The following is a 182548-nucleotide window of genomic DNA, read 5'->3' as shown; positions in this document are numbered from 1 at the left end:
AACTAGATTTCACTCACATTTTAACAAAAAAAGCTTGTCGATCAAGCCACTTTTTATGGCTTTGTCGACAAGCTGGAAGGCTCCGATATGGAGCCTTTTAGCTTCTCCTCAGGAGAGACGGCATAGGAGCATGAAATTTTGACGCTTTTCCTTCTGGATAAAAGCCGAACTCTCAATTGTTAAGGTAAGGCTTTTCCTGATAAAAGTAATTCGGTTTAAGCGTTTTATTTTCATAATAGCTGTGAAAGATATGGGTCGCTGCCGGAGATATCGGCGGAATCAGCCACGTCCAGCTTGCTGAAAGCTCCCTTCCAGCTTCAGCTTCCTGCTCCTCAAACCGCTTGAATTGGCTTGCCGCGGTATGATGGTCAACAATGCTGACGCCGGCTTTTTTATAGGAGTGAAGCACCGCGGTATTTAATTCAACAAGCGCCTTGTCTTTCCACAGCGAAGTATTCCGTTCCGTATCAAGTCCCATAATGGCTGCCACTTTTTCGAGCACATTATAGCGGTCTGTATCCGCGAGGTTGCGCGCTCCGATTTCCGTTCCCATATACCAGCCGTTAAACGGGGCGGCATTATAATGAATTCCTCCGACCTCCAGCTTCATATCGGCTATAATCGGCACACCGTACCACTTCAGCCCCAGACTTTTAAAGCCTTCAATCTCCGGATGTTCAATCCTGACCTCTTTGACGATTTCACGAGGCAGCTCATACCACACAGGGGGACGGCCATCTATTTGAAAAACGAGCGGCAAAACGTCAAAAGGCGTACCTTCGCCTTTCCAGCCGAGCGCTACACACGCTTTTGTCAGTTCCAATGATGCAGGATCGCCGATGACACCTTGCTCCGTTTCATACCCCGCATACCTGATCAGCTGATGGTTCCAAATGGACACTTTTTTTTGCCCGCTTTGTTCCGGGGGAAAAATCGTAATAAACGGTCTGATTTTCCCTCCGTTTGTCGCAAGCTCTATATGGTGAAAAAGCGCATCCCGCACATCTGCCTCGGTTTGAACGCCTCTTTGATCGAGGACAGTAAGAGAGTGCCAAAACAGCCGGCCGATGCAGCGGCTGCTGTTTCTCCACGCCATTCTGGCGCCATGTTCGATTTCTTCTAATGTATGTGTATAGCTTCCGGTTTCTCTGATTTCTTCGTCTATTTTATGTAAGCGCATCCTTATTTCTTCTTCGGACTTCGACAGTTCCCCGTAGCAGAGCTCGATGAAGGTCTTGGCTTCCCTCCATAATTCTTCATATGATTCCAATCGGATTCTCTCCTTCCATATTTCAGACTGATATTTATTGTATAGGTTTCGATCTCAGTTTAAAACCTTTATGTATGAAAAGACAAAAAACCGCTAAAAAGCATCCGTCAAAGACGGATGCCCAGATTGTTGACAAAATCCTAAAACGGTTTTCAGTTTTAGGATTTTGTCATCCTTTCAGCGTGACCCGCAACCCTTGCAGTCTAGGAAGGCCGAGCATCGGAGCGGACTTTCACAGGAGGTGATGACGGCGGCGTTCAGGCAGGACGCCTAGGCGATTAGCCGCCGACCCTTCTCCTATTTTCGTGAGCACCGACGCGCAGGCCTGACAACGAATGCGAGGGTTTGTCGTACACGCTGAGCATCCGTCAAAGACGGATGCCTGATGATTATTCCTTCATGTTAAGCGTTTTGGTGTTCAGCATGAAGCGGTAAACCGGCAGCTCTTTGCCTGTTTGTGAAGTGATGTAACCCGTGCTCACATAACTGTCAACCGATTCCGGCTCAAGCGCAATCGACAGCAGATTGCTTTGCGGTTGAGCTGTAAAATAGACTTTTGTTCCTTTTGGAAACTCTTTTTTCTGTTTTTTAAGCTTCGTTTCCACCTTGATCACAGGCCGGCCCTCGGATTCTCCTGCTGTTTCTTTCGATAAAACCTCATACGCTTCAGCGGTGAGCTTTTGCTTGATAGGCAGTGTCACGCTTTTTAAACCTTGATCTTTCAACTTCTGTTCGATATCTTGATGGCCCGGAAGGACAAGGTAAGCGGTCGGCCGTGTTCTTGACAGCACAGGAACGGCTTGCGAGGCGCTGTAATATTGAACAGGAACGTCAACTGCTTGTCCAGAAGCAATATCAGCGACTTTCAGCGTGTCTTTATAAGGCCCTGCAAACTCACTTTTGATGACCACTTTGTCTTTATCGCTCACTTTTGCGCCATTTTTTATCAGCTTTAATTTTTCTTTGGCGACAAGGCGCTTGATCTCGGCTGCATGCTTCACTGTCGTGTCGATGATCGTCTCATGCGTAGCAACCTGAGCCGCGACTCTTCTTGCAAAATTTTCGCGTCCGATGTCTATCCCCCTGCTTTCCACCAGGAAGGAAAGGGCAGGCTGGAGGGCGAATGCATTACGCCCGATTCTCGCTTCTGTACCGCCTTCATAGATTTCGATTTTTCCGTCCTTGCTTTTTCCCGTCGTATAATATGCATCATTAGAAAAACCTTTTTCATCAAGTTTAGCTCTGACGCCGTTCACATAAAGGCTGTCAGACGCATACCTGATCGATTCGGGAATGTTTACATTTTTTCCTGATAAAATTAAAATATCATGGTATTTTAATGACCCCTTTTCGCCTACGCTTTGAAATTCATTTTGGCCGACACCGTATTCATGGGCATCAATAACGACTTCAGGCGAATATTGATTGAACTCCTGGTGAATGGCACGGACTTCCGGAGATTCGAGCTTGACATGATCCCTGTTTCCGTCGATTCCGCTCGCCAGCCGTCTGTTAAACTGATACGAGCCGTCAGGATTGACCCGCGGAACGACGATGACATTGATCTTGTCCAACACTTTGTCGCCGTACGGTCCGGCCAGTTTTTCAGCCATCGCCAAGGCCGATTCTCCCGCTGCCGGCTCATTTCCGTGTATCTGTCCTTGCAGCCAGACGGTCGGTTTTTTTGATATAGGACTTATTTGCTTGTCCTTTGTGAAGTAGAGCACGGGAATATTTCTTTTTTCAATTGAAAAACCGATATTCCCGATTTTGACATTCGGGCTTTTCTTTGTCAGACTGGTTATAAACTTCATCATTTCTTCTTGTGTCGTAAAGGCTTCCCCTTCTTTCACAAAAGCAGGCGTTGAGAAAGTTTCTTCCGGCTCCGGATATAATGATGACACTTGCTCTGGCTGAGTATAGTTCTTTCCATAGTAAGGGGTTTCCGCAGCGTGAACCGCATCAGACACCAACAGTCCTGCAAACATTGCCGCAGCTGCCAGCAAAGCTTGGACCCTTTTTTGAATGTTCATCTTTTCTCAGCTCCTTTCAGGCATACCTGCATTATAAATGAAATATCAGCCTATTTTGTCTAAAATTTCAGAAAATGATTCCTTTGGTATACAACAACCTCCGGAATATAGCACGATGGATGGCCATCATCACATGTAAATGGTTCGTTTTTCCCTATAAAAAAAACATTCAGCCTGGCTGAATGTTTTAAGGGCAGCATATGGCATTTTACGAATCAGAAGCGGGAAGGCGGCCTGACAGATCAAGAAGCTCTTTGGAAAAATCGCTTCCTTTCATCGGTACACCATGTCCCGTCAACAATGCAGCCGGTTTTAATCCCGCCAGCTTCTTTACCGAGTCCGCCGCTTTTGTCCAGTCCATTGTGAAATAAGCCGGGGGGCCGTTCAGCTCCTGCTTTTGAATCGCCACTTCAAACAGAGACTCCTGCTCTACAGTTGTAACGGCGTCGCCTGCGATCAAGGTTCTGTCCGACTGCCGGAAAAGCGAAATATGACCCGGTGTATGACCCGGCGTCTCAATCCATTTCCACCCTTTAAGAAACGGAAGCGAACCATCTTCATTAAGCTGCTTTACATGGGACGAAATGTTGATTGAGTGCCTCGGAAACAACGGAGACATCTTTGCAACCAGCCCGCTTTTTACCTGCGGTTTGGCAGGCGGATAATCGGCTTTTCCCGTTAAATAAGGCATTTCTTTCTCATGGGCGTAAACCGGAACCGGCCATGTTTCGAGAAGACCTTCCAAAGCGCCGACATGGTCGAAATGTCCGTGCGTCAAAACGATTGCTTTTAGGCGAAAATCGCCGAACCGCTCCTCTGCCTCTCTTAAAATAAATGGAGCGGACTTGGGCATTCCGGCATCGATTAAAACGGCTTCCCGCGAATCGGGATCGAAAATAACATACACATTGACGATTTGCACCGTCAAACCGAATACGCCTTCGGCATACTCTTCCAGGACCCCGCTGTTGATGGATGTCAAAGGCATGTAAGGATCACTCATTATGTTCACCACACTCACTTATCATATATTTTATTACTTTGCACATTTGACTTGAGGATATGCATGGATGAGCACCTTTGAAAAAATGAAGGAGGGACAAACCAATGGGAGATGGTCAATGGTTTACTGTAACAGAGCTTGATGAATCCACATATGCGATCAGCGAATACGGGCATTGGGAAAAAGTACACTCTTATTTGCTTATAGGGGCGAAGGATGCCGTTTTAATTGATACAGGTCTTGGCATCGGCAGCATGAAGACGGTGACGGACGGTCTCACCGATCTGCCGGTCAGCGTCATCACAACCCATGTCCATTGGGATCACATCGGAAGCCACGGTGAATATCAGCGCATTTACGTTCATGAAGCCGAGAAAGACTGGCTGACGGACGGAATCAAAGGGCTTCCGATCGAGCACATTCGCCGCGATGTCTCTCGAGATATCACTAAACCTGTACCGGCCGGCTTTTCCGCTGAAACATACACCCCGTTCAGAGGTGAACCTTCGGGAACGCTGCAAGACGGCGACACAGTCGGCTGCGATTCAAGGCCGCTCGTTATTTATCATACGCCCGGACACTCCCCGGGGCATATCTGTATCTTTGATCCAGCATCAGGCTACTTGTTTACCGGCGACCTGCTGTATACCGGAGCCCCTATCTATGCATTCTACCCGACGACTGATCCGGCCCAATTGATTCAGTCGCTTGAAAAAATCTCGGCTATCGGGCGCGTGAAAAAGGTTTTCGGCGGGCATCATCAGCTCGGTCTTAACCCTGACATTTTAAAGGAAGCCGGGCATGCAGCACTGCACTTAAAGAAACATGGGCTGGCAAAGCACGGCACAGGCACGCACCGATTCAAGAACCTGAGCTTTCAATTTTAACTAAAAAAGATGATTGCCCAGCCGGGAATCATCTTTTGCGCTTTCCTCAAAAATGCAGACCTTTCCTGCGGGAACCTGATCCTTTAGCTCCGAACATGAAAGACGTCAGGCAGAAACCGATTACACCGCCGGCCGTATTTAAAATTAAATCATCCACATTAAAGGTTCTCGCCATTATGAATCCAGTCACAGATAGCACAAGCTGGAGACTCTCAATCAAAAAGCTTGTCAAAAAAACAAAAACCGCCGCTTTTTTCAGCGGAATTTTCCTCCATAGAACGGAAAGATACACACCTAAAGGAATGAGCAATAAAACATTAAAAAATGTAAGCTTGACAGAATTCCAAAAAAACCAATCAAACCCGCTCTGCTGATGCATTTGCACCCATTCAGCAACAAAATAAAACGGAATGAGCTGAATGTTCATTTGAGCGTATGCCGCCTGCGGCGGAATGTTGATTCCGCCTATCGTATAGTGATAAACGACGCTCAAATAAACAATAAAACTGGCAAACACCATTTTTCTAAACACACTTGTCTTTTTTCGGTTTTTCACAATGTCATACAAAAAGTAGACGATTGCATACAAGAAACCGAGCAGCATGAAATCAACTGACCAAAACATTAACGTTCACCCCCTTACATTCGGTGTATTTCAATCAACCCTTTCTCGACCATAAATTGTGGAATTCAAATTAACAGCGTCGATACGAACATAAAAAGAAGGACAGGATCTCTCCCGCCCTTCATTTTACCATATACCCAGTAATTTCCACCATAATCCCCCGACAACAATCCATGTCACAATATGAACAATCGACAGGATAAAGCCGATTGACCACCATTTGCTTTGCGGAATATAACCGGCCCCGAAAAAGACGGGAGCCGCTCCAGCTCCGTAGTGTGTCGTCGAAGCAAAAAGATTGCTGAAAAACGCAAGGCTTAATGCTGCGAGGAGCGGCGGAGCGCCTGCAGCAATAATCACGGCGAGAAAGGCCGAATACATCGCGCTGATATGAGCGGTTGCACTCGCAAAGAAATAATGCGAATAATAGTAAACCGCCATTAAAATGAGAAATGCGCTGACCCAGGAGAATCCTGAAACATACGATTTCATCGCATCGCTGAACCAGCCGACCATGCCGAGTTCATTCAAGAAGCTCGCCAGCATGACGAGCGCGGCAAACCATGTCAGCGTATCCCATGCGCCTTGCTCTTTCTTAATATCGTCCCACGTCAGAACCTGTGTCAAAAGCAAGACGGCTAAACCGATCAATGCCGTTGTCGTCGCGTCAATTTTCAGGTTTCCGCCGAAAATCCATAAAAAAAGGACGAGCAAAAAGACCGCGACCATCGAGAGTTCCGATTTTTTGAACGGCCCCATTTCTTTCAGCTTCTCTGTTGCGATTTTTGCTGCATCAGGCGTTTCTTTCACCTCAGGCGGATACAGTTTATAAATGACAAGCGGGGTGATGATCAAGCTGACAAGTCCCGGGACGATGGCCGCCACAGCCCAGCTTGTCCAGGTCAGATTCACACCTGCCACATCATGGGCAAGTTTGGCAATCAGCGGGTTTGCCGCCATAGCCGTTAAGAACATCGCTGAAGTGATCAAATTCCCCTGAAAGCCCACCTTCAGCAAGAAAGCGCCGATGCGCCGTTCCGTGCCGTCCTTGGGCGTCGACTGAAAAGTTTCGGATAACGAACGGATAATCGGAAAAATAATTCCCCCGGCCCGCGCGGTATTACTCGGGATCGCCGGCGACAAAATCAAATCGCTGACAAGAAGGGAATACGAGAGTCCGAGTGTTTTTTTGCCAAACATCCGCACAAATAAATAGGCGATTCGCGCACCTAAACCGGTTTTAATGAATCCCCGTGAAATAAAAAAGGCAATGACGATCAGCCAAATTGTCTTGTTTCCAAAACCGCTGAGCGTTTCTTCAATCGACATCGTTCCGGTGAGCGCCGTGACCGCCAATGCGAATACGGCGATTGCCCCCATCGGCAGCGGTTTTGATATAAAGCCGATAATCGTTGCCACAAAGATTGCAAATAAGTGCCATGCTTTCGGGTCCAATCCGGCGGGCGACGGAATAAACCAAATAACCTCTCCGACTAAAATCGTGACCGCAAGAGGAATGATGTTCAGTGCCGATTTTTGTTCTGCACCTTTTTCTTTAGCCACTACCTTTTCCTCCTATTCATATCGTTTTCGTTTATTATTCTACTCCTTTCCTGCTATCATTCAAATTTTATTTTATTAAAAAAACTGCCGACCATGTCGGCAGTCTCAGATTTTTGACAAAATCCCAAAACGACTTTTTGTTTTGGGATTTTGTCATCCCTTCAGCGTGATTGAAAACCCTTGCAGTCTAGGAAGGCCGAGCATCGGAGCGGAGCGAATGTTGGAATTCGTGAGCACCGACGCGCAGGCCTGACAACGAATGCGAGGGTTTCTCGACACGCTGAAACTGCCGACCTTGTCGGCAGTCTCAATTTATACCCAGGATTTCACTTTTTCATGATCCGTGACGAAGAGGAGGACTTTTCCTTCATCAAGCTGTTTCTCGAATTGTTCTGCTTCCTGTTTTGAAAAGCCGATCTCATGAATTTTATTGCGGATCTCGTCCCCTTTTTTGTTGAAGATATTGCCGACGGCATTTTTAATGCCTGTTTCTTCGGCTCCGATCGTATTGGCATCCGCGTTGTCCGCGAGTCTTTCAGTACGGTCGTCATCATGTGACAGAACGTAAATATCTTCTCTTGCAACTCCGATTTCCCTGAGTTCCTCAACAGCCTTCATCAGTTTTTCATCATTAGTATATTGTCTTACTACCGGTTTCATATGAATCTCCTCCCTTTTTTCATGTTGTATTTAAGACTTACCCTTTGTTCACGCGGCTAAACGGATGAATGCTCTGTCATGACATTTTCATTTCAATGTTACAATTGTTATAAATTTTCAGACAAAACGTTTGAAAGGATTGCCAATTCAGGTACATTAACAAATAGACAAGGCTTTTTAGATGGGGTGATTGAAGCGTGTATTATTTTTCACCGGAACAGCAGTATAACGCATGGATCATTAGCGATTTGGTCAAGCAGATTTTTTCAAGAGAAGGTCATCAAGAAGCTGATACTCATCGATTTGAATCTTTTGCCGCCAGACGATTCGGCATCAATATCGATTACGTCTTTTCAATCATCATGAACATCGGCGATCCAGAAGAAAGGAGAACGGCAAGCAGCACCGAAGACCTCCTCTCTTCTTATCTCCTGTCATTGCTTCCTTTTATCACAAAAGACATGTTTCAATTTTCGAGAGAAAATGCCAATCAATATCTTTTAAATGAAAGAAATGCTGATGTTTTTCATCTTTTTCTGCCCGATTCTGTGCTGAAGAAAACCTTTCATGCAACACGCTGATCTTTTGCTAAACCTCTTTTTTACGTGGTAAGTTATAAGTAAAAGGAGGAATCATTATGCCGCAAAAGCAAATTGAACTTGCAAGACGTCCGCAGGGGATACCTGTTATGGACGATTTTCGCATAAAAGAAACGGAAATTCCGGAAGCAAAAAACGGTGAAGCGCTTGTAAAAACGCTTTATGTCTCAGTGGACCCTTATATGAGAGGAAGAATGCAGGACACGAAATCCTATGTCGAGCCATTTCCGCTTGATAAAGTGATCACTGGAGGCGTGATAGGCGAAGTGATATCTGCAAAAGGAGACAAGCTCAAAAAAGGGGATATTGTTTTGGGCCACTTGGGCTGGCAGGAGTATTCAGCGGTTCGCGAAGACAATCTGCAGAAAATCGATCCGTCCCTCGCGCCTGTTACCGCTTTTCTTGGGATTCTCGGCATGACCGGTTTGACGGCTTATTTCGGGCTTCTGGACATCGGACAGCCAAAAGCCGGTGAAACGGTTGTTGTCTCCGGGGCCGCCGGAGCAGTCGGCTCCGCTGTCGGACAAATTGCCAAAATTAAAGGGGCGAGAGTCGTCGGTATTGCGGGCTCTGACGAAAAAACGGCATACTTAAAAGAAAAGCTCGGCTTTGATGAAGCAATCAATTATAAAACAACGGAAAATATGGCTTCAGCGCTTGAAAAAGCTTGTCCGGACGGTGTCGATGTTTACTTTGACAACGTTGGAGGCACGATTTCAGATGCCGTCTTCACCCTGCTCAATAAGTTTGCACGAATTCCGGTTTGCGGGGCGATTTCTTCTTATAACGTCAAAAGCGCAGAAGATGATATGGGGCCGCGCGTACAGACGGCCTTAATTAAAACAAGCGCCTTGATGAAAGGATTTGTCGTCAACGATTACAGGGACCGCTTTCCTGAAGGAACCAAACAGCTTGCCGAATGGGTAAAAAGCGGGCAGCTTCAATATGAGGAAACGATAACAGAAGGTTTCGAACGGATACCGGAGGCATTTTTAGGCTTGTTTGAAGGAAAAAACCTCGGCAAACAGCTGATCAAAGTCGCCGATTCCGACAATGCCTGAGCATTCATATAAAAAGGAGGCCTGCTGGCAGCAGGCCTCTTCAGATTGATGACAAAATCCCAAAAAGGCTTTTAGTTTTGGGATTTTGTCATCCTTTCAGCGTGACCCGCAACCTTTGCAGTCTAGGAAGGCCGAGCATCGGAAGCTGACTTTCACAGGATGTGATGACGGCGGTGTTCAGGCAGGACGCCTGGGCCGTTAGCCGCCGTTCCTCTTTTATTCGTGAGCACCGACGCGCAGACCTGACAACGAATGCGAGGGTTTGCCGACACGCTGAAAGGCCTGCCAGCAGCAGGCCTCTTTCTTATCTTTCAATAATCCGTCCTCTTTCATACACGATCCGCTGAAGCGGGATTTCAAGCTTCTTCGCCAGCTTTTTCAGCCTTTCCTCTTCAATGCGGTTGACAAGGCTGATCACGGTTCCTTCATTCCCCGCTCTTCCCGTCCTTCCCGACCGGTGGATATAGCCTTCAATGTTTGGCAAATCGGCGTGGATGACATAAGGGAGATCTTCGATGTCGATTCCTCGCGCTGCGATATCAGTCGCAAGAAGCAGCGTGAATTCGCCTGCTTCAAATGCCTGCAATATGTTGGCGCGCTCGATTTTTTTCGCCTCGCTGTGAAGGACGCCGATGTCGACATGATGAAACTTAAGCTTTTCGGCATACACGTTTAAATTGCCGATGTCTTTGACAAAGACGAGCGCCTGCATGCCTGGAAGCCGCGAGAATTTCTGCAAGATCTTCACCTTATCCCGCTGGTCGCATACGAGAAATTGGTGTTTGATTTTGGCAGATTCTTCTTTCGACCTCTTGATCCTGAGAACTTCCGCTTCTGACGTCAAGCCGCGGAGCTCGCGTTCGGCGTCGTCTTTTAAAGTCGCCGAAAAACAGAGAAGCTGTCTGTCGCGGAGCGTCGATTTGATGATGCTTTGTATCGTCCCGCGATGCTCCGGCGTAAGCAGATGATCTGTTTCGTCAAGGACGATCGTTTTCACTTCATGCATTTTCAGTTTTTTCATTTTAATCAGCTCAAATACGCGTCCAGGTGTGCCCGCAATGATGTGCGGGTGTTTTTTCAGCTTTTCCTGCTGCTTTTTGACATTGGCGCCGCCGATCAGGGAAGCGGCTCTGATATCCGAGCCTTTTTTCCATTCGACGATCACATCAAAAATCTGCATAACAAGCTCGCGGGACGGAGCCAGAATCACAGCTTGCACGTTCTTTTGATCCGCCTTCAGCTTTTCCAGGATCGGCAGGACGTATGCGAGCGTTTTGCCCGTTCCAGTCGGCGACTCGGCGATCACGTCACGCCCGTCCAAAATCAGATCGACTGCGTTTTTTTGGACACTCGTCGGCTCTTGAAAGCCCGATGCCTTCCAGTTCTCTTGAATAAACGGTTTTGCTTTATTTAAAAATGGCCATCTTTCTGTCATGTTTTTCTCCTTTTATCAGGTTGATTCTGCTCCTAGTATCTCAAAACAAAAGCGGCTGCGCAATTTTTCTTTTATTGTTCCCTCTGAGTTCGATATAATCTTATAGAATACAGATTATATTTTGAGGTGCAAAACATGAGTTTACTTACAGTAACAAAGCTGAGCCACGGTTTTGGCGACCGGGCGATCTTTCATGATATATCCTTTCGCTTGCTGAAAGGCGAACATGTCGGTCTCATCGGAGCAAACGGTGAAGGAAAATCGACTTTCATGAATATCATTACAGGCAAACTTGAGCCTGACGAAGGAAAAGTGGAATGGTCCAAAAAAGTCCGGGTCGGCTATCTTGACCAGCATACATCACTTGAGCGCGGACAAACGATCCGCGATGTGCTGAGAAACGCTTTCCATTATTTATTTGCGATGGAAGAAGAAATGAATGCCATCTATACAAAAATGGGCGAGGCCGACCCCGACGAGCTTGAAAAACTTCTCGAAGAAGTCGGAACGATTCAGGACGCCCTGACCAACAACGACTTTTACGCGATTGACGCAAAAGTTGAAGAAATCGCCCGCGGCCTCGGGCTCAACGATCTCGGCCTTGACAGAGATGTTGCGGATTTGAGCGGCGGCCAGCGGACAAAGGTGCTGCTTGCCAAACTGCTCTTGGAAAAGCCCGACATCCTGCTGCTCGATGAGCCGACAAACTATCTGGACGAACAGCATATCGAATGGCTGAAACGCTATTTGCAGGAGTACGAGAACGCCTTTATTTTGATTTCACACGACATTCCGTTTTTAAACAGCGTCATCAATCTGATCTACCATGTGGAAAACCAGGAGCTGACCCGCTATGTCGGCGACTACAACCAATTCCGCGAAGTATATGAAGTGAAAAAACAGCAGCTTGAAGCAGCCTACAAGAAACAGCAGCAGGAGATTTCAGAGCTGAAAGACTTCGTCGCCCGCAACAAAGCGCGCGTCAGCACAAGAAATATGGCGATGTCCCGGCAAAAAAAGCTCGATAAAATGGATATGATCGAGCTCCCTTCGGAAAAACCGAAGCCTGAATTTCACTTTAAACAAGCAAGAACATCCGGAAAGCTGATTTTTGAAACGAAAGAGCTTGTCATCGGCTATGATGAGCCGCTGTCCCGCCCGCTGAACTTGAGAATGGAGCGGGGACAAAAGATCGCTCTGTACGGAGCCAACGGCATCGGAAAAACGACATTGCTGAAAAGCCTCCTGGGTGAAATATCACCGCTGTCGGGAGAAGTCGAACGCGGCGAGCACCTTCATATCGGCTATTTCGAGCAGGAAGTCAAAGAGACCAACAACAACACATGCATAGAAGAAGTATGGAACGACTTTCCGTCCTTTACACAGTACGAAATCCGCGCGGCCCTGGCGAAGTGCGGACTGACGACAAAGCATATCGAAAGCAGGGTTTCCGTATTAAGCGGCGGGGAAAAAGCTAAAGTCAGACTGTGCAAGCTCATCAATTCGGAAACGAACCTGCTTGTCCTCGATGAACCGACAAACCACCTTGATGTTGAAGCAAAAGAAGAATTAAAAAGAGCTTTGAAAGAATACAAAGGCTCCGTTCTGCTCATCTCTCACGAACCTGAATTCTATATGGACATCGCGACAGAAACATGGAATTGCGAGTCATGGACAACGAAAGTTTTATAAACAAAAAAGCTTGTTTCCCTAAAAGGAAACAAGCTTTTTTCATTAATGACCGGCTTTGATGCCTGCCAAATAACGGCGGCCTCCAGTCAAAATGGCGATGCCGGCAAGCACGGCGATGCATCCTGCAAAATAGGGAGTATGCGCAGTAAAATGATCGGCTAACACACCGGCGATCCAAGGCGCAATGGCCCCGCCGATGAACCGGATGGAGCTGTAGGCAGATGAAGCGACAGACCGTTCGACAGGCGCAGCTTCCATCACCGCTGTTGTCAAAATCGTATTGATCATGCCTAGAATCCCTCCGGCTATGATGATCGCCCCGATAACGAGCGCCATGTGCTCTGTCCAAATCCCGATCGCGAGCAAATCAGCTGCAAACAGCATAAACAGAAAGATCAGCGAGCGGACGGTTCCAAAGATCCGCTGTACGGCCGGAGCGATGAAAACGGAAGTGATCGCAAGAAACAGTCCCCAGCCGAAAAAGACATAGCCGAGGCCCCGTTCATTTAAGTCAAGAACAAACGGCGAATATGCAAGTAGGGTGAAGAAACCGAAGTTATATAAGAATGCGGCCCCTGAAAGCGTCAATAGCCCTTTATAACGAAGCGCTTTGATCGGCGCGCTGACGGAAATTTTCTTCTGCGGTTTTTGGACAGGCGGCAAAAGAAAAAAGATGGCCAAAAGCGCAGCCGCCATTAAAACCGATACGCCGAAAAACGGCGCTCTCCACGATATTGTGCCAAGCTCTCCGCCGGCTAGCGGTCCAACCGAAATGCCCAATCCCAAAGCCGCCTCATACAAAATAATGGCTTTTGCGCTTCCGCCAGATGCCACGCTGACAATGACGGCAAGCGCAGTTGAGATAAACATGGCGTTTCCGAGGCCCCAGCCGCCGCGGAAGCCGACGAGCTGAGAGATGGAATGCGAAAGCCCGCCCAGGCCTGCAAAGACGATGATCAGGATCAAGCCGCTGATTAACGTCAGCTTCGCTCCAATCCGGCTCGATACGGCGCCTGATAAAAGCATGGCGAAACCTGTGACTAGCAGATAGCTTGTAAATAAAAGCGAAACCTGGCTGGGGGAAGCATGCAGCTGCCGCGCGATCGCCGGCAGAATCGGATCGACAAGTCCGATCCCCATAAACGAGATCACGCAGGCAAAGGCCACGGCCCAGACCGCTTTTGGCTGTTTAAACATACTTGAGTTCTCAGGTGGTTGTTCATTCATGATCTATCAAACCTTTCTTTGCAAATAAAGAAACGCTATAAAAATAGCGTTTGTCTTGTTTAATCAATTGATTGAAGCGCATTCTCGGCTTTTGCCTGCATAGCCTCCAAGCGCTTCTTGAATGATTGAAATTTTTCAATCTTTTCATCAATCATTCTCATCTGTTCATTCAGCATCCTCTGAATGTCTTCGAGCTTTTCTTTTCGTTCCCGTTTGTCCAGCGATAAAAGGTATCCTTCTTTATTCATCTCCAAGTGCTTGCCCGTTTCCATGAACTGCTGGAGCTCCTGCAGCGAGAATCCCAGCACTTCCTTCGCGCTGATCACTCTTTCAAGCTCTTCAAGATCGTCTTCAGAGTAAAGACGGACACCGCCTTCCGTCCGCTTCGGTGAAGAAAGCAGACCGATTTCTTCGTAAAAGCGGATCGTTCTTTTCGTCAGGCCGCTTCGCTTGGCCATTTGATCTATCTTCATCCACTCCACGTCCATATCCCCCCGAGATTTTTCTTCTTTTCTATTATACTACTATTATACTTTTACGTAAACGTTAAGTTTTTTCGATACAAAAAAAAGAACTGACTTGACATCATCCTGCTGCTGTAACGTATCATAGAATGGACAACTAAACAGGAGGACAAATAATCAGAGTGAATACTCATCAAAATCGATTTTCTGTTCAAAGCAAAGTTTCGGCAGTAATTGAAAGCCGGCTGTTTCAGTCATTCATAACGACGGTCATTGTGTTGAATGCCATCTCGATCGGTTTGGAAACTTACGCTTTCTTTAAACCTTATCAAAAAGTATTTTTTATTGTGGATTGCTTGTTTTTAACGATATTTGTAATCGAACTTTCTCTTAAACTATTCGTTCAAAAACAGCACTTTTTTAAAAACAACTGGAACGTTTTTGATTTTGTAATCGTCGCCGGCAGTTTGATTCTTTACAATACGAATTTCGTCAGCGTTCTCCGTATTTTCCGGGTGCTGCGGGTGCTGCGGACGATCACTTCCGTTCCCTCATTAAGACGGATCGTCAACGCGCTGTTTATGGCGATTCCGACCATCAGCAGCGTCATTATCCTGATGAGCATCATTTTTTACGTGTACGCCGTCATCGGTACGATGTTCTTCTCCGCCATCGCGCCGGAATACTTCGGCAACCTGCAGCTCAGCCTTCTGACACTGTTTCAAACCTTTACGCTCGAATCGTGGGCAAGCGGCATATTCAGGCCGATTTTTGCCGAGAGCGGCTGGTCATGGCTCTATTTCGTTTCATTTATCGTCATTGCGACTTTCATTATGATCAACTTGATCGTCGGGGAAATCGTAAATAATGCGCAAAAAATTTCTCAGGAAATAGAAGATGAGACAGGCGAGCTGAAAGAGGATACAAAAGAAATCAAAGAACTGCGCGCGGAGGTTAAAGAATTAAAAGCGCTTCTGGAAACCTATATCACGCAAAATGAAAAGAAAGATGAAAAGGGCCGGCACCTGTAAGCCAGCCCTTTTTTCGTCTTTAATTGAGGATGACAGGCAGCTCGGCCAGCGATCTAAAGCCGATTAACCTGCGAAATGGAACGTCTGTTGAAGCAAGCTGCAACTTAGGCAGCCGCTCCAACAATGCGGGAATGGCAATTTGCGCTTCGAGCCGCGCTAATGCCGAGCCTAAACATATGTGTGCACCGGCTCCAAAGGCAAGGTGCGGATTCGGTTTTCTCGTGATGTCAAATACATGCGGATGTTGAAATATCTTCGGATCGCGGTTGGCGGCGCCTAAAAGGATGTATACGTGCTCTCCTTTTTTGATGATCTTCCCGTTGATTTCGCAGTCCTCTGACGCGGTGCGCGCTGTCAGCTGTGTCGGACTTTCATAGCGCAGGCATTCTTCGACGGCTGACTCAATCAGCAGCGGATTTTCTTTCAGCGCGCTAAGCTGGCCGGGATGGTTCATGAGCAAAAACAATCCGTTCGTCAAAAGGTTGACCGTCGTCTCGTGCCCGGCAATCACAAGCAGAACGCACGTCGCAAGCACTTCATCTTCGGCGAGCTGCTCATGACCGGCGAATGTGCTGATCAAGTCTTGAGAAGGATGAGCTTTTCGCTTTTCAATCAAATCTTTAAAATACGCCGTCAGCTTGGCAACGGTATCCCCGCCTTTTGCCAGCACCTTTCGTGTGCGGGTCAAATCGATCGTTTGAATGAGATCCGCCGTCCATTGCCTGAATTGATATCTTTCCTCTGCGGGGACGCCGAGCATCCCGGCAATGATAAGGCTTGCCAAAGGAAAGGCAAATTCGGATACCATGTCCGCCGTCTTCTTGTTTTCAAGCTGATCGAGCAATTCATGGACGGTTTCTTCTATAACAGGACGGAAAGATGCCGCCTTCTGCGGCATGAATTCTTTGCCGACAATCGTCCGCATCCGCTTATGGCCGGACTCATTTTGAAACAGCATCATATTCCGCTGCAATTCGTGAAGTTGTTCATATTTTGTAGAGGCTTCAGGGAGAGGAACGCGGTTTTTAAATGCCGGGTCCCTCAAAATCGCCGCCGCTTCTTCATATCCGGTGACATACCAGCCCGGATGCTTTAAAACGGTTCCTTTATATACAGGATGAACGGATCGGAGTTTATCGTAAAACAGATATGGATCTCTCCAAAAATCCGAATCCGGTTTCAGACGAGGCCCTGCCTCGTACAGTTCTGTCGTCATGTTATATCTCCCCCGTGTTACTGCTGTAAACTGGCTTTCATTTCTTCCACTGATTCGACTTCAAATCCTAAATCATGGAGCATCTTATGGTCCTCTGTTTCATTCTGCCCTGCCGTTGTTAAATAGTCTCCGACGAAGATCGAATTGGCGGCATACAGCCCCAACGGCTGCAAGGAGCGGAGGTTGACTTCGCGCCCCCCTGAAATGCGGATTTCCTTTGTCGGGTTGATAAAGCGGAACAAAGCCAAAACCTTTAAACAATAAAGCGGATTCAATTCATTGACCCCTTCCAACGGAGTCCCGTCGATCGCATGCAAAAAATTAATCGGAATTGAGTCGGCATCAAGCGCCTTTAAGCTGTTCGCCATATCGACGACATCCTGCTTCGTCTCTTTCATCCCGACAATGACGCCCGAGCATGGGGACATTCCGGATTTTTTGGCTGTTTCCACAGTGTTCACCCTGTCATCATACGTGTGGGACGTTGTAATGTTTGAATGGTTGCTTTTTGATGTATTGATGTTGTGATTGTACCGGTCCACTCCGGCTTCCTTCAGCCGCTCGGCCTGTTCGGGCTTTAGCAGTCCGAGGCATGCGCAGACTTTTAAGCCGTACGTTTCTTTAATTTCTTTAACGGCGCCGACCACTTGATCGACTTCTCTGTTGGACGGGCCCCTGCCGCTCGCCACGATGCAGTACGTTCCGATATTTAAATCGTGCGCACGCTTTGCACCTTCAAGCAGGGTCGTTTTGTCGACCATCCGGTAGCTGTCGATCGGCGCTTTTGATATTGAAGACTGCGAGCAGTAGCCGCAGTTTTCCGGACAAAGGCCGGATTTTGCATTCATAATCATATTGAGCTTTACTTTTTTTCCGTAGTAGCGTTTTCTGATTTGAAATGCGGCATGCATAAGCAGGAGAACGTCGTCATCCGGACATTCCAAGATGGAAAGCGCCTCTTTTTCAGTTACTTCCCCGCCATCCAGCACACGTTCTGCAAGTTCCATCCACTGATTCATGTTTCTGCCCCCATTTGCATTTGATTCATGATGAAGGAAACATCGACATGCTCCTTGATCATGTGATGAATTTGTGTTGGTGAAGCGTCTTCAAGCTTCGGCGTAACGCCGAGGAGCGGCACACCGCAAAATCTTTCAATCATGTCCGGGTTCGTCTGTTCGTCAAGTCCGGGCCCGCTGCTGATGCCGTTGATCACGATGCCGATCACATGTATCCCCATTTGTTTTGCGTATTGGACGGTTAAATACGTATGGTTGATCGTTCCGAGATTGGGGCGCGCCACAATGACAGCCGGCAAATCGAGCGCTTTGATCAAGTCGCTGACGAAATAGTCCTCTCCGAGCGGCACCGCAATCCCGCCTGCCCCTTCGACAATGAAGCAATCGTGCCGATCCTTTATCTTTTTCCAATGGTTCACGGCATCTTCCAGCCCGACGGTCCTCCCTTCGAGCTTCGCAGCTGTGTAAGGCGCAAGCGGCTCTTTAAACACAAAAGGCGTGATCTCCTCATCGGCGAGAGATGTTTCAGAGCTGTTCTTCAAAAGTGCTGTATCACTCTGCGGATCGCTAGTGAGCTCGCCGCTCAAAAACGGCTTGAACACGCCGACATCAACATGCTGCTCTTTCAACAAAGCGGCAAAGCCGCAAGCGATAAATGTCTTCCCGACTCCCGTATCAGTTCCCGTTACAAAAAAACCCTTCATTTCACCAAGTTCAACTCTCTTCCCACTAATTTAAATCCCTCTAATAGAGCTTCAATATCTCTTAACCTGCGGTCTGCGGTGACAGTCAGCCTGATCCGGCTCTCTCCTTCCGCAACAGTCGGCGGGCGGATGGCCGGGGCATCAATCCCTTTCTCCTTGAGGCCGTTTGCAAATCGAACGGCTTTTTGAGGGTCTCCGATCATAACGGGTATGATCGGCGTATCTTCTCCTTTGACCGTAAACCCGATATCCTCGAGACCCCGTTTGATCGTGTTCACCGATGATTGCAAAAGCCGGCGTTTATCGCGGCTGTCTTCGATGATGTCTAAAGCTTTGCATGCTGCCGCACAGCTTGCGGGCGGGACAGCCGTTTGAAAGATAAACGTTCTCGCATGATTCAGCAAAAAATCGATCAATGGTTTAGAGCCCGCGACGAAGCCGCCTTCCGCGCCTACAGCTTTACTTAACGTGCCGATCACAACATCTGGGGAGACGCCGAAATACTCGCTCGTTCCCCTGCCGGCTTCTCCCAAAACCCCTGTTGCGTGGGCATCATCAACGATGACAAAGGCCCGGTACCGCTTGGCAAGGAGCATGATTTCGTCAAGCGGTGCAATTGTGCCGTCCATGCTGAACACGCCGTCTGTCACAATAAAGCGGCGTGCACAGCTCTGTGCGGCGCGGAGCTTTTCTTCAAGATCATTCATATCCGTGTGGCGGTAAACAACCGGATCAGCTTTTGAAAGGCGGCAGCCGTCGATGATGCTGGCATGGTTCAATTGATCGCTTAATATGACGTCTCCTTTTTCAGGCAAAGACGAAAGCACGCCGATATTGGCCAAATATCCGCTTGAAAACAAGAGAGCGGCTTCTGTCTGCTTAAAAGCGGCGATTTTCCTCTCAAGTTTTTCATGCCATTCGGTATTGCCGGACGTCAGCCTTGATCCTGTGCTTCCGGATCCAAAGCGGAGGAGCGCCGTTTCTGCGGCGTGAATCAGCCGTTTGTCATTCGCCAGACTCAAATAATCGTTTGACGCCCAATTCGCACGTTTTGCTTCTGCGTCAGCTTGAGGCGGTTTAAGCGAGCGGTAAAGCCCGGCTGCCTTCGTCTTTGCGAGCCGGCTGCTGAGCCAATCGTCAATGTGCACGGCCTGTAACCTCTTGAATCGCTTCTTTCATAATCGACACCATAGCGCGCAGGTCATCGGCGGTGCTGGCGTGCGGAGGAAGAAATGCGATAACATCCCCGAGCGGCCTCGTCAGCATGCCAAGCTCTCTCATTTTCAAAGACACCTGGTATCCAATTCGCTCTTCAGGCGGATAAGGCTGCCTCGTTTCTTTCGACTGAACGAGCTCGATCCCGCTCATTAAACCGAGCTGGCGGATGTCACCGACATGAGGGAGCGCTGCCAGATCATGAAAAAGCGATTCCAGTATTTTCGACTTTTCCGCAACTTGAGCGACGATTTTTTCCGATTCGAACAGGCGCAAATTTTCCAGCGCAACGGCACAACCAAGCTGGTTCCCCGTGTACGAATGGCCGTGGAAAAACGTTTTCAGTTTGTCATAGTCATCATAAAACGCTTGATAAATTTCCTCTGTCGCAAACGTTACGGCGATCGGCAAATAGCCTCCGGTAATGGCCTTTCCAGCCGCCATTAAGTCAGGCTGAACACGTTCATGCTCACAGGCAAACATTTTCCCGGTTCGTCCGAATCCTGTCGCCACTTCATCGACAATCATTAAAACGTCATACTTCGTGCAAAGCTCCCGGACGCCTGCCAAATATCCTTCAGGCATCACGATCATCCCCGATGCCCCTTGGACCATCGATTCGACCGACAGCGCGGCGATCTCACCGTGCCGCTCGCTCAGGAGCCGTTCGAGTTCTGCGAGGCATTCATCGCGGCACTCTTCCGGGTTGCCGCTTTTCGAGCGGTATACGTAAGGAACGTTTACCTTAAAGCTTTCAAACATAAGCGGCCCGTATACATGGTGGAAGAGCTCGATCGCACCGACGCTGACAGCGCCGATCGTATCGCCGTGATAGCCGTTTTTCATCGAAATGAATTTTTGTTTCTCAGGCTTGCCGATGTTTTTCCAATATTGAAAGGCCATTTTCAGCGCGATTTCCATTGCTGCAGCGCCGCTGTCCGAATAAAAAACACGCGTCAGCTTTTCCGGCGTGATCTTGATTAACACCTCGGCAAGCTCTGTCGCCGGAACATTTGTCATCCCCAGCAATGTCGAATGAGCGATTTTGCCGAGCTGTTTTTTAATGGCTTCATCCAGTTCTTTCTTGCGATGGCCGTGGACATTGAGCCATACTGAAGAAAATCCGTCATAGTACTCCCTGCCGTCGATATCTTTCAGTTTGATGCCCTCCCCGCTTTCGATGATCAGCGGGTTTTCGTCATAGTCTTTCATTTGGGTAAAAGGCAGCCAAAGATATTGTTTGCTTTTTTCAACGAATGATTGATTCATGATTTACCTCCCGACCGAATGAATACAGGCTGTTTTTCCAAACCGTCTATACAACTCTTGATATCTGCTAATCCATCAACAAAAAAAATCCGGCAGCCGCTCTCGTCTCCATGCTCTTTCATCTTTGTCACCCGCTGATAACCCAGTTTTTTAGAGGCAACATAGCCCGTTATGTAATCAGGGTCATCTGACCAGCATAATTCGGCGACGACAGCCGGGTGCTCACATACCTTTGAAGCGATGGCAAGCGCCTCTTTCAACCGCGGATTTGGCGGCATTCCGCACGAAGCCGCCCACCTTTGGAAATCGGCTTCCGGCCAGTCGAGCCGTGAGACGCGCACTCCTTTTTGTTTTCTTCCGTCAATCCTCCGGCCTGAATGAATGTCAAATAAAACGGCGCCTCTTACGTCCGAGTATTGGGCAATGCCTTGAAACGCTTTGTCAATCGCGTTTTCCGGTACGCCGGAGCGGCTGATCAGCTCACGGGCAAGCGCTTGTCCTTCTTCCGCTGATTTTGTTTCATTCGTTTCAATGCGCAATGGCTGAACAAACTTTATCGGTTCGTTTACAAGATCGAAGCGAATTTGCATAAAGTCCGGCTTGCCCCGCGAATGAGACAATGCTTTTTCCAATAAATCGCTGACGGCATCCTTTAAACCGATGAAAGGCGCAAGCCGCTCTCCTCCGGATATGTGTTTTCCCCCCTCTTCATGGGGACCGTTCTCGGAGGCTCTCATTCTCACACTGTAATACGCTTCCCCTTTCATACTTTCATCCCCCCCTCTAAACACCGCACTCATATGTTAACCTATAAATAATTTAAGTTAACATTACAATAAAATATTAGTATTCCTTTCCTGATATGTCAACACGGTGTACAAAACACCGGTTTGTTTGACATAAAAAAAGACAAAAGAGATCTCTCTTTTGTCTTAATATGGAAGTTCACTTATTTCGCTCTTTCAATCTGCCAATCGAACGGGTCAGATAAAAGCGACCAGTCGTCCGCCATCTCCGAATCTGTCAAAAGGCATCGATCCGCTTCGGCGGTAATTTCTGACGGAGACAGATCCAATCCGATAAAGACGAGCTTTGTGTGGCGGTCTCCGAATTCTTCATTCCATTCTTTTAATAGCTCTGGGTTCTGTCTGAGAATTTGTTCCTGTTCCGGCTTGGACAGCGCGGCCACCCAATAAGAGATCGGTTCCAGCGACACGGAAGGACCCGCCTGCGACATCAAAAGGGCAAGGCTGTTGCGCGTCGCACACCAGGCGATTCCTTTCGCCCTGACGACGTTTTCCGGCAGCGAATGAATCCAGTTATAAAACCGCTCGGTATGAAAAGGACGGCGCGCTTCGTATACAAACGAAGATATTCCGTATTCTTCAGTCTCAGGCGTATGCTGGTGGTGTCCTTCGTTTAATTCCTTGATCCAGCCTGCTGAACCGCTTGCTTCGTCAAAATTGAAGAGACCGGTGTTTAAGATGACCTTCGGATCGACTTCTCCTTTGACCGCTCTGATGATGTTTGCTTTAGGCTGCAACGTTTTCAGTACTTTCTCAAGCTTTTCCAGATCTTCCTCAGAGACAAGGTCGCATTTATTCAAAATCAGTACATCGCAAAACTCGATTTGATCGATGAGCAGATCGGCGATGTCGCGTTCATCCTCTTCACCGACAGCCTCTTTCCGGTCCAGCAGGCTGTCCCCCGACTGAAAATCGTGCCAAAAACGATTGGCATCGACAACCGTGACCATTGTGTCCAAGCGGCAGAACCGCGTCAAATCAATACCCAATTCTTCGTCGATGTAAGAGAACGTCTGAGCGACCGGGATCGGTTCGCTGATACCGGTCGATTCGATCACGATATAATCGATATTTCCTTGCTTCGCCAGTTGTTCGACTTCAACAAGCAAATCCTCTCTGAGTGTGCAGCAAATACAGCCGTTTGACATTTCGACCAGCTTTTCATCCGTCCTCGACAAGCCGCCGCCTTGCTTGACAAGCCCTGCGTCAATGTTGACTTCGCTCATGTCATTAACGATAACGGCGACTTTCAGCCCTTGGCGGTTTTGCAATATGTGATTCAGCAGCGTCGTTTTACCCGCCCCCAGGTATCCGCTTAATACTGTTACAGGAATCTTTTTACTCATTTTTTCATTCTCCTTCCTCGTGTCAAATCGTAATTATTACGATTTATATTTTATTTCACCACAATTCATTTAAAAATGCAAAGCGTCAGCTTCCAGATGATCATGATGATCAAAACTGAAACGACTGAAGTGGCCATCTGTTTTCCCATAATGGCTGCCGCCGTTTTCATCCCCAATTCCTTGGCAATTGTCCAAACCGTCACCATGCATGGAGTAAAAGTCGATGCCAAGTAAATGAGCAAAAAGAGCGTTGCCCCCGGCAGCACATCAAGAAGCGCTCCATTCCCTTCATTGAACAAGAGAATGCCGTCTTTCCTGATCAGAGAAAAAACAAGGCCCGGCGCCGCATCCTCCGGAGCGCCGAACAGACTTAAAACAGGCGAGACAAGCAATGTCACAAGACGGATGACACCGAGTTCATTCAATACTGTCGCCGCCAGGCAAATGATGAGAAAAATCGGCATCGCCTGAAAGATAAATTGCTGAAGCACTTCCTTTACTCGAAAGACGATCCCTTTCCAGGACGGCATCTGCAAAAACGTTTGCCGGTGTTCGAAGTAAGCGGCCCATTTCGGATCGATCCGATACCATATCCGGTTATGAGCGGCGGCTGCGGCAACAAGAACAGCCAAGTAAGAGATAAACAGCCACTCCCTTCCCGCAGCATGAAAAATTGACAGCGTCGCACCGATTTGGTAGCTGCACGCTGATCCGAAAGAAATAAATGATACACAACGCTTTCTCGTACACATGCTGCACGACCGCGTCTGCTGAACGGCAACGACATTGCAGCCAAATCCGGTCAAAAGCGGAACTAAATCACGGCCGTTCAGACCAATCTTCCGCATCAGCGGGTCCAATGAATCGACGATCCGGTCCTTTAAACCCGAATCATCTGCTGCCGCATTTGCTATAGACATAAACAAAACGACAGGAAACGCCCAAACAAACGAGTAAATGCCAAGGGATAACAGGCCATAATTCCCCGCCAATGCCGCGCTCAGCCATGACGGCAAGCCACCGACCGCATTTTGGAGCGGTTCAACCGCCCATTTGTCCGCGTATTGCTGCATCCACTCTGATGTATGATAAGCCAATACGATCGGCGCCATAATAACAAACATAAAAATGCAGTGCTCACAACAGGCCCAACTACGGGACGATGAAACACAAACTGCTGAACAGCCACACTTTCAAGTTCAATCTGTTTCATCCGCCTCCGTTTCAGCGGATGAAATTCAGCCTCTTTTCTTAAAAAAGCGATGATCCGCTCTTTTTTATCGTCTGTCACGGTTCTCGTATCAACCAGCAGGACCGGGAGACTGTTCTTCGCGACTTGCTCAGAAAGCGTCCGGCGCATGGCGTCCGTCATTTTATCCTGAAACGTAACGATAAAGCAGACACGCCTGGCATCCGGCGGAATCAGCTCCAAGACCGCGTTCAGCTCTTCCGAAAAATGGGTGCCGCGCAAGACGGCAACCACCTCATCAGCCTTTTCGATCTCTTTTTTCAGCGCTCTTTTCGACACGCTGTCATCCGAATGCCCGGTGTATCAATGGCTTGCCAGCCCGGAAGACTTTTGATCTCCCGTTCAGCCGCAAATATCGTCGATCCTTTCACATTGGCTGCTTCGCCTGCTCTCTGATCGGTGATCGCGGAAAAAAGCGTTGTTTTTCCGACCGATTCGAGTCCGATGAAGAGCATGCGCTGCCGCCGCGTTGGCTCTTTCAGCATTCACAATGCACCTCACAGCAGCTCAAATCCGTGAGATACATTTGATTTTCCCTGTATTCTGTCAGCACCTTTTCATCGATCGAAAACTTTCGTTTGTTCAGCAAATGCTCAGCGATGACGGCGAATCGCTGCCTGAATTTATAAATGAAGCAAAAGACGGCGTTTTGGTGCTGAACGCTCGGCCCGATTAAATAAAGACCGTCCGTCACGGTCGACATATCTTCATTCGTTAAAAGCGGTTTGCCGTTCTCGCCCCATTCAAACAAATGCTTGATTTGTTTTGCCCCGGAATGAAAGCCTGTCGCGATAATCGGCCGTGTTTCCGAGCGGATTTTCCTCCCGTCTGACAAATATAAATCATAGGCTGGTCCGTTTTTCGCCAGTTTTTCTACCAGGGCTTTTTCCAAAAACTGAACCTTTCCTTTTTCATACGCATCTTCAAGACGCTCCCATGTATAAGGTGAAAGCGACCGGCTTGGATCGGCTTCAGCGTTTTCGCTGAGCGAATTCGGCATCACAACCGTCACATCGCTGCCATAGGACGCCAGTGTAACGGCCGCATCCATTGCGCTTTCATAGCCGCCTACCACGTAATAATGGGCTTTTTCAAATTGGCTCCATCTGGCGACCTTGCTGTTGTGGATGCCAATCTCTGCACCATGAAACGAATATTTCGGAAATTGGAATTCACCGGCTCCCCAAATAACGTCTTTAGCCTTCATCATGCCTTTATTAGTTTCAACTGAAAAACCGCCGTCGTCTTTATGAACGCTCCGAAGCGATGTGCCTTCTTGAATTGGAAGCTGAAAATGATCGGCCAAAAGCGTCAAATAATCTCCATACTCCCGCCCGCTCAAGTGCTCGCGGTGAAAAGTAAAGGCAGGGGATGTTCCCGGAGCAACAGCATTTAAATCCAAAGCCCCGAATCCCTGCCCGGTAAAGGACGGTGTGATCAGTTTCATTTCTTCAGGCCAGCTTCGGAATGAAGCTCCTGCACGGTCCTTTTCCAAAATCGTAAACGGTTGAAAACCGAGTTTTTTCAGAACGATCCCCATTCCAATACCTGCGGGTCCCGCTCCAACAATGACGATTTCGCTATGCTGCAAAACAACCACTCCCTAAACGAAATCATTTCGATTTAAATTGCATGCTTTAGACATGACCACTTGATTTTATCACAGCATTCCCTCAAAATAAATAGGAACTATTTCGATTTACTACAGAAAGGGGTCTCATCAATGGAACGCAAACTGCATTTGCCCGCAAAACCCGAACGCCACCGCCGCTTCGGATCTGTCGAAGCCGTGAAAGGAATAAAACCGACCGCTAAAGAACAGATGAAGGATATTCAAAACACACCGGACGACTATTTTTTTGACATTGACCATGTCGGTGTCTCAAACGTTTCGCATCCGATTTTGATTGCCTCCTCGCTCAAGCCGTTCACACAAACGACGATCGGCGCTTTTTCCTTTACGACGAGCCTTGCGCGCGACCGCAAAGGAATCAATATGAGCCGCCTGACAGAACAGCTGCAGCGCTATCACGAAGCAAACTGGACGGTTGACGTCCATACACTGAAAGATTTTGCAAAGGATTTAGCCGACAATATGGCACAGCAAAGCGCATCCGTCTCCGTCAGTTTTCCATGGTATTTCGAACGCATCAGCCCGGAAACCAAATTGTCCGGACTGATGCACGCCGATATTCATATGACAGTTTCTTATCATGAAAATAAAGGCTTTTCACAAACCGCCGGCATCACCGCCCATGTGACGACGCTCTGCCCGTGTTCAAAAGAAATCAGCGAATACAGCGCCCATAACCAGCGCGGCATGATCAAGATCACCGCGCATATCAATGAACAGGCGGAGATGCCGGACGATTTCAAAACCGAGCTTCTTGCCGCAGCGGAAACGAACGCAAGCGCAAAGCTCCATCCCGTCTTAAAAAGGCCCGATGAAAAGAGAGTAACTGAACAGGCTTATGAGAATCCAAGATTTGTAGAAGACGTCATCCGCTTAACGGCTGCTGACTTATACGAAATGGACTGGATCTCCGCCTTTGAGATCGAATGCCGGAACGAAGAATCGATTCACATGCATGATGCCGTGGCACGGCTGTCGTTTTCCAAAATATAAATTAAAAAGAGCTGCCGGTTTTTCCGGCAGCCTCGATCCTTATGCAGCTTTCGATTGATTCAGGGCCTGGCTGTTTTTAAACAGGAGCATTGAAAAAAGGTATAATACCGATGTAAACAGACAAACCGCCCTGACATCAGTTTATCCGCTGTTCTTTACGCCCTCAGTGATCAAATCATAAAAAATCTCGCAGAAGCCGGCGAACAATCGTGCAGCGCTGTCAGCGTCCCCATTCCGAAATCAACCCTGTCTCATCACTTTAAAGTCCTTAGGGAATCGGGAGTCATTCATACAAGAATAGAAGGAACACAACGGTTTATTTCGCTTCGCCAAGAGGACTTGGACAGCCGTTTTCCGGGGTTGCTTCAAATCGTTTTACAGGCAGACGAACCGTTGTAAGCTGCCGGGTTCTTCCCGGCAGCTTCGACTTATTTCTCTTTCCGCACGTATTCAATATCATTCCGATACTGGCTGTACCCCTCTTGATACTCCATAACCCGCGCCGTTTCTTCTATGAAGCTTTCATCATACCCCGCTCTTCTCAATAAGTGAAAGCCCATTTCCATGCCTGATGCAATTCCCCCGGCGGTGATGATTCGTCCGCTGTCGACGATTCTCGCCCGGCTGACGCGGCAGGCCGGCGCGATGTCCGCCAAGCGGTCGATCGGAACTTGCCCCATCTCTGACGCCTCAAGCCGATCCGGCTCTTTCCGGCTTGTGGCAGAAAGCCCGTCTAAGAGCCCCATCCGTCCGTAAATCCATGAACCTGTACATACGCTCACCAAAATCGTCGACTCAGGCAGAGAGCGGATAAACTGATGCAGCCGTTTGTTGTTGGTCTCCTGTCGTGTGCCGAAACCGCCCGGAATTAGGAAAGCATCCATATCAGGCTGGTCATTGAAACTGTAATTCGGATGAACGATAAGCCCGGCTTGCGTCTGAACCGGTTTCATCGCATCCGCCACAAGAAAGGCGTCCAGTTCAGGATCGAGCCTCCTCGCCACTGAAAACACTCCGTACGGGGCAGCATAGTCGATAATTTCAGCATCCTTGAAAATGTACACACCAAGTCTGAAACCTCTCGTTCTTTTCATTGTTTTCCTCCTCAATTTTTCTTTTATTCTTGCAAAACCTACGATATCATGGAGTGAACCATTTTACTTATGAATGATTACGATAGAAACCATTTCGATTTTCGATAACAAGGAGATGACAAGCTATGATTGAGCTTTTAGAGGGTAAATTTTTTAAAACCTTCATCGCAGTCATGGAAGAAAAAAACTTCAGCCGCGCCGCTGATCGGCTGGGGTATGTACAGTCGACAGTCACCAGCCATATTCAGCTTTTGGAACAGGCTTGCGGACAGCGTTTGTTTCACCGGCTGTCAAGAGGTGTGAAGCCGACACCGGCAGGTTTGAAGCTAAGCAAATATGCCTATCAATTTATTCATTTAGGCAGCACCTTGGAAGAAGCGATGAATGAACTGGATCAGCCGCAAGGAACCGTCCGCATCCGGATGCAGGAATCGTTTTTTCTGACGCGCACGGCTCCCCTGATCCAGGATTTTCTTAAAGAATATCCAAAGATCAGATTACAATTGGAAAGCGGGTTCCAGCACGATATCGTTCAGCAGGTGCTGAACCATGCCGTCGATTTCGGAATCGTACCGCAAAATCCGAATAGGCCCGACATCCTTTTTACCCCTTTGCTCGAAGAAAAGCTGGTGTTCATCGCTTCCAATGATCTCGCTGAAAAGGTTGAATCTGAGAGCCTTGGCGCTCTTAGCCGCGAAACATTCATCAGCTTCGGCACAAGCTGCGTCTACCACACAAAAGCGGGCAGATTATTGCAAGAAGCCGGAATTGAAGGAAACAGCGCCATGGAATACCCAAGCATCGCCATGATCAAACAGGCGGTAAAATGCGGAATCGGCTTTGCCTTCATTCCGGAAATCGCCGTCAAACAAGAACTTGAAGCCAAACAATTCAAACTGCTGCCTGTGACTGCCCCGATTGTCTCCACGCACGGGCTCATCGTCCATCAAGACAGGGAGCTGAGTCTGGCGGCGTCTTTATTAAAGGAAAAAGTAACCGGCGATTTTTGTAACAAAGCTGAAAAAAGCCCGGCAAATTAAAAACTGCCGGGGTTACCCGGCAGCATCCATTACGATTGTTCAAGCTCTTCGATCATCAGCGACAGCTCGGTCCAGCGCTCCATCGCCTCTTCAAGCTCCTCGGCTGTTTTGTTTTGCTCTTCCATCAGCGTCTGAATTTTGGCGAAGTCGCTTCCCGCAGCGGCGATTTCCTCTTCAAGCCGTTTATGTTTTTCTTCCAGAGCGGCGATTCTGTCTTCGATGCCGTCCCATTCCAGCTGATCTTTATACGACAGCTTTTTCCTTTTCTTTTTCTCAGGCTTCACAGGTTCTGTCGTTTCTTGAGAAACCTTCTGGCGGCCGATGTCCTTTTGCTTCTCCATGTATTCGCTGTATGACCCGTGAAAGCGCGAGACGGCTCCGTTGCCTTCAAACACAAGCAGGCGGTCAATGACACGGTCAAGAAAATAGCGGTCATGGGATACCGTCACAACAACGCCGGGAAACTGTTCTAAGTAATCTTCCAGCACCCCGAGCGTCTCCGTGTCCAGATCGTTTGTCGGCTCATCGAGAAACAGAACGTTCGGCTCCTCCATCAGCACTTTCAGCAAATACAAACGCCGTTTTTTGCCGCCGGAGAGCTTGTGGATAAAGTTGCGCTGCACACGTCGCGGAAAGAGGAACCGTTCCAGCATCTGCTCGGCGGTGATGACTTGGCCGTCAGCCGTTTTGACGATTTCAGCCGTCTCTTTGATATATTCGATCACATGCAGCGAATCATCCATTTCACTGTGGTCCTGCGTATAATAGCCGATTCGGACCGTCTGGCCGATCGTGATGCGGCCCGCATCAGGCTCAACACGCCCGGCAAGCGCGTTTAACAGCGTCGTTTTGCCGATTCCGTTCGGCCCGATGATGCCGATTCGGTCTCCCGGGATGATCAGCTCATCGAATGATGTGACAAGCTGTTTCCCGCCGCGGCTGATTTCAACGGTTTCAGCCTCGATCACCTGCTTTCCGAGGCGGTGGGAGCCGATCGCAAAATCGAGTGTCGAGCCCGATTCCGGCGCATCCTGCTCTTTCAGTTCTTCCACGCGCTGAATTCTCGCTTTCTGTTTTGTCGAACGGGCCTTTGCTCCCCTTCTGAGCCAGGCAAGCTCCCTTCTCAACAGGTTTTGCCGCTTCGTTTCGTTTTGCTCGGCGAGCGCTTCCCGTTCAGCCCTCTTTTCTAAAAACACTTCATAATTCCCTTTATACGTATAAAGATGGCCGCGATCAAGCTCATAAATCCGGTTTGTCACCCGGTTGAGGAAATAGCGGTCATGGGTGACGAGCACGACTGAACCCGGATATCCGCTCAAATAGCCCTCAAGCCATTCGATCGTTTCATTGTCAAGATGGTTTGTCGGCTCATCCAAAATCAAAAGATCAGCCGGCTGGATGAGTGTTTTGGCAATCGCGACGCGCTTTTTCTGTCCTCCGGAAAGGTGTCTCACTTCTTTTGTCACATCGGCGACACCGAGCTTTGTTAAAATCGTTTTCGCCGCCGTGTTCGCGTCCCAGGCATCGTGTGCATCCATTTTGGCCTGGGCGCCCAGGAGGTTTTCCTGCTTTTTCGGAACAGCGGGAGACGCATTCAGTTCCTGCAGGGCTTTCTCATACGTCCGCAGCACGCGCATCATCACGGAATCGCCTGAATAGATGTGCTCCAGCACCGTTTCAGACCCGTCCAAATCGGGATCTTGATCAAGATACTCGATTTGCAGGGTGCCCGGTTTCGTGATCTCTCCTTTTTCCGCTGATTCAAAGCCGGCGATCACTTTCAGCAGGCTGCTTTTTCCGGTCCCGTTCGGTCCGATCAAGCCGATTCGCTCGTTTTCTTCAATATGAAACGATATATGATCAAATAATGTCTTGTCTCCGTATGTTTTATATAAACCTTTAGCCTTAAAAATACTCATGTATTCTACCAATCCTTACGTAATGTCATACCATTATTTTAATGTAGTTGATAAAAGAAAACTAGTGAGAGGTTTACAAGTTTTACTGCAAGATGGCCGGAAGCCAAAAATAAACGCTGATGACGATGATCAACACACCGGCAATATTCAGCCAAAACCCCGCCCTGATCATATCCTTCAACTGCAAAACATTAGCGCCAAACACTGCCGCGTTCGGCGGAGTAGAGATCGGGAGCATGAAGGCGCAGGATGACGCGAGCGCGGCTGCGGCCATCAGCCCGTACGGCTCGACTTGAAGCGCGGCCCCCAAGCCGACGGTCATCGGAATCACCATATTGGCAACAGCCGTATTGGACATGATCTCGGTCATGAATAAAATCGCCGCTGTTAACACGATCAGCACAAACAAATATGGATGGCCGTCCAACAGCTTGAGCTTATCGCTGATCCATGCCGTTAAGTTGGTAGCCGAAAATGCCGATGCCAGCGACAGTCCGCCGCCAAACAAGAGAAGCAGTCCCCAAGGCAGCGTCTGCATATCCTTCCACTCCAAAATCCGCTCACCTCTGGCGCTTGGAATTAAAAACAGCAAGACCGCTCCCAAAATCGCGATCGATGTGTCTGACAGCTGAAACGGGAATAAAAATTTGAACATCCATAAAAAAGCGGTCGCCAAAAACACGGAGAATACCGATTTTTCCTCCTTCGTCATCGCGCCGAGCGCTTTCAGATCCTGATCGATAAACCCGGGCTTTTTGCCTGAAAAACGGCTGACTTTAAACTGCACCTTCGTTAAATAAAAATAGAGAATGATCAAAAAAAGAACGGAAACCGGAAAACCGAACAAAAACCATTCAAAAAACATAATTTCGCGGTGCAGCATTTGTCTGGACATCGCCGCAAACACGGCGTTCGGCACCGATCCGACCAATGTGGCGAGACCGCCGATCGATGCCGCATAAGCGACAGCTAATAAAATGCTTTTGCTGAACTTTTGCAGGGAATCCCCTTTTAAAATCTCTTTTTCCTGCACTTCTTTGATGATGGCGAGCGCGACCGGAAGCATCATCAGCGCTGTGGCGGCATTGGAAATCCACATCGATAAAAACGCCGTCGAAAGCATCACCCCAAGCACGATCCGATGGCTTTCCGCCCCGATCCGCTTTAAAATATGCAAGGCCATCCGCTTGTGAAGATTCCATTTTTCAATCGCGATGGCAATGATGAAGCCCCCCATGTACATAAAAACGATCGGGTCGCCGTATGCCTTGGCCGTCGTTTCCATATCCAAGCCGCCCAATGTGGGCAACAAAATGATGGGCATTAATGAGGCGGCCGGAATCGGCACGGCTTCCGTGATCCACCAGACGGCTGTCCATACCGTCACAGCGAGAACGACCCGCGGTGCGTAAGCGAGCTCCGCCTCGGGCATCAGGCCAATGATCAGCAAAAACCCGATCGGCCCCAATAATAATCCGGCTAGTTTCGTTGGTGTATATACGTTCATATATCCCTTCCTCCCCCTTTGAAAGCGATTTCCGTTATCACTTTCGATTTGGGTTGGAAAAATTCCTCTAAAAAATTTAAAATAAAATTTTAATTATTGGAAGGGATTGCAAGAAAGAAATTCACAAAAAGCCGTAAAAAAAGCCGCCTGGATCGGCAGCTTTCGTTTCTTTAGTCTTCAAATTGATGTTCAGCCATTTTCGCGAGGTTTTGTGCATTGCTGCTGATTTCCTGCATTGTTGCGGAAATTTGCTCGACACCTGCTGCCTGGCCGCTTGTATGTTCATTGATGACTTCAATTGACTGTTCAAGGTCTTTTAATAATGCATGGATCTTTTTGGTGATTTGATCAATTTGGCCGACGTTTTCTTTTGAATGTGTCGCAAGCTTTCTGATCTCATCGGCTACGACGGAGAACCCTTTTCCGGATTCACCCGCTCTCGCCGCTTCGATCGCCGCATTCAGCCCCAAGAGATTGCTTTGGTCTGAGATGCCTTTGACGGTGACGGAAATTTTTTCGATTTCGCCGGCGCTTTCGCTTACTTCTTTCGCCTGTTTGGAGATATCAGACATTTGGCCGGAAAATCCGCTTACGGATTCAGCGATATCCTGAATTGCTGATGCCGTCTGTTCGACGATGACGGATAAACTCTCGGCGACGCGGTGCAGCTGGTCCGATTTTTCCAGGCTTGTGCCGAGTCCGACGCCGCCGATGACCCTTCCATTCTCATCATGCAGGGGAATCGCTCTGGCGGCAAGCGGGAAGCCAAACAGCTCCTTTGGCACCATGCTTGTTTGCTTTTTATTTTGGCGGATAGCGTCTGTGATAATGTCCCCTTCCTGCAATGGGTCGCCTGGTTTGACATTCAGGGAAAAGGTCTTGCCGGGAATATTGATGATCAGCTTTTCTGTATCATAAATGCCTACTGTCACATCATCCTGGATCAGCTGATTCAGGAATGGCGCGACTTTGACAAAAGCATCCAGAAGAGGATGGATGTCTGTTTTGACTGCTTCGCTCATGTTTCAAACCTCCTGTTAATATGGGAAAACCCGTTTTTGATGCTGGATGGAGATCCACTTTAACGTCGTGAACTCTTCCAGGCTCCATTCGCCGTTCAGCCTGCCGAGCCCTGATTGTTTTTCGCCGCCGAAAGCGACATGCGGCTCATCGTTGATCGTCGTGTCATTGATATGAATCATGCCCGTCTCAATCTGCTGGGCAATGGCCACGCCGCGCTCCACATTTCCTGTATGTAAGGCGCCGCTCAGCCCAAATGGGGTATCATTTGCGATCTGAATCGCTTCTTCCTCTGTCTCAAACGGCATGACGCATACAACCGGACCAAACAGCTCTTCTTTCGTAATCGAAATGCCGGGCTTCACATCCGTCAAAATCGTCGGTTCGACGAGATTGCCTTTGATTTCGCCTTGGATCAGCGGGACGGCCCCCTCTTCGATCGCTTTTTCAACAGCTTTTCTTAAAAGTTCCGCCTGGCGTTCATGAATGACGGGTCCGATAATCGTTTCAGGATCCATCGGATCACCTGTCTTAAGAGCAGATACCTTTTGATAAAACGACGTTAAAAACTCTGGATAGACCTCTTTTTGCACGAGAATCCGGTTGGCTGACATGCAGATTTGCCCCTGATGTGTGAAGCGGCTGAAAGCCGCGGCATTGACGGCGTATTCCAAATCGGCATCCTCAAGAACGATCAAGGCGCTGTTTCCGCCCAGCTCAAGCAGCGGTTTTTTAAAATGTTTAACAGCCAGCTGGCCGATATGGCTGCCGACCTTTGTTGATCCGGTAAACGAGATGATTCTCGGAATCGGATGCTCAACAAAGCTGTCTCCGATTTCTGCGATATCCGTTACAACGACATTCAGCAGGCCTTGCGGGAGTCCGGCTTCCTCGAAAATCTTGGCAATCAATGTGCCTCCGCAGATCGGCGTCTCCTCATGAGGCTTTAACACAACGCCATTTCCCGCCCCAAGCGCCGGGGCCACCGATTTGACGGATAAAAAGAACGGAAAATTAAACGGGCTGATGACACCGACCACACCGGCTGGAATCCGGTAAAGCCGATTCTCTTTTCCGTCAACCGGTGAAGGGAGAATTTTGCCCTCCATTTTGAGCGGGAATCCTGCTGCTTCTTTGATCATATTGATGACGAGATCAATTTCAAACGCCGCTTTCAGTCTTGTTCCGCCAAGCTCATCCATAATCAGATACACAATGGCTTCTTTATGTTCTTCAATATAAGCGGCGGCTTTTTCTAAAATCGCCCTTTTTTCATACGGGCCGACGCGATCCCATTGCTTTTTCGCCTCCAAAGCTGACTTGTAAGCCTCATCAACATCTCCAGGTGTCGCCTTGCGAAACGTTGTGATCGTTTTACGGGTAAAAGGATTAAGATCGTCCAGCATGCTTTCGCTGCGGCCGTCTCTCCATTCCCCTCCTATGTATTGGCGGTTGAGGTCATGTATTTGAAACATTCGGGGCATCTCCTCTCATACAATTTTGGGAAAAGTTAGACTACAATATATGTATCGGCATTCTTGCAAAAATATTCAATCTCATAGGTCTTTAGGCATAAAAAAAAGATTTTACCGCACGATTTCGGTAAAATCCGGTTGATCAGTAAAATTCTTTTTTTTGATTAGTTCAATAACTTTTTTCTTTCACTGAGATGCTCTCATTGTCGCCGATGTCTATATGACAGATGCCCTTCTTTCACCGCTTGGGCAACGACAGTTTCAGCAACGCTCTTAAACGTTTTGCAATTCTGCAACTGTAGGATCTAGTATTTTCAACCGTATAGCTGAGACATGTTTTTTAGTGACGGCTTTCGCTTAGGAACTGTACTCTCAAGGCTCCTCACAGATTACTTTAGAAAATGTGACCTTTTCGATTGGATATGTAATACCATTGTGGCAGCAGCAAAGACGCAACTCCTTCATACAGCAAAACCTTGTTTTAGTCTTAAACAGTACTCTTACTCCTTCGTTTCTGCTTCAAAAGTGATCACCTCATGTGGTTGTTTAGGGTACCTTTCATAAACATAACCTGAAGAGCATGTAATATTGACAAAACCGATTTTTTTTAATAGCAATTTAAATTCATTGATCCCATACCAGCTTAATTTAAATTCTTGCAATTCCGTATCCATTAATCTTCCATCTTTCCACTTTTCATACTTTAAATAGGTTAAAGTCGTTTGATTGATCCAATCTATTTTGATGGCTTTACTTTCAAGTGTCATTCCTTCACCATTCGGTAACGAAAATGATTCTGTTACAATCTTCCACGGTTTAAAATGATTGGGCAATAATAAATCAACAATAATCCGTCCGCCAGCTATCAAATGATTCTTAAAATTTCTTAATGTCTGTACAGAAGCCTCTCTGTCATCAATCAGACAAAAAGATCCAGTCGGCATAACAACTGCTTCATATTTATGAGATAGGGAAAAATTTTCGAGCTTTCCTTCATATAAATTTGGATTTAAGTTCCGTTTTTCACACCGTTGTTTACAGGAATGCAACATCTCTTTAGAACAGTCTATCCCATCTACCGTAAAACCTTTTTCCAATAGCGGAATGAGAAATCGACCAGACCCAACTCCAGCTTCTAACACTCTGCCATTGACCGTACTTAATCGTTCTACGTAGTATTCAATGTCACCGTTAATCGATTGTCCCACTGGTTTTGTAAAATCATAAAGCTCTGTACTTAGTTTTCCGTAATAGCTAAACATAACGACCAACTCCACCTCATTACTTTACTCCTTGTAATTTCGGGTTTTACCAACTTACGCGTGGCTGATCTTTCGTCCGTATAACTAGAGTAGCTTTGTAGAAAGGCTAACAAAAAAGGAAATAATTGTATTTTCCTGCGGTTTAATTCATTTTTTGGTTTCTCTAAACGCCTATTCCATCATTATTCTCAATCATCAATAGCATTTTCTGCTAAATCAATCACATTTCTTTGAGCATAAACACTTGTTCCAAGGAAATGCCTTCTGGAGTTAGCATTTCTTTAAAACCAGTTTCTTTTAAAATCTGTACTAGTTGAACATTTTTACTTGGCAAATTATAAGTAGCGATGCGAATATCTATAAAAGCATTCTCTAATAATATTTCATTTAAAATCCTTTTCAAGACAAGCAGTTGTTGTTTTTCAGTCGGGCTAACTGCACATTGATATAATATAATAGAACTTAATTTGTGCTCTTGATCAAGCTTTTTCTGATATAAAGCATACCCAATCACTTCATCATTCTCATTTTTGGCAATCAGGGCCTGACCATTTTGAATGAGATTCCAATTTGTTTTCCATGGAACATAAAAGTCATAGAATGAAATATTTCTTACGTCGAGTGAAACCGCATGCTCTATGCGATAAAGGGAAGTGTCAGCTCGTAAAAATTCCGTGCTGTTAACTCCATTTAGCTCTAAAAACAGCAAACGATCTACTGCCTGATAACCAAAATTTTTATATAAACGTATCGCTGGTTCATTCACTCGAAAAGCTTCTAAACTTGCAATATCAACTCCTTCCCTTTTATAAAGATTGATCGATTCTTCCATTAACATTCTTGAAATACCTTTCCCACAATAAGCAGGTATAACGTTTGTTCCTCCATTCCACGCCCACTTTTTTCACCTAAAACCTTTATCCCATTCATTAGAATACCAACTGGAGCCCCATTATCATAAGCAATAAAAGAGTATTCAGGGGATAACTCGTCAAAACCAAGTTTGAACGCAAACTGTTTCAAGGACATTTGCACATTTGCATAATCAGAAAAACCGAGGTTCCATACATAATGTGCGTCTTTAAAAGGACAATATTTCATTAGCTTAATTTCAACCATTAGACCTCTCCTCAATTAGATTTCAAGTATCCATAGGTACATGAGGGATAAACTGATCGCCGATGAAACGAAGTCCCCATGCTTTATTATTAAGTCTGGCATTCATTTCACTCGAATCACTTTTGTCGCATGCTGCATATTTTTCACAATGAAATTTCGGTCGGCATGTAATATCACTTGTTCTATAAAAGGAAGACTCGGGGCATAAATAAAACTCCCTCCTAATTTTAACGATTTTAATATCTCCATATATTTCTCAGCGTACTTTTTATAATCTCCATCTAACCTCAAATGATGATGGATAAAATGATTGGAAAACGCCATATGGGAAATGATGGTCCCCCAAGTATTCGGTGTAAACTTATATTCAAACCAATTCGCTTTATGTAAACCGGCTATATTCTCAACATTCCTGTCAATTCCGTATGATTCAACGGCATTTTTTCTGAGAAAACGAACAAGACTGGCTTGTTGGCCGCAGCCAATGTCTAGGAGAGGTGTTTTAATTGCCGATAAGTTGATATTAAATAATCTCATTTGCAAATCAGAAGTATATTCACTGCATTCTACTGCAAATACATTAGGGTTTTCTTTATACTTTTTAAAAATTTCTTCGCCATTTGAATCTAATAAAAACGTTTGCAAATTTTTGTAGTGGGACGAGAATAATTGTTCAATATCTTGATTAGATATTTCTTCTTGCTTCCCCATCAAATAAACTCGTTTTAATAAATCGCTGTACATTTTTTGCAGCCTGCGATAATCTTGGCGAGAAAAATCTAAATACTGATTCACTTTGATAAATAATTGAATCGTTTGATCCGACATGTCATTCGCTAGCAGCTGAAGCGTACCAGCCTCATGTGTTTGTTGTAAAAATTTTACGATGTCATGACTTCTTCGTTTTAAAAAATCTGTCGTTTCTTTGGAAGGGGATAAGGCTAAACGACCATTTGCAAACTCATAAAAAAGACTTTGGCTTTGGTTATGGCGCACCTGTTGTTCGATTACGTCCTTAAAATCCGTTAAAGTCAACATCTTTCTCCTCCTTTTTTTCACAATTTAAGCAGCTTACTGCCATTTCTAGACTTCGTGTAATTGAATCAGTGTTAATGGATAATTTTCATTATTGACAAATGGCTTAAAACATCTAACTCCCCCTACCTTAAGATTTAAAAGACCATTGACACGACATTGTTTTTGCGTTATATTATAATTGGGTTATTTTTATATTAATATAATTAAATTAAAACACTTAATAGTTTACTTTTTTTCTCTTTAATTGTCAAATTACTTCCACCTTTTAAAACAGCATTTTATAAGATAACAAAAACATGTGATGATAGGGTTCTCTACTAGGGGGAGTCCTTTTTTTATTTCAAATAAGAGATTAAATGAATCAAAGGCGGTTCCAGTCTACCCCACCCATCTAGGAGATCCATCATAGTCTACAATCTGCAATGAAAGAAGTGCTCCCCACAGACAATATAGAATTATCAGTAGCCATTTGGTCAGTAGAAAAGTCAAGTTGAAAACACGTAAAGACTATTAAAGAGACTATATTAATTTGTCTTGGCAATCCAAGATATTTAAGTAACCCAGGGAAATTTTTTAATATCACGCTGAAATTTTTTCTGAATTCTCAGGCTCAAGCCTGGGGTTTTTTCTTTCGCTAAAAACTCAGTTATAAAAAAACCCCGTAAATGTAAGATCATCGTCTAACATTTACGGGGCCGTTCATTTCAGGCGGTTTGCTTTTTCGTTTAAGCGCCTAAATCAACATTATGGTAGACTTGCTGCACATCCTCCAAATCTTCCAGCGCATCGATCAGCTTTTCAAACTGCGCCTGCGCGTCTTCCGGAAGTGTGACATCGTTTTGCGCAAGCATTGTCAGCTCTGCGACGGTGAATTCTTCAATACCGGCGTTTTTCAGCGCTTCCTGCACGGCATGGAACTGATCAGGCTCGGCATAGACGATCACCGCATCGTCTTCTTCTAAAATATCGCGGACATCGATATCCGCTTCCATCAACAGCTCGAGCGTTTCATCAGCCGTTTTCCCCTCAAAGCCGATGACGGCCGTCGGATCAAACATGTATGCGACAGAGCCGCTCACACCCATATTGCCGCCGTTTTTGCCGAATGTGGAGCGCACATCCGCCGCCGTCCGGTTGACATTGTTCGTCAAGGCGTCAACGATCACCATCGCTCCGTTCGGTCCGAATCCTTCATAGCGAAGCTCGTCATAGTTTTCTTCAGAACCGCCCTTCGCCTTTTCAATCGCCCGCTCGATAATCGCTTTCGGGACATTGTATGTTTTGGCGCGCTCAAGCACGAACTTCAGCGCCTGGTTTGCCTCAGGATCGGGCTCTCCCTGCTTTGCCGCCACATAGATTTCACGGCCAAACTTGGCGTAAATCCGGCTTGTATTGGCATCCTTCGACGCTTTCTTTTCTTTTATATTGTTCCACTTACGGCCCATGATACTACCACTCTCTTTCAACATTGAATTCACAAAATCTATTATACCGCAGCACTGGACGAATTCATTATATTGATGCATCAAATTTGCGACATTTTATTGGAAATCCTGCTAGGATGCGAGATGTTGGCTATCCTTTTGCGTTTCTTTCTTCAAAACCGTGACAAAAATGCCGCCAATCACAAACGCCACACCGAGCAAATGGATGAAGGTGAACTGCTCCTTGAGAATGATCCCTGACAGCACGACGGCTGAAACAGGCAGCACAGAAGTGAAAATTCCGGAAACGCCGGCCGGCACCTTTGTCACCCCACTGTACCATAAGTAGAAAGCAAGCACCGTGACGATCAGCGCATAATACAGCACATATGACCAATCAATGAGTCCCGGCGCACTAAAGTTGAACGATAGCGCTTCGTAAGCCGCAAACGGCAGAAAAAATAAAAACCCGAAAAGCGAGACAAACGTCGAAATCGCCAATGCGGAAATGTGAGGCGACAGCATTTTCGCCAGCAGTGTAAACAGCGCTTCACCAACAACAGCCGCGGCGACCAGAAGATTTCCTAGCAAAGCGTGCGGATTGCCTCCTTCTTCGCCCGCCCCAAACAGATTGATCGTCATCACACCCATAACAGCGAGCACGATCCCAAGCGCCATCCGCTTCTCTATTTTCTCTTTCAACAAAAAGAAAGCCAAAATCCCGACCGCCATCGGCGTGGTGCTTGTAATGATCCCGCTTTCCATCCCCGTCGTCATGCCGACGCCGTAAAGCAGACAGATGCTGAACAAAAAAACACCTGTAAAAGACTGCATCAGCAAAACAAAAAAATCTTTTTTCGTTAGAGCGGGAAAGCCTTTTTCAAAACAAAACAAGAGGATCACCAACACAATAGCAGCGACCATAAACCTGAGTCCTGACGACAGAAACACCGGAATCGTTTCCACCATCAGCTTGCCGACGACGACCGAGCTGCCGACGATCGCCATCGCAAGAGCGAGCGATATGTAAGCCGCAAGTTGATTTCTCATCATTCTTCTCCTGTCTTTTATTGTCGATAAAAAACCGTTAATCAACAGTCTATCAAAATTTCTAACAATTTTGTCATAATTTTTATTTTTTTAGGACAACCATCATAAGTCACAATAATGTAACTTTTTTTGTCGAGAAAAACATCTATAATACATATAGGGGTATATGTATATAAAAAGGAGTGTTTACATTGAATAAAAAGATCGTCATCATCGGCGGTGTTGCCGGAGGTGCAACAACCGCCGCCCGCTTAAGAAGATTAGATGAACAGGCCCACATCGTCCTTTTTGAAAGAGGTGAATATATTGCTTTTGCAAATTGCGGACTTCCGTATTACATCGGCGAAACGATCAAAAGCCGTGAGAAGCTTCTCGTGCAAACCGCAGAAGGCATGAGCAAAAAATTCAACTTGGACATTCGAATCCGGAGCGAAGTCGTAAAAATCAACCGTGACAAAAAAACGGTGACCGTCAACGATTTGGCTGCTGACCAAATATATGAAGAAAACTATGACACACTTGTGCTTTCACCTGGAGCAAAGCCGATCGTCCCGCCGATTCCCGGATTAGCGGAAGCGGACAATTTGTTTACGCTTAGAACGATTCCCGATACCGATCAGATCAAAAACTATATAGACAGCCACAACCCCAAAAAAGCCGTCGTCATCGGAGGCGGATTTATCGGTCTGGAAATGGCTGAAAATCTCGTCGGCCGCGGTATACATGTGACGCTGGTCGAAATGTCTGATCAAGTCATGGCGCCGCTCGATTACGAAATGGCAGCGGTCATTCACAAGCATCTTCATGAAAAAGGCGTCACCCTCATATTGAAGGATGGCGTTCAATCCTTCAGTGACAAAGGAAAAAAAGTCATTTTATCGAGCGGAAAGGTCATTGACCCTGATTTCACCGTCTTATCCATCGGCGTCACCCCGGAAAATGCGCTCGCCGTTGAGGCGGGACTGCGGATCGGACCGCGCGGGGGCATTCAAGTCAATGAAAAGCTGCAGACAAGCGATAAACACATTTATGCGATCGGCGATGCGATTGAAACAGCCGATTATGTCCATCAGCAGCCGGCTTTCATCCCTTTAGCAGGCCCCGCAAACCGCCAGGGCCGGATTGCGGCGAACAATATTTACGGCAAACAGGAAACATACAAAGGCACATTGGGAACTTCGATTGCCAAAATCTTCGATCTGACGGCTGCCGTCACAGGCAGCAATGAAAAAACGTTAAAACAACATGGCATTGATTACAAAGTCGTCCATATTCATCCCGCGTCACACGCCGGTTATTATCCGGGAGCGTCTCAACTGGCCTTAAAAATCATCTTCAGTCCGCACGACGGCATGATCTACGGAGCTCAGGCCATCGGTAAAGACGGTGCGGACAAACGGATTGATGTAATCGCCACCGCAATGAAAGGCGACCTGACCGTATTTGAATTAACAGAACTTGAACTCGCCTATGCCCCTCCATTCTCATCGGCGAAAGACCCCGTTAATATGGCGGGCTATGTTGCTTCTAATATGGTGGAAGACGGATTGGAGACGGTGCAGTGGCACGAAATTGACAAAATTGTTGAAAGAGGCGGCTTCTTGATCGACGTCCGGGAACCACACGAAAGAAAAGCAGGCTATATTAAAGGATCCGTTAACATCCCATTAGGCGAAATCCGCGATCGTCAGGACGAAATTCCGAACAATCAACCAATTTACGTTGCCTGCCAAGTCGGGCTGAGAGGCTATCTCGCCGCACGAATCCTCCTTGGCTCCGGCTATCGAGCGATCAATCTAGACGGCGGCTGGAAAACCTACTCTTATGTAAATCAGGCATAGCGGGACAGGCCTTTCTTAATGGAAAGGCTCTGCTATCCCCCTTCTGTTGTGCTACATCAATCTGCTGATCGCTCTGGATGGGCCCTTTGAATCGTCATTTTAAAACACACATGACCATTTCAAAGTATCACTGTGCTGGAAGATAAGCACTGAACACATTTACAACAACATTTATTCACCGATTTCCTCATAACAAAGCTAAACTAACACATCCTACAGGTATACAAATCATCATCGAAAGGAGATTGTCCTATGAATAAAAACGACCTTCAGGAATGCATCACCGAATGCGAAAGCGCCCTGACCCATTTGCATCACGCATTAAACAAGGTTCATGACCAAGCAAAGCCAAAGATGGAGCATGCGGTAAAAGACTTGAAAGAATGTGTGGCGGAATGCCGGAGTCATTTGTAAAAGCGGTGTCCCTGCTTATTGCAGGGACTTTTTCTGTAAGGCTGAGGCTAAAGGATACTGATGAGATTTAGTCATGGACTAGAATAATAGGCTCCTAAGAGAATAGAAGAAAAGGGTGTCTGGATTCAGGCATCTTTTTCTTCGTATCCCTGCATAACCAATCATAGAAAGACCTAGCTATGTTAAGGTAATAAGTAAAGAAACTTCTATGCAATAGATTCACTTTAGAAAGGAATCAAAATAATGGTGATATTTGAAACGATCATAGGCTACGTTTGTTTCCTCATTGTTAATGTCCTTTATGATACTTACATAAGAAAAGGAAAATCTCATTTTGGTCACTTAGCTATCGTCTCATTAGTCCAAACAATGATTGCGTTGGGCATATACTTCATTTTTTGAAGGTTTACAGATGATGTTAAACTGCCTGCATAATTAATTCAAAAAGGATGTCTGAGGACAAGGCATCCTTTTCACATTGTATGAATATTTTATTGGTGTCCCTTGATGAAAACACATTCTCCACCCGCTTCCAGATTGAACTGCGCAGCATCTCTGCTTTCTCGTTTCATCCTTTAAACGGTATGTCGCAAGCACAACACCATCCGTCAAAGGATGGACGGCAAAATCAGCGATCGTCATTTTTCTCACACTGATCCCTTCGGTGTCGACGCGATCCTTATTAAACCAGATATCTCCTGAACTGCCAAACTCGAAAAAATCACCTGCCAACAATACCGAAAGTTGTCCCGGCGAGGAGCAAATTTCCGGCTTTAATTAGGTTCGTATCAATGTTTTTGAAGATTGATCTTTCAATTATCTTCCTCTTTTACAATAAAAAAAGAAGCCCTAAAAAGGACCTCAACCTCCAACAGGCAATTCTGCTACTTGAACACTGTCTGACGCCATATTGTGGCTTTGGGATAAAGCAGCTCCGCCAAAGACCACGGCTGTTAACGCTAAGCAAAGAATGATTTTTTTCATGACAATACCTCACTCCCTAATGATCTCATTTTGTTTTCGGCTTTCATGAATATTTTAACAAATTCCAGCGCTTCCTTGAAATCTCCTTTTTTCTCAAAATAGCTTGAGATGAGCAAAGAAAGGTCGCAAACCCCGTCTAAATCATTCATCTCGTCCAAGGAATCGATGTCGTCTTTGATGCTTTTTACGTTTTCATGGCAATACAGCTCATAAATAATATTTATTTTCTTTTCATAATGCTTATTCCCGTTTTTCTTTAATTCCTCCTGTCCTTTTTTATAATAGAACAGGGCCGCTTCTGTTTCGCCGATTTTGAAAAACTCTCTGATCAGCATGTAAAGCGAGTTGATATAGTAGCTTGACTCGCACCATTCGGCGTTGCTCAAAGCATGCTGGACGGCGAGAATGCATTCCTGAGACCGGCCGGAATTGGAATACAGAATGCTGATATTGTGATGAAGCATCGCCTCTAAAAACGAATCGTCGATCTTTTTGGAAATTTCAATCGATTCTTCAAAGTACTTCTCCGCATCTTTAAAGCGCTGCATCTGCATGTAATTTGTCCCCATCACAACCTGGGAAATCGCCAGCTTTTTTTCGTACCCGTCATGCATTTTGTAAATATTCATCGCGTCTCTCGCATAATTGAGAGAAACCGCATTTTGCCGGAGAGACATATACAGCCAGGACACTTTAAAATAAAACTCGGCCGCTTCGATCTGATCGGGCACCTTCGCCAGTTTTTTCTCGGCAACCTTGTACAGGCTGATCGCCCGCTCAACATTCTTGTTGTACGCTTCATGCATCGCCTCAAAAAAGTAGAAATAATAATCGATCATATGATCCGTCTGCTCGATGCACTCGATCTGCGAATCATTAAAGTAAGACTCCCGCGGCAGCCGCTCTCCCCTCGCATCATAAAGCATCATCCGGTACCGCTCCTCAAGAAGCGAAAAATAAGCCAGCACATTCTGATCCTCTTCCATCTCGGAAAACATCGACTTCGCCTCATCAAAAAGATGCTTTGCCTGCTCAATATCGTGCTTTTTAATGGCCAAATGGAATTCGTTCAATACCCCCGCAACCACCTCTGAAGCGACCTTGCTCATGCCGAACCCCCTCTTTCTCTTTAAGATTGTTCTCTATCTGTAACATGATCTTATCACACGTGTAAATTTTTGTAATGACCTTTTGTCAATTAGTGTTCTGTTTTTGTCAACAATTCGATATGAGACCTTTCTCTAAGGAGGAAAAAGCCTTTTGTTGTCAATTTTAACTGTTGGTATAGATCAATCAACTCATCTGGCCTATAAACAGAAATGCTCCTTCTTTTTCAAAAACAAGAAACCACTCGCCTTCCACAAAGGCAAGTGGTTCTTCATTTATTTTAATTGCTGATAAGAAATCAAGCGATGAATATGGACTCCCAAGTATGTTAGTTCATCGTTCGGAATGACGATTCCGTGTACCTGTTTGATATAATCTTTGATTTTGAAAGCTACATCCATTGCTTGCGGATATAAATTAGCAATTTGCTCAAACAATTCATTCTCCTGATCTGCCAACAATTTATCAGCGTAAAATCTTTCAACGAAAAATTTAACATGTGTGATAAATCGGCTGTAATGAATATTTTCTTGATCTAATTTCATGTTTAATGTGTAACGGACAAGATTGACAATGCTCCCGATCATTTTTGCATACTTCATTCCATTTTTAGATTCTGTTTCTTCACCTAATGCATTAATTAAGTGGAACGCAATATTTGCCGCTTCCTCTTTCGGCAATTGGATCCCCAGTGTTTCATTGATGAGCTGCAGCGCATAATTCCCTGCCTCAAACTCTTCCGTATAGTAGTTTTTAATTTCCCAGTAGACGCGATTCGTAATATTGATGTTCTTTTTATAACGCTCTACTGCAAAATTCAAGTGATCCATTAATGTGAAGTATACGCCGGAATTTAGCTTTGTTTTTAATTTTTCTTCTGCATAATGAACAATTTGCTGTGTCAATTCAATAAATTCTTGCGGTATTGAATCCAACAGTTGGAGAAATTCCTTTGCCTTTATATTGTCTACTGGCATAAATACTTGATCAGCCTGTTTTTCTTCAATCATATTCCCCGGCTTTTGCCCATAACCGATGCCCCTGCCGCATAAAACCAGCTCCTGGCGGTTCTGATCTACAGCCAGTACCACACTCGAGTTTAAAACCTTTTTTATTTTAAACATCGCCATCACCTTTTCATGAATGCGGTTTTTTAGTCTAATACTTCTCCATTTGACTCGATCACTTTCTTATACCAGTAAAATGAATCTTTACGTGAGCGCTTCAATGTCCCGTTGCCATCGTCATCTTGATCAACATGGATAAACCCATATCGTTTGGACATTTGAGATGTTCCCGCACTAATAATGTCAATGGATCCCCAGCTGGTATATCCGAAGAGATCTACACCTTCTTCAATGGCTTCTTTCATCTGACGGAAATGTTCTCTGAAATAGTTAATACGATAATCATCATGGATCGATCCATCGCTTTCAACAACATCTTTCGCACCCATGCCGTTCTCCACAATAATGAGAGGTTTTTGATAGCGATCATACAATTCAATGAGCGAAATCTTTAAGCCGACCGGATCGATTTGCCAACCCCAATCTGTTGACGGCAAATATGGATTTTTCACACCGCGAATCGTATTGCCATCTGTTTTTTCCAGCCCCTCCTGTGCAGATTCTGTCAGGGACATATAGTAGCTAAACGAAACGAAGTCTACCGTATGTTCTTTCAAAATGGCAAGATCGTCCGCTTCCATCTTAATATTGATATTTTTTCGTTCCAGCATGCGTTTGATCAATGGCGGATATTCGCCAAACACTTGAACATCTGCATAGAAATAGTTATCAAGGTTTTGCTTCAGTGCGCGTTCTACATCATTCGGATGACAAGTGTGCGGATATGTCGTGAGTTTCGTTAGCATACATCCCACCTGACTGCCGGGAATGATGCGATGACAATCTGCAGTCACAAGAGCGGATGCCACAAATTGATGGTGCAATGCTTGATAAACCGTTTCCTCTATTTTCCCTTCAGGACAGCGATCAGGAATGATTCCCGCTGTAATGAAAGAATGGCGATGTATACTGTCAATTTCATTAAAGGTAAGCCAGTATTTTACGACATCTTTATAGCGTTCAAAACACACATTTGCGAACTTCACAAAGAGATCGATCACTTTTCTTTCAACCCATCCGTTGTATTTCACACTAAGTGCTAATGGCATTTCATAATGTGACAGCGTCACGATCGGTTCAATGTTATGTTTTTTCATTTCTTGAAACAGACGATCATAAAACTGAAGGCCTTTCTCGTTCGGCTCAGCTTCTTCTCCTGTCGGGAAAATTCGGCTCCATGCAATCGATATACGCAATGTTTTGAAGCCCATTTCTGCAAAGAGAGCCAAGTCTTCTTTATAGTAATGATAAAAGTCAATCCCTCTGCGCTTCGGATATTTTTTTACGTCCGGGTCTTTCATTGCGCGTTCAATGTTTTCAGAAGTAACAGCAAGGTGTCCTTCGTAATCTTCTACACTCAAATTCGAACGGTACATAGCAATATCTGCAACAGACGGTCCTTTTCCATCAACATTCCAAGCTCCTTCTGCTTGGTTTGCGGCAATCGCACCGCCCCATAAAAAACCTTTTGGAAATCCTTTTGTCTTTGTCATCATGATTACCCTCCTATTTGTGTGACAACCATCAACGTATCTTGACGATTGACCTCTTTTAATTGCGTTACTTTTATATCATATTGATCCGTATTCGTAATAACTGCTAGTGTAACTGGATCATAACCTGCTTCTTTAATTTTTTCTAGATCAAATTGAATGAGCAGATCACCCGCTTTGACTTTGTCTCCTGCTTGCACCAATGGTTTAAAGAACTTGCCCTCTAGCTGAACGGTGTCGATCCCAATGTGGAAAAGAACCTCAACTCCGTTTGCTGTTTTCATGCCGAGCGCATGATTTGTTTCAAAGAGAAGTGAAATCTCGCCATCTACCGGTGCATATAGTTCACCCTTTGAAGGAATAATGGCAATTCCTTCTCCCATTACCTTTGAAGAAAATATGTCATCTTCTACATCAGATAGTGAAATCATTTGACCGATGACTGGACTTTTGAATGTCTCATCTGCGCCAAGTTTTTCAGCGAAAACACCTTGCTCTGCTTCTTTTTCCGTTTCTTCTGTCTTTCGATCTTTTCCTAAAATAAAGGCTGCAGCAAAAGCAACAACAAATGAGATGGCAAAACCGATAACTGCAAACATGAAGTTGCGTGGAAGCTCGTCAGATATGAACATCGACATACTTGCAAGCCCAGGTCCAACAAGAACAAACGCTTGAAGTCCGACAAGTCCAATGAAGATTCCGCCGATGAAAGAACCGATCATGACACTGCTAAGCACACGTTTATTTTGCAGTGTCACCCCGTATAATGCCGGTTCGGTAATCCCAAAGAATGCGGAAATCCCTGCAGAAATGGCAGTTGAACGAAGCACTTTATCTTTTGTACGAAGGGCAATTGCGAAACACGCCCCACTTTCAGCGAGATTGTGTGCAAGTGATGCAGGCAAGTAAAGTGCTTCTTTTCCGAGATTGCCCATTGTTGTTACAGCGTACGGCACCATCGCTTTGTGCATCCCCGATGCGACCATAAATGGAAGGACTGCTGCCAGGATCGCAACCGCAACCCAGCCCACTTTGTCAAACATAGCAAGGATAATTGCTGTGAAGCCTTGCCCAGCTGTAAAACCGATTGGTCCCAGCAGCAGGAGAGTGATCGGAACTGTCATAACCAATGACATCATCGGTACGAAGAAAATTCGAATAGGTTTTGGCGAAATACGAGTAAACCATTTTTCCATCTGTGCATACAACAGAACAGATAAAATCGCTGGAAACACCTGATAGGCATACGCAATATTTTTCAAATCAAATGAAAATAATTGAGCGCCTTCTGTCAGCATAGCCGTCGTGTTTGGCAAAATATGAGCGCCGACTGCCGATAATGCAACAAGCGGATTCACTTTTAGTTTATTGGCTGTCGTCACGGCGACTAGCAATGGCAGGAAGTAAAGCGGCGCATCGCCAACCATATTTAAAATCTGATACGTTTGCCCTTTGGCATCCATTAATCCGAATAACGAGAAGAGAAGGAGAAACGATTTTAAAATCCCTCCGCCCGCAATGGCTGGAACAAGCGGTTGAAAAACACCAACAATGAAGTCTAATAGTACAGTCCCCGCTTTTCGCTTTTCCTTCGGCTGATTGGCAGGCCCGTTTTGTCCAGCAGGTGATCCGCCGAGAAGGCCGGTCACTTTCTCATAGACTTCGATGACATCGTTTCCAATTACAACCTGGCATTGGCCCGACATACGGACAGCGATGACACCCGGTGTTTTCTCAAGCGCCGGTACATCCGCCTTGTTTTGATCAATCAATGTAAAACGGAGTCGTGTCGAACAATGCTCCAAGTGGGCAATATTCTCTTTACCGCCTACATGCTGCAATACGTCTCTTGCTGTTTGTGTGTAATTCACTGTTTCTCCCCCTTTTCTGAAACATGAGACCTATATTTAGGCAATAAAAAAAGGACCTAAACCGACAAATTAAAAAATTTATCGGTTTTAGATCCTGCCTGCATGACCAGTCACATGTCTAATTTATCAATATTGGATTTGATTAAAGTATATATCGGTTTTATGAAAGCGTCAACATTTATTTTATTTTTCTTAAAAAAGTAAATTTCTTGGTCGAATGGCCTACGATTTATTTCTAATAGCGATCATGAAGATCTTTAAGCACCCGCAAATTGCGCGCCAAGGTTACAGGGTTACAAGACACATAATCTGCACGCTTCGGCTTTATCTCAATCATCGTTCGCAGCAAAGCATTATCCGACACAGTTCATCAAGCACGAGAAGTAACGAGCACATTCTAATTCTCAAAACATTGACTTCGCCTGTTCAATATTTATGCTTTTTAATTGCCAAATGGAATCGTTCAACACCCCTGCAACCACTTCTGAACCGACCTTGCTCATGCCGAACCCCTCTTTCCCTTTAAGATTGTTATCTATTATTAAAATGACCTTATCAAATGCGTATTTTTTTATAAATTACCTTTTGTCAATTAGTTGGATAAGATCTGTCAACAGCTTAACCTGGCCCGCAGAGTGAATTTTTAGATTGCTTTTCTTCCTCTATCTATTCTCTTTATATTTAGTCGTTTTAATAAGCGTTCCATAATGGCTCAGAACAGACAATATAACCAATAATTACCATCGGAGCGAATTTAGATTTTTCTTTATTTCTTTCATTCTTAAAATGTAATTTTCCAAATCCACTATAATATATACTTCATTTACAAAGATTGTTTTCTATATCCGTTTGGAAAAGCCAAAAATTCTTTGGAATAAGAGGGGGCTCCATATTTGACGGTTTAGTCAATGTAAATATTTATTCTCTTTAACTTCACTTTCTTTACAAAAGGAAGTGAAATTAAAAGTTGTATTGAAAAGTTGTATTGTTTTCCAAGCGGAAACAAGGAACTGTGTATTAAGTTCCTTGTTCTTTTGTTATTTCTTTTATTTCATATATACTCTATTCACCACAAAATTCGCAGAATCTGAAGAATATCATATTCTTGTTTTTAAATCTTTAGCTCACACCTAGTGCCTTAAACACCGCATCTATCGGATCAGAATAAAAAACTGGCTGCACTTTTACCAATAAATCTGATGGAACTGTCTGCAAGTCCATAACCGATGCTGCAGGTATTAACACTTTCTTGGACCCAGCATCTACACATACTTGTAAAGTATTTGCAAATCCTTCAACTTTGGAAATAGTACCCCCGACTGTCATATTACCAATAACGACTAAACTCTCCTGCGTTGGCTTTCCCAACGCTCCTGAGCAAAGACCAATTAATTCAGCAATCGCTAACTCATCCGTTAGGCCAATTCCTTGCAGATCACTTATGTGCATGAGATAGTCTTTTGTTTTGGTACTAATCGTATTACTAATACTTTTACTATTAGCAGTAAAGAAACGAAATGCTGTATCAAGGCTTTCCTTTGCATCACGGTTTGAACCAACACCTGATTTATCAAATTTACCGGTTCCACTAACAACTTGATTTTCGAGCTTATAAATGCCAATCATTCCAGAATGGCTATGTCCAGCAACGTAAACATGTCCTGGTTTACCCATACCTTCTGGAATCAGTTTACCTCCACCTTGTTCTGGGACTGATACGTAATGTTCTTCTAACGTTTCCTTATCTATATAAGAGAACATCACATCATAAAACTCCATTCCACCAATTTTCTTTAACTGTTCCTTAACACGTCGACGGCCCTCAAGTGCATACTCCAGTACCTCACTTAATTCTTCTTTTGTAAAATCTCCATGTGGATAAAGGAGCTTTAACATTCCAGAAACAGTTCTCTTTACCGCATTCGTATCACGCTGGTTTAAATTATTACCTAACTTGAAATAGCGATTAATTGCATCACTGAATGTACGTTTACGCATTTCACGAAAAAATTCTGCAAGATAATCAACAATAAATCCATATTTTTTAGTGATAATATCAGGTCGCATTTTCGGAATCTCCCAACCAGGAAGGTAATAGTGCATCCGATCAAAGAATGCCGAATCATTTGCCATTTCTTCAGGGAATGGTGCAAACAAGTGTGATGTTTTAATTAGTGTGTCCACACTTTGATTGATATTGCCGACAAATACCATGGAAGCAGAAGCATTCTTTTCTTCTTTACCTCTAGCAAAAGAACCTGATGCCATGTAATCCTTCATAATTTGAATGCCGTCTTTATCTTTAAAACGGATACCCGCAACCTCATCAAAAGTAACACAATCCCACATCCCGACAAGACCTACTTTTCTTGTAGACATATTATAAAATAGATTTGCTACGGTTGTTTGTCCACCCGAGACGAGAATCGAATTCGGTGATAACTCCTTATACACATGAGATTTTCCTGTACCACGAGGCCCCAGTTCACACATATTGTAATTATTTTCTACAAGGGGAACCAACCGCAGTAACAAATGCCACTTTACCCGCTCTTCTAGTTGCGTTGGTTCCATTCCTACTGAACGAATTAAGACATCAATCCATTCATATTTTGTGAAGCTCTTTCTCCCATCAAATACCTCTTGAATGTCCATATTTGGCATTTGAATTGGTTGTAAGCTACTAACATTAAAGGGGTTTGAGTTACGAACCTCTTCATCATAAAAATAATCAACTTTGACCATACACCATATGCCACCGACAAGGAGCTTATCAAACTCTTTCACATACATGGATGAAATGGGAACACCTTTTAAACCAAGGTTTGAAAACTCCGCTTCATAAGTATCAATTTTGGGATTTAATGCAACTGTTACCTTGTCAATAACAGAGTATTGGCCATATTCCCGAATGCGTGATTTTATCTTTTCCGCCTCATCAGGACGAACAAAGTTTTCAGATAGAATTTTCTTCACCCGTTCAAGGCCTTCACGAATACTGTCCTCATCGTCAGTTGCAGCATACATCCCTAGTAAATACTCGAGCACGTATACTGGAACGTTCGCTCCCTCTTTAATAAGGGTCGTTAAATCTTTACGTACAACTCTTCCAGCAAAAACGTCATTCAACTTTTTATCTAAATCAACAGTTATTCCTTCATTCGCTCTTTCTTTCACTCACGGTCCACCTCCCTATTAAAAATCGAAGTCGCTAATAATACCCAATTTGATGTTAAATGGTATTTTTTCCACTACAACACCTGTCTCAGTATCCTTTATGGTTAAATAATATGTTTTATTTCGATCATAAGGAATGCTCTTTAATACAAACCTTATTTTGAAAGTCCGATCAGCAGGATTATCAAAGGGGCGATCTCCTATAATCGTTTCCTCGTTAGATATTACATTTCCCTCCTCATCAGCCATATAGATGACAACTGTTCGAGGGGTTATCTTGTCTTCCACCTTTTCGGTTTGGAAAAATTCAAGATTAAAAATGCTATTTGTTATCTTACGGGTTGTATTTGTAAGTTTAATATCAACTTTTTTAATTACCTTGGCACCTTTTTGTCCAGTACGTTTGTTTTTAAACGATAAGAGTGGGACGACAATCTCTTGCAGACTTGCACCACCATGAACAAAATTAATACCTGAGCCTTGCATTTTGTATCTGAGTGTTGCCTTTGGCAAATATGCTGTTAATTGCTGCTCATTTTTTATTATGGATGACAGGTTGATAGCTAATTGTCCTGATACTTCACGCTGATCCTTTGAAAGTATATAGCGACGTTTAACTTCAATCCTATCTATTGAATCTTGTCCAATCTTATCACTTTCTTCTAATTCATCCCTTTGGTAAAGGAAACCATGATCGGCAGTAATAAACACATTTGTTCCACTCAAATCATCCCGAATAATTTTAACTAAGTCATACAATTGGTTTAATGAAGTTTCAACAGCATTAAATGTATAAACTTCTGTTGAAGCCTTATCTCCCATTGCATCAATCGTATCGTGATAGATGTATATGAGTTTTTTACCCTTAAAGGTTTCTCTTCTTCCTGCTTTATTCATTGCTAGTACATCTTGAAAATGAACACCAATGCTTTCAGCCACCTTTGATTCAATAATCTTTTTCCGATTTTCCAAACCAGAGGAATCTTTTCGATCAACAAATACCCTAGCATTTGTATCTATGTCAATTTCATTGTGTGGTAGGAGTGATGACATTCCAATTTTTGTAACTGAAGGCACAACACCGAGTAATGTTTCCACATCACAAACACCCATAGTCTCTGTATTAAGGCGTTCAGCCAACTCAACACCTATTTCATAACGCATTGCATCCGAAACAATAACAAAAACTCGTTCCCCACTTCTAACTTTAGAATCAATGAAAGTAGAATAAAAGTCTTGCTGATTTTTAATTCCTGGTAATGACCAGTCCTGTGTCATTTCAGACTCAACCGCTTGGGACCAATGGGAACTCAACTCACCCATATACCAGTTTGTATATAGATTTTCTACCAGCATTTTTAATTTTTTCAATAGATCATGATTACTTTCTTCATCATAAGCCACATAAAACTTACGGTAATATGTATCCATTAAATGATAGTCATTTACATATGCTTGATACAAATCAATAGCCCGTCCTTGTGGGATACCTTGACGATGTTCTTTGTAAAACTCATGAATTTTAACAGTATAGTAAAGTGCCTCATATATGGAAGCAAATTTATCATAGTAATGCTTAGCTCTTCTCAATTTAATAAGTTTCGTGTATTCTTCATAATCCTCAAGCTGTGTAACCAACCCATTAGCTATATAAATGATGATTGCTCGGTCGATATATGGAAAAGTATCCGCCTGTTTAAATGATTCAAAAGGTAAATGATTGATAATGTTCGAAAGTTGGATTTCCTGCTCAATCATTTTAGCGTATTCATCAAATACCACATAGTCAGTCTTATGGTGCATCCAATGGTCAATAAACACAACAGCATTTGTTTTATTTCGATTTGAAATAAAATCATTAAGCTCATTTAGATTTTCTTCTCCAACCAATTGACTGAATGCCGTTACTACTAGATGGATGAACAATGTTTTTAGACTTTTCTTCTCCCGTTCATAACCGTAGTGAATAGAAACATAATTCCAGAATACGTCAATATCAAAAAACTTTTCCATAAGGAATAAGTATTTATTCTCATTGCCCTCCAGCGTGTCCATTAACACAGCCTTTAAAACTTCTTCAAAATCTGGAGTTTTAACGTTGCATAAGACACTCATAATAGAAAGTTCAATTATTTGCTCTGAATAGGTTTCTATATTTAATGCTGAAAACTTTCTAAAACGGTCCTTATTATTAAAGAAACGTTCATACTTTTTGATAACTGCTCGAAGTGATGGGTCTATATTCAATTCACTTAATATAAGTGAAATTCGATCTGCATAGAATGTTTTTGAATAAAAAAATGTATCTGCTAACCAGTTGTCTTCCACACCCAACTCCGTATTTGTATAAATCAAGTAAGAAGACACTGGATCTTCTTCTTCAAGTAAATACTTTGTCTGGAACTGGTTACGATCAGTAAGCGTATGAACCTTTACTTTATCAACGTTTAGATGCTCAATGTCCTCAGTGAACTCATTATCCTTATCCACCCAGAACACAATCTTCCGTTGTTCCCCATCTTTTAATGGTTCATTAAATATATCTGATAACGCAGCCTCAATTTGATTTATGTTCATTTCCTTCACCTACCTTCTACTACCATTATAGTGCAAAGATACAACAGCAAAACGCCGATGTATCCTCAAAAAGTTAATTATAATTTTGCGACAAGTCCTTTAAATTTTTCATAATTAACTTTAACTCCATCATCTAAATCTATTTCAATTTGCATATCAGCCATATGATGAAGTAGCTCATCATATGCTTTCAACTCTTCAATTTTCTTATCAAGGGCTTTTAACTCTTTCTTTGCATTACTAATTTCTTTGGCTGTTGAATCCCCTTCAATGATATTAAGCAAGTCTTCCTTTTCTGCATCTAAACGTATCTGATAGTCATGTAAATAATCTGTTCGAATCCGGGATAAAGTTGTTTTATCATAACGGTGCATGTAAATAATGCAGTTAAATGCCTTTTCTTTACCAGAAGTAAATAACCAATAAATTGGTCGCTTGCTATATGTCTTTAGATGGTCTTTATAAAAATCATTTAAGAAATAACGACGCAAAGTTTCTTTAGGTGTTTCACCCTTCTTTCTACCAAGTGCACCCGTTATAAATTCAAGATTTTCAGAAAGAGTCTCCTCTCCAAAAGTAACTCGGATAAAATCAATAAATCTTGAAACAATGTCATCTTCAAAATAAGAACCTGGAAGAACAGAAAGAATATTATCCTTATCTGCTTTGAATGTCTTATATCTTGAATGGTCAAATTCACCGCCAGCATAAACAAGACCATCTTCATCTAGTGAATAGCGACCGAATGAACATCCAACTGCATAAGAAATGAGACTTTTTATATCCCGTTCTAAATCAGATTTATTAATAGTTATATCATCATCTTCTACAATTGGAGAAATCTCATTATTCAAGCTGTATATATCAATGAATAATTCGTTTAGCTTTTCCTCTTTAGACTTTAATTGGAAAAATCGTTCTTCTTGGATATCCTTCCAGTTTTTAAAACTATCTTGAACACTAAACTTATTCATCGAAATTAAAGGATGCTTCTTAAATTCCCATGATGTTTCGAAGGAATTCCAATCATTTTTTGATATTTGTATACATTCTTGACTTAGTTGATCGATTTGCTTTTTCAAACTTTCCTCCACATCTATAATAATTGGAAGTTTTGCTATATTTTCGACCTGAAAATTTAGAGTAGGGTTTTGTAATTTCAAAAATTCAAAGGCTAATTTGCTACAAAGAAATGCAGTTAAATACAATGTATCTTCTTTCTTCGGAAATACGGAAGATCCCGCAACATCAAATAAGAACCCAGGAGGAGAATAACGTACACCAAACCTTGATGAACTTATAAATGACCAGGTTATTGCTTCTTTAAAATATAATCTTGGTTCTCTTAACCTATAATTACTTTTTTTACTGAAGTTTTTAATTCCCTCTCCTTCATTTTCCATATTTATTACGACGTCATTATTGCCATACCACTTTCTAAATTCCCCTCCTTTATTATAGGGGAACCACTTATACCCATACTTGTTAATGTCAGAGAAACCGCTCATTTCAAGTCCAACCTTTTGAATTGATACTTCGAACCAATTCCTAAGAAATACATTATTGTTTCCAGTTTGTATACCAGTTTTAGGATCTGCAATATCGCTTAGCTTACTTTCATTATTGAAAATGTCTCTAACTCTTTGTGTGGACCAATATACAATGGGAGATCCAGGAATTTTGCCGAAATATTCTTGTTTAAATTGATACCTAAAAGGAATACTAGGATTTTGAACCGCTTCAATCGCTTTATCCTTCTTTTCTGTAGCTGTTCTTTGGTCTAATAACCTTATATACACTCCTTGTTTACTTTCAATCTTCAAATTCCTTAGTACAAAAGCGGCGGATTGAACTACTTCTCCACCAATCTCCTCAAAAGCTCTTGAACCGAGATGCAACATATTTTCAATAGATTTATTGGCGATAATACTTTCTCTTAATTTTTCAAAACTTGATAAAAACATCCAGGCGTGTTGATTTATAGACGCATAAAAGCTAAACTCTTTTAGGTAATGATCCAACTCCATAAAGGTAGCAAATAAATCACTTTTTGAATTTGGATAATACGTATTCAAATATTTAGATAAAATTGGGTTCATGTATCTTGACCCCATATAGGGGGGGTTAGTTACTAAAACCTCATATTTCTGCCCCATAATTTGATTTTGTTTAATTAACTTCGGAAACAAGGATAATATTTTTTCTCTTTTTTCTATTCCAAAGAGATCTATAGCAGGGGAAGCATTTATTTTTTCAAGTCTTTCCTGTATTAATGCTATATCCTTTTCTGTTACTTTAATTATGGAGCCTAATGTTTTACCATCTCGAAATTGATCAATAAATGCTTTTGATTTCTGATAGTTTTCACCACTTTGTTCCCCTGCAAAATAAGCAATATCCTCCTCATTAATTGAATTGGTCTCTTGTACCGATGCCAAGTTAAGTTTCAGTCCATCTCGTTCTATGTTTCTCAAAAATCTCCGATTGTACTTCAATGCTTTCATAACCACGGAGAAACAAGCTAATTGATATGCACGATCATCTATGTCTAACCCATACAAGTTGTTTTCAATAATAAGTCTCGGAATTTCTCTTTCCATATACCCGCACTTACTGTAAATCTCATAAAAGACATCAAATGCGTAAACAAGAATGTGTCCACTTCCCATTGCTGGGTCAAAGCATTTAATTTCTTCCACATTGAGTTCTTTATTCACAAACGGAGCGATTTTATCCTGAAAATCTTCTTGTTCATATTCCAAATAAAATTCCCAATCATTAAGTAATTCCCGATGTTCAGGATGTGCTTCTACCCAATAACGTCCAAGTGAATTTTGCACCATATAGCGAACAATCCAATCAGGAGTAAATAACTGAGTAGCAAATGGAATTTCTTCTGCTTTATACTTCTTTTTCTCTTTAAAAACTCTATCTTTTTCCTCAGCAATATAATATTGATAGAGCCAGCCTATAACTTCAATTTCTTTCCAATTATCCTCTGGTATAACTTCAGTATTGGTCATGTAGCGTAAAAAGGAATCGGTAGCTAGAAGGCCTTCTGGAAATAGAATTTCAGAATAATCATCAATTGTTTCAAACATGAATGGCATATAACGATTTAAGTCGTTACAATGCTTGATTATAAGGTATTTGAACAATTCCTCTGAACTATTATTCATCTTTAGATTATAGATATATTCCTTATCCAAATCTAAATCTAATGATAGTACTTCTTTCATCATGTCTGGCTCGGTGCTATCTGCATTAGTAGAAGATAGCACCCTTACTTTGGTTGGTAAATGATCATTTACCTCCATAAAGCGTAAAGCAGTGAAACGGTTAAACCAAGTATAAGAAACTTCCTCCATCACTCGCTTAAACCCAATTTGTTTAATACGATCAATTAACCGATCTCTTTGAGTCTTTTCTTCCTTTGAAAGCTGTCTGCCATCAATAAAGATGGCATCCGAGCTTTCAATGTCCGCTTTTTTTATATTATCTTCTGTAATTCCTATTTTCATGGCCCTTGCTTCGACTTTTTTCAACAACTCTCTGCGTGCATTCGTAGCAAAAGTCTTGAGTGCAGTTTTATTCATCCAATTCACCTCAATTACTCTACAAACTCAATTTGTTTATTTTCTTTAATAATTCGTTTTAACTTTGTTGAAAGGGCGTTGATGTACTTATCGACATCATCTTCTGTAGTTAATGTTTTCACATTGACCAGCTTTGTTACCTTTACTGGTTGCTTTTGAATGGTCGGCTCTACAGGCGGTTCAATCACTTCACCACCAGGAAGTTTTCTTTCTTCCTCTTCTTTTTTACGTCTCCATTCTGCAATCTCCCGCTCGATATACCCTTCCATTTTTTCCTTGAAGCTCGTACTTTGTGAAACTGTTGCATCAACTTTATAAATATCTGTAAAAGTATCTATATTCGCATTAAGTTCTTGATAGTAACGATTTACTCTTTCTTTAGTTTCGTTGGATACACCATATTGTGATGTCAATAATGATAAGTAATCACTATCATCTTTTAATTTTTTTTGAGCGTTTTCTCGCTTCTCATTAAGGACACTATATATTTGTTCATCCATTGCATGAATGAGCTCTGGAATGTCCTTAATCTTTTTGTAAGGTATAGGATCCTGAAGTATAGACTGGAGCTTATTAATAACTCCTTCTACCTCTGCACCTATCAAATAGGATTTACTTTCATCATATTTTCGTAAGGCTTCCAATCCATCATCAAAGATCTTTTTCTGATCAGTATCGAAGAAACTTTTGACATAGACAATATCCTCTTCCCAATCAAGCAAATCATCTTCTAATTCCTTCAACTTATTGAAATAAGATACATTGTCTAAGCCACTGTGGAGCTGCTCAAAGTATTCTAATCCTTTGTCAAGTAGGCTCATACCAGGATACTTTCTACCTTCATAACGGGCTTTATATCCCTTAATTTCGTCTATCTGTTTTTCAATAAATACTCGAATGTCCTTCAATAGTCCATCTTCATCATCAGCTAAATCTGTTTTATTGAAAACATCTTTACAAATACTTTTAGCTGTTTTAATTAATTTTTCGTCAACTTTAACCCTCTTCAACACAATCGCTTTGTCGGCTTCCTGTGTCTTTGTAAAAATCGTTACAAGTGTATTAACATTATCTTCAGGTTCCAAGTATTCTGCATTATACCGAATTCGAATACGTTGTTCTTTTAATAATTGTGCAATTATTCCTGCTATATCAAGCGTCTTCCAACCATACGGCTTGTCTCCGAAACGGTCGAATAAAATCTTAATTCGCACCTGCTTTTTCAAGTCGTCTTGTAAACTGATAAAATCAGATACTTCCCGCTTAGCCAACTCATTTGAATTTACCTTCAAAGTTTCTTCAAAAGACAATTGTTCATCATTTGAAGCAAGGATTGAAATTAAGGCCCTCTCATTATCTAAATGTTCCTTTATATAACTGAGTTTTGTATAGACATTATCGACTAGCATTGTGAAGGCAGCATTCACTTTCTCACGAACAGTAGATCCTTTTATTTCTGCTTTATCACCATTGATAAAGAAAGCACTGTCCTTAATGGCTTCCTCCAAAAGCTCACGAACCCTTCTTCGGCGTTCACGAACTTCTGCTTGTTTATTATTAAAGATATTTTGAATGTTTTCAGGAAGTTGCGTAATATTCGTTTTCTTTCGGAACTCCTCAATACGTAATGCTTCACCGATTTCCTCAATATATGCCTCATTACCACCAAGTTTAATAATCATTTCCCCGTTACCTGAAGTCATCATCATTAATTCTTGCTCGGACTTATGGTAATGGTCTGATAAAGGAGAAAGAATTTGCATTCCTATATTGGATGTCTGATTCCCATAGTTTTTCTCATCCATTTTTTGATTGTATGTAAATGAGTATTCACTACTGTAACGGAAACGCTTTTCATCATATAGGTCTTGGAAGATGTAGTTTGCTAACTCCCGCTTAACGATGTCTTCATCAATATTAAGGGATTTGATTTCCCTATTGATGTCTTGTTCATCATCTGTTAAAAAGATAAAATTATCCCCATTTTTCTGTACCAACGTTTGGGATATTAGCTTACGTAAAGAAACTTTAATTTTCTCTTTAAGCTGTAACTTATCCTCATCAATATGTGTAACCATTAGAGTAGCAATATTATCGAGATTTGCTGGCAGTTCTTTTACATATTTAATCATGAACAGAACCTTTAAAAGATCAATGTTAAAGTCATCATCTTTTAAAGCAGGATTTTCATATGCACCCTCAATTACTCTTGAAATGGATGGATTAAGAAATTCTTTTATTGTATCATAGAAGGCATAGAAAGGAATAAGCGTACCTTCCTCAGCATTTTTATAATGAAGTCCAGCCTCTTTAAATGCCGATAACATGGATCGTTCCCCTTCTGATAAATGTTTACCAGAGGAGCCGTGTTTACGCACTTGTTCGAATACGTTTTGTAATAACTTGAATTGGTACGGGATAAAAGGGTAAACATCTGCAAATTCCTGCTCATTGTCGTAACCACGTAAATCCGCTGTGCTTTCTCGGAAACTAATTAAGTTCTTTAAAATCGCACTTTTTTCAGGATAAAGGACCTTCAATTTGTCATTAGCAAAGTCTTTTTTCAATAGGATACGTTTTTTGATAACTTCATCAACCGAGATGGATGAAAGAGAAAGTCTTGTATCGAATCGACCTTGGATACGGGAGAAATCATCACCTTTGACTTTAATTATGCTATCAATACTTTCTTGGGAAGTAACCATAATCCAAACCTTACCCTTACAATGGGTTCCAATATCTTCAGCAACTGTCTGCAGGTTCAGCATCAAACTACGGTTATCACCAATGTATTGGCCTATCTCATCCACTAGAAAGATAAGGTGGAAGTTTTCCCCCTTACTATTGATGTACTCATTTACGTCTTTCGCAAACTTTTCAATACTGATTTCGAAATTATTTACACCGTTCTCAAACCAATTTCGAGCAGACTCTTCCGTCATATCAGTTACTTTCGTTAAAGCACCAATGACAAAATCCGCATCAAAGTAAAAACTATTACGACGTTCTTCCCACGATTCACCAGCTAATGACTTAAATTCGGCTTTAAATGCCTCATAGACTCCCTGTTTATCCAGATACTTCTCCATCTCTGCAACACCGGGTATATCTCCGTAATAACCACGATGCTCATAAAAAACCTTCATAAAGACACGGAGAATTGCGTCTTCTTTTGATTTGTTATCAAGTGAACCTTTTGAATCTATGTTGAACAGAATGACTTCTGTTCCCACATCAGCCGTTCTTTGCATATTCGCATATACAAGAGGGTCTTGTACTTTTTCTTGAAAGAAATCAATTGCTTGCTTACCTTTTACCTTCTTATTTTCAAGCAAGTAAGCAAGGATTTTTAGAAAGTGTGATTTACCGGAACCAAAGAATCCAGAAATCCATACACCCATCTTATCTGTTACACCATTAATCCCTTTTTGATAGTTCTCATAAAACTTAGAAAGGTGTTTTTGCAGCTCACGGGTAACAACATACTCGTCCAATTCCTGATAAATATTACCTTCATCTTGTTGAGCTACTTTAATGACCCCACGAATATCACGTTCAATGTCTTTTTGAAACATATCTTTAATAATCATCTAAATTCCCCCTGATTCATTAATCAACTAATCGGAATGCTCGGTAATAGTTATCATCCTTAAACTTTCCAAACAATTTTAATGACTGACCATCATATTTACCTGGAAAAAACATGATTACAGGTATATTGTCCAAAACTTCTTGCAAATTATTTAAGATATTGTGAGACCTAACAAATGGGTAAACCTTCCCTATTCCTGTGATAAAAACCACATTATAGTCATCCACTTGTTCCTTAATTTTATTTAGAAATACCTCAGGTTTAGCAAATGTTGTCATCGCTTTAAACAATGCTTCTCTGCCTTGACGTTCTTCCATTAAAAAAATGCGATCAAAAATTCTTTTTTCCTTTGTAATATCAATGAGCATCTTGTACAAATCAAACTCGATTACTCTTCGATTTGATCCTTCATAGTTCAATTGTCTTTTGATCCGTTTAACGTAATCTCTGATATAAAGCTCCTGATTCGGTTCGTAGTCAAACACATAAAAGCTAATTTCGTTGCCCAAACCACGACCTTCGATAAATTTATCTTCTTTAATTTTATCAATAATTTTATCAGCCCTAGCTTTCAAGTTACTCATTCTGTCACCTCCTACTCACCCATAGCATGTACATAACGAGAATCGCCAATTTGAGTAAGATAATTTTTTATCGGTTCATCAATAATTAGCTTATTTAGTTCTTTACTCTTCCTGTTTCTTAAAATACCGCCTTCATATAATACTTGGATGTAGGCACGTTTTAACTTTTCAACATTAATATCACTCCAACTAGCTACCTTCTCACTTTGCTCTGCTTTAGAAGAAAAGAAGAGATTAATGTCCTTCTTCTCTATGAGGTAATCATTATTATGTAGCTTTTCCCCTATTACCTCATCCATGAACTCGAAGAACAGCAAATCAGTCTTCATAATGGCATATAGATTAAGGGTTCTCCCAGTTTCAATAGACCCTTCCAACAATAAAGATGCAAGCGTTTCATCAATAACTTCTGCCCTTTTCATAACGGATGGCAGTGCTCTATTGATTCTTCCTTGGTTATTAAATTGAAACAGATTTTCTTCTTTTACTTTTTTTCTTATTTCATCTTTGGCTAAGCCCTGTTGTTTCAACTTTACAACCTGTTTTAACTCAAAAAGTAAAAAGGACGCCCCATTCAAGCTTGAAGAATATTCTAAATTCATTGTCATGCAATCAAACCTTTCAGACAGGACTATTTTCCTGCCTTATTTCTAATATTTTTTCAACAACAGCTAATCGTCTTTTTCCACATTGCTGCTGAACAACTTTTGTAAACTGATTATTTTTTATTAGTTTTTCTTGATTATTCTCATACAAGTTTTTAATTCCTTCTATCAGTTCATTTTCTAGAATTTTATTTTGCCAATAGGAATCAATGAGCTTGTTCAATCCTATAGCCAAATCTCTCTGCGTGCGGTAGAACAACTTTAACGTCATACAATTCACCTTCTAGCCTAGATTTTACTTATTTCTTATTTTAATCTTATTCAATTGGGCATTCAATGGTAAAGAAAGGCTCATTACGATCAGTTCCTCTAATAAACCTATTGATAAGTGGCATTAGTTAGGTAATTCTAGAGGAAGCCACATTACATTGGGTTTGGTTCAAGGACGGACCACGACTAGAAAATTTAAATCTGTCCAACAATTAATGAGGAGTAGAAAAGGCCCCATCCTCAGGCAGAAATGTACCTGTTTAACTAATACTGCTTACTATGAAAAGTGTGGATTTGGAATGTACTATAAAAAAAGCTTTGAGGGTTATATGTTCGGGAATTACAACAAACATGGTATAAAAAAGCATGAAATAATCAATTATTTAAGAATCTGATTTAAAAACTAGCTATTAATGACTTAAAAAATTCAACCTTCGCATTGAATAAATAGGATATTTTTCAAATACTTGAAACGAAACTGAATCAACAGAAAGGGAAGTCAGAAAGGCAATTTGGAGACTTTGAGAAGGAGTTTGTCCAACTGAAACAAAAGAAAAAGAAGTCTCTCAATTTGTTTATTAACAAAAAAACCTCAAAAGCAGGCTATGATAAATTGATATTCAATGAAGTAAAACAATAGCTGTATGCATTTGAATTTCAAGGATTAACTTCAGAAACTCTTCACCTATTTATTATGGAAATAAAAGCAGATGGCAACTCGAGGAATCTTTTAATGATTCTCGATCCCATCTGCTATTTTATTTGATCAATTTTAACAACACACAACACTCCACATGCGCCGTATGCGGAAACATATCAACAGGCTGCACTTCAAGCGTCGCATACCCGCCATCCTCCAGCACCCGCAAATCACGCGCCAAAGTCCCTGGGTTGCACGACACATACACCACACGCTTCGGCTTCATCTCAATAATCGTCCGCAGCAATGCCTCATCGCAGCCTTTGCGCGGCGGGTCAACCACAAGCGTATCAGCCTTGATACCTTCCTTATACCACTTCGGAATCACGACCTCAGCTTCGCCAACTTCAAACTCAGCGTTCTCAATACCGTTCAACTCAGCATTCCGCTTCGCGTCCTCAATCGCTTCCGGTACAATCTCAACGCCGTACACTTTCTTCGCCTGCTTCGCTAAAAACAACGAAATCGTGCCAATGCCGCAGTACGCGTCGATGACGGTTTCTTCGCCGTTCAGTTCGGCGTATTCAAGCGCTTTGTCGTAGAGCACTTTCGTTTGCTGGGGGTTGACTTGGTAGAACGATCTGGCGGAGATGGCGAATTTGATGCCGCCGATGGTGTCGTAAATGTATTCTTCTCCCCAGATGACGGTTGTTTCGTCGCCGAAGATGACGTTTGTTTTTTTCGGGTTGATGTTTTGGACGATCGATTTGACGTGCGGGAATGCCGCGGTGATCTCCTCGACGATTTTCGCTTTGTGCGGGAAGTCGTTTGTCCTTGTGATGAAGACGACCATCATTTCGCCTGTGACGGCGCCGTATCTGACCATGATGTGTCTGAGCCAGCCTTTGTGGCGTTCTTCGTTGTACGCTTTGATGCCGTATTTGCCGCAGATCTCTTTAATCGCTTGAACGACGCGGTCGTTTTCCGACTGCTGGATCAGGCATTCGTTCATGTCGATGATTTCATGGCTGCGCTGCTGGTAGAAGCCTGCGATCAGGCCGCCTTCTCTTTCCCCGACAGGGACCTGCGCTTTGTTTCGGTAGTTCCACGGGTTTTCCATGCCGAGGGTCGGGTGGACGGTGATTCGGCTTAAATCGAGCTTGCCGATTCGCTCCAGCACGTCTTTGACTTGCTTCTGCTTGTAGAGAAGCTGGCCTTCGTAGTTGATGTGCTGAAGCTGGCAGCCGCCGCACTGCTTATAGATCGGGCACGGGGCGTCCGTTCGAAAGCGGCTTTCTTCTTTCAAGTCGATGAGACGGCCGAAGGCGAAGCCTTTTTTGACCCGGGTCACTTTGATTTGCGCCTTTTCGTCAGGCAGCGCGTTCGGCACGAAAATCGGGAAGCCGTCGACTTTGGCGACGCCTGCTCCTTCGTGTGTTAAATCTTCAAATACGACATTGTAATATTCATTTTTTTGAACGGGGGCTTTTTGTTTCATCTTTTTCACCTGCTATAAGAAAAACTTGGCCAGCTCTTTAGACCAAGTTCATTCATCCAATTTTCTCGCTTTTTCTTTTGACATGACGACATCGATATGGCGATAAAGGTTTTCGAATTCGCCCGGCAGTTCGCCGCCGTACTCGCCGTCAAGGTTGAGGAGCATTTTGTCTTTGACCGTCACTTTGACGCGGTTCGCTTTCGTGTAGATGACATGCTCGTCATTGATGTGTTCGCCGCGGAGGGCAAGTCCGACAAGTCTGATGAATTCGGCGAGGTTTGCCCGTTTTAAAATGACGAGGTCAAACATGCCGTCGTTCAAGCTTGAGTCGGGAGCGAGCTTCTCAAAGCCGCCGACGGAGTTCGTCAGCATGACGAGAAACAGCATCACTTCTCCTTCAAACAGCTTACCGTCGTATTCGATTTCAACCTCGGTCGGCCTCAGTGAAGGAAGGAGCATTTCCATTCCTTTCAAATAATAGGCGAGGTGGCCGAGCATCGTCTTTAATTTGCTTGGTACGTCATATGTCAGTTCTGTGAGGCGTCCGCCGCCGGCAATATTGATGAAATATTGGCCGTTGACGCGGCCGATGTCAATCGGACGGGCTTCTCCCTCTATTATTGTGTCAGCCGCCTTTAAAATATCCTCGCGCGGAATGCCGAGCGCTCTCGCAAAGTCATTCGTCGTTCCGACCGGAATGACTCCGAGCTTGGGGCGGTGTTCCAACGGCGCCAGTCCATTGATGACTTCATTTAATGTGCCGTCTCCTCCGGCCGCAACAATTAAGTCAAATTCTCGCTCAGCGGCATGTCTGGCGGCCTGTACGGCATCCCCTTCCCCTGTTGTCGCATGGCATGACGTTTCATAGCCTGCCTGCTCGAACTTCTGCAGAACTTGGGCAAGGTTTTTTTTGAATAGTTCACGACCGGAAGTCGGATTGTATATGATTCGTGCACGTTTCATGTTTTCATCATCCTATTAGAGTATCCGTATCATTTCTTTACCAACAACCTTTAATTATACTAGTTGTTGAAAAAATCGCAACAAAATGGGTTTTATTATTTGTTTAATTTTAGATAAAATGCCCTAATTCATGGTAAAAAAGACTTCGGGATCTAATTGATGTAAAATAATCAATATTAAGAAAAAAGGAGCTGTTGCTGTGAAAAAGCCCGTTTATTTTAACCATGACGGAGGCGTCGATGATCTCGTTTCTTTATTTCTGCTATTGCAGATGGAAGATATCAAATTGATCGGAACATCCGTCATACCGGCGGATTGCTATTTGGAGCCGGCTCTCAGTGCCAGTCGAAAAATCATTGACCGCTTCGGTTCGTACCAGGTCGAGACTGCGGCATCCGATTCGAGAGGGGTGCATCCGTTTCCGAAGGAGTGGCGCATGCACGCTTTTTATGTCGACGCCCTGCCGCTTTTAAATGAAAAAGGCGAAGTCCGGACCCCTGTGTCAGACCTGCCCGCTCACCTCCATCTGATTGAATGTGTCAAACAGAGCCCCGAACCGGTGACGCTGCTGTTCACCGGCCCGCTGACAGACTTGGCGAGGGCGCTTGAGGAAGAACCGGCGATCATCAAGCACATTGCCAAACTTGTCTGGATGGGCGGCACCTTCCTTGAGAAAGGGAATGTGGAAGAGCCTGAGCACGACGGGACGGCGGAATGGAACGCCTTTTGGGACCCTTACAGCGTCAAGACGGTGTTCGAACGCGATATTCAGATCGAAATGGTCGCGCTTGAAAGCACGAACCAGGTGCCATTGACAAACGATATCCGCTCCCATTGGGCGAGCCTTAGAAAGCATGTTGGGATCGATTTTATCGGCCAGTGCTATGCGATGTGTCCGCCGCTTGTCCATAACGAGACGAATTCGACATACTACCTTTGGGATGTGCTGACGACGCTGACGCTCGGCACAGTCGATATGACACGCTCACGCACCGTCAAGGCGGTTGTCCATACGAAAAGCCCGCGCCAAGGAACGACAGAAGAGCATCCTCACGGCAGAATGGTCAAAGTCGTCGATCAAGTCGACAGGGATCAGTTTTTTGCGTATTTTGAAGAGTTGATGAAAAAAGCCGACCGTATTCCATCTTGATAAAAGGAGACTTTCCATGATGAAAAAAGGGACAAACATTTATATCAGGCCGCTCACGGCTGAAGACGCCGAGGCATGCCTTGAATTGCAGAACGCAAACCGCTCGTTTTTTGAACAGTTTTCAATGGAGCGGAACGAAGCGTTTTATACAATTGAAGGACAAAAGACGAGGCTTCAAAGATTATATGAAAATATGCAGAATGACGAAGATTACTATTTTGGCATCTTTGATTCTGCAAACGATGCGCTGATCGGAACGATCAACCTTTTCCAGGTGCTGCGCGGTTCCTTGCAAAGCGCCTTCATCGGCTATTTTTTGGATCAGAAGCACAACGGCAAAGGCTACACGACTGAAGCCGTCAAGCTGATGGTCGAGTTCGCCTTTCACGATCTCAAGCTCCATCGCATTGAAGCCGGCGTCATGCCCCGTAATCTTGCCTCGATCCGGGTGCTGGAGAAGGCGGGTTTTCACAAAGAAGGCATCGCCCGGAAAAACGTTAAGATCAACGGAAAATGGGAAGACCATCAGCTGCTGGCTGTGATCAATCCGCATGATTAAGCCGTTTCCTTCGCGGGCCTGGAGAAAGAAATCAGCAGCATTAAAAAAGCTTGTCGATAAAAAGATCATTCCAACCTTTATCGACAAGTTCAAAACATGCTTTCATCTGCTTTTTGTCTCTTTCATGATGCTGAAAATCACTAAAATGATAACACCTGCACATACAATATAAAATAAAACATCAGTCACAGGATTTCTTATATTTTTCAAGAGAAAAATGACTCCGATCAACACGATCGGTATGATCCAGGTAAGCCGCTTTACGACTTTGGGGCTTGGTTCGCTGTTTCCTTTCGATTCCATTCACTGCCTCCTCATCACGTTGCCTTTGACAAAGCATAACACAGGATATATTTGTTAAACACCGACGATCGTCTCATCAAAGAAAAAACCCCTTGGAAAGGACCGTTCCAAGGGGTTCATGTTTTATCGACTTACTCTTCTTTCATACCCGGTTTTTTCCGGCGGAATTTCGCCAGTACTTCGTATACGATCGGTACGATCAGAAGGGTAAGGAGCGTCGAACTGATCAAACCGCCGATAACGGTGACGCCGAGTCCTTTTGAAATGACCTGGCTGCCGCCTTCAAATCCGAGCGCCAATGGAATCAGGGCGCCGATTGTGGCGATGGCCGTCATCAGGATCGGACGGAGCCTTGTAGAGCCGGCTTCAAGGAGCGCTTCTCTCGTTGAGAGCCCTTCCGCTTCCTTATGGATGACGCGGTCGATTAAGACAATCGCGTTTGTGACGACGATACCGATCAGCATCAGCATTCCGATCATTGCGTTCAGGCTGATCGTTTCTCCTGATACGTATAGTCCCACCAAGGCGCCGATAATCGTAAACGGCAGCGAGAACAGGATCGCAAATGGCGCCAGTGCTCCGCCGAATGTAATCACAAGCACAAGGTAGACGATCGCGACCGCCGCAAGCATCGCGAGTCCGAGTTTTGTAAAGGAATCTTCGATATCAGCGGATACGCCGCCGGTATCGATTGTGACGTTGTCAGGCAGTTCGATCTTGTCGATGTTTTTCTGCACGTCGACTGATACGGCTGTGACGTTGTCAGATGTGACTTCCGCCGTGACATCGGCATAGATTTTGCCGTCGCGTTTTGAAATCGTGTCAGATGTCGTGCCTTCTTTCACTTTCGCGACATCGCCGATTTTCACTTCCTGGCCGGTCGGAGTTGTGATTTTCTTGTTTTCTAAATCTTTGACGCTTTTATATGTTTCTTCTTCTGTTTTAATCGTGACATCAAGATCTTTTCCGTCTTTTTTCACGGTTGTAAGCGGCGCCTGCGATGTTTCTTTCATGAGCGCCTGAGAAATCTGTGATGCCGTTAACCCGAGTTTGCTTAATTTCTCCTGGTCAGCGACAAAAGTAAATTCGTCATATGTGCTGGACAGACCTGAGTTTACGTTCTTCAGGTCTTTTTGGTCTTTCATAATCTTTTCGATCTCTTTTACAGTGCCTTTAATCTCTTTTTCTGAATCTCCGTACACATAATACGTTAACTGATTGTTATTGCCTGAAGAGCTGAAATCCTGGGTTTTCCATTCTCCGCGTTTGGATTGCTTCTGAATGTCTTTTAGGACGTTGTCTTTTTCTTTATCAAAATCAGGTGTGTCTTCCTCATATTTGATATAGAACAACGCTCCGTTTGAGCTTCCGCCCATCAGCGGATTTCCCGCTCCTAACGTATATTGAACCGTATCGACGTGTTTGCGGTCCAATAGGACTTTTTCAGCTTTTTGCGCTTCTTTTTCCGCTTCTTTTTTCGTTTCTCCCGGTTCAGGAGTGTATGTGATTTGCACCATTTTATCTTTTGTAGCAGGCAAGTAGCTCGCTCCGATTAACGGCACGAGGAACAAGCTTCCGACCAGCATCAGAACCGCGATGATCGATGTGATCCATTTATGGCTGAGCGACCAATTCAACACTTTTTTGTAGAAGTTGGCCAGTACCCCAGGCTTATGTTCTTTCGCCTTCACCGGCGCACCTGTCAACGACTTTTTGAAGAGGGTGTGCGCAAGCATCGGCACGAGCGTGATCGCGATCAGCAGGGATGCGGCAAGCGCGAATACAATCGTTAAGGCAAACGGCAGGAACAATTCGCCGATTTGACCGCCGACGAGTGCGAGCGGCAAGAATACCGCGATCGTGACGATCGTTGATGACATGATCGGCATGAACATTTCCTTCGTCGCTTCGCGTACGAGCGCCTTTCCGCGCAGCGGCTCATCTTTCAGCCTCATGCGGCGGTAAATGTTTTCAATGACGACGATCGAGTCGTCGACAACCCGTCCGATAGCAACCGTCATGGCGCCGAGCGTCATGATATTCAGCGTGATATCAAGCTGGTTCAGGACGAGCAGTGCGATTAACAATGACAATGGAATCGAAATGACCGAGATTAATGTTGATTTAATATCCCTTAGGAATAAGAGAATGATCACAACCGCAAAGATCGCTCCGAAAATCGCTTTGCTCAGCATCGTCTCGACCGACTCAGTGATCGGTTCGGCTTGATCGTATGTCGAGCTGTATTTGAAGCCTTTGTGGTCTTTTTTGAATTGTTCGAGTTCAGCTTTTACATTGTCGGCTACCTCGACGGTATTGGCGTCGTTGGCTTTAATGACGCTGATGCCGATGCTGTCTTTACCATTGGTGCGTGAAATGGATTCGGCTTTTTTGACATCTTTAATCGTTGCGATGTCAGACAGCTTAACCGTCGGGATTCCCGCGCTTTGCTGAGCTTGTCCGGCGCTCTGTGCTCCGGCTTGAGCCTGCGCCCCCTGGGCCGCTTGTGCACTTTGCGCTCCGGCTTGCGCGCTTGCGCCTCCGGCAGACACCGCTGGAATTCTCATATTTTTCAAGTCTTTAATTGTTTCGATATCGCCGCTGACGACGACCGATTTTTCTTCTTTGCCGAATGTGTACAACCCAAGTGGAGTCGTCACATCAGATCCTTGAATCACTTGCTTGACTGTATCCTCGTCAAGCCCGTATTGCTTCAACTTGTCTTTTTTAAATGAAAATTCGACTTCTTCAACCTGCTGTCCGGAAAGCTGAACGGAAGCTACGCCTTCAAGACCTTCAAGCTTCGTCAGAAGGCTGTCTTCCACTTTTTTCGTCAAGCTTTGAAGATCGTCTTTATCACTGGACACGCTGAGCGCGAGGATCGGGAAAGAATTCATGCTGTAGCGCGAAATGCTCGGCTCTTTCGCATTGTCCGGCAGATCGAGATTCGCCAATGCTTCAGCGGCTTCCGTCTTCGCTTTGTCCATATCCTTTTCATAATCGTATTCAATCATCACCGATGATGCATTTTCATACGATGTGGACGTCACAACGCTGACGCCGTCCAGGTTTTGCACGGCTTGTTCAACAGGCTTTGTGACTTCATCAGCTACCTGGTTCGGAGTGGCTCCGGGGTATGTCGTGCTGATGGTCAAATAAGGCATGTTTACATCAGGAATCGATTCCTGCTTCATATTTAAACCCGCATAAATGCCGGCAACCGTAACAATAATCGTCATCAGCCACACAGCGAACTTGTTCTTTAGTACAAAATTAATGATAGAATTCATTACGACCTCCATTGTGTATATCATTTTTCAAAATACAGATTGACTGACTGGTCATTCTATACAATAATAAACTTCAAAAGTAAACAGCGTCAACTTATATATGTTAAAATTTATTCAATTTTAAAGAAGTGTTAAAGGGGTACATTCATGACAGAAAAAGAAGAAAAAATCATTAAAGCAGGCCTGCACCTCTTCGCGAAAAACGGGTTTGCTTCCACAACGATTCAGGACATCGCCAATGAATGCAACATCTCAAAAGGAGCTTTCTACCTGCATTTCAAGTCGAAAGAAGCGCTTTTGCTTGCGATCATTAAGTATTATATCGATCGAACGATGGAAAATATGAAGATCATTCAGCAAAAGAATTTTCCTCCCAAGGAAACGTTCAAGGAGCAGATTGCTTATCAATTCAGTGAGAGCAAGGAGCACCGCGACTTTATTCTCGTGATGATCAGCGAACACAGCATCCCGGAAAACAGCAAAATCGAAGAATATTTTAAAAATGTCAGCCAAAAATTCCATGAGACGTATCAAAACGCGCTGTCAGCCGCCTACGGTGACATTGTGAAGCCTTATCTGTCAGACTTGTCCGTGATCGTTCAAGGCATCGTGCAGTCCTATCAAAATTTGTTTATCTTTAATGAACTGGACATCGATTTTTACGAACTTGCGGATTTTATTATGAGAAGAATCGATGACATGATTGATGGCATGGTTCAAAACGGGGAGCAGCCGATCCTGGCCGGCCGCACGTACAGCTATTACCGGAACGCCGGCAATACGGCCGATAAACATACGATTTTGCGGGAGCTTGAAGATGCCAAACGTCAGCCGGCCCTGCCGGAAGACATTCTCATTACACTGGATGTGATCGAGGAAGAGCTGAGAAAAGATTCGCCCCGCACACCCGTGCTTCAAGGTATGCTGACAAATTTGGAGCATCAGGACAATCTTCAGCATCTATATGGAATGATCACCCGTTTCCTTCATTCATAAAGCAGCCTTATGGCTGTTTTTTTATTCCCTTACAATACGACGATCTGACCATGTATATTTTGGAAGCGGCATGTATAATAAGATTTCGCTTAAGACAATCTAGATTTTTAGGAGGTTTTACCTTAGTGAAAAAAAACATCGTTTGTTCCATCTTCGTGCTGCTTCTTGCTTTTACCGTTTCGCAGCCGAGCTACGCACACACCGTTTCTCCGGTGAATCCAAATGCCCAGCTGACGACGAAAGCGGTGATGAACTGGCTTGCCCACCTGCCCAATCGAACGGAGAGCCGGGTGATGTCCGGGGCATTCGGAGGATACAGCCTCGACACATTTTCGCTGGCTGAAGCCGACCGGATCAAACAGGTAACAGGACAGCTGCCAGCCATATACGGCTGCGATTATGCAAGAGGATGGCTGGAGCCGGCGGAGATTGCCGATACGATTGACTACAGCTGCAACCGTGATTTGATCGCATATTGGAAAAGCGGAGGCATTCCGCAAATCAGCCTGCACCTCGCAAACCCCGCGTATACTTCGGGCCATTATAAAACTCAGATTTCAAACAGCCAGTATGAGAGAATTTTAGATTCTTCCACGCCCGAAGGAAAACGGCTTGAGGCGATGCTGAGCAAAATCGCCGATGGCCTTCAGGAGCTTGAAAATGAAGGTGTGCCCGTTCTATTCAGACCCCTTCACGAAATGAACGGCGAATGGTTCTGGTGGGGGCTGACGCAATATAATCAAAAAGACAGCGCGAGAATCTCCTTGTACAAACAGCTCTATGTGAAAATCTATGACTATATGACAAAGACAAGAGGCTTGGATCATCTGTTGTGGGTGTATGCGCCTGACGCCAACAGAGACTTTAAAACAGACTTTTATCCGGGCGCATCATATGTTGACATTGTTGGGCTTGACGCTTATTTTGATGACCCGGACGCCATTGATGGCTACGATCAGCTCACATCTCTGAACAAACCGTTTGCCTTTACAGAGGTCGGACCGCAGACGACAAACGGCGGGCTGGATTACGCGCGGTTTATCCATGCAATCAAAGAAAAATACCCGAAAACGACGTACTTCCTGGCGTGGAACGATGAGTGGAGCCCTGCTGTGAATAAGGGAGCGGACACCCTCTATCTTCATCCATGGACGCTGAATAAGGGAGACATCTGGGACGGCGATTCTTTGACGCCTGTCGTGGAATAATGAAAAAACCTTGGAGAATTATTCTCCAAGGTTTTTTAAGCAGCTTGTTCTGTCCTTTTGAGGCTGATCCTGTTATTTAATATCCATGGCTTTCATTACTCTCATTTCTCTTTCCTGCTTTTTTTTCAAAGCTTCTCTGCCTTTAATCCATTCCCCCAGCAATAAAGCTAGTCCGCCAATAAGAGGAAGATAGAATGATGCGAAAGATTTTCCTTCATGAATGGATAATGCAACGAGAAAAATGATATAAGCTGTTGGTAGTATAGCTCCCCAAAAAGTACGATTTCTGGTAGATAAAAAATATTGAATTCCTAGTATTGTAAATCCGATCAGTAGTATATATATAGTATTCATTTATGAACACCCCGCTCTTTTTTATATTTCTCAATGATTAACTTTGCATTTTCCAGACTTATCTGATCATCGATAGCTAACTGTTTAATAAAATGAACAAAAGTCTCATTTTCCAACTCATCAATGAGTTGAATTTTTTGTATTAACCGATCCAATCTAACTCTAACTGTTGGATAAGACACTTGATAATTCTTTGCAATTTCTTTTAACGAACCAGATTTCAGCATAAAGTTTTTAATAAATTCTACATCCTCTTCTTCTAAAGCCAATATCCACTCGGGTACATCTTTTCTTTCCATAGACAGCCCCTCTTATCATCAAAATTAAAAACAAAATTCAATTTAATGATAATATATTTTTTAATAAAATTCAAATAAACTTTAATTTTATTTATTTTTTATTTGCATCTTTACACAAATAAAAAAAGGTCCCCAACATGAGGACCTCCATTTAAGTAGCACAAGTCTGTTTTTTATCGTTTATTAATCTCTTCAAGAAGAAGCTTGTTGACCATCGGCGGGTTCGCTTGTCCTTTTGAGGCTTTCATGATTTGGCCGACAAGGAAGCCGATCGCACGGTCTTTTCCGTTTTTGAAGTCTTCGATCGATTGCGGATTGTTGTCGAGTGCTTCTGTGACAAGCTTTCTGAGCGTCGTTTCGTCAGAGATTTGCACAAGGCCTTTTTCTTTGACGATTTTTTCTGCGTCTCCGCCTTTTTCGATCAATTCTTTGAAGACCTTTTTCGCGATTTTCGATGAAATTGTGCCTTTTTCGATCAGCTGGACTAATCCAGCAAGGCCTTCAGGTGTGAGCGCGACATCGTCAAGCTCTTTTTGCTGGGCATTCAAGTAAGCCGACACTTCACCCATCAGCCAGTTCGACGCCAGCTTCGCGTCTGCGCCTTTTTCGACGGCCGCTTCGAAGAAGTCGGACATTTCTTTTGTCAAAGTGAGCACTTTCGCGTCATAGGCAGGCAGGCCAAGCTCTTCGATGTAGCGCTTGCGGCGCTCGTCCGGAAGCTCAGGAATGCTGTCTTTCACGCGCTGTTTCCACTCATCGTCAATGTAAAGCTCGACTAGATCAGGCTCAGGGAAGTAGCGGTAGTCGTCAGATCCCTCTTTGACCCTCATCAAAATCGTCGTTTTGGATGCTTCATCATAGCGGCGCGTCTCCTGCTGAATGACACCGCCTGACAAAAGAACTTGCGCCTGGCGTTTTTCTTCGTGCTCAAGGCCTTTTTGAACAAAGGCGAATGAGTTCAGGTTTTTCAGCTCTGTCTTTGTGCCGAACTCCTCTTGTCCGATCGGACGGAGCGAGATGTTGGCGTCGCAGCGGAGCGAGCCCTCTTCCATCTTACAATCGGAAACACCTGTATACTGAATGATCGATTTCAGTTTTTCAAGGTAGGCGTAAGCTTCTTCAGGCGTTCTGATATCGGGCTCGGAGACAATTTCAACGAGCGGTGTTCCCTGGCGGTTATAGTCGACAAGGGAGTAGCCGTCGCCTGTATGTGTCAGTTTTCCCGCATCCTCTTCCAAATGAAGGCGGGTGATGCCGATGCGCTTCGTTTTTCCACCGACTTCGATTTCGATCCAGCCGTTTTCGCCGATCGGTTTATCAAATTGTGAAATTTGATAAGCTTTCGGGTTGTCCGGATAGAAATAGTTTTTCCGGTCGAATTTTGTTTCTGTCGCAATTTCACAGTTGAGCGCCATCGCGGCTTTCATCGCGAAATTAACGGCTTCTTTGTTCAACACAGGCAGTACACCCGGATAGCCTAAGTCGATAACGCTTGTCTGCGTGTTGGCCGCCGCGCCGAATGGCGTTGGAGAACTGGAGAAAATTTTCGATTTTGTTTTGAGCTCCACGTGGACTTCAAGTCCGATTACCGTTTCAAAGTTCATGTTTTTTCACCCCTTACAGTTCAGGTTTCGCTTTATGGTGGTCTGTCGCCTGTTCGAATGCGTGGGCGACGCGGTATACTGTGCTTTCGTCAAAGTGTTTGCCGATGATTTGCAGGCCGAGCGGCAAGCCGTTCGCCAAGCCGCACGGTACGCTGATTCCCGGTACGCCCGCAAGGTTGACAGGAATCGTCAAGATATCATTGGCGTACATGGTCAGCGGATCGCTCGTTTTTTCGCCGATTTTAAATGCCGGCGTCGGCGTTGTCGGTCCGATGATGACGTCATAGTTTGCAAATACGTCTTCAAAGTCTTTTTTGATCAGCGTTCTGACTTTTTGCGCTTTTTTATAGTACGCGTCGTAATACCCTGAGCTGAGCGCGAACGTACCGAGCATGATGCGGCGTTTGACTTCGTTTCCGAATCCTTCAGAACGCGTTTGTTTGTACAGATCGATCAGGTTGTCGGCATTGTCCGTGCGGTAGCCGTAGCGGATGCCGTCGAAGCGCGCCAGGTTTGCCGACGCTTCAGATGAAGAAAGCAGGTAGTAAGTCGCCAGCGCGTATTTGCTGTGCGGAAGCGATACTTCTTCCCATGTCGCGCCAAGGCTTTCGAGCACTTTCAGCGCTTCAAGGACGGAATTTCTCGCTTCTTCTCCTACTCCTTCGCCGAGGTATTCTTTCGGAACGGCGATTTTAAGTCCTTTAATGTCGCCGGTTAACGCTGACAAATAGTCGGGCACATCCACATTGGCGCTCGTCGAATCCATTTTGTCGACGCCTGAAATCGCCTGCAGAAGGTAGGCGTTGTCTTCGACAGATCTTGTGATCGGGCCGATTTGATCCAATGAAGAAGCAAATGCGACAAGGCCGTATCTGGAAACGCGTCCGTATGTAGGCTTTAAGCCGACGACGCCGCAGAAAGATGCCGGCTGGCGAATCGATCCACCCGTGTCAGATCCAAGTGAAAACGGCACTTCCCCGGCCGCAACCGCAGCCGCAGAGCCTCCGCTTGATCCGCCCGGAACAGTTTCGAGGTTCCACGGGTTTTTTGTCTTTTTAAAGCCTGAGTTCTCTGTGGAAGAGCCCATCGCGAATTCATCCATGTTCAGCTTTCCGATGGTGACCGCTTCAGCTTCGTGAAGACGCTCAACAACGGTTGCGTCATAGATCGGATCAAAGTTCTCGAGAATTTTGCTTGCGCACGTTGTCCGCAGATCCTTTGTTACGATATTGTCCTTAATGCCGATCGGCATCCCGAAAAGAAGGCCGTGCTCATCACGGGTATCAAGCGCTTCGTCCAATTCTTTGGCGTATGCGCGGGCTTTTTCTTCATCAAGCTGCAAAAAGGCTTGTACCTTTCCGTCAACTTCGTGAATCCGTTTGTAAGATTCATCGACTAAATCTGATATGCTGATCTCTTTATTATGTATGAGACGTTTTAATTCAGATATTTTATGGTCAAACAGTGACATGTTTTCTCGCTCCCTCCTTTATTCAGTCCAAGATTGACGGCACGCGGATGTAGCCGTCTTTATGATCAGGCGCATTTTTGACGACGTCTTCAACCGGAAGCCCTTTATCAGGGACATCTTCCCTCATGATATTCTTCATTTGCAATACGTGCGTTGTTGGTTTAACATTCTCTGTATCGACTTCGTTCAGCTCTTCTGCAAATGAAATAATGCTGTCAAGCTGTTCGGTAAACATCGCCGCTTCCTCGTCCGTAATCGCCAGTCTGGCAAGATGGGCGACATGCTTTACTTCTTCTATAGAAATACGCGACATACTAAAAACACCTCCAAGGTTATTCTCGCTTAGTCATAATACTGATCATATCAAATTTCAGCCTTCTAAATCAACAAAACCGCGATCTTCGCCCCATTTGGCGGCTTTTATTTGATCGCACATGAAAAATTCAGTAAAATAGCACGTACTAATATTCAGAATATTTTTACTTTTTATAGTATTTGTAAGCGCTTTCATTACGATGCTTATCATAACCATCACGCCCTTTTTCAATAAAATCGGATGTTTTTCACGGTTGATTGATGGGGAATAGTTTGATAGGTTAGGTAACTAAGTACGATCTAATCGGCAGCGCCTTAATTCCAATACTTGATTTTTTAAAGAGGAGGCCCTGCAATTTTCTTCGTACCGCAAGTCAGTATTGTTGAAAATTTTAAAGAGGTGATGCCACATTATTTTTAAAGAGGAGAGATATGAAACGTGAGTGTTGAAATATTTATTTCGTTAGGGATTTATTTTGCCGCGATGCTCTTAATCGGCTGGTATTCCTACAGAAAGACATCCAATTTGAATGACTACATGCTCGGCGGCAGAGGTCTTGGGCCTGCTGTTACGGCTTTATCGGCCGGTGCGTCGGACATGAGCGGCTGGATGCTGATGGGACTGCCCGGAGCCATGTATGTGACAGGACTTTCGAGCGCCTGGCTTGCCGTCGGTTTAACAATCGGAGCCTATGTGAACTACTTGGTTGTCGCTCCCCGGCTGCGCACATATACAGAAGTAGCAAACGATGCGATTACAATTCCGGATTTTTTCGAAAATCGGTTTAATGATACGACGAGAATCTTGCGCCTTGCATCAGCCATCGTCATTATGGTGTTTTTCACACTGTACACGTCGGCGGGTATGGTGTCCGGAGGAAGACTGTTTGAAACGGCGTTCGGCCTCGATTATAAAATCGGTCTTTTCTTAACAGCCGCAGTCGTGATTGCTTATACGCTGTTCGGAGGATTTTTGGCTGTCAGTCTGACTGACTTTCTGCAAGGTTTGATTATGTTTATCGCTTTAGTGCTCGTGCCGATCGTTGCCTTTACTCAATTAGGCGGAATTACGCCGACTTTCAATGTGATCGAAGAAATCAATCCAAGCTTGCTCGATTTCTTCAAAGGAACGACCGTCATTAGCATTATTTCATTTCTCGCCTGGGGACTGGGCTATTTCGGTCAGCCGCATATTATCGTCCGCTTTATGGCGATTTCATCCGTAAAAGAGCTGAAGCCTGCACGCCGCATCGCAATGGGCTGGATGATCATCTCCGTAATCGGCGCACTGCTTGTCGGACTGATCGGTGTGGCGTATGTCCATGAGACGGGTACAGCGCTTAAAGATCCGGAAACGATTTTTATCGTGTTCTCAAAGGTATTATTCCATCCGCTGATTACCGGATTTTTGCTTTCCGCTTTGCTCGCGGCGATTATGAGTACGGTGTCTTCCCAGCTGCTTGTCACATCAAGCGCCATGACGGAAGACTTTTACCGGACGTTTTTCCGCCGCGATGCTTCGGATAAAGAGCTCGTTCTTGTCGGACGTCTGAGCGTTCTGCTTGTCGCCGTCATCGCGATCCTTCTGTCTCTGACACCGAACAACACGATCCTTGATCTGGTCGGCTATGCGTGGGCCGGGTTTGGTTCCGCATTCGGGCCCGCCATCCTTCTCAGCTTGTACTGGAAGCGGATGAACCAGTGGGGCGCATTGGCCGGTATGATCACAGGAGCCGTGACCGTGCTGATTTGCATTCTGACCGGTCTGCAGGATAAGACGGGAATCTATGAAATGATCCCTGGTTTCTTCCTGAGCTTGATTGTCGTTTACGCTGTCAGCATGTTCACGAACAAGCCGGCAAAAGAAGCAAGAGATATGTTTGAAGAAATGGAACAAACGCATGAGGAAGAACATTCTTAAATGATCAGGCAATGAAAGCCGCCGGTTGACATCCGGCGGCTTTTTTGCTCAGACTGAATTCATTTGATGCCACGCCGGCAATATAATGGTAAGAGTATAGAGCTTCTTGCAGATGAATGGTTCCTGGACACACCCTTCAAAAACAGTTGTCGATCCATAGCGTCTGTGAGAAAATCATATCAATCATATAAGATATTGTCGGAAAGGAGATCATGGGCATGGATTGGCATATTGAAACAGAAACGCTGTTGAAGCTTGGCATCGCAACATTAATCGGAATGGTCATCGGTCTCGAAAGGGAGCTGAAAAACAAGCCGCTCGGCTTAAAAACGTGCATCGTGATTGCGATCAGTTCCTGTGTTCTGACAATGATCAGCATTGATGCGGCATACCATTTTCCAAAGTCGAACAGAATCATGATGGACCCTTTGCGGCTTCCCGCACAAATCATATCAGGGATCGGCTTCATCGGAGCGGGCGTGATTTTACGCAAAAGCAACGACGTCATTTCCGGCCTGACCACTTCAGCGATGATCTGGGGAGCAGCCGGCCTCGGCGTCGCCATCGGAGCGGGCTTTTATAAAGAAGCATTTGTCAGTCTCATTTTCATTTTAATCAGCGTCGAGTTTTTGCCGTGGATCGTCGGCAAAATCGGTCCGAACCGCTTGCAGGAAAAAGAAATCCGCGTCCGCATGTCCCTGAATGACAAGGATAAAATGACGGATATCATCAAGGAAATGAAAGCGAAAAAAATCCGGATTCATTCCGTCCGGATCGATGATATGCGCGATAATGAATTTCCGATCATGGAAACGAAAATCATGGTTCATAAGAAACGGTATGTCACCGATGTCTATTACGATATCAAAGCGATCGACGGCGTCGTCGGCGTAAAATGCGATACGCTTTAAAAAAAAGCAGCCCTTTGGCTGCTTCTTTTTTATGAATCATAAATATGGACGGTCGGTTCTTTGTCTCCCGGCTTTTTCAGGATAACGGCTTCCTGCCCGGCTGACGAAGTAATGTTGATCTCAACGTTCAGTCCGCTTTTGCCGTAGTAATCCATCACTTCACCGGTCAAGAACTGGGTAAAGGCGATGACTTCGCTTTTGCCGTAAAACTGCATCGGGATGTTGATTTTCATGTCCTGCATTTGGTCGTCTTTATAGAGAGCTGTGCCGACAACCCCTGTGTAGTTTGGAAAATACGTGTCGACTTTGTTTTTAAAGCGTTTGAAGAGCTCCGCGTCATCCGGATGTTTCTCCGAACCTTCTGTTGAAGGGAAGAACGTGTACTCTTCATTGATTTTATCCCAGCCGCCGAGCTCGCTTGTCCCTGCTTTCACCTCGGTTTTGGCGATAAAGTTTCCAGGGACGATCGATGACTTAGGCGCCTGCTTGTAGAGCATGATAGTCAGCGGAATGTTTTTCAAATCATCCATGTTTCTGATCCGTTTCGCCACTTCCTCGGCGATTTTTTCGCCTTCCTGCCTCAGCTTTTTGTCGCTGATGGTCACTTCTTTTTGTGGGTCGCCGACATTTTCGCGGTAGTAGTAGACAGAGTTCAACGCAAGGCCGATCACGACGCCGCCGAGCTCAATCGTATCCTTGTCTTTGCGGACGAGGTAGTCGTGCTCAAGCATATGGGCGAGGTATACCGGGCTTTCTTCGTTTTGCTTCTCTGTTGATCCGCTTCCGGAAAGGGCGGGGTTCAGTCCGAGGTTTTTGAAGTTTTTATCGTCTTTCTCAGCTTTTTTCAGGTCTTCCCCCGTTTTTTTGCGGGCGAGCCAGCTCGTGACTGTATCCTCATCCAAGTATTGTCCTTCTTGAAAAAGGTAATCGTCAGTAGAAAATGAATCTTGCGCAAGGCGCATCATGCCTGTCTCAAATTCATCGATATCCAGCCGCGTATTCAGACGTTCGGTCGTCAAGCCGCGGGCTTTCCCCGCCTTGAAAGGAAGAACCATTTTATAATAAGAATCGGAGATGTTGTATTTCGGAATGATGGCTTTTTCTTTCGACTTATCCGTTTTCTGTACCATCTCCTGCTCTTCTTTTCCCCCAAAATTCGGCGCACAGGCTGAGAGCATGAGCATACCCGCAGCAGCCGCCAAACATAATATCTTTTTCAATAGAAAACACTCCTCTTATTTCTTTAGCTCACTGATCAGTCTTGCTTCATCCCATACTTCAATGTTCAGCTCTTCAGCTTTCGCCAGTTTGCTGCCTGCCGCTTCGCCGGCAATGACGAGATCGGTTTTTTTGCTTACACTGCCTGTGATTTTTCCGCCGAGCGCTTCGATTTCCGCTTTCGCGTCGTTCCGCGACAATTCGCTTAGCTTCCCGGTCAGGACGATCGTTTTCCCCGCAAAATACGAATCGCTCGCTTCAGCGGCCGCTTTTTTCGGGCCTTTATAAACGGTGTTCACCCCGAGTTCTTCGAGTTCTTCCAAGAGCTTCAGAATCTCTTCTTTTTCAAAATAAGTGACGAGGGCGTCCGCCATTTTCTCGCCGATTTCATCGACTTCGACCAATTCTTCTTTTGTCGCTTTTTTGAGCCTGTCGAGCGTTTCAAAATGCAGCGCCAGTGTCTTGGCCGCTTTGGCGCCGATGAAGCGGATGCCGAGTCCGAAAAGAAGCCGTTCTAATGAATTCTCCTTCGATTTGTCAATCGACTTCAATAAATTGTCAGTCGATTTTTCTCCCATCCGCTCGAGATTGATCAGCTGCTCGCGCGTCAGCTTATACAGATCGGCGACATTGTGGACGAGGTCTTCGCGGAACAGCTGGGTGATGACGCGCTCGCCAAGACCATCTATATTCATCGCGTTCCGGGAAACGAAATGGATCAGGCCTTCCCTGATCTGGGCCGGGCACTCCGGATTGATGCAGCGAAGCGCGACTTCTCCTTCAATCCTGACAAGCTCGCTTCCGCATTCCGGGCATTCCTTTGGCATGTTGAATTCTTTTTCTTCGCCCGTCCGTTGTTCGACGAGGACGTTGACGACCTCCGGAATGATGTCTCCTGCTTTTTTAATGACAACTTTGTCCAGCAGTCTGATATCCTTCTCTTTAATCAAATCTTCGTTGTGGAGAGAGGCTCTTTGGACGGTCGTACCCGCCACTTTTACAGGTTCGAGAATCGCAGTCGGGGTTACTGCGCCCGTCCGGCCGACGCTTAATTCAATGTCCAAAAGCGTTGTGACAACCTCTTCGGCAGGAAACTTGTAGGCGATCGCCCAGCGCGGGCTTTTTGCCGTAAAGCCGAGCTCTTCCTGCTGATCAAGGGAGTTGACTTTAATGACGATCCCGTCGATTTCATACGGAAGGTCGGCGCGTTTTGTCTTGAGCTCTTCGACGATCTCAATGACTTCTTCGATCGTGCTGCATTTTTTTCTTTCATGATTGGTTTTAAAGCCGAGTTCGTCGAGGAAATCGAGTCCCTGGCTTTGCGTTTCAACGCCCATTTCGTCAAGCTCCGCTATACTGTAGACGAAGATGTCGAGATTTCGTTTCGCGGCGATTTTCGGATCAAGCTGCCTTAATGAGCCGGCAGCGGCGTTCCGCGGGTTGGAGAACGGCTCTTCATCCCGTTCGAGCCGCGCTTTGTTCAGCAATTCAAAAGAGCGCTTCGGCATAAATGCCTCGCCGCGCACTTCAATTGAAAGGTCGCGCTTCATTCTGAGGGGAATGTTTCTGATGGTCTTCAAATTTTCCGTAATATCCTCGCCCGTTGTTCCGTCGCCTCTCGTCGCACCTCTGACAAATACGCCGTTTTCATAGCGCAGTGAAACAGCAAGACCGTCTATTTTAAATTCGACGTTGTATTCAACATCTCCGACCGCCTGGCGGACGCGGCGGTCAAAGTCGCGCAGATCTTCTTCATTAAACGCGTTGCCGAGGCTCAGCATCGGCGTTTTATGCTGCACTTTTTGAAAGGCGTCCAAAACGGCTCCGCCGACACGCTGAGAAGGAGAGTCCGGCGTTTTCAGGTCGGGGTGCTCTTCTTCAAGAGCAATAAGCTCCTTCATCAGCTTGTCATATTCGGAATCAGGCACGCTTGGGTCGTCAAGGGTGTGATATTCGTAGTTGTATTTATTAATCAATGCATGCAGTTGTTCCACACGGCGTTTAGCTGCTTCTTTTTCCATTGGTTTCGTCCTTTCATTTCAGGTCTTTTGCCATTTATTGCTTTTCAATAGGCGCAAAGGCCGCGAGAAGACGCTTCACTCCGGTCGGGCTCGGGAAGGCGATGTCAAGCTCAGTCGATTCGCCGGATCCTTTAACGCTGACAACGGTTCCGACGCCCCACTTTTTATGGGAGGCTTTGTCGCCGACTGCCCAATTGACACCGTCGCCGCCGGTTTTGCTGTACGATGCAGCCGGCCGGGTAACCGGGCCTCTCCGCTCCGGCTTTCTTCCAAACGGCGTTTTCAGATCTTTTTTCTTCTCGTTTAGATTGTCCAATAATTCCTCCGGTATTTCCGCAATGAACCTTGATTCAGGGTTCATATTCGTTCTCCCGAACAATGTCCGCATCCGCGCGTTTGTTAAATAAAGTTCTTCCTCAGCCCTCGTGATGCCGACATATGCGAGTCTCCGTTCTTCTTCCATCTCCGCTTCCTCCATCAGGGAGCGGCTGTGCGGGAATACCCCTTCTTCAAGCCCCATCAGGAACACAACCGGGAATTCGAGTCCTTTTGCGGCATGAAGCGTCATTAAGATGACCGCGTCTTGACTTCCGGTCTCTTCTTCCTTTTGATCAAGCTGATCGATATCGGCGATAAGCGCCAAATCCGTCAAAAAGGCGACGAGCGATTTATCTTCGCTTTGCTGTTCAAAGTTTTTCGTTACGGAGAGAAACTCGTCGATATTTTCAAGACGGCTCTGCGCTTCCAATGATTTTTCCGCTTTCAGCATTTCGCGGTATTCGGTTTTTTCAAGGATTTCTTCCGTAAGCTCTGTGACGGATAAGTATTCCTGCATATTCGTCAAGTTTTCGATCGTCTGTCTGAACTCGTCAAGCGCGTTGGCCGCTCTTGCGCTGAGGCCGATAAAGTCAACCTGTCCGAGCGCTTCAAATAAAGACATTCCGTTCATATCGGCATAAGCCGCGATTTTATCGACTGAAGTCGCACCGACGCCGCGCTTCGGCACGTTCACGATCCGCGCAAAGCTGATATCGTCGTCAGGGTTTGCGACGAGGCGCAAATATGCAAGGATGTCCTTGATCTCTTTTCTGTCATAGAACTTCGTGCCGCCGACGATGTTGTAGTTGATGTTCGCTTTCAGCAGCGTTTCCTCAATGACCCGCGATTGAGCGTTCGTCCGGTACAAAATCGCGATATCTGAGAAGGATCGTTTTCCAGAGCCGACAAGCTCCCTGATTTTGCCCGCGACAAATTGGCCTTCGCCAAATTCGTTGTCGCCTCTGAAGTAGGAAATTTTCGCCCCTTCGTCATTTTCGGTCCAGAGATTTTTCGGCTTTCTGTTGGAGTTATTCTGAATCACTTCATTGGCCGCGTTCAATATCCGCTGTGTCGACCTGTAGTTTTGTTCGAGCAGAATGACGCTTGCATTCGGATAGTCTTTTTCAAACGACAGAATGTTGGCGATGTCCGCTCCGCGCCATCTGTAGATCGACTGGTCGGAGTCCCCGACGACGCAGATGTTTTCGAAGCGCTGCGCCATTTTTTTGACGAGCAAATACTGCGCCCTGTTCGTATCCTGATACTCATCGACATGAATGTATTGGAATTTCCGCTGGTAGTATTCGAGCACTTCCGGCACACGGTCAAACAGGATGATCGTCGTCATGATCAGATCGTCAAAATCGAGCGACTGGTTTTTCCGCAGTTTCTTCTGATAATCTTTGTAGACATCGCTGACGACTTGTTCAAAAAAACCGCCTGCAGTTTTCTCGTACTCTTCCGGTTCGATCAATTCGTTTTTCGCACTGCTGATCGATCCAAGTATACTTCTGGGATCGAATTTTTTCGGATCGATGTTTCTTTCCTTCAAGATTCCTTTAATGACGGAAAGCTGATCTGACGTATCAAGAATCGAGAAATTCCGATTGATGCCGATTCTGTCGATGTCTCTCCGCAAAATTCTCACGCACATGCTGTGGAACGTCGAAATCCAGATGTCGTCCGCTCCCGGTCCGAGAATTTTTTCCACACGTTCTTTCATTTCTCTGGCCGCTTTGTTCGTAAATGTAATCGCCAAAATGTTCCACGGGGCGACGCGCTTCTCCGCCATTAAATACGCAATGCGGTGCGTCAATACCCGCGTCTTTCCGCTTCCTGCTCCGGCCATGATCAAAAGCGGGCCGTCCGTCGTTTTGACCGCTTCCTGCTGCATCTTGTTTAATCCGCTTAATAATTGGTCGCTAATGTAATTCAATTCCGTTCACCGCCTATTCAAACATATGTTCTATTATAAACCAATCCGGTTCGTTGTGTTCATCCTTTTACGGCCTGTACCGTTTTCAGCGCTTCTTCGAAGTTCTCATAAATCGCATTTCCGACGACGATCACATCGGCGTGTTCAGCCATTTTAACCGCCGTCTCCGCATCTTTGATTCCGCCGCCGTAAAACAGCGTCGTTTCCTGAAGCACCGCTTTTGTTTCCTTAACGGTCTCCGAATCACCCAGCATGCCGCTGTATTCAAGATAAAAGACCGGAAGGCGGAAAAGATGTTCAGCCACGCGGGCGTATGCTTTAACATCCTCAATGTCAAGCTCGGTATCTGCGTTTGTCAAAGCGGCTGCCTTGCAGTCCTGATTCAAAATACAGTATCCTTCAACAACAATCTCATCAGGCGACATCAGTTCGCCGTATTCTTTCATCGCCTTTTTATGTAAGCCGGCAATCCAGTCGGTATCCCTGCTGTTGAGCACAGTCGGAATAAAATAGAGGTCAAACCCCGGGACGATCGCGTCAATCGTCGACACTTCCAGGACGCACGGCACTAAAAAGCGGCGTACCTTTGACATCAGCCGAAGGACGTCATCTTCTGTGACATGGTCGCTTCCGCCGATCAAAACCGCGTCTGTTCCGGATTCGCACAGCTGTTCAAGCTGATCATCCGTAATATCTTTATTCGGATCGAGTTTAAAGACGTGCTTCCACTCGGTAACATCGTACATGAAAAAAGCTCCTCCATTCGTTCTTACCATTTAAATATTATAACAAATTCAGCCCCATTCGAAAAACGGATAACGAATAACGATAAACGGGCAGAAGGCACAAAAAAACCGCCGGTGCTCAGTGCCCTGAGCCAGGCGGTTTCATGACATCATGAAGATGATTCAGATTGATTTGCTTTGACGCGGTCCAGCGTCATGATGTAAGCGTCATTTCCGTAGTTCAGGCAGCGCTTCACCCTGGAAATGGTCGCGGTGCTCGCTCCGGTTTCCGTCTCAATTTTGTGATACGTGTTGCCGTCGCGCAGCATTCTGGCTACTTCGAGCCGCTGAGCCAATGACTGAATTTCATTTATTGTGCATAAATCATCGAAAAAACGATAGCATTCTTCGAGATCTTTTAGTGATAGTATGGATTGAAAAAGCTGGTCCAGCTCTCTCCCGCGCAATTTATCGATCTGCATCTTTACACACCTTCTCCTTTGCTAATAGAAACCTTGCTGAGATCGGGAACGATATTGATCCACGTTTTTCCCGGCACAAGCGGAACGGTCTTGCCGTCCGTCTTCGGTATAATCCGGCCGTTTTCGTTCTTCCAGCTGATCCGATGGACTTCCCCGTTTTGCAAAAGGAGCCCTTTTCCGCCTGAACGAAGGTCAATATCCCTTCTCCCGTACGCATCTTTCATATGATGTTCGGCTTCCGCTATTAGAATGTTTTGAAGAACAACCGGTTCTTCTGTTTCAAGGTCTGTTGTCAAAACACCGTCTGACTTTCTCACATAGCCTTCAACCTTTTTATCATAACCATATTCGACACGGTTTGTAACGGATTTTGTTCCGTAATCTAACCGTATAGAATAAAGCGCATCCGAAGGTTTGTCAGGGCTTGCTTTAAAAGTGAGCGGTTCTGTGCGGGTTTCGATGGCATATCCTTTGTCATCTGCTGCTTGCTTTACATTTTTATATGACGTGTACGAATTATGCGGCGCTTCCCGAAAATCGGCCCTCCAAAACAGGCTGCCGTCGTAATCCATTCCATTGATATGATCGGCGTCGCCGTTCAACAAGCGGCTTTTTGCACCTGGACTCCAGCCGTGATGCACCAAGAGGCTGTCAAAACCGAGAGCCAAATCAATGAAATACTCCCGAGCGCTGCGGACTGGGCCAACCGCTTCAGGCATGTCGCTTTGATAGATCGCCAACAATCGTGTGATCGGTCCTTCACTGAGAGCTTCAATGACAATGTCAGCCTTGCTTAATCCCGACTGCGGCCGTGCTTTTGAATGATTGTTCACCACAACGGCAATGGGCCGCTGCCGAATATCTCCGTCCGCCTTCAATCCTGTCAGCGGATGAATGTTCTTTTCCTTTTCCTGCTGTTCCTGCGACTGGCACGATGCAAGCAGTAAAAGAGAAGCAAAACATAGCAGTACTCTTACATATCGATTCACCATAGATTAGCTCCCGCTCTTTTATATTTTAACGCATTATCGATGGAAAGAGTACAGTTTTTTTCATCACATCAAAGATCCCTTTCGGCGTCACCCTGATATAAGGCAGATGAGTGCTTTGCAAAAAGAGCAGGGTGTAGATCGGGTCGTCAAACGTATAGCCTCTTTCAAACAAAAGCTCTTTTAACGCCTTTTCCCTTTCAAGCACCTTTTCATACGTCTCATTTGATGCGCCGCCGCTTAAATGAAGAGGAATTTCGTGCAGGATTTTTCCGTTTTCCGCTAATACGATACCTCCCCCGATTTCTTTCATCCGCTTAAAGGCCAAAAGCATGTCTTCCTTGTTTTTGCCGACCATGATGATATCTCCCGTTGTCGAATAGGAGCTGACGAACCCTTGGACGCGGGTTGCAAAGCCTTTCAGCATCGTATTGACACGCCATTTTCCATATTTGTCGAACAGCGAGAGATAGCTTTCATCATGATCAAATGAAAGCTGATTGACAGAGTTGTCAATTTCAATCGTATAAGGCTCCATAATGACGGAATTCCTCATTTTTAAGCCGAGCGGCATGGAAAACTGCAAGTCATCCATCGTTAGATCATATGAAAGGTTCAGAGGGACAAGACCCCCTTTTTGCCAATCAGGAACTGAAAACGCATTCATGTTTGTACCGCCTGATTTGATCAGCCGACCTTTTGCCAAAACTGTCTCCGGATTCGGTTCATCAGGGCTATTCAAAATGTTGAGCGTCGCGTATCTGCCCGGTGCCACAACACCGAGGATGTCCTCCATATGGTAATACTTAGCGATATTAAACGAAGCCATATTATAGGCGTCGATCAGCGGCACACCCTCTTCGATGGCAATTTCAATCAGCTTGTTTGTCATGCCTTCTTTATAAAAGTTCGGCGTTGCACCGTCCGTTGTATAAAACATATGGTCATAATGGTGAAAGCCTTCTTCGTGCAGCTCGCGCAAAATCTTTCGCAAATCAGGGCGGATGGAAGACTGCCTCAAGCCGACGTGGTATCCAAGTTCAAGCCGCTTCAGCACTTCCTTTCCAGTCATGGCTTCATGATCTGCATCAGCGCCGAAAAGCTTCATCTTCGTCAGCGTTTTTTCCGATGCCCCCGGAAAATGGCCCTCGATCCGCTTTCTCCTTCTTTTCGTGCACTGCATGCAATGAAGGAGCAGATCATCGCCGTCCAAAAGGCGCGGCCAGCCTGTCATTTCTCCTCCCTGGATGACGTCCGGGTGTTCTCCCCAACGTTTTCGGTAATCGATCGATAAAATTTGATCTTCATTCAACACTTCAGTCTGCAAGTCATACCTTGACCACCAATAGTAGTGGACAGGCTGTTTTTTCAGTTCTTCCAATATAGAAAACGCTTTCTTTTTTCCGCAATGCAAAAGCAGAAACAAGTTGTCATTTACGAATGTCGTCGTTCCAAACTGTGACACATATTCAGCCAAAGTTTGGGGATTATAAATTTGAAAAGGATGGACATGCGGCTCAATATACCCGGGTACAATGTATTTTCCTTCACAATCTATTGTAGTTTTAACAGCCGTCTTCGGCAAGTCACGGCCGACGTAAACGATTCTGTCATGATGAATCCATACGTTTGCCAGAATCCATTGCTTTACATACGGGTTCAGTACAGAGGCATTTCGTAAAAGGAGCGTTGGCTGCAGCCTTGAACTTACAACATCAACTTGCGATCTGATGTGTTTGTTTTTCCAAATTAAGGTGCGTTCGGACATTCACATACTCTCCTTTACATGTAATGATCCTATGTTAACACATTTACTATCGTCACGCATTACCAATCCGTTACAATTTTTCGAAAAAACACTTTATTTAATTATTTAAATAGGAGGAATGAAGTATGAAGCAAAACATCGGACTGTTTGACGCCGTTTTTCGCATTGCCTGCGGACTGACGATCCTGTCGGCGGCAGCGGCAAAGTTTACGAGAAAACCGTGGTGCAGAATGACGCTTTTCTGCATGTTTATGGGGGCGATGAAGGCCGCTTCCGGCATCTTGCGATTTTGTCCCATGACGTATGTTTGCCAAACGTATATGAAGCAGCAGGGAGAGGCTGGCGAACAATCGTAAAAAGCACCTTTTATAAGTGATTTCAGACCGTTGACAAAATAGGTCGGATTTCTAAGGTCCTACCTATTTTTTGTCCAGTTTATTTTGTTTTTTCGATAAAAAGGACGGCGGTTAGGGCCTTTCCATGTCCATTCATCTCAGCGAAAACAAGCATCGCCTGCATGGACAATTTTTTCTTTCTCCACAGGGTTGTCCAGCGCAGGCCATGCTTGTGTTTTAAATCTGCAAAAAACCCGTTCGATGGTTTCGCGCATGGAGCGATGCCCAAGCACGTATTGAAGCAGAACCATTTTGATCAATACAACAGGATCAATGCTTGGACGTCCTTTTGAAGAATAAAGAGGGGCAACTTTTTCATAAATAAATGAAAAATCCATGAACTTCTTCCATCTTCCTGACCAGATCATCTTCAAGGACAAGTTCACTTAAGGCAACGACTTCAAGCTGTTCACGCTGATCTTTTGAGTGCTTGGACAACATAGTAAAACCTCCAAAACTAGATTCCACTCACATTTTTTTAAAAAAAGCTTGTCGATGAAGCCACTTTTTATGCTTTGTCGACAAGCTGAAAGCATCCCAAACCGGGATGCTTTTTTCTATTCGGTCAATTTTTCAATCTGGCCCATCACATCGCTGATCTGCTGAGCGCTTTGCACCAATTCTGACTGCTCCAGCTTCTCGACTGTTAATTTTCCTTCCTCAACACTTTTCAAAACATCCTCAGCGCTTTTTTGCAGTGTTTCATTATGCTTCTCGATGGTGTTATGAATCTCGGCTGCGGCATCGGGAGGGGTTAATTCATTAAAATCGGCTGCAGCCTGCTGGATAGACTCAAGCTGAGTTTCCAGCTTTTCTTTTGCACCCGTGTCGTTTACAGCCTGTTCAGCCAAGGAAGGCGCCTCCTCCGCAAATGTCTTCACTTCTTGGATATAGCCGGCCGCTTCATTTGTATAGTTCAATCCGTCATTCACCTGATCAAGCATTCCGCATCCGCCTGCACCTAAAAGGCCCATTCCGGCAAGAACTATAAGAATTCTTTTCATTGTTTGCCTCCTTATCGTTTCTTTTTCATTTTTTCTTTCAAAATCGGAATTAATTTTTCTTTTGCCAAAGGCAGACCTTTCTTCACCAATTCACGCTTCAGCCATTTCCCGAGCTTAGACACGGTCAGTCTCCTTTCCCTTTTGATAAAAATGAAAAAACTCCACCGATTTGGTGAAGTGGATAAACAAAAAGACCTTCACCAAATCAGATTTGGCAAAGGTCTCGCTAACAATTAGATTGCCAGCAAAGCCGAGGATCTAGGACATCCCGTAATGACGACTTTACTGTGACAGCTACTCCCCTTTGGAGTATTCATTTTTATTACTTTCATTTTAAGGCACAAGGCTTATCCAGTCAAATTCCTGCTGGCCGGCTTATGAAAGAAATGCCCTGTCCGTAAAAAAACACCTTCTTGGGAATGAAAGTGGCAGATTGTTGACGAAATCCTAAAACGGTTTAAAGTTTTAGGATTTCGTCATCTTTTATAGGGGCTTTTTTTATATTGAATGAGGTCATTTTTGCAAATGCTCTCTTATACAATCTTCACATAAAATCAAGCCGTTGCTCTCCAGAAACCTTTTGACATGGGTGATTCCTGATAATCCGACGGGCTTGTCTATGTAATAAAATGTCTCGTCTTTTGATATTTGTTTTTTACACCTTTTGCAGGTTACATGACTCATATGCTTTCTCCTTCCCTATCACTGTCTTAATAAAATGGTACTAAAGGTTAGTCGATTTTTCCACCAACAACAAAAAAGCACCACTTCAGGCGCTTTTAAAATTAGTATGGCGCCGTTTTCCCCGCTCACTTCACCCGCAGATGGAATTGTTTCAAGCCGTACATGCTGCTGTCGGCCATCGGCGCGATCGCAAGCTTTTCCATCGAGGAATACTGCTTCAGAAGCGCCTCAAGGGCTATCGCCGCTTCCAGCCTCGCGAGCGGAGCGCCTAAGCAGAAATGGATGCCGTGGCCAAATCCGATATGCGGGTTCGGATGACGGTGAATATCAAATTCGTGCGCCCTCTCAAATTTCGCTTCATCACGGTTGGCAGAAGCAAGGAAAGCGACGACACCTTCTCCTTTTTTCAAACTCACTCCTCTGATCTCGGTATCCTGTTTAACGAAGCGCACGATCATCGGCGCGGGCGCCCGGAAACGGACGGCTTCCTCGACAGCCTGCGGAATCAGTTCAGGATGCCTGGCGAGCTCGTCATACGCACCCGGTGTTTCGAGAATGCTGTAGACCGCATTTGAAATCAAATTCGTCGTCGTTTCATTCCCCGCCAGCAAGAGCAGGTTGCAAAACGGAACCAATTCATCAGGGGAAAGCTTGTCCCCTTCTTGTTCAGCTTTGATCAAGAGCGAAATCAAGTCATTGCCGAGGTTTTGTCTTTTCTCTTCGATCATCTTTTCAAAAAACGCGGTCAGCTCTTCTTCGCCTTGATCCCTGATGTTTTTCCACTCGTTCACGTCTTCTTGCCGATCGCTCTTCGGCAGGCTGACCAACACGTCGGACCATTCTTTAAAATGATGCTTGTACATTGAAGGAACGCCGAGCAATTCCGAAATGACGATGACGGGCAACGGATATGAAAAATCCTGTACAAGGTCGATCTCTTCCTTGCCGCGGATTTGAGCGAGCAGTTCATTCGTCAGTTCGCGAATGCGCGGCTCCCACTCTTTCATAACGCGCGGAGTAAAAGCCTTGTTGACGATCGATCTGATTCTCGTGTGTTTCGGCGGATCCATGCTAATCAACGTTTTCGCAAAGGTATTGCTAGCTCCAAGCTGATGGAATTGATTTGAAAAAAAATCTTTGTCGCTGATCACTCTTTTGACATCGTCATAGCGGAACACGCTCCACGCTTTGCTGTCTTCATCATAGTGAATCGGTGATTCGGTGCGCATTTTTTCATACCATGGAAACGGATCGTACGGGTCTTGTCTGTTTTTTCCGTTAAGCAGCGCTTTCTGAATGGGGTTCTGCTGTTTTGTTTGACTCATTCGCTTCACTCCTTCGGTTCTTGTCAGCTGATTCATGAAGTGCAATATGTTAGTTTAAAATTAAAAGATTCCACCGGATCATTCAACCAACAAGTGGAAAAGAAGTGTCGAAAAAGTGTTTGAGGGGGCGGCTGAAGTGGCTGACAGCTACCGCGGAGACAAGCGGATCACAAAATCGAAAACAAATTTAAAAAAAGCCTTGTTTGAACTTCTTGCTGAAAAAGAATGGGGAAAAATCTCTGTACAGGATATTACGCAACGGGCAAATTTGAATCGAACGACATTTTATCAGCATTATCAAGATAAATACGATTTGCTTCATCAAAATTTGAGAGACATGTTTGAAGCGATGAAAGAGGATATTTTTTCGCCGCTTGATATAGATTGCAGCGGGGAAAAGCCTGAAGCGTACTGGTATGTGCTGCGTTTTTATCAGCATTTACAACAGAACTGCGCTGATTTTGCGATTATCATCAACAGAAGATATGAGCTGAACATTAAGGAGCTGCTCAATGATTTTTGGAATGACAGCTTTTTGACGGGAATCAAAAAAACAGCAGCTGCTGATACTAACCGTTCAGTGCCTCTTGATATCGAGCGGCGATTTGTGATTTCCGCCTTTGCGGGCACAGCCGCATGGTGGCTTGAAAACGGCATGCCTTATCCGCCCGAATTGATGGCTGAATCGTTGATCAAAATGATCCAAAAAAATTGACGGCAAAAAAAGAGACAAAACGGGTGCTCCCGCTCTGTCTCTTCACCGGTTATTTCTTTGCGCCCTTGAGCGCACGCGCGCCGATATCCGTCCGGTAAAACAGCCCCGGTTTTCTTACTCGTTCCACCGCTTGATAGGCAGCTTCCCTCGCCGCTTCAAACGTCTCGGCAAACGCCGTGACATTAGCGACGCGGCCGCCGTTCGTCACAAACTGATCGCCGCTTTTTTTCGTGCCTGCGTGAAAGACGACAGTCTGCTCCAAGTCAGGCTCAAGCGTGCCGATCGGCGCGCCTTTTTCATAGCTTTCCGGATAGCCGTCAGATGCAAGAACAACGGTGACTGCCGCCGTATCCTTCCATTTCAGTTCCACTTCTTTGTCCGCGAGAAGGTCAAGCAAGACTTGAACAAGGTCTGATTCAAGACGCGGCAATACGACCTGGGTTTCCGGATCTCCGAATCTCGCGTTGAATTCGATCACTTTTGTTCCTTTTTCGGTCAGCATGAGGCCGGCATACAAGACTCCCGTAAACGAACGGCCTTCTTTAACCATCGCTTCGGCCGCCGGCTCCAAAACCGTTTTAACGGCGTCTTCAACGACCGCATCCGAAATCTGCGGCACCGGGGAATATGCGCCCATTCCCCCTGTATTCGGGCCATTGTCTCCGTCAAATGCCCGCTTGTGATCTTGCGCGATCACCATCGGATACACTTTTTCACCTTTGACAAAAGCCATCAGCGAAAATTCTTCACCGCTCAAAAATTCCTCGATCACGACAGAGGCGCTTGCATCGCCGAACTTTTCATCTTCTAAAAAGTCATGCAGACACTGAACCGCTTCTTCGGCTGTCATCGCGACTGTGACGCCTTTTCCGGCGGCAAGCCCGTCGGCTTTGATGACGATCGGAGCGCCTTTTTCCTCAACATACGCCTTTGCTTTTTCAAAAGATGTAAACGTTTCGTATTCCGCTGTCGGTATCTGATATTTTTTCATCAGATCTTTGGCAAACTGCTTGCTTCCTTCAATCACCGCTGCTTTTTTCGACGGACCGAACACCGGAAGGCCCGCTTCTTCAAATGCATCAACAAGCCCTTCGATTAAAGGAACCTCAGGACCGACAATCGTCAGTCCGATATTGTTTTCCTTTGCGAAAGCGAGAAGCCCTTCGTGATTGCCTTCGTCAAGATCAACGAGTACGGCGGTCCCGGCCATTCCGTCATTGCCGGGCGCCGCATATACAGTGCCGACAAGAGGGCTTTGCGCCGCTTTCCAGGCGAGCGTGTGCTCCCTGCCGCCTCTGCCGATAATCAATACGTTCACGCTGGTCACTCCCTTAATGTTTGAAATGGCGGATTCCGGTGAACACCATCGCGATCCCGTATTCATCCGCTTTTTGAATCGAATCTTCATCACGAACAGAGCCGCCCGGCTGAATGATCGCCGTCACACCGGCTTTAGCCGCTTCTTCGACCGTATCAGGCATCGGGAAGAACGCATCTGATCCGAGCGCGCTTCCTTTCGCTTTCCCGCCGGCCTGCTCAATTGCGATTTTCGCGGAGCCCACGCGGTTCATTTGTCCGGCGCCGACGCCGATCGTCATATCGTCTTTTGCCAGGACAATTGCATTCGATTTGACATGCTTCACAACTTTCCAAGCGAGCTTCAAGTCAGCCCATTCCTGTTCGGTCGGCTCCCTTTTCGTCGGAATTGTAATGTCGGCGTCGTCAAAGCCGTGCATATCCAGATCCTGAATCAAAAGCCCGCCTTGAACAGATGTCAGCTGCTTTTCGTTTTTCACAGGCTGATTGACATCAAGGGTCAAGAGGCGAAGGTTTTTCTTGGATGTTAAAATATCAAGCGCTTCTTGGCTGAATGATGGCGCGATAATGATTTCCAAAAAGATATTGTGAAGCGTTTCAGCCGTCGCTTTATCCACTTCGCGGTTCAAGGCAATGATGCCGCCGAAAATCGACGTTTCGTCAGCGGCGTATGCTTTGTTAAACGCCTCTTCGATCGTATTGCCCGTCCCGACACCGCAAGGGTTCATATGCTTGACGGCAACCGCAGCCGGCTCCGTGAACTCGCGGACGATTTGAAGTGCTGCATCCGCGTCTTTAATGTTGTTGTAGGAAAGCTCTTTTCCATGCAGCTGTTCAGCTGAAGCGATTGACCCTTTTACAGGGAGCGCGCTTTGATAAAAGACTGCTTCCTGATGCGGATTTTCGCCGTAGCGGAGCGATTGCTTTTTCTCAAAAGTGACGGTGAACTGTTCAGGCTCTTTTTCACCGGTTACGTTTGTTAAATAGTCAGCGATCAACGCGTCATATGCTGCCGTGTGGCGGAACACCTTCGCTGCCAGCTCGCGTTTTTTCTCAAGAGAGACGCTGCCGTTTTCTTTCAAATCGTTCAGTACAGGGCTGTAGTCACGGGGATCGACGATGACCGCCACGTCCTGATGGTTTTTCGCTGCTGCGCGAAGCATGCCTGGACCGCCGATGTCGATATTCTCAATCGCTTCTTCGAATGTGACGTCTTCTTTAGAAATCGTTTCTTTAAACGGATATAAATTAACAACGACAAGGTCGATCGGCCGGATTCCCTGTTCATTGAGCTGCGCCATGTGTTTTTCGTTGCCGCGCACGGCAAGAAGCCCTCCGTGAATATTCGGATGAAGGGTTTTCAGACGGCCGTCCATGATTTCGGGAAAGCCCGTCACTTCAGAAATGCCGATGACGTCAACGCCGTTTTCCTGAAGAAGTTTGCTTGTGCCGCCTGTTGAAATCACTTCAACTCCAAGCTCTGTCAATTCTTTTACAAAAGGGACAATGTTCATTTTATCAGATACGCTGATTAATGCGCGTTTGATCGTCATTTCTTTTCACCTCTGCCATTTAGTTCAAGAAGCTCTTTGATTACTTCAGGATAAAGCTCATGCTCCAATTTGTGGATCTTTTCTTCAAGAGACGCGAGTGTTTCGCTTTTTTCAAGCTCAACGGCGCGCTGGGCGATAATCGGACCGGTGTCCATGCCTTCGTCAACATAGTGAACCGTGATGCCCGCCACTTTCACGCCCGCTCTGTACGCTTGTCCGATCGCGTCGATGCCGGGAAACGCCGGCAGGAGCGACGGATGGATGTTGATGATTTTATTCCGGTAAGCCGACAGAAGCGTATCGCCGATCAGTCTCATATACCCCGCCAGGACAATCCACTCTGCTCCGTGGAGGCGGAGCTGTTCAACGATCACCTGTTCAAAAGCCGCTTTATTTTCGAACGATTTCGGCTGGAATGCGAACGACGGAATTCCGGCTTTTTCCGCTCTTTCAAGCACTTTCGCATCGGGCTTGTCAGAGACGACAAGGACGATTTCGGCATCCCAGTTCTCTTCCCTCATTCTTCTTGCGATCGCTTCAAAATTCGTTCCGCTTCCTGATGCAAATACCGCGAATTTTCTCATGAAAGACCGGCACCGCCAAACTCAACGCCGCTTCCGGCTTTCACTCTGCCGATGAGATAGGCTTTTTCACCGTTGTTTTCGAGCGTTTGAATCACGTCTGTCATATCCTCTTCTTTCACAGCAAGGACAAACCCGATTCCCATATTGAAAACATTGAACATTTCCTCGGACTTCAGGCCGCCTTTCTCCTGAATGAACGGAAAGACAGGAGGGACGGGCCATGATCCGATGTCGATTTCAACACCGAGGCCATCGGGCATCATGCGCGGCAGGTTTTCGATAAAACCGCCGCCGGTCACGTGCGCCATACCGGCGATTTTGCCTGATTTCACCGCTTCAAGGACAGGCTTGACATAAATTTTCGTCGGCTCTAAAAGCTCTTCGCCAAGAGGCCGTTCAAAAGGTGTATACGTCTCATCAAGGTTCAGACCGGCATCTTCAAGAAGAACTTTCCGAACGAGAGAGAAGCCGTTGCTGTGAAGTCCGCTTGAAGAAAGTCCGATTAAAAGGTGCCCTTGGCCGATGTTTTCGCCCGTGACGATGCCATCTTTTTCAGCGGCGCCGACCGAGAACCCGGCAATATCGTATTCATCCTCTGTATAAAGACCCGGCATTTCCGCCGTTTCTCCGCCGACTAGCGCTGATCCTGACTGTACACAGCCTTCTGCGACGCCTTTTACAATCTCTTCAATTTTGACGGGATCGGCTTTTCCGACCGCAAGGTAATCGAGAAAGAACAGCGGCTCCGCTCCTTGAGCGAGCACATCGTTGACACACATAGCGACGGCATCGATGCCGATCGTGTCATGCTTGTCCATCGCAAAAGCGAGCTTCAGCTTTGTGCCGACACCGTCCGTTCCCGAAATCAGAACCGGCTGTTTGTACGGCAGTTCTGACAGGTCAAACATGCCGCCAAATCCGCCAAGACCGCCCATTGCGCCAATTCGCTTCGTTCTTTCCACATGTTTTTTCATTCGTTTTACGGCTTCATATCCGGCTTCAATATCAACCCCGGCGTTTTTATAGCTTTCAGACAACACAATCCACTCCTTATTCCGCGCTTGTCCATTCGTAATATTCAAATTCAAAAGAGCAGCCGCATCGCTTCTGCTGCCCTTTATTCATTTCAGGAGGCGCGGCGCTTCAAGAGCGCCGGCCGGTTTATTTTGTCAAAACGGCTTCTTTCACGTGAGGAAGAACCGTATCCTGATAAATCTCGGTCGGGTATTTTCCTGTAAAGCAGGCCATGCACTGCCCGCAGTTTTCGTCTTCATATTGTCTTCCGATACCGGAAAGGAGTCCATCAATGCTCAAGAATGACAATGTATCGGCGCCGATTTCCTGACGGATTTCTTCCACTGAATGGGAGGACGCGATCAGTTCTTCATGCGTTGATGTGTCAATTCCGTAAAAGCACGGATGGGCAATAGGCGGGGAACTGATTCTGACGTGCACTTCCGTCGCTCCGGCTTCGCGCAGCATCGTCACAATCCTGCGGCTCGTCGTCCCTCTCACGATAGAATCGTCCACCATGACGACGCGCTTGCCTTCAACGACCCCGCGGACGGCTGACAGCTTCATTCTCACGCCCTGCTCTCTGAGCGACTGTGACGGCTGAATGAACGTTCTGCCGACATAGCGGTTTTTGATCAGTCCGAGTTCGTAAGGAATTCCCGTCGCTTCGGCATAGCCGATCGCCGCTGAAATGCTTGAATCCGGAACCCCTGTCACCACATCTGCTTCAATGCCTGATTCTTCAGCAAGCTTTTTGCCGAGATTCTTTCTCGCGCTGTGAACGTTAATGCCGTTAATATTGCTGTCAGGTCTTGAGAAATAAATGTACTCCATGCTGCAGATCGAGCGGTTGATGTTGATGGAGAACCGCTCTGACTTCATGCCTTCATCATTGATGATCAGCATCTCGCCCGGCTCTACATCTCGCAAATATGTCGCGCCGACCACATCAAACGCACACGTTTCAGAAGCGACGACGTACGCGTCGCCGAGCATTGCGACAGACAGCGGTCTGAGTCCGTTCGGATCAAGCGCCACGATCATTTCCTTTTCCGTCATGATCAGGAAAGCATAAGCGCCTTTCAGCATGGAAAGAGCGTTTTTGATCTGATCTTTCAACTCGAAGTGGCCGCTTCTTTTAATTAAGTGGGCGAGCACTTCCGTATCAGAAGACGTTTGAAAAATGCTGCCCTGGTTTTCAAGCTGCTGTTTCAGCTGAGTGGCGTTTACTAAGTTTCCGTTGTGCGCAAGCGCAAGGCTGCCGTTGTTTTGCGAATGGAAAAGGAACGGCTGGACGTTTTCGAAGCCGCCGCCGCCCGCCGTTGCATAACGGACATGGCCGATCGCTCCCTTTCCTTTCACCTTTTTGAGCTCGCCGTTTTGAAAAACTTCGGTAATCAGCCCCTGGCCTTTGTGGGCGGACATTTTTTCGCCGTCTGTCGCGACGATGCCGGCGCCCTCCTGGCCTCTGTGCTGAAGGCTGTGAAGGCCGTAGTACGTAATTTGCGATGCTTCTTCATGCCCCCAAATCCCAAATACGCCGCATTCTTCATTTAAGCCTTTGATTTCAGCAAGCATGGGATAGCTCCTTTCCATGCGCTTTCGAGCTCTTCTGTCTGCGCATGAATCCATTGTTGTCCTTCTTGGCTTTGAACAGCCAGCGTGCTGTCTGACGTTACTTCACCGATGAGCTCGGCGTCTTTGACAAGCTTTTCGAACGCTTCTTGATGCTCTTTTTTCACAGAGACGATAAACCGTGATTGTGTTTCACTGAATAACAATGCAGGTTCGCCTGCAAGCGTCACATTGGCGCCGAGTCCTTGAGAAGATATGACGCTTTCCGCCAGTGCCACGCCGATGCCGCCTTCTGAGACGTCATGCGCGGACTGAACGAGTCCGGTGCGGATCGCTTTCAGAAGCGCTTTTTGACGCGCTTGTTCGACTTCCAAGTCAATGGCAGGCGCTTTGCCGTAAATCTTTCCTTCGGACAGTTTTTGCAGCTCGCTTCCGGCGAACTCAGGGAATGTTTCGCCGATGACATAAATCAAATCGCCCGCTGCTTTAAAATGCTGAGTCGTAATATGGTCCGTATCTTCGATCAGTCCGACCATTCCGATGACAGGTGTCGGGTAAATCGCGCTTCCGTTTGATTCGTTGTAAAGAGAGACGTTTCCGCCGATGACCGGTGTGCTGAGCACGTTGCACGCCTCGCTGATCCCGTCTGCCGCTTTTTCGATCTGCCAGAAAATCTCCGGCTTTTCCGGATTTCCAAAGTTGAGGTTATCCGTAACGGCAAGCGGTTCCGCTCCGGAGCAGACGATATTGCGGGCCGCTTCCGCGACAGCGATTTTCCCGCCTTTTTCCGGATCGAGGTACAAGTAGCGGGCATTACAGTCCGTTGTCATGGCGAGCGCCTTTTTCGTGCCGCGAATCCGCAGGACGGCTGCATCAGAGCCCGGTGCGACAACCGTGTTCGTCCTGACCATGTAGTCATATTGGTCATAAACCCATTCTTTGCTCGCAATGGTCGGCTGCTTTAGGAGCTCGAGAAGCGTTTCTTTCGCATTTTCGACTTTTGGCGCAGGGACGTCTGTTTCAAGGAATTCTTTATAATAAGCCGGAACTTTTGACGGCTTATGGTAAACCGGCGCTTCCTCTGCAAGCGCATCAACCGGAAGATCGGCAACCATTTCCCCGTTGTGGAAAAGGCGCAGCATCTTGTCGTCTGTCACATGACCGACAGCCACAGCTTCAAGATCATACTTGTCAAAAATATCGATGATTTCCTGTTCGCGGCCGCGTTCGATGACTAAAAGCATGCGCTCCTGGGATTCGGAAAGCATCATTTCATACGGCGTCATCCCTGTTTCCCGCTGCGGAATCAAGTCAAGGTTCATCTCGATGCCCGATCCGGCTTTGGACGCCATTTCCGCGCTTGAACTTGTCAGTCCTGCCGCCCCCATGTCCTGAATACCGACCAAGGCGTCTGATTTGATGACTTCCAGACACGCTTCAAGAAGCAGCTTCTCCATGAACGGATCGCCGACTTGCACAGCCGAGCGCTTTTCTTCTGATTGGTCAGACATTTCTTCTGAGGCGAACGTGGCGCCGTGGATACCGTCGCGCCCCGTTTTCGCGCCGACGTACATGACCGTATTGCCGACGCCTTTCGCCTGCCCTTTTTTAATATCTTCATGGTTGATTAAACCGACACACATCGCGTTGACAAGCGGATTGCCTTCATAGCAGCTGTCAAACTGAACTTCCCCGCCAACGGTCGGAATGCCGATGCAGTTTCCGTATCCGGCAATGCCCGCGACTACTTCTTCAAACAAGTACTTCACACGCGGTGAAGTGAGTTCGCCAAACCGGAGAGAGTTCAAAACAGCGATGGGACGCGCGCCCATTGAAAAGACGTCGCGGATGATGCCGCCCACACCCGTTGCAGCTCCCTGGTACGGCTCAATCGCTGACGGATGGTTATGCGATTCGATTTTGAAGACAACCGCCTGATTGTCGCCGATATCGACGATTCCAGCGCCTTCCCCCGGCCCCTGCAGGACGCGTTCGCCTTTTGTCGGGAACTTTTTCAGGATCGGCTTGGAATTTTTGTAGCTGCAGTGCTCTGACCACATGACCGAAAAAATCCCGATTTCCGTATAGTTTGGAAGTCTTCCGAGAATCGATTCAATCATGGCAAACTCGTCATCGCTGACACCCATTTGCTGATAGAGTTTCTCTTCCTTAATTTGTTCTTGACTTGGTTCAAGCAGTAGCGACATGAGTTTCCCTCCAATTTTTCACGATAGATTGAAACAGTTTAAGACCGTCGGCGCTTCCGAGCAGAGAATCGACTGCGCGTTCAGGGTGAGGCATCATGCCTAATACATTGCCTTTTTCATTGACGACGCCTGCAATATCGGCGACGCTTCCGTTGATATCCGTTCCGTATGTGAAAGCGATTTGGTTGTTTTCTTGTAATCCGGCAAGCGTTTCTTCATCACAGTAGAAGTTTCCTTCGCCGTGAGCGACCGGAATCGTAATAGATTCGCCTTGGCCGTAGGAAGATGTAAAAATCGTTTCATTGTTTTGGACGACCAGTTCAACCGGACGGCAGATAAATTTCAAATCTTTGTTGCGTCTCATCGCGCCCGGCAAAAGACCGAGCTCCTGCAAAATTTGAAAGCCGTTGCAGACGCCGAGCACCGGCTTTCCTTCTTGAGCCGCTTTTTTGACAGCCGGCATAATGTTTGCGAAGCGGGCGATCGCGCCGCATCTTAAATAATCACCGTATGAGAATCCTCCCGGAATGAGGACGCCGTCATATTCATCAAGACTTGTTTCTGTATGCCAGACGTATTCTGCTTCTTCGCCAAGCTCATCCTTGATCGCGTGGAACATATCGATATCGCAGTTTGAGCCCGGCAGCACAATCACCGCAAATTTCACTGTGCGACAACCTCCTCGACTTCGTATCTGTAATCTTCAATCACCGTGTTGGCCAAAAGTTTTTCGCACATTTCTTTGACGAGAACGTCAAGGTCGCGGTCCGATTTTTCGATGGTGAGCTCCATGTATTTGCCGATGCGGACGTCCTGAACTTCTTTGTAGGACATGCTGTGCAAAGCATGCTGAACGGCGCTCCCCTGAGGATCTAAAACACTCTCTTTTAAGCTGACATACACTTTCACTTTGTACATATTACATGCCTCCAAGTCTTTTAAATATTTCTTCGTATGCATCCGTCAATCCGCCCAGGTTTCTTCTGAACACATCTTTATCAAGCTTTTCATTCGTTTCTTTATCCCACAGCCGGCACGTATCCGGGGAAATCTCATCGGCCAGCAGGACCTCGCCGTCTTTATCGAGTCCAAACTCAAGCTTGAAATCTATCAATCTGACACCGCAAGCCGCGAAAATCGTCTGCAGCTCATCATTTACCTGTCTCGTAATCGATTTGATTTTCTCCACCTGTTCAGGCTCAGCCGCGTTTAAAATCCGGATATGGTCTTCTGTGATCAGCGGATCGCCGAGCGCGTCATCCTTGTAGTAAAACTCGATAATCGGCTGCCCCAGCTCCGTGCCTTCCGGAATGCCGAGCCTTTTGGACATGCTTCCGGCAACGACATTGCGGACAACGACTTCAAGCGGGATGATCGTCACTTTTTTAATGAGCTGCTCCGTTTCAGAAATTCGTTCAACAAAGTGGTTGTTGATTCCCTTCTCGTGAAGCCTTGTGAAAATCAGGCTGGAAATTTCGTTATTTAAACGGCCTTTTCCGTCAATCTCGGCTTTTTTTTCTCCGTTAAAAGCCGTCGCCGAGTCTTTGTATTCGACAAACAACGTGTTGTCATCATCCGTCAGGTATATCTTTTTCGCTTTTCCTTCATATAAAAGTTCATTTTTCACAATATTCACAGAAGTCCTCCTAACCCGAATGTTGGAAATATTTCATCTTTTAGACCCCCGCCTGTCAAAGCGGGCGGTCGATTCTACGCTAAGCCTAAACGTTCAAAAATGTAGTCGACGTTTTTCAAGTGGTAATTGTAATCAAAGCAGTCGTTAATTTGTTCCGGAGACAGCCGGGACGTTATTTTTTCCTCAGCCTCGACAAGCTGGCGGAACGGTACTTGTTTCTCCCATGCTTCCATCGCTTTCGGCTGAACGGTGTCATACGCTTCTTCGCGCGCCATGCCGGTGTCAATGAGTGCGAGAAGGACGCGCTGAGAGTAGATCAATCCGAGTGTGCGGTCCATGTTGCGCTTCATGTTTTCAGGGAACACTGTCAAATTTTTCACAATGTTGCCGAAGCGGTTCAGCATGTAGTTCAGCGCGATCGTCGCATCAGGCAGGATGATGCGCTCTGCTGATGAATGCGAAATGTCGCGTTCATGCCAAAGCGGTACATTTTCATAGGCGGTCAGCATGTAGCCGCGGATGACGCGCGCCATTCCCGTCATGTTTTCCGAACCGATCGGATTGCGCTTATGCGGCATAGCAGATGAACCTTTTTGGCCTTTTGCGAAAAATTCTTCGACTTCGCGGGTTTCGCTTTTTTGGAGGCCGCGGATCTCAACGGCGAATTTCTCGATGCTTGTCGCAACTAGCGCCAGTGCAGCCATGTAATCGGCGTGGCGGTCGCGTTGCAGCGTCTGTGTTGAAATCGGCGCCGGTTTTAAGCCGAGCTTCTCACATACGTACTGCTCGACGAATGGATCGATGTTCGCATACGTTCCGACGGCGCCTGAGATTTTGCCGACTTCGATGCCTTCTTTCGCCTGCTTGAAGCGTTCCAGGTTGCGCTTCATTTCTTCATACCAAAGGGCGAGCTTCAAGCCGAATGTCGTCGGTTCTGCATGCACGCCGTGTGTGCGTCCCATCATGACCGTATATTGATGTTCCTTCGCTTTTTCTTTCAAGATGTCAACAAATCTCTCAATGTCCTTGAGCAGAATATCGTTCGCCTGTTTTAATAGATAAGAAAGAGCGGTATCGACCACATCTGTTGATGTCAGTCCGTAGTGCACCCATTTTTTCTCTTCGCCAAGCGTTTCCGATACGGCGCGGGTAAATGCGACGACATCGTGACGCGTGTCCTGCTCGATTTCCAAGATGCGGTTGATGTCAAATGACGCTTTTTCCCGCAAAACCTTCACATCTTCTTTCGGAATGACGCCGAGCTCAGCCCAAGCTTCACAAGCCAGTATTTCAACTTCCAGCCATGCTTGGAATCTGTTTTCATCCGTCCAAATCGCAGCCATTTCCGGTCTTGAATAACGTTCGATCATTGTTTTCGTCCTCCATCTCTTTCAATCCACTTTTCTGTCATCTTCCCGATCCATTCATTGTCGGGTTTTCTTAAAAATGTGATGTGCCCCATTTTGCGGCCCGGTTTGACTTCATGCTTTCCGTATATATAAAGCTTCGCTTCTTTTAATAGTTCGGGATCTTCTTCAGCCATATACACTTCGTCTCCGAGAAGGTTTACCATCATTCCTTCCTTCAGAAGGTCCGTTTTGCCGAGCGGCAGTCCGCAGACAGCACGGATATGCTGTTCAAACTGGCTCGTTTCGCAAAGATCAAGGGTGTAATGGCCGGAATTATGCGGCCGCGGCGCCAGCTCATTGACGAGAAGTCCGCCGTCTTCTTTCAGGAAAAGCTCAACGGCCAGCGTTCCGACAAGCTGAAGCTTTTCGGCAAGCTTGAGGGCAAGTGCTGCCGCTTGTTCCTGAACCGCTTCATCGACCCGTGCCGGGACGATACTCTGGAATAAAATATTTTGTTTATGAATGTTCTCTGCCGCCGGAAAAACGGTTGTCTCTCCGTGAACCGATCTCGTCACGATCACGGACAATTCCATTGTGAAAGGAACCCAGCTTTCCAAAATGCATGTGCCGTGCTGTAAAAGTGCTGCGGCTTCCCCGATTTGTGCTTGTTGTTTCAGGACGTACTGCCCTTTTCCGTCATACCCGCCGCGGCAAGTTTTCAGCACCGCCGGAAGACCGAGCTCCGCGACGGCCGCTTCCAGTTCCGTCCGATCGTGAATGATTCGGTACGGGGCGACTTTGCAGCCCGCTGATTCAATCGCTTTTTTCTCGGTTTCCCTGTTTTGCGTAAGGAGCAACAGCTCGCTCCCCTGTGGAAGGAAAGCGTGCTCTTTCAGCCAGTTCAGCGCATCATAATCGATGTTCTCGAATTCGTAAGTGATCACGTCGCTCGCTTCGGCAAGCTTTCGTATCGCTTCCCTGTCATTATAGGCAGCGGTAATTTCAAGGTCTGCGACCTGGCCGCACGGTGATGAAGGAACAGGGTCAACCACAGCGATTTTATAGCCCATTTGTTTGGCCGCGACCGCCATCATTTTGCCAAGCTGTCCGCCTCCGATAATGCCGATTGTCGCTCCCGGAAAAATCGTTTGTTTATTCAAGCTGATCACTGCTTTCCAACACGGTTTGTCTGATGCTTTCCCTTCGTTCATCCAATCTTCCGGCAAGCTTTTCGTCAAAAGCTGACAAAATCTGCGCCGCAAGCAGTCCGGCGTTAACCGCTCCCGCTTTGCCGATAGCAACAGTCGCAACGGGTACACCGCCCGGCATTTGCACGATTGAAAGCAACGAATCGAGGCCGTTCAGCGCTTTTGACTGAACCGGCACACCGATGACGGGCAGCGTCGTTTTGGCTGCGACCATTCCCGGCAGGTGAGCGGCTCCGCCCGCTCCGGCAATGATGACTTTCAAGCCTCTTTCCCGCGCCGTTTCGGCATATTCAAACATTAAATCAGGCGTCCGATGTGCGGAAACGACCTTTTTTTCGAACGGAATTCCCAGTTCATCGAGTATGCCGCAGGCATGTTTCATCGTTTCCCAGTCAGATGTGCTTCCCATGATAACACCAAGAAGAGGCTGCATATCTTTTTGTCCCACCTTTAGCTGTTATTCTTCACAAATAAAAAACCCGGCATGTATTGCATTTGTAGGAAGCAACACAAACCGGGCATGGCGCGTGTATCGTCAGTTAGTCCGCTTCTCGCGATCTCCATGTCAGTTTATTGTCCACTTTCCTGCATAGTCCGATGATTTACGGTCATCGGGTAGAGACTTATGGGCCATATTCCCAAGATTATATGAGGATGTGTTTTCATGTCATGTTTATCTTAACAACGGACTGTGATAATGTCAACGACATTATCGAACGATAGTATATTTTGTTGTTCTAATGTTCGGGTTTAGAGTAATTTCCCTTCGAATATAATTTTTCTTCCGCACGGAACAACCTGAATCGTTCCATTTTCCTTTGTTTCTTTGAAGACCGGCTCCTCCATTCGGCGCACCGGTGTATAGCCTTCTTCCTGCATCTTCGTCAACACGGTTTCGATCGTTTCGCCTTCCGTTACTTCAAAGCGCTTTTTTTTCGGCTTTGTCATTATTCTTTAATTCTCCTTTTCTTTACGGCTTTCACCCAGAATCCGCCGTGTATCGTCTTCGGTTCATAGGAAATGATAAATGCTTTTGAATCGATTGATTTAATCGTTTCGTACAGCTGGAGTTCGTATTTTCTCGGCGTCAAAATCTGCATCGCCGTTCTGTCTCCCTCAAGTCCGCCGACGACCCAGTGGGTGACGCCGTAGCCTTTTTCCCTGAGCTGTTTTGGCAAATCCAAATCAAGCTCTTTCGTAATGGCGTTAACGGTAATATAGCCCAAAGCGAGCTTTTCTTCAATTTTCGTGCCGACGATGATGCCGATTCCAAATCCGACCGCGTAAGCAATCACGTTTTGGATTTGATTTAAATTATCTAGAACGAGCCCCAGCCCGACGACGTAGACAAGCATTTCGATTGTCCCGATAAAAGCGGCGAGATACCGCTGGCCTTTAAGAGTCAGTATCATTCGAAGGGTTAAAAACGTTACGTATATAATATTGATAACCAGAATAATTCCAACCATGATCACACCATTCAATAGTGCTGAGTGAAGCAATTGAAATCCCTCCTTTAGATGCAAAGCAATCATATTCTACTAGAGAAATTCTCCATACACAATCCTGTAATGGCCCTGCTTCACCACAAAATTTTTCGACATTGCTCACTCCCATCAGTTTACCCTTTTTCTGCCGGTTTCAAAGCATTGAAACGCAATTAAAAAAGACGTTCAAATGAACGTCTTTCAGAGCTGGTGCTTATGATTCCGCTGACGATCTCCAACGGATCCGCTCAGTTTGCGGTGCTCCTTTTCCAAATCGCTCAGCGTGTATGACGAGAGGTCTTTCAAATTGTCCAGCCGCCCTGATTTTGCAAGCTGCCTGATTAAATACTCCTTTTTTTGTTTTACAGCTTTTCGAAGAAAGTTAGCCATCGATCACTCCCCCATCTAATTGGTTAAAATACATATTATTCTTATGAGTCAACTCAGAATTAATGCGGAGAAAAAACCGGTTCTTCAAGAAGAACCGGCTATATCTCCTTAAACCGGGATTAGCGACGACAACAAGTAACCGCCTATCAGCTTCCATGTTGCCGCAACGAATACCAATTCAAGCAAAAAGACGGTAAACACACAGTACATCAGGTCAAACCGCGCTTTATCGCTTTTTTCATAAATCGATTGAATCAGCGTAAAAGTCCCGAATGTCAATCCCATAAAGATGACGATCGAGAGAATCACCGTCGCGGCCGTGAAGTTGATAATCGCGAATATCATCCACAAAGCGGCGGGGACGATAAACGGCACCAATAGAGAACCGTACTTTGCCGTGATATCGAAAAAAGAAACTTTATACCTGAGCATAAAATTCGATACAACCCAGCTCGATGCAGCCATCCAAAACATGAAAGCCATGCAATAGATAAACACAACCAAAAACACTTCCAGGAACGGCACTGACACGCCGAACCCGAGAATTCTCCCCCTGCCCGCAAGCAGCTGATAAAAGTTGCCGAGCGAAAAGAAAACGGCTAAAAGCGTCATTGAAATAACGGAATACTTAAAATAAGACCGGTCAAAATCAAGTGCGCTGCGCACCGGGGATTTTAAAATATCGAGCACAAAGCTGAAATAGCGGAACAAAGCGGCAATCACGCTCTCCATCACCGATTTGACTTTCGCCGCGGACGGATTCGTCTCCTTGCTTTTCTTCGCTTTTTTCCGGGAATTCCTCGACATCCTCGAAGCAGGTTCTTCTATATCATCTTCATTTCGTTTGTGATGTTCTTCAATCATATAAGCAACTCCTATTCTATTCAAAAGCTTTACATAAATGAAAAGCACTTTTATAAATTACATAAGCTGTGTGAAACAGTCAAGACAAACCTCTTTTTATCATAGATGCGGCAGCCCTTATATATGACGAAAAACGAAGGCGGAAGGTTCCGTTTTTAATGATTGGAAAATAAAAAAGGCTTGTCCAAATGAACAAGCCTTTTTCGCACAGCACACCTTATTTCAAGAAAATGAAATAAAGAATGAATACAACAGCCAATCCGTACATAATCGGATGGATCTCTTTTGCTTTGCCTTTAAAGATCATCGTGATCGGGTAGAAAATAAATCCGATCGCGATTCCGGTGGCGATGCTGTATGTCAGCGGCATCGCGATCATCGTTAAGAATGCGGGCACCGCAATCTCAAACTTCGTCCAGTCGATTTTATTGAGATTCGCCACCATCAGCACGCCGACGATGATTAAAGCAGGCGCCGTCACTTGCGAAGTGATAACGCTCAGGACAGGCGAGAAGAACAGCGACAGCAAGAACAAAACGCCTGTTACGATCGCCGCAAAACCGCTTCTCGCTCCGGCCGCTACCCCGGCACTTGACTCAACATAAGCGGTCGTAGTCGATGTACCAAGGATCGCTCCGGCAACAGTTGCGGAAGAATCGGCAAGCAAAGCCCTGCCAGCACGCGGCAGTTTGTTATCCTTCATCAAACCGGCTTGTGATGCAACACCCACCAATGTACCGGCCGTATCAAAAAAGTCGACGAATAAAAACGTTAAAATGACGACAAGCATCTGCACCGAAAAGATATCATGAAGGTGGATAAAGGCTTGTCCAAATGTCGGCTCAAGGCTAGGAACAGCACCGACAATTTTGTCAGGAACGTCAATCTGACCGAAGATCATGCCGACAATCGCCGTAACCAGCATCCCGAAGAAAATGCCGCCGTTCACGCGCAATACCATTAAAATGACAGTGATGATCAGTCCGAAAACAGTCAAAAGAACAGGACCTGAATGAATATTTCCAAACGACACAATGGTATCCGGGTTGGATACGACGATTTTGGAGCCCTGCAAACCGACGAAAGCGATAAACAGACCAATTCCCGCACCCACAGCCATTTTCAGCTCATAAGGAATCGAATTGATAATTTTTTCCCTCAAACCGGACAGCGAAAGAGCGATAAAAATAAGTCCGGAAACCATAACGCCGGAAAGAGCCGTCTGCCATGGAATCTGCATGTTCAGAATAACGGAGAATGCAAAGAATGCGTTAAGCCCCATTCCGGGCGCAAGGGCGATCGGATACTTCGCAAGCAGCCCCATGATAAAACAGCCGACAGCTGCTGAAACCGCTGTTGCCGTAAAGACCGCGCTTTGATCCATTCTCAATGCATCCGGGAAATTTTCCACCGACGCCAGAGAAAGGGTAAGCGGGTTGACGATCAAAATATATGCCATGGACAAAAATGTGGTGAGTCCGCCGATCATTTCTCTCCGATAGTTTGTACCCAATTCTTCAAACTGAAAGTAACGCTTCAAAATGGTATACTCCTCTCGTTTGTCTGTCGCTTTTATTGTTTCATAAACCTTTGCTTTTAAACAAAAAACGCCCCAATTGGCGGGACGCTTGACTACGGCATATTTCATACTGAAAAAATGTTTTTTTCACGGACAAAATATTGTATACAAGCGTAGTCAAGCTATTTACGGTAGCTTGGTAGAAACTTATGGGCCATATCCCCATGATTATACGACAAGTCTTTTTTGAATTACTATACTATTGTAGCAATATCTAACGCTGAACACAATAAAAAAAAACGAACATTAATGATTTTAATGTTCGCTTCGTTCGTTGTTTTTCCAGATTCTGACCGTGAATCGTTTTTGAATAAAACACGATTTATCATGATATCGTATTCCAGTGACAGTACAGAAATTAAGAAAACCCTTCAATTTTTGGTTTCGATTCCGAGATGAAGCCAATCAATGACGACTTAGAGAATTAGAAAATGGGCAATGCCTTGTGCAGGATTTATATGGACGGTTGGGATTATTCAAGTTCATCCTGTTTTTGAAGATTTATTTGCAGCCTTTGACACCAGACCACCTGTCGCAGAAAGGCAGAAAGATGGTATGGATGACGGTACTCATTAGTGCGGTCATTTTTTTATTGTTTCTTTCCCTGTTTACCGTTACACAGGCTGCTGGCTTGGTGGATGATACGGTTCTTCTCGTTTGGAGTCTCGACAACAAAATGCCAAAAAGGTGAGCGGCAAAACCCGCCCCGGGAATAAATAATACCTGGAGCGGGTTTTTCGGTGTGGTTCTGCGCACTTGGCTTCGCGGTACAGTTCTTCCATCGAGCTTGATCGTGATGAAAGCCTTGACCTAGAGCGCACTCTAGGTGATGAGCTATTATTAATTTCATGATGAAAGGAGGAATGTCCAATGTTCAAAAGAACGGACGAAATCTTCTATGGCCCTTCAAATTAGTCAGCTTGCGAGAGAGACCGGATTGTCTATTCACACTCTTCGTTACTATGAAAAGGAAGGGATTCTTCCACCCGCCAAACGTAATGAAAACGGTATTCGCATATTTGATTCGGAAGACATTGAATGGATCAAATTCGCATGCTGCCTTCGTGATTCAGGAATGAGTATTGCCGAAATGAAGCAGTTTGTGCAACTGGTCATAAAGGGAGGCGAAACGAAAACTGAACGTATCCAAATGCTTCAATTACAAATTAAACGTATCGAAGCCCAATTCGAACAATTAACTCGCTTCAAGGAAAACATTCAATACAAAATCGATTTATATTCCTCTCGGTAGGAGTTTAAAGGAGGCGCCAGCCCATGAAAACAATCATGATCACCGGTACATCAGCAGGAATCGGAAGAGCTACAGCCTTACATTTCGCAAATAAGGGATGGAACGTTATTGCTACTATGCGTTCTCCTGAAAAAGAAACGGAGTTGACCAAGGTTCAGAACGTGTGGGTTACCCACCTTGACGTTGAAAACAAGGAATCTATCCAAACTGTAATCGAGCAAGGGATATCAAAATTCGGGGAAATCGACGTCGTTGTAAACAATGCAGGTTACGGTGCATTTGGTATCTTTGAGGCTGCAACGGAAGAACAAATTCAAAGACAGTTTGATGTCAATGTTTTTGGCCTGATGCGGGTAACCAAAGCGATCCTGCCTCATTTCAGAAAGAATCGTAAGGGAGTTATTATCAACGTTACCTCTGAGGGAGGCAGAGTCACCTATCCGTTGTTTTCGCTTTATCATGCTTCCAAATATGCCGTAAACGGATTCACTGAGTCTCTACTTTATGAACTGTCTCCATTTAATATCCGGGTAAAGATTGTGGAGCCGGGTCCCACCAAAACCGAGTTCACGGGCAGATCTAGGGATGCTATTCAGGATACTCGGTTGACAGATTATAGTGAATTCAAGCAAAAAATCAATTTAATGTATCAAAGCCTGTTCGCCCCTGAACAAATCGCTTCTCCGGAACTTGTTGCTGAAGTTATCTACAAGGCGGCAATCGATCCTTCCCGCCAACTGAGATATCATATCGGCTCTGACTTGATGATTGAACGCGAAGAACTAAACGATAATGAATTTATCGGCAAAATGGCTCAAAGATTTGGTATTGATATCGAATAATTTTCAGCATTCCATGTGCATCTCCTATTGTGCAAAGACAGAGACGAACAGCCTTCTGGTAAATGGGCAGGCTGTTCGTCTTTGTCTTTGCTCTTCCCGTCCATCACCCCACACAGTCAAGTGGTTAAATAGTCATTGGAGGGTAAAGAAAAAATAAAAACGTCTCCGATGTGATAGAATTTGACGATACTCAAAACCCGGCCCTCGGCGAAAAAAGCTAACGAAACACTAACATTTCATTTGATATGATATAACTGATGAATTGTAAGGATGTGCGTATATAAAAATAATGCTTGTTGAAGATGAAGAAATGCTTTCAGCTATCGTTGCAAAGGGACTTCACAAGGCAAGTTATGCGGTTGATACAGTTTTAATGGTGAAGAAACTTTAGAATATTACTAAGTTAATGAGTACGATATTATTGTTTTAGACTTGAATATCCCCAAAATAGACGGGCTTGATGTATTGCCGACAATTCGCAAAAAGGATACAGATACAAAGATTTTAATTCTGTCTGCAAGAGCAAAAATTGACGAAAGAATGCCATAACTGTGCCATGAAAAATATAAAAGCCCTAAAAACCCAGTATTACCAAGGGTTTTTAGGGCTCCTGTTACTACTCCCACTCGATTGTTGCAGGCGGCTTGCTCGTAATGTCGTAAACCACACGGTTAATGTGCTTCACTTCATTGACGATCCGTGTCGAGATTGTCTCAAGGACATCCCAAGGAATTCTCGCCCAGTCGGATGTCATGCCGTCAATCGATGTCACGGCGCGAATGCCGATCGTATAGTCATAAGTTCTTGCGTCTCCCATGACGCCGACGCTGCGGATGTCAGGAAGAACAGTGAAGTATTGCCAAATGTCTTTTTCAAGATCAGCTTTGGCGATTTCTTCGCGGAGAATCGCATCTGATTCGCGGACGATTTCAAGCTTTTCCTCCGTCACTTCTCCAAGAACGCGTATGCCGAGGCCTGGACCAGGGAACGGCTGGCGCCAAACGATTTCGTCAGGGATGCCGAGCTCGGTACCGAGCGCACGCACTTCGTCTTTGAAAAGGGTATTCAGCGGTTCGATCAGTTCAAACTGCATGTCTTCCGGTAGTCCGCCGACATTGTGATGCGACTTGATCGTCTGAGCTGTCGCTGTTCCGCTCTCGATAATATCGGTGTAAAGCGTTCCTTGTGCAAGGTAGTCAATACCTTTCAGTTTTTCCGCTTCATCGTCAAACACGTAGATAAACTCATTACCGATGATTTTACGTTTTTGCTCAGGGTCTGAGACGCCTTTAAGCTTGTTCAGGAAGCGGTCTTTCGCATCAACTTTGATCACGTTCATGTTGAAGCCTTCGCTGAACGTCTTCATCACGCCTTCCGCTTCACCTTTTCGAAGGAGCCCGTGGTCTACGAAAATACAAGTGAGCTGGTCGCCGATCGCTTTATGAATCAAGACCGCAACGACAGAGGAGTCAACCCCGCCGCTTAGCGCGCACAGCACTTGCTTGTCGCCGACTGTTTCGCGGATTTTCTGCATTTCAATCTCAATAAAGTTTTCCATTGACCATTCGCCGGCGCATTCACAAACACCGAAAACGAAGTTTTTCAAAAGGTCGTTTCCGTATTCTGAATGACGGACTTCAGGATGGAATTGAACGCCGTACCATTTCTTATCCTTCTTGCTCATTGCTGAATTCGGGCAATGATGGCTTGTCGCATCAACGGTAAAGCCTTCTGGAACTTCAACGACTAGATCACCATGACTCATCCAGACGACCTGTTCGTTTGGAAGATCTTTAAACAGATCCGGTTCACCCTCGATATGAATGTTCGCTTTTCCGTATTCGCGCTGGCTCGCCGCTTCTACTTTTCCGCCAAGGTAATGCGTCATCAGCTGCATGCCGTAGCAAATACCAAGAACAGGAATATCCAGTTCGAAAATCTTTTCGTCGCAGCGGAAAGATTCTTCGTCATAAACGCTGTTCGGACCGCCGGACAAAATAATTCCTTTCGGATTCATTTCTTTAATTTCCTCTGCCGTCAACGTATGAGGATGCAATTCACTGTATACACCAAACTCACGAATGCGACGGGTAATCAGCTGATTGTACTGACTTCCAAAATCCAACACAAGAATCATTTCATTTACTAACTTCGTCATGGTGTCACCTCTTTATCAAATTGTCTTTTTGCACAGAAAAAATGGCGGCAGACACACGGCCGTCCTGCCCCCATTCACGGGACAAGGCCCGGCTTGTCCGATAGATAAGCCGCCGAGCCTGCCAGCAAGAATATATAAGGGTTTTTAATATTCACTTATTCTAACAATACGACTGAAAGCGGTCAAGACTATCTCTTTTTAATTAAATTTTCCCATAACTCCGCCGAATCATTCCAAAGCTTTGCGGCGTCTTCCTTTCGATACAGAGCCCGTTCATATTGACGGGTCAAAGCTGTCATTTCCCCGCTTTGAAAGCGTTCATCAACCGTCTTCGCAAACTCGCGCAGCGTCTGGCCTTCTTCTTTTTGCATACCTTGGCGCTTCAGCTGGCGGAGCAGCTCTTCGTAAGCTTTGAAGAAAACCCCGCCATCACGCCGTTTTTTCAGTCTGTTGATGATGATGTGCGGCATCCATTTTGCCCTTGTAAAGTAAAGCACCGCTGTCAATGCCAGCAACAGACCAAGTACGGCCGCACCAGTCAAAAGGGTGCGGTCTGCATCTCCGCTGCCGGCATGAGGACCGCCTTTGGCATCACGCTTTGTCTGAGATTCTGGCTTCTCTTTGTTGTCTTGTTCTTTTGCATCCTTCGGCCGCTGGCCTCCGTCGTTTTTCTTATCATCTTCTTTTTTATCAGAAGCCGCGCCGGCTTGCCGGCCGCTGGACTCTTCAACGAGCTGCTCCGGATTTAAAAAGCCTTTCGTCGGTTCAAACGTAACCCAGCCTTGTCCTTCAAAGTACACTTCAACCCAGGAGTGGGCATTGTTGTTTGTCACCTCGTAAATCGTCCGTTTCCGGTCTGCCGTCGTTCCTGCATATTCACCGGATGTATAGCCTTTCACCCAGCGCGCCGGTATTCCGGCCGACCGCAGCAGCACGATCATAGCTGTGGAGAAATTGTCGCAGTAGCCGATTTTCGTCTCAAATAAGAACTGATCGACATAATCCTGGTCTCCTTTAGGAACAGCCACATCTTCCGTTTCATAAGAAAACTCGGAAGAACCGAGATACTTCTCAATCGCTTTCGCTTTGTCATATATATTATCTTCGTCTTTCGTTAAATCGTGCGCCAATGTTTTCACGCGGTCGGGAAGGGAAGTGGGGAGCTGCAGATACTTCTCATGGCTTCTGCTCCATTTTCCCTCCGACTCCAAGCTGACCTTCCTCAGCTGATTAACATCAAAGACGGGTGATTTATAGGTGGCCGAATAGCTTTCCAGGTTCCGAATGTCCGCGCCTGCCTTGCCGGCCGGTTTTATTTTCTCCGTGTTTAAGTTCATGCGGAGCGGCACAAAGAAATTGTTGAGCTTGATTTCAGTCGTCCCGATCGGATACAGGACATGATCGTATCGGTAAGCCGGATCGATATCGACGATCGCTTTGCGCGTTTCGGTCTTCACGCCTTCGTCGTACCACCGGTAATCCAGCTTATCCTCGTCAAGCTGGATGGACGCGCCCGCTTTTTCGTCTTCAATCCAGCCTTTACCTGTATAGCGGCTTTTCGTTTCCACTCTGAAATAGCTTCGTTCATTTCCCTGCCATGTAAATACCCATGTATCGTCTTTTGAAAATGGCCCGCCCAATGCCTCATCATTCGTTCCATAGCCGACTTTGCTTTTGCCTGAGGAAGCAAAATCGCCGGTCGCAGCCGTCTGCAGAAACGGCACCGGATCAGGCCAGACGGGATCGGCTTTCGGCGAGACCGCGCCGATGCAAACGGCGGCGGCAGTCATCAATAAGAGCGGTGCAAACCATTTGGCAAACCGCGATCTTGAGGATTTTAACGCTTCTGATTCCCTGATCCGTTCCAAATACAGCAGGCCGAGAAGCAAAAAGCCGATCAGCACGATCCGGACGATCGCATATGATGCGTCAAACGGCGTAAATGTATCGATCACCGCGATATAAACAACGGTCATGATAAAAAAGAATAAAATTCTGCGCTGATAGATCACCCAGTAGTGCAGCAAGTATACAAGCAGCCAAAGAAGGACGTAAAAGAGCAGCGTCCGAAACAACGGCGACATATCCCGCCACATGCCGGAGAAAATATAGGAGAAATTTTGATTTAAATCCTGAAAAAGCAGGGCAATCCATGAAGGTGAAAACACCGATCCTTCGTAAAAAATCGTGTGAAGCGCAAACAGAACGAAGCCAAGGCTGACCGGAAATCTGATAAACCAAGGGACCTTAAAAAATGTAAGCAAAAATACTAAGGCAATAAACAAAATAAAAAAGACTGTGTGCCCCGTATCGGTAAAATACTGCAAAGGACGCAGCCATTCCCACAGCAGCAAAAAGGTTAGCACATAAAAAAGCAATAAACCGAAACTGTTTCTTTTTCCCCCGGACAACATTTTCTCACCTCGCTTCAGCAAAACCCCGGGAAAAATGTTCCCCGTAAATGACGTTCACTTCAATCCCCCGCGCTTTTAATTGCTGGACAGCGGCGCTTTCCTCACTTGAGAGGGCTCCGCCTTTTTTCTTCACCAAACAAATGACGGGCAGTCCGCCGGAGAGCGGTTTCTTCAAAACCTGCACCAATTCGTTGGTGATGCGGCTTGTCACAATATACTTAACGGCTTTTCTCATATCGGGATGGCCGAATTCACCCTCCAGCAGACCGTGAAACGGCAGAACTGCATCGCAATCCGCAAGCGCCAAGTAGTAAAACAGCTTTCTCAGGTGCTCCTCCCCTTGCCGAACCGGGAAGACATTCCGCTCCTTTCCTGTGGAAACAAGCCCTGCATTCGTCCCGCTCCGCATGGCCGAACGAATGATTGAAGCGGTAAACGCGACGATCTCTTCAAAAGCATCAGAGGGAGACTGATCCATAAAGACGAGCAGGTCATCCCCTTTCGTCTGCTCAAATTCCTTCGTCATCAGCTGGCTGCGCCGTGCTGACGTCTTCCAGTCGACCCATGCAAACCGGTCGCCCGGCTGGTATTCCCTGATACCTGATGCCAGTGTGCTGTCCTTTCGGCGAAGCTCTGAAACGCGGCCTGCATGTTCATCATAAGCGCCTCCGCTGGCGCGGTAAGTGATCTCCTGATAGGAAGGCAGAACGAGAAAGGAGTCTTCCAATTGAATCTCGCATTCTCTTTCCAGCAGTCCTAGCGGATCACCTGTACGGACCCTGATTTTTGCTAAACGGTGGTCTCCTCTCGGAACCGAATTGATCGTGTACGTCATCTTAATTTCTTTTTTAAACCAAGGAAAGAGAAACTGTTTGGCTTCTGCCGAACCCCCATTTCTCCCCAGCGAATCAGGCAGACAGTCTTCCACGATCATAAACATAATCGGAAAGGGCCATTTTCTCTTTAGCACGACGAAAGCTTCCAATTGATCACCGGCTTTATACTGCCCGCGGCTCAGCCTCCGCTCCGCTGTCATATTCTTCAGCGGATAAAAGGCAAACAGGAAAGCATAAAGCACAAAGGGAAGAAATGAGTAGAACAAAAACCAGCTGACAAATCCCCCTTGAAACATCGCATAGCAAAACGTTGAAGCAAACAGAAGAAACACGATAAACAGCTTCCATCCGTACTTCACAAGACCGATGCGCTCTCTCATCAGTTGCTCATCGGCCTTCTGACCGGAACTTCCGTTTTTGACATAATGTCCTGAAGAACAGCTTCAGGCCGCTTTCCTTCAAATTTCGCCTCTGACCGCAGAATCATTCTGTGTGCAAGGGTAAAAGGCGCCAAATACTGAATATCATCAGGAATGACATAATCACGGTTATATAAAAATGCAAACGCCTGAGCAGCCTTCATCAAGGCGATTGAGCCGCGCGGACTCACGCCGAGATAAACGGCGGAATGACTCCTCGTTTTTTGGGCGATCTCAACAATATATTCTTTAATCGCAGCGTCTACATACACCTTATCAGCCTCTTTTTGAAATGCGGCAAGCTCTTCTTTCTCTATGACAGGCTCAACTTCCTCAATCGGGCTGCGGTTTTCCTGAAGATCGAGCACTTGAAGCTCTTCGCGCACTGTCGGATACCCCATTCTCAGCTTGAATAAAAAGCGGTCAAGCTGAGCTTCCGGCAGCGGATATGTCCCTTCATACTCGACGGGGTTTTGCGTAGCCATCACAAAAAAAGGTTTTGAAAGCGGCATTGTCACGCCGTCTACTGTCACACTTCCTTCTTCCATCGCTTCCAGAAGCGCCGACTGCGTTTTCGGCGATGTTCTGTTGATTTCATCTGCGAGAATGATATCTCCCATAATCGGGCCTGAACGGTATTCAAATTCCTGTGTTTTCGGATTATATATGGAAACGCCTGTTACATCTGAAGGCAGTAAATCTGGGGTAAACTGGATTCTCTTAAATTCAGCGCCGGTTGACTTTGCCAGGGCGCGAACCATCATCGTCTTCCCGACGCCTGGAACGTCTTCCAGCAGGACGTGTCCGTTTGCAAGAATGGCAGTCAGGCTTAAAACGGCAATATCTTTCTTTCCTACCATTACTTTGTCAATATTATCAGCTACTTTTCCCAAAACGGGATGCAGCGTTTCTTCGTATGCCATCCTCTTCCTCCTCATTGCTGACGAATCGAATTTATTTAACTTTACCATAAACGATGTACTCTCAGAAAACAACTAACTGGGGGAAAATAGAGTTTTGTCTTTTTTTATTTCGAATTTCAGAGTGGAAAAACAAATAGAAGCGGTCAGTGACCGCTTCTTATTTCTCTCCAGAGGGCTCGATGTGAACATGGGAATGAACGATCGAGTGTTCCTCCTGCATTCTTCTCTCAATTTCATCGGCGATATCATGGCTTTCTGCAATGTTGAGGTCGGATCTCACTTCCACGATGATTTCCACGTGGATGGCGCTGCCCAAATAACGCGCTTTAACATCTTTGATGTTGCCGACGCCGGGAACTTTCCGGATCGTTTCTTTATATGTTGAAATATGTTTAATATCGAATCCGTCCGTCAAAGAATGGGCCGCCTCTTTAAAAATCCCCCAAGCCGTTTTGCAGATGATCAATCCGATGATAAACGCGGCTGCCGTATCGACCCAGGCAAGGTTAAATTGCGAAGCAAAGATACCTGCGAACGTTCCGATGCTGACATAGGCATCTGATTTATTATCGGCGGCGGCTGCATAAAGGGCATGGCTGTTTACTTTTTTCGCCAGCTTTTTATTGTAGAGGAAAACCAAAAACATTACGATGGCACTGGCTGCCGCCGTCCAGGCCGCAATCATGTCCGGTGTCGTTTCTTGCGGATTAAACAGCATTTCGCCCGAGCTGTACAGCACTTCAAGACCGACCACCATCATGATAAATGAAGCGATCATCGAGGCGATCGTCTCAGCGCGGAAATGTCCGTACGGATGGTCTTCATCAGGCGGCTTCTGAGAAATCCTGAGGCCGATCAGCACCGCTACTGAGGCGATAATATCTGTTGTATTGTTCAGTCCGTCGGCTCTGAGGGCTTCGGAGTGAAATAGAAGCCCGACGGCCAATTTAACAGCCGACAGCACAATGTAAGCGATGATGCTGACCCATGCCCCGGTTTCACCTTTTTTTAATTCATCATACCGTTCCATAAAAAGCTTCCTTTCCCATCCGTGTTTTCGCTTTTAATCATACAAAGCAAAACTTGAGTGAGTCTATAGAAACATGATTCACTTCTTGCAGAAATATAGTCAGAGTAGAACTTTTTTTATATAAGGAAACAAATTTCAGTTGGGTCAAAACCGGTAAAACCCGCTCTGTATAAGGATTTTGCGAAAACCTCAATTTATTCACGCTGCATAGGATGAAAAGGGCGGTATCTTCTTTCTGAATATTTTTTCTTTAGTGCCCCTGCATGATTCTTCTAAAAAACATTAAACAAATCCAAAATTTAAACGATATTAAAAAAAGTCAAAAATAGTCCTTAGAACTCTGACAATATAAAATAATAGTAAAATAGTCATGAAAAATATATGGACTTTTTTCCTTTTTTGGATTATTATGTTTTAGACATTATGACATAGATTATAAGGGGGACATTACATGTCAGAACAAACAAATTTTCAAGCCCCTGTCAAACGTACAGCAGAATTTGTACTGGGGTTGCTAGGCGGTATTTTCGGGATTTTTGCAGGATTTTCAGGTTTATTATTCGGAGGGTTAGGCGCCGCTTTAGAAGCGGATGGCGCTGGAGAAGTTATCGGATCATCCTGGGCGGTTATTTTGCTGTCTGCACTGGCCATCGTCGGTGCATGTATCGTAAAAAAACATACTAAATTAGCAGGTACTTTTTATATCGCGGCTGCAATTGGAGGAACTGTCGGTGTCAGCCTGGCATATATCGTTCCGCTTATTCTCCTTTTAATCGGCGGATGTAAAGCATTGTTCAGCGGCGAGAATAAAGGCCTTGTCTTTAAAAAATGGTGGTTCTATGTCACGATTATTGGATCCATCGTGTTCGTCATGATGTTCGCTTCAAGCGGCTCTACTTCTCAAGAAAGCAAATCGTCCGGTAGCAGTGCAAAGACGACAGCCGCAAAAACTAACGAAGAAAAAAGCAATGACGATACCAAAGAAGAAAAAACTGAATTTGGTTTAAATGAAACAGCTGATCTGGATGGCACCCAAATTACAGTTACCAACGTTAAAAAATCGATGGGCAATAAATTTATCAAGCCAAAAAAAGGTAATGAATATGTGATTGTAACAGTTAACATAGAAAATAAAAGCGATAAAGATATTTCTTATAACCCGCTTGATTTTCAAATTCAAAACGAAGATGGACAAATTACGCATAATACTTATGCACTTTCAGAAGATGACCAATTATCATCTGGAAATCTGACAAAAGACGGTAAGGTTTCTGGAACTATCGCTTTTCAGACAAAAAAGAGCAAAACATATAAAGTTATCTTCACTTCTAATTTTTGGAATTATGAAAAAATCACTTTTAATCTTCAATAATTCAAAAAAACTTGCAAAGTCTCCTTTGCAAGTTTTTTAATTGCATTTCTTCCGCCCAAGCACGATCGGATACCGGTTCAATAAAAAGATGCAAGGCACCATAACAAGCAATGTCATGCCGGTGTAAAGCGCGCTCCACAACAGGGAACCGTATGTCTCATCAAGAGAAACCTGCGTGAAGTAGTAGACGACGGCTTTCAGCACCCTGATGACCGGGTAGTGCAGTACGAGAATGATCAGCGAGTTTTTGCCGAGGAATTGGAGCAGCTTCGTCTTTTCGAGTTTAAAACTGCTGAAAATGACGCCTGCCGTTCCCAGAAATGAGGTCAAATAAAAGATTGCCATGTTTCCGTACTCATTGGCTCTCATATCCACTCTGACGTTCATGGTCTGTAAACAGCCGACCGCGATGAATAAGAGAAGCGCTGGGAGCAGCATTCTTCGGTCTTTCATCTCCCTCAGGCTATTTCTCGACAGAAAACCGGCCGAATAAAAGACGATGGCGGTCAGGGCCACTTCAATATTCCACGGCAGCTTGATGCCCACATATTGATCATTCAAATAGCCCAAAGCGGCCGACACCATTACGGCAATGACGATAAACAGCCTGCCTTTCCCCCATCTCTTCACGATAAAAAACAGCATTTCAACGATGAATAAGCATGTTAAAAACCAGAGCGCCGGGTTGTGTGTCAGCATGTAGTCATCAGGTATCGAATAAAAAATGCCTTTAAACGGTACAACCGGATCGACATCCGAACTCCCGGTGAACGTAAAATGTCTCTCGACGAGAACCCAGAATAAATAGGCAAGAACGGAGAAAATGAAGTACGGCAAAAGAAGCGTCTTTATTTTTTTAAAGAGAAATGATGTAAAAGTCATCTTCCCATCATGGTAAACGAGGCCGGACAGAAAGAAAAACAGCGGCATATGAAATGCGAATATGAACGTTTTCAGCCAATCCGGTGTCGGTGTATGGCCCAACACGACCAATATAATTCCCACGCCCTTCGAAACATCAATCCACTCTATTCTTTTCTGCAATACGGGTATCTCCTTTCAGACCGCTTCGCCCCATAAGAAAGGGTTTACACATAATGTATCATCATCCCCGCCTTTCTTCCTCCGCGAAACATGCCTTAAGGCGATTTTTAATCGTTAGGAAATATTCTGTTCATCTTCTTGTCATGATCGATTCTTTTTTTTAACATTCTCAGCACAAATTACATTTCTTATTCTCATCATGAGGAACCAGACCATGCAACCCGTCTTATAATGTAATGATCTTTTCATTAGAACAAAAGAGGACAGGTGAGACATGAAACTTGAAAAATTCGTTGACAAACTCCCCATTCCGAAAGTGCTTAAACCCCACAGCAAAAGCAAGGAAATGACCTATTATGAAGTCACGATGAAAGAATTTCAGCAGCAGCTCCACCGCGATCTGCCGCCGACCCGGCTGTTTGGATATAACGGGGGCTATCCCGGCCCCACCTTTGAAGTGCAGAAACACGAAAAAGTCGCGGTCAAATGGTTGAATAAGCTTCCGGATCATCATTTTCTCCCCGTCGACCATACAATTCATGACGACGGCCATCATGAACATGAAGTCAAAACGGTCGTTCATCTGCATGGAGGCCGGACACCGCCTGATAGCGACGGTTACCCGGAAGCCTGGTACACTAAAGACTTTCAAGTCAAAGGCCCTTTTTTTGAAAGGGAGGTGTATGAATATCCGAATGAGCAGGATGCTACGGCTCTTTGGTATCATGACCATGCAATGGCGATTACAAGGCTGAATGTATATGCGGGGCTTGTCGGTTTATATTTTATCCGCGACAGGGAAGAGCGGTCGTTGAACTTGCCGAAGGGAGAATATGAAATTCCTCTCTTGATTCAGGATAAGTCCTTTCATGAAGATGGTTCATTGTTTTATCCGCGGCAGCCTGACAACCCTTCGCCGGATCTTCCGGACCCGTCGATTGTTCCGGCTTTTTGCGGTGATACCATTTTAGTCAACGGCAAGGTATGGCCTTTTGCTGAACTGGAACCCCGAAAATACCGGTTTCGGATACTGAACGCCTCCAATACGAGAATCTTTGAGCTGTATTTCGATCATGACATCACATTTCACCAAATCGGCACGGACGGAGGTCTTCTGCAGCATCCGGTTAAAGTCAATGAACTTGTGATCGCACCGGCTGAAAGGTGCGATATCATCGTTGATTTTTCACGAGCTGAAGGAAAAACCGTGACATTGAAAAACCGGATCGGCTGCGGCGGACAAGACGCAGATCCCGATACAGATGCCGACATTATGCAATTCCGCATCTCAAAACCATTGAAACAAAAAGATACAAGTTCATTGCCGAGAATATTGAGAAAACGCCCATTTTACCGGAGACACAAGATCAATGCCCTTAGAAATCTGTCATTGGGCGCGTCCCTTGACCAATATGGAAGGCCTGTTCTGCTTTTAAACAACACAAAATGGCATGAACCGGTAACTGAAACTCCCGCCCTCGGCAGCACTGAGATCTGGTCGATTATCAATGCCGGAAGGGCGATCCATCCGATCCATTTACATCTTGTCCAATTTTTGATTCTCGACCACCGGCCGTTTGATATCGAGCGGTATCAGGAAAACAGAGAACTTGTCTTTACAGGTCCGGCGGTTCCACCGGCACAGAATGAAAAAGGGCTGAAAGACACCGTCAAAGTACCTCCGGGCTCGGTGACGCGCATTATCGCAACCTTCGCGCCGTACAGCGGCAGATATGTTTGGCACTGCCACATCCTGGAGCACGAAGATTACGATATGATGCGCCCCCTTGAAGTGACGGATGTTCGTCATCAATAAGAAAAAGCCTCCGCATTTGGAGGCTTTTAAAAAAGCACAAATCATCAAAAAAACCATCGCTTAATCCTGTACAATAGGATCATCAAATCGTAAAGGCTGTGGATGAATATGGATGATTACGAAAGAATTCAAAACGCGGTTCATTTTATCGAAGAACACCTTCAAAACGATTTAAACATTACGGATATTGCGGCTAAATCGTGTTTCTCCCCGTTTCATTTTCAAAGGCTTTTTCAGGCGATCTCCGGTTTTTCCGTTTATCAGTACATTCGCAACCGGCGTCTGTCTGAAGCTGCGCTTCTGCTTGAGAAAACGAACCGTTCCATTCTCGAGATCGCAATCGATTTCGGCTATGGCTCACAGGAAGCTTTCGGCAGGGCATTCTCACAGTACTTCGGCATCACTCCGGCCAAGTACCGCAAGGCAAAGGTCAAACTTGATTTTCAAACTAAAATTAATTTTCTCGAATATAAAGAAAGGATGACTGGAGATATGAACATCCCAAAGCCGCACATCACTCATTTAAACGATATACATATGATCGGATATGAGTACCGGACAAATTTAAACGATGAAAAGTATTTCGAAGATATCCCGAAATTCTACAACGATTTCGGCAGAAATGGATACTTTATGCAAATCCCTCAAAAAACGGATCCGAATATGTGTTACGGGCTGTCATGCCGCTTCCAGGATGACGGAGGTTTCTCATTTATCATCGGGGAAGCCGTTCGCGAAACAGCAGCCGGAGAAGTGCCGGAGCCGCTTATGTATACGAAAATTCCCGGCGGCAAATACGCCGTATTTCATGTGAACGGATCGACCGAATCCGTGCAGAACACAAGAAGATACATCTATGGATCATGGCTGATGAATACCAATTACGAGAGAACAGAAGGACCGGACTTTGAAGTGACCGATGTGTGCCGATCGGTGCCGCCGAACGAGATGAAGATGACCATCTATATTCCGCTTCTGTAAAAACGCCGGGGAACCTTCTGACCACAGGTTCCCCGAATTACTTTTATATCGATTTAAGCGCCTCGGCGGGCGTTTGATCACCCGAAACCAAATCGAATGAGCGCCGGAATGTATGCTCTTCGGTGAGCGCCGCCAAGATGGTATCAGCCACATCTTCTCGCGGAATCGTTCTGCGCTCAAGGTTTTCCGCCGCTTTCACCCGGCCTGTACCCGGTTCGTTTAACAGGCCTCCCGGACGGATAATCGTGTAGTTTAATCCGCTGCCTTCAAGAATCCGATCCGCATAATGTTTGGCGACATAATACGGCTTTAACGCTTCACTCCAATTTTCACGGCGGTGTGCCTGCAATGTGCTGACCATAATAAATCGGCGGATGCCCGCTTTTTCGGCGGCTTCGATCGTTTTAACCGCCCCATCCAAATCCACCAAAAGCGTTTTATCAGCGCCCGTTTTGCCGCCTGAGCCGGCGGTAAAGACAATCGCGTCGCAGCCTTTCGCCGCTTCTGCGATGCTTTCCACGGTGCCTTCTAAATTAGCGAGCGCGGTTTCTGTTCCCGATTGTTTCAAAGCCTGCGCCTGCTCTTCGTTTCTCACCATTGCTCTGACTTGATGTTCGTCGCTCTCATTCAAACTTTTCGTCAAGCGGCGCCCGATTTGTCCGTTCGCCCCCACTACAAACACTTTCATCTGCTCATCCTCCTTGTTGTCCAACTTCTTTTTTCATTATTTCACTGTACAGACAATGTTTCAAACCGCCTGCTCTCCAAAATGTGCGAATGCTAAAAAAACTCCCCATTCGTATCATGGGAAGCCTTTTTCGTTTCTATTCTATTCCGCCGATCTCATTGAAAGGAAAATAACGGAACTCAACTTTGCCGACAACGGAGTCCATTGTAATAAATCCGAAAAAGCGGCTGTCCTTACTGTTTTGACGGTTATCACCCATCACGAACAAGTGATCTTCCGGCACCTTTTGTTTGCCGGTCAATTTCTCCAGTGTGAAATTATCTGTTAAATGTTCATGAAGCGTCAACTTTTGTTTGTTTTTCTTTAAATAAGGCTCATCGTATGCTTTTCCGTTGATATAAAGGACATCGTCCTTCATTTCGATCGTATCCCCCGGAAGGCCGATCACCCTTTTCACATAGTTTTCATCCGAATCAGGCGCGTGAAAAATAATTTTATCAAAGCGCTGAATATCGCTGATTTTACTAACCATGACCATGTTGCCGTCCTCTAAAGTCGGATACATTGAATCTCCCAAAACAGTTGACGGCGTAAACAGAAAATAGCGGCAAACCATCACAAGCGCGGCGGCTATGACAAGTGTTTTCACCCACGATAAGATTTCTTTTTTTCTACTATTTTTCATAAGTACTCTCCTTCACTTCCGGATTGCTTCATCGGCATTCCGCCCCTTCTATCCTATCAGACTGTCCGCCTGAATGCTTTCTCGCAAGCACCGACAGGCGCAGTCGTAAAAAAATGGTTGATACATATAATATTAGCGGTTGAAGCAAAAAATCCTTTATTCAATGTTGAATTTTGTCAGTTGATCAGCTTATTTACGGCACAACAAACCATTATATATGCACAGGCAAATCGCCTCTCTTTATAATACATTATCATATCATGAGTCAAAGGCAGGTGATTGCCTCAAAATGAACAGCTACGAAGAGTACTATGACAATTACGATCCATACAGCCCTGAGCGGGAAAAAGAAAGACAGTCAAGGAACGCACTGCGTTCGGCGGATACCGATAAAGCGGATAAAACGAATAAAACGGATACAACGGATACAACCCGCAGCTCTGACGATGACCGGTTCAAATGCAGAAAAAGAAAGTGTTTTTCTGATGATGATGACGACCGTTTCAAGTGCCGCAGAAAGAAGTGCTGACCATTGATCTTTAAAGCCGATTTATATCGGCTTTTTTACATATATCACGGCTTCACCGTTCCAAGCCGGAACATTCATCCATTTGATGAATACCATGAATCTAAAAGGAGATGGAAAGGAATATGAGTGTTCCGAAAGATGCCGTTTGCTCAATGCCTCATGATCATCAAAGGTCTTTGCATGATTTATGCCGCAAATACATGCACTATCACGTCGTGCTGAAAATGAAGGACGGCCGTTCCGTTCACGGCATCCTTGAAGGGGTGAACCGTCAGGAAGCATCTCTCCTCATTCCCGAAGACGTGACAGATAAAAGGCAGTTTTACGGCGGATACGGATATCCGCGCCGGCGATTCCGACGATTCAGGAGAAGGATCTTCCCGTTTGTTTTTATTGCTGCGCTGTATCCTTTTCCATATTATTAAGCAAAAGCCCGGTATGATGCCAAATCTATGAAACTTATTTCCCTTTGCTTCGTATATACAAAAACGACGCAAACCGAGGAAGGAGACAGATAAATGGCATCTGCTAAACTGCAGCAGCGATTGGATCAATATAAAGCAATTTACTCTGAGTTAAAAAGCGATTTGAAATGGAAAGTCACAGATCAGCGGACATTGATGATGATTGCTTCCATGTATGTCGTCAACAAGCGGCCTTTTGATAAAGAACGGTTTTTAACGCTTAGTGAGGCCGTCAAACAGGCCGCCGGGACATTTTCGCCGTTAAAGTCGGCCCATCGCTATACATTCGCCGCTATGTTTGACGTGCGCTTCGAAGAACCTGAAACGCATATCAGACCTTTTTTCATACTTTATGAAAAACTGACCGACAACGGATTCAAAAAAAGTATTTTCACCTACTTGTCCGCACTTATCCTTTTGACAAAATATCCTGATGAGCATGATCATGAAGACAAAATCAATCGGGCTTTGTCTATTTACAAAGGAATGAAGGACAAGCACGTCTTTTTAACATCTGCCGGCGACTACCCGCTCGCCGTGCTTTTGGCCGGTTCAGACATGGAGACGGGTGAACTGATTGACTATATCGAAGCGTTTTACCAAAAGCTGAACCAAGCGGGTTTTCGCAAAGGGAACGATTTGCAGTTTCTCAGCCACATCCTCTCGCTTTTGCCGGAGCGGGATTCCGATCAGCTTGTCGCCCGCTCCCTTCGGATATACAATGAATTGACAAAAAAGCATAGAAGACCGAAGTCTGTCCATTACCCGGAAATCGGACTGCTTGCGTTGCTTGAGAACGGTGAAAAAGACATAGATGCCATCACAATCATGGCAGGCGCATTGAACAGCGATAAACTGTTCAGGTGGCAGAAAGACATGAATCTGAAAACAGCCGCCAACTTGTACATGAGCGAAAAAACAGAAGATTCGGCGCTTCTGGAAACAGGACTTTATCAAACGCTTGAAGCCGTTATTCAAGCACAGCAGACGGCAGCAATCGCGATTATGACGAGCTCGGCCGCAGCGTCTCAGGCAAACGGCTCATGATAAAAAATCAGCCGGCACAGTCTGTTTGTGCCGGCTGATGATCGTTATTCGTCAATGACGGTAAAGGTGTTGATAATCCCGTTTGTTTTTTCCCAGGCTTTGCTCACTTTATTCGTATCCATATCATATGAATAAATCGTTCTCACCCTTGCTTCGCTCCCCGTTTCATCTTCAAGCAGCTTCGCATCTTTTGCTTCAGCGAGAAAGTAAAGTTTTTTCCCATCTTTCGAGAATTGCGGCTGGGCTGAGTCGACTAATGAAAATGCCTGCTGATCTGAAATGATCGCTTTATATTTTTTCGTTTCGGCATCCATCGCATAAATCGCCTTCTGATCATCAGCCGATTCTGTAAAGACGATCGTTTTGCCATCCGGCGAAATTGCCGTGTCATTGATAAATTTTGCGATCGTTTTCACCTGTTGCTGACCTTTCTCATCCGCCAGAGAAATGTTCATATTCGTCGGTTCGGGCGGCACTCCTTTGCTGTTCGCCTCATCTGTTTTTTGATAGTCTTCTTTCAATGAATAATGCAGGATAACGAATTGATTGTTAGCTTTGTTGTACTGATAGTAGCTGACGCTCTCGTCCTTGTTTTTTAACGATGGATAAATGACGTGAAACGCCTTTTGTTTTAAATCAAAGGAAGCGAGGTGAAAATTTCTCTCCTCCGCAAGGTTGTATCTCATGAACAGCTTTGAACCGTCCGCCGATAAACTGAGCCCGTCGACATATTCATCCCCTGAATATAGGGTTGTTTTTTCGCCCGACTGCAAATCGAGCCTGATCAAATGCTTCACATTGCTGTTATCGGTGTTCGTATAATAAAGAATGCGTTTTTTCCGGTCTAATGCCACAGCCGGGTAATCCGTCATCTTTTCTTCATACAGCTTATTTTGATTTTCGTAGTAAGCGGTCATCAGCTTCTGATCGGTTATCGATACGAGCAGGTCTGAACCGCCGCCCTTTGCCGGCTCCGCTTTTTCCGGGACGAAATAGCTGAAGGCCGCAAAGGCGCCTGCGGCTAAAATGACGGCCGCCAACAAAAACACAAAGACTTTTTTCATATTCGCCCCCGCCAATTGAAAGAAGCAAGAAAACGATTTTTCTTGCTTCTTTTCTCCTATTTTTTATATGTATAATGTCCTGCTACCTTTCCTTTGCTTGTCGGAAATCCCAAAGCTCTAAAAGCTTTCGGGCTTACATCCAACACAGCGCCCGGCATTCTGCCGACATCATATTTATAGACTGTAATGACTTTCTTTGGTTTTGCTTTAGAATAGGCTCTTATTTTTGTGCCTTTTCTCGGAACATCGAAGCCCATCTTTGTGGCGCAGTCCCAATGGCCGAGCCTTTTGCCGTCAGCGCCGACTTTGCCCACGCCGTTGTACCAAGTGATGTAGCCGCTGACTTTTTTCGTTTTAGCACTCGCTTCACCGGCAAAATTGAATGCCAATAGCAAGCTGCCTGCCAAAACAAAAACAGAAAAAAGTATCTTCTTCATATAAAAATATCCTCCGTGAATGGGATTTTTTTCCGACATTCAAATTATACCTTTTTTCATAGAAATGGTATTTTACAGTTTGTTTACGTTTAAAATGCAATTATTACGCCCAGTTTTCTACCAAACTATCAAGAACAGATGACACCTTTGCCAGGATCGTTCGTATATAAAAGAGAAACCAAAATGAATAGGATGATTACAGTGAAAAAATCGAAACTGATCTCGTTATCCGCGGCTGCGATGCTTTTCGCCGTTCCCCTGTCAGGATGTTCATCATCCGCTTCAGACCGTTCACAGGAGGTCGCAGAAGACCAATCCATTCAAAAATACGATCTTTTATGGTTTGATTACGTGAATGACAGCGAATCCGACAAAGCACCATTACTGAAAGTATCATACGTGAAAGATGGAAAAGACAAGACGGAGACTTTCAAAAAATATGTAGAAAATGTGGAAAATGTCGAACAGCCTTATATTAAAATCCGTGATCATGAAGCCTTCATCTACCGTCCCCCATACATCAAATATGACCAGGAGCCGCTTGAGGGCGTTGTCAAAGATAAAGTGGAACAAAAAAGCAGTGATGAACAATGAAGAAAAAAAGCGCTCCTCTTATTTTGATCATGGCGCTGTCCCTCCTGGTGCCTTTTGCTCAAGCAGAGGCAGCAGGCAGCACAGGAACATCCGGAACCAAGGCTTCGAGTTCCTCGGCTAATAACAGCTCTCTAAAAACACGCGCGGGTTCAGTCAACCAGAGAATGCGCAGTTATATGAATCAGTCTGCGAGCCAACGATATTTAAACAAGAGCAGTCAGTTCAACGCCATCCAGCGGACATTGCCGTCCAATGCCCTGTACAAAGGGAGTATCAAGCGGACACTCAATCAAAATCCTGCTGGATCAGCCTTTTTGAATTACTACTTTCCATACTGGATGATCTTCCACGCGGGCGGATATACAGCAGAACAAAAAAACATACTCCGCACCGCCGGAATCAAAGAAAAATCGCTCTCTGAACGAAAAGAAAAAAGATATTGGCTGTTGATTGAAGATCAAAACGGAAACGAACATGCCGTCCTCGTCTCGAAAAAACAGTATGACAGTATTCAAAAAGGGGACCGGATTGAAGTACGCCGCAAACAGATCACCAAAAAATAGCTGAAACAAGTGCCGGTCATCATCATGATGCCGGCTTTTTTCGTCATATTAAAAAAGGGCTTGCATGGATGAAAACCATCTGTTAAAATTCGTTTCATAGCTAATGATTCTGAAAATAAAAAGGCAGGCGTCACGATTGGATAGATCCCCCCATCTTCGACAGGAAGAACACGACACACTCATCAAGCTGAAACGCATGCCGATCGAGTCCTTGAATCTTGAAGCCATTTCGGTCGCCACCAATCTTTACCGGTCAGCGCAAAAGCTCCGCGTCAAAATGGAGACCGAGATCCTTTCCTCATATCAATTGTCATGGACGGCTTTTTCGATTCTTTACGATCTATGGGTATGGGGCAGGCTTGAAACGAGAAAACTCGCTGAACTGTCAGGCATTTCAACAGCCACTGCGAGCAATGTCATTAAAACGCTTGAAAAAAAGAACTTTTGCGGAAAAAGCGCGGATCCGAGAGACCGCAGACACGTATACGCCGAGATCACCCCTGAAGGAAAAGCCGCTATTGAAGAGCTCTATCCGGCGTTCCACAAAGGGGAAACAATGCTGATCAAGGGCATGACAAAAGAGGAGCAGAATACATTGATCGAGCTCCTTCGAAAAGTGAACGACAATCTTCATCAACCATAAGCAACGACGGGAACAAGTAGCGGACTGTCTCCCTGTTCCAGAGAGCCGGCGGCTGGTGCGAGCCGGTGCAAAGACAGACGTGAATTACCTCCCTGAGCTTTCTTTGTGAACCTTAAGTAGCAAAGAACGGGAAACCGTTATCTGAAATAAAGCGGAAGATGAAAGTCTTCAACCAGGGTGGTACCGCGTGCATTTGAGCCACGTCCCTTATCGGGATGAGGCTCTTTTTTTATACAAAAAAAGGAGGAGTTATCATGCAGCAACAATTTGATCAACTGACAACTGCCGAGAAGCGGGAAGTCGAAAGGCAGCTTCACTTATATATGGACGGAGCGGAGGAGGTCATTCCCCCGGAAGAGCTGCGGGCAAAGCTGGCCAAATCGATTTTGACCGGCGAACCGCTGAAAATTAAGCTTGGCCTCGACCCGTCTGCGCCTGACGTCCATTTGGGCCACACCGTCGTCTTGAATAAGCTGCGCCAATTTCAGGAAAACGGTCATATCGTCCAGCTCCTGATCGGGGATTTCACAGGAAAAATCGGCGATCCGACCGGAAAATCCGCCGCCAGGAAACAGCTGACGGACGAAGAAGTCCGCCGCAATGCCGGAACATACTTTCAACAGTTTGGAAAAGTCCTTGATCAGAGCAAAGTCGAGCTTCACTACAACTCAAAATGGCTGAAACGATTAACCTTTGAAGAGGTCATTGCGCTCGCCGGCAAAATTACCGTCGCCCGTTTAATGGAACGCGATGATTTTGAAGAAAGAATTGCCATGCAAAAGCCGATTTCGCTTCATGAGTTCTTTTACCCGTTGATGCAGGGATATGATTCGGTCGTTCTGGACAGCGATATCGAACTGGGCGGAACGGATCAGCATTTTAACGTGCTCATGGGCAGACACTTTCAGGAAAAGTACGGAAAAGAAAAACAGGTCGTCATTCTTATGCCGCTGCTTGAAGGACTTGACGGCGTTGAAAAAATGTCGAAATCAAAGAACAATTATATCGGCATCGATGAAGACCCTCATGAAATGTTCGGGAAAACGATGTCGCTTCCGGACAGTTTGATGAAAAAATACATCCATCTTGCGACCGATTTGGAGGCAAACGCCTTGTCAAAGATTTGGAAACGGGGGCTGTTCATCCGCGAGATGCGAAAATGCTTCTCGGGAAAACCATCGTCAACATGTATCATGGAAGCGAGGCAGCCGAAGCGGCCGAACAGCAGTTTAAAAAGGTTTTTCAGCAAAACAGCGCGCCCGACAATATAACGGCTGTACACTGGCAAGGTGGCGGAACGGTGCCTGTCACCGATTTATTGGTGACGCTCGGACTCCTCCCTTCCAAAAGCGAAGCCCGCCGAATGATCCAAAACGGCGGCGTTAAAATCAACGGCATCAAAGCAGAATCGATTCATGCGGATGTGGCGGTCGAACACGGTATGATGATCCAAGTCGGCAAACGGAAGTTTGTCAAATTGCAAATGCCTCAATAAACATTCAGCCTAATCATCCTTTTAAAAGGATCGATTAGGCTGTTTTTCATGAAAAGCGCAGGCGTTAAAATTTGCAACAGGACGGTATCCAATCGCCTGATCGTTTCGATTCGAAGCCGAATTGCTAAGAACGTTGTATAAACAGCAAAAAGCATATCCGAACGGCCTTCCTCTCCGTCCTGATCTTGATGTTGCCCTCCCCTCTCTGATTGCAAATAAGGCCGCCAGCGGCGGCCTGCCATTTTTCGATTCATTTTTCTTCTCTTATGCAGCAACAGCGCCGCCATCCTTCTTTCAGCAGCTCAAATGTCAGCTCGTTTGTGTTGGGCACGATCAAATCGGCCCCGCTCAGCGATGTCTCTTCACCGACTCCCACGGCGAACATCCCTGCGGATTTGATCGCGGCGATTCCGGCTTCAGCGTCTTCGATTGCTGCACACTGAGACGGAGGTACACCGAGCAGCGCTGCGGCCGTCAAAAAGATTTCGGGGTCAGGCTTTCCGTGAGCAAGCGCGGCCGGGTCAACGACAGCATGAAATTCGTCTATGAGCCCGAGCCGTTGCAAAATAGCGGGCGCGTTTCGGCTTGACGAAGCTAACGCGATGCTTACATTTTCCTTTTTCAATTCGGCAAAAAGCCCGGCGATTCCCGGCAACAGGTCATGCGGGGTCAAGGTTTGGATCAGCTTTTGGTAGTATTGATTTTTCCGGCGCATGATCTCTTGTTTCTCCGCCTCCCGATACGTTCCGGCCGCACCGCCGTGAATCAAAATCGTGTCAAGCGACCGCTCTCTGTCGATGCCTTTCAGTCGTTCATTAAAGCTCCGGTCAATCTCAATGCCGATTTGTTCGGCAGTATGTTTCCAAGCGAGATAATGATGTTCGGCCGTATCCGTGATCACGCCGTCCAAGTCAAAAATGACCGCTTTCATAATGTCGAACCCTTTGCCCGGCTGATCATCATAAAAGCTTCATAGGGTTCCATGTCGATACTGCCGCTTATCTTAAGCCGCTCGCGGGCGTAATTGGATAACAGCACATCCCACTTGTCTTCAAGCAATTCCGGCGGAGCATGAAACAGCGCCTTTTCTTCTGACAAATTCACGGCGACTAACAGCTTTTCGCCCTGGTATTCGCGGATATAAGCAAAGATTTGCGGATCATCCTCAAGCAGCAGCCGGTAGTCTCCGTAGACGATGACTTTATGTTGTTTGCGCAGCCCGATGAGCTTCTGATAATAATAGAAAATCGAATCTTCATCTGAGAGCGATTCTTTCACATTGATTTCTTGATAGCGGGGATTTACCGGTAGCCAAGGCTCTCCATCTGTGAAGCCCGCGTGTTTTCCATCATCCCATTGCATCGGCGTTCTCGCATGATCCCGCCCTTTTTTCGCGACGGCTTTTCGAAAGTCTTCCTCTGTCATCGTTTTATTTTCGAGGACAAGTTCACGGTATGCGTTTTTGATTTCGAGATCATCATACATCTCGAGCGGCATCTCGCTGTTTGTCATGCCGATTTCTTCTCCCTGATAAATGAACGGGGTTCCCTTCATGCCGTGCAAGACCGTTGCAAATGCTTTGGCGCATTGTTTGCGCAGTTCGCGGTCATTGCCCCAGCGGGATATGACCCTCGGCTGATCATGATTTTCGAAATAAAGCGTGTTCCAGCCGACATCCATTAAAGCGGCCTGCCACATCGTCATCGTCTTTTTTAAAGCGATCGGATCAAACGGCTTCATCTGCCATTTCCCATTCGGCGAATGCTGTTTTGTATCGATGTCCATATGTTCAAATGTAAAAATCATGTTCAGCTCATGTCTGCTTGGATCCGTGTATTTTATCGCTTCTTCAACATCTGAGCCGTTTGCTTCGCCGACTGTCATGCAGTCGTAACGGGACAGCACTTCCCGGTTCATCTCTTGTATAAATTCGTGCAGACGGGGGCCGTTTGAATGATAGCGGCCGACGACATAAGGACGGTTGTCATCTGTTTCATAATCGGGAAAGTCGACATATTTGGAAATGGAACCGATCACATCCATCCGCCAGCCGTCGACGCCTCTGTCCATCCAAAACGTCATCAAATCGTATACTTCCCGGCGAACGGCTTCATTCTCCCAGTTTAAGTCAGGCTGCTTGTTCGAAAAGTAGTGAAGATAATACTGCCCTGACCGCTCATCGAATTTCCACGCCGGCCCTGAAAAGATCGATCCCCAATTGTTCGGTTCTGAACCGTCCGCCTTTGGATCCTTCCAAAAATAATAATCACGGTAAGGATTGTCCTTTGACTTGCGGCTTTCGGCAAACCAGGCATGTTCATCAGATGTGTGGTTCACGACAAGATCCATGATGATTTTCATTCCGCGTTTATGCACTTCATCAATCAATTGAAACATATCTTCGTTCGTCCCGAACTTCTCGTATATGCTTCTGTAGTCGCTGATGTCGTAGCCGTTGTCATCCTGCGGAGAATCAAACACAGGACACAGCCAGATAACATCGGCTCCGAGGCTTTTGATATAATCGAGCTTTTGAATCACGCCCTGCAAATCGCCGAATCCGTCTCCGTTGGAATCATAAAAACTCCGCGGGTAAATTTGATACACGACTGCCTCTTTCCACCATTGGCTCATCGGGCATCCTCCTTTCATACCGTCCGTTCAGTGCGATCTGCTCTCCATAAACTGCCATGGAAAGCGGTTCTCCTTTTACAAGGTTGAAGACGACGCTGTTTTCCTCTACCTGGACATTGATTAGCCGGTTCCGATAATTGATGTTAAACGAATAACCGTCCCATTCCTGCGGCAAAAACGGAGCAAACGACAGCGTCTCATCCTGGGTCCGCATGCCGGCAAATCCTTGCACGATCGCGAGCCAGCTTCCGGTCATCGATGTGATATGAAGCCCTTCCTCTGTGTCATGATTGTAATTATCCAGATCAAGCCTCGCTGTACGCTTATACAGTTCAAGCGCCTTCTTTTCCATTTTCAGTTCAGCCGCCAGCACCGCATGTACAGATGGCGAAAGGCTCGATTCATGAACGGTCATCGGTTCATAAAATTCAAAGTTGCGCCGTTTTTCTTCCTTCGTAAATCGGTGATTAAAGAAATAAATGCCTTGCAGAACATCAGCCTGCTTAATAAAACTGGAGCGGAGAATTTTGTCCCATGACCAATTCTGATAGAGCGGGCGGTCAGTCGCTTCAAGCTCATCCGTTGCCTGAAGCTCTTTATCCAGGAATGTATCATGCTGAATAAAAATATTTAATTCCTCACTGTATGGATAGTACATTTTCGCAATGATATCCTTCCACTTCTCGATTTCGGCTTCCCGTATATCAAGCCGGCGGCGTTTTTCTCCCGGGAGGACAGCAAGGTTTTCGAGCGTGTACTCAAGCGTCCACGACGCAATCAAATTCGTATACCAGTTGTTGTTGACATTGTTTTCATATTCATTCGGCCCTGTAACACCGTGGATCATATATTTGTTGTTACGTTTTGAGAAGTGGACGCGGTCAGCCCAAAATCTGCTGATTTCGACGAGAACGTCTATCCCGTATTCTTTCATATAGTCACGGTCGCCTGTGTAATTGACATAATTGTAGATCGCATAACAGATTGCGCCGTTGCGGTGAATTTCTTCGAAGGTGATCTCCCATTCATTGTGGCATTCATCGCCTGTGAAGGTCACCATCGGATAAAGGGCCCCTTTCAGCCCCAGTTTGGCCGCATTCCGTTTAGCTGCCTCCAAATGATGATATCGGTATAACAGCAGGTTCTTCGTCACCTCCGGCTCGGCCGTCGCCAAATACACAGGAACGGCGTACGCCTCAGTATCCCAGTAAGCAGCTCCGCCGTATTTCTCGCCGGTAAATCCTTTCGGCCCGATGTTTAAGCGCGAATCGGTTCCGTAGTATGTCGAGAAAAGCTGAAAGAGGTTGTACCGGATGCCCTGCTGAAGCTCATCATCCCCTTTAATTTCAATGTCAGCTTTTGCCCACCTTTCCATCCAGTGTTCGGTATGCCTCCGCTTCGCTTCTTCATATCCCTGCTGAAGAACATCAGCCAAAAGCGCCCTGCCCTTTACTAAAAGCTCTGCTTCTTCAAAGTCCCGGGACGTTGTGACAATGACCAATTTTTTTAAAGAAGCCTTTGTTCCCGGCTTCACTTCGTAACAGTAGCGGTTTTCCGCGTACATCGCGTCCGTTTGAAATTGCTCGCTGGCATATCCTTCTGTCACGTTGTACATTGAAGCAGCCACCGTAAAACGCGGCGTTCCAAATGGATTCTCAATCGTTTTCGTCACGAGATGACCGCGATGAGATTCAGCGCCTTTCGCTTCTTCCTGCCAAAACTGCTCTTCGAAATTGGCATCCTCATTTGCGACATGTCCATCAAGATAAGGAACAAGCGTGATGACCGCTTCATCGGTCAGGCATTCTGCTTCATAATGAATCGCGCACAGCTGCTGGACATCAAGGCTAAGAAAGCGCTCCGACGAAATTTTGACAGCCTTTTGATTCACACGAACGACAGCGCTTCTCCGCAGGATGCCTTCTTTCATATTGAGCTCCAAATCAAACGATTCGATGCCGTTTTGATTGAGGTCGACTTTTTCGTCGTCTACATATACATCAATTCCGATGAAATTCATCGCATTGATGACTTTCCCGAAATATTCGGGATAGCCGTTTTTCCACCAGCCGACACGCGTTTTGTCCGGGAACCAAACCCCTGCGATATATGTGCCTTTGAGACTTTCGCCTGAATAGCTTTCTTCAAAATTCCCCCTGATCCCCATATAGCCGTTCGCCAAGGATGTCAGACTTTCCTGAAGCCGCTTATGTTCCTTTTCAAATTGGTTTGTTTTGATTTTCCACTGGTCGATCTCAAATAGCCGCTGATTTACCATGATTTCCTCCTGACTGTAGATTTTCGTTGTGGTGGCGGGTTTTGAATATATGCCTGAAGATGAAAGAGACCATCAAAGCACTTCCGCACGAATGGATGAGCAGCATCATAATGAAGTCAAAGCGGATCATACCAAAAGCCATTGCAGCCGCTGCCGGAAGCGCTGATCCGCACACCGCCGCTGCGGCCGCTTCCTTAAACGACCTTATCCCGGTCATGTTGGATTTTTTGGAGATCCAGATGCCTCCCGCCAAAACGGCCGTTACAAAAAGCGAGATGATGAAAACCGCAGAACAGGCCAGCATGATGATAAGCGGCTTATATTGGGCAAACCACATGGCACCGATAAAATCCCCCACATGATCGGCATCCAGATCATTCAGCCCGGCCTTTGCCGGATAGCGGACAGAAAACCCCGCTCCGCTTTGATCGCTGATGATCAGATGATCTGACTGAAAGATGAGCGCGTTTTGATAACCGCCTTCCGCCTTTATCCGCCCGTTCTCACCGCTTGTTTTCAATTCATTCTTCAAATCGACCGCCAGCAAGGTTTTCTCTTTCTCCACACGGTACAGCTCGTCTGTGCCTGTCAATCTCCCGTTTGTCAATTGGTAGCCTTTTAATTGTTTGATGAATGCCGCGTCAGCCTTTTGAACAACGTTTGGCAGCAAATCCCCGGCGTTGAAGCGGTCCATTTTCATCAACGCAATCGTCACGGGCGCCGTTAAACAAGCCGTCAAAAACATAAACAGAAAAGAAATTTCGAGCCAGCTGAATGCATGTTTGCAGCGCATGACGCCCGCCGGTGATGCCGTTGCTTTAAGAAAGCGGACGATCAGCTTTTCGTTTCTTATGTCGTTCATCGGTTTATCCCTTCGTTCCGCCGGATGTCAAACCGGACACAAAGTTCTTTTGGAGAAAGAAGAACAAGATGCAAATCGGCAGAGCCGCAAGAATCGCGCCCGCTGCAAACAGCGCGACTTTTTGCTGCTGCGGATTGGAGATGAATGTCTGCAAACCGACGGCGATGGTCAGGCTTTCCGGCGAGCGAAGCAGAAACTTCGCCAGCAGATAGTCGCCGAACGGCCCCATAAACGCCCACAGTGCCTGGACTGCAAGCATCGGTTTCACAAGCGGTAGAACGACCGAAGCAAAGATCCGCAGGTGCCCTGCTCCGTCAATTCGCGCCGCTTCATCGATTTCTCTCGGCACTGTATCAAAGTAGCCCTTCATCAGCCATGTGTTCATCGGAATTCCGCCGCCGATATAGATGGCAGTCAAAAACCAATATTGGTCCAAAGCTCCGATCAGCATGGCCAGGACGTAAAAAGCGGTCAGCGCCGCCATCGTCGGCACCATTTGAATGATCAAAAAGAAAATGAGGCTCTTTTTTCGGCCCGCAAACCGGTAGCGGCTGTACGTATAGCCGGCAAGCGTCACAATCGTCACCTGGAACACCATGACAGACAGCGCGATCACAAGCGTATTCCCGTACCAGTTGAGGTAAAGCGTCTCTTGAAACAGCCGCTTAAAGTGGTCCAATGTCCATGCGCCCGAAAAATCGAGTGTAAAAGCCGCTACATTCCCGACCCGAAATGCGGATGATGCCGTGATCAAAAGCGGATAAATAATCACGATGCTTAAAAACGTTAAAAATATATAGGTCGAAACTTTGTTCAACATCCCGGTGAACCGCGTATTTTTGAAAATCCCTCTCATCTACATGACCTCCTCATTGCCGAAGGCATTCGATTTCTTAAAAGCAATCAGGGAAACCCCGATGACAATGAAAGAAATGAGCAGTGTGACAGCAGCCGCCACGGAATACTGCGGCGACGTTCCCGTCGTCAGCTTATAGATCCAGGATATTAAGATGTCGGTTGACCCGGCTCCGGCCCCCGCACTCCCCGGACCGCCCTCATTAAATAAATAGATGATCGAGAAGTTATTGAAATTAAACGTATACTGGGTAATCATCACCGGTGCGGTCGCAAATAAAATCATCGGCAGCGTAATGTGTTTAAAGCGCTGAATAAATGTCGCGCCGTCAATCTTTGCCGCTTCATAAAGCTCTCCGGGAATCGCCTGAAGCACCCCTGTCACCATGACATAAATGTATGGAAAACCGAGCCACGTCTGAATCATAATCAAAGCCGTCTTCGTCCAGAACGGATCGGTCTTCCATGCGACAGCCGGGATATCGACGAACGGAAGCTGGTTCAAAAGCGGGATCACCTGGACGTTCATCGCGCCCGCCGAGTCGTTGAAAATGTTGGCAAAGCTCATAATCGTAATAAATGCCGGAACGGCCCACGGAAGCAGGAAGATGATCCGGAACATCCGCTTGCCTTTAATAAAGTTTTGATTGACGACCAACGCTGTCACGATGCCGAGAACAATTTGCAGCGTTGTCGCACAGATCGTCCAGATGATCGTCCAGCCCAGTACATCGGCGAATGTTTGCCGATATGAGCCAAGGAAAAAGATATTCATGAAATTTTTAAAGCCGACCCAGTCGATGAGACTGTTAGGCGGAATATGATAAAAATCGTAGTTTGTAAACGCGATAAACAGAGTCACCAGCACCGGAAAAATAATTACAAACACCATCATGAGGTATGCCGGCAACGTAAATAAATACGGAAACCCTTTGTCACCTGTATTTCTGATCATGTCCCCGGCCGTCTCGCTGATTTTCAAACCCGCCGCTTTCATCGCGGCGGTCTTCCGGGCATCATACAGATTAAAGATGTAAAACATCAGAAAAACGAGCGTCAATATCAATTGCAGCGTGCCCTCTATCAACAGAAACAGCGAGTGATCTTCTCCCGGGACAGTCCCCAGCGTCGCGAGGCCGATCAGCGCCTGATAACCGAAAACCGCTAACTCACAAATAAACAAGCCTGTGATGACAAGAAAAAGGATCCCCTTTGAAAACTGCCGGTTTGCAATCTGGCCAGCACCGGGAATCATCGATAACAGCGCTGCCTTCCGGCTCCGTTTTGCAAGTGTTTGGTCTTTGTTCATTTTTTTCGCCCTCTATTCTTCCGGACGCTAAAACCGCCGTTTTATTTCACATACTTTTCTTTAATGTTTTCTTTGATTACGCCGACGGCATCGTCCGCTGATTGCTGAGCCGATTTTTTCCCTGCTGCCGCGTCAAATATCAGGCTTTCTGCACCTGTCCACACCTCGGCCATCTCCGGAATGTTCGGAGTCGGAGTCGCCGTTTCGTATTGTTTGATGACCGCCGACGTCAGCTCGCTTTTTTGCTCCCCTGCTTTTTTTCGTGCGGCGAGGTTGGCCGGAACTTCGTTCGTATCTTCATAAAAACGGTAAGCGTTTTCGTCATTTGCGGCATATTGCAGCCACTTTTCAGCAAGCTCCGCCTCTTTCGTATATTTTGAGGCGACCCAGCCTTTTCCGCCTGCAAACGGGGCATATTCTTTTCCGTTTGGCAATGTCGGGATTTTCGCAGCACCGTAGTTCAAACCGGCTTCTTTATAATTGGAAGCCGACCAGGGACCTCCGATAACAGCCGCTGCTTTTCCGTCCATAAAGGTCTGCTGAATAAAATCGTCAGCACTCGTATTGTCCTGCATGCCTTTCGGCCAATATTTACTGAACCATTTTTCGGCGTATTCCACCGCCTCCACGGCTCCCTTGTTGTTCAGACCGATGTCTCCGGAATCCGTGCCGTCAGCTCCGAATACATATCCGCCGTATCCCGCCATTAAACCGTATGACATGTAAAAGTCCGTCCACTTTGCGAGAAAAGCGGTCGATTTTCCTTTTTCCGAAGAAAAAGCGAACCGCTTGTCTTTTGTTAAATCCTCGAGCTCGTTAAAGGTTTTTGGCGGCGCTTTTAACAAGTCTTTGTTGTAATAGAGTACGAGAGTTTCAATAACAAGCGGGATTCCGTAGACTTTTCCGTCAACTGTTACTTGCTGCATTTCTTTGTCGCCGAAGCTTTTAGTATCAGACGGTTTGACTTCAAGCAAATGCCCTTGCTGTCCTAAGCCGCCGATACGGTCGTATGCCGCAAGCATGACATCGGGCGCATTGCCTGCCGGGCCGTCAAGAGGAAGCGCTTCAAGCTGATCGAACATTGGCTTTTCAACAATTTTGACTGTCACATCATTCTCTTTTTCAAAACCTTCCTTTATGCTTTCGACGTAAGGTTTATAGACCTCTTCTACAGACACGGTCAGCACTTTTTTCCCGCCGCTGCCCCCCGTTTCTTTTGAACTTGAACAGGCGGCAAGACCGAACAGCAGAACTGACGCCAGCATCGCTAAAAATCCTTTTTTTAAATGTTGCATCTTTTTTCCCCCTTCTATCTTAGAATCTGAGACAATTGTAATCCTCGATAGAAAGCGGTTACAATAGTTTAAATTCTGTTACCGGTAACAGAATTTAAACCGCCCCCAAAATGAAAAAACCGCCTGGCTGTATGTCGACCGCATCATCATGATGAAGCGCTTCTTCCGACCACGCATCATATATTCTTTTGTCGTTTGCAATCTTCAAATCCCGCAATCTGACACGCCGCGTCTCGCTGCCCTGGTGGAAGAAGTAGATCAGCTCTTTTCCTTCATGTGTTCGGGAAAAACTGACAAAATCATTTTCGTCGTCAACCAGCCTCCACTCGAGCGCTCCATAAGTCAATACGTCATTTTCTTGTTTTCGCAAAGCGATCAGCCGTTTCATAAATGTGAGCATCTCTTGATTCTGTTTCTCTTCTTCCCAAACCATGCACTTCCGGCACAATGGGTCATCCCCGCCGTCCAGCCCGATTTCGGTTCCGTAATAAATGCACGGCGAGCCTGTCTGAGCAAACATAAATGCCAAAAGAGAGCGCACCTTTTTCTCATCTCCTCCGCATCTTGTCAAAATCCGCTTCGTGTCATGGCTGTCCAGCAAATTAAACATCACCTCATTGACCTGCTTCATCCCGCTCATGAGATGCGAATTGATGCGGCTCGCCATTTGCGAAGCTGAAATCGATCCGTCTGCAAAATAGTCAATCATCGGTTCTGTGAACGGGTAGTTCATGACCGAATGAAATTCGTCTCCTCTAAGCCACGGATCAGCCTGATGCCAGATTTCGCCCAATATAAAAATGTCGGGCTTTTCTGCCGTAACGGCTTGCCGGAACTTCTTCCAAAACGCATGATCGACTTCATTCGCCACATCCAAACGCCAGCCGTCGATATCAAATTCGCGGATCCAGTACAGCGCGATATCAATCAAATAAGCTTGAACTTCCGGGTTGGCGGTATTGAGCTTCGGCATCTCGGGCGTAAACGCAAATGTATCGTAGCCGCCTTCTTTAACAGGGAAAGAATGAACATGGAACCAGTCTTTATAACGGGACTTTTCCCCGTTTTTGACAACATCCTGCCACTCTCGCGAAGCGCTGCCGATGTGATTAAAAACAGCGTCAAGCATGATCTTCATTCCCCGCTCGTGAAGCCGGCCGACCAGCGTGCGAAAGAGTTCCTCATCGCCAAAATGCGGATCGATCGAGCAATAGTCCAATGTGTCGTATTTATGGTTGGAAGGCGCGGCAAAGATCGGCGTCAAATAAATGCCGCCTACCCCCAAGTCTTCCAAATAGTCCAGTTTGTCTATGACCCCCTGCAAATCCCCTCCGAAAAAATCATCCACCTCGGGATCCTTGCTTCCCCACGGCAAAGCGTTTTCCGGAGACAAATCTTCTCGGCCGCTGGCAAAGCGCTCCGGAAAAATTTGATACCAGACGGTTGATTTGACCCAGTCGGGTGCATTAAACGTATCTGCCTCATGAACAAACGGAAATTTAAAACAGTGCTTGCCCATATCGGCCGCTTTCCCGGCAAACGGACAGGCACCACTGCTTCCGTAAAAAGTGTCTTGACCATCAGCGCCTGTAAGGATAAACCCGTATTGCAGACGCCTGAATGGAGGCGTCACTTCGGCAAACCAGTAATCATGCGTGCTTGTTGCGGCAATTTTCGCCATCGCAAACTCGTTTGCTTTCCATGTGCCGCCGGTGTGTTCGTAAGGATCTCCCCAAATGAAGCGTACGCGATCGGCGTCATTCTTTTTTGTGCGGATTTTGATGTGCAATGTCCTTCCATCGTAAGAATAGGCATCAGAGCTGAAAGGCTGATGATGAATCGCTGCATATTCCATCATGTTTCCCCCTTAGTTGTCCGGCTGTGATGAACCGGCTTTTATTCTGAAATTATCATGACGGCATAACAGGAACAATCATTTTCAGCTTGTTACCGGTAACAGAATGAGACCCTTACAAAGTCGATTCCCGGACAATAAGTTCCGGCTCAAAAAATTGATTGCCTTGCAACGCTCCGTCTTCATTGATTTTTTTTAGCAGGATTCTGGCGCAAGCCTCTCCCATTTCAACAACAGGCTGTCTGATCGTTGTCAGGCGAGGCGAAGCGATCCGGTCGAGAAACACCCCGTCATAACCGGTGACCGCGACATCTTCCGGAATTCTTTTGCCGAGCGATTGCGCTGCGCGGATCACCCCGAGCGCGATGCGGTCGGAAGCGCAAACCACCGCTGCCGGTGCATCAACGGATGCCAGCACTTCCCGTGCGCGCGCTTCACTTTTTTTCGAACTGTTTTCCATCCGGAAAATCGCCGCTTTTTTCAGACTGCCTTCCATCGCCTGAAGGTAGCCTTTTTCCCTTGACCGTTCAAAGGGTTCATCCAAATCGATTCCAAAAAAGACGACATTGGGGACGCCCAGCCCAATGACATGACGCGTTGCCATATAGGTTCCTTTTTCATTGTTAACATCAATAAAATCATAGCCCATTTCATTTTGGCCAAATACAACGACAGGCTTTTCAAATACTTTGATCAGCCCTTCAAAATCAGCTTTTCTCAACCCCGTCGCTATAATGCCGTCACACTGGCCGATATTGAGAGATTTCCTTGTGACAAGCTGCAATGCATAATGGTGACGGTCCAGCTCGCGGCTGATTCCCGTTAACAGATTCATATAATAAGGTTCTGTCGTATCCATTTCTTCCAGTATGAGCAGCTTGACGACCTGTGTTCTGTTTTGAACGAGCGCTCTTGCTGCATAGTTCGGTATATAATTGAGCTCCTTCATTGCGGAATGAACAAGCTTCTTCAATTCATCCGTCACAGTCTCAGGATGATTGATCACCCGCGATACCGTCATTTTCGACACATTTGCTTTCTTTGCTACATCAGATAACGTTGCCATTTCATCCCCGCCTTACCTATACGATTCAAACTGTCAGCAAGTCCTTCCTGAGGGCTGATGACACTTTGTTAAAATTAATTATAAGATGGAATCAAAGAAATTTTATAAGAAGGAGAAAATAAAAAAACGGATTTCCTTTAGGAAATCCGTCCTATCACTCTATTCTTCTATTTTTGAACATAAATCGAAACCGACCCGCCGTTTACGTGAAACTCTCCCCAGCCTTCAGAATTGATGACAACCGGATCGGAACGGTTTCCGGTGATGTCATGCCATGTCTCACCGGCGTTTTGCCAGCCGACATACATTCGCTTTGCCCCGCCGGGTCCGTCTGTTATTAACGCCGCCAAACCGGAATTTGCAACCGAGCTGTCGCCTTCCCTCGTCCAGCCGACAATGTCATGATGGTTGAAATAATCATGCTGTGCTCCGTACGCATATTGTTTTCTCGCTTTTAAGATCGGTTCGATTTTGTGTTTCAGGGCAGGAATTTCGCGCTGCGAGGCTCCTTTCGTCCCGTACATATCCCCGTAGAAAACCTGCGGGTAGCCTGCTTCTCTTGTCAAAATAAAAGCGTAAGCGAGCGGCTTAAACCATGTTTGAACAGTCGACTCAAGCGATTGCCCCGGCTGTGTATCATGGTTATCGACGAATGTAACCGCTTTCAACAGATGCTTGGAAACGACTGTTCCGTTCAGCAATTTCCTCATATCATAGCCGCCTCCCTGTGTCGATGCAGCATGGAACTGGTAATGAAGCGGCACGTCAAACACTGAATGATTAAAGTTTGTTTTGTTTAAATAGTTTTCCAGCGCGCCTAAGTCATTCTGCCAATATTCGGCTACCGTAAACATTTCCTTTCCTGTTTCTTCCCTGACATGATTGACCCAATCCCGCAAAAAAGAAAATTTAATGTGTTTGACGGCGTCAAGGCGGAATCCGTCCAATTGCAGCTCATTGGCATACCACGTTCCCCATCTCTTTATTTCTGCCGCGACATCAGGATGATCATAATCGATGTCGGCATACATCAAGTAATCAAAGTTGCCGTTTTCATTGGAAACTTCCCAATCCCATGCCTTTCCTTGAAACTTATAGATGCGGTTCAGCTTTCGGGACTCGTCCCAATCGGTTCCGTCAAAATGGTACCAATGCCATTTGAAATCGCTGTATGTGCTGCCGCGCCCCGGGAATTGAAAATGTGTCCACGCTTTGATTCGCTGTTCTCCTGATGTTACGCGGTAGCGGTCGGCGGGATCGACTTCAACAGCCGTTACATCTTCGGTCGCATCAGCACCGCCTTTGTGGTTGATGACTACATCGCCGTAAACGTTGATATCCCGGGAATGAAGACTGTTGATCGCAGATTGCAGTTCTCCCTTTGTGCCGTACTTTGTCCGAACCGTCCCTTTTTGATGAAACTCCCCTAAATCATACAGATCGTAAGCGCCGTAGCCCACATCATCTTGGCTTGTTCCCTTATATGCCGGGGGAATCCAGACGGCAGTAATACCGTGTTCAGCCAAATATGCCGAGTTATTTTGTAAGCGTTTCCAATGTTGCCCGTCATTTGGCATGTACCACTCAAAATACTGCATCAGCGTCCCATTAAGATTCGCCGCCGCTGCTGCAGAGTGAGGCAGCAAGAAGATGAGCGCCAATAACAGCAGCAGCAATCGGGCATAAAGCCGTTTGTGTTGTTTCATGATTCTCCTCTCCCCTTTCAAAGTGAAACACATGCTATTGTATAAATATTTGGAATTTTTAACAAATATCATTTTCCCTATATTTTCTTGCAAAAGAAAAGCGCCGATATGGCGCTTTCTTCTCATTTATTCAATATCCTCTCTGCTTTTTCACTTCTTCAAGCTGAGATACAGTTACCAATTGATAGCCTTTTGCTTTCAGCTTTTTAATAATCTCTTCAGCCGCTTCAGCGGACGTTGCATAAATATCGTGCATTAAGACGATTTTTCCGTCTCCCGCATGACTCATGACATGATTGACTATCTTTTGTTTATTTCTGTACTTCCAATCTTCCGGATCAACATCCCACAACGAGACCTTCAGGTTGGAAAGCGAGCGGACGGAATCATTGATCCCGCCGTATGGAGGGCGCAAGTGTGCAGGGTGGTGTCCGCTGATTTTTTCGATCATTTCTTGTGTGTCGTTAATTTCCTGATACGCTTTTTCGTTTGACAGCCTTGTCAATAACGAATGGTCCCAGGAATGGTTGCCGACTTCGTTTCCTTCCTTCAGCATCCGTTTTATCGTTTCGGGATAATATTGGGCTCTGCTCCCAAGCACGAAAAAGGTCGCATGCCCTTCATGCTTCTGTAAAGCGTTCAATATTTTATTCGTTGTAGCGGGATTGGGGCCGTCATCAAATGTGAGAGCAATCACTTTTTCATCAGGATTTATTTTCGTTTGTTTCGGAAGGGGGACAGGCTCCTGTTCACGTTTTGCCTGAAGACGATTCTTTTTCATATTTTGATATTGGTCTTTTAAAATATCTTTTACCCATTCTTTTTTTATTTTTACAGACTGCTCAAGACCGGTTTGTTTTTTCTCAAAATAAAATTCGACTTCGTTTTCCAGGAGCGCGAAGCGGCTGAAATGCTCTTCCCGAGGGCTTGTCCCTTCTTTTAATAAAGACATGTCGGCAGACGGATTCCGATTTTTCAATTCCTGATAGGCAATGCTTGAAATCCTGTTCAGAAAATCTGAATTTTCTTCGAACAGGTCTTGAAGGGACAGCAGCTTTTTCTGTTTTAAATCGGCGTTAAACGTCTTGACAGACGTTGTACCCGAAACGCCCCCGGCCTCTATGTATTGATTCAGCACCACACTGGCCGTATCCTTTGTATAATAGACAACCTTATATTTGATGTTCAGTTCAAAAGGCCCGTCTTCATGCTGAGCCTGGGCCTTTGCGTTATCCTCTTTAAAACCGGCCAATTCTTGATTCACATACGCTTTTATTTGTTCATCGATTTCTTTTATGTGAAACACCGGATAGTGGATGGCATACCTCTCTTGTTTGCTGTCATTGACCATGGATTCGACGCCGAGGCCGGATTGTCCGCCGTCTTTTTTTGGTTGAGGGGGCTCTTGACTGTTGCTTGACACCTTATTGTAAGAGTACCCCGCCAAACCTATTAATATCGTTAAAAAAATCAACATTTTAACCCATCGAAATGATGGTTTGCCAGACATCGCTGCTCACTCTCCTGTTTCATGACTTGCTGTCTCTGTTTCTATTACAAATATTGTTTCTTATACCGGGACTAATATAAAAGCGTCGACGGAAGCTTTATTTCCTGGTTTCCGGCCGCATATGGGGCGATATCATACTGCTGAAATACGATTGAAATTCCGCTGCTTGTATAATAGAATGCCGTCTGTTCATCCAAGCGGATATCGCTCTTTTTCAGATCAGAATAAAATTGTTCCGGATGTTCGTTAATATAGCTGAAAATATAGTTCTTTGCCTTTTCGATTTTCGCCTGATTGTTTAATACGTCAGTCAGCACGACTTGTTTGTGCTTGTCAAAGTCAAAGTTGTAGGATGTAACGGTGTACATGCCGTGCGCACCGCCGGAGAACTGATAGTCATAGATTAAAAAGCTCAGTTTGCCTTCCTCGTTGTATTTGACTTTGTAGGACGTTTCATAGACGTTTTCCTCGTCCTTATCCTTCTTTTCGGCATCTTTAACGATTTTTTGAAATTCTTTATAGGAGTTTTTTAAATGAAGTTTTACCGCATCGTTGGCCAGCTGGGCATCTTCTTCCTTCAAATCGCTGAATACCGGAAAAGAAAGCGAACTGATGTCTTTGTAATATTCCGTGTGAATCGCGGCTTTTCTATTTTGTGAAGCGTTTATTTGAGATGTTCCTTTATTGATGATAAATAGCAGCGATGCTGTGAGTACAAGGAATCCTAAAATAGCCATCGCTTTTTTCATAAGCATGCTCCTTTGTCAATCTTCTTTTAAACTCGTAACATATCATTTTTCTTTGTAACATAAATGTAATATTTATTTCATATTTGTAATGATACTCACTTTTAAATCCGCCGTCAACTTTTTTGGGTAAAAATTTCTTCTGACGGCAAAAATAAGACACTCTCAGGAATCGAGAGTGTCTTTAACGGGATGATGAAGGAGACGTGCGTCTTCACGCTTTTTTTGCAAGGCTATAAATGCTAAGAAACGCCAGGCTGCGGTCTTCATGAGCAGTCTGACCGGAGTCTTCATTTTAGCCGTATTGTTTCAGCATATCGGATAATGTCCGCTTCATCCTTTCGATTAATTCGGAAGGCTTCTGAATAACCGCTTCCCGGCCGAATGAAATGAAATAATCCGCAAAAAAATCGATATCCTTCGGTGCGATCTCGCCTTTCAGCACGCCGGACCCGTCTTCTTTTACGTGCAGCTCAAGGTGCGGCCATTTGAGTGAACCGTGCCGTTCTACTCCTTTTTTTGTCAGCTCTGCGGATAATTCCAATGTCTCCCTTGGCCGGGACACAGCTGAAAAACGGTTCTGTAAATTAAGACCGGTTAAATCAATCGGGGCCGTATGTTCATCAAGCTCGGCCCGCTTGATCCGGTCGCACCTGAAGATGCGGTAGTCCTTTCTTAACAAACAGTAAGCCGGGCAATACCACTTCCCTTGATTGGCATAGATTCCGATCGGCTGAATGTTTCTCTTGCTTGCTGTGCCATTTGCTTCATATTCGATGATCAACACCTTTTGCTGAACTGCCGACTCAAGCAGCATCTTTAAGACCGGAATGTCGTCTTTTTGCTCATAAGGCGTATAAAAAGCAACGCGATCCTTCATACTGTCAATCGCATCCCGGATGTCTCCTGAAAGATTTAAATAAAATTTCTTTTTGATGGACTCGTACTGAGCGTCAAACGGCAGGGATATATAATGCTTCAGCGCATCGATCGCAAAGAAGATGGCGATCGCTTCGTTCTCGCTGAAGGCGATGGGAGGAAGAATCCTTTCATTTAACACCTGATACCCTCCGTGGGGGCCGGTTTCAGAATAGAGGGGCACCCCCATTTCGCTGAGCTCTTGCAAATCCCTTAAAACCGTTCTCTTGGAAACCCCGAATTCCTGCGCCAGCTCCCCGACCGTAAATCGTTTTTTCCGGTTTACCATCATGATCATTTCATTCAATCGTTTCGCTTTAGACATGAAAACCTCCAATCATTTTTTAACCATGACATAAGTTGTCACCATTATAATATACAATCTTCTTAGATCAACAAAAAAAGGAGATGTTCCCTCTATGAAAACGCAAATTACACCTTACATCCTGATGAATGGAAGAGCAAAGGAAGCGATTGATTATTATCGTCATGTACTCGATGCCGAAGTAAAGTTCAGTCAGACGATTGGTGAAGGCCCTGCAGATGAGGCGGCGAATTTTAAAGAAGACGAATTGGATTTCATCGCACACGCCGTTTTGACAATCGGCGACGCCGTCCTGATGATCGCCGACATCATTCCTGAACTGCCTTTCCAAAGCGGAAACCAATTGTCCATTTGCGTAACGGCAGCTGACGTTTCTTCGGCCAAGCGGCTGTTCGGCAAGCTGAGCGAGCGGGGCGAGGTCAAGCTTGAGCTGAAGGAGACTTATTTCAGTCCCGCCTACGGCATTGTCACCGATCCGTTCGGCGTTACCTTTCAAATTTTTGCCGCGCGTCCCGCATAAATGAACAAATGAAACATATCAAAAAAGGCCGGGTTTCTGAACCGGCCTTTTTTGCACTGGATCAGCTCTTTTTGGCTAAAAAGCGGTATTTGACCGCAAAAATGCGTTTCTTCAAACTCACTTGACAAAGGGCATTTATGGAAACTCATCTTCTTTTTGGTATAATAAAGGTTAGCAACAGTTCGGTTCTATATAAGGGCGGTCGGCTCACCCTCCATCTCTTGGAGAGAAAGGGGGTGAGCATGTGACAGTATCAGAGGCGTTGCAACTCATGGTCTCTTTCGGCATTCTCGTCGTGGCCATTCTGTCATCTAACGACAAAAAAAGTAAGATCGCCCTTGATTCCCACACCAAGACGATCTTACTTTTTAATTGGGATCTAAAAATAGAGCCGACTCCTTTTTACGGAGCCTCTCTGTTGCTTCCGGGAGATGTAGCCGCATCTTCCGGTCTTTTTTCAGTTTACGCATTCATATAAAGATTATTCTGTTTCACACCTTGAATATATCACGATTTCCTTTATTTATCAATATGAATGCGTTTATATAAAAACGGAGCCACGGTCACATACGATATGAGAAGATCAATTCCTGATGACAGGATCATCCGGTCAATCGCAACTTCAAAATCGGGAAAAGCTACATCAGAAAGGCCCCCCTTTTTTAACTCCCCGCTTAATATGTGAGGAGAGGTTGACCAATATCCCGGATGACGTCAGCATGAACATTAACGAAGAACCTCCGTAGCTGACAAACGGAAGAGGAATTCCGGTAATGGGAAGAAGGCCGAAAACAGCGCCCAGGTTAAATAACGCTTGAATCATGATCTGGAAAGTAATGCCGACCGCCAGCAGCTTTCCAAACGGATCATCGATTTGCGCAGCGATCTTAACACCTCTGAACATGATCAACAGGTAGGCCCCGATGATCATCAACAGCCCGACACCGCCGAGTTCTTCGCTGATGACCGCCATGATAAAGTCCGTATGGGCTTCAGGAAGAAATCCCAGCTTTTGAACGCTGTTCCCTAATCCATTCCCCCATACCCCGCCCGAATCAATGGCAAGGTAGGAATTGATCAACTGGTAGCCGTCTCCGTTTTCATTTTGAAAAGGATCGCTGAACGATGTCAGCCTTTTTAACCGGTACGGCGCTGTCATAGCAAAATATGCGATGCCCGCCCCTGCCATTGTTCCGAGAAGCAGCAAGTGCCGTATTCTGAGGCCGGCGCACAACAGAACCGCTCCGCAGCTTAACAGGATCGAAACAGCGGTGCCCAAGTCGGGCTGTTTTAAAATCAAAAAAAACACAGCGGCCAAAATGATCAGCGGCGGCATGACGCCCTTTCCAAAATCAGCGATGTATCTCTGCTTTTTCGCATACACATAGGCGAAATAAATAACCATCACAAGCTTCACAGCCTCGGACGGCTGGATTATGAGCGAACCGAATTGAATCCACCTTTGAGAATTGTTTTTCTCCATCCCGATTCCCGGCAGCAAAACGAGAATCAGCAGCAAAAAAGAAAGCTTCACCAAAAACCGGATGAGTTTGCTGTAAGCTTTGTAAGGGAAAAAGACGGCAGCCGAAAAAAAGGTCAAACCGATGAGCAGCCACTGCAGCTGCTTCATAAAAAAATAGCTGCCATCATGATACTTCATATATCCGAGGGGGTAGCCGGCACTGTATACCATCAGCAAGCCAAACGAGGATAAAAACAGAACCGAAGCAATCAATACATAATCCAGTTTCTTTAAATGGGAAAGAATCATTTTGCGCACCTTCATCCCCAGTCATTCCCAAACATGTAATGTTTAGATCTGATATTCACACTGAAAACGAGACCTAAAGCGATCATGTTGGTCAGCAGCGCACTGCCGCCATAGCTGATAAACGGAAGAGCGAGCCCCGTGATCGGCATTAACCCGATCGTCATCCCGATATTTTGGAACACTTGGAATACAATCAACCCAGCAACCCCCGCACATATATAAAGACCGAACAGACTGTTGGACGAGATCGCGATCCTGATGATTCTGTAGATCATCAGAAAATACAGACAGACTAATGTGACGGCACCCAAAAAACCGAATTCTTCACCAATCACGGCAAAAATAAAATCGGTATGAGCCTCCGGAATCTTCCCTCCCTGCACTTGGGTTCCGTGAGTAAAGCCGCTTCCTGACATCTGGCCCGATCCGATCCCCAATAACGCCTGCGTCAGCTGGTATCCATATGTAGAAGCATGTTCATGAGGACTGAGCCAGCCGTATATCCGGTCAAGCTGGTGAGGCTTAATTATCTTTGAAAAAATCTCAAAGTAATGATTGTGCAAATACGTCAAAAAGGCGACCAATCCCATGAATCCAAGTGACAGGGACATGATCATTCTCCCCGAAATCCCCGAGACAAGCATCAACGTGAATGCGATCGACAAAATCACCAATGCGGACCCTAAATCAGGCTGAACCAATATGAAGAAAAACGGAATCACCGTGTACACCATGATTTTCCCCGTCGGAATGATGCTCTCGGTGAAGGAGAACCTTTTATGCTGAAATTGGTTGAGTATCGAAGCCAACAGAAGAATCAAAATGATCTTCATAAATTCTGAAGGCTGGATTTCGATGACTCCGAAGCTGATCCACCTTTGCGAACCGTTTTTATAAGTTCCAAAAAAATGAACGAGAATCAGAAGAAAAACGGCTCCCGCAAATAAACGAAGCGCCAATCGTTCTAGCAGCTCATAGTCGATGTAGGCCGTTCCCGCCATGACGCCAAACCCGACAAGATACCAAAATACCTGCCGTTTCGCAAAATAAAAAGGGTCCTGTGTTTCATACTGGCCGGACCCGCTGTAAACGGCCAGCAGACTGATGATAAACAAACAAAATAGAATGAGCAGCAGGCTGATGTCAATGTTGATATGCTTTCTTTTCATCTGTAACATGCTCCATCATGATTTATGTGACAGCTGGTTGAAAACGAATTGAACCGCTGCGGCATCATCAATATAGCCGATTGGAAAAATATAATCCGGTATGACATCAACAGAAACGATAAAATACAGCAAAGCGCCGCCCATCAGCAGCAATTCACGCGGCGTTCCCCGCCCCGAGGTAAATCGGCTGTACATGTCGTGCAAACGGGTCAGAAAAGGACCAATGCCGGCGACTTTCTCGACTTTGGATTCAAACTCAGCCAAAATGGTACGCTTTCCTTCCTCCGTCTGAGAATATTGTTCGTACTCATTCAATTTGTTTTTCAGTTCTTCCGTGGTAAAGGACCGATCATAGACATTTGAAGTTTGCAAAACATCTTCAATTTCGGCAACTGACGAGTGAATATCCGGACGTACGCTCTCCCTCGCCTTCTCCATCGCATAGCCGGCCGCTGTCATCAGCTCATCAAAAGAAACGCCGAGACTTTCAGAAAACCTTTGCAAATGGTTCAGGTTTGCTTTTCTTTTGCCATTGATGATTCTTGAGATGGTCGCTTTATCGATTTTGAGTACGTTCGCTCAATTCTCTTAAAGATAATGATCTTTTTCGCAAATGCTCTTTCAGCAGCGCCCCCAGCTGATTTTTCTTTTGTTCATCCATGAGCTTTTCTCCTCTCACACTTAAAATGTATCAATCTATCAGCCAAAAGACCAAGTCGGTATCAATATATAGAATCGTTGTCAAAATGTCAACGAATAACCATAGACCGCTGTTTTATTTGGCTTATTCCACCCCATAATCGTTGACAAATAAATAAAAAAAGAGCGAGTCAAAACTCACTCCTTCTCCGATATCAATCCAAACCCGTTTTAACGCCAAACCCGACAAGCACCAGCCCCGCGGCTTTTTGAAAGACCTTCTGGAATTTCACGCTTCTCAGCCATTTTTTTGCGAAATCGATCAAATATACGAGGATGAGGAACCAAAACACAGCAAGAAAGGTAAGGATTAAAGCGAGGATGATCAACTGCTGGTTGACGCTTTCTCTTAAATTAATAAATTGAGGCATAATCGTGATATAAACCAAAACAGTTTTCGGATTGAGAACGTTGCTGAACAATCCTTGCATAAACGAATCCTTATAATGCCGGCTTGATGCGTTTTCGGTTTTGTTCTTCTCGGCTTGTATGTCCTCCAAAGAAAACATTTTTTTCGCGAAAAAGCTTTTAATGCCTAAATATATTAAATAGGCCGCCCCCAAGTATTTGATCGTATTGAACAGAATCACCGACTTCGCAATCACCACCGCTAAGCCGAGAACGGCAATCAGCGTCCAGAAAGAAAGCCCCGTCGCCAAACCGAGAACATTGCAGCGCCCGGCGTTCGGCCCGTAGCGAAGCGTGTTTTTCACCACAAGCATCGTATCGGCTCCGGGTATCACCACCATCATGGCGGCAATCGATATGTATGACAGCAGGCTATCCATCAGGTGTCTCCCCCCATACCGGTTTATATAGTGACTACTTTAGTAACCACTTATAAAAAGTGTATCAGCGGACTTGAAATAAATCAATACATCCAGCAAAATATGAGTGACAAAGGTAGCGACTCTTGTTGAAGCTGGAGGGCTTATGAAGGAAACCATATTAGACGTACTGAAAAACCTGAATTTCACCGAGTATGAGTCGAAAGCATACTTGGCACTCTTGGAAGAATCGCCGCTGACAGGCTATGCGGTGGCGAAAAAATCGGGTGTTCCCCGGTCGAAAATATACGAAGTGCTGGAGAGCCTCGTGATCCGCGGCGATATCTTTGTCAGCTACGGCGGCACACCGCAGTACATTCCCGTTCCCGCCAATGAACTGATTAAAAACCGGCGGCTGAAAGCGGAAGAGACTTTTGAACAGGCAGAAAAATATTTCGAGAAGTTTGAACGCACTGCAAATGACCGGGAAAATATTTGGAACATCACTGGGCGAAGCGAGATTATCGATAAAGTAAAGGCTTGTATATCATCAGCCGGAAAAAGGATTCTCCTCGAAATTTGGAAAGAGGATTTTCCTGAATTGGAGCCGGAACTCAAGCAGGCCGCAAAAAAAGGCGTCATCGTCACCATCATTGCGTACGGCGACATTGAAGCTGATTTCGCCAATGTCTATCTCCATGACAGCAGCACGCAAATTACAGAAGAGTACGACGGACGCTGGCTTGTATTCAGCGTCGACGATTCGGAAGTCGTGGCCGGCATTGTCTCGCACGGGAAAGACAGCCGCGCAGCCTGGACGATGCATGTAGGCTTGGTGATGCCGATTACCGAAGTGATGATTCATGACCTGTACCTGATGGAAATCATGAAGAAGCACAGAGAGGTATTGGAGGAAAGTTTCGGCGAAAACCTGATCCATTTGCGCCGCAAATTTTCGATTCATCCGGATTTCAAAAAGCATTATATGAAATAAAAGGCCCGCGCAAAGCGCGGGCCTTTTATCATTATGATCTTTCGGACGCCTCCCAGCGGGATACCTCTTCCCTGACGAGCGGCGCCGTTTTTGTTCCAAAAAGTTCAATCGCCTTCATGACATCTTCGTGCGGCATCGAACCGACCGGAACGTGAAGCAAAAAGCGGGTGATCCCGACATTCTTGCGCAGATGAATAATTTTTTCCGCCACCGTCTCGGGATCGCCTACATAGAGCGCCCCTTCAAAGCTTCGGGCTGCATCGAAGCTCGAGCGGCTGTACGGGCCCCAGCCCCGCTCCCTCGCGAGCGTATTCATAGCCTGCTGGGTGGAAGGGAAAAACCGATCGGCGGCCGTCTCAGTATCCTCCGCAATAAAGCCGTGGGAATGGGAAGCGACCGTCAGCTTTGAGGCATCATGCCCTGCATGTTCCGCCGCTTTGTAATAAAGCTCAACAAGCGGGGCGAAATGCTGCGGACTCCCGCCGATGATGGCGAGAACCAGCGGCAGGCCGAGCAGTCCGGCGCGAACGACGGATTCCTGGTTTCCGCCGCTTCCGATCCATACAGGCAGCGGATTCTGCACAGGGCGCGGGTACACGCCTGTATTCTGAATAGCCGGACGATGCTTGCCGCTCCATGTGATCCTTTCCGACTTTTGCAGCTCAAGCAGCAAATCAAGCTTTTCTTCAAAGAGCTCATTATAATCGTCTAAATCATATCCGAACAGCGGAAAGGATTCGATAAAAGACCCCCGGCCCGCCATGATTTCCGCCCTGCCGTTTGAGATCCCGTCGAGCGTTGCAAAATCCTGAAAAACACGGACGGGATCAGCCGACGACAGCACGGTAACCGCGCTCGTTAATCTGATGCGCTTCGTCTGTGCAGCCGCTGCGGCCAGGACGACGGCAGGAGAAGAAGCGGCGTAATCTTGACGATGATGCTCTCCAACTCCGAATACATCCAAGCCCACCTGGTCGGCAAGGACGATCTCCTCCACTACTTCGCGCAGCCGCTCCGCATGGCTGATGACTTTTCCGGTTTTGATATCAGGGGTCGTTTCTACAAAGGTGCTGATGCCTAATTCCATGTCGCTTTTCCTCCAGATTGTTTCCTTTAATTATTCTGTACATCCTTGATTGATGTATGCCGTATTCTTTTCACCCGGCACTCACATTGTTATATATAGAATACGGCGGGCGTTCTGATCATGCAATTGATCCGACTTATGAATCAGGATCAGCTTCTGCTCCATTTGTTTTCCAGCTTGGTCTGCCGGCAATCATGCCGGTCTGTTATTCATAAATTCACAAAGAAGATACCAGCTTTGCCGGTATCTTCTATATCGATCCCCAGCTTACACAAGTTTCTGCCCGCAGTTCGGACAGAAGTTGGCTTCACCCGTTTTCGTTCCGCAGTTTGGACAGAAGTTCGGCTTTGCCCCTGCCTGCGGCGTGCTTTGAGGCGTCTGTGTCTGCGCCTGCTGATTTTGGTTCATCTGATTCATCATTTGGTTCGCGACATTCATTCCCATCATCATGCCGGCCATATCGGATGCGGCACCGCCGCCTGCCATCTTTCCTGACGCCATGCCGTCTGTCATGGAGATCTGCTGATATCTGTTCAGATCGCCGACCATCCCGTGGGAAGCATTCTTTGTGATCATGTCCTGGATTTCTTTCGGATAATTGAAACTCATGATGTTAAAGCCTGTTATCGTCATACCGTCGCTGACAATCTCCATATCAAGGTCTTCCTTGATCCCTTTTGCAATATCAAAGGCGTTGGCTTGAAGGTTGAACATATCTTTTCCTTCTTTTGTGATCCACTTCATCAGAAGCTGATCAAGGATAGATGTGATCCGTATTTTGATATCTTCCACAACATACTGATCTTTCACACCGGCAATTTTATCGATTAATGCGACATAATCATTCACCTTAAAATTAAATGTGCCGTTCGCTCTGATCGGCATGCCGCCCGGAAGTCCTGCAGCCGGGATATTAATGGCATTCTTCGTCCCCCATTTAACGGTAAACTCCTTCGTATTAACAAACAGGACTTCGGCGCGCATCCCGCTGTTAAAGCCAAATTTAAAACCTTTTAAAGTAGATAAAAAAGGAATAATTTCAGATTCGATATCATAGTCGCCTTCATCTTGGAATATGCCTTCGATTTTTCCATTGTTTAAAAAGACGGCATCCTGACCGGGACGAATGATCAGCCGGCTCCCCTTTTTGATTTCGCGGTTGTTCCATTTGTAGAAAATCATATCATCGCGAAATTCATCCCACTCTACTACATTTGCAAATTGATTTTTAAAAAACACCATTTGAGCTCTTCCTTTCCCTTTCTAAAAGCTTCCCCGGCTGCCGCTGTGCGAATGTCCTCCGCTCGTCGTTCCGCCGCCTGAGCTTTTATTATTGGACGGTTTTCTCTGTTTTGTGACGGTCGTTCTGATGTACTCGTCATTCTTTCTGATCACTCCGGATGTATCACCGTTCATATACGTGTTTGCACTTACGGTCACTCTGCCGCCTGAATTGTATTTCATAATGGCGACGGCAATTCCCGCGATGACTGCTGACACAAGCAATTGAAACCATGTCTTAAAAAAGATGCTGTCCGCCCACGGTTTCTTCTCCATATCATCATACGCCGCCTTCATAAACATTTCGAATGCGGCTTCATAATGATTGTCAGATATATCCGGCGTGATTTTTTCTCTAATTTTGTCCAGTCTGGCGTCATTCAAATATTCTTCAGCCTTTTTAAAGCCGGCAAGATAGACTTCTCTATGCTCCATATCAACCGTTAACACGGCTGCATTTCCGTGCTTCTTCTGATAGCCGGGCGCTTTTTCGTCATAGAAGTCTTGAGTAAATTTTTTCACATCGCGACCCTTCGTATCATTGGCCGTCACAATGATAAAGTCGGTTTCCCGTTCGGCGCCCAATTTGGCTGCCAGCGTCTCCAGTTTCTCGATTTCCTGTTTGGTCAGAAGCCCGGCTTCATCATAAACATACCGCTTCTGTTCAGAGGCTGCCGCACCGGAGGCTATAGGGATGAAGACAAGGAAAATCATACATAGGATCATTGCGTTTCTCAATAAATTTCTCATCACGCCCCGCCTCCCATCACAGCAGCGATGATTTTCCAGACCGCAAATATGGAGACAGCCAGTCCGCTAAACCACATCTTTTCTTTAAATGAGCTGATCGGCGGCTTGCCGACGACTTTTCCCGTTTGTCCGTTCATCGCAAAAATGTAATCCTTTTGTTTGTAGTTGTAATTGACCATCCAGACTGGCAAAAGTACATAAAAGCTTTTCATTTTTTGCGTATCGACGTGTTTCGTTTTCACATCGACGGAGCTGTATCCGGATAGAGTGGAATCGATATATGATTCGATGTAGCCGCTGATTTTGCTTTTCGCCCGCGGAAAAAGCTCTTCATCATCGTAATTATATTTTTCAGCGATGTAGCCTGCCAAATATGCCGTTTTAAAATCTTTCAGCTGATCATACGGATAAGGCTCCAATTTGTCCATCAATTCATCGTTCATCTTTTCTGAGGCATCCACCGGGACTTTGATGTAGTCGAGATTGATATCGCGAAACGCATCATAATGTTCGGTCTCCGTATAGATGTAGTCGCCCTGTGTATACCGATGTACCTTTGTGCAGCGGGCGCTGATCTGCACTTTGCTGTTTAAATCGTACATCCAGAAAGGGACGTACATGCCTGTGATGCTTTTAATCCGGTCAGCCGACATAAAGCCCTTTGGTGTTAACAGCCCTTTTCTGCACCACTTGCGAAACGCGTCTGCCGCTTCCTCTTTGCTGATCGTAAAAGGAATCACCTTTGCCGGGGCAAGGTTTCCGGACAGGCGGTCGGCGATCACTGCCGCTCCCCCGCAAAAGCTGCAGGATGTAGCCGTCGTTTCTTTTTCAGTGATCAAAATAGCGCCGCAGTTTTGGCAATGATATTCTGTTGCTTCGTCTTCAGTAAATCTCGCTGTTTTTAATTCTTCCGGAATGTTTTCAATCTTGTCCTGTCTCCCGCAGCTCCCGCAGGCCAGCGTGCCGGATTCAGCGTCAAAGGCCATGTCATCCCCGCAGCCCGGACATTTATAAGATATTACCATGTCTCTTAACCTCTCACATTATTCATTTCAAATTGTTATGACTTTTGACCCGCCATTTTCGCTTTCAGTGCGGCAAGCGCATCATCCACACCAGAGGGGCTGTCATATTTAGCTTTCAGGTCTTCTATGTCATCTTGAGGAGCGGCGTTCAGTTCAGCCATCGCATTCGCTTCATCAAGCGCCCGGTTGGCCTTTTCCTCCATTCTGCCGAAAGCGGACATTGAATGGTTGGCATTTGCTGCAGATGCACCGAGTTTATTCATTCTTTCCTGTGTTTTTGCCGCTGTCCATTTCGCTTTGATCGCGGCCCGGCGCGCTTCAAGCTCTCCGATATCGGAAACAAGCTTATCGTGCATTTTTTTCATTTGAAGCGCATTGGATGACGCCGTTTGTAATGCAGTTTCTAATTCGGACGCCTTCGTTTCCAGCACCGTTTTCTTTTCTAAAAATGTTCGGGCATCCGCCTCGCTGCCGGCTTCCAAAGCCTTCATGGCATAGCGCTCAAGCTTGTCGATTTCCGCCCGGCAATCCGCCAGTTCTCTTTTTGCCCTTTGCTCGGCCGCCATGACAGACGCCGTTTCCGCCTTTACTTTGTTTAAGTCGCTGTTTAAGTTTCTGACATACTGATCCACCATTTTTTCCGGGTCCTCCGCTTTATCAAGCAAAGCGTTAATATTGCTGGCCATAATGTCTTTGAACCTGCTTAATATACTCATCTAAAAAACTCCTCCTCATAGTAAAATATACTTAGTTTAAATATACTATTTTTTCAAAGGAAAAGTTTCGGTTTTTTAATAAAAAATTGATATAATGGTAGTTTTTCAAGGGGGAATTTCAAACAAAAACAAAGATATTCAGGCGAAATATTCTGATTTATATGTTGATTTATTTTTGTTTTCCGAATAAAGTAATACTATGAGCAAAACATTCGCAACAGTGTGCAAGCTGGAACGGATGCAGGGTCGGTATCACCAGAAAATGATAACGCTTACAATATTGCTTGACTCACTAAGGAAAAATCCAGCATTCAACGCATCAATCCGGCTTCTGTCAGAAAAGAATTCTGATTTGAAAGGGGAACGAATCATGCCAGGGAGAAAAAAAGGCAGTTTGAAGTCGACGATCACGGTTGCCATGTCCAACTATTTGGAGGCGGGATCAATCGTCGCAGGGGCCGGCGGGCTTTCGTTATGGGTTGAATATTTAGGGTTGGACGACGCCCGGGTCGGGCTTCTCGGCGCTTTAAGCGCAAATGGTTTCGGCGCGACGACCGGCGCTTTTCTCGGCGGTTTTTTAGTCGACCGTTACGGGAGAAAATTCATATACAAATACGATCTATTGGTCTATATGCTTGGCGTTTTGCTGATCGCCGTGTCGTTTAATTTTCCAATGCTTTTAACAGGTTACATCGTGACGGGAATTGCGGTGGGCGCAGCGATTCCGGCTGCTTGGACTTACATTGCCGAGGAGGCGCCTGATCACGAACGCGCCGGACGCGTCGGCTGGGGGCAGCTGGCATGGTCGGTCGGACCGGCGCTTACGCTGCTGCTATCGGTTGCCTTGGCGCCGCTCGGTTTGCTGGGAAGCCGGTTGATTTTTGCCCAATTATTCGTTGTCGCGGTCATCACGTGGATTTTGCAGCAGCAGATTCACGAATCGTCCATCTGGGAGGAGCAAAAGCGAAAAGAAGCTGAAGACAAAGCAAAAGGAGTTGCAGAAAAGGCATCGATCAAAGAGCTGTTGACCAACAAAGCGAACCTCCGCGCCATGATTCTCCTCATCGGAATTTATGCGTTTTGGAACCTTGTTGCCGGAACGATGGGATATTTCATGCCGTATATTTATGAGACGGTCGGCGGTTTAACAGCGGCGCAAGCCAACCTGCTGCAGGCATTTTTATGGATTTTGACAGTGGCGTCCACATACTTCGTCTTTATCCGTCTCGGCGATAAAGTCAATCGAAAAACGCTTTTTGGCATAGGAGCAGCCATGGCAACCGCCGCATGGGTCATCCTCACCTTCGGCACGATGAACATCACAGAGCTTTTATTATTCGTATGCCTGTGGGGCATTTCTGCGGGATTTGGAGCGCAGGCGTTTTACGGGCTGTGGGCGGCAGAGCTTTTTCATACGAAATACAGGGCGCTCGCCCAAGGCTTCATGTTCTTCATCGTCCGCATCGGCGTCGGACTCATCTCATTGGTCGTTCCTGCGATGATTACGGGATTGGGCTTTAAAACAGCCGGCGCCGTCATGATTGCGTTTCTCGTCATTCATATGATCATCGGGCTCCGTATGGCGCCGGAAACGCGCGGCAAATCGCTTGAAGCCATTCAAAGCGAACGCTATCACCAAAGCGGCTGACCTCAGGTCAGCCGCTTGTTCTAAACCTGCTGGTTCGAGGCTGTCAACAGCTTCCTCTTCTCTGAATACGGGTCGCTTTCAATCGCGATTTCTTGATCAAAAATGAGCGTTTTCCGTGAATCTTCATGATAATCAGGCCAGCTGACATCATCGGTGCTCGGATTTCCGGAGCGGGCAAAAGACACCCAGGCAGCCTGAATCTGTTTAACAAGCTGACGCGTATCCTCACCAGCCTTCGTACCTGTCAGCTGTTCCAAACTGTCCATATTGCCAAATACAAACGGAATCTCTAAGCCGTGCGCCGCTTTGTTGAACGGCGGATGCTCCGAATTGGCATGCCAGTCAAACCGGTACATAAAGACAGATGCATGTCGTGATTGAGCCGAAGCGAACACAACGGACGGATGCCAAAAGATCAGATCTGTCATCATATCAACATGGCCTTTCAATGATCTCGGATACAGAGACGCCGCGGCTTCAGCTGCCTCTTTTCCCATGTATTCTTCTAAAATCTCATTGATCTTCCTCTCAGGCAAAAGTTCCGAATCAGAGGCAAAAAACAAAGCGCCTTCATCGCGGTTTGTTCCGATTAATAGATTGATCCCTTTTGCCGCGCCTTTCGCGACGGCTGCGTCCGGCTTCATCGGCAGGGTTTTTTCGTCAAGTGCAGGCTGAAAGATCAATTCAAAAATATTTTCTCCCATTAAAGTACGCAGCTGATCGGCGGCTTTAAGAAGTTCTTGATCAGATACATCGCGGAGGCGCTCCAGGTGATGATGATCAATATCGAGAATCGTTAAGAATCTTTCTGCTGCGGCTTTCGCAAGCTTTTCAGACATTGTTGCGGAGGCCCCGCTTTCCATAATGGCCTGTTGAAAAAGCCCCTTTGCTTTCGGCATCGCCATAAGTGAAGCGATGCTCATCGATCCCGCCGATTCTCCAAATACCGTAATATGATGACGGTCTCCGCCAAAGAAAGCGATATTTTCTTTCACCCACTCGAGCGCCGCGATTTGATCCAGCAGGCCAAGGTTGCTTGTGTAGGAATCATCAATTGAAGAAAGATGCAAAAAACCGAACGGACCGAGGCGATAATTGATGGTGACCACGACCACCTTTCCCTGCTTTGCGAGCTGAGTCCCGTCATAGAACGGTTCACTGCCGGCGCCGAGATAAAAAGCGCCCCCATGAATCCACACCATAACAGGCAGATCCCCATCCGCCTCTTCAGGTGCGTACACATTTAAATACAGGCAATCCTCAGACTTTTGAACCCCCTCTGATTGGGGCAACCCCTTGTCAGGCTGCGGACAAACCGGACCAAATTGAAAAGCCTCCCGCTCACCTTCCCAGGCTTCCATTCGCTGCGGTTCCCGAAACCTTAACTCGCCGACGGGAGGTTTTGCGAAAGGAACGCCTTTAAAGATACGGACACCGTTTTCCGCTCTGCCTTTCAGCTTTCCGAAGCACGTTTCGACAGTCGTTTCATACATTTTATTCCACCCCTTTCACTTTTCAATGATAATGGAATCGGAACATACCGTCTAATCGGAATACTTGCATTTTGGAAAATGAAGGGTCTAGTATAGGATCAGAAAAGATGTTCAACTTATTTGACGGAAAAGAGGGATTTCAATGAAACTGTCGGGACTCACAGTACTGATCACAGGCGGTGCATCAGGAATCGGCTCTGCATTTGCCGAACGATTTATGAAATCGGGAAATACGGTTATCGTCTGCGGGAGAAGGGAAAGCAAGCTGAAAGAAGCAAAGGAAAAATATCCGGAGCTGATCACCCGTGTATGCGATGTAACCGATGAAACGGAGCGACTGGCATTATTTGAATGGGTCAAAGAACGTCACCCTGGCGTAAACATACTTGTGAATAATGCGGGCATACAGCAGCGCTACCACATTTTAAAAGCCGATGTCATAGACAATTGGGCTGACTACAAAAAAGAAATCACCGTCAACATGGAGGCGCCGATCCACCTGGCCATGCTCTTTAGCCAATACTTCGCCGAAAAACCGGGGGAAACAGCGATCATCAATGTAACATCAGGCCTGGCGTTTACACCGATGGCGATCGCACCGATCTACTCATCGACAAAAGCCGCTCTCCATTCTTTTACGATGAGTTTAAGACATCAGCTTTCCGAGGCCGGCGTTGAGGTCATAGAGGTCGCTCCTCCCGCGGTCAATACGGATCTTGGCGGTGTCGGACTGCATGATTTTGGAGCTCCTTTAGATGAATTTGCCGATGCGATTTTTAAAGGGCTGGAAGAAGGCCGCTTAGAAATCGGCTATGCCAGATCGGAAAAAGCTTTGCGGATGTCAAGAGATGAAATCGATGAAAGCGTCAGCCAAATGTACAGTTCTTTAAAACATTCCATCGAATAAAAGGATTGTTGGCATTGGCTTTTCAATAGAGGTTGTTCCTTCCAGCCGGCCGGTTTATCATAAAATGAGAAGGAGTGATCCAGATGCCGATTATTCTTCAGCGCATTTATCACGAAAACCAACAGGCAGAAGGACGCCGCATTTTAATCGATCGTGTGTGGCCGCGCGGCATATCAAAAGAAAAAGCGAACCTTGACTGCTGGATGAAAGAAATCGCTCCAAGTCCTGATTTAAGAAAATGGTTCGGCCATGACCCGAAAAAATTCGAATCGTTTAAAGAAGCCTATCAAAACGAAATCAAACAACACCCTGAAAAACAAAGAAGCTTCAAAGAATTAAAAGAAATGGCTGCGGACGAAACCGTTATTCTGCTTTACGGTGCAAAGGATGAACGCCATAACCATGCCGTCGTTCTTTATGAGATGCTGAACCGGCAAAGCCTTTGACCTTGAAACTTTTTTCAATCCTTTTCGTATGACAAATAAAGCAATATGCGAAAAGGATGGTAAACATGGAGATGAACCTGTTTTGGATCGGGCTTGGTTTAGCGGCTTTAGGCTATTTTATCGGAGACGGTTTGAAAAACTTTAAAAACCCAAAAGGGAACCATTCGGGCTATCCATATTTAATCAAAGAAAGAGATTTACAATATTATTTAGGATTAAGCAAAGAAGAAACGAAAGAAATGCTGCGCAAATATCCTGAAATCCCTAAAATTGAGTTAAATGGCACGACCTATTATCCTTACCAGCACTTGATGGAATGGATGTTGTCCGCCGACCTTTATAAACATTAAAGCGCAGCTTGAAGCTGCGCTCGCTTTTATGATTCGAGTATTTCAACATAGCCTTCCGATCCGTTTATCCTGATCTTCTGTCCGTCTTTAATTTCTTTCGTCGCATGTTCAACCCCCACCACCGCCGGAAGCCCGTATTCCCGCGCAATGACGGCGCCATGTGTCATGAGGCCGCCCACTTCAGTCACCAAACCTTTGATTGAGACAAACAGCGGTGTCCAGCTCGGATCTGTAAAAGGCGTGACAAGGATATCCCCCTCTTCGATATCGGCTTCTTCCAATTTCAGAATCACTCTTGCCCTTCCTTCGATGACTCCCGATGAAACAGGAACGCCCGCCAACGCTCCCGCCGGAATGTGATCTCCCAGAACTTCTCCCGTGATGACCTCGCCTTCTGAAGTCATCATTCGCGGAGGCGTTAATTTTTCATAATGCTGATATTCTGCTTTTCTTTCTTCGATCTTCTTCACATCGAGTCGATTTGTGCAAACGGCCTCTCGCAATTCATCAAAAGACAGATAATAAATATCCTCTTTCGCATGAATCAGATTCATTCGCTGCAAAACGGCGGCTTCTTTCATCAACGCTTCCTTATATATAAAATAACGTTTGATCAGAGCATATTTGGGATATTCCCGATAACCGATAAAATTCCGCAAAACGCTGATCATCTTCTTTGTCTTTTTTGCCTTTTGTCTGCCTCCCTTTAATTGTTGCAGACGGCTTAACAGATCCCTCTCCTTTTGCCCCGCTTCCAATCGCCCCTGTTCAAACTTCACCGTTCGCGCGCCGGGATCAGAGTTCTTGATGTTGCTCAAAATGACTGGAGCAAGAATGGAAGGGCGTTCGCTCCAGCGCGTCTTGGTCATATCGATCTCACCGGTACAGCGCATGCCGTATTTCTCAAGGAATGCCCGCAATGCGCTGCTAAAGGCGGGACCGCCGTCAAGCTGTTTGAGATCTTCGAAAAAGGTTTCATCATTGGCATGCGCTAAATACTTCTGAACCTCGGGATATCCTCTGGCAGCATCGGAAACATCCAAAAGCGCCAATCCCATTTCAGATGTGATATTATGCAATACCGATTGAGAAAGGGTATCGGCGACATTTTTTTCGCCAAGCCATTTCTCCATTTTTCGATTGAGCCAGTATACCGCATATAAACCAACCATAATCACAGCCATGCTCTCTGAATCATAGAGAACTTTTTTCAAGCTTTTTTGATCCTCTTCTATCTGTGCAAATAACGTTTCACCCGATGCATTTTTCAATCGCTGTTCAGCCTCATGAATGGATGCTTCCGCTTTGGACATGAGCCGTTTGACTACACCTGTGTCGTTTTTCCGGTAAATCTTCAGCGCATGACCAGGCAGCGACCATGACAGCCCCTCAGCCCCTAATCTAAACATCCGCTTCCCTTTCGGCAACGTTTTGACAATCTCCTTTCTTTTCAAAAAATTCACAAGAGCGCTATGCATGAAAGGATCATTTTTCCCCGCCGTGCTGAGGACGACTTTCCGACCAGCAAAAGATGCCAAATCGTGTGATAAATCAATAAAAAGCCTTCCGCCGGCACAAGTCAGCTCATAATCCGAGATCAACCCGAAAAACGATATCCCCAGCGGATTGATCGGCTCTGTCATCATTTGCTGATGCCCGACAGACATATAGACGCGCAGTTTGTCATCGCTCTGTTTCGGGAGAGGAAACAATGTCGTTACAGGCCTGCTCTGGACAAAGAAAAATTCGCCATCAGCCAGACACCATTCAATATCCTGCGGAAAACCGAAATGAGCTTCGATTCTCCTTCCCAGTTTTTCGAGCTGTATGATCTGTTCATCTGTTAATGTTTGCTTTTTCCGGCGTCCCGCTTCGACTTCGCGCGCCTCAGTGCCGCCGCTTTCCAAAGAATAGACTGCCGTCTTTTTCTCGGAAATCGTTTTTTGAATGATCGCGCCTTCGCGAACCTTATAGTTGTCTGCTGAAACCGTACCAGATACAAGCGCCTCTCCCAAAGCAAAGCTCGCATCAATCGAGGTGACCTTCCGGTTAGATGTAACGGGATCTGCCGTAAACAAAATGCCTGACGCATCCGAAAACACCATCTGCTGGATGACGACCGATAATTGAACTTTACGGTGGTCAAAACCGTTTTGAATCCGGTAGATCACGGCCCGCTCTGTAAACAGTGAAGCCCAGCATTTGCTGATATGCTTCAAGATCGCCTCTATTCCTTTTATATTTAAATACGTATCTTGCTGCCCGGCGAAAGAGGCATGAGGCAAATCTTCCGCTGTAGCGCTTGATCGGATGGCATATGCACCGCCGCCAGCATTTGAGTGAGCGCTTTTAACCGCTTCTTTGATCTCTTCGGCGATTTCGGCCCTTTCAATACCATTGCTGATCTGGAGGGAGAGTTCTTTAATCTGCTCTCTATCGTTCACTTTTAAAAGAGACAGCTGATCAATCAGTTCACTGACACTGCCGTTTTCGCCGATCATCCTTTCATATGCCTTTGTAGTTACACAAAAGCCGGGAGGCACTTGAATGCCGTCCATTTTGGACAATTCGCCCAAGTTCATCCCTTTCCCACCGACAAGCGGCAAATCGGCTCGATCGACCTCATGAAAGCCCAATACATAGTGTCCCATCAGAAATCCCCCTTTTTATTCGCCTTCAATACCGAAACGAATCATATCCAAAAACCGTTTTCGTTCTTCAAGAAGACGTCTGCTCCAGACTGAATCATAATCGTTTTCAGCCGTTACTTTCGCTAGAAACTTTTGTTCAAAATGCCCCATCATGACCATGATGAGTTCGAACGCCTCTTCACGATCGACTCCTTTCCTCAACGGAACTTTCGCAAAAAGCTGTTTTAGAATACGATTTCTAACGGCAAATTGCTCCCCATACTTTGCGGCGATTTCTTCTTTTAATTCGGAAGGCGGTGAAAAAAAGGCTTCTTTCGTGAGCTTATATACGTTTGGATAATCCGCGAAAAACTCAAGCTTAGCCAGGCTTATTTTTTCTTTCGCTTCAAAAAAATCATGATAAGACGACAGGTCATCAAGGGAAAGGCGCGACTTTACCTTTTCAATACAATAATCGAGCACAGTTAAGTACAGGCTTTTTTTGCTTTTAAAGTGATGAAAAATCAGCGCCTTTGAAATGCCGGCCGCTTCCGCCAGCATTCCGGTCGAAGTCTTAGCATAGCCGCGCCTCGCAAAAACTTCCAAACAGGCATCGAGTATTTGTTCTTTTTCATAAAGCTGTAAAGGCATTGATCATCATTCCTTTTCGTTATTGACCAATCGGTTAGTATAAATTGTAGCGTTTGCTGACCATTCGGTCAATATAATAAAATAAGAATGAGGTTTTAACATATGAATTTATTGGTAAAATGAAGGTGGAGCTTACAAAATATGTCGGGGTGAAAAAGCAATGCTGGCGTTGGTGGTAAAGTTTATTTTGCTCTTTATTTTATGTTCCATTTCGTTTTCTTTATTTAAAGCATGTGTTTACACAGCAGGTAAAAAGCTGATTGACCGGACCGCGGAAGGATCGGCGCTTAACTGGACCTGCAGCGTATTCATCAAAAACGGCGTGGCCATGACGGGCGATGACTGCTTTGTCATGGCTGTTGCAGCGGCCTTATTGGCCATTTATATATAAAAAATCTATTTGCCTCAAACTTTCAATAAACAAAAAAAGGTGATCTAAGATGTGCGGCAGGTTTACGCTCTTTTCTGAATTTGATGAGATTATTGATCGTTTCGATATTGATCAAATGACGATTGAAGATTACAGCCCCAGTTATAACATCGCGCCTTCCCAGTTCATTCTCGCCGTCATCAGCGACGGTTCGCATAACCGGCTGGGTCGGCTGCGATGGGGATTGATTTCGCCGTGGTCAAAGGATGAGAAAATCGGTTATAAAATGATCAATGCGCGCGCTGAGACTTTGGCTGAGAAGCCGAGCTTTCGAAAGCCGCTGATCAGACAAAGGTGCCTCATTCCGGCAGACAGTTTTTATGAGTGGAAGCGCACCGATGCCAAGACAAAACGGCCGATGAGGATCAAGCTCAAAACAAATGGACTGTTTTCGTTTGCGGGGCTTTGGGAGAAGTGGCAGCCTGCAGGCGGCAAGCCCGTCTATACATGCACAATCATTACGACAATGCCCAACGATTTGATGAAAGATATTCATAACCGCATGCCCGTCATTCTTGATCGTCAGGCTGAAAAGGAATGGCTGAATCCGGAAAATCAACACCTTGCGTATTTAGAAAGCCTTTTAAAACCCTATGAGTCAAAAGAGATGGAAGCTTATGAAGTCCCGACTCTCGTCAATTCACCGCATCATAATTCTCCTCAACTCATTAAAAAAGCCTCTTTGCAATGAAAAAGGGGCTTTTCAGCGAGGCGGCCGGGTCATAATGGTGAGGGCATCGCCTCCATGATTCAAAAAATTAATGTGTCAGAAGGTAAAATTCACTGCTGAATCCGATGCCTTCCCAAAAATGTAGCGCCGATTGATTATCGATATCAACTGATACTTGAACGTGAGACACTTGATGCCGTTCAAACCAATCCATCATACGATCTGCAACAAGCTTCCCCAGTTTGTTTCTTCGATAGCCCGGGGCTATGTACACTTCATCGATGTGCCCGCTCAGACAATCGCTGACCAAATCTTTCTTAATAGAGGCCAGCCCGTATCCGACCGCTTCTTGCTTCTCATTCACGACGGCAAAAACCGCTCCGTATGCGGATTGAGCATATTGTTTCAGCTGCTGCTGTATCATTTCTCTATCTTGATCATCCAATGTGCAATCAGCCGTTTCCAATGTATTATCATTCCACAAATTAATCAGTTCAGCAACAAACTCAGGCTTCAGAGGGGCATCAAGCTGTTGAATATGTATGGTCATGGCGTTTCTCCCTTTGCAAGACTTTTCATCAACCACATTTTAAATTAGAATAATATGCAATACAAGGATTTTATTGCTAATGAAAGGTGATGGTGAAATGGACAGTCGTACAGCGCGGGAAAAAGAACCGCCGCTTGTCAAAGCGTTCCATTATATCACGCTTGCCGGCATAATTCTCCTCATCATTCCATCCGGTTTAAATCCTGTTTATTTGAATGTGGGTTTCATCCTGTTTGGGCTGAACATCGGTGTGCGTTCATTCGTTCTTTTGAAGAAGAATAAAAAAGGAGAATGTATCTTTACGATCGCTGCTTGTTTATTTTTGATCGGTTACAGCGCTGTCAGGCTCTATTTTTTATCAAAATAAAAAAGCAGGTTTTTTCCTGCTTTTTAAACCAAATCCGCCGTTTTGAGCCCCCTGCATGTTTGCAGACTGTCAGAACGCAGACAATAAGCGGCCGTCTTTTTCTTATATTGTTTAACGACGTCTATATGATCATCGTATCTGTAAACCAACAGCTTCACAGCGTTTTTTCCTCTTTTTGTTACGATAACGAACGGTGTCCCGGCGTTTTTCGGATTTACAAAAAGCGGCTCGTCTCCCGGGTAGATGTAATACCGCTCCATAAATACAGCTTCATTAAAGTGTTGAATAAATTGACTCTTGTCAGATCCCTCTAAACGCTTTCCGCCGAACGTCACTGTAACATTCGCTTCTTCCAGCTTCACATGAACTTGAAATTTGCCGGTCAGCCACTCTACAACACCGCTCGGAAGGCAAGTGACCAGTATTTTAAAAAGACTGAAGATCACCAAAAAGGTTACAAAAAGCCATGTCACTCGATCATCTCCTCTTGTCTTAAAGATGTGTCCTTGATTCATCCTATCATACAGGCAAAAGGATTTTATTGTACATTGTGTGAACAAGTGCAGCGCCAGATGAACATTCGCCTTTAGTGATCCCCGCTCTGATGCTCTTCTTTTGGGATTTCAGACGGAGCCTTCGGGACCTTCCGCAGCTGATGATTGACAACATCAGAAGAATAAAGTGTAACAACCATCGTTCCTCCATGCCGTTTTGCTCGGATCAAGACCGGCTGGTTATATTTATTTTGAAAGCGCAAATCAGGCCCGCCCCAGCTGACCGTCGCGTCGCGCCCCGGCGGAACATAAGGGACACGGCGGCTGTGGGAATAGCGCTGGACGATTTCCAGTCCTGCCCTGTCAACCGCATTAAACAATGTCGACGAAACCTGGCAAATGCCTCCCCCAACCCCTTCAGACAATTCGCCTCTCACGATCACGGGAGCCTTCATATACCCCTTGTCCGGCGTCCTCATACCGACAACTTTGTTAAATGAAAACGTCTCATTAGGAAACACAACATGATTGTCGATCGCTTTTGCCGCGAGTGAAATGTTGTGCGTCCTGCTTTTATTCCCGGAATTAAAATACGTCACATACTGGCCGATCCGCTGTGTCCGGATATGGGAAAGCAGTTCGCTGTCCACTTTCGGGTAAACGTTCAATTCAGGCACTTCTATCGTGGACGGGCCATCCCCATAAAAATACGCGTAAAACTGCTCTCTAAATCCCTCCCTGGAAAGGCTGTAGCCAACCTTGCCGGGAACGATCCTTCCCTGATCATTGATCACGGCGTTGACGGGATCCTTGTGTACTTTCCGCTCAAGCCTGTCAACGAACTCGCCATATTTTTTAACATCAATCATCGGTGTCCCGGGAAGCGGCATTGTAAAATCTTCGCGGTTTAAAACGGCCACTTTCTTCCCTTGCTGGGTAATCGTTAAGCTGTCAGAATGCCCCGCGGGCTGCGCTAAAAGTAAAAGTCCAGTCATCCAAATTTTCAGCATAAGTCGATGTACCTCCCGCTATTAGTATGAACAGGAGATGATATTTGATGTACTGGACGTATGATGCTTTAATGATGATCTATATTATGGATTGGAAAGGTTACACTAATGGAGGGAAGCTAAAGCATGCATTTAAGCCTGTTTATTTTTATTGGTTCCTTTTCTTTTTTGCCTAATTAACATTACGGTAGTTGCGATCAGGACTATCAAAAAAATGATGCCTGAGTACAGGAACCCAACCAGCTCTACGCCATTAAATTTGTACGTCAAATAACTGCCGATAAAAAAGATTGTCCCCAGCAGGGAAAATGAATTGCATCGACTTACAATTTTTTTGACCATTTTTATAAAACCCCCATGGTCTTGCGATTTAAATGCCATTTGCACATTTGCCCCAATATCAGATGCAGAATTAGAGGGACATTTATTAAGGCTACTCTTGCCGAAGGTCATAATATAAAATATATGCCCTTCTCTTTGAGAAAGGCATGTCGCTACTTGTTCTGTTGATTTTCTTTTAAAGTAAGATTTAAAAATAGAAGGGCCAGTAAAATGAATGCGATGTTCACCAGCCAGGATTTCCAGCTAGCCACAGGGTCAAAAATTGTACCGATCAGGTGAATAATAGATGAAAGTGATAAAAGCAAAAACATTAGTTTGTTGTGCGACATTAATTGTTTAACCTTTCTGTTAAAAGTTCAGAACCCATTATAACTTAATTAACCAAAATTCAACAATTATCTTTCGATCAATTTACAACATTGATGTTTGATGAACAACTTAATTTCTTATTTTTTGGGGTCACTTCAAATAAGGGAAAGTGCGTCTCCCATTCTGCCCAATAAAAAAGCGGCCACCAATCAACTGCACAACATCCGTGTGCAAAAGATCAATGTCCGCAGGCTCTCCTTCTTGGATTCAATATTCACGTTCATTTTTCTTGTCTCTATCGTATGACAAAATGGAATAGAGAAAACCTCCCATTTTATCCCCCTTTTTGTTGGATTTTTCTCGGATTGGAACATAAAACATAGAACAATCCCTTTCACGAATGTATATTCCCATACGCAAATTGATTTTTCTCGGAATAGGTTGTATTTTACTGGAAATTCATTTCAGAGACATACACCTTCAAAATCCGAAAGTGTGACCGGTTTTGTGACCAAAATAGCTAGTTTAGAAAATTAGAAATGCAAACTTAATAAGGGGTAGCGTAAGATCAGGAAAATGCTAATATTTAAAAGCCCAATTTCTCAGTATTGAATTTGAAAAATTGGGCTTTTTTCGCTCCGCAATCGCGCCCTTTTGCTGAACAAAGTTGCGATCTTCATATAGTGCTTATAGACAAGGGGGTATTCCAGCAGAGGTATCACCATGGAGTTATCAGTTGATTAGCTGGTGAAGATGAAGAAAGAACCAATGAAGGACATATTAGAAAACGTTCTTCAAGTTGAAATCACCTTAAAAAACAGCGACATAAACAGTTTTTCTTCCTATTACACCGGCCTAAAGATAACTGGCCAAGTTTAAATCAGCGACTGACATTCGTTAAATTACTTCCCCATTCTCCTTTTGGGGTTAAATAACTTATTATTCTATCCTCAAGGAGATCACCAAGAACTTCTTCATATTTTTTTCGATAAGGCTTTGGCAATTCTTCCTGTAACCAACTGTCTTTTGTACCTTGCCAGATTTCATAAATTACTATATCATCTGGTTTTTCAATATCATCACTTATAATAGCATTTATAAAGGTAGGTTCGTTTGACATCACTTCAACAAGTGAATAAAGTGATTTTCGAAAAGCTTCTTTTTTGCCTGCTTTAACTTTGAAACGAATGTTTAAAACAACTTGATTGGCATTGCTAGTCATAGTCATATGCAACCCCTCAAAAAGTTTATTTAAGAATATTCCCGTTAAACCTAGTGTAATAGAATGTTCTTCCTTATTCAACAAAAGTGCCTATTTGTTCCAGAATATGCGCCCCGTTTTAATGATTAGCCTTCTTCCATTCCCCTCGCAATTATTCAGCCTTTATTCTCCTTCGGTGAACCTCCACTATATGGCCCTTTAATGGAATAAAGAAGAATCTTCACTGATACAGCTAAAAAAATCTTAAATGATCCAAAAACCTTCATCGCTGCCCGTCAAAGAGAAATAACACAGGAGATTTTAGATGCTGCCCTCGAAATCATTTCGGAGCAACTAAAAGAAGGGCGCAAAAAAAATCAGATTAAACAAAAGTATTGCAATGCGAGAAAGGGCAACGTCATACTTAATAAAACGGTGAATCTTTTTACAAAAATGGTAATGTTCTGTTGAATTTCTGAGAATTTTATCCTATGATAAAAGATGCACACATAAATGAACTGGGGGGCTTTACTTGAAGAAATTTTTGATTTTATCCCTTGCGCTCTGTTTAGGGATTATTTTAGGGGCTTGTGGTTCTACAGACACCGCAAAAAAAGATGATAACAAAAAAGAAACAACAGCAAGCGAGAACAAAGAATCTGATAGTAAAAAAGATAACGAAGATGTCCAAGAAGATGGGGACATGAAAGCGACTACCGTCTTCACTAATAAAAATGTAAATATTAAAGGCTCAACTGGCCCTATGAAATATGAGATCAGTGCCATTCAATTAAAGGAATTGGAGCCAAAAAACGAAGAAACCGCCTCGCTTCTTGATGCGAAAGTCGGAGATAAAATCAACGCAATAACAATTGAAATGGAAGGCGAAAATACTTCTGATAAAGACGTAAGCTTTTTCTTAGGGCAAGCGAAAATCATTACTGATACTAAGGAACAGCTTGAACCCGAGGTGTTACTTTCTGAACATATCGAAGGAGAATATTTAGGGAAAGTTAAAAATAAAGGTCACAATGTTTACATCTTGAAAAATTCATCTGTTAAAGACTTGAAATCAATCGAAATTCGGGTTGATGCTCCAATAGATGATAAAGCTGATAGTCTCGGAAAAGATGTAAAACATACAATTGAAGTCAATAATTGAGAATTGCCCTTTTTAGGGCTTTTCTTTAACACTAAAAACAGAACTATATTCTTATCAAGGTGGACTACACGCCTTTTTAAGCAATGCTCGAATTTAAAAGTTACAAAGACATTGTATTGCCCAACAAACAAAGCATCTAATTAAAATTCATTGCATCCTAACACCAGCAACTGTAGGAGAAGTACCTGCTTTCCGATTTTAGCGGCGCTCTTAAAAAGGCTTAAATTTAAATAGGCAAAGATAGCATATGCCAACGGCGAAAAATTTAGCTAAGATAATTTCATTTTTTCCCGTCCGGATGGTAATCCCGAAAACATAAAGAAAATGGATACAAGAATGAGAAGCATTTTAAAACGAATGTAACTAAACAAAAAAATCACTCAACACACTTTCCGTCACACCTTTACATCCCTTGCAGTCGAAGCCGGTGTTCCTTTGGAAGAAATCCAGAAAATTTTAGGCCGCGAAAAAGACGAAGTGACTAGAAAAGTTTATCTGCATACCACTAAAACTTCGCAACAATTCAATTCATTTGTAAATGACTTATCAATGAAAATCCAATCATCATGATGGATGTGACCATTTCGTGACCAATTTAATAAACAAAACAAAAAACCCCTTGATTTTCAAGGGGTTTTAAGTGGGCTTACATCATGCCGCCCATTTCTGTTATGGTTGCCCTTTAATGCCTTGCTAACCCCGTATAGCCCTTATAGTACAAGGGGTTTTGGGTGTTCTCATTGCCCGTCTTTGCCCTTTTAAAAACAAGTAAAAATATGCGAAAATTTTACCCATTGTGGGCAAATAGTGGGCAATATACTGAAAAGATAAACAAGCCTTTCACTTTTTCTTTGCTATAATAAAACCATCAATACGAAAAGGGACGAGGGAAAATGAGTATCAACAAAATCAGATCAGCTTTATACAAGTCGGCCAAGATTTTAGGGGATGTCAACGCAGTGAAAAAAGGAACGATCGGAAAGCGTATAGCTCGCCGCGCAGCTGGAAAAACAACCGGCAAAATATTGGGCAAACTGTTCAAGTAAAACTATGTAGAAAATCCCCCTCATTTGTTTTAAAATGTAAATGTTCATTATAAACATAGAGGGGGACTTTTTCTATATGAAAAAATTCGCGTTTTTATTTTTTGCTCTTCTTTTATGCTTTGTTCTTTCAGCATGTGGAAGTAATTCAACAAATACAAATTCAAAAGGCCAAGAAAAAGATACAAAAGCCACAGAGAGTGAAAACGATAATTCCAATAACAATACTCAAGAAGACAGCGGCAAAAAGACATTAGATAAAGTTGGTGACAGCTTATATGATCCTAATACCGGGACAGTCACCTTAAATGCTATGAAAGATATCAGCAATAAAAAACTGATCATTGGTGATTTAAAGGTGGATTTTCTCAATGCCAAGGTGATTACTGTCACAAATCTTTCTGATGCTTTTAAAGCAGAATTAAAAGAAAATTTTGGCGGTGATCCAAAGGAATTTACATATGCTCAAATTCTTTATAAAACTGAAAACACCGGAAATGATGAAATCACATGGAGAGGCTTCCGGACAGCTGTAACTAGTGATGGTCAGCAAGTGGATTTAAATTTCAATTTAAATATGGGACTTCCAAACCCGTCTTCAATTGAAATGATGGCAAAGTCAAAAATGGACGATAATATGGTTTGGGTTCCTGTTGATAAAGGTGAAAAAAGTATTAGATTAAAAGGCGAAGATGTTTTAAAACGTGATAACAGCAAGGACGACGCTATTGTCTATGGAAAAGAAATAAAAATTGATCTCTAAAAAAATCCTTCTCATTAGAGTAGGCTTTACACATTAAATAAAAACAACAAAGCCACCAAACGTTAAATGGTGGCTTTTTCTTTACATAATAAATGTAACGTTCGCGGCTTACCTTCTTCCCAATCAACAAGCCCCTTTTTACGTAATCGGTCAAGATGACCTTTTGCTGTGCTTGAAGATTTTAAACCAACCCTTTCGCCTATTTCCCTAACAGAGGGCGGAAAACCTTTTTCTTTAGTTAATTCGTCTATAGCTTCTAATATTTGTTCGGTTCTTTTCATAGTATCCCCCTTCATTGGTTTGTTTTACCTATGATAATTATACCAAACTTTTGTTTCCTTCACTATATAAACAGAACATATTTTCGCATTCGAAGCATTATTGACCAGCTTCAAGTTCCCGCTTTTAAAATGTATCTTTTTTACTATTTTTCAATATTCAGAGGCATTACCACTCATTTTATGGTAATCTATACAATACCAAATACATTATAAGGGAGAGAGAAAAGTGGAGACGATAGCTAAAAGAATCTGTAAACCATTTATCCTATTGCTAACAGCTGTCTTATTAGTAACCTTTGTTGTACCTCAAATTTCACAGGCAAGCGAATTTTCGAATTCCCAGGTGAAAAGCTATTCCGATTCTGGTGATTATTCAGAAAAGGAATTAGAGGAAATATTAAAGTTTTACTTCGAAGAAGTTGGGGAACTAACTAATGAGGGATATGTTATTAAAAACAAGGGATTGTTTGATGAAAAAGTTTTGGAGGGCGACCCTGCTGCCTTAAAACTAAAAGAATTAATGGCGTCAGACTCTTCTTTTCAGAAGTCTAGTTTTCAGGTTGCTAGTGCAACATCTTTTGGTAAATGTGTTGTATACAAAATGATTGGTAGTTACGGTAATACAGCGCGTCAATTTTTGAATGGTGCTATCTTTACATATATCAGAACTAAGCAATATGATTTAGCTGCAAGGTTAATTTTTAAAACTTTAATTAGATCTGGAATGAAAGTTAATGCAGCAACCATTGCAATAGAGTTGTCCTACTACGGATGGCAATGTCGAGGTAAGTGGTAGAATGTCACCTCTAACAATAGTTGAAATTATCTTAACATTAACTGTATTGGGTTTATTTGCATGGACATTCAAAAGTAAGAAAACTGCTGACGACGATGATGTGTATAGATATGCAAGGTACATGATTTATTTACTTGTAGCCGAAGTTGTGATATACGTCATATTCAGTTTTATTTGAAATAAAACCCCCATATCGGGGGTTTTTATTGTTGATAAAAGAATTTAAAATATGTTCTTTACTTCAACAGAGCCTCAAGTTTCGCCTTCGTTTTAGGACCGTAAATTCCATCGGCAGACAGCCCGTGCATCAGCTGGAATCGTTTGACCGCGTTTGCCGTTTTCGGCCCGTAATAGCCATCTATGCCGTTATTTTTGGCACCTTTGTCCGGATAATAATATACAGCCGCTAAAGCCTCCTGAATCTGCCGGACGGCCGTCCCTTTCATCAGCGGGCTTTTTACCTTATAGATGCCAGACGGCAGCGGGTAGGATGATTTTTTGCCGTTTGAGGAAGGCTTTTTCTTTTTCGCTTCAATAGTTGCAAGCGCCTTTTCTGTAGCCGGTCCGTAAATTCCATCCACCGCGATACCCGCTTTCTTTTGCAGAGCTTTGACGGCCTGTACCGTCTCATTGCCATACGAGCCATCGGCCCCATACTTCGGCAGCGAGAAACCAGCGGCAATCAAACGTTTTTGAAGCGCCTTGACCTGGGAACCGGACGCCCCTTTTTTCAGAATGGTCCCTGTGGATTTGCTTGACTGGCTCGTGGATGATGTTTTCTTTGACACAGTTTTATTTCCGAGCAAGGCATCAACTTTTTTCCTGAATGTCGTCAGCTGGCTTGCATCCCTCACCCAGGGAGTCGGACAGCTTTTATTTGTCACATCATAATGCCGCACAATCTTATCTGTAGAAAGGCCGTAACGCTTGCACAAGTCAGCGACCAATTCAGCGGCATTTTGAACGGTTTCGCTGTGAATCTTGCCGTCTTTTTCGACGCACATTTCAACACCGATTGCCGTTGTGTTAGCGTTTGGTTTTAAAAAGCTGACATAACAGCGATTTTGATCATGGGCATGATATGCGACTTCGTTTTCAGGGATGATGTGCTGAACCTCTTTACGGTCTACAAAGTAATGGGCTGACGCATAACGTTTATCAGCGATACACGTGCCATTGAAATAATTACGCTCATTCAGTGCGGACGCACCGGGAGTAGCCGTCCAGTGCATGACAATCCCTTTCACTCCCGCCAACTTTAGCCCTGGCCGGGTATATTGATTGACTTTCACATAATTCTTCACAACTTTAACCATCTGAACCACTCCTATTTTGTTTTTAAATAAAAAAGGCTGCCAGCCGGCAACCTCATTTCGTTAACCCTTTTTGTTTTAGAACTTCTTTTTGCTGCTTTCCTTTGCCAGTGACATAGTTATTTTTGAACCAAGCGACCACAGACGTAATGATGGTGAATGCCGTGGAACCGGCCAAATACAAAGCATCAGCCAGCGTATTCACCTGGTCCTCGCTGATAGGCAAAGCTGCCTTTCCGAACATGAT

164 protein-coding genes, 10 pseudogenes, 2 riboswitches and 1 other annotated feature are annotated in these 182548 nt (G+C 45.3%); of the genes and pseudogenes, 48 read left to right on the top strand and 126 right to left on the bottom strand.

Annotated features, from left to right (window positions below; genetic code table 11):
• Positions 1 to 172: 172 nt before the first annotated feature.
• From QMZ64_RS13765 to QMZ64_RS13755, 3 genes are all read right to left on the bottom strand, one after another.
• Positions 173 to 1270 (bottom strand): nitric oxide synthase oxygenase, encoded by a 1098-nt coding sequence (locus tag QMZ64_RS13765; RefSeq protein WP_265627591.1) that lies wholly within the window; start codon positions 1268 to 1270, stop codon positions 173 to 175.
• Positions 1271 to 1659: 389 nt separating this feature from the next.
• Complete coding sequence (locus tag QMZ64_RS13760) at positions 1660 to 3303, bottom strand: M14 family metallopeptidase (RefSeq protein WP_265627592.1); 1644 nt, start codon at positions 3301 to 3303, stop codon at positions 1660 to 1662.
• Positions 3304 to 3511: 208 nt separating this feature from the next.
• The gene (locus tag QMZ64_RS13755; RefSeq protein ID WP_265627593.1) at positions 3512 to 4306 is read right to left on the bottom strand and encodes an MBL fold metallo-hydrolase; all 795 of its coding nucleotides are present in this window, start codon (positions 4304 to 4306) and stop codon (positions 3512 to 3514) included.
• A gap of 104 nt (positions 4307 to 4410) precedes the next feature.
• Here QMZ64_RS13755 and QMZ64_RS13750 point away from each other — a divergent pair, with 104 nt between their 5' ends.
• Entirely contained in the window at positions 4411 to 5193 is a 783-nt protein-coding gene (locus QMZ64_RS13750) for an MBL fold metallo-hydrolase (RefSeq protein ID WP_265627594.1), read from the top strand.
• Between the two features lie 46 nt (positions 5194 to 5239).
• Here the strand turns inward: QMZ64_RS13750 and QMZ64_RS13745 are convergent, their stop codons facing one another.
• The 3 genes from QMZ64_RS13745 to QMZ64_RS13735 all read right to left on the bottom strand — a co-directional run bounded on the left by QMZ64_RS13745 (position 5240) and on the right by QMZ64_RS13735 (position 8041).
• Complete coding sequence (locus QMZ64_RS13745; protein ID WP_145650773.1) at positions 5240 to 5818, bottom strand: VanZ family protein; 579 nt, start codon at positions 5816 to 5818, stop codon at positions 5240 to 5242.
• A gap of 126 nt (positions 5819 to 5944) precedes the next feature.
• Positions 5945 to 7381 (bottom strand): anion permease, encoded by a 1437-nt coding sequence (locus QMZ64_RS13740; protein ID WP_265627595.1) that lies wholly within the window; start codon positions 7379 to 7381, stop codon positions 5945 to 5947.
• A 312-nt stretch (positions 7382 to 7693) separates the two neighbouring features.
• Complete coding sequence (locus QMZ64_RS13735; RefSeq protein ID WP_265627596.1) at positions 7694 to 8041, bottom strand: YflT domain-containing protein; 348 nt, start codon at positions 8039 to 8041, stop codon at positions 7694 to 7696.
• A 197-nt stretch (positions 8042 to 8238) separates the two neighbouring features.
• On the opposite strand from QMZ64_RS13735, the gene QMZ64_RS13730 reads away from it, so the two are divergent.
• Positions 8239 to 8622, top strand: coding sequence for a YfmB family protein (locus QMZ64_RS13730; RefSeq protein WP_145651935.1), 384 nt, complete (start codon positions 8239 to 8241; stop codon positions 8620 to 8622).
• Positions 8623 to 8678: 56 nt separating this feature from the next.
• Positions 8679 to 9701 (top strand): NADP-dependent oxidoreductase, encoded by a 1023-nt coding sequence (locus QMZ64_RS13725; RefSeq protein WP_409365400.1) that lies wholly within the window; start codon positions 8679 to 8681, stop codon positions 9699 to 9701.
• 304 nt (positions 9702 to 10005) lie between these two features.
• On the opposite strand, the gene QMZ64_RS13720 is transcribed toward QMZ64_RS13725, so the two are convergent.
• Positions 10006 to 11136, bottom strand: a complete 1131-nt coding sequence (locus QMZ64_RS13720; RefSeq protein WP_265627597.1) for a DEAD/DEAH box helicase — start codon at positions 11134 to 11136, stop codon at positions 10006 to 10008.
• A gap of 135 nt (positions 11137 to 11271) precedes the next feature.
• On the opposite strand from QMZ64_RS13720, the gene QMZ64_RS13715 reads away from it, so the two are divergent.
• The gene (locus QMZ64_RS13715; protein ID WP_020450520.1) at positions 11272 to 12828 is read left to right on the top strand and encodes an ABC-F family ATP-binding cassette domain-containing protein; all 1557 of its coding nucleotides are present in this window, start codon (positions 11272 to 11274) and stop codon (positions 12826 to 12828) included.
• Between the two features lie 42 nt (positions 12829 to 12870).
• Here QMZ64_RS13715 and QMZ64_RS13710 read toward each other — a convergent pair whose 3' ends face one another.
• Complete coding sequence (locus QMZ64_RS13710; protein ID WP_301441379.1) at positions 12871 to 14055, bottom strand: MFS transporter; 1185 nt, start codon at positions 14053 to 14055, stop codon at positions 12871 to 12873.
• Between the two features lie 59 nt (positions 14056 to 14114).
• A complete protein-coding gene (locus QMZ64_RS13705) occupies positions 14115 to 14537 on the bottom strand; it encodes a MerR family transcriptional regulator (protein ID WP_023855769.1) in 423 nt (140 codons plus the stop codon).
• A 164-nt stretch (positions 14538 to 14701) separates the two neighbouring features.
• Here QMZ64_RS13705 and QMZ64_RS13700 point away from each other — a divergent pair, with 164 nt between their 5' ends.
• Positions 14702 to 15550, top strand: a complete 849-nt coding sequence (locus tag QMZ64_RS13700; protein WP_243944035.1) for an ion transporter — start codon at positions 14702 to 14704, stop codon at positions 15548 to 15550.
• Positions 15551 to 15569: 19 nt separating this feature from the next.
• On the opposite strand, the gene QMZ64_RS13695 is transcribed toward QMZ64_RS13700, so the two are convergent.
• The 11 genes from QMZ64_RS13695 to QMZ64_RS13645 form a co-directional block, all read right to left on the bottom strand.
• Complete coding sequence (locus QMZ64_RS13695; RefSeq protein ID WP_265627599.1) at positions 15570 to 16766, bottom strand: cytochrome P450; 1197 nt, start codon at positions 16764 to 16766, stop codon at positions 15570 to 15572.
• A 17-nt stretch (positions 16767 to 16783) separates the two neighbouring features.
• Positions 16784 to 17785, bottom strand: a complete 1002-nt coding sequence (bioB, locus tag QMZ64_RS13690; protein ID WP_265627600.1) for a biotin synthase BioB — start codon at positions 17783 to 17785, stop codon at positions 16784 to 16786.
• The gene (gene bioD, locus QMZ64_RS13685) at positions 17782 to 18489 is read right to left on the bottom strand and encodes a dethiobiotin synthase (protein ID WP_265627601.1); all 708 of its coding nucleotides are present in this window, start codon (positions 18487 to 18489) and stop codon (positions 17782 to 17784) included. The genes bioB and bioD overlap by 4 nt, the downstream gene beginning before the upstream one ends.
• Positions 18486 to 19637, bottom strand: a complete 1152-nt coding sequence (bioF, locus tag QMZ64_RS13680) for an 8-amino-7-oxononanoate synthase (protein WP_265627602.1) — start codon at positions 19635 to 19637, stop codon at positions 18486 to 18488. The genes bioD and bioF overlap by 4 nt, the downstream gene beginning before the upstream one ends.
• Positions 19627 to 20973, bottom strand: coding sequence for an adenosylmethionine--8-amino-7-oxononanoate transaminase (gene bioA, locus QMZ64_RS13675; protein WP_265627603.1), 1347 nt, complete (start codon positions 20971 to 20973; stop codon positions 19627 to 19629). Before bioA ends, bioF begins: the two co-directional genes overlap by 11 nt.
• Positions 20970 to 21740 carry a 6-carboxyhexanoate--CoA ligase gene (gene bioW, locus QMZ64_RS13670; RefSeq protein WP_265627604.1) on the bottom strand — a complete coding sequence of 257 codons (771 nt, stop codon included), beginning with the start codon at positions 21738 to 21740 and terminating at the stop codon, positions 20970 to 20972. Before bioW ends, bioA begins: the two co-directional genes overlap by 4 nt.
• Positions 21741 to 21922: 182 nt before the next feature.
• Positions 21923 to 23125 carry a GTP-binding protein gene (locus QMZ64_RS13665; protein WP_301441378.1) on the bottom strand — a complete coding sequence of 401 codons (1203 nt, stop codon included), beginning with the start codon at positions 23123 to 23125 and terminating at the stop codon, positions 21923 to 21925.
• Positions 23126 to 23190: 65 nt separating this feature from the next.
• Positions 23191 to 24045 (bottom strand): nucleoside recognition domain-containing protein, encoded by an 855-nt coding sequence (locus QMZ64_RS13660; protein WP_301441382.1) that lies wholly within the window; start codon positions 24043 to 24045, stop codon positions 23191 to 23193.
• An 80-nt stretch (positions 24046 to 24125) separates the two neighbouring features.
• Entirely contained in the window at positions 24126 to 24653 is a 528-nt protein-coding gene (locus QMZ64_RS13655) for a hypothetical protein (protein ID WP_301441377.1), read from the bottom strand.
• Positions 24635 to 24859 carry a GTPase domain-containing protein gene (locus tag QMZ64_RS13650; protein ID WP_301441376.1) on the bottom strand — a complete coding sequence of 75 codons (225 nt, stop codon included), beginning with the start codon at positions 24857 to 24859 and terminating at the stop codon, positions 24635 to 24637. The genes QMZ64_RS13655 and QMZ64_RS13650 overlap by 19 nt, the downstream gene beginning before the upstream one ends.
• Positions 24853 to 25965: an NAD(P)/FAD-dependent oxidoreductase gene (locus tag QMZ64_RS13645; RefSeq protein WP_367618623.1), complete on the bottom strand. Its 1113-nt coding sequence runs from the start codon at positions 25963 to 25965 to the stop codon at positions 24853 to 24855. Before QMZ64_RS13645 ends, QMZ64_RS13650 begins: the two co-directional genes overlap by 7 nt.
• Positions 25966 to 26097: 132 nt before the next feature.
• Between QMZ64_RS13645 and folE2 the strand changes: the two genes are divergently transcribed.
• A complete protein-coding gene (folE2, locus tag QMZ64_RS13640; RefSeq protein ID WP_301441374.1) occupies positions 26098 to 27000 on the top strand; it encodes a GTP cyclohydrolase FolE2 in 903 nt (300 codons plus the stop codon).
• 135 nt (positions 27001 to 27135) lie between these two features.
• A complete protein-coding gene (locus QMZ64_RS13635) occupies positions 27136 to 27399 on the top strand; it encodes an ArsR/SmtB family transcription factor (RefSeq protein ID WP_265627849.1) in 264 nt (87 codons plus the stop codon).
• Between the two features lie 29 nt (positions 27400 to 27428).
• Here the strand turns inward: QMZ64_RS13635 and QMZ64_RS13630 are convergent, their stop codons facing one another.
• A complete protein-coding gene (locus tag QMZ64_RS13630) occupies positions 27429 to 28094 on the bottom strand; it encodes a DJ-1/PfpI family protein (RefSeq protein ID WP_265627609.1) in 666 nt (221 codons plus the stop codon).
• 125 nt (positions 28095 to 28219) lie between these two features.
• Between QMZ64_RS13630 and QMZ64_RS13625 the strand changes: the two genes are divergently transcribed.
• Positions 28220 to 29134 (top strand): LysR family transcriptional regulator, encoded by a 915-nt coding sequence (locus QMZ64_RS13625; protein WP_265627610.1) that lies wholly within the window; start codon positions 28220 to 28222, stop codon positions 29132 to 29134.
• 29 nt (positions 29135 to 29163) lie between these two features.
• Here QMZ64_RS13625 and QMZ64_RS13620 read toward each other — a convergent pair whose 3' ends face one another.
• The 10 genes from QMZ64_RS13620 to QMZ64_RS13575 all read right to left on the bottom strand — a co-directional run bounded on the left by QMZ64_RS13620 (position 29164) and on the right by QMZ64_RS13575 (position 40948).
• A complete protein-coding gene (locus QMZ64_RS13620) occupies positions 29164 to 31053 on the bottom strand; it encodes an ABC-F family ATP-binding cassette domain-containing protein (protein WP_301441373.1) in 1890 nt (629 codons plus the stop codon).
• Positions 31054 to 31135: 82 nt separating this feature from the next.
• Complete coding sequence (locus tag QMZ64_RS13615) at positions 31136 to 32560, bottom strand: SLC13 family permease (protein WP_265627612.1); 1425 nt, start codon at positions 32558 to 32560, stop codon at positions 31136 to 31138.
• A gap of 170 nt (positions 32561 to 32730) precedes the next feature.
• On the bottom strand, positions 32731 to 33132 hold the full coding sequence (locus tag QMZ64_RS23340; protein WP_411801679.1) for a methyl-accepting chemotaxis protein: 402 nt from the start codon (positions 33130 to 33132) through the stop codon (positions 32731 to 32733).
• A 465-nt stretch (positions 33133 to 33597) separates the two neighbouring features.
• A complete protein-coding gene (gene yfmT / locus QMZ64_RS13605; RefSeq protein WP_265627614.1) occupies positions 33598 to 35055 on the bottom strand; it encodes a benzaldehyde dehydrogenase in 1458 nt (485 codons plus the stop codon).
• Between the two features lie 500 nt (positions 35056 to 35555).
• Positions 35556 to 36317, bottom strand: coding sequence for a class I SAM-dependent methyltransferase (locus QMZ64_RS13600; protein ID WP_265627615.1), 762 nt, complete (start codon positions 36315 to 36317; stop codon positions 35556 to 35558).
• Between the two features lie 220 nt (positions 36318 to 36537).
• Positions 36538 to 37155, bottom strand: a complete 618-nt coding sequence (locus QMZ64_RS13595; RefSeq protein ID WP_265627616.1) for a GNAT family N-acetyltransferase — start codon at positions 37153 to 37155, stop codon at positions 36538 to 36540.
• The gene (locus QMZ64_RS13590; RefSeq protein ID WP_265627617.1) at positions 37149 to 37436 is read right to left on the bottom strand and encodes a hypothetical protein; all 288 of its coding nucleotides are present in this window, start codon (positions 37434 to 37436) and stop codon (positions 37149 to 37151) included. The genes QMZ64_RS13595 and QMZ64_RS13590 overlap by 7 nt, the downstream gene beginning before the upstream one ends.
• Positions 37437 to 37538: 102 nt before the next feature.
• Positions 37539 to 38474, bottom strand: coding sequence for a class I SAM-dependent methyltransferase (locus QMZ64_RS13585; protein WP_265627618.1), 936 nt, complete (start codon positions 38472 to 38474; stop codon positions 37539 to 37541).
• A 725-nt stretch (positions 38475 to 39199) separates the two neighbouring features.
• Positions 39200 to 39919, bottom strand: a complete 720-nt coding sequence (locus QMZ64_RS13580) for a YebC/PmpR family DNA-binding transcriptional regulator (RefSeq protein WP_265627619.1) — start codon at positions 39917 to 39919, stop codon at positions 39200 to 39202.
• 111 nt (positions 39920 to 40030) lie between these two features.
• Entirely contained in the window at positions 40031 to 40948 is a 918-nt protein-coding gene (locus QMZ64_RS13575; protein ID WP_483298501.1) for a DMT family transporter, read from the bottom strand.
• A gap of 191 nt (positions 40949 to 41139) precedes the next feature.
• On the opposite strand from QMZ64_RS13575, the gene QMZ64_RS13570 reads away from it, so the two are divergent.
• Both QMZ64_RS13570 and QMZ64_RS13565 read left to right on the top strand, forming a co-directional pair.
• Entirely contained in the window at positions 41140 to 42789 is a 1650-nt protein-coding gene (locus QMZ64_RS13570; protein ID WP_265627620.1) for a CoA-disulfide reductase, read from the top strand.
• Positions 42790 to 43041: 252 nt separating this feature from the next.
• Positions 43042 to 43203 (top strand): hypothetical protein, encoded by a 162-nt coding sequence (locus QMZ64_RS13565; protein WP_265627621.1) that lies wholly within the window; start codon positions 43042 to 43044, stop codon positions 43201 to 43203.
• A gap of 435 nt (positions 43204 to 43638) precedes the next feature.
• Here the strand turns inward: QMZ64_RS13565 and QMZ64_RS23335 are convergent.
• The 16 genes and pseudogenes from QMZ64_RS23335 to QMZ64_RS13495 all read right to left on the bottom strand — a co-directional run.
• A pseudogene (locus QMZ64_RS23335) lies at positions 43639 to 43980 on the bottom strand (nuclear transport factor 2 family protein); the annotation flags it as partial.
• Between the two features lie 84 nt (positions 43981 to 44064).
• A complete protein-coding gene (locus tag QMZ64_RS13560; RefSeq protein WP_265627622.1) occupies positions 44065 to 44187 on the bottom strand; it encodes a PhrK family phosphatase-inhibitory pheromone in 123 nt (40 codons plus the stop codon).
• Complete coding sequence (locus QMZ64_RS13555; RefSeq protein WP_265627623.1) at positions 44184 to 45296, bottom strand: Rap family tetratricopeptide repeat protein; 1113 nt, start codon at positions 45294 to 45296, stop codon at positions 44184 to 44186. Before QMZ64_RS13555 ends, QMZ64_RS13560 begins: the two co-directional genes overlap by 4 nt.
• A gap of 273 nt (positions 45297 to 45569) precedes the next feature.
• Positions 45570 to 46418, bottom strand: a complete 849-nt coding sequence (locus tag QMZ64_RS13550) for a PRD domain-containing protein (protein WP_145929731.1) — start codon at positions 46416 to 46418, stop codon at positions 45570 to 45572.
• A 29-nt stretch (positions 46419 to 46447) separates the two neighbouring features.
• Positions 46448 to 47914, bottom strand: a complete 1467-nt coding sequence (locus QMZ64_RS13545; RefSeq protein ID WP_301441381.1) for a glycoside hydrolase family 1 protein — start codon at positions 47912 to 47914, stop codon at positions 46448 to 46450.
• A gap of 5 nt (positions 47915 to 47919) precedes the next feature.
• Positions 47920 to 49785, bottom strand: a complete 1866-nt coding sequence (locus QMZ64_RS13540) for a beta-glucoside-specific PTS transporter subunit IIABC (protein WP_301441372.1) — start codon at positions 49783 to 49785, stop codon at positions 47920 to 47922.
• Between the two features lie 253 nt (positions 49786 to 50038).
• Positions 50039 to 50143 (bottom strand): annotated as a pseudogene (locus QMZ64_RS23330) (hypothetical protein); the annotation flags it as partial.
• Positions 50144 to 50904: 761 nt separating this feature from the next.
• Positions 50905 to 52962 (bottom strand): protease Lon-related BREX system protein BrxL, encoded by a 2058-nt coding sequence (gene brxL / locus QMZ64_RS13535; protein WP_301441371.1) that lies wholly within the window; start codon positions 52960 to 52962, stop codon positions 50905 to 50907.
• Positions 52963 to 52980: 18 nt separating this feature from the next.
• On the bottom strand, positions 52981 to 55539 hold the full coding sequence (gene pglZ, locus QMZ64_RS13530) for a BREX-1 system phosphatase PglZ type A (protein ID WP_301441370.1): 2559 nt from the start codon (positions 55537 to 55539) through the stop codon (positions 52981 to 52983).
• A 77-nt stretch (positions 55540 to 55616) separates the two neighbouring features.
• Positions 55617 to 59135, bottom strand: coding sequence for a BREX-1 system adenine-specific DNA-methyltransferase PglX (gene pglX, locus QMZ64_RS13525; protein ID WP_301441369.1), 3519 nt, complete (start codon positions 59133 to 59135; stop codon positions 55617 to 55619).
• Positions 59136 to 59149: 14 nt separating this feature from the next.
• A complete protein-coding gene (brxC, locus tag QMZ64_RS13520) occupies positions 59150 to 62725 on the bottom strand; it encodes a BREX system P-loop protein BrxC (RefSeq protein WP_265627628.1) in 3576 nt (1191 codons plus the stop codon).
• A 19-nt stretch (positions 62726 to 62744) separates the two neighbouring features.
• Positions 62745 to 63311, bottom strand: coding sequence for a DUF1788 domain-containing protein (locus tag QMZ64_RS13515; RefSeq protein ID WP_106071133.1), 567 nt, complete (start codon positions 63309 to 63311; stop codon positions 62745 to 62747).
• An 11-nt stretch (positions 63312 to 63322) separates the two neighbouring features.
• Positions 63323 to 63919 (bottom strand): DUF1819 family protein, encoded by a 597-nt coding sequence (locus tag QMZ64_RS13510; RefSeq protein WP_265627629.1) that lies wholly within the window; start codon positions 63917 to 63919, stop codon positions 63323 to 63325.
• Between the two features lie 13 nt (positions 63920 to 63932).
• Complete coding sequence (locus tag QMZ64_RS13505; protein WP_265627630.1) at positions 63933 to 64187, bottom strand: TIGR04540 family protein; 255 nt, start codon at positions 64185 to 64187, stop codon at positions 63933 to 63935.
• Positions 64188 to 64944: 757 nt separating this feature from the next.
• Complete coding sequence (gene rlmD, locus QMZ64_RS13500; RefSeq protein ID WP_301441368.1) at positions 64945 to 66324, bottom strand: 23S rRNA (uracil(1939)-C(5))-methyltransferase RlmD; 1380 nt, start codon at positions 66322 to 66324, stop codon at positions 64945 to 64947.
• Between the two features lie 48 nt (positions 66325 to 66372).
• The gene (locus QMZ64_RS13495; RefSeq protein WP_301441367.1) at positions 66373 to 67287 is read right to left on the bottom strand and encodes a diacylglycerol kinase; all 915 of its coding nucleotides are present in this window, start codon (positions 67285 to 67287) and stop codon (positions 66373 to 66375) included.
• A 199-nt stretch (positions 67288 to 67486) separates the two neighbouring features.
• On the opposite strand from QMZ64_RS13495, the gene QMZ64_RS13490 reads away from it, so the two are divergent.
• Both QMZ64_RS13490 and QMZ64_RS13485 read left to right on the top strand, forming a co-directional pair.
• On the top strand, positions 67487 to 68437 hold the full coding sequence (locus QMZ64_RS13490) for a nucleoside hydrolase (protein WP_265627633.1): 951 nt from the start codon (positions 67487 to 67489) through the stop codon (positions 68435 to 68437).
• A gap of 19 nt (positions 68438 to 68456) precedes the next feature.
• A complete protein-coding gene (locus tag QMZ64_RS13485; protein WP_265627634.1) occupies positions 68457 to 68996 on the top strand; it encodes a GNAT family N-acetyltransferase in 540 nt (179 codons plus the stop codon).
• Between the two features lie 102 nt (positions 68997 to 69098).
• Here the strand turns inward: QMZ64_RS13485 and QMZ64_RS13480 are convergent, their stop codons facing one another.
• Together QMZ64_RS13480 and QMZ64_RS13475 are read right to left on the bottom strand one after the other, a co-directional pair.
• On the bottom strand, positions 69099 to 69299 hold the full coding sequence (locus QMZ64_RS13480; protein WP_043925740.1) for a hypothetical protein: 201 nt from the start codon (positions 69297 to 69299) through the stop codon (positions 69099 to 69101).
• 131 nt (positions 69300 to 69430) lie between these two features.
• A complete protein-coding gene (locus QMZ64_RS13475; protein WP_265627635.1) occupies positions 69431 to 72589 on the bottom strand; it encodes an efflux RND transporter permease subunit in 3159 nt (1052 codons plus the stop codon).
• 147 nt (positions 72590 to 72736) lie between these two features.
• Here QMZ64_RS13475 and QMZ64_RS13470 point away from each other — a divergent pair, with 147 nt between their 5' ends.
• A complete protein-coding gene (locus QMZ64_RS13470) occupies positions 72737 to 73585 on the top strand; it encodes a TetR/AcrR family transcriptional regulator (protein ID WP_243944098.1) in 849 nt (282 codons plus the stop codon).
• Positions 73586 to 73710: 125 nt separating this feature from the next.
• Positions 73711 to 74793, top strand: a complete 1083-nt coding sequence (locus QMZ64_RS13465; protein WP_301441366.1) for a glycoside hydrolase family 26 protein — start codon at positions 73711 to 73713, stop codon at positions 74791 to 74793.
• Positions 74794 to 74865: 72 nt separating this feature from the next.
• Here QMZ64_RS13465 and QMZ64_RS13460 read toward each other — a convergent pair whose 3' ends face one another.
• From QMZ64_RS13460 to gatC, 5 genes are all read right to left on the bottom strand, one after another.
• Positions 74866 to 75147: a hypothetical protein gene (locus tag QMZ64_RS13460; protein WP_075755326.1), complete on the bottom strand. Its 282-nt coding sequence runs from the start codon at positions 75145 to 75147 to the stop codon at positions 74866 to 74868.
• Positions 75144 to 75446 (bottom strand): DUF2089 family protein, encoded by a 303-nt coding sequence (locus QMZ64_RS13455; RefSeq protein WP_265627637.1) that lies wholly within the window; start codon positions 75444 to 75446, stop codon positions 75144 to 75146. Before QMZ64_RS13455 ends, QMZ64_RS13460 begins: the two co-directional genes overlap by 4 nt.
• A 173-nt stretch (positions 75447 to 75619) precedes the next feature.
• Positions 75620 to 77050 (bottom strand): Asp-tRNA(Asn)/Glu-tRNA(Gln) amidotransferase subunit GatB, encoded by a 1431-nt coding sequence (gene gatB / locus QMZ64_RS13450; protein ID WP_301441365.1) that lies wholly within the window; start codon positions 77048 to 77050, stop codon positions 75620 to 75622.
• A gap of 13 nt (positions 77051 to 77063) precedes the next feature.
• Positions 77064 to 78521 carry an Asp-tRNA(Asn)/Glu-tRNA(Gln) amidotransferase subunit GatA gene (gene gatA, locus QMZ64_RS13445; RefSeq protein WP_023855604.1) on the bottom strand — a complete coding sequence of 486 codons (1458 nt, stop codon included), beginning with the start codon at positions 78519 to 78521 and terminating at the stop codon, positions 77064 to 77066.
• A 22-nt stretch (positions 78522 to 78543) separates the two neighbouring features.
• Positions 78544 to 78834, bottom strand: coding sequence for an Asp-tRNA(Asn)/Glu-tRNA(Gln) amidotransferase subunit GatC (gene gatC, locus QMZ64_RS13440; RefSeq protein WP_003179590.1), 291 nt, complete (start codon positions 78832 to 78834; stop codon positions 78544 to 78546).
• A gap of 441 nt (positions 78835 to 79275) precedes the next feature.
• Here gatC and putP point away from each other — a divergent pair, with 441 nt between their 5' ends.
• Both putP and QMZ64_RS13430 read left to right on the top strand, forming a co-directional pair.
• Complete coding sequence (gene putP / locus QMZ64_RS13435) at positions 79276 to 80757, top strand: sodium/proline symporter PutP (protein ID WP_243944105.1); 1482 nt, start codon at positions 79276 to 79278, stop codon at positions 80755 to 80757.
• 218 nt (positions 80758 to 80975) lie between these two features.
• Positions 80976 to 81668 (top strand): MgtC/SapB family protein, encoded by a 693-nt coding sequence (locus QMZ64_RS13430; protein WP_377904729.1) that lies wholly within the window; start codon positions 80976 to 80978, stop codon positions 81666 to 81668.
• A gap of 29 nt (positions 81669 to 81697) precedes the next feature.
• Here the strand turns inward: QMZ64_RS13430 and QMZ64_RS13425 are convergent, their stop codons facing one another.
• The 7 genes from QMZ64_RS13425 to QMZ64_RS13395 form a co-directional block, all read right to left on the bottom strand.
• Entirely contained in the window at positions 81698 to 82888 is a 1191-nt protein-coding gene (locus QMZ64_RS13425; RefSeq protein ID WP_301441364.1) for a CamS family sex pheromone protein, read from the bottom strand.
• A gap of 15 nt (positions 82889 to 82903) precedes the next feature.
• Positions 82904 to 84907, bottom strand: coding sequence for an NAD-dependent DNA ligase LigA (ligA, locus tag QMZ64_RS13420; protein WP_301441363.1), 2004 nt, complete (start codon positions 84905 to 84907; stop codon positions 82904 to 82906).
• Between the two features lie 34 nt (positions 84908 to 84941).
• Complete coding sequence (gene pcrA / locus QMZ64_RS13415) at positions 84942 to 87161, bottom strand: DNA helicase PcrA (protein WP_301441362.1); 2220 nt, start codon at positions 87159 to 87161, stop codon at positions 84942 to 84944.
• A gap of 59 nt (positions 87162 to 87220) precedes the next feature.
• Positions 87221 to 87907, bottom strand: coding sequence for a heptaprenylglyceryl phosphate synthase (gene pcrB, locus QMZ64_RS13410; protein ID WP_265627650.1), 687 nt, complete (start codon positions 87905 to 87907; stop codon positions 87221 to 87223).
• Between the two features lie 149 nt (positions 87908 to 88056).
• The gene (locus QMZ64_RS13405; RefSeq protein WP_075755310.1) at positions 88057 to 88368 is read right to left on the bottom strand and encodes a YerC/YecD family TrpR-related protein; all 312 of its coding nucleotides are present in this window, start codon (positions 88366 to 88368) and stop codon (positions 88057 to 88059) included.
• A 2-nt stretch (positions 88369 to 88370) separates the two neighbouring features.
• The gene (locus QMZ64_RS13400) at positions 88371 to 89357 is read right to left on the bottom strand and encodes a DUF3048 domain-containing protein (RefSeq protein ID WP_243944117.1); all 987 of its coding nucleotides are present in this window, start codon (positions 89355 to 89357) and stop codon (positions 88371 to 88373) included.
• A gap of 28 nt (positions 89358 to 89385) precedes the next feature.
• Positions 89386 to 91125, bottom strand: coding sequence for an adenine deaminase C-terminal domain-containing protein (locus tag QMZ64_RS13395; RefSeq protein WP_301441361.1), 1740 nt, complete (start codon positions 91123 to 91125; stop codon positions 89386 to 89388).
• A gap of 125 nt (positions 91126 to 91250) precedes the next feature.
• On the opposite strand from QMZ64_RS13395, the gene QMZ64_RS13390 reads away from it, so the two are divergent.
• Complete coding sequence (locus QMZ64_RS13390; protein ID WP_020450448.1) at positions 91251 to 91481, top strand: YgaP family membrane protein; 231 nt, start codon at positions 91251 to 91253, stop codon at positions 91479 to 91481.
• A gap of 130 nt (positions 91482 to 91611) precedes the next feature.
• Here QMZ64_RS13390 and QMZ64_RS23325 read toward each other — a convergent pair.
• The 4 genes and pseudogenes from QMZ64_RS23325 to QMZ64_RS13375 all read right to left on the bottom strand — a co-directional run.
• Positions 91612 to 91732 (bottom strand): annotated as a pseudogene (locus QMZ64_RS23325) (transposase); the annotation flags it as partial.
• Positions 91712 to 91961: pseudogene (locus QMZ64_RS13385) on the bottom strand (transposase); the annotation flags it as partial. The pseudogenes QMZ64_RS23325 and QMZ64_RS13385, both read right to left, overlap by 21 nt.
• A gap of 116 nt (positions 91962 to 92077) precedes the next feature.
• A complete protein-coding gene (locus tag QMZ64_RS13380) occupies positions 92078 to 92524 on the bottom strand; it encodes a DUF6376 family protein (RefSeq protein ID WP_020450446.1) in 447 nt (148 codons plus the stop codon).
• A gap of 809 nt (positions 92525 to 93333) precedes the next feature.
• A complete protein-coding gene (locus QMZ64_RS13375; RefSeq protein ID WP_301441360.1) occupies positions 93334 to 94533 on the bottom strand; it encodes a cytochrome P450 in 1200 nt (399 codons plus the stop codon).
• Positions 94534 to 94669: 136 nt separating this feature from the next.
• Between QMZ64_RS13375 and QMZ64_RS13370 the strand changes: the two genes are divergently transcribed.
• Positions 94670 to 95248, top strand: a complete 579-nt coding sequence (locus QMZ64_RS13370; protein ID WP_301441359.1) for a TetR/AcrR family transcriptional regulator — start codon at positions 94670 to 94672, stop codon at positions 95246 to 95248.
• A gap of 49 nt (positions 95249 to 95297) precedes the next feature.
• On the opposite strand, the gene purD is transcribed toward QMZ64_RS13370, so the two are convergent.
• From purD to QMZ64_RS13285, 17 genes are all read right to left on the bottom strand, one after another.
• On the bottom strand, positions 95298 to 96566 hold the full coding sequence (gene purD, locus QMZ64_RS13365) for a phosphoribosylamine--glycine ligase (RefSeq protein ID WP_301441358.1): 1269 nt from the start codon (positions 96564 to 96566) through the stop codon (positions 95298 to 95300).
• 13 nt (positions 96567 to 96579) lie between these two features.
• Positions 96580 to 98118 (bottom strand): bifunctional phosphoribosylaminoimidazolecarboxamide formyltransferase/IMP cyclohydrolase, encoded by a 1539-nt coding sequence (purH, locus tag QMZ64_RS13360; protein WP_301441357.1) that lies wholly within the window; start codon positions 98116 to 98118, stop codon positions 96580 to 96582.
• Positions 98115 to 98702, bottom strand: coding sequence for a phosphoribosylglycinamide formyltransferase (gene purN, locus QMZ64_RS13355; protein WP_243944128.1), 588 nt, complete (start codon positions 98700 to 98702; stop codon positions 98115 to 98117). The genes purH and purN overlap by 4 nt, the downstream gene beginning before the upstream one ends.
• Entirely contained in the window at positions 98699 to 99739 is a 1041-nt protein-coding gene (gene purM / locus QMZ64_RS13350) for a phosphoribosylformylglycinamidine cyclo-ligase (protein WP_301441356.1), read from the bottom strand. Before purM ends, purN begins: the two co-directional genes overlap by 4 nt.
• A gap of 124 nt (positions 99740 to 99863) precedes the next feature.
• Positions 99864 to 101294, bottom strand: a complete 1431-nt coding sequence (purF, locus tag QMZ64_RS13345) for an amidophosphoribosyltransferase (RefSeq protein WP_243944130.1) — start codon at positions 101292 to 101294, stop codon at positions 99864 to 99866.
• A complete protein-coding gene (purL, locus tag QMZ64_RS13340) occupies positions 101270 to 103498 on the bottom strand; it encodes a phosphoribosylformylglycinamidine synthase subunit PurL (protein ID WP_301441355.1) in 2229 nt (742 codons plus the stop codon). The genes purF and purL overlap by 25 nt, the downstream gene beginning before the upstream one ends.
• Entirely contained in the window at positions 103482 to 104165 is a 684-nt protein-coding gene (gene purQ, locus QMZ64_RS13335; protein WP_301441354.1) for a phosphoribosylformylglycinamidine synthase subunit PurQ, read from the bottom strand. The genes purL and purQ overlap by 17 nt, the downstream gene beginning before the upstream one ends.
• On the bottom strand, positions 104162 to 104416 hold the full coding sequence (gene purS, locus QMZ64_RS13330) for a phosphoribosylformylglycinamidine synthase subunit PurS (RefSeq protein WP_003179532.1): 255 nt from the start codon (positions 104414 to 104416) through the stop codon (positions 104162 to 104164). Before purS ends, purQ begins: the two co-directional genes overlap by 4 nt.
• 1 nt (position 104417) lies before the next feature.
• Positions 104418 to 105134: a phosphoribosylaminoimidazolesuccinocarboxamide synthase gene (gene purC, locus QMZ64_RS13325; RefSeq protein ID WP_265627657.1), complete on the bottom strand. Its 717-nt coding sequence runs from the start codon at positions 105132 to 105134 to the stop codon at positions 104418 to 104420.
• A gap of 74 nt (positions 105135 to 105208) precedes the next feature.
• Entirely contained in the window at positions 105209 to 106504 is a 1296-nt protein-coding gene (gene purB / locus QMZ64_RS13320) for an adenylosuccinate lyase (RefSeq protein WP_243944138.1), read from the bottom strand.
• On the bottom strand, positions 106501 to 107643 hold the full coding sequence (gene purK / locus QMZ64_RS13315) for a 5-(carboxyamino)imidazole ribonucleotide synthase (protein ID WP_301441353.1): 1143 nt from the start codon (positions 107641 to 107643) through the stop codon (positions 106501 to 106503). Before purK ends, purB begins: the two co-directional genes overlap by 4 nt.
• Positions 107636 to 108124: a 5-(carboxyamino)imidazole ribonucleotide mutase gene (purE, locus tag QMZ64_RS13310; RefSeq protein ID WP_243944141.1), complete on the bottom strand. Its 489-nt coding sequence runs from the start codon at positions 108122 to 108124 to the stop codon at positions 107636 to 107638. The genes purK and purE overlap by 8 nt, the downstream gene beginning before the upstream one ends.
• 136 nt (positions 108125 to 108260) lie before the next feature.
• A riboswitch (purine riboswitch) is annotated at positions 108261 to 108363 on the bottom strand.
• Between the two features lie 78 nt (positions 108364 to 108441).
• Positions 108442 to 108639: an NETI motif-containing protein gene (locus tag QMZ64_RS13305; RefSeq protein WP_003179527.1), complete on the bottom strand. Its 198-nt coding sequence runs from the start codon at positions 108637 to 108639 to the stop codon at positions 108442 to 108444.
• On the bottom strand, positions 108639 to 109226 hold the full coding sequence (locus QMZ64_RS13300) for a DUF2179 domain-containing protein (RefSeq protein ID WP_370510518.1): 588 nt from the start codon (positions 109224 to 109226) through the stop codon (positions 108639 to 108641). The genes QMZ64_RS13305 and QMZ64_RS13300 overlap by 1 nt, the downstream gene beginning before the upstream one ends.
• 153 nt (positions 109227 to 109379) lie before the next feature.
• The gene (locus QMZ64_RS13295) at positions 109380 to 109568 is read right to left on the bottom strand and encodes a hypothetical protein (protein WP_301441352.1); all 189 of its coding nucleotides are present in this window, start codon (positions 109566 to 109568) and stop codon (positions 109380 to 109382) included.
• A 108-nt stretch (positions 109569 to 109676) separates the two neighbouring features.
• Positions 109677 to 110432, bottom strand: coding sequence for a BAR domain-containing protein (locus QMZ64_RS13290; protein WP_265627661.1), 756 nt, complete (start codon positions 110430 to 110432; stop codon positions 109677 to 109679).
• Positions 110433 to 110649: 217 nt separating this feature from the next.
• On the bottom strand, positions 110650 to 111972 hold the full coding sequence (locus QMZ64_RS13285) for an NCS2 family permease (protein WP_265627662.1): 1323 nt from the start codon (positions 111970 to 111972) through the stop codon (positions 110650 to 110652).
• A gap of 133 nt (positions 111973 to 112105) precedes the next feature.
• A riboswitch (purine riboswitch) is annotated at positions 112106 to 112207 on the bottom strand.
• A 143-nt stretch (positions 112208 to 112350) separates the two neighbouring features.
• On the opposite strand from QMZ64_RS13285, the pseudogene QMZ64_RS13280 reads away from it, so the two are divergent.
• The 4 genes and pseudogenes from QMZ64_RS13280 to QMZ64_RS23180 form a co-directional block, all read left to right on the top strand.
• Positions 112351 to 112587: pseudogene (locus tag QMZ64_RS13280) on the top strand (ATP-binding protein); the annotation flags it as partial.
• Positions 112588 to 112909: 322 nt separating this feature from the next.
• Complete coding sequence (locus QMZ64_RS13275) at positions 112910 to 113263, top strand: MerR family transcriptional regulator (RefSeq protein ID WP_265627663.1); 354 nt, start codon at positions 112910 to 112912, stop codon at positions 113261 to 113263.
• Between the two features lie 23 nt (positions 113264 to 113286).
• Entirely contained in the window at positions 113287 to 114105 is an 819-nt protein-coding gene (locus tag QMZ64_RS13270) for an SDR family oxidoreductase (RefSeq protein ID WP_265627664.1), read from the top strand.
• Positions 114106 to 114522: 417 nt separating this feature from the next.
• Entirely contained in the window at positions 114523 to 114654 is a 132-nt protein-coding gene (locus QMZ64_RS23180; RefSeq protein ID WP_367618624.1) for a response regulator, read from the top strand.
• A gap of 67 nt (positions 114655 to 114721) precedes the next feature.
• On the opposite strand, the gene guaA is transcribed toward QMZ64_RS23180, so the two are convergent.
• The 5 genes from guaA to QMZ64_RS13245 form a co-directional block, all read right to left on the bottom strand.
• Entirely contained in the window at positions 114722 to 116263 is a 1542-nt protein-coding gene (gene guaA, locus QMZ64_RS13265; RefSeq protein ID WP_243944155.1) for a glutamine-hydrolyzing GMP synthase, read from the bottom strand.
• Positions 116264 to 116451: 188 nt separating this feature from the next.
• Entirely contained in the window at positions 116452 to 118677 is a 2226-nt protein-coding gene (locus QMZ64_RS13260; protein WP_265627665.1) for a DUF4129 domain-containing transglutaminase family protein, read from the bottom strand.
• Between the two features lie 4 nt (positions 118678 to 118681).
• Positions 118682 to 119893: a DUF58 domain-containing protein gene (locus QMZ64_RS13255; RefSeq protein WP_265627666.1), complete on the bottom strand. Its 1212-nt coding sequence runs from the start codon at positions 119891 to 119893 to the stop codon at positions 118682 to 118684.
• Complete coding sequence (locus QMZ64_RS13250; protein ID WP_265627667.1) at positions 119893 to 120855, bottom strand: AAA family ATPase; 963 nt, start codon at positions 120853 to 120855, stop codon at positions 119893 to 119895. Before QMZ64_RS13250 ends, QMZ64_RS13255 begins: the two co-directional genes overlap by 1 nt.
• A 157-nt stretch (positions 120856 to 121012) precedes the next feature.
• Positions 121013 to 121885, bottom strand: a complete 873-nt coding sequence (locus QMZ64_RS13245) for a cation diffusion facilitator family transporter (protein WP_265627668.1) — start codon at positions 121883 to 121885, stop codon at positions 121013 to 121015.
• A 451-nt stretch (positions 121886 to 122336) separates the two neighbouring features.
• Between QMZ64_RS13245 and QMZ64_RS13240 the strand changes: the two are divergent.
• Positions 122337 to 122681 (top strand): annotated as a pseudogene (locus QMZ64_RS13240) (DUF4064 domain-containing protein); the annotation flags it as partial.
• A 75-nt stretch (positions 122682 to 122756) separates the two neighbouring features.
• A complete protein-coding gene (locus QMZ64_RS13235) occupies positions 122757 to 123257 on the top strand; it encodes a DUF4352 domain-containing protein (protein ID WP_326134901.1) in 501 nt (166 codons plus the stop codon).
• A 36-nt stretch (positions 123258 to 123293) separates the two neighbouring features.
• Here the strand turns inward: QMZ64_RS13235 and QMZ64_RS13230 are convergent, their stop codons facing one another.
• Entirely contained in the window at positions 123294 to 124301 is a 1008-nt protein-coding gene (locus QMZ64_RS13230) for an acyltransferase family protein (RefSeq protein WP_265627669.1), read from the bottom strand.
• 274 nt (positions 124302 to 124575) lie between these two features.
• Between QMZ64_RS13230 and QMZ64_RS13225 the strand changes: the two genes are divergently transcribed.
• Both QMZ64_RS13225 and QMZ64_RS13220 read left to right on the top strand, forming a co-directional pair.
• The gene (locus QMZ64_RS13225; RefSeq protein WP_265627670.1) at positions 124576 to 126117 is read left to right on the top strand and encodes a multicopper oxidase family protein; all 1542 of its coding nucleotides are present in this window, start codon (positions 124576 to 124578) and stop codon (positions 126115 to 126117) included.
• A gap of 108 nt (positions 126118 to 126225) precedes the next feature.
• The gene (locus tag QMZ64_RS13220; RefSeq protein ID WP_265627671.1) at positions 126226 to 127098 is read left to right on the top strand and encodes an AraC family transcriptional regulator; all 873 of its coding nucleotides are present in this window, start codon (positions 126226 to 126228) and stop codon (positions 127096 to 127098) included.
• Positions 127099 to 127141: 43 nt separating this feature from the next.
• Here QMZ64_RS13220 and QMZ64_RS13215 read toward each other — a convergent pair whose 3' ends face one another.
• Entirely contained in the window at positions 127142 to 127786 is a 645-nt protein-coding gene (locus QMZ64_RS13215; RefSeq protein ID WP_026578946.1) for an SDR family oxidoreductase, read from the bottom strand.
• Between the two features lie 136 nt (positions 127787 to 127922).
• Entirely contained in the window at positions 127923 to 128471 is a 549-nt protein-coding gene (gene lepB / locus QMZ64_RS13210; protein ID WP_243944167.1) for a signal peptidase I, read from the bottom strand.
• Positions 128472 to 128760: 289 nt separating this feature from the next.
• Here lepB and QMZ64_RS13205 point away from each other — a divergent pair, with 289 nt between their 5' ends.
• The 3 genes from QMZ64_RS13205 to QMZ64_RS13195 all read left to right on the top strand — a co-directional run bounded on the left by QMZ64_RS13205 (position 128761) and on the right by QMZ64_RS13195 (position 130511).
• Positions 128761 to 129000 carry a hypothetical protein gene (locus QMZ64_RS13205; RefSeq protein WP_265627673.1) on the top strand — a complete coding sequence of 80 codons (240 nt, stop codon included), beginning with the start codon at positions 128761 to 128763 and terminating at the stop codon, positions 128998 to 129000.
• A 122-nt stretch (positions 129001 to 129122) separates the two neighbouring features.
• The gene (locus tag QMZ64_RS13200) at positions 129123 to 129425 is read left to right on the top strand and encodes a small nuclear ribonucleoprotein (protein WP_265627674.1); all 303 of its coding nucleotides are present in this window, start codon (positions 129123 to 129125) and stop codon (positions 129423 to 129425) included.
• A 93-nt stretch (positions 129426 to 129518) separates the two neighbouring features.
• A complete protein-coding gene (locus QMZ64_RS13195) occupies positions 129519 to 130511 on the top strand; it encodes a DUF4003 domain-containing protein (protein WP_265627675.1) in 993 nt (330 codons plus the stop codon).
• A 44-nt stretch (positions 130512 to 130555) separates the two neighbouring features.
• Here QMZ64_RS13195 and QMZ64_RS13190 read toward each other — a convergent pair whose 3' ends face one another.
• Complete coding sequence (locus QMZ64_RS13190; RefSeq protein WP_265627676.1) at positions 130556 to 131575, bottom strand: TolB-like translocation protein; 1020 nt, start codon at positions 131573 to 131575, stop codon at positions 130556 to 130558.
• Between the two features lie 56 nt (positions 131576 to 131631).
• The gene (locus QMZ64_RS13185) at positions 131632 to 132012 is read right to left on the bottom strand and encodes an RlpA-like double-psi beta-barrel domain-containing protein (RefSeq protein WP_020450411.1); all 381 of its coding nucleotides are present in this window, start codon (positions 132010 to 132012) and stop codon (positions 131632 to 131634) included.
• A 192-nt stretch (positions 132013 to 132204) separates the two neighbouring features.
• Here QMZ64_RS13185 and QMZ64_RS13180 point away from each other — a divergent pair, with 192 nt between their 5' ends.
• From QMZ64_RS13180 to tyrS, 4 genes and pseudogenes are all read left to right on the top strand, one after another.
• Positions 132205 to 132606 carry a hypothetical protein gene (locus QMZ64_RS13180; RefSeq protein WP_265627852.1) on the top strand — a complete coding sequence of 134 codons (402 nt, stop codon included), beginning with the start codon at positions 132205 to 132207 and terminating at the stop codon, positions 132604 to 132606.
• Positions 132603 to 133169: a hypothetical protein gene (locus QMZ64_RS13175; RefSeq protein WP_265627677.1), complete on the top strand. Its 567-nt coding sequence runs from the start codon at positions 132603 to 132605 to the stop codon at positions 133167 to 133169. The genes QMZ64_RS13180 and QMZ64_RS13175 overlap by 4 nt, the downstream gene beginning before the upstream one ends.
• Before the next feature lie 103 nt (positions 133170 to 133272).
• Positions 133273 to 133812 carry a MarR family transcriptional regulator gene (locus QMZ64_RS13170; RefSeq protein ID WP_265627678.1) on the top strand — a complete coding sequence of 180 codons (540 nt, stop codon included), beginning with the start codon at positions 133273 to 133275 and terminating at the stop codon, positions 133810 to 133812.
• Positions 133807 to 134023: a binding site (T-box leader), on the top strand. Its footprint overlaps the gene before it by 6 nt.
• A gap of 43 nt (positions 134024 to 134066) precedes the next feature.
• Positions 134067 to 135307 (top strand): annotated as a pseudogene (tyrS, locus tag QMZ64_RS13165) (tyrosine--tRNA ligase).
• Here tyrS and QMZ64_RS13160 read toward each other — a convergent pair.
• The 14 genes from QMZ64_RS13160 to QMZ64_RS13095 form a co-directional block, all read right to left on the bottom strand.
• A complete protein-coding gene (locus QMZ64_RS13160) occupies positions 135301 to 135561 on the bottom strand; it encodes a hypothetical protein (RefSeq protein WP_265627680.1) in 261 nt (86 codons plus the stop codon). The pseudogene tyrS and the gene QMZ64_RS13160 sit on opposite strands and share 7 nt — an antisense overlap.
• The gene (gene pgmB / locus QMZ64_RS13155; protein WP_265627681.1) at positions 135558 to 136238 is read right to left on the bottom strand and encodes a beta-phosphoglucomutase; all 681 of its coding nucleotides are present in this window, start codon (positions 136236 to 136238) and stop codon (positions 135558 to 135560) included. The genes QMZ64_RS13160 and pgmB overlap by 4 nt, the downstream gene beginning before the upstream one ends.
• Entirely contained in the window at positions 136235 to 137941 is a 1707-nt protein-coding gene (locus QMZ64_RS13150) for a glycoside hydrolase family 13 protein (protein WP_265627682.1), read from the bottom strand. Before QMZ64_RS13150 ends, pgmB begins: the two co-directional genes overlap by 4 nt.
• Positions 137883 to 140219: a glycoside hydrolase family 65 protein gene (locus QMZ64_RS13145; protein ID WP_265627683.1), complete on the bottom strand. Its 2337-nt coding sequence runs from the start codon at positions 140217 to 140219 to the stop codon at positions 137883 to 137885. The genes QMZ64_RS13150 and QMZ64_RS13145 overlap by 59 nt, the downstream gene beginning before the upstream one ends.
• Positions 140197 to 141081, bottom strand: a complete 885-nt coding sequence (locus QMZ64_RS13140) for a DUF1189 domain-containing protein (protein WP_265627684.1) — start codon at positions 141079 to 141081, stop codon at positions 140197 to 140199. Before QMZ64_RS13140 ends, QMZ64_RS13145 begins: the two co-directional genes overlap by 23 nt.
• A gap of 4 nt (positions 141082 to 141085) precedes the next feature.
• The gene (locus tag QMZ64_RS13135; RefSeq protein ID WP_165426214.1) at positions 141086 to 141937 is read right to left on the bottom strand and encodes a sugar ABC transporter permease; all 852 of its coding nucleotides are present in this window, start codon (positions 141935 to 141937) and stop codon (positions 141086 to 141088) included.
• Positions 141938 to 143245: a carbohydrate ABC transporter permease gene (locus QMZ64_RS13130; RefSeq protein ID WP_265627685.1), complete on the bottom strand. Its 1308-nt coding sequence runs from the start codon at positions 143243 to 143245 to the stop codon at positions 141938 to 141940. It abuts the gene before it with no gap.
• Between the two features lie 41 nt (positions 143246 to 143286).
• Complete coding sequence (locus QMZ64_RS13125) at positions 143287 to 144540, bottom strand: extracellular solute-binding protein (RefSeq protein ID WP_265627686.1); 1254 nt, start codon at positions 144538 to 144540, stop codon at positions 143287 to 143289.
• Positions 144541 to 144634: 94 nt separating this feature from the next.
• Positions 144635 to 146398 carry a glycoside hydrolase family 13 protein gene (locus QMZ64_RS13120; protein WP_301441351.1) on the bottom strand — a complete coding sequence of 588 codons (1764 nt, stop codon included), beginning with the start codon at positions 146396 to 146398 and terminating at the stop codon, positions 144635 to 144637.
• A gap of 112 nt (positions 146399 to 146510) precedes the next feature.
• A complete protein-coding gene (locus tag QMZ64_RS13115; protein WP_265627688.1) occupies positions 146511 to 147461 on the bottom strand; it encodes a LacI family DNA-binding transcriptional regulator in 951 nt (316 codons plus the stop codon).
• A gap of 167 nt (positions 147462 to 147628) precedes the next feature.
• Positions 147629 to 149167, bottom strand: a complete 1539-nt coding sequence (gene amyS, locus QMZ64_RS13110) for an alpha-amylase (RefSeq protein WP_265627689.1) — start codon at positions 149165 to 149167, stop codon at positions 147629 to 147631.
• A gap of 130 nt (positions 149168 to 149297) precedes the next feature.
• Positions 149298 to 150677, bottom strand: coding sequence for a polysaccharide deacetylase family protein (locus QMZ64_RS13105; protein ID WP_265627690.1), 1380 nt, complete (start codon positions 150675 to 150677; stop codon positions 149298 to 149300).
• Between the two features lie 71 nt (positions 150678 to 150748).
• Positions 150749 to 151426 carry a DUF3298 and DUF4163 domain-containing protein gene (locus QMZ64_RS13100; RefSeq protein ID WP_145650806.1) on the bottom strand — a complete coding sequence of 226 codons (678 nt, stop codon included), beginning with the start codon at positions 151424 to 151426 and terminating at the stop codon, positions 150749 to 150751.
• 292 nt (positions 151427 to 151718) lie between these two features.
• Entirely contained in the window at positions 151719 to 152666 is a 948-nt protein-coding gene (locus QMZ64_RS13095) for a helix-turn-helix transcriptional regulator (protein ID WP_265627691.1), read from the bottom strand.
• A gap of 94 nt (positions 152667 to 152760) precedes the next feature.
• Between QMZ64_RS13095 and QMZ64_RS13090 the strand changes: the two genes are divergently transcribed.
• Complete coding sequence (locus QMZ64_RS13090) at positions 152761 to 153186, top strand: VOC family protein (RefSeq protein ID WP_243944513.1); 426 nt, start codon at positions 152761 to 152763, stop codon at positions 153184 to 153186.
• A gap of 244 nt (positions 153187 to 153430) precedes the next feature.
• Positions 153431 to 153664 carry a putative holin-like toxin gene (locus QMZ64_RS13085; protein WP_265627692.1) on the top strand — a complete coding sequence of 78 codons (234 nt, stop codon included), beginning with the start codon at positions 153431 to 153433 and terminating at the stop codon, positions 153662 to 153664.
• Between the two features lie 165 nt (positions 153665 to 153829).
• Here QMZ64_RS13085 and ftsW read toward each other — a convergent pair whose 3' ends face one another.
• The 4 genes and pseudogenes from ftsW to QMZ64_RS13065 all read right to left on the bottom strand — a co-directional run bounded on the left by ftsW (position 153830) and on the right by QMZ64_RS13065 (position 157613).
• Positions 153830 to 154972: a putative lipid II flippase FtsW gene (gene ftsW, locus QMZ64_RS13080; RefSeq protein ID WP_265627693.1), complete on the bottom strand. Its 1143-nt coding sequence runs from the start codon at positions 154970 to 154972 to the stop codon at positions 153830 to 153832.
• Entirely contained in the window at positions 154969 to 156126 is a 1158-nt protein-coding gene (rodA, locus tag QMZ64_RS13075) for a rod shape-determining protein RodA (RefSeq protein WP_265627694.1), read from the bottom strand. Before rodA ends, ftsW begins: the two co-directional genes overlap by 4 nt.
• Positions 156127 to 156141: 15 nt before the next feature.
• Positions 156142 to 156787: pseudogene (locus tag QMZ64_RS13070) on the bottom strand (helix-turn-helix domain-containing protein).
• 193 nt (positions 156788 to 156980) lie between these two features.
• Complete coding sequence (locus tag QMZ64_RS13065; protein ID WP_020450387.1) at positions 156981 to 157613, bottom strand: homoserine/threonine efflux transporter; 633 nt, start codon at positions 157611 to 157613, stop codon at positions 156981 to 156983.
• A gap of 145 nt (positions 157614 to 157758) precedes the next feature.
• On the opposite strand from QMZ64_RS13065, the gene QMZ64_RS13060 reads away from it, so the two are divergent.
• On the top strand, positions 157759 to 158586 hold the full coding sequence (locus QMZ64_RS13060; RefSeq protein ID WP_243944517.1) for a TrmB family transcriptional regulator: 828 nt from the start codon (positions 157759 to 157761) through the stop codon (positions 158584 to 158586).
• Positions 158587 to 158617: 31 nt separating this feature from the next.
• Here the strand turns inward: QMZ64_RS13060 and QMZ64_RS13055 are convergent, their stop codons facing one another.
• The 5 genes from QMZ64_RS13055 to QMZ64_RS13035 all read right to left on the bottom strand — a co-directional run bounded on the left by QMZ64_RS13055 (position 158618) and on the right by QMZ64_RS13035 (position 163445).
• Positions 158618 to 159673, bottom strand: coding sequence for an LLM class flavin-dependent oxidoreductase (locus tag QMZ64_RS13055; protein WP_165426203.1), 1056 nt, complete (start codon positions 159671 to 159673; stop codon positions 158618 to 158620).
• A gap of 267 nt (positions 159674 to 159940) precedes the next feature.
• Complete coding sequence (locus QMZ64_RS13050) at positions 159941 to 160915, bottom strand: SPFH domain-containing protein (RefSeq protein WP_265627696.1); 975 nt, start codon at positions 160913 to 160915, stop codon at positions 159941 to 159943.
• Between the two features lie 21 nt (positions 160916 to 160936).
• Entirely contained in the window at positions 160937 to 161704 is a 768-nt protein-coding gene (locus QMZ64_RS13045) for a TPM domain-containing protein (RefSeq protein WP_265627697.1), read from the bottom strand.
• Entirely contained in the window at positions 161704 to 162729 is a 1026-nt protein-coding gene (locus tag QMZ64_RS13040; protein ID WP_265627698.1) for a TFIIB-type zinc ribbon-containing protein, read from the bottom strand. The genes QMZ64_RS13045 and QMZ64_RS13040 overlap by 1 nt, the downstream gene beginning before the upstream one ends.
• 35 nt (positions 162730 to 162764) lie before the next feature.
• Positions 162765 to 163445 (bottom strand): PspA/IM30 family protein, encoded by a 681-nt coding sequence (locus QMZ64_RS13035; RefSeq protein ID WP_265627699.1) that lies wholly within the window; start codon positions 163443 to 163445, stop codon positions 162765 to 162767.
• Positions 163446 to 163815: 370 nt separating this feature from the next.
• Here QMZ64_RS13035 and QMZ64_RS13030 point away from each other — a divergent pair, with 370 nt between their 5' ends.
• Positions 163816 to 165093 (top strand): MFS transporter, encoded by a 1278-nt coding sequence (locus QMZ64_RS13030; RefSeq protein WP_265627700.1) that lies wholly within the window; start codon positions 163816 to 163818, stop codon positions 165091 to 165093.
• A gap of 20 nt (positions 165094 to 165113) precedes the next feature.
• On the opposite strand, the gene QMZ64_RS13025 is transcribed toward QMZ64_RS13030, so the two are convergent.
• Positions 165114 to 166586 (bottom strand): carboxylesterase/lipase family protein, encoded by a 1473-nt coding sequence (locus QMZ64_RS13025; protein WP_265627701.1) that lies wholly within the window; start codon positions 166584 to 166586, stop codon positions 165114 to 165116.
• 142 nt (positions 166587 to 166728) lie between these two features.
• Here QMZ64_RS13025 and QMZ64_RS13020 point away from each other — a divergent pair, with 142 nt between their 5' ends.
• The 3 genes from QMZ64_RS13020 (at position 166729) to QMZ64_RS13010 (ending at position 168289) form a co-directional block, all read left to right on the top strand.
• The gene (locus QMZ64_RS13020) at positions 166729 to 167493 is read left to right on the top strand and encodes an SDR family oxidoreductase (RefSeq protein WP_265627702.1); all 765 of its coding nucleotides are present in this window, start codon (positions 166729 to 166731) and stop codon (positions 167491 to 167493) included.
• Between the two features lie 83 nt (positions 167494 to 167576).
• Positions 167577 to 167939, top strand: a complete 363-nt coding sequence (locus tag QMZ64_RS13015; RefSeq protein WP_075755223.1) for a DUF488 domain-containing protein — start codon at positions 167577 to 167579, stop codon at positions 167937 to 167939.
• Between the two features lie 65 nt (positions 167940 to 168004).
• A complete protein-coding gene (locus QMZ64_RS13010) occupies positions 168005 to 168289 on the top strand; it encodes a DNA-binding protein (RefSeq protein WP_265627703.1) in 285 nt (94 codons plus the stop codon).
• Between the two features lie 26 nt (positions 168290 to 168315).
• Here QMZ64_RS13010 and ppsA read toward each other — a convergent pair whose 3' ends face one another.
• Both ppsA and QMZ64_RS13000 read right to left on the bottom strand, forming a co-directional pair.
• Positions 168316 to 170940: a phosphoenolpyruvate synthase gene (gene ppsA / locus QMZ64_RS13005; RefSeq protein WP_265627704.1), complete on the bottom strand. Its 2625-nt coding sequence runs from the start codon at positions 170938 to 170940 to the stop codon at positions 168316 to 168318.
• Between the two features lie 15 nt (positions 170941 to 170955).
• Positions 170956 to 171570: a TetR/AcrR family transcriptional regulator gene (locus QMZ64_RS13000; RefSeq protein ID WP_265627705.1), complete on the bottom strand. Its 615-nt coding sequence runs from the start codon at positions 171568 to 171570 to the stop codon at positions 170956 to 170958.
• Between the two features lie 160 nt (positions 171571 to 171730).
• Between QMZ64_RS13000 and QMZ64_RS12995 the strand changes: the two genes are divergently transcribed.
• Both QMZ64_RS12995 and QMZ64_RS12990 read left to right on the top strand, forming a co-directional pair.
• Positions 171731 to 171961 carry a hypothetical protein gene (locus tag QMZ64_RS12995; protein ID WP_243944539.1) on the top strand — a complete coding sequence of 77 codons (231 nt, stop codon included), beginning with the start codon at positions 171731 to 171733 and terminating at the stop codon, positions 171959 to 171961.
• Between the two features lie 49 nt (positions 171962 to 172010).
• A complete protein-coding gene (locus tag QMZ64_RS12990) occupies positions 172011 to 172691 on the top strand; it encodes an SOS response-associated peptidase (protein WP_265627706.1) in 681 nt (226 codons plus the stop codon).
• A gap of 67 nt (positions 172692 to 172758) precedes the next feature.
• On the opposite strand, the gene QMZ64_RS12985 is transcribed toward QMZ64_RS12990, so the two are convergent.
• Positions 172759 to 173220 (bottom strand): GNAT family N-acetyltransferase, encoded by a 462-nt coding sequence (locus QMZ64_RS12985; RefSeq protein WP_265627707.1) that lies wholly within the window; start codon positions 173218 to 173220, stop codon positions 172759 to 172761.
• A gap of 97 nt (positions 173221 to 173317) precedes the next feature.
• Between QMZ64_RS12985 and QMZ64_RS12980 the strand changes: the two genes are divergently transcribed.
• Positions 173318 to 173587, top strand: coding sequence for a hypothetical protein (locus QMZ64_RS12980; protein WP_265627708.1), 270 nt, complete (start codon positions 173318 to 173320; stop codon positions 173585 to 173587).
• A 23-nt stretch (positions 173588 to 173610) separates the two neighbouring features.
• Here the strand turns inward: QMZ64_RS12980 and QMZ64_RS12975 are convergent, their stop codons facing one another.
• The 3 genes from QMZ64_RS12975 to QMZ64_RS12965 form a co-directional block, all read right to left on the bottom strand.
• Positions 173611 to 174060, bottom strand: coding sequence for a YfmQ family protein (locus QMZ64_RS12975; RefSeq protein WP_265627709.1), 450 nt, complete (start codon positions 174058 to 174060; stop codon positions 173611 to 173613).
• A gap of 113 nt (positions 174061 to 174173) precedes the next feature.
• Positions 174174 to 175091, bottom strand: coding sequence for a VanW family protein (locus QMZ64_RS12970; protein ID WP_265627710.1), 918 nt, complete (start codon positions 175089 to 175091; stop codon positions 174174 to 174176).
• Between the two features lie 1531 nt (positions 175092 to 176622).
• The gene (locus QMZ64_RS12965; RefSeq protein ID WP_265627711.1) at positions 176623 to 177045 is read right to left on the bottom strand and encodes an antibiotic biosynthesis monooxygenase family protein; all 423 of its coding nucleotides are present in this window, start codon (positions 177043 to 177045) and stop codon (positions 176623 to 176625) included.
• A 430-nt stretch (positions 177046 to 177475) separates the two neighbouring features.
• On the opposite strand from QMZ64_RS12965, the gene QMZ64_RS12960 reads away from it, so the two are divergent.
• The 4 genes from QMZ64_RS12960 to QMZ64_RS12945 all read left to right on the top strand — a co-directional run bounded on the left by QMZ64_RS12960 (position 177476) and on the right by QMZ64_RS12945 (position 179911).
• Positions 177476 to 178105: a hypothetical protein gene (locus QMZ64_RS12960; RefSeq protein WP_265627712.1), complete on the top strand. Its 630-nt coding sequence runs from the start codon at positions 177476 to 177478 to the stop codon at positions 178103 to 178105.
• 375 nt (positions 178106 to 178480) lie between these two features.
• Positions 178481 to 178675: a tyrosine-type recombinase/integrase gene (locus tag QMZ64_RS12955; RefSeq protein WP_265627853.1), complete on the top strand. Its 195-nt coding sequence runs from the start codon at positions 178481 to 178483 to the stop codon at positions 178673 to 178675.
• 323 nt (positions 178676 to 178998) lie between these two features.
• Positions 178999 to 179151 carry a hypothetical protein gene (locus QMZ64_RS12950; RefSeq protein ID WP_187444691.1) on the top strand — a complete coding sequence of 51 codons (153 nt, stop codon included), beginning with the start codon at positions 178999 to 179001 and terminating at the stop codon, positions 179149 to 179151.
• A 76-nt stretch (positions 179152 to 179227) separates the two neighbouring features.
• A complete protein-coding gene (locus QMZ64_RS12945; protein WP_265627713.1) occupies positions 179228 to 179911 on the top strand; it encodes a hypothetical protein in 684 nt (227 codons plus the stop codon).
• Positions 179912 to 179973: 62 nt separating this feature from the next.
• On the opposite strand, the gene QMZ64_RS12940 is transcribed toward QMZ64_RS12945, so the two are convergent.
• Positions 179974 to 180192, bottom strand: a complete 219-nt coding sequence (locus QMZ64_RS12940; protein ID WP_265627714.1) for a LexA family protein — start codon at positions 180190 to 180192, stop codon at positions 179974 to 179976.
• A gap of 226 nt (positions 180193 to 180418) precedes the next feature.
• Here QMZ64_RS12940 and QMZ64_RS12935 point away from each other — a divergent pair, with 226 nt between their 5' ends.
• Positions 180419 to 180988 carry a hypothetical protein gene (locus QMZ64_RS12935; protein WP_265627715.1) on the top strand — a complete coding sequence of 190 codons (570 nt, stop codon included), beginning with the start codon at positions 180419 to 180421 and terminating at the stop codon, positions 180986 to 180988.
• 236 nt (positions 180989 to 181224) lie between these two features.
• On the opposite strand, the pseudogene QMZ64_RS12930 reads toward QMZ64_RS12935, so the two are convergent.
• From QMZ64_RS12930 to QMZ64_RS12920, 3 genes and pseudogenes are all read right to left on the bottom strand, one after another.
• Positions 181225 to 181479: pseudogene (locus QMZ64_RS12930) on the bottom strand (peptidoglycan-binding domain-containing protein); the annotation flags it as partial.
• Between the two features lie 111 nt (positions 181480 to 181590).
• Positions 181591 to 182220, bottom strand: a pseudogene (locus QMZ64_RS12925) (peptidoglycan recognition protein family protein); the annotation flags it as partial.
• 136 nt (positions 182221 to 182356) lie between these two features.
• Positions 182357 to 182548: phage holin (locus QMZ64_RS12920; protein WP_301441350.1), on the bottom strand; the 192-nt coding region annotated here is incomplete at its 5' end.

The organism is Bacillus sp. LB7, assembly GCF_030449715.1.
GTDB lineage: Bacteria > Bacillota > Bacilli > Bacillales > Bacillaceae > Bacillus > Bacillus paralicheniformis.
This window is presented reverse-complemented; position numbering and strand designations above follow the sequence as displayed.

What these genes read in the sequence shown, in the direction of transcription:
- QMZ64_RS13760 (WP_265627592.1), bottom strand. Translation starts at nt 3,303, where the DNA reads ATGAACATTCAAAAAAGGGTCCAAGCTTTGCTGGCAGCTGCGGCAATG.
- QMZ64_RS13755 (WP_265627593.1), bottom strand. Translation starts at nt 4,306, where the DNA reads ATGAGTGATCCTTACATGCCTTTGACATCCATCAACAGCGGGGTCCTG.
- QMZ64_RS13750 (WP_265627594.1), top strand. Translation starts at nt 4,411, where the DNA reads ATGGGAGATGGTCAATGGTTTACTGTAACAGAGCTTGATGAATCCACA.
- QMZ64_RS13745 (WP_145650773.1), bottom strand. Translation starts at nt 5,818, where the DNA reads ATGTTTTGGTCAGTTGATTTCATGCTGCTCGGTTTCTTGTATGCAATC.
- QMZ64_RS13735 (WP_265627596.1), bottom strand. Translation starts at nt 8,041, where the DNA reads ATGAAACCGGTAGTAAGACAATATACTAATGATGAAAAACTGATGAAG.
- QMZ64_RS13725 (WP_409365400.1), top strand. Translation starts at nt 8,679, where the DNA reads ATGCCGCAAAAGCAAATTGAACTTGCAAGACGTCCGCAGGGGATACCT.
- QMZ64_RS13720 (WP_265627597.1), bottom strand. Translation starts at nt 11,136, where the DNA reads ATGACAGAAAGATGGCCATTTTTAAATAAAGCAAAACCGTTTATTCAA.
- QMZ64_RS13715 (WP_020450520.1), top strand. Translation starts at nt 11,272, where the DNA reads ATGAGTTTACTTACAGTAACAAAGCTGAGCCACGGTTTTGGCGACCGG.
- QMZ64_RS13710 (WP_301441379.1), bottom strand. Translation starts at nt 14,055, where the DNA reads ATGAATGAACAACCACCTGAGAACTCAAGTATGTTTAAACAGCCAAAA.
- QMZ64_RS13695 (WP_265627599.1), bottom strand. Translation starts at nt 16,766, where the DNA reads ATGACGACAGAACTGTACGAGGCAGGGCCTCGTCTGAAACCGGATTCG.
- bioB (WP_265627600.1), bottom strand. Translation starts at nt 17,785, where the DNA reads ATGAATCAGTGGATGGAACTTGCAGAACGTGTGCTGGATGGCGGGGAA.
- bioD (WP_265627601.1), bottom strand. Translation starts at nt 18,489, where the DNA reads ATGAAGGGTTTTTTTGTAACGGGAACTGATACGGGAGTCGGGAAGACA.
- bioA (WP_265627603.1), bottom strand. Translation starts at nt 20,973, where the DNA reads ATGAATCAATCATTCGTTGAAAAAAGCAAACAATATCTTTGGCTGCCT.
- bioW (WP_265627604.1), bottom strand. Translation starts at nt 21,740, where the DNA reads ATGAAAGGGGAAGCGTATTACAGTGTGAGAATGAGAGCCTCCGAGAAC.
- QMZ64_RS13665 (WP_301441378.1), bottom strand. Translation starts at nt 23,125, where the DNA reads ATGAGTAAAAAGATTCCTGTAACAGTATTAAGCGGATACCTGGGGGCG.
- QMZ64_RS13660 (WP_301441382.1), bottom strand. Translation starts at nt 24,045, where the DNA reads ATGTCTATAGCAAATGCGGCAGCAGATGATTCGGGTTTAAAGGACCGG.
- QMZ64_RS13650 (WP_301441376.1), bottom strand. Translation starts at nt 24,859, where the DNA reads ATGCTGAAAGAGCCAACGCGGCGGCAGCGCATGCTCTTCATCGGACTC.
- folE2 (WP_301441374.1), top strand. Translation starts at nt 26,098, where the DNA reads ATGGAACGCAAACTGCATTTGCCCGCAAAACCCGAACGCCACCGCCGC.
- QMZ64_RS13630 (WP_265627609.1), bottom strand. Translation starts at nt 28,094, where the DNA reads ATGAAAAGAACGAGAGGTTTCAGACTTGGTGTGTACATTTTCAAGGAT.
- QMZ64_RS13625 (WP_265627610.1), top strand. Translation starts at nt 28,220, where the DNA reads ATGATTGAGCTTTTAGAGGGTAAATTTTTTAAAACCTTCATCGCAGTC.
- QMZ64_RS13620 (WP_301441373.1), bottom strand. Translation starts at nt 31,053, where the DNA reads ATGAGTATTTTTAAGGCTAAAGGTTTATATAAAACATACGGAGACAAG.
- QMZ64_RS13615 (WP_265627612.1), bottom strand. Translation starts at nt 32,560, where the DNA reads ATGAACGTATATACACCAACGAAACTAGCCGGATTATTATTGGGGCCG.
- QMZ64_RS23340 (WP_411801679.1), bottom strand. Translation starts at nt 33,132, where the DNA reads ATGTCTGATATCTCCAAACAGGCGAAAGAAGTAAGCGAAAGCGCCGGC.
- yfmT (WP_265627614.1), bottom strand. Translation starts at nt 35,055, where the DNA reads ATGTTTCAAATACATGACCTCAACCGCCAATACATAGGAGGGGAATGG.
- QMZ64_RS13600 (WP_265627615.1), bottom strand. Translation starts at nt 36,317, where the DNA reads ATGTTTAGCTATTACGGAAAACTAAGTACAGAGCTTTATGATTTTACA.
- QMZ64_RS13595 (WP_265627616.1), bottom strand. Translation starts at nt 37,155, where the DNA reads ATGTTAATGGAAGAATCGATCAATCTTTATAAAAGGGAAGGAGTTGAT.
- QMZ64_RS13590 (WP_265627617.1), bottom strand. Translation starts at nt 37,436, where the DNA reads ATGGTTGAAATTAAGCTAATGAAATATTGTCCTTTTAAAGACGCACAT.
- QMZ64_RS13585 (WP_265627618.1), bottom strand. Translation starts at nt 38,474, where the DNA reads ATGTTGACTTTAACGGATTTTAAGGACGTAATCGAACAACAGGTGCGC.
- QMZ64_RS13580 (WP_265627619.1), bottom strand. Translation starts at nt 39,919, where the DNA reads ATGGGCCGTAAGTGGAACAATATAAAAGAAAAGAAAGCGTCGAAGGAT.
- QMZ64_RS13575 (WP_483298501.1), bottom strand. Translation starts at nt 40,948, where the DNA reads ATGAGAAATCAACTTGCGGCTTACATATCGCTCGCTCTTGCGATGGCG.
- QMZ64_RS13565 (WP_265627621.1), top strand. Translation starts at nt 43,042, where the DNA reads ATGAATAAAAACGACCTTCAGGAATGCATCACCGAATGCGAAAGCGCC.
- QMZ64_RS13560 (WP_265627622.1), bottom strand. Translation starts at nt 44,187, where the DNA reads ATGAAAAAAATCATTCTTTGCTTAGCGTTAACAGCCGTGGTCTTTGGC.
- QMZ64_RS13555 (WP_265627623.1), bottom strand. Translation starts at nt 45,296, where the DNA reads ATGAGCAAGGTCGCTTCAGAGGTGGTTGCGGGGGTATTGAACGAATTC.
- QMZ64_RS13550 (WP_145929731.1), bottom strand. Translation starts at nt 46,418, where the DNA reads ATGTTTAAAATAAAAAAGGTTTTAAACTCGAGTGTGGTACTGGCTGTA.
- QMZ64_RS13545 (WP_301441381.1), bottom strand. Translation starts at nt 47,914, where the DNA reads ATGACAAAGACAAAAGGATTTCCAAAAGGTTTTTTATGGGGCGGTGCG.
- pglZ (WP_301441370.1), bottom strand. Translation starts at nt 55,539, where the DNA reads ATGAACATAAATCAAATTGAGGCTGCGTTATCAGATATATTTAATGAA.
- pglX (WP_301441369.1), bottom strand. Translation starts at nt 59,135, where the DNA reads ATGAATAAAACTGCACTCAAGACTTTTGCTACGAATGCACGCAGAGAG.
- brxC (WP_265627628.1), bottom strand. Translation starts at nt 62,725, where the DNA reads ATGATTATTAAAGATATGTTTCAAAAAGACATTGAACGTGATATTCGT.
- QMZ64_RS13515 (WP_106071133.1), bottom strand. Translation starts at nt 63,311, where the DNA reads ATGAGTAACTTGAAAGCTAGGGCTGATAAAATTATTGATAAAATTAAA.
- QMZ64_RS13510 (WP_265627629.1), bottom strand. Translation starts at nt 63,919, where the DNA reads ATGACAATGAATTTAGAATATTCTTCAAGCTTGAATGGGGCGTCCTTT.
- QMZ64_RS13505 (WP_265627630.1), bottom strand. Translation starts at nt 64,187, where the DNA reads ATGACGTTAAAGTTGTTCTACCGCACGCAGAGAGATTTGGCTATAGGA.
- rlmD (WP_301441368.1), bottom strand. Translation starts at nt 66,324, where the DNA reads ATGAAACAAAAAGCCCCCGTTCAAAAAAATGAATATTACAATGTCGTA.
- QMZ64_RS13495 (WP_301441367.1), bottom strand. Translation starts at nt 67,287, where the DNA reads ATGAAACGTGCACGAATCATATACAATCCGACTTCCGGTCGTGAACTA.
- QMZ64_RS13485 (WP_265627634.1), top strand. Translation starts at nt 68,457, where the DNA reads ATGAAAAAAGGGACAAACATTTATATCAGGCCGCTCACGGCTGAAGAC.
- QMZ64_RS13480 (WP_043925740.1), bottom strand. Translation starts at nt 69,299, where the DNA reads ATGGAATCGAAAGGAAACAGCGAACCAAGCCCCAAAGTCGTAAAGCGG.
- QMZ64_RS13475 (WP_265627635.1), bottom strand. Translation starts at nt 72,589, where the DNA reads ATGAATTCTATCATTAATTTTGTACTAAAGAACAAGTTCGCTGTGTGG.
- QMZ64_RS13470 (WP_243944098.1), top strand. Translation starts at nt 72,737, where the DNA reads ATGACAGAAAAAGAAGAAAAAATCATTAAAGCAGGCCTGCACCTCTTC.
- QMZ64_RS13460 (WP_075755326.1), bottom strand. Translation starts at nt 75,147, where the DNA reads ATGAATACTATATATATACTACTGATCGGATTTACAATACTAGGAATT.
- QMZ64_RS13455 (WP_265627637.1), bottom strand. Translation starts at nt 75,446, where the DNA reads ATGGAAAGAAAAGATGTACCCGAGTGGATATTGGCTTTAGAAGAAGAG.
- gatB (WP_301441365.1), bottom strand. Translation starts at nt 77,050, where the DNA reads ATGAACTTTGAAACGGTAATCGGACTTGAAGTCCACGTGGAGCTCAAA.
- gatA (WP_023855604.1), bottom strand. Translation starts at nt 78,521, where the DNA reads ATGTCACTGTTTGACCATAAAATATCTGAATTAAAACGTCTCATACAT.
- gatC (WP_003179590.1), bottom strand. Translation starts at nt 78,834, where the DNA reads ATGTCGCGTATTTCTATAGAAGAAGTAAAGCATGTCGCCCATCTTGCC.
- QMZ64_RS13430 (WP_377904729.1), top strand. Translation starts at nt 80,976, where the DNA reads ATGGATTGGCATATTGAAACAGAAACGCTGTTGAAGCTTGGCATCGCA.
- ligA (WP_301441363.1), bottom strand. Translation starts at nt 84,907, where the DNA reads ATGGAAAAAGAAGCAGCTAAACGCCGTGTGGAACAACTGCATGCATTG.
- pcrB (WP_265627650.1), bottom strand. Translation starts at nt 87,907, where the DNA reads ATGTACGATGTTACCGAGTGGAAGCACGTCTTTAAACTCGATCCGAAT.
- QMZ64_RS13405 (WP_075755310.1), bottom strand. Translation starts at nt 88,368, where the DNA reads ATGCAGATCGATAAATTGCGCGGGAGAGAGCTGGACCAGCTTTTTCAA.
- QMZ64_RS13395 (WP_301441361.1), bottom strand. Translation starts at nt 91,125, where the DNA reads ATGTCCGAACGCACCTTAATTTGGAAAAACAAACACATCAGATCGCAA.
- QMZ64_RS13390 (WP_020450448.1), top strand. Translation starts at nt 91,251, where the DNA reads ATGAAGCAAAACATCGGACTGTTTGACGCCGTTTTTCGCATTGCCTGC.
- QMZ64_RS13380 (WP_020450446.1), bottom strand. Translation starts at nt 92,524, where the DNA reads ATGAAAAGAATTCTTATAGTTCTTGCCGGAATGGGCCTTTTAGGTGCA.
- QMZ64_RS13375 (WP_301441360.1), bottom strand. Translation starts at nt 94,533, where the DNA reads ATGAGTCAAACAAAACAGCAGAACCCCATTCAGAAAGCGCTGCTTAAC.
- purH (WP_301441357.1), bottom strand. Translation starts at nt 98,118, where the DNA reads ATGACGATCAAACGCGCATTAATCAGCGTATCTGATAAAATGAACATT.
- purN (WP_243944128.1), bottom strand. Translation starts at nt 98,702, where the DNA reads ATGAGAAAATTCGCGGTATTTGCATCAGGAAGCGGAACGAATTTTGAA.
- purF (WP_243944130.1), bottom strand. Translation starts at nt 101,294, where the DNA reads ATGCTTGCTGAAATCAAAGGCTTAAATGAAGAATGCGGCGTATTTGGG.
- purL (WP_301441355.1), bottom strand. Translation starts at nt 103,498, where the DNA reads ATGTCGCTACTGCTTGAACCAAGTCAAGAACAAATTAAGGAAGAGAAA.
- purS (WP_003179532.1), bottom strand. Translation starts at nt 104,416, where the DNA reads ATGTACAAAGTGAAAGTGTATGTCAGCTTAAAAGAGAGTGTTTTAGAT.
- purB (WP_243944138.1), bottom strand. Translation starts at nt 106,504, where the DNA reads ATGATCGAACGTTATTCAAGACCGGAAATGGCTGCGATTTGGACGGAT.
- purE (WP_243944141.1), bottom strand. Translation starts at nt 108,124, where the DNA reads ATGCAGCCTCTTCTTGGTGTTATCATGGGAAGCACATCTGACTGGGAA.
- QMZ64_RS13305 (WP_003179527.1), bottom strand. Translation starts at nt 108,639, where the DNA reads ATGACAAAGCCGAAAAAAAAGCGCTTTGAAGTAACGGAAGGCGAAACG.
- QMZ64_RS13300 (WP_370510518.1), bottom strand. Translation starts at nt 109,226, where the DNA reads ATGATTGCTTTGCATCTAAAGGAGGGATTTCAATTGCTTCACTCAGCA.
- QMZ64_RS13295 (WP_301441352.1), bottom strand. Translation starts at nt 109,568, where the DNA reads ATGGCTAACTTTCTTCGAAAAGCTGTAAAACAAAAAAAGGAGTATTTA.
- QMZ64_RS13290 (WP_265627661.1), bottom strand. Translation starts at nt 110,432, where the DNA reads ATGATTGAAGAACATCACAAACGAAATGAAGATGATATAGAAGAACCT.
- QMZ64_RS13275 (WP_265627663.1), top strand. Translation starts at nt 112,910, where the DNA reads ATGGCCCTTCAAATTAGTCAGCTTGCGAGAGAGACCGGATTGTCTATT.
- QMZ64_RS13270 (WP_265627664.1), top strand. Translation starts at nt 113,287, where the DNA reads ATGAAAACAATCATGATCACCGGTACATCAGCAGGAATCGGAAGAGCT.
- guaA (WP_243944155.1), bottom strand. Translation starts at nt 116,263, where the DNA reads ATGACGAAGTTAGTAAATGAAATGATTCTTGTGTTGGATTTTGGAAGT.
- QMZ64_RS13260 (WP_265627665.1), bottom strand. Translation starts at nt 118,677, where the DNA reads ATGTTGTCCGGGGGAAAAAGAAACAGTTTCGGTTTATTGCTTTTTTAT.
- QMZ64_RS13255 (WP_265627666.1), bottom strand. Translation starts at nt 119,893, where the DNA reads ATGAGAGAGCGCATCGGTCTTGTGAAGTACGGATGGAAGCTGTTTATC.
- QMZ64_RS13250 (WP_265627667.1), bottom strand. Translation starts at nt 120,855, where the DNA reads ATGGCATACGAAGAAACGCTGCATCCCGTTTTGGGAAAAGTAGCTGAT.
- QMZ64_RS13245 (WP_265627668.1), bottom strand. Translation starts at nt 121,885, where the DNA reads ATGGAACGGTATGATGAATTAAAAAAAGGTGAAACCGGGGCATGGGTC.
- QMZ64_RS13235 (WP_326134901.1), top strand. Translation starts at nt 122,757, where the DNA reads ATGATGTTCGCTTCAAGCGGCTCTACTTCTCAAGAAAGCAAATCGTCC.
- QMZ64_RS13225 (WP_265627670.1), top strand. Translation starts at nt 124,576, where the DNA reads ATGAAACTTGAAAAATTCGTTGACAAACTCCCCATTCCGAAAGTGCTT.
- QMZ64_RS13220 (WP_265627671.1), top strand. Translation starts at nt 126,226, where the DNA reads ATGGATGATTACGAAAGAATTCAAAACGCGGTTCATTTTATCGAAGAA.
- QMZ64_RS13215 (WP_026578946.1), bottom strand. Translation starts at nt 127,786, where the DNA reads ATGAAAGTGTTTGTAGTGGGGGCGAACGGACAAATCGGGCGCCGCTTG.
- lepB (WP_243944167.1), bottom strand. Translation starts at nt 128,471, where the DNA reads ATGAAAAATAGTAGAAAAAAAGAAATCTTATCGTGGGTGAAAACACTT.
- QMZ64_RS13205 (WP_265627673.1), top strand. Translation starts at nt 128,761, where the DNA reads ATGAACAGCTACGAAGAGTACTATGACAATTACGATCCATACAGCCCT.
- QMZ64_RS13200 (WP_265627674.1), top strand. Translation starts at nt 129,123, where the DNA reads ATGAGTGTTCCGAAAGATGCCGTTTGCTCAATGCCTCATGATCATCAA.
- QMZ64_RS13195 (WP_265627675.1), top strand. Translation starts at nt 129,519, where the DNA reads ATGGCATCTGCTAAACTGCAGCAGCGATTGGATCAATATAAAGCAATT.
- QMZ64_RS13190 (WP_265627676.1), bottom strand. Translation starts at nt 131,575, where the DNA reads ATGAAAAAAGTCTTTGTGTTTTTGTTGGCGGCCGTCATTTTAGCCGCA.
- QMZ64_RS13185 (WP_020450411.1), bottom strand. Translation starts at nt 132,012, where the DNA reads ATGAAGAAGATACTTTTTTCTGTTTTTGTTTTGGCAGGCAGCTTGCTA.
- QMZ64_RS13180 (WP_265627852.1), top strand. Translation starts at nt 132,205, where the DNA reads ATGATTACAGTGAAAAAATCGAAACTGATCTCGTTATCCGCGGCTGCG.
- QMZ64_RS13175 (WP_265627677.1), top strand. Translation starts at nt 132,603, where the DNA reads ATGAAGAAAAAAAGCGCTCCTCTTATTTTGATCATGGCGCTGTCCCTC.
- QMZ64_RS13170 (WP_265627678.1), top strand. Translation starts at nt 133,273, where the DNA reads ATGATTCTGAAAATAAAAAGGCAGGCGTCACGATTGGATAGATCCCCC.
- QMZ64_RS13160 (WP_265627680.1), bottom strand. Translation starts at nt 135,561, where the DNA reads ATGAATCGAAAAATGGCAGGCCGCCGCTGGCGGCCTTATTTGCAATCA.
- pgmB (WP_265627681.1), bottom strand. Translation starts at nt 136,238, where the DNA reads ATGAAAGCGGTCATTTTTGACTTGGACGGCGTGATCACGGATACGGCC.
- QMZ64_RS13150 (WP_265627682.1), bottom strand. Translation starts at nt 137,941, where the DNA reads ATGAGCCAATGGTGGAAAGAGGCAGTCGTGTATCAAATTTACCCGCGG.
- QMZ64_RS13145 (WP_265627683.1), bottom strand. Translation starts at nt 140,219, where the DNA reads ATGGTAAATCAGCGGCTATTTGAGATCGACCAGTGGAAAATCAAAACA.
- QMZ64_RS13140 (WP_265627684.1), bottom strand. Translation starts at nt 141,081, where the DNA reads ATGAACGACATAAGAAACGAAAAGCTGATCGTCCGCTTTCTTAAAGCA.
- QMZ64_RS13135 (WP_165426214.1), bottom strand. Translation starts at nt 141,937, where the DNA reads ATGAGAGGGATTTTCAAAAATACGCGGTTCACCGGGATGTTGAACAAA.
- QMZ64_RS13130 (WP_265627685.1), bottom strand. Translation starts at nt 143,245, where the DNA reads ATGAACAAAGACCAAACACTTGCAAAACGGAGCCGGAAGGCAGCGCTG.
- QMZ64_RS13125 (WP_265627686.1), bottom strand. Translation starts at nt 144,540, where the DNA reads ATGCAACATTTAAAAAAAGGATTTTTAGCGATGCTGGCGTCAGTTCTG.
- QMZ64_RS13120 (WP_301441351.1), bottom strand. Translation starts at nt 146,398, where the DNA reads ATGATGGAATATGCAGCGATTCATCATCAGCCTTTCAGCTCTGATGCC.
- QMZ64_RS13115 (WP_265627688.1), bottom strand. Translation starts at nt 147,461, where the DNA reads ATGGCAACGTTATCTGATGTAGCAAAGAAAGCAAATGTGTCGAAAATG.
- amyS (WP_265627689.1), bottom strand. Translation starts at nt 149,167, where the DNA reads ATGAAACAACACAAACGGCTTTATGCCCGATTGCTGCTGCTGTTATTG.
- QMZ64_RS13105 (WP_265627690.1), bottom strand. Translation starts at nt 150,677, where the DNA reads ATGTCTGGCAAACCATCATTTCGATGGGTTAAAATGTTGATTTTTTTA.
- QMZ64_RS13100 (WP_145650806.1), bottom strand. Translation starts at nt 151,426, where the DNA reads ATGAAAAAAGCGATGGCTATTTTAGGATTCCTTGTACTCACAGCATCG.
- QMZ64_RS13095 (WP_265627691.1), bottom strand. Translation starts at nt 152,666, where the DNA reads ATGTCTAAAGCGAAACGATTGAATGAAATGATCATGATGGTAAACCGG.
- QMZ64_RS13090 (WP_243944513.1), top strand. Translation starts at nt 152,761, where the DNA reads ATGAAAACGCAAATTACACCTTACATCCTGATGAATGGAAGAGCAAAG.
- ftsW (WP_265627693.1), bottom strand. Translation starts at nt 154,972, where the DNA reads ATGAAGGTGCGCAAAATGATTCTTTCCCATTTAAAGAAACTGGATTAT.
- rodA (WP_265627694.1), bottom strand. Translation starts at nt 156,126, where the DNA reads ATGAAAAGAAAGCATATCAACATTGACATCAGCCTGCTGCTCATTCTA.
- QMZ64_RS13065 (WP_020450387.1), bottom strand. Translation starts at nt 157,613, where the DNA reads ATGGATAGCCTGCTGTCATACATATCGATTGCCGCCATGATGGTGGTG.
- QMZ64_RS13060 (WP_243944517.1), top strand. Translation starts at nt 157,759, where the DNA reads ATGAAGGAAACCATATTAGACGTACTGAAAAACCTGAATTTCACCGAG.
- QMZ64_RS13055 (WP_165426203.1), bottom strand. Translation starts at nt 159,673, where the DNA reads ATGGAATTAGGCATCAGCACCTTTGTAGAAACGACCCCTGATATCAAA.
- QMZ64_RS13050 (WP_265627696.1), bottom strand. Translation starts at nt 160,915, where the DNA reads ATGGTGTTTTTTAAAAATCAATTTGCAAATGTAGTAGAGTGGGATGAA.
- QMZ64_RS13045 (WP_265627697.1), bottom strand. Translation starts at nt 161,704, where the DNA reads ATGAGAAATTTATTGAGAAACGCAATGATCCTATGTATGATTTTCCTT.
- QMZ64_RS13040 (WP_265627698.1), bottom strand. Translation starts at nt 162,729, where the DNA reads ATGGTAATATCTTATAAATGTCCGGGCTGCGGGGATGACATGGCCTTT.
- QMZ64_RS13035 (WP_265627699.1), bottom strand. Translation starts at nt 163,445, where the DNA reads ATGAGTATATTAAGCAGGTTCAAAGACATTATGGCCAGCAATATTAAC.
- QMZ64_RS13030 (WP_265627700.1), top strand. Translation starts at nt 163,816, where the DNA reads ATGCCAGGGAGAAAAAAAGGCAGTTTGAAGTCGACGATCACGGTTGCC.
- QMZ64_RS13025 (WP_265627701.1), bottom strand. Translation starts at nt 166,586, where the DNA reads ATGTATGAAACGACTGTCGAAACGTGCTTCGGAAAGCTGAAAGGCAGA.
- QMZ64_RS13020 (WP_265627702.1), top strand. Translation starts at nt 166,729, where the DNA reads ATGAAACTGTCGGGACTCACAGTACTGATCACAGGCGGTGCATCAGGA.
- QMZ64_RS13015 (WP_075755223.1), top strand. Translation starts at nt 167,577, where the DNA reads ATGCCGATTATTCTTCAGCGCATTTATCACGAAAACCAACAGGCAGAA.
- QMZ64_RS13010 (WP_265627703.1), top strand. Translation starts at nt 168,005, where the DNA reads ATGGAGATGAACCTGTTTTGGATCGGGCTTGGTTTAGCGGCTTTAGGC.
- ppsA (WP_265627704.1), bottom strand. Translation starts at nt 170,940, where the DNA reads ATGGGACACTATGTATTGGGCTTTCATGAGGTCGATCGAGCCGATTTG.
- QMZ64_RS13000 (WP_265627705.1), bottom strand. Translation starts at nt 171,570, where the DNA reads ATGCCTTTACAGCTTTATGAAAAAGAACAAATACTCGATGCCTGTTTG.
- QMZ64_RS12995 (WP_243944539.1), top strand. Translation starts at nt 171,731, where the DNA reads ATGCTGGCGTTGGTGGTAAAGTTTATTTTGCTCTTTATTTTATGTTCC.
- QMZ64_RS12990 (WP_265627706.1), top strand. Translation starts at nt 172,011, where the DNA reads ATGTGCGGCAGGTTTACGCTCTTTTCTGAATTTGATGAGATTATTGAT.
- QMZ64_RS12985 (WP_265627707.1), bottom strand. Translation starts at nt 173,220, where the DNA reads ATGACCATACATATTCAACAGCTTGATGCCCCTCTGAAGCCTGAGTTT.
- QMZ64_RS12980 (WP_265627708.1), top strand. Translation starts at nt 173,318, where the DNA reads ATGGACAGTCGTACAGCGCGGGAAAAAGAACCGCCGCTTGTCAAAGCG.
- QMZ64_RS12970 (WP_265627710.1), bottom strand. Translation starts at nt 175,091, where the DNA reads ATGCTGAAAATTTGGATGACTGGACTTTTACTTTTAGCGCAGCCCGCG.
- QMZ64_RS12950 (WP_187444691.1), top strand. Translation starts at nt 178,999, where the DNA reads ATGAGTATCAACAAAATCAGATCAGCTTTATACAAGTCGGCCAAGATT.
- QMZ64_RS12945 (WP_265627713.1), top strand. Translation starts at nt 179,228, where the DNA reads ATGAAAAAATTCGCGTTTTTATTTTTTGCTCTTCTTTTATGCTTTGTT.
- QMZ64_RS12940 (WP_265627714.1), bottom strand. Translation starts at nt 180,192, where the DNA reads ATGAAAAGAACCGAACAAATATTAGAAGCTATAGACGAATTAACTAAA.